At 32.8% G+C, this 230,686-nt stretch carries 208 protein-coding genes (2 of these 208 cut by a window edge); 105 read left to right on the top strand and 103 right to left on the bottom strand.

What is annotated here, in order from left to right:
• From ACTU6T_RS15510 to ACTU6T_RS15490, 5 genes are all read right to left on the bottom strand, one after another.
• Nucleotides 1-400 carry the 5' portion of an RluA family pseudouridine synthase gene (locus ACTU6T_RS15510; protein WP_460219111.1) on the bottom strand. It extends 308 nt beyond the left edge of the window, so the window shows 400 of its 708 coding nt (coding positions 1-400); it begins with the start codon at nt 398-400; its stop codon lies beyond the left edge, outside the window.
• Nucleotides 400-903 (bottom strand): cupin domain-containing protein, encoded by a 504-nt coding sequence (locus tag ACTU6T_RS15505; RefSeq protein ID WP_460219110.1) that lies wholly within the window; start codon nt 901-903, stop codon nt 400-402. Before ACTU6T_RS15505 ends, ACTU6T_RS15510 begins: the two co-directional genes overlap by 1 nt.
• A gap of 3 nt (nt 904-906) precedes the next feature.
• A complete protein-coding gene (panB, locus tag ACTU6T_RS15500; protein ID WP_460219109.1) occupies nt 907-1,725 on the bottom strand; it encodes a 3-methyl-2-oxobutanoate hydroxymethyltransferase in 819 nt (272 codons plus the stop codon).
• A 73-nt stretch (nt 1,726-1,798) separates the two neighbouring features.
• Nucleotides 1,799-3,220, bottom strand: a complete 1,422-nt coding sequence (locus ACTU6T_RS15495) for an L-serine ammonia-lyase (protein ID WP_460219108.1) — start codon at nt 3,218-3,220, stop codon at nt 1,799-1,801.
• A gap of 68 nt (nt 3,221-3,288) precedes the next feature.
• Nucleotides 3,289-3,870, bottom strand: a complete 582-nt coding sequence (locus ACTU6T_RS15490; RefSeq protein WP_460219107.1) for a Crp/Fnr family transcriptional regulator — start codon at nt 3,868-3,870, stop codon at nt 3,289-3,291.
• Nucleotides 3,871-4,060: 190 nt separating this feature from the next.
• Between ACTU6T_RS15490 and dnaK the strand changes: the two genes are divergently transcribed.
• The 3 genes from dnaK to ACTU6T_RS15475 all read left to right on the top strand — a co-directional run bounded on the left by dnaK (nt 4,061) and on the right by ACTU6T_RS15475 (nt 8,290).
• Nucleotides 4,061-5,968 (top strand): molecular chaperone DnaK, encoded by a 1,908-nt coding sequence (dnaK, locus tag ACTU6T_RS15485; RefSeq protein WP_460219106.1) that lies wholly within the window; start codon nt 4,061-4,063, stop codon nt 5,966-5,968.
• 88 nt (nt 5,969-6,056) lie between these two features.
• A complete protein-coding gene (locus ACTU6T_RS15480; protein ID WP_460219105.1) occupies nt 6,057-7,283 on the top strand; it encodes a class I SAM-dependent rRNA methyltransferase in 1,227 nt (408 codons plus the stop codon).
• A 59-nt stretch (nt 7,284-7,342) separates the two neighbouring features.
• Nucleotides 7,343-8,290, top strand: a complete 948-nt coding sequence (locus tag ACTU6T_RS15475) for an NAD(P)H-dependent flavin oxidoreductase (RefSeq protein WP_460219104.1) — start codon at nt 7,343-7,345, stop codon at nt 8,288-8,290.
• Here the strand turns inward: ACTU6T_RS15475 and ACTU6T_RS15470 are convergent.
• The gene (locus ACTU6T_RS15470) at nt 8,283-9,137 is read right to left on the bottom strand and encodes an AraC family transcriptional regulator (protein WP_460219103.1); all 855 of its coding nucleotides are present in this window, start codon (nt 9,135-9,137) and stop codon (nt 8,283-8,285) included. The two genes, ACTU6T_RS15475 and ACTU6T_RS15470, sit on opposite strands and share 8 nt — an antisense overlap.
• A gap of 292 nt (nt 9,138-9,429) precedes the next feature.
• Here ACTU6T_RS15470 and ACTU6T_RS15465 point away from each other — a divergent pair, with 292 nt between their 5' ends.
• From ACTU6T_RS15465 to ACTU6T_RS15455, 3 genes are all read left to right on the top strand, one after another.
• Entirely contained in the window at nt 9,430-9,777 is a 348-nt protein-coding gene (locus ACTU6T_RS15465; protein WP_460219102.1) for a YciI family protein, read from the top strand.
• Nucleotides 9,777-11,033, top strand: a complete 1,257-nt coding sequence (locus ACTU6T_RS15460; protein ID WP_460219101.1) for an RNA polymerase sigma factor — start codon at nt 9,777-9,779, stop codon at nt 11,031-11,033. Before ACTU6T_RS15465 ends, ACTU6T_RS15460 begins: the two co-directional genes overlap by 1 nt.
• A gap of 105 nt (nt 11,034-11,138) precedes the next feature.
• Nucleotides 11,139-11,459: a YtxH domain-containing protein gene (locus ACTU6T_RS15455; protein ID WP_460219100.1), complete on the top strand. Its 321-nt coding sequence runs from the start codon at nt 11,139-11,141 to the stop codon at nt 11,457-11,459.
• On the opposite strand, the gene ACTU6T_RS15450 is transcribed toward ACTU6T_RS15455, so the two are convergent.
• Together ACTU6T_RS15450 and ACTU6T_RS15445 are read right to left on the bottom strand one after the other, a co-directional pair.
• A complete protein-coding gene (locus ACTU6T_RS15450; protein ID WP_460219099.1) occupies nt 11,456-12,028 on the bottom strand; it encodes a GNAT family N-acetyltransferase in 573 nt (190 codons plus the stop codon). The genes ACTU6T_RS15455 and ACTU6T_RS15450 overlap by 4 nt on opposite strands.
• 2 nt (nt 12,029-12,030) lie before the next feature.
• Nucleotides 12,031-12,666, bottom strand: a complete 636-nt coding sequence (locus tag ACTU6T_RS15445; RefSeq protein ID WP_460219098.1) for an alpha/beta hydrolase — start codon at nt 12,664-12,666, stop codon at nt 12,031-12,033.
• A 40-nt stretch (nt 12,667-12,706) separates the two neighbouring features.
• Here ACTU6T_RS15445 and ACTU6T_RS15440 point away from each other — a divergent pair, with 40 nt between their 5' ends.
• The 5 genes from ACTU6T_RS15440 (at nt 12,707) to ACTU6T_RS15420 (ending at nt 17,524) form a co-directional block, all read left to right on the top strand.
• The gene (locus ACTU6T_RS15440) at nt 12,707-13,132 is read left to right on the top strand and encodes a PaaI family thioesterase (RefSeq protein ID WP_460219097.1); all 426 of its coding nucleotides are present in this window, start codon (nt 12,707-12,709) and stop codon (nt 13,130-13,132) included.
• Nucleotides 13,133-13,195: 63 nt separating this feature from the next.
• Complete coding sequence (locus ACTU6T_RS15435) at nt 13,196-14,251, top strand: chorismate-binding protein (protein ID WP_460219096.1); 1,056 nt, start codon at nt 13,196-13,198, stop codon at nt 14,249-14,251.
• A 155-nt stretch (nt 14,252-14,406) separates the two neighbouring features.
• Nucleotides 14,407-16,167 carry a 2-succinyl-5-enolpyruvyl-6-hydroxy-3-cyclohexene-1-carboxylic-acid synthase gene (gene menD, locus ACTU6T_RS15430; protein ID WP_460219095.1) on the top strand — a complete coding sequence of 587 codons (1,761 nt, stop codon included), beginning with the start codon at nt 14,407-14,409 and terminating at the stop codon, nt 16,165-16,167.
• An 87-nt stretch (nt 16,168-16,254) separates the two neighbouring features.
• Complete coding sequence (locus ACTU6T_RS15425) at nt 16,255-16,593, top strand: DUF2853 family protein (protein ID WP_460219094.1); 339 nt, start codon at nt 16,255-16,257, stop codon at nt 16,591-16,593.
• Nucleotides 16,594-16,687: 94 nt separating this feature from the next.
• Nucleotides 16,688-17,524, top strand: a complete 837-nt coding sequence (locus ACTU6T_RS15420) for a CvfB family protein (protein WP_460219093.1) — start codon at nt 16,688-16,690, stop codon at nt 17,522-17,524.
• Here ACTU6T_RS15420 and ACTU6T_RS15415 read toward each other — a convergent pair.
• Nucleotides 17,513-17,941 carry a hypothetical protein gene (locus tag ACTU6T_RS15415; protein ID WP_460219092.1) on the bottom strand — a complete coding sequence of 143 codons (429 nt, stop codon included), beginning with the start codon at nt 17,939-17,941 and terminating at the stop codon, nt 17,513-17,515. The two genes, ACTU6T_RS15420 and ACTU6T_RS15415, sit on opposite strands and share 12 nt — an antisense overlap.
• A gap of 198 nt (nt 17,942-18,139) precedes the next feature.
• On the opposite strand from ACTU6T_RS15415, the gene ACTU6T_RS15410 reads away from it, so the two are divergent.
• The 3 genes from ACTU6T_RS15410 (at nt 18,140) to ACTU6T_RS15400 (ending at nt 20,772) form a co-directional block, all read left to right on the top strand.
• The gene (locus tag ACTU6T_RS15410; protein WP_460219091.1) at nt 18,140-18,979 is read left to right on the top strand and encodes a 1,4-dihydroxy-2-naphthoyl-CoA synthase; all 840 of its coding nucleotides are present in this window, start codon (nt 18,140-18,142) and stop codon (nt 18,977-18,979) included.
• 15 nt (nt 18,980-18,994) lie between these two features.
• Entirely contained in the window at nt 18,995-19,900 is a 906-nt protein-coding gene (menA, locus tag ACTU6T_RS15405; protein ID WP_460219090.1) for a 1,4-dihydroxy-2-naphthoate octaprenyltransferase, read from the top strand.
• A 194-nt stretch (nt 19,901-20,094) separates the two neighbouring features.
• Nucleotides 20,095-20,772 carry a metal-dependent hydrolase gene (locus ACTU6T_RS15400; RefSeq protein WP_460219089.1) on the top strand — a complete coding sequence of 226 codons (678 nt, stop codon included), beginning with the start codon at nt 20,095-20,097 and terminating at the stop codon, nt 20,770-20,772.
• A 3-nt stretch (nt 20,773-20,775) separates the two neighbouring features.
• Here the strand turns inward: ACTU6T_RS15400 and ACTU6T_RS15395 are convergent, their stop codons facing one another.
• Nucleotides 20,776-21,567 (bottom strand): SDR family oxidoreductase, encoded by a 792-nt coding sequence (locus ACTU6T_RS15395; RefSeq protein ID WP_460219088.1) that lies wholly within the window; start codon nt 21,565-21,567, stop codon nt 20,776-20,778.
• Nucleotides 21,568-22,467 (bottom strand): sterol desaturase family protein, encoded by a 900-nt coding sequence (locus tag ACTU6T_RS15390; protein ID WP_460219087.1) that lies wholly within the window; start codon nt 22,465-22,467, stop codon nt 21,568-21,570.
• Between the two features lie 56 nt (nt 22,468-22,523).
• On the opposite strand from ACTU6T_RS15390, the gene ACTU6T_RS15385 reads away from it, so the two are divergent.
• Both ACTU6T_RS15385 and ACTU6T_RS15380 read left to right on the top strand, forming a co-directional pair.
• Nucleotides 22,524-23,576 (top strand): o-succinylbenzoate synthase, encoded by a 1,053-nt coding sequence (locus ACTU6T_RS15385; RefSeq protein ID WP_460219086.1) that lies wholly within the window; start codon nt 22,524-22,526, stop codon nt 23,574-23,576.
• A gap of 4 nt (nt 23,577-23,580) precedes the next feature.
• Entirely contained in the window at nt 23,581-24,540 is a 960-nt protein-coding gene (locus tag ACTU6T_RS15380) for a CPBP family intramembrane glutamic endopeptidase (RefSeq protein WP_460219085.1), read from the top strand.
• Nucleotides 24,541-24,586: 46 nt separating this feature from the next.
• On the opposite strand, the gene ACTU6T_RS15375 is transcribed toward ACTU6T_RS15380, so the two are convergent.
• On the bottom strand, nt 24,587-26,521 hold the full coding sequence (locus tag ACTU6T_RS15375) for a hypothetical protein (protein ID WP_460219084.1): 1,935 nt from the start codon (nt 26,519-26,521) through the stop codon (nt 24,587-24,589).
• The gene (locus tag ACTU6T_RS15370; RefSeq protein WP_460219083.1) at nt 26,521-28,404 is read right to left on the bottom strand and encodes a DUF3857 domain-containing protein; all 1,884 of its coding nucleotides are present in this window, start codon (nt 28,402-28,404) and stop codon (nt 26,521-26,523) included. Before ACTU6T_RS15370 ends, ACTU6T_RS15375 begins: the two co-directional genes overlap by 1 nt.
• A 103-nt stretch (nt 28,405-28,507) precedes the next feature.
• On the opposite strand from ACTU6T_RS15370, the gene ACTU6T_RS15365 reads away from it, so the two are divergent.
• Nucleotides 28,508-29,572, top strand: a complete 1,065-nt coding sequence (locus ACTU6T_RS15365) for an AMP-binding protein (protein WP_460219082.1) — start codon at nt 28,508-28,510, stop codon at nt 29,570-29,572.
• A gap of 90 nt (nt 29,573-29,662) precedes the next feature.
• Nucleotides 29,663-30,280, top strand: coding sequence for a vWA domain-containing protein (locus ACTU6T_RS15360; RefSeq protein ID WP_460219081.1), 618 nt, complete (start codon nt 29,663-29,665; stop codon nt 30,278-30,280).
• A 3-nt stretch (nt 30,281-30,283) separates the two neighbouring features.
• Here ACTU6T_RS15360 and ACTU6T_RS15355 read toward each other — a convergent pair whose 3' ends face one another.
• Genes ACTU6T_RS15355 through ACTU6T_RS15345 form a run of 3 tightly spaced genes read right to left on the bottom strand, consistent with a single transcriptional unit; the run spans nt 30,284 to nt 33,793 of the window.
• On the bottom strand, nt 30,284-31,567 hold the full coding sequence (locus tag ACTU6T_RS15355) for an MFS transporter (protein WP_460219080.1): 1,284 nt from the start codon (nt 31,565-31,567) through the stop codon (nt 30,284-30,286).
• Nucleotides 31,564-32,160 carry a hypothetical protein gene (locus tag ACTU6T_RS15350; RefSeq protein WP_460219079.1) on the bottom strand — a complete coding sequence of 199 codons (597 nt, stop codon included), beginning with the start codon at nt 32,158-32,160 and terminating at the stop codon, nt 31,564-31,566. Before ACTU6T_RS15350 ends, ACTU6T_RS15355 begins: the two co-directional genes overlap by 4 nt.
• 4 nt (nt 32,161-32,164) lie before the next feature.
• Entirely contained in the window at nt 32,165-33,793 is a 1,629-nt protein-coding gene (locus tag ACTU6T_RS15345; RefSeq protein WP_460219078.1) for an acyl-CoA carboxylase subunit beta, read from the bottom strand.
• Nucleotides 33,794-33,936: 143 nt separating this feature from the next.
• On the opposite strand from ACTU6T_RS15345, the gene ACTU6T_RS15340 reads away from it, so the two are divergent.
• From ACTU6T_RS15340 to ettA, 9 genes are all read left to right on the top strand, one after another.
• Complete coding sequence (locus ACTU6T_RS15340) at nt 33,937-34,299, top strand: DoxX family protein (RefSeq protein ID WP_460219077.1); 363 nt, start codon at nt 33,937-33,939, stop codon at nt 34,297-34,299.
• Nucleotides 34,299-34,829, top strand: coding sequence for an NADPH-dependent FMN reductase (locus ACTU6T_RS15335; RefSeq protein ID WP_460219076.1), 531 nt, complete (start codon nt 34,299-34,301; stop codon nt 34,827-34,829). The genes ACTU6T_RS15340 and ACTU6T_RS15335 overlap by 1 nt, the downstream gene beginning before the upstream one ends.
• A gap of 2 nt (nt 34,830-34,831) precedes the next feature.
• Nucleotides 34,832-35,113 (top strand): GNAT family N-acetyltransferase, encoded by a 282-nt coding sequence (locus ACTU6T_RS15330; RefSeq protein WP_460219075.1) that lies wholly within the window; start codon nt 34,832-34,834, stop codon nt 35,111-35,113.
• 11 nt (nt 35,114-35,124) lie between these two features.
• Entirely contained in the window at nt 35,125-35,541 is a 417-nt protein-coding gene (locus ACTU6T_RS15325) for a DUF1801 domain-containing protein (protein ID WP_460219074.1), read from the top strand.
• On the top strand, nt 35,541-35,978 hold the full coding sequence (locus ACTU6T_RS15320; protein WP_460219073.1) for a MarR family winged helix-turn-helix transcriptional regulator: 438 nt from the start codon (nt 35,541-35,543) through the stop codon (nt 35,976-35,978). Before ACTU6T_RS15325 ends, ACTU6T_RS15320 begins: the two co-directional genes overlap by 1 nt.
• Before the next feature lie 52 nt (nt 35,979-36,030).
• On the top strand, nt 36,031-36,903 hold the full coding sequence (locus ACTU6T_RS15315; RefSeq protein WP_460219072.1) for a pirin family protein: 873 nt from the start codon (nt 36,031-36,033) through the stop codon (nt 36,901-36,903).
• A 17-nt stretch (nt 36,904-36,920) separates the two neighbouring features.
• Entirely contained in the window at nt 36,921-37,637 is a 717-nt protein-coding gene (locus ACTU6T_RS15310; protein WP_460219071.1) for a pirin family protein, read from the top strand.
• 102 nt (nt 37,638-37,739) lie between these two features.
• Nucleotides 37,740-37,922 (top strand): CAL67264 family membrane protein, encoded by a 183-nt coding sequence (locus ACTU6T_RS15305; protein ID WP_460219070.1) that lies wholly within the window; start codon nt 37,740-37,742, stop codon nt 37,920-37,922.
• On the top strand, nt 37,922-39,613 hold the full coding sequence (ettA, locus tag ACTU6T_RS15300; protein WP_460219069.1) for an energy-dependent translational throttle protein EttA: 1,692 nt from the start codon (nt 37,922-37,924) through the stop codon (nt 39,611-39,613). Before ACTU6T_RS15305 ends, ettA begins: the two co-directional genes overlap by 1 nt.
• A gap of 188 nt (nt 39,614-39,801) precedes the next feature.
• Here ettA and ACTU6T_RS15295 read toward each other — a convergent pair whose 3' ends face one another.
• Complete coding sequence (locus tag ACTU6T_RS15295) at nt 39,802-40,035, bottom strand: hypothetical protein (protein ID WP_460219068.1); 234 nt, start codon at nt 40,033-40,035, stop codon at nt 39,802-39,804.
• Between the two features lie 104 nt (nt 40,036-40,139).
• Nucleotides 40,140-40,937, bottom strand: a complete 798-nt coding sequence (locus ACTU6T_RS15290; RefSeq protein WP_460219067.1) for an MBL fold metallo-hydrolase — start codon at nt 40,935-40,937, stop codon at nt 40,140-40,142.
• A gap of 172 nt (nt 40,938-41,109) precedes the next feature.
• Here ACTU6T_RS15290 and ACTU6T_RS15285 point away from each other — a divergent pair, with 172 nt between their 5' ends.
• The 9 genes from ACTU6T_RS15285 to ACTU6T_RS15245 all read left to right on the top strand — a co-directional run bounded on the left by ACTU6T_RS15285 (nt 41,110) and on the right by ACTU6T_RS15245 (nt 50,762).
• Nucleotides 41,110-42,453 carry a coiled-coil domain-containing protein gene (locus ACTU6T_RS15285; protein ID WP_460219066.1) on the top strand — a complete coding sequence of 448 codons (1,344 nt, stop codon included), beginning with the start codon at nt 41,110-41,112 and terminating at the stop codon, nt 42,451-42,453.
• 158 nt (nt 42,454-42,611) lie between these two features.
• Nucleotides 42,612-42,794: a hypothetical protein gene (locus ACTU6T_RS15280; protein WP_460219065.1), complete on the top strand. Its 183-nt coding sequence runs from the start codon at nt 42,612-42,614 to the stop codon at nt 42,792-42,794.
• A 22-nt stretch (nt 42,795-42,816) separates the two neighbouring features.
• Complete coding sequence (locus ACTU6T_RS15275; RefSeq protein ID WP_460219064.1) at nt 42,817-43,863, top strand: hypothetical protein; 1,047 nt, start codon at nt 42,817-42,819, stop codon at nt 43,861-43,863.
• Between the two features lie 5 nt (nt 43,864-43,868).
• Nucleotides 43,869-44,312, top strand: a complete 444-nt coding sequence (locus ACTU6T_RS15270) for a hypothetical protein (RefSeq protein ID WP_460219063.1) — start codon at nt 43,869-43,871, stop codon at nt 44,310-44,312.
• 50 nt (nt 44,313-44,362) lie between these two features.
• Entirely contained in the window at nt 44,363-46,324 is a 1,962-nt protein-coding gene (locus ACTU6T_RS15265; protein WP_460219062.1) for an AAA family ATPase, read from the top strand.
• A gap of 2 nt (nt 46,325-46,326) precedes the next feature.
• On the top strand, nt 46,327-47,562 hold the full coding sequence (locus ACTU6T_RS15260) for a DUF6638 family protein (protein WP_460219061.1): 1,236 nt from the start codon (nt 46,327-46,329) through the stop codon (nt 47,560-47,562).
• A gap of 44 nt (nt 47,563-47,606) precedes the next feature.
• A complete protein-coding gene (locus ACTU6T_RS15255; RefSeq protein ID WP_460219060.1) occupies nt 47,607-48,149 on the top strand; it encodes a hypothetical protein in 543 nt (180 codons plus the stop codon).
• A 139-nt stretch (nt 48,150-48,288) separates the two neighbouring features.
• A complete protein-coding gene (locus tag ACTU6T_RS15250; protein WP_460219059.1) occupies nt 48,289-49,998 on the top strand; it encodes a hypothetical protein in 1,710 nt (569 codons plus the stop codon).
• An 11-nt stretch (nt 49,999-50,009) separates the two neighbouring features.
• Nucleotides 50,010-50,762, top strand: a complete 753-nt coding sequence (locus ACTU6T_RS15245) for a hypothetical protein (RefSeq protein WP_460219058.1) — start codon at nt 50,010-50,012, stop codon at nt 50,760-50,762.
• 3 nt (nt 50,763-50,765) lie between these two features.
• Here ACTU6T_RS15245 and ACTU6T_RS15240 read toward each other — a convergent pair whose 3' ends face one another.
• Together ACTU6T_RS15240 and ACTU6T_RS15235 are read right to left on the bottom strand one after the other, a co-directional pair.
• Nucleotides 50,766-51,719 carry a bifunctional helix-turn-helix transcriptional regulator/GNAT family N-acetyltransferase gene (locus ACTU6T_RS15240; protein WP_460219057.1) on the bottom strand — a complete coding sequence of 318 codons (954 nt, stop codon included), beginning with the start codon at nt 51,717-51,719 and terminating at the stop codon, nt 50,766-50,768.
• A gap of 51 nt (nt 51,720-51,770) precedes the next feature.
• Nucleotides 51,771-52,790 carry a formimidoylglutamase gene (locus ACTU6T_RS15235; RefSeq protein WP_460219056.1) on the bottom strand — a complete coding sequence of 340 codons (1,020 nt, stop codon included), beginning with the start codon at nt 52,788-52,790 and terminating at the stop codon, nt 51,771-51,773.
• Between the two features lie 120 nt (nt 52,791-52,910).
• Here ACTU6T_RS15235 and ACTU6T_RS15230 point away from each other — a divergent pair, with 120 nt between their 5' ends.
• The gene (locus ACTU6T_RS15230; RefSeq protein ID WP_460219055.1) at nt 52,911-53,792 is read left to right on the top strand and encodes a chromosome partitioning protein ParA; all 882 of its coding nucleotides are present in this window, start codon (nt 52,911-52,913) and stop codon (nt 53,790-53,792) included.
• A gap of 51 nt (nt 53,793-53,843) precedes the next feature.
• Here the strand turns inward: ACTU6T_RS15230 and ACTU6T_RS15225 are convergent, their stop codons facing one another.
• From ACTU6T_RS15225 to fumC, 4 genes are all read right to left on the bottom strand, one after another.
• The gene (locus ACTU6T_RS15225) at nt 53,844-54,404 is read right to left on the bottom strand and encodes a hypothetical protein (protein WP_460219054.1); all 561 of its coding nucleotides are present in this window, start codon (nt 54,402-54,404) and stop codon (nt 53,844-53,846) included.
• Nucleotides 54,388-55,623, bottom strand: coding sequence for an imidazolonepropionase (gene hutI, locus ACTU6T_RS15220; protein WP_460219053.1), 1,236 nt, complete (start codon nt 55,621-55,623; stop codon nt 54,388-54,390). Before hutI ends, ACTU6T_RS15225 begins: the two co-directional genes overlap by 17 nt.
• 105 nt (nt 55,624-55,728) lie before the next feature.
• Entirely contained in the window at nt 55,729-57,144 is a 1,416-nt protein-coding gene (locus ACTU6T_RS15215) for a T9SS type A sorting domain-containing protein (RefSeq protein ID WP_460219052.1), read from the bottom strand.
• Nucleotides 57,145-57,224: 80 nt separating this feature from the next.
• A complete protein-coding gene (gene fumC / locus ACTU6T_RS15210; RefSeq protein WP_460219051.1) occupies nt 57,225-58,622 on the bottom strand; it encodes a class II fumarate hydratase in 1,398 nt (465 codons plus the stop codon).
• 256 nt (nt 58,623-58,878) lie between these two features.
• Here fumC and ACTU6T_RS15205 point away from each other — a divergent pair, with 256 nt between their 5' ends.
• Both ACTU6T_RS15205 and ACTU6T_RS15200 read left to right on the top strand, forming a co-directional pair.
• Nucleotides 58,879-60,144, top strand: a complete 1,266-nt coding sequence (locus tag ACTU6T_RS15205; protein WP_460219050.1) for a hypothetical protein — start codon at nt 58,879-58,881, stop codon at nt 60,142-60,144.
• A gap of 102 nt (nt 60,145-60,246) precedes the next feature.
• Nucleotides 60,247-60,426: a hypothetical protein gene (locus tag ACTU6T_RS15200; RefSeq protein WP_460219049.1), complete on the top strand. Its 180-nt coding sequence runs from the start codon at nt 60,247-60,249 to the stop codon at nt 60,424-60,426.
• 67 nt (nt 60,427-60,493) lie between these two features.
• On the opposite strand, the gene ACTU6T_RS15195 is transcribed toward ACTU6T_RS15200, so the two are convergent.
• From ACTU6T_RS15195 to ACTU6T_RS15175, 5 genes are all read right to left on the bottom strand, one after another.
• Nucleotides 60,494-62,923: a TonB-dependent receptor gene (locus tag ACTU6T_RS15195; protein WP_460219048.1), complete on the bottom strand. Its 2,430-nt coding sequence runs from the start codon at nt 62,921-62,923 to the stop codon at nt 60,494-60,496.
• Nucleotides 62,924-63,020: 97 nt separating this feature from the next.
• The gene (locus ACTU6T_RS15190; protein WP_460219047.1) at nt 63,021-63,446 is read right to left on the bottom strand and encodes a hypothetical protein; all 426 of its coding nucleotides are present in this window, start codon (nt 63,444-63,446) and stop codon (nt 63,021-63,023) included.
• Between the two features lie 10 nt (nt 63,447-63,456).
• Entirely contained in the window at nt 63,457-63,798 is a 342-nt protein-coding gene (gene arsC, locus ACTU6T_RS15185; protein ID WP_460219046.1) for an arsenate reductase (glutaredoxin), read from the bottom strand.
• Between the two features lie 12 nt (nt 63,799-63,810).
• A protein-coding gene (gene prfB / locus ACTU6T_RS15180) for a peptide chain release factor 2 (protein WP_460219045.1) occupies nt 63,811-64,921 on the bottom strand; the annotation gives its coding sequence in 2 pieces (ribosomal slippage) (nt 63,811-64,857 and nt 64,859-64,921; 1,110 coding nt in all).
• 94 nt (nt 64,922-65,015) lie between these two features.
• Nucleotides 65,016-65,669: a GNAT family N-acetyltransferase gene (locus tag ACTU6T_RS15175; RefSeq protein ID WP_460219044.1), complete on the bottom strand. Its 654-nt coding sequence runs from the start codon at nt 65,667-65,669 to the stop codon at nt 65,016-65,018.
• Nucleotides 65,670-65,793: 124 nt separating this feature from the next.
• Between ACTU6T_RS15175 and ACTU6T_RS15170 the strand changes: the two genes are divergently transcribed.
• Nucleotides 65,794-68,202, top strand: coding sequence for a zinc-dependent metalloprotease (locus tag ACTU6T_RS15170; RefSeq protein WP_460219043.1), 2,409 nt, complete (start codon nt 65,794-65,796; stop codon nt 68,200-68,202).
• Nucleotides 68,203-68,205: 3 nt separating this feature from the next.
• Nucleotides 68,206-69,225, top strand: a complete 1,020-nt coding sequence (locus ACTU6T_RS15165; RefSeq protein ID WP_460219042.1) for a threonine aldolase family protein — start codon at nt 68,206-68,208, stop codon at nt 69,223-69,225.
• Between the two features lie 6 nt (nt 69,226-69,231).
• Here the strand turns inward: ACTU6T_RS15165 and ACTU6T_RS15160 are convergent, their stop codons facing one another.
• Nucleotides 69,232-69,555, bottom strand: coding sequence for a YbaB/EbfC family nucleoid-associated protein (locus ACTU6T_RS15160; RefSeq protein ID WP_460219041.1), 324 nt, complete (start codon nt 69,553-69,555; stop codon nt 69,232-69,234).
• A gap of 63 nt (nt 69,556-69,618) precedes the next feature.
• Between ACTU6T_RS15160 and ACTU6T_RS15155 the strand changes: the two genes are divergently transcribed.
• The 3 genes from ACTU6T_RS15155 (at nt 69,619) to ACTU6T_RS15145 (ending at nt 74,206) form a co-directional block, all read left to right on the top strand.
• On the top strand, nt 69,619-71,679 hold the full coding sequence (locus ACTU6T_RS15155) for a S9 family peptidase (protein ID WP_460219040.1): 2,061 nt from the start codon (nt 69,619-69,621) through the stop codon (nt 71,677-71,679).
• A gap of 73 nt (nt 71,680-71,752) precedes the next feature.
• Nucleotides 71,753-72,790 carry a PLP-dependent cysteine synthase family protein gene (locus ACTU6T_RS15150; RefSeq protein WP_460219039.1) on the top strand — a complete coding sequence of 346 codons (1,038 nt, stop codon included), beginning with the start codon at nt 71,753-71,755 and terminating at the stop codon, nt 72,788-72,790.
• A gap of 156 nt (nt 72,791-72,946) precedes the next feature.
• Nucleotides 72,947-74,206 (top strand): aminotransferase class I/II-fold pyridoxal phosphate-dependent enzyme, encoded by a 1,260-nt coding sequence (locus tag ACTU6T_RS15145; protein ID WP_460219038.1) that lies wholly within the window; start codon nt 72,947-72,949, stop codon nt 74,204-74,206.
• A 48-nt stretch (nt 74,207-74,254) separates the two neighbouring features.
• On the opposite strand, the gene ACTU6T_RS15140 is transcribed toward ACTU6T_RS15145, so the two are convergent.
• Both ACTU6T_RS15140 and ACTU6T_RS15135 read right to left on the bottom strand, forming a co-directional pair.
• Nucleotides 74,255-75,376: a GNAT family N-acetyltransferase gene (locus tag ACTU6T_RS15140; RefSeq protein WP_460219037.1), complete on the bottom strand. Its 1,122-nt coding sequence runs from the start codon at nt 75,374-75,376 to the stop codon at nt 74,255-74,257.
• Nucleotides 75,377-75,388: 12 nt separating this feature from the next.
• On the bottom strand, nt 75,389-76,372 hold the full coding sequence (locus tag ACTU6T_RS15135) for a transporter (RefSeq protein WP_460219036.1): 984 nt from the start codon (nt 76,370-76,372) through the stop codon (nt 75,389-75,391).
• Between the two features lie 213 nt (nt 76,373-76,585).
• On the opposite strand from ACTU6T_RS15135, the gene ACTU6T_RS15130 reads away from it, so the two are divergent.
• The 4 genes from ACTU6T_RS15130 to ACTU6T_RS15115 are packed head-to-tail and all read left to right on the top strand — an operon-like array spanning nt 76,586 to nt 82,104.
• Complete coding sequence (locus tag ACTU6T_RS15130) at nt 76,586-76,864, top strand: DUF4834 family protein (RefSeq protein ID WP_460219035.1); 279 nt, start codon at nt 76,586-76,588, stop codon at nt 76,862-76,864.
• A gap of 30 nt (nt 76,865-76,894) precedes the next feature.
• Nucleotides 76,895-79,351 carry a YfhO family protein gene (locus ACTU6T_RS15125; protein ID WP_460219034.1) on the top strand — a complete coding sequence of 819 codons (2,457 nt, stop codon included), beginning with the start codon at nt 76,895-76,897 and terminating at the stop codon, nt 79,349-79,351.
• 15 nt (nt 79,352-79,366) lie between these two features.
• Nucleotides 79,367-80,644: a glycosyltransferase family 4 protein gene (locus tag ACTU6T_RS15120; RefSeq protein WP_460219033.1), complete on the top strand. Its 1,278-nt coding sequence runs from the start codon at nt 79,367-79,369 to the stop codon at nt 80,642-80,644.
• The gene (locus ACTU6T_RS15115) at nt 80,644-82,104 is read left to right on the top strand and encodes an oligosaccharide flippase family protein (protein WP_460219032.1); all 1,461 of its coding nucleotides are present in this window, start codon (nt 80,644-80,646) and stop codon (nt 82,102-82,104) included. The genes ACTU6T_RS15120 and ACTU6T_RS15115 overlap by 1 nt, the downstream gene beginning before the upstream one ends.
• 106 nt (nt 82,105-82,210) lie before the next feature.
• Here ACTU6T_RS15115 and ACTU6T_RS15110 read toward each other — a convergent pair whose 3' ends face one another.
• Both ACTU6T_RS15110 and ACTU6T_RS15105 read right to left on the bottom strand, forming a co-directional pair.
• On the bottom strand, nt 82,211-83,419 hold the full coding sequence (locus ACTU6T_RS15110) for a hypothetical protein (RefSeq protein ID WP_460219031.1): 1,209 nt from the start codon (nt 83,417-83,419) through the stop codon (nt 82,211-82,213).
• Nucleotides 83,420-83,615: 196 nt separating this feature from the next.
• Nucleotides 83,616-84,302 carry a hypothetical protein gene (locus ACTU6T_RS15105; protein WP_460219030.1) on the bottom strand — a complete coding sequence of 229 codons (687 nt, stop codon included), beginning with the start codon at nt 84,300-84,302 and terminating at the stop codon, nt 83,616-83,618.
• A gap of 225 nt (nt 84,303-84,527) precedes the next feature.
• Between ACTU6T_RS15105 and ACTU6T_RS15100 the strand changes: the two genes are divergently transcribed.
• Nucleotides 84,528-85,646 carry a DUF3667 domain-containing protein gene (locus tag ACTU6T_RS15100; RefSeq protein ID WP_460219029.1) on the top strand — a complete coding sequence of 373 codons (1,119 nt, stop codon included), beginning with the start codon at nt 84,528-84,530 and terminating at the stop codon, nt 85,644-85,646.
• 1 nt (nt 85,647) lies between these two features.
• Here the strand turns inward: ACTU6T_RS15100 and uvrA are convergent, their stop codons facing one another.
• On the bottom strand, nt 85,648-88,431 hold the full coding sequence (gene uvrA / locus ACTU6T_RS15095; protein WP_460219028.1) for an excinuclease ABC subunit UvrA: 2,784 nt from the start codon (nt 88,429-88,431) through the stop codon (nt 85,648-85,650).
• A gap of 230 nt (nt 88,432-88,661) precedes the next feature.
• On the opposite strand from uvrA, the gene ACTU6T_RS15090 reads away from it, so the two are divergent.
• Both ACTU6T_RS15090 and ACTU6T_RS15085 read left to right on the top strand, forming a co-directional pair.
• Nucleotides 88,662-89,246 carry an RNA polymerase sigma factor gene (locus ACTU6T_RS15090; protein ID WP_460219027.1) on the top strand — a complete coding sequence of 195 codons (585 nt, stop codon included), beginning with the start codon at nt 88,662-88,664 and terminating at the stop codon, nt 89,244-89,246.
• 58 nt (nt 89,247-89,304) lie between these two features.
• Nucleotides 89,305-89,448, top strand: a complete 144-nt coding sequence (locus ACTU6T_RS15085) for a hypothetical protein (protein ID WP_204345264.1) — start codon at nt 89,305-89,307, stop codon at nt 89,446-89,448.
• Nucleotides 89,449-89,489: 41 nt separating this feature from the next.
• Here the strand turns inward: ACTU6T_RS15085 and ACTU6T_RS15080 are convergent, their stop codons facing one another.
• The gene (locus ACTU6T_RS15080) at nt 89,490-90,146 is read right to left on the bottom strand and encodes an endonuclease III domain-containing protein (RefSeq protein WP_460219026.1); all 657 of its coding nucleotides are present in this window, start codon (nt 90,144-90,146) and stop codon (nt 89,490-89,492) included.
• Nucleotides 90,147-90,191: 45 nt separating this feature from the next.
• Between ACTU6T_RS15080 and bcp the strand changes: the two genes are divergently transcribed.
• Nucleotides 90,192-90,647, top strand: coding sequence for a thioredoxin-dependent thiol peroxidase (gene bcp / locus ACTU6T_RS15075; protein ID WP_460219025.1), 456 nt, complete (start codon nt 90,192-90,194; stop codon nt 90,645-90,647).
• Between the two features lie 78 nt (nt 90,648-90,725).
• On the opposite strand, the gene ACTU6T_RS15070 is transcribed toward bcp, so the two are convergent.
• On the bottom strand, nt 90,726-92,177 hold the full coding sequence (locus ACTU6T_RS15070) for a TonB-dependent receptor (protein ID WP_460219024.1): 1,452 nt from the start codon (nt 92,175-92,177) through the stop codon (nt 90,726-90,728).
• Between the two features lie 95 nt (nt 92,178-92,272).
• On the opposite strand from ACTU6T_RS15070, the gene ACTU6T_RS15065 reads away from it, so the two are divergent.
• Nucleotides 92,273-93,034: an MBL fold metallo-hydrolase gene (locus ACTU6T_RS15065; RefSeq protein ID WP_460219023.1), complete on the top strand. Its 762-nt coding sequence runs from the start codon at nt 92,273-92,275 to the stop codon at nt 93,032-93,034.
• A gap of 2 nt (nt 93,035-93,036) precedes the next feature.
• The gene (locus ACTU6T_RS15060) at nt 93,037-93,540 is read left to right on the top strand and encodes a hydrolase (protein ID WP_460219022.1); all 504 of its coding nucleotides are present in this window, start codon (nt 93,037-93,039) and stop codon (nt 93,538-93,540) included.
• Nucleotide 93,541: 1 nt separating this feature from the next.
• On the opposite strand, the gene ACTU6T_RS15055 is transcribed toward ACTU6T_RS15060, so the two are convergent.
• The 7 genes from ACTU6T_RS15055 to ACTU6T_RS15025 form a co-directional block, all read right to left on the bottom strand.
• Entirely contained in the window at nt 93,542-94,075 is a 534-nt protein-coding gene (locus ACTU6T_RS15055) for a GNAT family N-acetyltransferase (RefSeq protein WP_460219021.1), read from the bottom strand.
• 2 nt (nt 94,076-94,077) lie between these two features.
• Nucleotides 94,078-94,626, bottom strand: coding sequence for a hypothetical protein (locus ACTU6T_RS15050; RefSeq protein ID WP_460219020.1), 549 nt, complete (start codon nt 94,624-94,626; stop codon nt 94,078-94,080).
• Between the two features lie 3 nt (nt 94,627-94,629).
• Nucleotides 94,630-95,271: an alpha/beta hydrolase gene (locus ACTU6T_RS15045; RefSeq protein WP_460219019.1), complete on the bottom strand. Its 642-nt coding sequence runs from the start codon at nt 95,269-95,271 to the stop codon at nt 94,630-94,632.
• A 3-nt stretch (nt 95,272-95,274) separates the two neighbouring features.
• Nucleotides 95,275-95,607, bottom strand: a complete 333-nt coding sequence (locus ACTU6T_RS15040) for a hypothetical protein (protein ID WP_460219018.1) — start codon at nt 95,605-95,607, stop codon at nt 95,275-95,277.
• 4 nt (nt 95,608-95,611) lie between these two features.
• Nucleotides 95,612-96,865: a dihydroorotase gene (locus ACTU6T_RS15035; RefSeq protein ID WP_460219017.1), complete on the bottom strand. Its 1,254-nt coding sequence runs from the start codon at nt 96,863-96,865 to the stop codon at nt 95,612-95,614.
• Nucleotides 96,862-98,787, bottom strand: a complete 1,926-nt coding sequence (locus ACTU6T_RS15030; protein ID WP_460219016.1) for a BatA domain-containing protein — start codon at nt 98,785-98,787, stop codon at nt 96,862-96,864. The genes ACTU6T_RS15035 and ACTU6T_RS15030 overlap by 4 nt, the downstream gene beginning before the upstream one ends.
• A gap of 97 nt (nt 98,788-98,884) precedes the next feature.
• Complete coding sequence (locus ACTU6T_RS15025) at nt 98,885-99,892, bottom strand: glycosyltransferase family 2 protein (RefSeq protein WP_460219015.1); 1,008 nt, start codon at nt 99,890-99,892, stop codon at nt 98,885-98,887.
• Between the two features lie 97 nt (nt 99,893-99,989).
• Here ACTU6T_RS15025 and ACTU6T_RS15020 point away from each other — a divergent pair, with 97 nt between their 5' ends.
• Nucleotides 99,990-101,882 (top strand): M61 family metallopeptidase, encoded by a 1,893-nt coding sequence (locus tag ACTU6T_RS15020; RefSeq protein WP_460220779.1) that lies wholly within the window; start codon nt 99,990-99,992, stop codon nt 101,880-101,882.
• Between the two features lie 53 nt (nt 101,883-101,935).
• Here the strand turns inward: ACTU6T_RS15020 and ACTU6T_RS15015 are convergent, their stop codons facing one another.
• Nucleotides 101,936-102,700, bottom strand: a complete 765-nt coding sequence (locus ACTU6T_RS15015; protein WP_460219014.1) for a TIGR02757 family protein — start codon at nt 102,698-102,700, stop codon at nt 101,936-101,938.
• Nucleotides 102,701-102,786: 86 nt separating this feature from the next.
• Between ACTU6T_RS15015 and ACTU6T_RS15010 the strand changes: the two genes are divergently transcribed.
• Nucleotides 102,787-103,251, top strand: coding sequence for a hypothetical protein (locus tag ACTU6T_RS15010; protein ID WP_460219013.1), 465 nt, complete (start codon nt 102,787-102,789; stop codon nt 103,249-103,251).
• 1 nt (nt 103,252) lies between these two features.
• Here ACTU6T_RS15010 and ACTU6T_RS15005 read toward each other — a convergent pair whose 3' ends face one another.
• Both ACTU6T_RS15005 and ACTU6T_RS15000 read right to left on the bottom strand, forming a co-directional pair.
• The gene (locus tag ACTU6T_RS15005) at nt 103,253-103,915 is read right to left on the bottom strand and encodes an ABC transporter ATP-binding protein (RefSeq protein ID WP_460219012.1); all 663 of its coding nucleotides are present in this window, start codon (nt 103,913-103,915) and stop codon (nt 103,253-103,255) included.
• Nucleotides 103,916-103,964: 49 nt separating this feature from the next.
• Nucleotides 103,965-106,484, bottom strand: a complete 2,520-nt coding sequence (locus tag ACTU6T_RS15000; RefSeq protein ID WP_460219011.1) for a DUF5916 domain-containing protein — start codon at nt 106,482-106,484, stop codon at nt 103,965-103,967.
• A gap of 216 nt (nt 106,485-106,700) precedes the next feature.
• On the opposite strand from ACTU6T_RS15000, the gene folE reads away from it, so the two are divergent.
• Both folE and ACTU6T_RS14990 read left to right on the top strand, forming a co-directional pair.
• On the top strand, nt 106,701-107,297 hold the full coding sequence (folE, locus tag ACTU6T_RS14995) for a GTP cyclohydrolase I FolE (RefSeq protein WP_460219010.1): 597 nt from the start codon (nt 106,701-106,703) through the stop codon (nt 107,295-107,297).
• On the top strand, nt 107,281-107,634 hold the full coding sequence (locus ACTU6T_RS14990) for a hypothetical protein (RefSeq protein ID WP_460219009.1): 354 nt from the start codon (nt 107,281-107,283) through the stop codon (nt 107,632-107,634). Before folE ends, ACTU6T_RS14990 begins: the two co-directional genes overlap by 17 nt.
• 59 nt (nt 107,635-107,693) lie before the next feature.
• Here the strand turns inward: ACTU6T_RS14990 and ACTU6T_RS14985 are convergent, their stop codons facing one another.
• The 8 genes from ACTU6T_RS14985 to ACTU6T_RS14950 all read right to left on the bottom strand — a co-directional run bounded on the left by ACTU6T_RS14985 (nt 107,694) and on the right by ACTU6T_RS14950 (nt 115,458).
• Complete coding sequence (locus ACTU6T_RS14985; RefSeq protein ID WP_460219008.1) at nt 107,694-109,949, bottom strand: TonB-dependent receptor; 2,256 nt, start codon at nt 109,947-109,949, stop codon at nt 107,694-107,696.
• A 45-nt stretch (nt 109,950-109,994) separates the two neighbouring features.
• On the bottom strand, nt 109,995-110,330 hold the full coding sequence (locus tag ACTU6T_RS14980; RefSeq protein WP_460219007.1) for a hypothetical protein: 336 nt from the start codon (nt 110,328-110,330) through the stop codon (nt 109,995-109,997).
• A complete protein-coding gene (locus ACTU6T_RS14975; protein WP_460219006.1) occupies nt 110,330-110,827 on the bottom strand; it encodes a DUF6787 family protein in 498 nt (165 codons plus the stop codon). The genes ACTU6T_RS14980 and ACTU6T_RS14975 overlap by 1 nt, the downstream gene beginning before the upstream one ends.
• A 27-nt stretch (nt 110,828-110,854) precedes the next feature.
• The gene (locus ACTU6T_RS14970; RefSeq protein ID WP_460219005.1) at nt 110,855-111,286 is read right to left on the bottom strand and encodes a DUF6146 family protein; all 432 of its coding nucleotides are present in this window, start codon (nt 111,284-111,286) and stop codon (nt 110,855-110,857) included.
• Nucleotides 111,287-111,492: 206 nt separating this feature from the next.
• Nucleotides 111,493-112,134: a DUF937 domain-containing protein gene (locus ACTU6T_RS14965; protein WP_460219004.1), complete on the bottom strand. Its 642-nt coding sequence runs from the start codon at nt 112,132-112,134 to the stop codon at nt 111,493-111,495.
• Nucleotides 112,135-112,244: 110 nt separating this feature from the next.
• Nucleotides 112,245-113,195 carry a D-2-hydroxyacid dehydrogenase gene (locus ACTU6T_RS14960; RefSeq protein WP_460219003.1) on the bottom strand — a complete coding sequence of 317 codons (951 nt, stop codon included), beginning with the start codon at nt 113,193-113,195 and terminating at the stop codon, nt 112,245-112,247.
• Between the two features lie 10 nt (nt 113,196-113,205).
• Complete coding sequence (gene serC, locus ACTU6T_RS14955; protein ID WP_460219002.1) at nt 113,206-114,267, bottom strand: 3-phosphoserine/phosphohydroxythreonine transaminase; 1,062 nt, start codon at nt 114,265-114,267, stop codon at nt 113,206-113,208.
• A gap of 129 nt (nt 114,268-114,396) precedes the next feature.
• Entirely contained in the window at nt 114,397-115,458 is a 1,062-nt protein-coding gene (locus ACTU6T_RS14950) for an acyl-CoA reductase (RefSeq protein WP_460219001.1), read from the bottom strand.
• Between the two features lie 76 nt (nt 115,459-115,534).
• On the opposite strand from ACTU6T_RS14950, the gene ACTU6T_RS14945 reads away from it, so the two are divergent.
• Nucleotides 115,535-115,888: a 4Fe-4S dicluster domain-containing protein gene (locus ACTU6T_RS14945; protein WP_460219000.1), complete on the top strand. Its 354-nt coding sequence runs from the start codon at nt 115,535-115,537 to the stop codon at nt 115,886-115,888.
• Between the two features lie 59 nt (nt 115,889-115,947).
• Here ACTU6T_RS14945 and ACTU6T_RS14940 read toward each other — a convergent pair whose 3' ends face one another.
• The gene (locus tag ACTU6T_RS14940) at nt 115,948-117,426 is read right to left on the bottom strand and encodes a carboxypeptidase-like regulatory domain-containing protein (RefSeq protein WP_460218999.1); all 1,479 of its coding nucleotides are present in this window, start codon (nt 117,424-117,426) and stop codon (nt 115,948-115,950) included.
• Between the two features lie 115 nt (nt 117,427-117,541).
• Here ACTU6T_RS14940 and ychF point away from each other — a divergent pair, with 115 nt between their 5' ends.
• The 6 genes from ychF (at nt 117,542) to ACTU6T_RS14910 (ending at nt 125,102) form a co-directional block, all read left to right on the top strand.
• Nucleotides 117,542-118,636, top strand: coding sequence for a redox-regulated ATPase YchF (ychF, locus tag ACTU6T_RS14935; protein WP_460218998.1), 1,095 nt, complete (start codon nt 117,542-117,544; stop codon nt 118,634-118,636).
• The gene (locus ACTU6T_RS14930) at nt 118,636-119,100 is read left to right on the top strand and encodes an SRPBCC family protein (protein WP_460218997.1); all 465 of its coding nucleotides are present in this window, start codon (nt 118,636-118,638) and stop codon (nt 119,098-119,100) included. The genes ychF and ACTU6T_RS14930 overlap by 1 nt, the downstream gene beginning before the upstream one ends.
• 117 nt (nt 119,101-119,217) lie before the next feature.
• A complete protein-coding gene (locus ACTU6T_RS14925; protein ID WP_460218996.1) occupies nt 119,218-121,080 on the top strand; it encodes a DNA topoisomerase IV subunit B in 1,863 nt (620 codons plus the stop codon).
• On the top strand, nt 121,080-121,955 hold the full coding sequence (locus ACTU6T_RS14920; protein ID WP_460218995.1) for a hypothetical protein: 876 nt from the start codon (nt 121,080-121,082) through the stop codon (nt 121,953-121,955). The genes ACTU6T_RS14925 and ACTU6T_RS14920 overlap by 1 nt, the downstream gene beginning before the upstream one ends.
• Nucleotides 121,956-121,957: 2 nt before the next feature.
• Nucleotides 121,958-122,449, top strand: coding sequence for a hypothetical protein (locus tag ACTU6T_RS14915; protein ID WP_460218994.1), 492 nt, complete (start codon nt 121,958-121,960; stop codon nt 122,447-122,449).
• Entirely contained in the window at nt 122,442-125,102 is a 2,661-nt protein-coding gene (locus tag ACTU6T_RS14910) for a DNA gyrase/topoisomerase IV subunit A (protein ID WP_460218993.1), read from the top strand. Before ACTU6T_RS14915 ends, ACTU6T_RS14910 begins: the two co-directional genes overlap by 8 nt.
• Before the next feature lie 175 nt (nt 125,103-125,277).
• Here ACTU6T_RS14910 and ACTU6T_RS14905 read toward each other — a convergent pair whose 3' ends face one another.
• Both ACTU6T_RS14905 and ACTU6T_RS14900 read right to left on the bottom strand, forming a co-directional pair.
• Nucleotides 125,278-125,664, bottom strand: a complete 387-nt coding sequence (locus ACTU6T_RS14905; protein WP_460218992.1) for a hypothetical protein — start codon at nt 125,662-125,664, stop codon at nt 125,278-125,280.
• A 125-nt stretch (nt 125,665-125,789) separates the two neighbouring features.
• Nucleotides 125,790-126,167, bottom strand: coding sequence for a helix-turn-helix domain-containing protein (locus ACTU6T_RS14900; protein WP_460218991.1), 378 nt, complete (start codon nt 126,165-126,167; stop codon nt 125,790-125,792).
• Nucleotides 126,168-126,471: 304 nt separating this feature from the next.
• Here ACTU6T_RS14900 and ACTU6T_RS14895 point away from each other — a divergent pair, with 304 nt between their 5' ends.
• The 3 genes from ACTU6T_RS14895 (at nt 126,472) to ACTU6T_RS14885 (ending at nt 128,754) form a co-directional block, all read left to right on the top strand.
• Entirely contained in the window at nt 126,472-127,602 is a 1,131-nt protein-coding gene (locus ACTU6T_RS14895; protein ID WP_460218990.1) for a M14 family metallopeptidase, read from the top strand.
• Nucleotides 127,603-127,677: 75 nt separating this feature from the next.
• Complete coding sequence (locus ACTU6T_RS14890; RefSeq protein ID WP_299335144.1) at nt 127,678-128,157, top strand: Lrp/AsnC family transcriptional regulator; 480 nt, start codon at nt 127,678-127,680, stop codon at nt 128,155-128,157.
• An 81-nt stretch (nt 128,158-128,238) separates the two neighbouring features.
• Complete coding sequence (locus ACTU6T_RS14885) at nt 128,239-128,754, top strand: DinB family protein (protein WP_460218989.1); 516 nt, start codon at nt 128,239-128,241, stop codon at nt 128,752-128,754.
• 56 nt (nt 128,755-128,810) lie between these two features.
• Here the strand turns inward: ACTU6T_RS14885 and ACTU6T_RS14880 are convergent, their stop codons facing one another.
• On the bottom strand, nt 128,811-129,293 hold the full coding sequence (locus ACTU6T_RS14880) for a hypothetical protein (RefSeq protein ID WP_460218988.1): 483 nt from the start codon (nt 129,291-129,293) through the stop codon (nt 128,811-128,813).
• Between the two features lie 151 nt (nt 129,294-129,444).
• Between ACTU6T_RS14880 and ACTU6T_RS14875 the strand changes: the two genes are divergently transcribed.
• The 8 genes from ACTU6T_RS14875 to ACTU6T_RS14840 all read left to right on the top strand — a co-directional run bounded on the left by ACTU6T_RS14875 (nt 129,445) and on the right by ACTU6T_RS14840 (nt 139,125).
• Nucleotides 129,445-132,366 carry an FAD-binding and (Fe-S)-binding domain-containing protein gene (locus tag ACTU6T_RS14875; protein WP_460218987.1) on the top strand — a complete coding sequence of 974 codons (2,922 nt, stop codon included), beginning with the start codon at nt 129,445-129,447 and terminating at the stop codon, nt 132,364-132,366.
• 99 nt (nt 132,367-132,465) lie between these two features.
• Nucleotides 132,466-133,527, top strand: a complete 1,062-nt coding sequence (gene aroC, locus ACTU6T_RS14870; protein WP_460218986.1) for a chorismate synthase — start codon at nt 132,466-132,468, stop codon at nt 133,525-133,527.
• 53 nt (nt 133,528-133,580) lie between these two features.
• The gene (locus ACTU6T_RS14865) at nt 133,581-134,903 is read left to right on the top strand and encodes a dicarboxylate/amino acid:cation symporter (protein ID WP_460218985.1); all 1,323 of its coding nucleotides are present in this window, start codon (nt 133,581-133,583) and stop codon (nt 134,901-134,903) included.
• Between the two features lie 43 nt (nt 134,904-134,946).
• The gene (gene gshB / locus ACTU6T_RS14860; RefSeq protein ID WP_460218984.1) at nt 134,947-135,984 is read left to right on the top strand and encodes a glutathione synthase; all 1,038 of its coding nucleotides are present in this window, start codon (nt 134,947-134,949) and stop codon (nt 135,982-135,984) included.
• Nucleotides 135,977-136,801: a sulfurtransferase gene (locus ACTU6T_RS14855; protein WP_460218983.1), complete on the top strand. Its 825-nt coding sequence runs from the start codon at nt 135,977-135,979 to the stop codon at nt 136,799-136,801. The genes gshB and ACTU6T_RS14855 overlap by 8 nt, the downstream gene beginning before the upstream one ends.
• Before the next feature lie 2 nt (nt 136,802-136,803).
• Entirely contained in the window at nt 136,804-137,133 is a 330-nt protein-coding gene (locus ACTU6T_RS14850; RefSeq protein ID WP_460218982.1) for a hypothetical protein, read from the top strand.
• Between the two features lies 1 nt (nt 137,134).
• The gene (locus ACTU6T_RS14845) at nt 137,135-137,965 is read left to right on the top strand and encodes an N-formylglutamate amidohydrolase (protein ID WP_460218981.1); all 831 of its coding nucleotides are present in this window, start codon (nt 137,135-137,137) and stop codon (nt 137,963-137,965) included.
• Nucleotides 137,965-139,125 (top strand): flavohemoglobin expression-modulating QEGLA motif protein, encoded by a 1,161-nt coding sequence (locus ACTU6T_RS14840; protein ID WP_460218980.1) that lies wholly within the window; start codon nt 137,965-137,967, stop codon nt 139,123-139,125. Before ACTU6T_RS14845 ends, ACTU6T_RS14840 begins: the two co-directional genes overlap by 1 nt.
• 146 nt (nt 139,126-139,271) lie before the next feature.
• On the opposite strand, the gene ACTU6T_RS14835 is transcribed toward ACTU6T_RS14840, so the two are convergent.
• The 4 genes from ACTU6T_RS14835 to ACTU6T_RS14820 form a co-directional block, all read right to left on the bottom strand.
• On the bottom strand, nt 139,272-141,188 hold the full coding sequence (locus ACTU6T_RS14835) for a DUF4139 domain-containing protein (RefSeq protein WP_460218979.1): 1,917 nt from the start codon (nt 141,186-141,188) through the stop codon (nt 139,272-139,274).
• A 368-nt stretch (nt 141,189-141,556) separates the two neighbouring features.
• On the bottom strand, nt 141,557-141,976 hold the full coding sequence (locus tag ACTU6T_RS14830) for a thiol-disulfide oxidoreductase DCC family protein (RefSeq protein ID WP_460218978.1): 420 nt from the start codon (nt 141,974-141,976) through the stop codon (nt 141,557-141,559).
• 54 nt (nt 141,977-142,030) lie between these two features.
• A complete protein-coding gene (locus ACTU6T_RS14825) occupies nt 142,031-144,196 on the bottom strand; it encodes an endonuclease MutS2 (RefSeq protein ID WP_460218977.1) in 2,166 nt (721 codons plus the stop codon).
• A gap of 81 nt (nt 144,197-144,277) precedes the next feature.
• Nucleotides 144,278-145,153, bottom strand: coding sequence for a cupin-like domain-containing protein (locus ACTU6T_RS14820; protein WP_460218976.1), 876 nt, complete (start codon nt 145,151-145,153; stop codon nt 144,278-144,280).
• 97 nt (nt 145,154-145,250) lie between these two features.
• Between ACTU6T_RS14820 and ung the strand changes: the two genes are divergently transcribed.
• The gene (gene ung, locus ACTU6T_RS14815) at nt 145,251-145,916 is read left to right on the top strand and encodes a uracil-DNA glycosylase (RefSeq protein ID WP_460218975.1); all 666 of its coding nucleotides are present in this window, start codon (nt 145,251-145,253) and stop codon (nt 145,914-145,916) included.
• Nucleotides 145,917-145,921: 5 nt separating this feature from the next.
• Here ung and ACTU6T_RS14810 read toward each other — a convergent pair whose 3' ends face one another.
• The 6 genes from ACTU6T_RS14810 to ACTU6T_RS14785 all read right to left on the bottom strand — a co-directional run bounded on the left by ACTU6T_RS14810 (nt 145,922) and on the right by ACTU6T_RS14785 (nt 150,282).
• Nucleotides 145,922-146,116 (bottom strand): hypothetical protein, encoded by a 195-nt coding sequence (locus ACTU6T_RS14810; RefSeq protein ID WP_460218974.1) that lies wholly within the window; start codon nt 146,114-146,116, stop codon nt 145,922-145,924.
• A 177-nt stretch (nt 146,117-146,293) separates the two neighbouring features.
• Nucleotides 146,294-147,151, bottom strand: coding sequence for a substrate-binding domain-containing protein (locus tag ACTU6T_RS14805; RefSeq protein WP_460218973.1), 858 nt, complete (start codon nt 147,149-147,151; stop codon nt 146,294-146,296).
• A 19-nt stretch (nt 147,152-147,170) separates the two neighbouring features.
• The gene (locus ACTU6T_RS14800) at nt 147,171-148,046 is read right to left on the bottom strand and encodes a nucleoside phosphorylase (protein ID WP_460218972.1); all 876 of its coding nucleotides are present in this window, start codon (nt 148,044-148,046) and stop codon (nt 147,171-147,173) included.
• Nucleotides 148,036-148,983, bottom strand: coding sequence for a DUF1835 domain-containing protein (locus tag ACTU6T_RS14795; protein ID WP_460218971.1), 948 nt, complete (start codon nt 148,981-148,983; stop codon nt 148,036-148,038). Before ACTU6T_RS14795 ends, ACTU6T_RS14800 begins: the two co-directional genes overlap by 11 nt.
• Nucleotides 148,980-149,315: a translation initiation factor gene (locus ACTU6T_RS14790; RefSeq protein WP_460218970.1), complete on the bottom strand. Its 336-nt coding sequence runs from the start codon at nt 149,313-149,315 to the stop codon at nt 148,980-148,982. Before ACTU6T_RS14790 ends, ACTU6T_RS14795 begins: the two co-directional genes overlap by 4 nt.
• A gap of 19 nt (nt 149,316-149,334) precedes the next feature.
• Nucleotides 149,335-150,282 (bottom strand): isopenicillin N synthase family dioxygenase, encoded by a 948-nt coding sequence (locus ACTU6T_RS14785; protein WP_460218969.1) that lies wholly within the window; start codon nt 150,280-150,282, stop codon nt 149,335-149,337.
• A 153-nt stretch (nt 150,283-150,435) separates the two neighbouring features.
• Here ACTU6T_RS14785 and ACTU6T_RS14780 point away from each other — a divergent pair, with 153 nt between their 5' ends.
• The 3 genes from ACTU6T_RS14780 to ACTU6T_RS14770 all read left to right on the top strand — a co-directional run bounded on the left by ACTU6T_RS14780 (nt 150,436) and on the right by ACTU6T_RS14770 (nt 156,183).
• Complete coding sequence (locus ACTU6T_RS14780) at nt 150,436-152,436, top strand: alpha-ketoacid dehydrogenase subunit alpha/beta (RefSeq protein ID WP_460218968.1); 2,001 nt, start codon at nt 150,436-150,438, stop codon at nt 152,434-152,436.
• Between the two features lie 87 nt (nt 152,437-152,523).
• Nucleotides 152,524-155,775: a WD40/YVTN/BNR-like repeat-containing protein gene (locus ACTU6T_RS14775; protein WP_460218967.1), complete on the top strand. Its 3,252-nt coding sequence runs from the start codon at nt 152,524-152,526 to the stop codon at nt 155,773-155,775.
• 165 nt (nt 155,776-155,940) lie between these two features.
• Nucleotides 155,941-156,183: a hypothetical protein gene (locus ACTU6T_RS14770; protein ID WP_460218966.1), complete on the top strand. Its 243-nt coding sequence runs from the start codon at nt 155,941-155,943 to the stop codon at nt 156,181-156,183.
• Here the strand turns inward: ACTU6T_RS14770 and ACTU6T_RS14765 are convergent.
• The gene (locus ACTU6T_RS14765) at nt 156,175-157,485 is read right to left on the bottom strand and encodes a dipeptidase (RefSeq protein ID WP_460218965.1); all 1,311 of its coding nucleotides are present in this window, start codon (nt 157,483-157,485) and stop codon (nt 156,175-156,177) included. The genes ACTU6T_RS14770 and ACTU6T_RS14765 overlap by 9 nt on opposite strands.
• A gap of 93 nt (nt 157,486-157,578) precedes the next feature.
• Here ACTU6T_RS14765 and ACTU6T_RS14760 point away from each other — a divergent pair, with 93 nt between their 5' ends.
• Nucleotides 157,579-157,962, top strand: coding sequence for a 3D domain-containing protein (locus tag ACTU6T_RS14760; protein ID WP_460220778.1), 384 nt, complete (start codon nt 157,579-157,581; stop codon nt 157,960-157,962).
• Here the strand turns inward: ACTU6T_RS14760 and ACTU6T_RS14755 are convergent.
• Nucleotides 157,959-158,528 (bottom strand): ExbD/TolR family protein, encoded by a 570-nt coding sequence (locus ACTU6T_RS14755; RefSeq protein WP_460218964.1) that lies wholly within the window; start codon nt 158,526-158,528, stop codon nt 157,959-157,961. The two genes, ACTU6T_RS14760 and ACTU6T_RS14755, sit on opposite strands and share 4 nt — an antisense overlap.
• A gap of 693 nt (nt 158,529-159,221) precedes the next feature.
• On the opposite strand from ACTU6T_RS14755, the gene ACTU6T_RS14750 reads away from it, so the two are divergent.
• Both ACTU6T_RS14750 and ACTU6T_RS14745 read left to right on the top strand, forming a co-directional pair.
• Complete coding sequence (locus ACTU6T_RS14750) at nt 159,222-160,739, top strand: DEAD/DEAH box helicase (protein ID WP_460218963.1); 1,518 nt, start codon at nt 159,222-159,224, stop codon at nt 160,737-160,739.
• A gap of 79 nt (nt 160,740-160,818) precedes the next feature.
• Nucleotides 160,819-161,580 carry a hypothetical protein gene (locus ACTU6T_RS14745; protein ID WP_460218962.1) on the top strand — a complete coding sequence of 254 codons (762 nt, stop codon included), beginning with the start codon at nt 160,819-160,821 and terminating at the stop codon, nt 161,578-161,580.
• On the opposite strand, the gene ACTU6T_RS14740 is transcribed toward ACTU6T_RS14745, so the two are convergent.
• The 4 genes from ACTU6T_RS14740 to ACTU6T_RS14725 are packed head-to-tail and all read right to left on the bottom strand — an operon-like array spanning nt 161,577 to nt 166,693.
• The gene (locus ACTU6T_RS14740) at nt 161,577-162,980 is read right to left on the bottom strand and encodes a TolC family protein (protein WP_460218961.1); all 1,404 of its coding nucleotides are present in this window, start codon (nt 162,978-162,980) and stop codon (nt 161,577-161,579) included. The genes ACTU6T_RS14745 and ACTU6T_RS14740 overlap by 4 nt on opposite strands.
• Before the next feature lie 9 nt (nt 162,981-162,989).
• Complete coding sequence (locus ACTU6T_RS14735; RefSeq protein ID WP_460218960.1) at nt 162,990-164,345, bottom strand: HlyD family secretion protein; 1,356 nt, start codon at nt 164,343-164,345, stop codon at nt 162,990-162,992.
• Between the two features lie 12 nt (nt 164,346-164,357).
• Nucleotides 164,358-166,016 carry a peptidase domain-containing ABC transporter gene (locus tag ACTU6T_RS14730; RefSeq protein ID WP_460218959.1) on the bottom strand — a complete coding sequence of 553 codons (1,659 nt, stop codon included), beginning with the start codon at nt 166,014-166,016 and terminating at the stop codon, nt 164,358-164,360.
• Nucleotides 166,013-166,693, bottom strand: coding sequence for a TetR/AcrR family transcriptional regulator (locus tag ACTU6T_RS14725; RefSeq protein ID WP_460218958.1), 681 nt, complete (start codon nt 166,691-166,693; stop codon nt 166,013-166,015). Before ACTU6T_RS14725 ends, ACTU6T_RS14730 begins: the two co-directional genes overlap by 4 nt.
• 167 nt (nt 166,694-166,860) lie before the next feature.
• On the opposite strand from ACTU6T_RS14725, the gene ACTU6T_RS14720 reads away from it, so the two are divergent.
• Entirely contained in the window at nt 166,861-167,322 is a 462-nt protein-coding gene (locus tag ACTU6T_RS14720) for a cold-shock protein (protein ID WP_460218957.1), read from the top strand.
• A gap of 56 nt (nt 167,323-167,378) precedes the next feature.
• Here the strand turns inward: ACTU6T_RS14720 and ACTU6T_RS14715 are convergent, their stop codons facing one another.
• The 4 genes from ACTU6T_RS14715 to aroB all read right to left on the bottom strand — a co-directional run bounded on the left by ACTU6T_RS14715 (nt 167,379) and on the right by aroB (nt 172,372).
• Nucleotides 167,379-167,951: a pseudouridine synthase gene (locus tag ACTU6T_RS14715; protein WP_460218956.1), complete on the bottom strand. Its 573-nt coding sequence runs from the start codon at nt 167,949-167,951 to the stop codon at nt 167,379-167,381.
• On the bottom strand, nt 167,951-170,266 hold the full coding sequence (locus ACTU6T_RS14710; protein WP_460218955.1) for a type IA DNA topoisomerase: 2,316 nt from the start codon (nt 170,264-170,266) through the stop codon (nt 167,951-167,953). The genes ACTU6T_RS14715 and ACTU6T_RS14710 overlap by 1 nt, the downstream gene beginning before the upstream one ends.
• Before the next feature lie 98 nt (nt 170,267-170,364).
• Nucleotides 170,365-171,252, bottom strand: coding sequence for an MBL fold metallo-hydrolase (locus tag ACTU6T_RS14705; protein WP_460218954.1), 888 nt, complete (start codon nt 171,250-171,252; stop codon nt 170,365-170,367).
• A gap of 40 nt (nt 171,253-171,292) precedes the next feature.
• Nucleotides 171,293-172,372, bottom strand: coding sequence for a 3-dehydroquinate synthase (gene aroB, locus ACTU6T_RS14700; protein WP_460218953.1), 1,080 nt, complete (start codon nt 172,370-172,372; stop codon nt 171,293-171,295).
• Between the two features lie 83 nt (nt 172,373-172,455).
• Between aroB and ACTU6T_RS14695 the strand changes: the two genes are divergently transcribed.
• On the top strand, nt 172,456-173,628 hold the full coding sequence (locus ACTU6T_RS14695; RefSeq protein ID WP_460218952.1) for a proline dehydrogenase family protein: 1,173 nt from the start codon (nt 172,456-172,458) through the stop codon (nt 173,626-173,628).
• Between the two features lie 44 nt (nt 173,629-173,672).
• On the opposite strand, the gene ACTU6T_RS14690 is transcribed toward ACTU6T_RS14695, so the two are convergent.
• The 6 genes from ACTU6T_RS14690 to ACTU6T_RS14665 form a co-directional block, all read right to left on the bottom strand.
• Entirely contained in the window at nt 173,673-176,015 is a 2,343-nt protein-coding gene (locus tag ACTU6T_RS14690; RefSeq protein WP_460218951.1) for a GumC family protein, read from the bottom strand.
• Between the two features lie 22 nt (nt 176,016-176,037).
• A complete protein-coding gene (locus ACTU6T_RS14685; RefSeq protein WP_460218950.1) occupies nt 176,038-176,832 on the bottom strand; it encodes a polysaccharide biosynthesis/export family protein in 795 nt (264 codons plus the stop codon).
• 20 nt (nt 176,833-176,852) lie between these two features.
• Entirely contained in the window at nt 176,853-178,745 is a 1,893-nt protein-coding gene (locus tag ACTU6T_RS14680; protein ID WP_460218949.1) for a polysaccharide biosynthesis protein, read from the bottom strand.
• Nucleotides 178,742-179,866, bottom strand: a complete 1,125-nt coding sequence (locus tag ACTU6T_RS14675) for a DegT/DnrJ/EryC1/StrS family aminotransferase (RefSeq protein ID WP_460218948.1) — start codon at nt 179,864-179,866, stop codon at nt 178,742-178,744. Before ACTU6T_RS14675 ends, ACTU6T_RS14680 begins: the two co-directional genes overlap by 4 nt.
• A gap of 159 nt (nt 179,867-180,025) precedes the next feature.
• Nucleotides 180,026-180,940: a hypothetical protein gene (locus ACTU6T_RS14670; RefSeq protein ID WP_460218947.1), complete on the bottom strand. Its 915-nt coding sequence runs from the start codon at nt 180,938-180,940 to the stop codon at nt 180,026-180,028.
• Nucleotides 180,941-180,945: 5 nt separating this feature from the next.
• Entirely contained in the window at nt 180,946-182,400 is a 1,455-nt protein-coding gene (locus ACTU6T_RS14665) for an MBOAT family O-acyltransferase (protein ID WP_460218946.1), read from the bottom strand.
• A 255-nt stretch (nt 182,401-182,655) separates the two neighbouring features.
• On the opposite strand from ACTU6T_RS14665, the gene ACTU6T_RS14660 reads away from it, so the two are divergent.
• On the top strand, nt 182,656-183,903 hold the full coding sequence (locus ACTU6T_RS14660) for a GNAT family N-acetyltransferase (protein ID WP_460218945.1): 1,248 nt from the start codon (nt 182,656-182,658) through the stop codon (nt 183,901-183,903).
• On the opposite strand, the gene ACTU6T_RS14655 is transcribed toward ACTU6T_RS14660, so the two are convergent.
• The 12 genes from ACTU6T_RS14655 to ACTU6T_RS14600 form a co-directional block, all read right to left on the bottom strand.
• Complete coding sequence (locus tag ACTU6T_RS14655; RefSeq protein WP_460218944.1) at nt 183,896-184,918, bottom strand: ATP-grasp domain-containing protein; 1,023 nt, start codon at nt 184,916-184,918, stop codon at nt 183,896-183,898. The genes ACTU6T_RS14660 and ACTU6T_RS14655 overlap by 8 nt on opposite strands.
• 3 nt (nt 184,919-184,921) lie before the next feature.
• A complete protein-coding gene (locus ACTU6T_RS14650) occupies nt 184,922-185,542 on the bottom strand; it encodes a sugar transferase (protein WP_460220777.1) in 621 nt (206 codons plus the stop codon).
• A 2-nt stretch (nt 185,543-185,544) separates the two neighbouring features.
• Nucleotides 185,545-186,621, bottom strand: a complete 1,077-nt coding sequence (locus ACTU6T_RS14645) for a glycosyltransferase family 4 protein (protein ID WP_460218943.1) — start codon at nt 186,619-186,621, stop codon at nt 185,545-185,547.
• Nucleotides 186,622-186,702: 81 nt separating this feature from the next.
• The gene (gene asnB / locus ACTU6T_RS14640) at nt 186,703-188,601 is read right to left on the bottom strand and encodes an asparagine synthase (glutamine-hydrolyzing) (protein ID WP_460218942.1); all 1,899 of its coding nucleotides are present in this window, start codon (nt 188,599-188,601) and stop codon (nt 186,703-186,705) included.
• A 5-nt stretch (nt 188,602-188,606) separates the two neighbouring features.
• Nucleotides 188,607-189,764: a glycosyltransferase gene (locus ACTU6T_RS14635; protein ID WP_460218941.1), complete on the bottom strand. Its 1,158-nt coding sequence runs from the start codon at nt 189,762-189,764 to the stop codon at nt 188,607-188,609.
• A gap of 24 nt (nt 189,765-189,788) precedes the next feature.
• Nucleotides 189,789-191,000: a glycosyltransferase gene (locus ACTU6T_RS14630; RefSeq protein ID WP_460218940.1), complete on the bottom strand. Its 1,212-nt coding sequence runs from the start codon at nt 190,998-191,000 to the stop codon at nt 189,789-189,791.
• A 6-nt stretch (nt 191,001-191,006) separates the two neighbouring features.
• The gene (gene wecB, locus ACTU6T_RS14625; protein WP_460218939.1) at nt 191,007-192,140 is read right to left on the bottom strand and encodes a non-hydrolyzing UDP-N-acetylglucosamine 2-epimerase; all 1,134 of its coding nucleotides are present in this window, start codon (nt 192,138-192,140) and stop codon (nt 191,007-191,009) included.
• A 3-nt stretch (nt 192,141-192,143) separates the two neighbouring features.
• Nucleotides 192,144-193,277, bottom strand: coding sequence for a polysaccharide biosynthesis C-terminal domain-containing protein (locus tag ACTU6T_RS14620; protein ID WP_460218938.1), 1,134 nt, complete (start codon nt 193,275-193,277; stop codon nt 192,144-192,146).
• Between the two features lie 4 nt (nt 193,278-193,281).
• Entirely contained in the window at nt 193,282-193,713 is a 432-nt protein-coding gene (locus ACTU6T_RS14615; protein ID WP_460218937.1) for a WxcM-like domain-containing protein, read from the bottom strand.
• On the bottom strand, nt 193,706-194,716 hold the full coding sequence (locus ACTU6T_RS14610) for a polysaccharide biosynthesis protein (protein ID WP_460218936.1): 1,011 nt from the start codon (nt 194,714-194,716) through the stop codon (nt 193,706-193,708). Before ACTU6T_RS14610 ends, ACTU6T_RS14615 begins: the two co-directional genes overlap by 8 nt.
• The gene (locus tag ACTU6T_RS14605) at nt 194,709-195,941 is read right to left on the bottom strand and encodes a lipopolysaccharide biosynthesis protein (RefSeq protein WP_460218935.1); all 1,233 of its coding nucleotides are present in this window, start codon (nt 195,939-195,941) and stop codon (nt 194,709-194,711) included. Before ACTU6T_RS14605 ends, ACTU6T_RS14610 begins: the two co-directional genes overlap by 8 nt.
• Entirely contained in the window at nt 195,928-197,124 is a 1,197-nt protein-coding gene (locus ACTU6T_RS14600) for a hypothetical protein (protein WP_460218934.1), read from the bottom strand. Before ACTU6T_RS14600 ends, ACTU6T_RS14605 begins: the two co-directional genes overlap by 14 nt.
• Before the next feature lie 475 nt (nt 197,125-197,599).
• Between ACTU6T_RS14600 and ACTU6T_RS14595 the strand changes: the two genes are divergently transcribed.
• Together ACTU6T_RS14595 and ACTU6T_RS14590 are read left to right on the top strand one after the other, a co-directional pair.
• On the top strand, nt 197,600-202,129 hold the full coding sequence (locus ACTU6T_RS14595) for a T9SS type A sorting domain-containing protein (protein ID WP_460218933.1): 4,530 nt from the start codon (nt 197,600-197,602) through the stop codon (nt 202,127-202,129).
• A gap of 608 nt (nt 202,130-202,737) precedes the next feature.
• Nucleotides 202,738-207,084 (top strand): T9SS type A sorting domain-containing protein, encoded by a 4,347-nt coding sequence (locus ACTU6T_RS14590; RefSeq protein ID WP_460218932.1) that lies wholly within the window; start codon nt 202,738-202,740, stop codon nt 207,082-207,084.
• Nucleotides 207,085-207,156: 72 nt separating this feature from the next.
• On the opposite strand, the gene ACTU6T_RS14585 is transcribed toward ACTU6T_RS14590, so the two are convergent.
• Nucleotides 207,157-207,528: a hypothetical protein gene (locus ACTU6T_RS14585; protein ID WP_460218931.1), complete on the bottom strand. Its 372-nt coding sequence runs from the start codon at nt 207,526-207,528 to the stop codon at nt 207,157-207,159.
• Between the two features lie 18 nt (nt 207,529-207,546).
• The gene (locus tag ACTU6T_RS14580) at nt 207,547-208,746 is read right to left on the bottom strand and encodes an alanine dehydrogenase (RefSeq protein ID WP_460218930.1); all 1,200 of its coding nucleotides are present in this window, start codon (nt 208,744-208,746) and stop codon (nt 207,547-207,549) included.
• Nucleotides 208,747-208,946: 200 nt separating this feature from the next.
• Here ACTU6T_RS14580 and ACTU6T_RS14575 point away from each other — a divergent pair, with 200 nt between their 5' ends.
• Both ACTU6T_RS14575 and ACTU6T_RS14570 read left to right on the top strand, forming a co-directional pair.
• Nucleotides 208,947-209,528 carry a hypothetical protein gene (locus ACTU6T_RS14575; RefSeq protein WP_460218929.1) on the top strand — a complete coding sequence of 194 codons (582 nt, stop codon included), beginning with the start codon at nt 208,947-208,949 and terminating at the stop codon, nt 209,526-209,528.
• On the top strand, nt 209,528-210,142 hold the full coding sequence (locus ACTU6T_RS14570; RefSeq protein WP_460218928.1) for a hypothetical protein: 615 nt from the start codon (nt 209,528-209,530) through the stop codon (nt 210,140-210,142). Before ACTU6T_RS14575 ends, ACTU6T_RS14570 begins: the two co-directional genes overlap by 1 nt.
• Here ACTU6T_RS14570 and ACTU6T_RS14565 read toward each other — a convergent pair.
• The 4 genes from ACTU6T_RS14565 to porX form a co-directional block, all read right to left on the bottom strand.
• A complete protein-coding gene (locus ACTU6T_RS14565) occupies nt 210,139-210,495 on the bottom strand; it encodes a hypothetical protein (RefSeq protein ID WP_460218927.1) in 357 nt (118 codons plus the stop codon). The two genes, ACTU6T_RS14570 and ACTU6T_RS14565, sit on opposite strands and share 4 nt — an antisense overlap.
• Nucleotides 210,496-210,677: 182 nt before the next feature.
• Nucleotides 210,678-211,220 carry a hypothetical protein gene (locus ACTU6T_RS14560; RefSeq protein ID WP_460218926.1) on the bottom strand — a complete coding sequence of 181 codons (543 nt, stop codon included), beginning with the start codon at nt 211,218-211,220 and terminating at the stop codon, nt 210,678-210,680.
• Between the two features lie 243 nt (nt 211,221-211,463).
• On the bottom strand, nt 211,464-211,928 hold the full coding sequence (tsaE, locus tag ACTU6T_RS14555; protein ID WP_460218925.1) for a tRNA (adenosine(37)-N6)-threonylcarbamoyltransferase complex ATPase subunit type 1 TsaE: 465 nt from the start codon (nt 211,926-211,928) through the stop codon (nt 211,464-211,466).
• Nucleotides 211,929-212,048: 120 nt separating this feature from the next.
• Nucleotides 212,049-213,602, bottom strand: coding sequence for a T9SS response regulator signal transducer PorX (gene porX, locus ACTU6T_RS14550; RefSeq protein ID WP_460218924.1), 1,554 nt, complete (start codon nt 213,600-213,602; stop codon nt 212,049-212,051).
• Between the two features lie 35 nt (nt 213,603-213,637).
• On the opposite strand from porX, the gene ACTU6T_RS14545 reads away from it, so the two are divergent.
• The 15 genes from ACTU6T_RS14545 to hisD form a co-directional block, all read left to right on the top strand.
• A complete protein-coding gene (locus ACTU6T_RS14545) occupies nt 213,638-214,858 on the top strand; it encodes an HD domain-containing protein (RefSeq protein WP_460218923.1) in 1,221 nt (406 codons plus the stop codon).
• Nucleotides 214,859-214,889: 31 nt separating this feature from the next.
• The gene (gene lpxD, locus ACTU6T_RS14540) at nt 214,890-215,918 is read left to right on the top strand and encodes a UDP-3-O-(3-hydroxymyristoyl)glucosamine N-acyltransferase (RefSeq protein ID WP_460218922.1); all 1,029 of its coding nucleotides are present in this window, start codon (nt 214,890-214,892) and stop codon (nt 215,916-215,918) included.
• Nucleotides 215,905-217,311 (top strand): bifunctional UDP-3-O-[3-hydroxymyristoyl] N-acetylglucosamine deacetylase/3-hydroxyacyl-ACP dehydratase, encoded by a 1,407-nt coding sequence (locus tag ACTU6T_RS14535; RefSeq protein WP_460218921.1) that lies wholly within the window; start codon nt 215,905-215,907, stop codon nt 217,309-217,311. Before lpxD ends, ACTU6T_RS14535 begins: the two co-directional genes overlap by 14 nt.
• Nucleotides 217,312-217,404: 93 nt before the next feature.
• Nucleotides 217,405-218,190 (top strand): acyl-ACP--UDP-N-acetylglucosamine O-acyltransferase, encoded by a 786-nt coding sequence (lpxA, locus tag ACTU6T_RS14530; RefSeq protein ID WP_460218920.1) that lies wholly within the window; start codon nt 217,405-217,407, stop codon nt 218,188-218,190.
• Nucleotides 218,191-218,213: 23 nt separating this feature from the next.
• Entirely contained in the window at nt 218,214-218,780 is a 567-nt protein-coding gene (gene efp, locus ACTU6T_RS14525; protein ID WP_460218919.1) for an elongation factor P, read from the top strand.
• A 4-nt stretch (nt 218,781-218,784) separates the two neighbouring features.
• Nucleotides 218,785-219,720 carry a UDP-3-O-(3-hydroxymyristoyl)glucosamine N-acyltransferase gene (locus ACTU6T_RS14520; RefSeq protein ID WP_460218918.1) on the top strand — a complete coding sequence of 312 codons (936 nt, stop codon included), beginning with the start codon at nt 218,785-218,787 and terminating at the stop codon, nt 219,718-219,720.
• Complete coding sequence (locus tag ACTU6T_RS14515; protein WP_460218917.1) at nt 219,721-220,125, top strand: nuclear transport factor 2-like protein; 405 nt, start codon at nt 219,721-219,723, stop codon at nt 220,123-220,125.
• A 100-nt stretch (nt 220,126-220,225) separates the two neighbouring features.
• On the top strand, nt 220,226-221,098 hold the full coding sequence (gene sucD, locus ACTU6T_RS14510; protein ID WP_460218916.1) for a succinate--CoA ligase subunit alpha: 873 nt from the start codon (nt 220,226-220,228) through the stop codon (nt 221,096-221,098).
• Between the two features lie 101 nt (nt 221,099-221,199).
• The gene (locus ACTU6T_RS14505) at nt 221,200-224,169 is read left to right on the top strand and encodes a M16 family metallopeptidase (RefSeq protein ID WP_460218915.1); all 2,970 of its coding nucleotides are present in this window, start codon (nt 221,200-221,202) and stop codon (nt 224,167-224,169) included.
• A gap of 122 nt (nt 224,170-224,291) precedes the next feature.
• Nucleotides 224,292-225,038, top strand: a complete 747-nt coding sequence (gene fabG, locus ACTU6T_RS14500) for a 3-oxoacyl-[acyl-carrier-protein] reductase (protein ID WP_460218914.1) — start codon at nt 224,292-224,294, stop codon at nt 225,036-225,038.
• A gap of 11 nt (nt 225,039-225,049) precedes the next feature.
• Nucleotides 225,050-227,083 carry a VWA domain-containing protein gene (locus tag ACTU6T_RS14495; protein WP_460218913.1) on the top strand — a complete coding sequence of 678 codons (2,034 nt, stop codon included), beginning with the start codon at nt 225,050-225,052 and terminating at the stop codon, nt 227,081-227,083.
• Between the two features lie 11 nt (nt 227,084-227,094).
• Nucleotides 227,095-227,910, top strand: coding sequence for a prohibitin family protein (locus tag ACTU6T_RS14490; RefSeq protein ID WP_460218912.1), 816 nt, complete (start codon nt 227,095-227,097; stop codon nt 227,908-227,910).
• A 7-nt stretch (nt 227,911-227,917) separates the two neighbouring features.
• The gene (locus tag ACTU6T_RS14485; protein ID WP_460218911.1) at nt 227,918-228,460 is read left to right on the top strand and encodes an SH3 domain-containing protein; all 543 of its coding nucleotides are present in this window, start codon (nt 227,918-227,920) and stop codon (nt 228,458-228,460) included.
• Nucleotides 228,461-228,730: 270 nt separating this feature from the next.
• Nucleotides 228,731-229,588 (top strand): ATP phosphoribosyltransferase, encoded by an 858-nt coding sequence (gene hisG, locus ACTU6T_RS14480; protein ID WP_460218910.1) that lies wholly within the window; start codon nt 228,731-228,733, stop codon nt 229,586-229,588.
• Nucleotides 229,588-230,686, top strand: partial view of a histidinol dehydrogenase gene (gene hisD, locus ACTU6T_RS14475; RefSeq protein WP_460218909.1) — the 5' portion only. Its footprint extends 185 nt past the window's final position; only the first 1,099 of its 1,284 coding nucleotides appear in the window; its start codon is at nt 229,588-229,590; its stop codon lies beyond the right edge, outside the window. Before hisG ends, hisD begins: the two co-directional genes overlap by 1 nt.

Below are 230,686 nucleotides of genomic sequence, written 5' to 3'. Positions count from 1 at the left end.
AAGCGGTTGATTTATTGTTTTTTGTGTTTTTTTTCAACCAATTAATCAAAGTGTCTTCAGATTTTTGTGGTTGTTTTTTGACAATGGCCCAATACGTTTTATTTGCTTTTTTGTCAGCAAATAGCTTATTAAGTCTTGGTAAGGCCTTACTGGTTTTTGAAAATAAAACAATTCCAGTTGTTGGCCTATCCAAGCGATGTACAACTCCTAAGTAAACATTACCTGGTTTATTATATTTATCTTTGAGGTAGGCCTTGACAACATCACTTAAAGGCATATCACCAGTGCGATCACCTTGAACAATGTCACCAGCACGTTTATTGATGATGATAACGTGATTATCTTCATAAAGAACTTGAAGATTATTTTTATTAGACACTATTTTCTTTACATGAGACATCAGATCCTTGTATATGTAGTTATGATGTCTTTATGCTGTGGAAATGTCTCAATTAGAGCACCTCTGGTGGCTAATGTGAAATCTTTAAAATCGAATCCAGGCGCTACAGTACAACCTAATAATGCATAACTGTTAGGTTTTGAGACCTTTGCAGCAAACCAATAGTGTTTTGGAACTACAAACTGAAGTACTTGACCCTGAGCTATATCATTTCCAATATATACTTTAGAATGGATTCCTTCTTCTGAAATCATGTGTAACTCAATAGCATCTCCTAAATAGAAATGCCACATTTCGTCTTGGTTTATTTTATGAAACGCAGAGAAATCTTCCGATTTAAGTAAATAATATATGCCAGTTGAATAGTTGCGTTCAGTTTTAAAAGTGCTTGGTAAACAGGATGTTGAAATTATTCCTTCGCTTCGGTATGTTTCTTTAAAATAACCACCTTCAGGATGAGGTAAAAGTTCTAAAGTTTTAATTAAGATCTCTAAAGAACTCATCTGTTAGTATTGTTCTTTATCATTAGGAAAATCAACAGCTTTTACATCATCAACATATTGTCCGATAGCTTTTGTCATATCTTCATATAAATTCATATAACGACGTAAGAATCGCGGATTAAACTCGTGGGTCATTCCAATCATATCGTGTAAAACTAGTACCTGACCGTCAACTCCAGCACCAGCACCTATCCCAATAACAGGTATAGAGACACTATCTGCTACTTCTTGGGCTAATTTTGCAGGTATTTTTTCGAGTACAATACCAAAACAACCAGCCTTCTCTAACATTAAAGCATCTTCTTTTAATTGTTGAGCTTCTTGTTCTTCTTTGGCACGAACAGTATAAGTTCCAAATTTGTATATAGATTGAGGCGTCAAGCCCAAATGTCCCATAACAGGAATTCCAGCATTAAGGATGCGCTTAATAGACTCTTTAACTTCTTTACCGCCTTCCATTTTTACAGCATGCCCACCAGATTCTTTCATAATTCTAATGGCAGATCGAAGCGCTTCTTTAGGATCACTTTGATAACTTCCAAAAGGTAAGTCTACCACTACCAAAGCTCTATCAATTGCTCTAACAACAGAAGATGCATGATAAATCATTTGATCTAAAGTAATTGGTAAGGTTGTTTCGTGACCAGCCATAACATTACTTGCCGAATCACCTACCAAAATAACATCAACTCCTGCTTCATCAACAATTTTTGCCATGGTATAATCATAGGCCGTGAGCATTGATATTTTTTCTTTATTTTGTTTCATCTCAATAAGAGACTTCACTGTAACTCTTTTATAATCTTTTTTGGCAATAGACATATAGTATGGATTTATTAATTGTAAAAATAAAAATATTAAATGATAATATGCGATTTGTTTTTGTATTGAATATTTAGCAATCGCTTAAATGTACACCTACCGCCAAGCCACCTTCAGACGTTTCTTTATATTTGGTATTCATGTCTTTTGCTGTTTCCCACATTGTATTTACAACTTTGTCTAAAGGCACTTTTACATTATCAGGATCTGTATCTAAAGCTAATTCACAGGCGTTAATCGCCTTAATTGCTCCCATGGCATTGCGTTCTATACAAGGGATTTGTACTAAGCCACCAATAGGATCACAAGTTAGCCCTAGATGATGTTCCATAGCGATTTCGGCAGCTACTAAAACTTGTTCAGGAGTACCTCCTGATAATTCACAAAGCGCTCCGGCTGCCATAGCTGAAGACACGCCAATTTCGGCTTGACATCCTCCCATTGCAGCACTTATAGTTGCTCCTTTTTTAAATATACTTCCAATTTCACCAGCGACAAGAAGAAAGCGTTTGATATCTTCAAAATTCCCATCGTGATTTTCAATAACTAGATAATACATTAATACTGCAGGAATTACACCAGCACTTCCATTAGTTGGAGCAGTTACCACACGACCCAATGAGGCATTAACTTCATTAACAGCTAATGCGAAACAGCTAACCCATTTTAAAATTTGTCGAAACTTTACTTCTGTATTTCTAATGGCATATATCCACTCTATAGGGTTATTGTAAGGCGTATTACCTTTTAAAGTTTGATGCATGTCATAAGCGCGACGCCTAACATTTAATCCACCAGGTAGGTTACCTTCTGTATGGCAACCTGTATACATGCATTCTAGCATTGTATCCCAAATGCGCTTAAGTTCATGATTTATCTCGTCTTCTGCTCGTATGGATTTCTCATTGTCTAAAACAACTTCGGAAATGGGCTTTTGTAAATCTTTACAGAACTTTAAAAGATCGTCTCCTTTATCTATAGGATATGGAAATGAGCATTTGATTTCAAAGTTCTTTTTATGATTAACACGCTCTTCTTTTACCACAAATCCTCCACCAATAGAATAAAAAGTAGACTTGTTTTTTTGTCCATTAATGGTTGCAGTAAACGTCATGCCATTGGAGTGAAATGGTAAAAAGTTTCTATTAAAAATAATCTGAGTTTCAGGATCGAAATTTAAAATCTTTTCACCATTAAAATTTAAGGTTTTATTTGTTTTGATATGAGTTATTTCTTCGGAAATAGTATCGGTTGGAATTGTCTCGGGATCTCGACCTAATAAACCAAGAAGTACAGCATAATCTGTAGCATGTCCTTTTCCTGTTAAGGACAATGAACCATAGAGATCAACATTTAATGCCTCTACGTAATCAAATTTTTTAGAGTCTTTGAGTTCTTTAATCCATCGCTCTGCAGCACGCCATGGTCCTAATGTGTGAGAGCTAGATGGACCAACGCCAATTTTAAGCATGTCGAAGACAGAAATACATTCCATTCACGAAAACGTTTTAGTTGAGCAAATATAGTTTTATTAGTAAATAGTTAAACTAATTATGTGTTTTTTTAGTAGAGTTTAGATCTAATGCGACTCAACTGAACAGGAGTCACATTGAGGTATGAGGCAATTTGATATTGCGGAATTAAGTTTTCAATATTTGGAATACGCTCCTTGAGCTTTAAATAACGTTCTTTGGCATTCATTGAAGAAATTTCGATAAATACACTCTCGGCAGCTGTAAATAAAAATTCGAGATAGCGCGCATAGAACTTTAAGACTTCGATATTAGTGTCACACAATTTGACAAAAGCCTCATAATTAATTTCATATATATGACAATCTGTAAGCGATTCGTAAATAAATTCGGAAGCTTGATCTTTAAGCATTGATGTAAAGGAGGCAAAAAACTCAATAGGTGTAAAGAGTGTTTTAGTTAACTCCTTTCCGTTTTCTAAAATGAGATAAGAACGTAGTACACCTTTGTTTATAAGAAACAGTTTTTTATTTACATCTCCAATATCTACTAATTTAGTGCCTGCTTTAATCTCTTTTAACTTTGATATACTATAGAGTTTATCATACGTCTCCCTAGATAAAGGGATTAAAGAACACATGTATTGGAAATTAACTTCATAATAGCTAATCATTGTGTCAATTTGGTTGGGTTTTATTTATGATAATTTAAAGATATGCATTTTTATTTTATGAGGATTTATCTAATTGTGACATCATGTCATATTTTTTGTCATGGCATAATCATTGTCATATAGATTACGAATAAAAAATGAACATAACATTTCCGATGAAAAGGAAATAGATAACACTAAATATAACATTATGAGTAAGATTATTGGAATCGATTTAGGAACTACAAACTCTTGCGTTTCTGTGATGGAAGGTAACGAGCCAGTAGTAATCCCAAACGCTGAAGGTAAAAGAACAACGCCTTCGGTTATCGCCTTTGTAGAAGGTGGAGAAATTAAAGTTGGAGATCCAGCAAAAAGACAAGCAGTTACTAACCCAACAAAAACAGTTTATTCTATTAAACGTTTTATGGGAAATAAATATTCTGAATCTAAGAAAGAAGCAGAACGTGTACCATATAAAGTGGTAAAAGGTGATAACGATACGCCTAGAGTAGATATCGATGGTCGTTTATATACACCACAAGAATTATCGGCAATGATTCTTCAGAAAATGAAAAAAACGGCCGAAGACTATTTAGGAACATCTGTAAGTGAAGCTGTGATTACAGTGCCTGCTTACTTTAACGATTCTCAACGTCAAGCAACGAAAGAAGCAGGTGAAATTGCAGGTTTAAAAGTTCGTAGAATTATTAACGAGCCTACAGCTGCTGCTTTGGCTTATGGAATGGATAAAAAAGGAACCGACCAAAAAATCGTAGTTTTTGATTTTGGAGGCGGAACACATGATGTATCTATTCTAGAATTAGGAGATGGTGTATTTGAAGTATTATCTACAGATGGTGATACACACTTAGGAGGTGATGACGTTGATGAGAAAATTATTAACTGGTTAGCAGACGAATTTAATTCTGAAGAAGGTATTGATTTACGTAAAGACCCAATGGCATTACAACGTTTAAAGGAAGCTTCTGAAAAAGCTAAGATTGAATTATCATCTTCTGCACAAACAGAAATCAATTTACCTTACGTTACAGCTACAGCTTCAGGACCAAAGCACTTGGTTCGTACATTAACACGTTCTAAATTCGAGCAATTAATTGACGATTTAGTAAAACGTACGATTGAGCCGTGTGAATCTGCTTTAAAAGCGGCAGGTTTATCTAAGAGCGATATTGATGAAGTCATTTTAGTAGGTGGATCTACACGTATTCCTGTAGTACAAGCTGAGGTAGAGAAATTCTTCGGAAAAGCACCAAGTAAAGGTGTAAACCCAGATGAGGTTGTATCTCTAGGAGCTGGAATCCAAGGTGGTGTGTTAACAGGTGATGTAAAAGATGTTTTATTATTAGATGTAACACCATTATCTCTTGGTATTGAAACTATGGGTAATGTTATGACAAAATTAATCGAAGCAAATACAACAATACCAACTAAGAAATCGCAAGTATTTTCAACGGCAGCTGATAATCAGCCATCGGTAGAAATCCATGTATTACAAGGTGAACGCCCAATGGCTGCAGATAACAAAACTATTGGTCGTTTCCACTTAGATGGTATTCCACCAGCACAACGTGGCGTTCCTCAAATTGAAGTTATTTTTGATATAGATGCTAACGGTATAATTAAAGTATCAGCTGAAGATAAAGCTACTGGTAAAAAGCAAGATATTCGTATTGAAGCCTCTTCTGGATTAACTGAAGAAGAAATTGCTAAAATGAAGCAAGAAGCCGAAGCAAATGCTGAAGCAGATGCTAAAGCAAAAGAAACGGCAGACAAATTAAATCAGGCCGATGCGATGATTTTTCAAACAGAAAATCAATTAAAAGAATTTGGTGATAAATTATCTGATGATAAGAAAAAACCAATCGAAGAAGCACTTGAAGAATTAAAGAAAGCTTACGAAACTAAAGACATCGCTGTTATTGAGCCTGCTTTAGAAAAAATCAATGAGGCTTGGAAAGTGGCTTCTGAGGAAATGTACAAAGCACAAGCCGAAGCTCAGCAAGGTGGAGCAGAAGCACCAGGGCCAGATGCAAGTCAGAACGGGCAAGCCGAAGGTAATGATGTTGAAGATGTAGATTTTGAAGAAGTGAAATAAATTATCTTAACAATAATTTAAAAGCGCAATCAGAAATGGTTGCGTTTTTTATTTTTAATCAGCGTCAAAAGAGCGTTATTTGTATACAATGATACCAGCACTAATTAATAGCATAAATAAACCTAAACGTCTCGCTGTAAAACTTACGGCAAAAGGAGAAAATTACGTGCAGCAAGGCCATCCTTGGGTGTTTTCTGATAGTATTATAAAGATTAATGATAATGCACAAACTGGTGATTTAGCAATAGTCTTTGGAAAGCGAAAAAATGGTATGATTGGTATAGGACTGTATGATGCCGATTCTCCAATTCGTATCAAAATGATTTATAATGACTCAAAGTCTGTGACTGTAGATGCCGTTTTTTTTCTTTATAAAATAAGAAAAGCTTATCAAAAAAGACAGCAGTTATTGAATACTAACACTACGAGCTATCGCTTAATTTTTGGAGAAAATGATGGATTTCCATCATTGATTGCAGATGTTTACAATAGCGTTTTAGTAGTCAAATTGTATTCTGAAATATGGTTGCCTTATCTCAAAACTATTCTTGAAAGTTTAATACAAACATCTAGTGTTAAAACAGTGGTTATTAGGTTAAGTCGTAGTTTACAGCAATCTAGTTCTCATAATCTTAAAGATGGTGACGTTGTCTATGGAACGCTTGAGGATGAGGTTGTTCAATTTGTTGAACATGGTGTTAATTTTTCAGCTAATGTCATTAAAGGTCATAAAACTGGTTACTTTCTAGATCATAGAGAAAATAGAAGACAAGTGGGTTTATTAAGCAAGCAAAAAACGGTCTTAGATGTGTTTTCCTATGCTGGTGGATTTTCAGTGCACGCTTTAGCTAATGGTGCTAAAGAGGTAACAAGCCTAGATATTAGTTCGCAAGCACTTGATATTGCACGTCAAAATGGAAAATTAAATTCATATTCTGGAACACATATAACTTTAGCAGGTGACGCTTTTAAAATTTTGGAATTACTCATTTCAGAGAAAAAAACATACGATGTTGTAGTGATTGACCCTCCAAGTTTTGCTAAACAACAAACAGAAATTCAATTGGCTAAGAAAAAGTATGCACAATTAGCAAGATTAGGAGAGAAACTAACAGCTAAAAAAGGATTGTTAGTATTGGCATCTTGTTCCTCAAGAGTTAAAGCAGACTCATTTTATGACATTAATGAGCAAGCACTTCAGACTTGTAATCGTTCTTTTGCCATAGAACAAAAAACATTGCATGATATAGATCATCCTATTGGTTTTCCTGAAGGTGCTTATCTAAAATGTGGATATTATAGATTTTTGGATTGACAAAGTGTTATGCATGCATAATATTTTTTGTTATATTTGCTAATCACAATTCACTATTTATGGAAACCAAATTAACTCAACTTCTTAAGATTAAATACCCAATTATTCAAGCTCCAATGTTTTTGGTGTCTAATGTTGCTATGGTAACAGAAGCTATGAAAGGAGGAATTGCGGGTTGTATTCCAGCATTAAACTATAGAACTTTAGAGGAATTACGTGCTGCCATTAGAGAACTAAAAGCGAATAAGGTTGATGGAGGATCTTTTGGGTTTAACCTTATTGTCAACAAATCGAATATCAAATATAAAGGTCAGTTAGAGGTAATTTGTGAAGAAGGTTGTGATTTTATTATCACATCGCTTGGAAGCCCAGAAGAAACCATAAGACAAGCACATGCAGCTGGCATTAAAGTATTTTGTGATGTTGTAGATTTGAAATTTGCTAAAAAAGTAGAAGGTTTAGGAGCTGATGCAGCCATTGCAGTTAATAATGAAGCTGGAGGACATAGAGGAAATCTTAGCCCAGAAGCATTAACTAATTTACTAAGTACAGAATTGAATATACCTGTTATTTCAGCTGGAGGTGTTGGCTGTAAAGCCGATATTGATAAGATGTTAAGTTATGGAGCAGAAGGCGTTTCTGTTGGAAGTCCGTTTATTGCATCAATTGAAGCTGAAGTAACAGACGAATATAAGCAGGCTTGTGTTGATTATGGTGCAGACGATATCATTATGACCGAACGTATTTCTGGTACACCTTGTACCGTAATAAATACACCATATGTACAAAAGATAGGAACGAAAGCTACTTGGCTTGAGAATCTTCTCAATAAAAATAGAAAGCTTAAAAAGTGGGTGAAAATGATACGTTTTTCAATAGGTATGAAAGCAACAGAAAACGCAGCAAAGAAAGCTACATACAAAACAGTGTGGGTTGCTGGCCCAAGTATTGAACACACCAAGGCCATTTTATCAACTAAAGATATTATATCAAAATTAACTACTTAATTGGAATATAGAATTCCGTTTTTAATTTGTCTTCTGCAACTCGATTAGGATGACTTATGTAACGTTCTCTAACTGGTTCATCTCTAATTTCATAGTCTGTATTGATGAGCCATTCTTGAAACATGTAATTATAAACATCGGCGAAATTTTTATAACTGCCTTGATATAAAAACATGGCAAATTTTCCTCCTTTTAAAGTTTTTACACCAATATCGCCAACAGGTTTTGCATCATTATGAATGATTAGACATGCGTCATACCTCAATTTGTTTTCAGGTGTTACATTAGGGTCATCGTAAGGTAATCCAAACATTTGTATCCCTTTTGTAAAGAGTTTTTGCGATTTAACTTGTGCCCAAAGTTTAGTCCATGCGCCTGCGTAATCTAAAGATTGATAATGTCCTTGCATTCTGTAATACAAACATTGTTGGTCTTCAAGTTCTAAAATTTTAGGTTTTTTAATGTTTAATTGTCGTGTCATAAGTGTAGTTTTTTTGATTGTATGATATTTTGTATTTCGGTATGCCGAAGGAGAAATGCCGAAATGAGATTTGAATTTTTTTGATAAAGATGAAGGCGACTCAAAGCCAACTTTATAAGCAATATCTTCAATTGAAGATTTAGAAAAACAAAGTAATTTTGCGGCTGTTTCCATACGTATTCTTGAAATATACATTCCTATGGGTTCACCTAACAAAGCTCTACTAATTCGATGAAAATGAAAAGGAGATACATGCGATATTTTTGCTAAAGTGTTGAGATTAATTTTGCGATCAATATTGGTATTAATATAGTCTACAATAATATTGAGTCGCTCTTCGTAAAATGCAGTATTTGCTTTTGTCATGTTCTTGTGTTGATATATCAAAAGTAATAAGTAATGACATGAATCACTTTTCCAAACTTGCTCAATATCTAATTTATGGTAACTTCATAAAAAAAGGATTGCAACTGTAACGTATATTTGGTAATAGTATCTGTATATTAAACATTAACTGTATGTAAACTATAAAAAATAGGAGTTTAAGTACAGTAAGACTTTTATAAAGTTTATATTGAAAAGAAAAAAATATAAATGTTGTCCCCTTTTATAATATAGTATACGTCATGATAGTATAAACAATTAAATTTTAAAGATTATGAAAAATTTTATGATGATTTTTACAGGCGCTGATTATGCCGCATTAGGTCTTTCGCCAGAAGAACTTCAAAGCCGAATGGGGAAGTGGTTTGCTTGGGGTAATAAAATGGAACAGGCTGGTATTTTACGTGGTGGTGAAGCATTAACTCCTCAAATACGCCGTATAGTTGGAGAGAACCGTACAGTAACTGATTTATCTTCTGCTGAAGTCAAAGAAATTGTTGGAGGCTATTATACAGTGGAAGCTGAAGATTTTGATGCCGTAGAAAAAATAGCCCAAGACTTTCCCGATTATGACTTAGGCGGAACAGTTGAAATACGTGAAGTAATGGTGTTTGATAGATAATGCTTGAAAAAAACATAGACCATTTATTTCGCCATCACAGTGGAAAGATGGTCTCTGTTTTGACTCGTATTTTTGGGTTGCAGTATCTAGAAATCATTGAAGATGCGGTTCAAGATACATTTGTTAAAGCGAGTATTAGCTGGAGAAAAGGTCAACCAGATCATCCAGAGGCATGGCTCACACAATCTGCAAAAAACAGAGTCATTGATATCTTTAGGAAATTAAAAACAGAAAAAAGTCATGTCCCAAAACTTACTCAAGGAGTGCAGGCTATAGCAATTAATGAGCTATTTTTAGATTCCGAAATTGAAGATGCACAACTTCGAATGATTTTTACAGCATGTCATCCAAAATTGGATGCTAGAGATCGTATTTCATTCGCGTTAAAAACGGTATCAGGATTTAGTATTAAAGAAATTGCTTCTGCTCTATTAACCAAAGAGGAGACTATTAAAAAGCGTCTCAGCAGAGCACGAAAAACCATTCGAAAAGCAGAATTAAGGTTTAATATTCCACAAGGAAAAACACTCCAAAATAGATTAGAAAGTGTTATGGAGGTCTTGTATCTTATTTTCAATGAAGGCTTTCATTCTAATACACATTCACAATTGGTAAGAGCTGATTTGTGTAGTGAGGCCATGCGTTTATGTCAGTTATTATTAAAACGAGAATCTATACGAACACCTGAGGTATACGCATTATTTGCTTTGATGTGTTTTCATTCTTCAAGATTAGATGCTAAAATTGATGGAAACAATGAACTTTTAGATTTAAAACATCAAGATCGTACACTTTGGCATTTCCCTTTGATAGAAATGGGTAATGTTATGATGAACAAAGCTGTTGAGAGTGATGTATTATCCTGTTATCATTTTGAAGCTGCTATAGCAGCTGAACATCTAAAAGCTAGAACTTTTGAAGAAACTAATTGGGATAAAATTTTGCAATGGTATGAAGCACTATATACATTACAACCAATGCCTTCTTATAGATTAACTATGGCTATTATTTGTATGCAAAATAACAACTATAAGCATGCTGATGAGTACTTTAAAGCATTAAATCCACAAGAATTAGAACAACGAGAATATTTGTTTCATGCAGCAAAAGCGGATTTTTATTATGATACTAATAAACTAACTGAGGCTATAAATGCAATTGACGAGGCGATTAATAAAGTAAATAATAGTTTGGAGAGAGACTTTTTAATTAAGAAGAAAGCAAAGTGGTTATGTCTAATAAATAATAATATATAGTATCAATAATAAGTATAAGTAATTGATTTTAAGTTGTATTGTAACAAAAATCTAAGTTTTGCTACATATAGTTAAATAACGTTTAATTTTAAAAACAAAAACATTATGATTCATAAAGGAGCCATTATATTAGGAGTACTTGTTGGAGCTGCCGCAGGTGTATTATTAGCACCAGAAAAAGGCAGTGTTACAAGAGATAAACTTAAAAAAGAAGGTAAAGATATTAAAGATCAATTTGTTGATGACTTTAAGGAAGTTAAAAAGGATTTATCAAAAACTGCTGCGTCAGGAAAAGATAAGTTTAAAGAAGACTTAAAAGATTTTGCGTCTAAAACAAGTTATAAAACAGAGCAGGCCATTACATTTTTAGAAAAGCAATTGGCAATATTAAAAGAGAAAAATAAAACCTTACAGCAAACAAGTTAAAAGGTTTTAAATAGTGTAGATTTTAGATTTGCCCATTCTTCTTTAAGAATGCCATAACAACATGTACTTCGTCTAAATCCGTCGTTCATGACAGTATCTTGTCTTAAGATGCCTTCTAAAGTCGCACCCAATTTTTCTACAGCTTTTCTAGATTTTTTATTACGTTCATCAATCCTGAATTCTACTTTTTCAAAAGCTAAAGTTTCAAACGTATATTGGAGCATTAAAAACTTCATGTTAGTATTTAACCCAGTGCCTTGGAATGCATGTCCAATCCATGTCCATCCAATATGTAACACTTTATTTTTCCAATTTATAAGTCCGAAACGTGTGCTTCCTGCATAGGCTTGATGTTTCTTATCATAGACTAAAAAAGGTATCGTTGTTTTACATGCTAAACCATTTAAAGCAACTTCTACATAGCTTTTTAATTTTTCAGAAGTTGAGATATCACTCGGAGAATAATAGATAAGATGGTCTTCTTGAGCAATTGATTCCAAATGATGATAGTTTTCCATAGTTAATGGAGACAAAAGCACGCGATTGTTTTCTAAGGATTCTAATAACATAATTATACAATTTTATGTATTAAGTCAACATTTACTTCATGAATGCCATCAAACGGAATAATTGACAATTGATTACTAAATAAAGCTTCAGCTTTTGTGCGTTCTAATTCCATGCGCTCATCGTTTAGGTATTCGTCTTGAGTACCATATATTAATTTGGCTTTACCTTTATAAAATTCAAAATCTTTTGATGTTAATTCTTTTGGAATTCCTCCAGAATGCATCACTAATTGAGAGCATTTAATTTTTCGTTTTGCTAAATAACGCATAGCAACACTAACACCTTGTGAATAGCCAAACAAAATTAATGTCTTTGTTTCATCAATGCGCTCTCGTTCAAAGATAGCGTCAAAATAAGTCATTACATTTTCTGTGTCCATTTTGGTGTTTTCGCGTGTTAGCCATCCGGCTCCAACATGTTTATATTGTGATGTTAAATAGTATTTGCTTTGCGCTTGAGGTGCAATGATATAATGTTCTTCTGGATTTAGATCTTTAAAATATTTGAGAAAATACCGACTTAAGTAGCCCATACCATGACAAACAAACCATACGTATTTGGTTTTGGATGTGTGGCTGTTTAAAGTAGAATATGTGTTCGTAATGGAATAAGAAATTTCCTGTTCTGTAGAATTCATTTCGTATTTTTGTTAGCGATTTTAAAAATACAGTATTTCTATGCAAAAATCTAAAAAAGAAAGGCTAGTTGAGGTCAATAAAGTGTGTAAAAACACATTGTTAGAAACCCTAAATATTGAAATGATAGATTATGGAGATGATTTTTTAGTAGCAAGAATGCCTGTTAATTCTAAGGTGCATCAACCTGATGGTGTGCTACATGGAGGTGCTACAGCTGCATTGGCTGAGAGTGTGGGAAGCTTTGCATCGCATATTTTTATGGATATTGAAAATCGTTTTGTTCGCGGTATTGAAATTACTGCTAATCATCTTAAAAGCGTATCTGACGGTTATGTATATGCTAAAGCTACATTTTTGCACAAAGGAAGAACAACACAGTTGCTAGACATAAGAGTTACAGATGATAATGATAATCTAATATCAATATGCCGACTCTCAACAATTTCACTTCCTAAAAAGAAGTAAAGTATGTCGATAAATGATTTTTTTTCACGTATTGAATCACAGTATGTATCACAACTACCCTTTGTGGCGTATAGTAAGCCAAATACATCTTGTGTAAATGCGTTTTTGCAGAAGGATAACGCAGTACATATTGTAGATGATTTCACAGAAAACGGATTTGTGTTTTCTCCATTTGACTCTGATGAAGACACTATCATTTTTCCTTTGAACCTTTGCGAGATGTTAACATCGGAAATGTCCAAAGACTCAATTTTGAGAGGAGGAAAAGATGTGAATACAAATACTGATGCATTTCGTAAATCGCATTTAGAATTAGTCCAAAAAGGAATCATTGAAATAGAAAACAGTTCATTAGAAAAGGTAGTACTCTCTAGAGTCGAATCTGTTGCAACGTCAGAAAAAAATCCAATATCCTTATTTAAGGGTTTGATGAATGCATATCCTAGTGCCTTTACCTATATATGGTATCATCCAGTAATTGGCTTGTGGTTAGGAGCAACTCCAGAAACCTTATTGGATGTTGAAGGACAGCGATTTAAAACTATGGCCTTAGCTGGAACACAGGCCCATACTGAATTAGCAGAAGTTAAGTGGGATACCAAAAACGTTGAAGAACAAAACGTTGTTACTAACTTCATTGAACGTACATTATCTATCCATACACAACAGCTTACAGTGATGCCAGCTCAAACTGTAAAAGCAGGTAAGTTATTACACTTGCAATCTAAAATTTCTGGAGTATTAAAAACAGGTAGATTGCAAGATATTATTTTTGCTTTGCATCCAACACCTGCTGTTTGTGGATTGCCAAAACAAGAGGCCAAAACATTTATACTTAATAACGAAGATTATAACCGTGAGTTTTATACAGGTTTTCTAGGTGAGTTAAATTTCAAAAGATCAAAAACAAGAAATGCTAACAGGCGTAATATTGAGAATAATGCTTATACTACTGTAAAAACAACAAGTCAATTATTTGTTAACTTGCGTTGCATGCAAATTAAAAACCAAAATGCACTCATCTATGTTGGTGGAGGAATTACTAAAGATTCTAACCCAGAGCAAGAGTGGGAGGAGACGATTAATAAATCGCAGACCATTAAATCTGTTTTGATGTAGAATTGAATGTACTCTACTAATTTACATTGCCCTACAATGAATTGATTTGCTGAGTGTCATTTGATTTTAATCGAATTTCAAAATATAATTTAGAATAAATTAATTGATGACATCTTCCTTTTTTTTAATTCACATTTTAATAACTTTGTGATGAGATGATACACCCTAAAATTCCGCTTGCGCAAACTGTAATCCAGTTGTGTAAACAAAAAAACATAAAGCATATTGTTATTTCTCCAGGTAGTAGAAATGCACCATTAACAATAGGTTTTACTAATGATAATTTTTTTAAATGCTATAGTATTGTTGATGAGCGATGTGCTGCATTTTTTGCATTAGGAATCGCACAGCAAATACATCAGCCTGTTGTTGTTGTCTGTACGTCGGGGAGTGCATTATTAAATTATTATCCCGCAATAGCCGAGGCCTACTATAGTGATATACCTTTAGTGGTCTTGTCTGCTGACCGACCAAAGCACTTAGTTGGTATAGGAGATGGACAGACTATTAATCAGAAAGATGTTTTTGAAGCACACATTTTATATTCAGCACATTTAAAATTAGATTTAAAGGATGAATACCGCATATCTGAAAAAGAAGAACTTCCAATTTTTAAAAGTATAGAAAACAAATTAGAGCGTTTTTTAGGATTGCAACAAGGGATTCAAGATTATAATGAAGAAGAGATAAATAAGGCATTAAACCTCACGCGATTTAAAAATGGACCAGTACATATTAATATACCATTTGATGAACCGCTTTATGAGACTGTAGATGCGTTGAGTGTAAACCCAAAAACAAATTCTATAGATTTAAAACATCCTAAAATTGATCAAACCGAATTAAAAGATTGTATTGATGAATGGTATGTTGCCAAGAGAAAAATGATTTTGGTTGGTGTTTTGTCTCCAAATCAAATTGAACAGCGTTGGTTAAATGAACTAGCCAATGATGCCAGTGTTATAGTATTTACAGAGACGACTTCTAATTTACATCAAGCCAAGTTTTTTCCTAGTATTGATAAAATGATAGCGCCTTTAAATGAAGATGAGTTCAATGCGTTGCAGCCTGATATTTTAGTCACCATTGGAGGTTTAATAGTGTCTAAAAAAGTAAAAGCATTTTTACGTAAACATAAACCAAAACACCATTGGCATATCGATGAGAAAAAAGCTAACGATACATTTTTCTGTTTAGATAAGCATATAGTTGCAAAGCCGAATGACTTCTTTTCTGAGTTTATTCCTAACATCACACATGTTACTAAGAGTAATTATTTAGAGACATGGTCTGAAGTAAGGCAATATCGTTCTGAGAAACACTTAGAATATCTAAAGCAAATACCGTTTAGTGATTTTAAAGTATTTAGTACACTTTTAAAATCGCTTCCTGATCATACTGTACTTCAATTAGGGAACAGTTCGACCGTACGTTATACACAATTGTTTTCAATGAATCCCACTGTTAATGTGTATTGTAATCGTGGAACGAGTGGTATAGATGGTAGTACCTCTACTGCAATTGGGTGTGCTGTTGCACATCAAAGACCAACTGTTTTTATCACAGGTGATTTGAGTTTTTTCTATGACAGTAATGCTTTGTGGAATAATTACATCCCTAAAAATTTCAGAATTATTTTGATAAATAACAATGGAGGTGGTATTTTTAGAATACTTCCTGGTCACAAGAACACAGCTAATTTTGATTGTTTTTTTGAGACAAAACATCAACTAACAGCAAAGCAGTTGTGTGAGATGTTTCAGTTCGAATACAAAACTGCGCATAATGAAGAGGACTTGGAGTTAAGTTTGAATCAGTTTTATAAAGAGTCAAACAGGCCACAACTCCTTGAAGTGTTTACACCACGAACTGAAAATGATGAGATTCTTTTAAACTACTTTAAGTTCATTAAATAGAAAAAGTGACAATCACTCTTTTTATGTGTCTTAATAAATGGTTATCTTTAAGGACCAAATAATTTATTAACCCAAAAAACAATTAAGATGAGTAAAAGAGACGAATTGATAGCAAAGTATGCTGCAGATTTAAAAGACAAGTGTGGAGTCAATGCAGATATGGATTTATTAACTAAAGTTACTATTGGATGCGGACCAGCAATCTATAACGCTGATGCTGCTACAGTTTCAGGATCTGATGATTCTGAATTAGAAACAGTTAAAAAGAATTTCTTAATTGGTAAATTAGGATTAAATGATGGTGATGATTTAGATAAAGGTATTGATGCTGTAATGGAAACTTACGGAAAATCTAATAGAAATAAATACAGAGCTGTTGTGTATTATCTATTAACTAAACACTTTAATAAGGAGTCTGTATACTAAAAACAGATATTTAATAAAAAATTAAGCGTTAGAATTCATCAGAATTGTAACGCTTTTTTTTAGTTCTCATTGGTTATATCTGTATCTTTGGCGCATGATTAAAATTGGAGATTACAACAAGTTAGACATTATTCGTGAAACTGATCAAGGTTTATACTTAGGCGATAAAGATGGTAATGAAGTATTACTTCCAAATCGGTATGTGCCAGAATCATTTCAAATCTGGGAAGAGATTGAAGTGTTTGTCTATTTGGATAATGAAGAGCGTCCTGTAGCTGTAACAGACGAGCCTTATATAATACGTGATGATTTTGCTCTATTGCGTTGTAATCAAGTGACACAACATGGCGCTTTTTTAGATTGGGGATTAGTAAAAGAATTGTTTTGTCCGTTTAAAGAACAGGCGTTCAAAATGAAAGCTGGAGGTTGGTATTTGGTGTATTGTTATCTTGATGAAGAAACCGACAGACTTGTAGCATCTAGTAAAACTAACCGATTTTTAGACAATAAGAATCTAACGGTTGAGCAATTTGATGAGGTCGATTTGATAGTTTCCCACCCTTCAGAATTAGGAATGAATGTTATTGTCAATAATCAGCATCTTGGACTTATATTTTCTGATGACATATTTAAAGATATAAGTGTTGGAGACCGTTTAAAAGGTTATGTAAAGAAAGTAAGACACGATAATAAACTAGATATTGTATTAGGAAAAATTGGGTATCGTAAAATTGAACCAAATGCAGATATTGTGATGCAGTATTTAGAAGATAGTCCAGATGGTTTTTTATCGCTTAACGACAAATCAAATCCAGATGATATTAAACGCGAACTACAAATGAGTAAGAAAACCTTCAAGAAAGCAATAGGGACCTTGTACAAGCAACGATTGATTACGATTGATTCTGACGGTATTCGATTAGTTGAATGATACGCTTAATTTTTTAACTACGCGTTTGTAAACTGTATCTAAACCTTCGTAAAGATTATCAAAACTAATGTCACTTGATGCACAATACTGGCTTTCAATTTCGGCATTCATACGACCTGCTTGATTGTGACTTACAATCCCATAAGCAATTAAATTTGGGAAAATTGAACGAACTTCTGTAGTTTCTAATAATGCAATAGAATAAGAATTAACCCTATTTGCAACAATACCAAACGGTTTAGAGTTTCCAAAGTATGCCATTAAATCATGAATCATTTTTCGACCAGAATTTAAATCGGCATGAATCCCTTCGTTAAATTCTACAACTGCAATATGATTAAAAAAGTGAAGTGTTCCTGCTTCAGATTGCTCTTGCTTTACTATTTGTGAAGCAACATTTGAATTTAAAATAGTCATATCCCTAAATATGTTTTATTTCTACTAATTTTTGTAATACTTGATAAAGCATCTTTGTTTAGATACAAATACTTTAAAAAAGTCACATTCTTATTTATGGTCTCGAAATAGTGATACGATTGATTGTATGTTTTTGGATGTTTTTTGATGAATAAATTCGATATAAAAGCAGTATTTTTGTACGAAATATATATGATTATGAAGACAGCAGAATGGGTTACTGCAAAAACCTATGAAGATATTACCTATAAGAAATGTAACGGTGTAGCACGAATTGCCTTTAACCGTCCAGATATTAGAAATGCATTTCGACCAAAAACAACGAGTGAACTATATGACGCTTTTTATGATGCCAATGAAGATGTTAATATTGGTGTTATATTACTATCTGCTGAAGGACCATCAACCAAGGATGGTATTTGGAGCTTTTGTTCGGGAGGTGATCAGAAGGCTAGAGGGCATCAAGGTTATGTTGGTGAAGATGGCTATCACAGATTGAATATTTTAGAAGTGCAACGTTTAATTCGTTTTATGCCTAAGGCAGTTATTGCTGTAGTTCCAGGATGGGCTGTTGGTGGCGGACATAGTTTGCATGTGGTTTGTGATCTTACATTAGCCAGTAAAGAACACGCCATTTTTAAACAAACAGATGCCGATGTGACCAGTTTTGATGGAGGTTATGGTTCGGCCTATTTGGCAAAAATGGTAGGACAAAAGAAAGCGCGAGAGATTTTTTTTCTAGGAAGAAACTATTCAGCACAAGAGGCTTTTGAGATGGGAATGGTTAATGCTGTTATTCCTCATGACGATCTTGAAGATACTGCTTATGAATGGGCTCAAGAGATTTTAGCAAAATCACCTACATCAATCAAAATGCTGAAATTTGCTATGAATTTAACAGACGATGGAATGGTTGGACAACAAGTATTTGCTGGAGAAGCTACTCGTTTGGCTTATATGACAGATGAAGCCAAGGAAGGTCGTGACGCATTTTTAGAAAAGCGTAAGCCTAACTTTGATAAAAAGTGGATTCCTTAAATCTTTACTATTTCTATGCTAAAAAAAATAAAGCCTTGGGTCTCAGCTTTTAGATTACGTACCTTACCTTTATCGGTATCTGGTATAATAATAGGATCGTGTTTTGCCCACTATAATGGTATGTTTAATGGGACTATTTTTGCCTTTGCCATTTTATTAACTATTGCATTGCAGGTACTATCTAATTTAGCTAATGATTATGGTGATGGTGTAAAAGGTACAGATAACGATAGCAGAATTGGGCCAGAGCGAGCAATACAAAGCGGAGCAATATCACCCGAAGAGATGTTTGAAGGGATTAAAATAAATATTCTCGTCGTCATCATTTTAACTGTAGGGTTAATTTTTGTATCCTTTGGTAGTAAGTATTTTCTTTATGCTATGCTGTTTTTTTTATTATCTGGATTATCTGTGTATGCAGCCATAAACTATACCATTGGAAACTCTCCTTATGGATATCGAGGATTAGGAGATGTATTTGTATTTATCTTTTTTGGGCTCTTAAGTGTTATAGGGAGTTATTTCTTGTATACAAAACATATAGATCATCATGTCATTTTACCTGCAATCTCTCTTGGCTTGTTAAGTATGGGAGTTTTGAACCTCAATAATATGCGTGATATTGAATCTGATACTGATGCTGGTAAACAAACACTTGCAGTAAAAATTGGACGTCAAAACGCAAAGAGATATCACATGATTTTAATTGGTTTAGCCATTATAATTTCCTGTGTATTTTCTGTTTTATATTATTCTAGGCCAACTATTTTTTTGTTTTATATTGCTTTTATTCCGTTGTTGTTTCATTTTAATGCAGTACGTAAAATTAGTAAACCAAAAGACTATGATCCTCAATTAAAGGTCTTAGCCTTGAGTACTTTTTTGTTTGCAGTACTTTTAGGTGTTAGCTATATTTTATAAAAATATTAACATAAAAGTTTGGAAATCAAACAATTAATTCTTATCTTGTTTCTTGAAATTTTGTAGGTCGGCATTTATTTGCTATTATGTTGGCAATAAAATTTGGGGCTTTAAAACTCAGACAATTTCTTCAAATCTGTCTGAGTTTTTTCGTATTTTAGGTTTCTAATTAATTCGAATAAAATATATCATCAATGCAAATCACATTTTATGGTCATGCGAGTTTAGGAATTAAAATCGCTGATACTTCAATTCTGGTCGATCCATTTATCTCTGGAAATCCTAAAGCATCGCATATAAATATTGACAATTTAGAGGCTGATTATATTTTAGTAACACATGCGCATCAAGATCATATTCTCGATGTTGAAACGATTGCAAAGCGGACAGGTGCAGTTATTGTTTCTAATTTTGAAATAGCCACTTATTTTGATAAACTAGGTTTAGAAAGTCATCCTATGAATCATGGCGGTCAATGGGAATTCGAATTTGGAACTGTAAAATATGTAAATGCAATTCATACATCTTCATTCCCAGATGGTAGTTATGGTGGGCAACCTGGTGGATTTGTAATTGAAGGCGAACATAAAAATATTTATATAGCAGGAGATACTGCATTAACTATGGATATGAAGCTTATTCCTATGTTTACTAAGTTGGATTTAGCCATTTTACCAATAGGAGACAACTTTACAATGGGAATTGATGAAGCTATTCACGCCAGTGATTTTGTTGCTTGTGATAAAGTGCTTGGCTACCATTTTGATACTTTTGGTTATATTGAAATAGATCATGAAGCTGCAAAACGTAAATTCTTTAATAAGGACAAAGATCTAATGTTATTGGGTATAGGAGAGAGTATAGAATTATGATTTCTACCTCACTTTACTACGCATAACCAACTTATGAATTAATTTTGGCGACAAACGCTTTACTAAGACGCCATACTTCTCAAACTTACCAATATATGCTTCATACTTTTCTTTACGAATGGCTTTGATCATTTTTTTAACGAAGACTTCAACATCTAAACCGTTTTCTGTCATCTCATCTTGATAACCTTGTTTACTACCATCTGCTGTTAAAGCATTTCTAGCCACATTCGTATTGACAAAACCAGGGCAAATCATCGTAACTTTTATATGGTCTTTATCATGTTCTAGACGCAAAGCATCAAAAAAACCATGTAATGCATGTTTAGCTGCACAGTATGCCGAACGGTAATGTGAACTAAATTTGCCCATAAGACTAGATACTACAACATAATGTCCGGATTGATTTGCTACAAAATGTGGTAATAAGGCTTTGGATAAAGCAACAGTACCTAAATAATCAATATCGATAAGTTTACGATCAACCTCTATTGAAGTATCTATAATGGGTGAGCGTTGACTAATACCTCCATTGTTGACCAGAACATCTATCCTTCCAAAAGCCGAAATAGCTTCATTAGTAACAGTTTGTGCCTTATGCGTTTCAGCTAAATCTAAAGGGAGGATATATACCATTTCTGGATGGTTACAAAGCTGCTTTACTTTTTCAAGTTCTTCTGCTCTTCTAGCAGAAAGTATGAGCCTACAATTGTATTTAGATATAGCAATAGCTAAGTGTTTTCCTATACCACTCGAAGCGCCAGTAATCCAAATTGTTTTATTATCGAATGTCATTTATTTTGAATGTTTAGACAGCCACTCTTGTCGTAAGTCTTCAGATACTTGTCCGCTTCCATCATGTTTCCATCCAGGTGGTTTAATCAGATAGAGGAATCGATTTTTTAGAGATTTCCGACCAGAAAATGCATCTTTGAACATATTAATCCATTCAATAAATGCAATTTTTATAGGATTGTAAGTATTAATATTTTTGACTAATCCATAGACTACTTTTTCGTTCTTTAGTTCTGGTTGAAAAGTTCCAAAGAGTTTATCCCAAATAATAAGAATTCCTGCATGATTTCTGTCGAGATATAATGGATTACTACCATGATGAACTCTATGATGTGATGGTGTGTTGAATATGGCTTCAAACCATTTTGGTAATTTATCAATAGCTTCAGTATGAATCCAGAATTGGTATAATAAACTTATTGACATTTGAAGCATGATCATACCAGGATGGAACCCTAATAACGGTAACCATAACCAAAACACAAAAGAATAAAATCCACCAGACCAAGTTTGACGTAATGCCGTACTTAAATTATAGTGTTGTGACGAATGATGAATGACATGCGATGCCCAAAAAATTCGACATTCATGAGAAATACGATGAAACCAATAATAGGCGAAATCATCAGCAAAAAAAACAAGAACAAAACTCCACCATACAATAGGAATGGTAAATAGTCTAAAATGCTCATAGATATAAAAAAATGCTAGTAAAACAATTGCTTTACTAAAAAATCCTAAAAAAACATTTCCTAGTCCCATAGCAATAGAAGAAAAAGCATCTTTTGGTTCATAGGTCTTGATACCTTGTCTTATGGTAACATATAGTTCTAGGAGCATTGCAACGATGAAAAACGGTATAGCAAAAAGTATGATATTTGGAAAGTTTGGGTCTTGCATTCTATTAGAATTGGTGGTCACAAATTACAAAAAATAATACCTATTTTTGCTATTGAATGAGGGCAACTTACAAACATTATAATCTTAAATTTAAAACGCCTAGTGGTACATCACGCGGCATTCTAAAAACAAAAGAGACCTGGTTTATTATATTGAACAATAATGATAAGACAGGTATAGGCGAATGTGGTATGTTTAAAGGCTTGAGTGTAGATGATCGTTCAGATTTTGAAACGACATTGCAATGGACTTGCAATCATATTGAATTAGGGTTAGAACAACTGCTTATTGAGCTTGAAGAGTTTCCAAGTATTCAATTTGGTTTAGAAATGGCTTTTAAATCTTTGGAAAGTGAAAACCAATTTGAGTTATTTTCTTCGAAATTTACCCAAGGAAAAGCACATATTCCAATAAACGGATTAATTTGGATGGGAAGTGAGGCATTCATGAAACAGCAAATTAAAGACAAGATAGAAGCTGGGTTCAATTGTATAAAGATGAAAATTGGCGCCATTGATTTTGAAACAGAATTATGCTTGCTAAAATCTATACGACAAGAATTTTCTAAAGATGACATCGAGTTACGCGTTGACGCTAATGGTGCTTTTTTTCCTTCTGAAGCTCTAGAGAAGTTAAAACGTTTATCAGATTATAACTTACATTCTATAGAACAGCCTATAAGACAGGGTCAGTTGGATGATATGGCGAATTTATGTAGAGAAACACCCTTGCCAATTGCTTTAGATGAAGAATTAATTGGCGTATTTTCTGTAACAGAAAAGCAACAATTACTACAAACTATACAGCCACAATATATTATTTTAAAGCCAACTTTAATTGGTGGATATAGTGGGAGCAAAGCTTGGATTAAATTTGCAGAACAACAGCATATTGGTTGGTGGGTTACAAGTGCTTTAGAGAGCAATATTGGACTCAATGCCATAGCACAATGGACTTATACATTGAATAATCATATGCCACAAGGATTAGGTACTGGGAGTTTGTTTACGAATAACTTTGATTCCCCATTAGTAGTAAAAAATGGTACATTGCAACATCAAACTAAACTAGATTGGAATACCTCCAATCTGAATATAAAATTTAAATAACATTATGTTTATAGCACAAGCTTTTAAGATTAGACATGACTTCTGGAGATACCTTATTGGATCTGTAATTATATTTATTGCCGCTTTGGTTGGTCAGCTTCCACTATTAGGAGCAATGATTTTTAAGGCAGCTGAAAATGGTGATGCTTTTGATGCCATTAATGAAACCAATATGTACGCTTTGTTAGAATCTAATACCTTTTTATTTTTAATGCTTCTTTCATTTGTTTTTGCATTTATAGGATTAATTCTAGCTGTAAAAACATTGCACGGACAAACAATGACTTCTGTAGCGACTTCCAGAAAAAAATTGGATTGGAAACGTATTTGGTTTGCCTTTCTATTCTGGGGTATTATCTCATCTAGTTTAGTCCTTCTTGATTATTTTGTTTTAGCTCCTGAGAATTATGTGTATAATTTTGAAATGAAACGATTCTTAATTTTGGCAGTAATTGCGATTACTTTGGTGCCAATCCAAACAAGTCTAGAAGAGTATTTGTTTAGAGGGTATTTGATGCAAGGCTTTGGAACTTTAGCCAAAAACAGATGGTTTCCTTTGATGATGACCTCTTTAATTTTTGGATTGCTACATATCGCAAACCCTGAAATAGAAAAGCTAGGATATAGTCTCTTAATTTATTATATCGGGACAGGATTTTTCTTAGGCATTATGACTTTGATGGATGAAGGGATAGAACTTGCTTTAGGGTTTCATGCTGCCAATAATTTATTTACTGCATTATTGGTGACTACAGATTGGACAGTCTTTCAAACGCATTCAGTATTAAAAGACATTTCAGAACCTCAGTTAGAATTTATAGATATGATTTTGCCTGTGTTTATAATATTTCCAATTATACTCTTTATATTTTCGAGAGTTTATAAATGGAAGCATTGGAAAGAGAAGTTATTTGGTGAAGTACATGAACCACCAAAAGAAGATTATAAAATTATTGGTGAATAAAAAAAAGCGACTTAGTAGTCGCTTTTTTAGTTTATGATAAGTTTATTTATTCTGTTGCCTTTAATAAAATTGCAGCTTTATTAAAATCGGATGCTGCATTAATAACAGCTCTAAAGTCTTCATATTTATGAATGCTAAATTCATGAGTTTTATAAAATTCTTCTATAGTGATTACAAGTTTGTTGCCGTCCATTGAATATCCAGACTCAAATTTAGCTAGAGTCTTACCGTTGCGACCTATATATTGTTTATTAATGTTTAATGAATTTAAGCCTTCAACCGAATATCCTTCAGGTATGTTTACAACAATCTCATAGTTATATCGATTTGGGAATTGCATTTCTATAGGATTGATTCGTTCAGTTTCTTGATATAATTCACTCTGTGTACCGATTACCATTCCAATTTGAAAAATATAACTATCACCTGCATCTTCTAATAACGTTTCTGAAGTAATTGTTGATTTCACTTCAAAAGGAATATTATAAATTAATTGATTGAGTTCTGTATGGTTATCTTCGTAGCTTACCACGTCCTTATCTTCAATACCAGAACCTGTTAAATAATCTTTATACCCTTTAATATTCTCTTCAGTAGAGAGGTTCATTACAGCTCTACTAGTTTCTGCCCAATGACCAAAGTAAGCTTGATCTTCAACGATCGTAACTTTCTCCAAATCTTCATCAAAAGTAATGTCCATATCACGTCGTATTCTGCTAAATTCTGGATCTTCTTCAACAATTTTAGAGAAATAGTGATCAAAGTCCGAAGGAATAAATAATGCATAATTTCCAAGAATGTTTGAAGGAGCTTCACCAACTCTAGATTCTATTCGATCTGGAGCAATGTATTTACGTTCGGAAGGTAAATAAATCATAAAGTTTCTTAGCATTCCTGGGATGAAAAAATCTGGATCAAATTTGTTTATATAGCGATTTGAAGTAATAACAATTTCGTAATCCACATCTAAAGCCTTTAAATATTGACCATAGACTTTTAAAATGCCATAATCACTAGATGATCGATTTTCTAGTATATAATCTAGGTCTGATAAATCGGCATTATTATTTTCAACAATAGTAAAATTGGTTTTGATAAAATTATCAATCAATGCCGCTTTTTTATAATTAGTAAGATCCTTATGGTCTTCAATTATTTTTTCGACATCTTTTTTAGCTCTTTCAGTTATTTTTTTAGCAAAAAACTGACTTCCAACATTATTCGAAACATTTGACCAAAACATGTTTTGAGTAATGTTTTGTCCTTTAGGGAAACATTGATAAACAACACCAATTTTGTTTGCTCTTGGTGTAGAATATTCCTCTTCAATCATGGCTGGAATGTTCTTAATTGTCAATTGTTTTTCCTCATTGCCATCAATAGTTACGTATTCAAAATTTTCAGTAGTTCTATATGCTTTAATATTCGCATTAAGATTACCAGTAATAAATAAAAACTGGGCTTCATTTATTTTATAATCTGATTGAAGGGTTTCAGAACCATACATGTCGAATTCTTTTTCAACAGTATAGAGTACTTCAATTTCTGAATTTTTCTCAACACCTTCAATGGCAAAAATTTTGAAATCTCCAAAATCTTCAACATTATTAACTTCTTTGATGTTGTCTTTATTTAAGAGTGTTATTTTACCTTCAGAGTTTATCGTTCTTGCTTTAATGTCAATCACATTTTTTACATTATACATTGGTATGTATACTTTATTGTGTTGTGCTATTCCTTTGTCATCAAATACTCGAGCTATCGTATGTTCGGTTTCAAAACGACGCGGACGTTGCGCCAATGCACCTTGGGTATACTCGACGATATGTTTTTTTAAGATGCCAACTGAAGATGTATTCGCATCATCCTCAGAAACCTCATGTAGGCTAGGTTTATCAGGCCAATCATAGGTTTTATAGTATTGTGCAAAACTTGAAGTAGAGGTTACTAAAAGTAATAGAAATGTGAGGTTCTTAATCATTATTGTTGTTCTAAAATTATACTTTTTTTATAGGCTTTTCTCAAACTCTTTATAAAGCTGTTCCATGGTTCAAAGCCTTCATTTTTAATGCTTAACGTATTAACGTAGATGGATTTTAGTTGTGTAATAATATTGTCTTTTGTACTATAAGAAATAGTATAACCGTAGTTAGGATTTTCGAAACTAGCTTCCTTCGGGATATAGCTCGCTGTAAATCCTTCGGGTATCTTAAAAGTGGTTATGAATGACTTCTTAAATTTATAATCAATCTTTTTACTGTATTTGCGGTCTTTGATATCAATACTACTTTTAGATAAAGATCGATCTATATTTAAATTGATATATACCTTTTCACCAATAGATTTACTATAGCTATCAATATCTAGATCATATTCTAGAACTAATGGGGTGTTTTTATTATCGAAATTAGTTTTAGAGATATTAGTATACTTGGTTTTATTATTACCTAGTTCAAGTGTTGTATTGAGGTATTCTTCGTCTGTTTTAGTATCTTTATTATAGGTGTATTCTGAAATAAATTCTACCTTATCGTAACCTGTTAATGTTCGTTTCTCGTTTACCTTAATACGAGAATCATCAAGTTCCATATGTGTAATAGCAGTTGTGCTACTCAATTCGGGTGATTGTGCAGGAACAGTAATGACTTTATAGTTATCATTGTCAATACCCAACAGCGCTTCTTTTGTTTGAATAAATGCGCTTGGCATTCCAAATGGAACATAGCTATCTGTCGCATCCAAGAAAATGGTGTCATTTTCTACAACTGCTGTAGTTATCATATGATTATCAACCATTGGTGTCGGTACCTCAAAGTAAGAATAGTTTCTATCTCGTGTCCCAATCCATGTTCGATATGCTGGTATTCCAACATGATTAAGCATTTCATATAAAAGGTTAGCCATATCTTTACAATCACCATACCGTTTATCGCATACACTCGCAGCGCTTCTAGGCACAAAACCTCCCAAACCATCTTCAAAAGCGACATAGGTAATATTATCTTGAACCCAATTAAAAATGGCTTCAGCTTTTTCTTGATCCGTATGTAAAGGTGCTACAATATCATCGGCAATGTTATAAACACGTTCTAAGGCGTTTGCATCAATTTGTTTAACAAGGGAGGTATACCATTTGTATAAGTCTCCAACATCATTTAAGACGTTAATCGTTTCACCATTGCGTTCATAACTTTTAATATAAACGATAATGTGAGGAAGATAGTACATCGCAGATTCACTGTCTTCTTCACCTTGAAATCCATCAATGTTTTCAACCGTCCAAGTATAAATATTAGTTTTTCCTTTCGTTTCTTTTTTGAAATCTAGATTAATAGTTTTAGTATTAAAATCGATATGTCCAATAGACACATTAGAAGGGAATTCTATAGATAATTGTGCTCGTTTAGTAGGTACATATGTGCCAAAGCGGAACAACCCCAAAAAGTGAGGGTCTTTAATAACTTCCTTATAATTTAAATGTGTAACAGCACCTTTTGTTACTGCCGGAAATGTAAATTGTTTAGATTCTTGATCACTATAAAAAATACCATTATCAAATTCACGCTTAGTTTCTATATAATCTACTTCAACTTTCTTGTTGGTTTCAGGAAGAATAGTATATGCATCAATATCTTCTATTGATGAAAAACTGTCAAAATGCATGGCTTCGTTAGCAAAATATAACTTTTTTGCAGTTAGATATTTGGCCTGTTCTGATACATTTTTTGAAATATCAAATTTGCCTCTATTGAGTTTGATTTTAATATGCTCAGCACGTTTCAGAAAGATATAATCTTCATCCGAAAAGTCTTGAGATAAACTTAATAGAGGAATCCATAAAAAGAGGATAAGTAGCTTCTTCATTCGTTTAAAAGGTTAATTTCAAATATAAACTAATATAATATTTATCTTTAACTTTGTTTAGTTAAAAATAGTATAAAACCATACTGCTAATATCATACCAAAAATGACACCAAAGTTTGATAAAATTCATTTAAAATTTAAACTTAATGGCATACATTTTAATCATAATGAACTCAAAGAAGTTGCCTATAGTCTTGTGAAAGAAGGCGAGTCATACGAGCAAAATATTGGAAATTTTTTATTAGATTGGCTAGATGATCGTGATTATATATTAACCAAAACTTCTGGTTCTACTGGAACGCCCAAAAGCATCAAAATCAAGAAGCAGTATATGGTAAATTCATCTGTAATGACTGGTGATTTTTTTGGTTTAGAGCCTGGCCAAACAGCATTACATTGCTTACCGTGTCAGTTTATAGCTGGCAAAATGATGTTAGTAAGGGCTATGATTCTTGGTTTAGAATTAGACATGGCACCACCAACATCAATTCCATCATACGATCACCATAAGGTCTATGATTTTTGCGCGATGATTCCATTGCAATTGCAAAATTCTTTAGAAAGATTGACCAATATAAAAACTGTAATTGTTGGAGGAGCAAGAGTATCTAAAGCATTGAAGACGTCATTAAAAGGGATTAAGGTTAGGGTTTTTGAAACCTATGGCATGACAGAAACTGTAAGCCATATTGCGGTTAGGCAACTTAATAAAAACCCACATAACGATACTGGTTTTAAAACACTTAGAGATATTTCTATCTCTAAAGACGAAAGAGGATGTTTGGTTATTGAGGCAGAAGCACTTTCTGAAAATAAAGTTGTAACCAATGATGTTGTTGAAATGTTATCTGAGACAGAGTTTAGTATTAGTGGACGTTATGATAATATGATTAATTCTGGAGGTGTAAAATTATTTCCAGAGGCTATTGAAGCTAAATTACAAGAGCTTATTAAAGAACGATTTTTTATTACTTCGGAAAAGGATAAGGATTTAGGTCAAAAAGTTGTTTTAATATTAGAGAGTGATACCTCCACATTAAATGCGTCTGTTTTTAATGGGTTGGAAAAATTTGAAGTCCCTAAAGTGATTTATAATTTGCCTCGATTTATAGAAACTCCTAACGGAAAAATTCAAAGGAAAAAAAGTTTTGAAGCTGTTTTAGAATAGTTTACTCATCGAAAAGCTTCATTTGCTCATTAGTTATTTTGATTATAAATATTTGGTAATAAGTTTGTTATGAACTAAAAATCAAATGTCATGAAAAATCAAGTATTAGCTCTCTTATTAGTATTAACAACTTTTGTTTCAGCAGGTCAAGAACAACATATTGAAACAAAATCGGTTTCAATTCAAAATATAATCACATTTATAGTTGATCATATTGATGCTAAAAGTGAAGATTTAGACGATGCATCTAAGAATTTAATTTTCCTTTTGCAGACTCCCGTTAGCGATTTAAATTTAGAGGATAAAATCATCTTAAAACAAGCATTTAAAGTAATCTCAGAGCGTTTGTCTGAAGAAGATTATATTTCTATCATTACCTATTCAGGCTTTAATGGAATTGCTCTTGAGAAAACACCAGCTACAGATTTAAAAAAAATCATACATAGTTTAGATGATTTAAAATCTAGTATAACAACATTTCATAACGATGGGATCGATCTAGCATATTCTTATGCAGCAACGAATTATGAGGAAGATGCTGATAATATTATAATCATGATTAGAAACCCAAGTGCTAGTATATCAAAGACACCTACTGCAGTTCCTGTGGAAACCTTACAGGATGTGAAGTCTAACACAAAGAATAATGCAGTTTTATTAACGGCAATTTCATTATTGCCACAGATTATTTCAGTGATTAAAGATTAGTTGTTAATGTAATTTGGTCTGAGACGATGCTGTATGTTTGTAAAATATATACGACGCGATGCATCCCACAAAAGCAAATCCAGCCATAATAGCAAATGCAATTTGGTGCCCCATTTCTAGTCCTTTATAAGCGTCAAGAAAATAGCCATAGAGTAATCCAGCGAAAATATCTGGAGTATAACCAATAATTGAGATAAACCCAACTGCTGTTCCAGTAATTGCTAATGGAATTTTTGCCTCTTCTAAAGTAGCAAAGTACAACACTCTTGCCGAATACACACCTAAAGCCATTGTGCCTATAGATAAGATAAATAACAGTACTGAGTTATCGCTAATTATTCCAGATGCAAAAATAAGGCTAGTAATCGTCATTAATAAAAAACCAATAACTATCCATAATGATGCTTTGGTTCTATCTGCTAGCAATCCAATTGCAATACCTATTATAGGTCTAATATAAAGTAAATAGGTTCCGATTTTTGCTGCTTCGATTTTGTTGTAAAGCATAACTTCTTCAGCATATTGACTAAATATATCAGTCATTTTGTAGGCATAATAAGCACATAAGATTATTATCATAAGTAGCCAAACTGCTTTATATTTTGTTACTTGTTTAAAGTTGTCAAATGTTAGAGATTTAGCTTGTTTTGACTCTATATCTTCAGAATTATCAAATCTTAAAAAGAAATAAACGATTAGTGCTATAGCTATTACTGCAAAAGATGTATATATAATAACTTGTTTAAAGGCTTCACGTCTTTCTGCAATTGATGTTAGCTCAATGTCTTTAGTGATAAATAATGAAAATATATAAACACCTATAGACCCAAATACTGCAGCAACCAATCCACGGCCGCCATCCAAAAAACCAAAAGCGATACCTTGTTTGTTTTTGCCTCCCCATATTCGTGTTGCTTTTATCATGGCAGCCCAAAACAAAAAGATAGTTGTAAAGCCCCAAAAACCATAGAGCAAATGAAGATTAATTAAACTAGGATAAGTGGCCAAATAGAAACCACCCAACGCAGTGAGTAATAATGCTGAAGACATCAATAAATGAGGACGAAACTTATCGGCTAATGGACCACCAAATAAATATGAAAACAATGCTATTGTTCCATACACTGAAAAACAACTCCCTAGTTCAAATTGATTAATGTCAAACGATTCAAGAAACGTTGTTTTAAAAAGACGCTGTAATACGAATGGTAAAATAAATACCGCTTCTGCTGCTAGTATAAGTATTACTATAGCATAAGTGGGCTGTTTGATTTTCGTTTTAATCAATTCGAGTTTTTGGTATTAAAGTTTTCTAATTCATTTCTAAAGGCATTTAACACTTTTACATCAAAATGCCCAGCTTTAAATAGAAAATTGCCTTTATAGTCAATCGTTACACTAAAATCACATGCTTCTAGCCCTTTATCGAATAATTTATATATAAATTGGTTGTTGTCAAAATAACTTACTGTTTTTGGAGCTTCAGGTTCTGAATGGATGAACAATAGTTCAGAGTTCATTTTACTTTTTATAGATTCGGTAGTTTTTTCATAGGAGTTACTAAATAATGCTGCATAATTATTATACCAGCATACATTTCTTGGCTTTAAATACGAAATAGAGATATAATGTAGACTATCAATATTTTTATCAAAGTTTTCTAATAAATAAGTTTTTAACAATTTTAATTGGTCAGTATTTAACTCACCTACATAAATTTGTTTTTTAGCATATGCTACATCTGTTAGTTTGAAATTTTTAGAATCTATATCAGTCTTAGCATTTATAGTCTTGCTTTTACAAGCAAACAAGAATAATGAGAGTAGAAAACAGAGATGAAAAATCTTATTATAATAAGTAACTTTTTTTAAAATAATCATACGCTTAAACTTGTAAAACACCCATATTAAATGGTTTTTCAATAGGAGCGTGGTTGGCTGCTTCTATTCCCATGCTAATCCATGTTCTAGTGTCTAGAGGGTTGATGACTGCATCGGTCCAAATACGTGCAGCTGCATAATAAGGTGATACTTGATTATCATACCTGTTTTTAATCTTGTCAAATAGCTCTTTTTCTTTTTCAGGTGTTATTTTTTCGCCTTGTTTCTCTAGCGATGCTTTTTCAATTTGCAGTAATACTTTAGCGGCAGAATTTCCACTCATTACTGCCAATTCAGCACTTGGCCAAGCAATAATGAGTCTTGGGTCATAAGCTTTCCCGCACATAGCATAGTTACCCGCTCCGTAACTATTTCCGATGACAATCGTAAACTTAGGAACGACAGAATTACTAACAGCATTCACCATTTTTGCGCCATCTTTAATGATACCACCATGTTCAGATTTACTACCTACCATAAAGCCAGTAACATCTTGTATGAAGACTAGCGGGATTTTTTTCTGGTTGCAATTTGCAATAAAGCGTGTGGCTTTATCGGCACTATCATTATAAATCACACCACCAAATTGCATTTCTCCCTTTTTGGTTTTGACCAATTTACGCTGATTAGCTACGATGCCTACAGCCCAGCCATCGATGCGTGCATAAGCTGTGATGATGGTTTGTCCGTAACCCTCCTTGTATTCATCAAACTCAGAATTATCAACTAGGCGTTTGATAATCTCTTTCATATCATATTGATCGGCTCTAGAACGTGGTAAGATGCCAAACATGTCTTCTGGATTTTCAACAGGTTTCTTTGCTGCGACCCGATTAAAACCAGCTTTGTCATAATCACCAATCTTATCAATTAGTCGCTGTATCTTAAGTAAGGCATCTTTATCATCTTTTGCTTTATAGTCGGTTACTCCAGAAATTTCACAATGCGTGGTTGCTCCGCCTAGTGTTTCATTATCTATAGTTTCTCCAATTGCAGCTTTAACTAAGTAGCTGCCAGCTAAAAAGATGCTCCCTGTTTTATCAACTATTAAAGCTTCGTCACTCATTATAGGTAGATAAGCACCTCCGGCAACACAACTTCCCATAACGGCCGCAATTTGTGTTATTCCTAAACTGCTCATAACGGCATTGTTTCTAAAAATACGCCCAAAATGCTCCTTATCTGGGAATATTTCATCTTGCATTGGTAGATATACACCAGCAGAATCCACTAAATAAATAATTGGTAATCGATTTTCTATGGCAATTTCTTGAGCGCGTAAGTTCTTTTTTCCAGTGATGGGAAACCAAGCACCTGCCTTTACAGTGGCATCGTTAGCAACTACTATACACTGCTTACCTTTAACGTAACCTATTTTCACAACCACACCACCAGACGGGCAGCCACCATGTTCTTGATACATGTCCTCACCGGCAAATGCTCCAATTTCTACTGATGGTTTTTTCGAATCTAGAAGAAAATCTATACGTTCTCTTGCTGTCATTTTACCTTTAGAATGGTGTTTTTCAATACGTTTTTCTCCTCCACCAAGTTTTACTTTGGCAAGACGTTTTTTTAAATCGGAAAGGAGTAATTTATTATGATCTTCGTTCTTATTGAAGTTTAAATCCATAGTGTGTTTTATTTCCTACGAATTTACAAAACCCATTACGGATTATAAAGTGAATAATTTATTAAATAATATTACATGGAAATAATTTCCTTGGAAAATAAATATATTTGTTATATATTTGTACCAACAAAAACAATATTAAGATGAAACGAGATAAAATTATTTTTTATGTAGCGACGGGTTTATTAACTTTATTTATGCTGTTTTCTGTAAGCATGTATTTTTTTAAACATGAAGATGTTGCTAAAATGTTCACAAGTTTTGGGTACCCTACATATATAATATATCCTTATGCTATAGCTAAGTTATTAGGGCTAGTTGCGCTTTGGACACCAAAATTTAATGCATTGAAAGAGTGGGCGTATTCAGGTTTCTTTTTTGCATTCATATTAGCATTTTTTGCACATTATATGATTGGAGATGGGGAACAAGGAGGAGCAGTAATTGCATTGGTATTATTAATAACATCATACATTTTTTATAAAAGACTAAAATCAAAAAACTAATGAAAAATATTATAACATTTGCCGCAAGTAATAGTAAAAATTCAATAAACAAACAATTGGCTATTTATGCTTCAAGTTTAGTAACAGATACTGAAGTTACTGTTTTGGATTTGAATGATTTTGAGCTTCCTATTTACGGAATAGACTATGAAGTAGAACATGGAATTCCAGATAATGCACATAGTTTTTTAGATTACATTAAATCTTCAGATGGTATCGTATTATCATTTGCTGAGCATAATGGTGCTTATGCTGCAGTTTTTAAAAACCTGTTTGATTGGATGTCACGTATAGATGGGAAATTATGGAGCGATAAACCAATGTTGCTTATGGCTACTTCACCTGGAGGAAGAGGAGGTGCAACAGTATTAGATATTGCTGCTGGTCGTTTTCCATACATGGGAGGAAACATTGTTGGAAAATTTTCTTTGCCATCCTTTGGTGATAATTTTTCTGATGGAAAAATTACTAATAGTCAACTAAACAATATGCTTCTTGAAGAAGTAAAACAATTAGAAGAATCCCTATAATTATGAACATTCAACATATTGACAGCAATAATAAAGGTGAATTCTTTTATGAAGTAAATGGTGAAAAGTTGGGGTTGATGACTTACAGTCATACTGATTCAAATAAGATTATAATTGATCACACTGAAGTCGATAAATCTCTAAAGGGTCAAGGTGTTGGATATGCTTTAGTTGAAGCGTCTGTTAATTATGCAAGAGCTAAGCAAATAAAAATACTACCTTTATGTCCCTTTGCTACTGCAGTGTTTAGAAAGAAAATTGATTATAGCGATGTGCTATTTTAAAATATAAAACAATGTCCTATTTAAAAACCAAAGAAAATGATGCTGATGTTATGGCTTTTTTAAATGCCATAGATGATGAACAAAAAAAAGCTGATTCTATAAAGCTATTGAAAATGTTTGAAGATGTTTCAGGATATGAAGCAAAACTTTGGGGGAATAGAATTATTGGTTTTGGAAAATATATTTATAAAACTAAAGCAGGTAAAGAAGGAGAATGGTTCTTAACAGGATTTGCACCAACTAAAAGTAATTTATCCTTGCACCTTATGTTTGGATTAGAAGATGAGTCTCATGCTTTGTCAAAGCTAGGTAAGCATAGCATTGGAAAAGGTTGTTTGTACATTAAAACCTTGTCTGATGTAGATATTGATATATTAAAAGGTATAGTAGTTACTATGTTTAGTAAAATGAAAAATGAAGTTCAGTAATGGGAGATATTTCTAAAGATATAAACTCAACATTTCCGAATAGTAAAGTAAAAGCATTACTGAATATTATCTATACCGCAAATTGGATCAATAGTCATCAAACAGCATTTTTTAAACCTTTTGGGATTTCACCACAGCAGTTTAATATTTTGAGAATTCTTCGTGGTGCTGGTGAAGCGATTAAAGTGCAAACGATTAAAGAACGAATGTTAGAGCGTGCGCCTAATGCTACGCGATTAATGGATAAGCTATGTGATAAAGATCTTATTGAACGATTACCTTGCCCAGAAGATAGGAGAGTAGTTCATATTAAAATTACTAAAAAGGGTTTAAGTTTATTAAACGAGATCTCAAAAGAATTTAAAGAAGATCTTCTTGAGAATTTAACTGAAAAAGAAGCTGAACAATTAAGTCATCTGCTTGATAAAATACGTTAAGGTATTTTTTTAACCAAATAGTTTCCATGGAAACTATTAAAACAATAAGACAATGAAATTAAATACGATAAAAAGAGTAGGGCGAAGTGATTTCGTTAATATGGGGCCAATACAATTGCGTCAACCATTACCAACACAAGACATAGATATGGTAGATCCATTTATCTTATTGCACCATTATGGTCCTTATGAGATCAATGAAAAAAGTAATCCATTTGATTTAGGACCACATCCTCATCGCGGATTTGAACCTATAACATTTTTAATTCAAGGAGAGCAGTTACATCGCGATTCTCTTGGTAATGAAAGTGTTGTTAAAGCGGGAGATGTGCAATGGACAACAGCTGGTAGAGGTATAATTCATGCCGAAGGACCAACAAAATCTTTTGTGCAAAAAGGAGGGGTCATTGAAGGTATTCAGTTATGGTTAAACCTTCCTGCTGAAAAGAAAATGATGCAAGCAAATTATCAACACGCAAAATATGAGGAGTTTAACATAATTACATCTGACGATAAAAAGGTTGAAACCAGAATTATTTCTGGTGAGCTTCAAAACACCTTTGGGAAGATTTCAACGCAAACGCCAGTCAATACATTTATGATTAATGCAAAAGCTCAAGGTAATGAGGAAATTAACTTTGATGCAGCTCAGCAAGGGATATTGTATTTGCTAAAAGGTAAGGTAAGAATTAGCGATTCTGAAGTACTAGAATTAAATGAGAATCAATTCATTCAGTTTTACCAAGATGGTGAAGGATTTGAAATAAGCGCAGAGAAAGATAGTTTGATGCTGTTTTTGTCTGGTGAGCCATTTAATGAGAACGTTGCTACCTATGGCCCTTACGTCATGAATACACAAACTGAATTATTGGAAGCTATGCGTGATTACCAAATGGGTAAAATGGGATTTCTTCCAGCGAATTAAATTAAAAACTAAAAATTATGAAAACAATAGTTCATAAAGCAGATACACGAGGATTCGCAAATCATGGATGGTTGAAATCTCATCATTCCTTTAGCTTTGCTAGCTATCAAAATCAGGAACGTATGAACTTTGGAGCGTTACGAGTGTTAAATGATGATACCGTTCAACCTAAAATGGGTTTTGGAACGCATCCACATCAAAATATGGAAATTATTTCAATTCCACTTAAAGGAGCATTATCACACAAAGATAGTATAGGTAATAAGCGTGCTATTGAAGTTGGAGAAGTGCAGGTGATGAGTGCAGGAACAGGATTGACACACTCTGAGTTTAATGATAGTAAAACTGATGAGGTGAATTTTCTTCAATTATGGATTATACCAGAAGAAATAAATGTTACTCCTAATTATCAACAGCGTTTATTTTCTTTAGATGAGACAGTAAATCAATTACAAACAGTCGTTGCTCCAAAGGACAAATTAGAAGCTAATGCTTTACCAATTTCTCAACAGGCTTACATTTATAGAACAACTCTGAATAATAACAAATCTATTGAAGTGAATCTAAAATCGCTTCTTAATGGAGCCTATATTTTTGTTGTAGAAGGAGAAGTTAAAATAATGGATGTCACGTTAGAAAAGAGAGATGCATTAGGTGTTTATGAAACTAATACTGTAGAAATTAATGCAACTAAAGATTCAGAATTAGTGATTATTGAAGTTCCAATGAGTTAATTAAAATCTTTACACATGAATAACAAGAAAAGCATTCTTTTATAGAATGCTTTTTTTAGTTAAAAAATGCGATATTTGTATTTCCCTTAAATAAATTGAATTATGGCGATGAATAAAAATACAGTGTTAGCTTGGGCTACCATAATAATGATAATTGTAGGATTAGGTTTAATAGCATTAGGAGCGTTCCGTTATGATGATGTGGCAGGGTGGGGTTTTGCAGCTGTTGGTATTGGCTTTTTTGCAATTGCTTGGGTGTTTAATGCATTAAAAGGACGTGTATAATGAGTGATGATAAAAAAGTAATATTCTCAATGTCTGGTGTAACTAAGACATTTCAGTCTGCCAATACACCAGTATTAAAAAACATTTATTTAAGCTTCTTCTATGGCGCAAAAATTGGTATCCTCGGACTTAATGGTTCTGGTAAATCTACCTTGCTGAAAATTATTGCTGGTGTTGATAAAAACTATCAAGGTGATGTTGTGTTTTCTCAAGATTATTCTGTTGGATATTTGGAGCAAGAACCACAATTAGATGATGATAAAACAGTAATGGAAGTGGTTCGTGAAGGTGCTGCTGAAACAGTTGCTATTCTCGATGAATATAACAATATTAATGATCAGTTTGGTTTGGAAGAAGTTTATAGTGATCCGGACAGAATGGAAAAGCTAATGAATCGCCAAGCTGAACTTCAAGATCAAATAGATGCCGCTAACGCTTGGGAGTTAGACACTAAGCTTGAAATCGCTATGGATGCTTTGCGTACACCAGATGGTGATAAAAAAATAGCCGTATTATCTGGTGGTGAACGTCGTCGAGTAGCGCTTTGTCGCTTATTGCTTCAAGAACCAGATGTCTTGTTGTTGGATGAGCCAACCAACCATTTGGATGCAGAATCTGTGCATTGGCTAGAACATCACTTAGCACAATATAAAGGAACGGTCATCGCTGTAACACATGATAGATATTTCTTAGATAATGTTGCGGGTTGGATATTAGAACTCGATAGAGGAGAAGGAATCCCTTGGAAAGGAAATTATTCGTCTTGGTTAGATCAAAAATCTAAGCGAATGGCTCAAGAAAGTAAAACAGCATCCAAACGTCAGAAAACTTTAGAGCGAGAGCTAGAATGGGTTAGACAAGGTGCTAAAGGTCGACAAACTAAGCAAAAAGCACGTTTAAAGAATTATGATAAACTCATGAGTCAAGACCAAAAGCAATTGGATGAGAAACTCGAAATATACATTCCTAATGGCCCACGTTTAGGGACCAATGTTATTGAGGCTAAAGGTGTAAGCAAAGGCTATGAGGATAAGTTATTATATGAAGATTTAAATTTCAATTTGCCGCAAGCTGGAATTGTTGGTGTTATTGGCCCAAACGGAGCTGGTAAAACTACAATTTTCAGAATGATAATGGGAGAAGAAACGCCGGATAAAGGTGAGTTTGTAGTTGGCGAAACAGCAAAGATTGCTTATGTAGATCAAAAGCATGCCAATATTGACCCTGAAAAGTCGATATGGCAAAACTTTAGTGATGAACAGGAACTTGTGATGATGGGTGGAAAACAAGTTAATTCTAGGGCTTACTTAAGTCGATTTAATTTTTCTGGAAGTGAACAAAACAAAAAAGTGAGTCTACTTTCTGGAGGTGAACGTAATCGTCTGCACTTAGCAATGACACTAAAGGAAGAAGGTAATGTATTACTTTTGGATGAACCTACTAATGATCTTGATGTCAATACATTAAGAGCTCTAGAAGAAGGTTTGGAGAACTTTGCAGGTTGTGCGGTAGTAATTTCTCATGATAGATGGTTTTTAGATAGAATTTGCACACATATATTAGCTTTTGAAGGTGATAGTCAAGTCTATTTCTTTGAAGGAAGTTTTTCAGATTATGAAGACAATAAGAAAAAACGTTTAGGTGGAGATTTGATGCCAAAACGTATTAAGTATAAGAAGTTGGTGCGATAGTGTTAATTTCTAGTCATAAAAAAGCCAGCTACTGCTGGCTTTTTTATTGTTTATCTATTTGCTTTTTTAGCTTTTCATTTTCTTTTTTTAAGGTATGTACTTTATATAAATTCAATATTAATAAGACTAAAATTGTTGCTAAAGCAATAGTTAGTATTGTTGTTATTTTTGAAAGAGTATCATCCATATTACTTATTTGTATTATCATATAAATGACCATCGGTAAAATCTTGATAACTCTTATCTATTTCAGATTTATAGAAACTATTGTCAGTTAACTTCTTGTTTTCGGCCTTTAATTTGTACATCTTAATTATTGCAATTGCAATAAAAATTAAAAATATAGATGCCGTAACAATGAGAACTATGGTAAGTTGCATCGTGCTTACAAGGGAAATATTTGAAGAATAAGTAGTTAGCATTCCAATAGGTTTAATTCGATTTGGTCTTCAAATATACAATAAATATTATAATAGAAGCAATTAATCTATAAAAAGTTACACTTAATCGATAAAATATCAAAAAATTACTTGTACCAGTCTAATTGAACAACTTCTATAGATTCATCACCTTGATTAACTAGCGTCTTAAATTTTTCAACATCACTCATGCCATCTTTTCCTCTATAATGATATGGATAAACTGTTTTTGGCTTGAATTCAATAACTGCTTCAGCTGCTTTATCAACCGCCATTGTCCATGGCAAGTTCATACAAATAAAAGCTTTGTCAATGTTTTCTAAAGCTCTCATTTCTGGAATATCTTCAGTATCGCCAGAAATATAAATACGCTCACTTCCAATAGTTAATACATAACCATTTCCCCTGCCTTTTGGGTGATATTGTAAAGCTTCTTCACGTAAGTTATACATTGGTATGGCTTTAAATGAAATATCGTTAATTTCTACTATTTCATTATTATTGATAATTGAGATTCGTTTAGGTTTAAAACTTTCAGGAAATTTATCTACTACAGCTTTAGGAGCAATTACTGTTGAAGAGGACACATCTAGTGCTTGTAAGGTTTCAATATTATAATGATCTCCATGAATATCAGTAATCAAAATAATATCAGGAGTAGCGAATCCTTTAAAGGCATCTGTACCTCCTGTGGGATCAACATAAATAGCTTCTTCTGCATAGGTCAAAACCATAGTAGCATGAGAAATAGGATGGATACTTAGTGTTTTTTCTTTTGAAGTTGTTTCAGCTACTAAATCTTTGGTATTCGTTTCAATGTCTTTATCTATGGGGTCTTTTGTGTCGTTTTTGCAAGAGACCACTAATATACAAGCGATAAGCAATATTGTTTTATAATATTTCATAATATAATGTTTTGAGTACCTAAAGATAATTACAAATCGATTCTTGGGAAAGTTTGTAACAAAATAATCCATTTAGAGACAGATATTTTAGGCAGATTAAGTTTTTAAAATCATATTTTTTAACGAAATTGCTAGTCCTAAATATTGTCCAACTTTAATACACCACATAAATATGTCTGATGATTTTGATTTATTAGAAACGAATTCCAACGAGAAAACTGAGAAAGTAGATGTAAATTGGGGTAAAGCTATTGACCAAATGAAGTCTAAGCTTGCTCAAGAAGATGATCCAGAAAGTCGTCAGAAAATCTTGAATGCAACCTTAGATAATGTTGTTGATATGGCTGAAAAAGACCGTTCTACTTTATTAGATGCCATTAAAGATTTAACCGATTATCAGGATGAAGTTGGTATCATGTTCGAAGGGTTTTCGGCTTTAAATGCAGCTGAACAGAAAATCATTGATGATGCTGTCAAACGCCTCGAACGTGCTAAAATAGAATTAGAAGATGCCAACGCTAAGCCTGATACGTTTTGGAATAACTTATTTGGAAGAAAAGGAAAAATCAAAAAGGCAGAAGAAGAGCTTAAAGCTGCCCAAAAAGAACGTGATGCATCAGATAACAAAGCTAAAGCTATGTTTCAACAGCGAATTGAAAGCGCAGATGTACAAACCTTATTAAATGAATTGTCATTTAAGAGTCAGGCTGCTATTAAACGTTTAAAAGATAGAGAACTTGAAATCAAAGAAGTTGAAGAGAGTTTAAAAACAGCTATTGTTGAAGCGAGTAATAATCATACAAAAGCTTTAGAAAAGAAGAAACAAGTAGAAACACAACTCGAAGAGCAATATGCCTTATTAAAGCAAGCACGTCAGGCACTAGAAGAAGTTGCCGACAAGCAATCGACTGAGTATTCTGAAGCTTTAGAAAAAGTAACACAGCTAGAACAAAAAGTTGAAGAGCTTGAAGGTTTAAAAAATGCTTACACCACATTAGCAGCTTCAAAAGATAGTTTTGTGCATAAGCATAACTTAACAATTAAAGTATTAACGTCTTTACGTAGTAACCTGCAAACGCATCGTGCAAAACTTAAGAGTGATACAGACGAGCGTTTGAAATATTATGATGGTTATGTTGTGGCTTTAAAAGCGCGTACAGATCAAGAGTTTGCTGCTATTTTAGAGCATTTAGGTGTGAAAACCGATGAGCATATTGGAGAAACCTTAGCAGCAATGCATACAGCAAGTGCTAAGGCACGTCAAGAGATGATGGATAATATTCCAGTGCATGAAAAAGTAATGCAAGGGGTTTATGGCAGTTATGCAGAAGCTTTAAAAGAAATCAGAACAAAAGATTCTGAAATCCAGAAAAACTTTGCAGATCGTTATGGTATTGATATGAAAGAAATTTTTGATGAATATTATAATGCAGACCCAAATGCACCTTCAGATGGAGGAGGAGAACCAGAAGGAGAACCTAAACCAGAAGCTAATGACGACGATTTATTGTCTTAAAGATGAGTTGAACCGTTTTTGTAAAAAAAAGTGTAACTAAAAATAATGGCGTTACCCTCTGCCGCTAATTGCCACAGAGGGTCAGGCTTTCCTCTATATCTTTTTTCTGAAAAACGAAAAAAGGATGCCGTATCAATCCTTAACGCAGCGCATAAATTATGAAAATAAAATATTTTTTGGTGTCAATTGCCGTCGTGTTTTTGCTATCAGGAGTGCTCTCTTTTATTTATTTCTCTAACGATCATGTAGAATGTGATACGTTAACAGAAATGACCCAAGGAGCACAGGGCAATACTGTAAAAACAGTAACTCATGTTTGTAAAGAGAAATTCAATTTTTAATTCATAGAATGTATTCTAATCAATGATTGTAACTCCATTAGATTCGGCCGTATTAGACTCTAAAGAGCAGTATGTGTTTTATCATAAGATGATAGACTTTACGCTTAAAGAGCTTATTGTTGCTGTGCAACAACAACAGATACTCTCTGAACAGGAAATCCTGCTATTTAAGCAATATTGTGATTTGTTATTGTATTCAATTGAAGCCATGCGTGTTAAGTATATGTATGATGATGAAGAAAACATGAAGGTAGATTTAACCGATTCAGGGTTTCCAAATTACTTAGAGTTTAGATATTTATTTAATGATCTAGAATTGCGTGAAGATTATTTAGGTAAATTAACAAATATAGCTGTATTAAAAGAAGAATTTTTAGATACATTGTTGCGTAAAAAAGAACCAATCGCAAAGCGTAAATTATTTCAAGCGGCATCGATAGTCTATTATTCTTCTGCTAAGAAAGAATACATTTTCAATCGCTTTGTTCAAGGTAAGATTATTGAAGCACCTCAAGGATCACCTGGTTCACATTTAGTAAGCTGGAGCTTTTATGAGGTATCCCATAATAGACCATTTATTTGTTATATGTATTTCAACTATGATGGTAGCAATCCAACTAAAGATCGAGAAGATATTTATTATGCACTTAAAACGGTCGCAGATCGTGAATTGGCTTTAGACATGATGGCTTATGCGATTGATAAACGCTTACCAAAAGTGTTTCCTAAATTAATCAAACGTGTTGATTTGGGGCCAATACATAACGTATTTGCAAAAGACGAAAACAAAGTGACGCATGCAATACTAGAGGGTATTTCTAAAAAAACAATTCCTTTAGAATCTTACGCAATTTCCTTTAAAATAGATGAAGTTAGCTCTAAAAGTGAATTTAAAGAAGGCAGCTTTTTTAGTAAGCAAACCTTTCAAAACTGGAATGCCACATTTAGGCAACGTTATGTCTTTGCACCACATAGAATTATTCAGCTATTATATAATAAAACGCCTGAAGTTATGAATAAGCTAGCCAAAGCACCTATTCAAATTGCTGATTTAAAAGTAAAAAACTAAACACCATGAAATATTTAATTATAATCTTTCTATTTATAATTTCATCAAATGATGTAGTTGCTCAATCATCACCTGATGAGATAGTAGAAACGTTTTTTGAGAAGTATAAAACAGGAGGATCTACAGATGCATTAAATTATATTTATAGTAAAAATGATTGGGTTAATCCATCTAGTGATGATGTTTTATTACTTAAAAACCAAATGGAAACACTTACGGAAGATTATGTAGGTAAATATTATGGTTATGAATTAATTCTTGAAAAGAAATTATCTGATAGTTATGTCTTGAAAAGCTATTTAGTAAAATATGGAAGGCAACCATTAAGGTTTAATTTTCAATTTTATAAACCCAATAAAGAATGGATTTTTCACGGATTTAGTTTTGATGCTAATTTGACAGAAGAAATAAAGGAAGCTGCTAAATTGTACAATTTCCGATTAAACTAATTAAATTATATCTCGTATTTACAGCAAATAGATAACTGAAGACTATACATATGGAACACAACTCAACATTTCCTATAAAACAAAATGAACTCGATATGCTTCGTGATGAAGCCACGTCCTATATAAAAAGCATCCAATGGGAGCAAGGGCAGCGTGCCAAAAATAAAGATAAAGACGCTAAAGATGAATCCATACTATTGTATTTGTCTCGCGCTAAAGGAAATGGTGGAGCGGAAATTACATCAGTATCAAAAACGATTTTAGAATTAAAGAAGCGATTATTGCCAGAATCGATTGCAATTCCTCTGCATCTTAATCAGACTTTATATGCCGTTCAAGAAGGAATTACTTTAGGGATTTGGATTAAGGATAGCTATTATGATGCTTCAGGATTATCTAGTTTGGCTGAAAATAAATCGGCATTAGATACTTCTGGGAAACGAGAATATGAAAGTAAAATGCAAACAGGAACAGCATTTATGTTGTTTGCTACTGCTTATAAAATTTTACATGATTTAAAGACTGTAGCTTCTGATGATTTGAGTGTCATGAAGAACAAATTTGCTGGTATTCCTGAGGTGTCATTAATGACTCCTTTAAAAGGAGTGTCATGTGCCTTATTTTATTACGATAAATATTTAGGTCATCCAGAGATTATAAAATCGGATCAAGATGTTGTTGATTTTACTGTAGTCTACTTTGAGGCACTTATTGCCGAAATTCAAATGCGTAGAAGCAGTTTGGAGTATACTGAGACTATTACAGATAGAACTTATAAACTGGAAAACTCAGATTTTGCTGTATCTGGTTGGGATAATGTATTCCAAGGTGCAGCAAAAAGTGTAGAATTTAATAAAATTCAGTTTGAGCAAATCGTAGGTAATAGAGATGCTAAACATTTTGCACGTCGTTTAACTGAACGTATGTTGAGCTACGATTTTGACGCTAAGAAAAATCCGTTTCAAGAACTTGGCGGATTTATGCCTGTGTTTATGGGTTATGGTATCCCAGGAACAGGTAAAAGTATGTTGATTGCTGCCATAGCAACACGTTTGAAAGAACATTGTGACAATCTCGATATTCCTTTCTTATTCCATCCAATGCCAGATACATTGATATCTACATTTCAAGGAGGTTCGGCTGAAAAAATGGTAGATTGGATGAAACCTTTGCAGGATCCTTCAAAGTTAATATTCGCACCAATTGATGATGCCGAAAATAACCTGCAAGAGCGAACAGCTCAAGGGGTTTCTGCTGGTGTAAAAGAAGTGATAGGTGTATTTTTAAGATATACAGAAGGTGCTTATGCAGTAAATTACGGAAACAGTTCCATTGGTTTATTTACTAACCTTCCAGAAATGCTAGATAAAGCAGTTATTTCACGTGTACAAGGTCGTTTCAAAATTGATGGGGCTCGAACTGAGCATGACTTTTTAGATCAGGATCATTTATGGTGGAGAAAACTAGATAAAACTATGCCAGATTTTGTAAATATGCAAGGCCCTAGTGATTATGAATATCTTCAAGATCAAGGATTAGCAAAGAATATGGGCGAAATATTAAACGTTTCTAATAAACCAGCGGAAGAACGAGTGTTAGAGGCTTATGATAAGGCTGAAAAGCGATATAAATCAACAGAGCACTTATTTTATGCGACATTATATAAAGAAATTCAGAAGATATTTCCATTCTTTTCATCACGTGATGTAAGAAACATTCAAAGTGCCGTATCCTTACGTCTTACCGATTTCGATTTAGAACAAGATTGGTTTGAAAATCCAGATATTTACTTTAAGAAGGACTATGAGACTAAATTTAATATGTTGCAAGAATTGATGAGAGCTAATATGAAAGGTTTAGATTTTTCTGAGATACGTCGTCAAGAAGTTGTGAGATATTTAGATAATGTAGCGACAATTGCCGATACTGACTTTAAGCGAAAAGTTGATGCAAGAATTAATCAATTGAATATTGAAACTGAAGCACGAGAGCGATTTAGTGAAAGGGATTAGTTATGGACAAACTAAAATTAGCAAACTTATATAGAAGTGAACTTATTCCTGTATCTGGGAAATTAGTGGAGCGTTATAATAAATGCCTAAAAAAACTGGGTTTTACTGAAACAAATTTGACCCATTTTTCTATTGATGGTATTGGTTGGAGCCCTGAAGTTGCTGAAGAAAAAAACGATGAGAACTATTTATGCAATGGAGAATCTAATCCGCATGGCATTATTATTTCTCCTCTTCAAAATAAAAAACCAGTCTATCTCCCATACCATACCTTTGATAGAGATATGATGGTTCAAGTATTTAAGACGCATGGTGATAAGATAAATGATATCACTCGTGATTCTGCCATTTGTATAGATTTTGATCAGAGTATTGATGTGTTTTACGAACCCTTAGATGTATTACGTTACCAAACCGTTACTGTAAGATTTCATCTTATTGATAATCTTGATAATGTTAGAGAGGAACAACTTCAACTGATTGAAAAATTTAAACAAGGCAATAACTTTATTGATGAGGAATTGCACCAACAATTATTAGACTCGGCCAATAGATATGGCGATTTAAGAGAACGTGATTTAAACCTAAGGTCTATAAGCTATGTAACCGATTCGTTTTATACAAAATCCTTTGGTGGTGTTTATGTATTGCGCGATTTTATCTCACCAATAGTTGTGTTCGAGGATATGAAATGGTATAAGGAAGCCATAAAAGATACAGTTCATGATGTTATCATTTTCCATATTTCACAGCATCAATTAATGGAGAAACTAAGAGATCATATTATTATCGCATATGATCTAGAAGAGATAGTTAAAACCAAACGTTACGATCGTATCAAAAAGTTTGAATTTGCACAACACCTTAAAGATACTAAGCATCCTATAAAAGAAATTCTTAATGATCCTTTATTGTTTAAAAGTTATTTAAATAAAGTTGATATTGAGACTCGTAAAAAAGTAATGAGTGTTGAGCGTTATTTAGAAAAATTAGAAACTAGTAATCAATATAAAATTTCAGATATTGTCGATGAAGATTTATTTGAAGCTATGCATGAACCACATTCGAGCTTACATCCAAAACATCAGGATCTTATTTGGAAATTATTAGTCAATATTGCTCCAAAAGATGTCCTCTTCTTATATTGGTACGATAAGCAAGAGTTTTATAAGCTGTACGAGACTTGGGATGAATCCTTACAGGAGTGGGTGATTGAGACAATTAGTAACAATATTTAAGAAATTTAGACTAACTTTATAAAGCGTCAATTAAAACAGAAGTCATGGGATTAGAACTAATTATATTTATTGTAGCAGTACTATTTGGAATTTTTCTCTATTGGAGAGAATCTAATGGTAATGGAGCATATCGTATGCTTAATAAAATTGTAAATAGTAAAGAGCTTCAAATGCCTGCAGATAGTAAAAAAGGCTTTGTGTTTCAACAAGCATTTTTACCTCGCCTTATTTTTGTGGTTACTATTGTACTAGTTGCGGCTTTAATTGTTGAATTTTTAACTCCAATTTCAGTATTTGGAAGTTATAATGGTATTTCGGCATTTTCATCTTTTGCAGCCGGAACTTTATTAGGAACTTATCTAGCAAATATTGTCCTAAAATCTTCTAAAGTTATTGAAGAACAAAGTGAGTCTCTAGAAGATAAGCTTGAGAATGTAGTTGAAAAAGGCAAAGATTTTATTGAAGATTTAAAAGCTAAAGACACGAAAGTCGAAGAAAAAGTTGAAGAAGAAATTAAAGAAGATATAGTACCTAAGGCTGATCAAAAATCGGCACGTGACCGATTGAAAGATAAGGGTCTAATGTAATGTGATATAAGTCACTCAATATTGTCACACCGAGCGGAGTCGAAGTGTACATAGAACTAAATATATTTAATCTCATCGAGTGCAGTCGAGAAGCTTTAATTAGGTCTCGACTTCGTTCGACCTGACAGAAATTAAAAGCATGCTAAGAAACTATTGGAATAAAGGAAAAAAGCAAAAATTCATTATCATATTTTTGGGATTAATTTTACTCATCGCATTATTTGTACTACGTGATGACTATCAACCAGCGTTACTCTTTTTTAGAAAATATATCTTCATTATTGTTTTAAGTGTAGTGATTTTGTATTTCGGACTTAAACGATTCCGAAATTCTGCAAGTACAGGTAAACGATTAGGAACTCTTGCATTGCTCATAGGATTTTTTGGGTTGCTTTATGTGGTTGGATGGCATTTGAAATTGTATGATTACATGAGAACATATAATGTGTTTAATGATTTAAATAAAGTTGAAATAAATGACCTTCCTTTAACGCAAAATGAACGTATTCAGCCATTGCGTAATATTTTTTCGATGGCTAATGAAAGTGTAGGAGAAACTAAAGATGTGTCTTTACCTCATTTGGTACGCGTTGATAATGAAAACAAATGGACCATGGCAATTCAGCCTTCTGAAAATTATACATTTCAGCAAATTAGTGACAATACTGAAGAAGTCTTTGCCGTATCTAGTACATCTCCATTTCCGCGATTTTCAGCTGAAAATCGCATTCCTGTGACCTTTTCAATTGGAGAATCTTTAAAGTTTAGTCGCAATACATACAATGCTGTTGTACAGCGTTTTAATCCTTGGATGCTATTTAATTATGAACCAAGCGATACATTTTATATGAAGAATGATTCAGGGCAATGGGTTCAAGTTGTGAGTTTAATTAAATGGAAAGGCTTTTTCTTTCCTTATCCTAGTTTTGGTGGTGTCATGGTTATTGAAAATGGGGAACACGATTTTAATGACTATCTAGAACGTATTGCAATAGGTAAAGGCACATTTATTTCGCCAGAAGAAATGAAGAATTATCCTTATTTAAATAAACAAAATACCTTGTCTGAAAAAGTCTCACGTTTGCAAGCTGAGTCATTAAAATTCTTAGGAGGATTTAGCGATCCATTACCATGGAATATGGAAACAGCTGTGAAGATTCCAGATTTACCTGATGATCAAAATCAACAGCCTTTTGTAACCGATTTTGATTTTGCTGGATCAGAAAGTGATGCTTATAGTGGATTATACCATTGGTTTGGATTAGAGCCTGTTGGTGATGAGCGTACCAGTTTGAGTTATAGTGTTTTTGTTCCTGCAGACGGAACCGATAAATTATATTACTATGATCATGCTGCGAAAAAGCAAGGTTATGCAGGTGTTTCTGCAATGCCATTAAAAGTGATTGAATCTCGTAAAGAATTTGATTGGTCTGTAAATAAACCTGTTGAGTTTAGACCTTACATTAAAGATATTGCGGGACGAAAGCGTTTATTTTTCCTTGGAACAATTTCTGCAATCAAAGAAAATGCCGCAGGACAGTTTGATGGATCAGCAACACCAGATTTAGCATTAATTGATAGTGAATATCGCGATGTAATTTGGATAGATGTTAAACATCCAAGTACTTGGGATAAAGAAGTCTATGACCAATTAGGTGAAGCTTGGCGTTCTAGCGAAGGAATAGGATATTATTTTCAAAAGGAGTTACAAGACGAAGATTTAATGGTTCAACAAGCAGTAGACTCTATAATGGCTGTTCCACAAGTTGATCAAAATAAAGATGAAATTGAACGTTTGCAGCGTAAATTAGATTCTTTAAAGGCATTGGATGAATCTATTAATAACTAAGAAGATTAAAATTGAAGATTTTAAACAGTAGGAGAGTCTTTGGTTTTACTTTGTATAAGCGTGTTAGAATAGAAGAAACTACCTTAGTTTTTAACTCAAAAAAAGTACACTGCGACGATATCGGATTGTTTATTGTAGGCAAGTACCCTAAATTAGAATACAATTTTGTATCCGTTTTTCCAAAAAAGGAGTGGAAAGTCATTGCATTCGACACTATAAATCTTGCTATTTTAAACTTAGCCTTAACTGGTACAATCTCGATTCATAGTTATAAAGACGAACAATCTTTCCTTGGTGGTTTTAAGTATAAGAGTAGAGGATATTACTTTAAAATTGAAGACATTTTTACAGATGAAGATTTGCTAACCAAGGCTATTTTGAATGCGATTAATGAGGTTGATAAAAAAGATCTTACAGTTATTAATTTAAGAGATGTTATTCCAAAGTTTTTAAATACATTTTTAGATGCTAATAATACATATGGAAGACCTGAGAAGCAATTTATTATTGAATTATTGAAACGTTACTCTAGAAACAATAAATGGTTAACTATTGAACACAAAGAAAAGTTGCTAGGAATCTATAGAGATTACGCTATAAAAATTGAACCAATTTATATTCCTCGAATACATATGCAACATCAAGAATTATTAGATGCCTATAAAAGTGAAGCTAAATATAATAGAAGCTATCAACTATTTAGGAATAAATTTAGGGAAGAATTAAATTGGGATTTTAAACGAAGACACCCTAAAACTGTTTAATCATTATAGTTTTAATTCCATTTTAATGTCACTTCTTGCATAAGGAGAGTCTTTTTCTACAGGAATTTCAATAAAACCATACTTTCTGTAAATATAAATAGCATTTTCAAGTTTCGTATTTGAGTACAGAATTAGTTTTGATAAATCCATTGACTTAGCAAAATTAATGCAATGTTGCATTAGACGTTGTCCTATTTTTTGTCCACGTTGATTAGGCAAAACAGCCATTTTTGTAAGTTCAACAACTTTTGGATTTTCTGTTGGCATTAAAGCGACCGTCCCTAAAATTATTCCATCTCTTTTAGCAAAAAAGATATGTCCACCTTTATTAATGATGTATTTGTCTGGTTTACTTAAGACTTCTTCATCAAAGGGTTCTACATAAAAATAAGTTTTTAGCCATTCTATATTTAACTCATAGAAGTACTGTGCGTATTGAGGGTCATAATCAATTACTTCAAAACTATGAATTGCGTATGACGTTGCTTTGTCTATAATAGTTGCACTTAAGCATTTTGTATTAAGCTTATCCTCCAATATATTTAAATGTTCTGTAAGCGAGTTTGAGGCATGAGTTGTATAGTCTTTAGCAACTTCATCTATGACGTTCCATAAAGGTCGCATCCGATCAACAAGTAGTTTGCCTTTATCTGATAAGGTTAAGATTTTTTTTCTCCTATCTATAGCATCGTTTTTATAATTAATTAAACCTTTAGCAATTAACTTATTGGTTGCTTGGGTAATAGCAGGTTGAGATAATTTTAATGCTTTTTTTATATCAACATTAGCGACACCATCTTTTTTTACATCAATAATTTTGATAACTGGAAATAAATAAGGATCAAAATCAATATTATAATAATTGTAAGTGACTTGCACTTCTTTCATAATGACTTCACTCAATCGTTTCAAACGTGAACCCAAAGCCAATTCACTAAACCCTCTTAATGCATCCATAGTATTTGTATTTATATAAGTGCTTATGTAAATGTATAAAAATAAGATTAATTATTGTTGATTTGCTCTTATAAAATCTGTAATGAGATATGAAATTAATTTCCCTACCTGTGATTCAGTTTCAGGAGTTGGTGCAGCTTCACAAATGTGCAAATATCTTGAGTTCAAATGCTTCCCAAAATAATGCACGAAAGCTCTTGCTTTATTTACAGAAAACCCACTTGGTGTCATTGCACTACTTGGAATACTTTGAATTGCATCACAATCAATTTCTAGTCCGAAAGCTTGTGAAGAAATATGCTCTAAAGCGGTATTCATTTCGGTGTCAAATCGCGTATCTTGTCTTACCATCATACTTTCAAAAGTACTGTATTGTATACCTTTTAATTTTTTTAAAGTTTTAAAAATAGTTTCAGAAATATAATTTTCGTGTAAACCAAAAATGTAATAGTGCTTTAAAAACCCTTCTGCGTAAGCATAGCTAAACCCATTTCCACTATGGCGTCCTTCTTCAGCTCTAAAATCATGATGCGCATCAAAATTTACAGCATTAATTGGAGTTTTTAGAGCTAGAGATGTGCCTTTAATATTTCCATAAGCATTATTATGACCACCTCCAATAATAATTGGAATTTTACCAGCACTTACAATTTGATTCACTAAAAAACTAACAGACTCATCAATTTTTGATACTTTTTTTCGTGCTTTTAACACATCTTTTTTCTTGTTTTGATCTAATGAGGCTATTTTATTTTGATATGATTCAAACTCCAAATAGCCTAGTATTAGTACTTTTTTTGCATATGTATGTGCATTACTTTGTGTGTTTAACAAAGATTTAATGGCCACATCCCAGGCGTTATAAGTTCCTGAATTTCCGTAGTTTGCAAACACACCAATATCTTCTTTGATGCCGAAAACAACATAAGAAACATCTAATTTTAACAATTGCTCGTATATATCGTTGAAGTCTGGAAGTAACATTACATGTTCTCCAAATTTGGTCTCTTTAGGACGTTTCTTCAGAATGGATTTTAAATCTGAAGTTGTGAAAGGTTTTAAATGTTCCATGAACAAAATTGATTAATTTTGGCGTATTAAAAGTACAGTATTTTTTATTTCAACTTCAACTAACAACAATTAAAATTGAAAAAACAACGTTTTAAATAATTAAAACACAAAAGTAAACTTATGGAAAATTCAAACAGTAAGAGTACAGGGTTAAAAATAGCATTAGGAATATTGCTAGCATTATTTTTAGGTACAGGGTTTTATACATCAAAACTGTATAATGAGAAAAAAGAAAATGAAGCCGAATTGACTCGTGAGAAGGAGCAGGTAATGGCAGATTTAAGCACTATGGCTAAACAATACGATGTTGCTATTGGCGAAAATGAAGTTGCTAATCAAAACTTAGTTGAAGCAAGAGAGCGTATCCATGGTTTGATGGACTCACTTAAGATTTCTCAAAATAGCGTGAATAGTTTATGGAGATACAAAAAGAAATTCATGGCTTTACAAGAAGAAATGGATGTGTTGATGCAAGAGAATGATAAGTTAAAAGTTGAAAACGAATTATTAGCCACTTCTTTGGATAGCACAACAGTTCAATTAGCTGAACGTACTGTGTTTACTGATTCTCTGTTAGTGCAAAATACTCAGTTGGCAGAAGTTGTTGAAAATGCAGCTGTTTTGCAAACTACAGGCTTAAAAGGATTTGGTGTAATCGAAAGAAGTTCTGGTAAGTTAATTCCAACAGAGCGTGCTAGACGTAGTGATAAGATTAGAGTATGTTACACAGTAGCTAAGAATGCATTGGTAGGAGCAGGTGATAAAGAATTATATGTTCAAGTATTAGACCCTAAAAACAATGTATTAGGTGCTAATGAACAAATTCAGTTTGAGGATACAGTTTTAAATTATAGTTTGATTAGTAAATTTAACTATGAAAATAGAAACTTAAATATTTGTGAATTTGTTGCTCCAGCAGATGAGTTTGAAAAAGGCCGTTATATTGTTAATGTATTTAACAATAAATCACTGATTTCAACTTCAGAATTTACTTTGAAATAAATTAATAAAGCGCTTATAATCTAAAGTCCGGAAGTTTTCTTTCGGACTTTTTTATTCTGAAATTTTAAGGATACAGGCTTCTCGAATGGCCCATATATTTTCGAAGTTCAATAATAAATTGTCTTTAGTAATCCATGACTTTAAATAAGCTTGATGTAAACGTACTTTATATGCGCCAATTTGATCTGGAAGTATAACTTCTTCATATAAGAGTACATCATGGAAGGATGTGTTTTCAGACTCAAAAGTAATATCTATAATATCTCCTTGGTATTTCAAATAACAATGTGCCTCGGGAATATAATCTAATTGATGTTGTTCTAATATTTGTTTGATTTTTGGCGTATTCTCGGCATTCATTTTGAATATTCCAAGACATAAATTTAAATCTTCAAAATTATTTTCAATGGCAATGGCTTTTAAAAAAGCATGTTTAGTAGAACAAGTACCTTTGCTTTCACTTAGGACAAGTGAATAATTACTGCGATCTGACGGTCTACCATAAGGTAACTGCTTAACATAATTAAAAACAGATAAGAAATTATCTAATCCTTTGTGTACACAAAGATTTGAAAATGGCTGGTTTGGATTTAGCTTAAAAGACTTGTCCATTAATGATCACTGTTTCAATATTGTTTTCACCAAAGGCATAAGGTAAATAGTGATAACTAGGAATGGTTTTGGTTATCATTAAGTTTGCTTTTTTCCCTCTGCAAATACTTCCATACCTATTTGAAATTCCCATAGCATATGCACCATTTATGGTAGCAGCATTGATGGCTTCTTCTGGAGTTAGTTTCATTTTTATACATGCAGTTGAAACCACAAAATTCATGTTTCCACTTGGTGTTGAGCCAGGATTATAGTCAGTAGCTAGCGCTAAAGGTAAACCTGCATCAATTAGTTGTCGCCCAGGTGTATAAGGAATGCTTAAAAAATAGGAGCAAGAAGGTAGTGCCACAGCAATGGTTTTTGAATCTTGTAAAATAGAGATATCCTCTGGATTAAGTTCTTCTAAGTGATCTACAGACAACGCATTGTATTTAACACCAAGCGCAACACCGCCAAATGCATTAAACTGATTAACATGTATCTTTGGAGTTAAATTATATTGCGAAGCAGCTTGTAAAATTTGCTCGGTATCTTCTAAATCGAAATACCCTTTTTCACAAAACACATCAATATATTCGGCTAAATGCTCTTTAGCAACCTTAGGAATCATTTCATTGATGACCAAATCAATAAATGCGCTCTTATTGTCTTTATATTCATTGGGAATTGCATGAGCTGCTAATAACGTAGATTTTACTTCTATCGGAAACTCTTTTTTTAAACGCTTTATAACACGAAGCATTTTTAATTCGGCAGCTACAGTTAAACCGTATCCTGATTTTATTTCAATTGCTCCAGTTCCTAGTTTAATAACATCGCTTAGCCGCTTAGCAGCTGCTTCGTAGAGTTCATTTTCTGAAGTATTTTGCAATGCTTCAGCAGAATTTAGAATACCACCACCACGTTTGGCTATATCTTCGTACGATAACCCATTAATTCGATCAACAAATTCTTGAGTTCTATCTCCAGCATATACAATATGTGTATGAGAGTCGCACCATGTAGGTAATACTATTTTTCCGGAGGCATCAATAGTTTCATCTGCTTCAATACCTGCACAATCCGACATAGGACCAAATTCAATGATGGTATCATGTTCAATTAATACATAGGCGTCTCTAAGTATCGGAAGCTTTTTCATGTCTTCACCTTTTACTAGAGTTAAGTTTGTATCTCTAACTTGAAGTAATTCTTTAATGTTGATAATGAGTAATGTCATCTAATGGCAATAAATTTAATTGAGTCATAAATATATAAATCTTTGGTATAAAAAAAGCTGCCTTTCATTATGAAAAGGCAGCTTTAATATATTTATACGCTTATATTATTCCTTTATGAATTTGTAAAAACTATCGGTCTCTTCAAATTTAATAATATAAATGCCAGCTTTTAAGGCTGAAATATCTAAACTTTCATTTTGACTTATACTAGTTTTTATAACAGACTTTCCTAAAATGTCATAAACGTTAAGGTTTAAGCTTTCCGAAGTTAATCCCTTGAAATTCAATTCATTTTTTGCAGGGTTAGGGAAAATGCTTAACGGTGTATTTGTGAAATTATTCGTACTAAGAACAAAATCATTTTCAAACCAATTTAAATCACCTCCTTGAAAATCAACAGATGCGATATCTGGTTTACTATCTCCATTAAAATCATCAAAAGCCATTCCGAATACTTGTTGTTGTTCATCACTTATCATTGCTTCTGGGAAATAAGTCCCTGCACCAGTACTTTCAAACCAAATAATATCATCACCAGATGTTATTCCGTTAGTAACAACAATATCTGAATAAGTATCGCCATTTAAATCGGCTACTTTAACAATTCCTGGATAAGACATTGAGATAGGAATAAGAGTTTCAGTATAGGTGCCATCCATTTCTTTTTTGTACCATGCTAAGTCATCACCTCCAGAATTATCAATATCCGTTTTTATAATATCTAAGACACCATCATCGTCAATATCTGCAAAACCAGCAGCAAATAAATAAGTATCACCACTGTGCACTGTGTTTGCGTCTTTGACCCAAGATACTGTGCTTGTGCCACTTTCTATAAATTGATTATAAAAAACTTCAATACTACCTAAGTCAGTATACCCAATAACAATATCTAAGTCGGTATCGCCATCTGTATCCGCAAAACTAATAGCTCCAGGTCCGCTAGCTGCAGTCGCATCAATTATTTGTTTACTACCAAAACTACCTGAACCATCTCCAGCGTACCATACAACTTCATGGCCTCCATATGCTGCGACAGCTAAATCTAAATTAGTATCATTATTGATATCGACAGCTACTACCTGACCAGCACCTGTAAGTGATCCAGCAACTACTACTTCAGATCCAAATCCACCCATCCCATCATTTGGGAAATAAACAACTTTATTTTGAGACGCCGAAGTGGCAATAATATCATTACCATTAATACCATCTACATCGGCAATGGTAATACTACCAACATAAATCATAGTGCTCGAAACTATTGGTTGTAATGTAAAGTTTCCAGTACCGTCATTAGCATACCATTTGATAACGTCACTTACTGGCCCATCAAAATAATCGTAGGTGCCTATAACTAGGTCTATGTCTGTATCTCCATCTAAATCACCTGAAGCCACTACATAGGGGTTGTCTCCCGTATTAGCATCTATAGTGTTTTCTGGACCAAAAGGTGTTTGAGCATTCAAAAGTGCGATTGCACTCAATGTCATAAAAATTGATAGTAATTTTATTTTCATAGTATTATTTAATTTATTGCTAATATAAGTAAAAACACCAATAAATTAGTTTTTTATCGATGTTTTTATGCATTTAATCGTTATTTTAATTCACCAACCATATCCTCAGGTTTAACCCAAGCATCATAGTCTTCCGCAGAAACATATCCTAAATTAATGGCTTCTTCTTTTAGAGTAGTTCCATTTTTATGTGCAGTATTTGCAATTTCGGCAGCTTTATAATAGCCAATTTTGGTATTTAAAGCAGTCACTAACATTAAGGAATTGTTTAATAATTCTTTGATCACTGCGTGATTAGGCTCAATTCCTGAAGCACAATGCACTTCAAAGCTAACACATGCGTCTCCAATTAATTGAGCAGAATGCAGTACATTTGCAGCCATCATAGGTTTAAATACATTGAGCTCATAATGCCCTTGTGTTCCACCAACAGTTACAGCAACATCATTCCCCATAACTTGAGCACAAACCATTGTTAAGGCTTCACATTGAGTTGGGTTCACTTTGCCTGGCATAATTGAGCTTCCAGGCTCGTTTGCAGGTATTATAATTTCCCCTATACCACTTCTTGGTCCAGAGGCCATCATTCTAATGTCGTTAGCAATTTTGTTGAGTGATACAGCAATTTGTTTTAAAGCTCCGTGGGTTTCTACGAGAGCGTCATGAGCGGCTAACGCTTCAAATTTGTTATCTGCAGATACAAAAGGTAAGTTGGTAAACTTAGCAATGTACTTAGCTACCAATTCACTATAACCTTTTGGTGTATTCAAGCCTGTCCCTACAGCGGTTCCACCCAATGCTAATTCAGATAAATGAGGTAGCGTATGCTCTAAAGCTTTTAAGCCATGATCTAATTGTGAGACATAACCCGAGAATTCTTGCCCGAGAGTAAGGGGAGTGGCATCCATTAAATGTGTACGTCCAATCTTAACAACATCTTTAAAAGCGATAGACTTTTTATGCAATGTATTGCGCAATTGAATAACACCAGATATGGTGGTTTCCACTACTTTTTTATAAATAGCAATATGCATTCCGGTTGGAAAGGTATCATTAGATGATTGCGATTTATTGACATCGTCATTGGGTTGAATAGTTTTCTCTCCTTCACCAATAATTTTACCAGCTATTTGATGAGCTCTATTAGCAATGACTTCATTAACATTCATATTACTTTGTGTTCCAGAACCCGTTTGCCAAATAACCAAAGGAAATTGATTATCATGTTTACCTTCCAGAATTTCATCACAAACTTGAGCAATTAAATCACGTTTGTCATTATCTAATACACCAAGTTCAGCATTGGTATAAGCAGCAGCTTTTTTAAGGTAGGCAAATCCATATACAATTTCTAAAGGCATTGATGCAGGAGCACCAATTTTAAAGTTATTTCGAGAGCGCTCTGTTTGTGCTCCCCAAAGTTTGTCTGCAGGCACATTTACATTGCCCATTGTATCTTTTTCTATTCTGAAGGCCATATTTAATGGTATTTTTTTCTTCTACAAAGTTACGAGTTTTTATAGATTATTGTGGAGTTATATTGATTATAAATTGCCAAATATATGTTGTTGAAATTTATCAAGATATAAGTCAACTTTAGAAATTCAGGTATTTCTACGGGTAAATTTTTGAAGAAATGTATCTAAATTTAACAATGAGTTCTAGTGTTTTGAACTTAATAGATTCACAAAGTGGATTTCAAAAATAGTCGCATGTTTAATTAAACTAATACTTATGCCAATTATTCCTTCGTCAATAAATGCAGTTTGCTCATCTGGAGACGGCAAAACGATTTTTTTCTTTATTCAAGATTATATAGTACAATATAATACTGCAAAAAAACGTGTAATAGATAAGCCTAAACTGATTGGAGAAGTTATTAAAAACTATCCAAAAACCATGGGTAGCCCAAATCATGCCCACACACAAAGAGCATTTTTAAACCCTGTAATGTTTTATGTAAACAAAGATCAGTATTGGGTTGAAGTTCCAAATAGTTTGCAACTAAATTCAAATACCCCTTGGGATCCAACAGTTTTTGATGATTATTCAAAATTTGTTCCTAGGATTCAATCGGTTTGCGAATTTAAAAGCAGAAAATTGGAAATTAATCTAGATGGGCGTTCTTTTAATCTTTACGACTATAGCAATAGTATCGATAATGTAAACAAAGTTTTTAATGTACAATTTCCTGCAATTTTACCAAAAATAACTTCGGCTTTATACTATCCACATAAAGATGATAATGATACATCAAGCAAAGGGTCTGTTATTTTGTTTTCTGATGATCTTTGTTATGACTTTGGTACATCATTTAGAGATTTTAATATGACCTATAAAAACTATGTTTATGATATACCGAAAGCAGAAAAAATTGTCCATAAATTCCAAGGCGTCCCCCTGCATCATGTAATTGATGATCAATCAAGACAAATAGGAGTAGATTCTGCGCAAAGTTATTACAAGGAAATTAAGAATGAAATTCCAGAATTACACAAACAAACAGCATTGGTTGCTAAGTATTTTAATGATAATAATTTGAAAGCTGTTCCAAATGATCCGCTTGAGAAATTGATAAAAGATATTTATGGGTTAAAGGCGCTTTATGAATGGGCTATACGAAAAAAGTATGGTGTCCTTTGGATTGGGCTTACAGTAGAAGTAGGGTATTTTTTTAAGGCAAATGCAATTGAAGGTTTGGCTTTTCAGATTGATAATTCTAAAGTTACAGCATTCACATCAGTTAGTTTAGGAGCAGGCTATAATATAGGAGTAGAAGGGGGTATTGTTGTAGGTTACCATAAAGGCTCGTTAGAGGAATTTAATGGTGTAGAATGGGATGTTGATTTTGGCTTAGAAATTGAAGTAGGAGGTCAGCTTAGTTTTGAGTTTTCTGGTAATCCAATACAAGGGGTTCACTTTGAAGGGTTCTCATTGGGAGTTGGTGTTGGTGAGGAAGTTACTATTGGCGGCGGCGTATTGTATAGATTTACTTATTAATTAAGCCGGAGTTAAATTTTAATATCCTGTTAATAATTCTTAAATTTCCTATTGCAAAACAAAAGGCTTTATCATATCTTTGCAGTAATAAAAAAAAACCACATGTTTGAATTTGACCAATATTTAGGATTTTTAGCATTTTTAACCATTTTAACCATTGGATTTTGGTTAATGATTTTCTTATTAACGTTTGTTATTCCTTATTGGATTGGTGGTTCACTTATTGAGCGTTTAAAAGAAATTAAAGAAGAAAAGAAAGCAAAGCGAGCAGCATCTCATTAATTTGCTTTAACCATAATAATACAAAAGGAAACCAATTTGGTTTCCTTTTTTTGTTTAGTATTCTACATTATCCTTCAAAATCAAAATCATCACCAGATCCGGAATTTCTACGACTATTACCACGTTCTCGTTTCTTTTTTTGATTGAAGCGATAGGTAAAGGATACATTGAAACTTCGCTGTCTAAACTGAAATTCACTATCACTTTCAAATGTTGAAGTAGTTGACATCATTTGGCGCTTTCTAGAATTAAATAAATCTCTCACATTTATAGCAAGAGAAGCTTTGTCTTTGAATAAATCTTTACTAAAGGCTAAATCGGTTGAGAAAATACCTTTTCTTATATTTTGAGCATCTTCACTTGGCCCTCTGTAAAAAATACGGGTTTGCCAATCGACATTTCCAGGTAGCGTGTATTTATTATTAAGTCTTGCAAACCAACTGAAGTTTTCTGCTCCAAAATCTGTACCCTCAAAAATCCCTTTTGTAATAGATTGAAAGATATTGAGATTTGCATTGACATTCCATTGTTTTGAAGCTCTGTATGATAAAGTAAACTCAAATCCGTATCGATTATTAGTGGCTAAATTTATAGGAGTTCGTTGTAACACAGGAACTTCAGTACCACCAACAATTGTAGTTTCTCCAGTATCAAGTGTTACAAATGTAAATACATCAGTAGCTCGTTGAAAATAGATTGATGAATTAAGCGTCATTTTGCCAAAACGGTTTAAATACCCTAAATCTATAGTATTGGAATAACTCGGATCTAAATCTGGATTTCCTTGAAATAAATTAGTAGCACTGCTTCTAGACGGAAATGGATTAATGAAACGTGATCTGGGGCGACGAATTCTTCTGTTATATCCTAAAGTGACACTTTGTTTTTCTGTGATTTCATATCCTAGGTTCACAGTAGGGAATAAACCTACATAGGTTTTCCTATCAAAATCATTGCTCGTTATTTGCTCAATGGTAACTCTAGAGTCTTCCATACGCAGCCCTATTAAGTATGAGAACTTATCTCTTGTTTTACTGCCAAATTGAGTGTAAAGTGCATTGACATATTGACGAAATAGAAGATTATTACTGACATTTTCATCAAGAACGAATTGGCTATTTTCATTAAATTCTAAGGTGTAATCAGTGTCTAACTCCTGGAAAGTCCCACGATACCCAAATTCAAAATTACTTACCTTTCCTATGGGTCTTGTATAATCCATTTGAAGTAAGATTTCATTTTGATTTTCTTCAGTTTTTACGCGTTCAGCTGTATCTCCATCTTGTGAGATTATTGATTGTTCAATCTCAAAATTATCTTCAACTTGGAAGTCCATGGTAAGTCGGTGTTGACTATCATCACCAAATTGTTTGTCATAATTTACCGAGTACTGACGATTGAGGTCTATTTCATCTTCTGGGTCTAAGCGAACCGATTCGTTAATTAGTGCTCTATTGCTATCAAATTCTCTAATTAAATTTGATGTGTCATTATTTTCATCACTATCGCGATATACAAATGATGTCGTAAGAGATGCGCTATCATTTATATACCATTCTACACCAATATTAGTGTTAACACCTTTACTTTTACGATCAAACTCTCTAGTTTCTTCAAAAAACGTATTGGGATCATCTCCATTAAAATATTCTGTATCTGTAAAGGCATTTCCGGGAGACTCTCGATAGCGATAACCAGAGGTGTTAAAGAAGTTAAAAGCTCCAGTTCTGTAATTAATATTCCCTGCAATTCCAGCTTGAGTGGGATCTCCAGCATTTAATGTAATAGCACCATTTAAACCTTGTAGTTTACTACGCCTAAGGATAATATTAAGAATACCAGCTGTACCTTCAGCGTCATATCTCGCAGAAGGCGATGTGATAACTTCTACACGTTCAATAGCCTCAGCTGGTAATTGTCGCAAAGCATCTGTAGAATTAAGTCCTACTAACCCAGAAGGTTTACCATTGATTAAAATTCTTACATTATCTTGACCACGTAATGCTACATTTCCTTCAACATCAACAGAAACGGATGGTACATTATCTAAAACATCACTAACGGTACCACCTTTTACCGTTAAATCCCGACCAACATTATATATTTTTTTGTCAAGCTTAATCTCAACGGTTGTTTTTTCAGCAATAACTTCAACGGCATCTAAAGCTTCTAAATTTAGTGATAGAGATACAGTTCCTAAGTTTAAGTTCTTGTCTATCTTTTTATTTGTATACGATTTTGTTTTGTAAGATAAATATTCAACTGAAACATCATATATACCTGTTGGCACCTCGATTTTAAAAACACCTTTGATATTAGTGATTCCACCAGTTATAATTTTATTTTCTTTTTTGCTAAAAAACGATATAGTAGCATATTCTAAAGGCATTTTGTCATTGGCATCAATAACTTTTCCAGAAATTATGACTTCATTTTGAGCAAAGACTGTAATACAGAAAAAACTTAAAAATAGGGTAGTGGCTTTTTTTAAGGTCATGTAAGTGGGTATTGGTTTAGAAATTAGATGCACAAAAATAACTTTACTTGCATAAGAAGCAGGTTAATCTTATGTTAAACCAACAAGGGGAAGTGCGCTAATTTTTGTTTTTGCGTTTGCGTTTTTTCTTTTTTTTCTCTGCTTTCTTATCCCATTTGCCTTTTACAGCATCCATGATTTTCGACATTACATCTTCAGAAACTATAGCTTTTACATCCTTAAAATGACTTTTGTCCAGTTGTTCAATATGAGTTTCACGCTCATACGATTTTAAACCAAGTCTGTTAATTTTAATTAATTCATCAAAATAGGTGTCCATGGTTTGAAAAATAATTTCTTTTTGGAAATCATCAACTTGTAGCGTCGCCATAAAATTGTTTAAATACTCTAATTTTCGACGTTTCGATTCTTCCTCGTAGCGTTCTATCTGTTTTTGTTCACTTGCAGTGGCTCCGTTTTGTTGTGCAAAAGAATTACTCATGAAGAGAAAGACAAATACCAGTGTGATGTAAATTAATTTCATTTTTAATAAATTATATAATATCTAATATTTTAATTGGAGGCCTGCCAATTATAGCTTTTTTTCCATTAATAACGATTGGACGCTCAATTAATTTTGGATGAACAGTCATTGCTTTGATGATTTGAGAATCAGTTAAAGTTTTTTCTTTATATTCTGATTTCCAGATAGCTTCATTAGTTCGAACCAATTCTAAGGGTTTAACACCTAGCGTATTCACAATAGATTTCAATTGTTCTTCGGAAATTGGCTCATCCAGATACTTAATAACTTCAAAATCTTTGCCAGAATTTTCTAAAAGAGCTAATCCTTCGCGAGATTTAGAGCATCTTGGGTTGTGATATATATTAATCATGGGTTTCTATTATTATAATTCGTTAGGGTTTTCTTCTTTTTGCCCCATCATCATTAAGTAAGATTTTAAGAAAGGTTCAATGTCACCATTCATTACAGCATCAACATTTCCAGTTTCATGACTTGACCTCACATCTTTAACTAATTTGTATGGGTGCATCACATAGTTTCGAATTTGACTTCCCCATTCAATTTTCATTTTTTCAGCTTCAATATCATCGCGTTGCGCCATTTGTTTTTGCAATTCAATCTCATAGAGCTGAGATTTAAGCATTTGCATAGCACGTGCTCTGTTGTCGTGTTGCGATCGTGTTTCAGAACAAGAAATTTGAATCCCAGTTGGTTTATGGGTTAATTGAACTTTGGTTTCTACTTTATTTACGTTTTGACCTCCTGCGCCACTAGAACGCGCCGTTGTAATTTCTATATCTGCAGGATTGATATCAATTTCTATAGTATCATCAACTAAAGGATACACATAAACTGAGGCAAAACTAGTATGACGTTTAGCGTTGCTGTCAAATGGAGAGATACGAACTAAACGGTGAACTCCATTTTCGCCTTTTAACCAACCAAAAGCATAGTCGCCTTCAATTTCTAAAGTCACTGTTTTTATACCAGCTATGTCACCTTCCTGAAAGTTTAGTTCTTTGACTTTAAAGCCACTTTTCTCTGCATACATTAAATACATACGCATGAGCATACTAGCCCAATCACAAGATTCGGTTCCACCAGCACCTGCCGTAATTTGTAACACAGCGCTAAGAGAATCTCCTTCTTCAGAAAGCATATTCTTAAATTCTAATTTTTCAATAAGAGCCGTTGCGGTATCGTATCTATTTTTAACATCTTCTGCAGAAGCTTCATCTTCTTTAAAAAATTCATAGATGACTTCAAGGTCATCAACAAAGGTTTTGGATGAATTGAAATCTTGGACCCAACTTTTTTTCTCTCGAAGCGACTTCATAACCAATTCAGCTTGTTTCGAATCGTTCCAGAAATTAGGATCAAAAGTTTGTTCTTCTTCGTTAGAAATTTCTATTAGTTTGGCATCAATGTCAAAGATAGTGCCTTAGTTTGTCAAGGCGAGTATTAAGATCTTTAATGTGATCTGATGTAATCATAGATGAATGTTAATTTTCTGCGAAATTAAGATATAATTTCGTTAGACAAAACTAAAAAGGTATTATGTTCGAGCTTGTTCGTAAGACAAAGTCTTTAAATGGTTTGTTCTATTTCAGAAGGCAAAGGAATAAATGATACATTTCTTTTAAAAAGAAACCATTTTTCACGTCTCACAATATAAGGCTCGAATCCAATTCGGTAAAACCCTTTTAAACTAGCACTATTTTTCTCTTCAACAAAAGCTATAGCTCTAGTTATGTGCTTGTAATGATCTTGAGTTAATGTTTTATAAATTGCATTAGGCATGATTCTTAATCCTCTATAATCTGGATGAGTAAAAACACCTTCAATAATGGCTTCATTACTTTTTAACTCAGGGAAAATAGGTCCAAAATAATCTCTTACTTGCTCGTTTTCGGAAGATTTAAATAGCCATTGCCTGTATACTGCTTCATTATTTTTTGTAATAGCGATATAACAATCAGGAATATTTTCTGAAACAAGACGTCGATGACGCAATTCTTCTTTTAAACTGTTAATGTCTGAAGATTCGAAAGGCCTAATAATAATATCCAATTTGGAATCTGAATTTTTTAGATTATTTTGAGTTACTTCTAATCCAACAAAATTTACTGTGGAATATACACGTGTATATAAACCTTCAAGTAAGGGTTTGAGGTTACCATTTCCAATGAGGATAAATGCTATTTTAATTCTATGTAATAGGGCTTTCAGTATAAACAGCAATTAATACAGAAACAAACTCACATCTGCAACCATAAGTTTCTTTGTACTTTGACACATTTTATTTCCATATGTCACAATTACATTTCGTCTAAATTTATGTAGTTTTATCAAATAATCCACTATTATGAGACATTTTATATTTCTATGTGTTGCATGTTTTTTTGTAACAATTTCATTTTCACAGGTTTTAAGCAGTAAAGAATTAAAAACCTATAATGGCTTATTTGATTTTCATTATGAAGAATCTACAGATAAAATATATCTAGAGGTTAAAAATATTGGAAAAGAATTTCTATATGTTAACTCTCTTGCTACAGGAGTAGGATCTAATGATATTGGTTTAGATAGAGGACAATTAGGACAAGAACGATTGGTAAAGTTTGAAAAAGCAGGTAACAAATTGTTACTAGTGCAACCTAATTTGGAGTATAGAGCAATTACAGATAATGCTTTAGAAAAGAAAAGTATTGAACAAGCTTTTGCGAAATCGGTACTTTATGGATTTAAAATTGTAGAGCAAAATAATGATATGTTTGTTATTGATCTCACACCATTTTTAATGTTGGATGCCCATGGTGTTGCTGAACGGTTAAAATCTGAAGGCTCTTATAAGCTAGATGTGAGCAAAAGTGCTTTAGCTTTAGAAAGAACTAAAGCATTTCCAAAAAATGTAGAATTCGAAGCATTGTTAACTTTTAAAGGGCAAGCTAAGGGTAGACATGTTCAAAGTGTAACGCCAACCTCGTCTTTGGTGACTGTAATTCAGCATCATAGCTTTGTAGAATTACCTGATGATGACTATAAAATGCGTGAGTTTGATGTACGGAGTGGAGCAATTTCTATGTCGTACTTAGATTATGCAACACCTATTCAAGAATCCATACGAAAGCGTTATATTATACGTCATCGTTTAGAAAAGAAAAACCCAGAACTTCCTGTAAGTGAAGCTAAGGAACCTATTATATATTACCTAGACCCAGGTACACCTGAGCCCGTACGTTCTGCTTTATTAGATGGTGCACGATGGTGGAACGAAGCATATGAAGCTATTGGTTTTAAAGATGCGTTTCAAGTTAAGATGTTACCTGCTGATGCTGATCCTATGGATTGTAGGTATAATGTAATTCAATGGGTACACCGTTCAACACGAGGATGGAGCTACGGAGGAAGCGTAGTTGACCCTAGAACCGGTGAAATTATAAAAGGACATGTTAGTTTAGGAAGCTTAAGAATCCGTCAAGACTTTATGATTGCTCAGGCCTTAATGAATAAACCGTTTGCTGAGCGTGATGATAATTATCAACCAATGCTGGAGATGGCACTAGCTAGAATTAGACAATTAAGTGCTCATGAAGTTGGTCATACAATTGGTTTTGCACACAATTTTGCTGCTAGTACAAATGGTAGAGCCTCAGTTATGGATTATCCACACCCAACAATTAAAATGACCAATGGCAAAATCGATTTTAGTGATGCTTATGCTGTTGGAATAGGTGATTGGGATAAAGTTACTGTAGCGTATAGCTATTCGGAATTTGAAAAAGATAAAAGCGAAAAGGACGCTTTGAATTTTATATTAAAGGCAGCTACATTTAGTGGGCACAGATTTATAACTGATTCTGATGCTAGGCCGCAAGGAGGCGCACATGCATTAGCACATTTATGGGATAATGGTAAAAGCGCTTCAGAAGAATTGGATAATGTATTAAGGGTTAGAAAGCAGGCAATTTCAAATTTTTCTAAAGAAAATATTCGTAACGGTGAACCTTATTCAGTTTTGGAAGATGTATTTGTACCGTTATACTTTTTTCATCGTTTTCAAACTGAAGCAGCGACTAAGGTAGTTGGCGGACTAGATTATAATTATGCTGTAAAAGGAGGAGGTACTGATATTGTAAATCCCGTAGCTACTAATATTCAAAAAGAAGCCTTGGATCAAATTTTAAAAACGATTTCAGCTGAAAACTTAGCCATTCCGAAGGATAAATTAGAATTATTTCCACCAAGAGCTTTTGGATATTGGAGAGGTAGAGAATCCTTTTCTAGTAAAACAGGAGTTGCGTTTGATCCAATGAGCGCAGCGGCCACAGCAAGTGATATGACCTTAGGATTACTTTTGAATTCACAACGTGCTAATCGATTGATTCAACAGAAAAGTTTAGATAACAATCAAATAGGCTTGGATGATGTATTGACTCAAGTTTTAGACGCCTCTTTTGGAAAGCACTATAATGATGATTACTTAGATGAAATTCAGCAAAGAATAAATGAACGTGTTTTAATTCGCCTTATGAATCTAGCGGTTAGTGACCAATCAGTGTTTCAAGTTAAGGCTAAAGCTAATACAGCTATAAGTTCAATATTTAGAACTTATTTATCAGATAAAAAGAATCCATCTCCTTACGCATCACAGTATGGATTGATGATTCAAGAATTTAGAGAGCATCCTGAGAAATTTAAAATAGAATCGGCACCTAAAATCCCTGATGGATCGCCAATTGGCAGTGGTTTTTGTGAATACAATCAACATTAAATTATGATTATAGATTTAAGAAGTGATACCGTTACTAAACCAACACAAGGTATGTTGGATACTATGATGGCTGCCAAAGTAGGAGATGATGTATATAAAGAAGATCCTTCTGTAAATGCTCTAGAACAACGCCTAGCAGATATGTTTGGAAAAGAGCAAGCTTTGTTTTTTCCAACAGGAAGTATGGCCAATCAAACCGCTTTAAAATTGCACACCAATCCTGGTGAACAAGTTATTTGTGATAAATATGCCCATATATTTAATTATGAAGGTGGAGGTGCATCATTTAATAGTGGTATTTCTTGTAAACTTATCGACGGTCACCGAGGCATGTTTACAGCACAACAAGTTATAGCATCAATTAATCCACCCGATTTTTATCATAGTCCGTTAACAACCCTTGTTGCAGTTGAAAATACAACCAATAAAGGAGGAGGAGCTTGTTGGAGTTTTGAGGAGTTGAGACGGGTAAAATCTGTTTGTGATGCTCATAATTTGGGATATCATTTAGATGGAGCTCGCTTATGGAACGCTTTAGTTAACACCGATAATACAGCTAGCGATTATGGGCAATTATTTGATACCATCTCAGTATGCCTAAGTAAAGGATTGGGTTGTCCTATAGGTTCTGTGTTGATAGGAAATAGTGATATTATGGAAGGTGCAATTCGCGTCCGTAAAATCCTTGGTGGAGGAATGAGACAAGTAGGGTATTTGGCTGCGGCTGGATTGTATGCTTTAGATCATCATCTAAATAGACTCACGGAAGATCATGTTAAAGCCAAGGAAATAGGAGCTGTATTAGAACGTTTATCTATTATTAAAACAGTAGAACCCATAGAAACTAATATCGTCATATTCGAATTAGAATCTCATGTAGACGAGAATGAATTCTTAAAACAGCTTTCAGATCACAATATTTATATTATTGGAATGGGGAGTAATAAACTTCGAATGGTAACACACTTGGATTATACAGATGCTATGCACAATCGTTTGCTAGAAATTTTGAATGATTTTTAGATGATTCTATTTAAACATATCCATACCTGGAATGTTCGGCATTCCCTCTTTAGCAACAGCTGCGACTTCAGTTTCATGAACTGTTGTAGCACGAGCAATAGCCTTGTTAATAGTTAGAATAAGATAATCTTCGAGCATGTCTTTATCCTGAAGTAATTCATCATCAATAGCAATTGATTTTATGGTTCGGTTAGCCGTAATTGTTACTTTTAGTTTATCATCATTGCTTGTTTCATCAATTAAGACACCATGCAAACGTTCTTTAGTAGCTTCAACTTTTTTCTGGGTTTCTTTAAGTTTACCCATCATTCCCATCATATCTCCAAACATATTGTTAAGTATTAATATTATAAGTTACAAAATTACTAAATTGCCTGACTTTTAAAAAGAAAAATGAAGACGACCCTTGAAGCGCCTCTGGCGAAACAGATTCCTGAGGAATTAAAAATCCACAATGATGTAAGAATTGATAATTATTTCTGGTTAAATCAAAGAGATGATCAAAATGTCTTAAATTATTTACATGCTGAAAATGACTTTTATGAGCAAGAAACGGCTCACACCAAGGCTTTTGAAGTCGATCTTTTTCAAGAAATGAAATCGCGAATTAAGGAAGATGATTCGTCTGTACCATACAAGTATAATGGGTATTGGTATATCGTTCGTTATGAAAAAGGCAAAGATTATCCTATTTATACTCGTAAAAAAGACAATTTAGAAGCAGAGGAAGAGTTATTATTTGATTGTAATAAAATGGCTCAAGGACATGGGTATTTCAGATTGGTTGGATTGAGTGTGAGCCCAGATAATACTATGATTGCTTTTGGTATGGATACTATTGGAAGACGACAGTACACATTACAGGTAAAGAGTTTGATTAGTGGTGAAATATTTATAGACGCTATTAAAAATACTACAGGTTCATCAACTTGGGCTAATGATAATTCAACTTTGTTTTATACCAAAAAAGATGAACAAACCTTAAGGTCAAATCAAATTTATAAACATAAAATAGGAGATGTAGAAGAAGAGGATGTTCTAATTTATACTGAAGAAGATGATACCTTTGGCGCTGCTGTTTTCAAATCAAAATCTCGTAAATATATTATTATTGCCTGTTATAGTACACTTACCAATGAGTTTCATATTCTTGATGCAGACATGCCAGATGCTGCATTTAAAATATTTCAACCTCGTATAAGAGGTCTAGAATACAGTATATCTCATTTTGAAGATGCATTTTATATACTAACAAATTATCAGAGTGCTACCAACTTCAAATTGATGAAAACTCCTGAACATCAAACCAATATTGATAATTGGGTTGAGGTTATTGCACATCGTGATGATGTGTTGCTTGAAGATATTGATATTTTTAAGAATTATTTGGTAATTAGTGAACGTTCAAATGGATTAAACTTGATTAGGATTAAGCGATGGGACAATACGGAAGATTATTACTTACCATTTGATAATGAAACATACACAGCAAATACAGGTACTAATGTAGACTTTGATACTGAAGTATTAAGATATAGTTATAATTCATTAACTACACCATCATCAGTGATTGATTTTAACATGAACACTAAGACTAAAGTAATTAAAAAAGAGCAAGAGGTTTTAGATTCAAAGTTTGATAAGCATAATTATACGTCAGAACGTATTTGGGCAACAGCTCAGGACGGAACAAAAATTCCGATGTCATTAGTGAGACGAAAAGACACGTTACTAGATGGCAATGCACCTTTACTCCAATATGCTTATGGGAGTTATGGCTCTACAGTGGATCCTTATTTTTCAACGATACGATTGAGTCTATTAGATAGAGGTTTTATTTATGTGATAGCACATGTAAGAGGAAGTGAATATTTAGGTCGTGATTGGTACGAGAATGGAAAACTTCTAAAAAAGAAAAATACATTTACAGATTTTATTGATTGCTCAAAGCATTTGATTGCTAATAAGTATACATCTGAAAAACATTTATATGCAATGGGAGGGAGTGCTGGCGGTTTACTTATGGGCGTTATTTTGAACGAAGCACCTCAATTATATAATGGTGTCATTGCTGCAGTACCTTTTGTTGATGTAGTAACAACAATGCTAGATGATTCTATTCCTTTAACTACTGGAGAATATGATGAGTGGGGTAACCCAAATGATAAGTTATATTATGACTACATCAAGAGTTATTCGCCTTATGATAATGTAAAAAAGCAGGATTATCCAAACTTGCTGATTACTACAGGTTTACATGACTCTCAAGTTCAGTATTGGGAGCCAGCAAAATGGGTTTCTAAGCTAAGAGTTTATAAACAAGATACTAACAAATTATACTTGGTCACTAACATGGAAGCGGGTCATGGTGGTGCTTCTGGACGATTTGAGGCACTTAAGGAGGATGCTCAAGAATTTACCTTTTTGCTAGACTTAGAGGGAATTACTAGCTAATTAGAAAAAAAATGTTAATTTTGCAAGGTTTTATGTTTCAGATTGAACAATAGGAAACTGATAAATAGCATTTATGAAAAAAGACATACAAGTATTTGATAATGTTTTACAACTAATAGGTAAAACCCCTCTTATCAGATTAAACAAAATGGCTCAAGATTTTGACGGAGACTTTTTTGCTAAAGTCGAAGCATTTAATCCAGGTCATTCGTCAAAGGATAGAATTGCACTTCATATTATAGAAGAAGCCGAAAGAAGAGGCATCTTAACTCCCGGAGATACGATTATTGAAACAACATCTGGGAATACAGGTTTTAGTATTGCTATGGTAAGTATCATTAAAGGCTATGAATGTATTTTAGCTGTGAGTTCAAAATCCTCTGCAGATAAAATCGACATGTTAAAGTCAATGGGAGCACAAGTATATGTGTGTCCTGCTAATGTTAGTGCTGACGATTCTCGTTCTTACTATCAAGTTGCTAAACGTTTGCATAGTGAAATCAAAGGTTCTATTTATATTAACCAGTATTTTAATGAGCTCAATTTAGATGCACATTATCACAGTACTGGTCCAGAAATTTGGGAACAAACCGAAGGTCAAATTACTCACCTAGTTGCTTGTAGTGGAACTGGAGGAACGATTTCTGGTATTTCTAAATACTTGAAAGAGCAAAATCCTGATGTAAAAGTTATAGGTGTTGACGCTTATGGTTCTGTATTAAAGAAATATCATGAAACACGTGAGTTTGACGATAAAGAAATATATCCTTACCGTATTGAAGGTTTAGGTAAGAATTTAATTCCAACAGCTACAGATTTCGATTTAATTGACAAATTTGTAAAAGTTACAGATGAAGAAAGTGCTCATACTGCTCGTGAAATATCTAGAACTGAAGGTTTGTTTGTTGGATATACAAGTGGTGCTGCTATGCAAGCTCTAAAGCAACTAAATGAAGACGGAGAATTTAAAATGGGTGATAAAGTTGTTGTGATTTTTCCAGATCATGGATCGCGCTATATGAGTAAAGTTTATAGTGATAAATGGATGGCAGATCAAGGATTCTTTGATAGTCAGCGAGAAGTTGCTGAAGAAATTCAATATATAAAGTAATATTATATAACAAAATTTAAAAACTCCTATCACGTTTATTCGTGGTAGGTTTTTTATGTTTAAAACGGATATAAACATTGGTTCATAAAAATATTATGCCATCATAATAATATTAACTAATTTTGTCCCAACTAATAAGACTAAAAACGCGCTTTAATGAAGGATTTATTTGAGAAGATTTATAAAGATAAAGGACCATTAGGAAAATGGGCTTCTCAGGCTGAAGGATACTTTGTGTTTCCGAAGCTAGAAGGAGAGATTTCTAATAGAATGAAATTTCAAGGAAAAGAAGTGATTACTTGGAGTATTAACGATTATTTGGGTTTAGCTAATCATCCTGAAGTACGAAAAGTAGATGCTGAGGCTGCTGCTCAATATGGATCTGCTTATCCAATGGGAGCACGAATGATGTCTGGTCATACCGAACTTCACGAACAATTACAAAACGAATTAGCAGAATTTGTGAGCAAAGATGCTGCTTACTTATTAAACTTTGGATATCAAGGAATGGTATCTACTGTAGATGCATTGGTGTCTAAAGATGATATTATTGTTTATGATGTTGATGCTCATGCTTGTATTATTGATGGTGTTCGTTTGCACATGGGTAAACGATTTACCTATAAGCATAACGATGTTGAAAGTTTAGAAAAGAACTTAGAACGTGCTACCAAAATGGCTGAACAAACTGGAGGAGGTATATTAGTGATTTCTGAAGGTGTTTTTGGAATGCGTGGTGAGCAAGGTCGTTTAAAAGAGATTGTAGCACTTAAGAAAAAATTTAATTTCAGATTATTTGTTGATGATGCTCATGGTTTCGGAACTTTAGGAAAAACAGGAGCTGGTGCAGGAGAAGAACAAGGAGTACAAGATGGTATAGATGTGTATTTTGCAACCTTTGCTAAGTCTTTGGCAAGTACAGGAGCATTTATTGCTGCTGATCAAGAAATTATAGATTATCTTAAGTATAATTTACGTTCACAAATGTTTGCTAAATCTCTTCAAATGCAACTCGTAGTTGGAGCTTTGAAGCGTTTAGAGATGTTGAGAACTATGCCAGAATTAAAGCAAAACCTTTGGACTATCGTTGATGCTTTACAATCTGGACTAAAAGAACGTGGTTTTGATATTGGAACTACACAAAGTTGTGTAACCCCTGTTTATTTAAAAGGGAGCATTCCTGAAGCGATGGCTTTAGTTCGTGATTTAAGAGAAAACTACGGGATTTTCTGCTCTATTGTTGTATACCCAGTTATACCAAAAGGTTTAATTTTGTTAAGAATGATTCCTACAGCAACTCATACATTAAAAGATGTAGAAGAAACCCTTGATGCATTTGATGCTATTAGAGATCGTTTACAAAACGGAACCTATAAACGCTTATCTGCTGCTGTTATGGCTGCAATGGGTGAATAAAGAAATTATTAAAATGAAATTAAATCCGATTCGTAAGAATCGGATTTTTTATACAATAGCTTTTTTAAACGTACAGCGTCTCTTATTAGTAACAGGTTTAAAGTTTTTCCATAATTTTTGTATAGCCTCATTATCATCTAATTCAGGACCTCTTATACAGAGTTCAATGCCTTTTTCTGAAAAGGTTTTATGAAATTCATGAAATAATATGGCAGTAACCCCTTTGTTCTGATATTCTGGTGAAACACCAATTAAGTAAAAAGTAACTGTTTTAGCGTGTTTCTTAGCATGTAGCAAGTGTCTAAAACCAAAAGGAAAAAGCTTTCCTTTCATTTTTTGAAGGGCTTTAGCATACGAAGGTGTTACTATCCCAAACCCGACAAGCTTATCGTCTTTATCTAAAACAAACTTTACATATTCTGGGTTTAAAAAGCCAATAAATTTTTTCTTAAAGTATTCGCGCTGTTCATCATTTATTTCAACAAAAGAAGATAATACAGAATGTGATTTTGAAAATACTTCAAACATTTCATCTGTATAAGGCATAATATCATTGTTACTCGAAAAGTTTAAAGCACGAAGACCATAACGTTTTTTTATGAGGGTTTGTACTCGGGAGAAAAATTCTGGTAAAATATTTTTGAACTCCATCACATTTTCAGAGTAACGCTTACCAATGTCATAACCTAATTGTTCAAAATGAGAGGCATAATACGGTAAATTGTGCCAAGTAATCATACTACCTATTTCATCAAATCCTTCGGTAAGGATTCCAACTTTGTCTAAGTTAGAAAAACCTACAGGTCCTTCAACATAAGTTAAATTATGTTGCTTGCCAATTTCATGTACTTTATAAAGTAAGGCTTTGGTAACATTAATGTCATCAATTACATCAAACCAACCAAAGCGCATTTTTTTCTCATTTTGTCCTTTAACTTCAAGCCAATTAATGATGGCAGCTATGCGACCAACAATTTCATTATTTTTGTATGCAAGGAAAAATCTAGCTTCTGCATCCTTAAAAACAGGGTTGATATTTTTGTCAAATGTTTTTAGTTCTTCGCTGACAATAGGAGGAACCCAAGATTTTGAGCTTTTGTTTAGCTTAAAAGGAAACTTTACAAATCGTTTTAATTCTTTTTTAGAATGGAGTTCTTTAACATCAATCATATAAAACAAGGCTTAAAGACTTCCGTCGTCATCAAAATCATCTGTTCTTTTCTTTTTTCCTTTTTTCTTTTTCGGTTTTCGGTTATCAGCATCTTTTTGTGAGGTTCCATTATCTGTTTCCTTATCTTTATGAAAGTCGAAGCGATATGACATTCCGAAATTTACACCAAACACAGAAGGTGTATCTTTGGTGTTAAACGTAATAGCTGTATCTAGCTGAAAATCTTTACTCCATAAATAAGCACCTCCAAATCGAAATAAATTATCAGCATAAAAATCACTCTTAATCCCTTGTGTTTCACCAAACACAACCCATTGCGGGCTAAAAGAGTGTGTAAGTGTTATAATGTATTGGAAGTCTGAAAAATCGGTGCCAATTCTATCTTTAATTAAATTGGTTACAAGTACCCAACCGCCAGAAAAATTGTTCTGAGTTGCTATCATAATCTTCGGACTTATGCCTTCTACACCAGGAGGCGTAAATGAATTATTTTTGGAATCTATATTGATTCCAGCATAGACCGCAACTGCTGGTATTAAAGATTTCCATTTAAACGTTCTATTGGCATGGTAACTATATAAGTTTGGCTTATCTTCTTCCTCAGAGTTTTTATAAGGGTCATATACCAAATATTTTGCACCTAGAGCAAAATTTTTAAAATTTGAACGTTTGTCTTCAACAGCAATAGAAGAACGGTTATCTGTAAAGGTGTCGTTTTGATAAATACCTTCAATATTGATTTCTAATTGCTCAAAAAACAACCCATAACGAGCTGTGAAATCGGCACCAAATCCAGAAACATCGTATTGAAGTGGAGTGTGTTCTTCTTTAATAATATAAGGACCAACTTCAAATTGCAAGACATTAGTTCCAACAGAAAAAGCACTTTTTGAAACGCCAGGTCTATTAGAATTAATCACTTCGGTATATTGAGCAAAAGTATATTGCGTACATAGTAGTAGCGCAAGTATCACTACTTTTTTGGTAAGGTTCATAGGTTATCGATTTGAGTCAAATATAGAGATTTTATATCATTTATCCTTATGGCTGCTATCTAAATGAAAATGACAGTTTATACATTAATATAACGTCATATAAAGTGTTTTATTAGTCAAGAAGTTACAGTATATCAGTATTATGATTTTTTTATGTAACTAAACTGGTTTTATGAATACATATAATTGTATTTTTGAATTAAAATAAAATTAATGTTACAAGCAGCATCATTATATGGTTTTGTAAGAACCATTCTTATTATTCTTTTGGTGTACTATGGAATAAAAATCCTGTCACGCATTTTTGCACCTTATCTTGTAAGATACATGTCTAAGAAAATGCAGCAGAAGTTTGAAGGGCAATTTAATCAGCAGCAATACCAGAAAAAAACGCATAAAGAAGGAGAAACGGTAATCGATAAGATGCCTAAAAATAATTCGGCATCAAATAAAAAAGTAGGAGAGTACATAGATTACGAAGAAATTGACTAATTTTCGAGTCTATTGAAAGTCTTATAGTCTATGCCATTTTCATTTAAAAAAATCTTACCGCACCTCTTAGTTTTAATTGGTTTCGTAATCATTTCTTTAGCGTATTTTAGCCCTGTTTTAAAAGGGAAGCAAATTTTTCAAAGCGATATCATGCATTACATTGGCATGTCGAAGCAGCAGAAAGATTTTAAAGCAGAAACAGGAGAAGAAACGTATTGGTCTAATAGTGCGTTTGGAGGAATGCCAACCTACCAAATGGGAGCAAGATATCCTCATAACTACATTAAAAAGTTAGATTCGGTTTTGCGGTTTTTACCACGTCCAGCCGATTATCTATTCATTTATTTTATAGGATTTTACATTTTGCTATTGTCACTTAAAGTCGATTTTAAATTGGCTGCTTTAGGAGCATTAGCCTTTGGGTTTTCAACATATCTTATTATTATACTTGGGGTTGGACATAATAGTAAGGCACATGCTATTGCTTATATGCCATTGGTTTTATCTGGGATTATACTCACATTCCGGCAAAAATATATTATTGGATTTCTACTTACTGCTGTTGCCTTAGGTTTAGAAATTGGTGCTAATCATTTCCAAATGACCTATTATCTCATGTTACTGGTTCTAGTTTTAGGAATTGCATACCTCATAGATGCTTATAAAAAGCAAATGTTACCACATTTTTTCAAGTCAGTTGGTATGATGATTGTTGCATTAGTTTTGGCCTTAGGCCTTAATGCTACAAACATTATGGCCACTCAAGAATATGTTAAAGAAAGCACACGCGGAAAGAGTGAGCTAACCATTAATCCAGATGGTTCTTCAAAAGAAGTGACTACAGGATTGAATAGGGATTATATTACCGAATATAGCTATGGAAAATTAGAATCTTTAAACCTATTTGTTCCTAGGTTATTTGGAGGTGGAAACAGTGAAGATGTAGGTAAGGAATCTGAAACCTATGACTTTTTTAGAGCTATTGGAGCTTCTCCAATTGAAGCCTTAAATGAAGCAGGAAATGCACCAACATATTGGGGAGAGCAGCCTATTGTTGAAGCGCCAGCTTATGTTGGAGCTGTAGTGTTATTCCTGTTTGTTTTGGCATTATTTTTAGTGAAAGGCCGTTTAAAATGGTGGCTTGTGGGAGGGACTTTATTGTCGCTATTATTATCTTATGGTAAAAACTTGAGCTTTCTCACCGATTTCTTTATTGATTATGTACCATTATATGACAAGTTTAGAGCCGTGAGTTCTATTCAAGTCATCTTAGAATTATGTATTCCGGTGCTTGCCATTTTCGGATTGGTAAAACTATTTAACGATTTTGAGAAAGATGAGCATAAATTAAAAGCACTTAAACTTTCAGCAGCTATTACTGGAGGTCTTGCCATATTACTATTAGTATTTAAAGGTTCATTTGATTTTGTTGGTGCTAATGATGGTTATTTTAGAAATGCTTATGGTGAATATGGTCAAGGATTTATAGACGCCATTAAATCTGATAGAAAGACTTTTTATACGCATGACACCTTGCGTACATTAATTTTAGTACTATTGTCAGCAGGAACGATTTTCATGTTTTTAAAGAAGAAACTATCTGAAGCAGTAGTAATAGGAATTTTTACAACACTCATTTTGTTTGATCTTGTAGGTGTTGATCGTCGTTACGTAAATACCGATAATTTTGTGTCTGCTATCAAAGTACAGAAACCATTTCAAGCGAATGCTGCTGATAAACAAATTTTACAAGATGATGGCCATTTTAGAGTTTGGGATATTTCAACTGAAGGTAGTAGAGCTCCATCAAAAGCAGCTTATTTTCATAATTCTTTGAACGGGTATCATGCTGCAAAGTTGAAACGTTTTGATGAATTATATGACTTCCATATTTCAAGAAATAATATGAATGTTATTAATATGCTTAATACCAAGTATATTATTGCCGAAGAGCAAGGACAAGTGTTTCCATTTGTAAACGAAGATGCTAATGGTAATGCTTGGTTTGTATCTAGATTAAAAAAAGCAGAGTCGGCGAACGAGGCGATAACATCTTTAGATAGCTTGAATACTAAGAAAGAGGCGATTTTTGAACGAATGGTTAAATTAAATGGAGTTGTTAGTAAACAACCTTTTTCGACTCAATATAAGGTAGATTCAACTGCCAGTATTGCATTAGAGGTATATAAACCTAACTATCTTAAGTATAAGTCGACAAATGATAATTCAGGTTTTGCCGTGTTTTCTGAAATGTATTACGGTAATGGTTGGGTTGCCACAATTGATGGTATAGAAGTTCCTATTCAACGAGTGAACTACGCATTAAGAGGACTTCAAATTCCAGCTGGAAATCATGAGATTATTTTTAGTTTTGAGCCAAAAGTAGTGCAGACCGGAAGCACCATAGCATTAGGAAGTACAATTATATTTGTATTACTCTTATTAGGTGGGATTTGGTTTGGTTTGCAAAATAAAGGCCGTCAATAGATTATGCATTCATAGATGAAAAAGCAAATTCTCATCATCACGTATTATTGGCCACCAGCTGGAGGTCCAGGTGTTCAACGATGGCTAAAGTTTGTGAAATATCTACCAGAATTTGGTATTGATCCTATCATTTACTGTCCAGAAAATCCAAGTTATCCTATTATAGACGAAGGCTTATTAAATGAGGTTTCTGATGCAGTTAAAGTTATAAAACACCCTATAAAAGAGCCATATAGATTCGCAAGCTTGCTTTCAAAAAAAAGTTATAAAACTATTAGTTCTGGTGTAATTCCGAAGCAAAAAAAACAATCTTTGATTGAAAAGTTAATGCTTTATGTGAGAGGTAATTTTTTTATTCCTGATGCACGGAAAAATTGGGTAAAACCTTCGACGCTTTTTCTTTCAGATTATATTAAAAGTAATTATACAGATACTGTAATTACAACTGGGCCGCCTCATAGTTTGCATCTTATTGGCTTAGCATTAAAAAAACAATTTGATATCAAATGGCTAGCCGATTTTAGAGATCCTTGGACTACAATTGGATATCATAAGCAATTGAAGTTAACCACATCTTCAAAAGCTAAGCATAGTCAGTTAGAATCTGAAGTTCTGAATACAGCCGATGAAATAATTGTTACTAGTGAAAACACTAAATTAGAATTTCAAACAAAAACGTCTCAGCCAATTTCAGTAATAACTAATGGTTACGACAGACATGATGTACAGCGTCCGTCAAAAGATAAAAAATTCACATTGTCGCATATAGGTTCTTTATTGTCAGAACGAAATCCCGAGCAATTATGGTTAGCGCTGAAAGAATTGATTGATGAGAACGTCGACTTCCGAAGCGAATTTCAGTTGAATCTAATTGGAGTTGTGAGTGAAGATGTTATGCAAAGCTTGATTGGTTTTGGGTTAGAAGCTTACGTCAATACGTTTGGGTATGTCTCTCATGAAGAGGCTATTAAAGCACAAATGTCATCAAGAATCTTATTGCTTATTGAAATTGACTCTGAGGATACTAAAGTGATTATACCAGGGAAATTATTTGAATACATGGCATCTGCATCACCAATAATAGCGGTAGGACCTAAAGATTCGGATGTAGAAACAATTTTGAAATCTACTAATACTGGTCAGTATTTTTATTACAATGACAAGACGCGAATTAAATCGCAAATTTTATCGTATTTTGAAGCATATAAATCTGATACTTTGACTGCAAATGCAATTGGGTTGGAGCAGTATAGTAGACGATCATTAACTCAACGTTTGTCTGAAATAATCTAATGGGAATTGTTGTTAATCAATCCTTGAAAAACACCATTACTACGTATTTAGGTTTCGGTATTGGAGCCATAAATGCGCTATTTCTTTATACTAATTTTATTTCTGATGAATACTATGGATTAGTGTCTTATATTCTTTCTGCTGCATATATTATGATGCCGTTAATGGCTTTTGGCGTGCATAATACTATGGTGAAGTTTTACTCAACTTTTAAGACTAAAAATTCATTAAATAGTTTTCTCACTTTAATGTTATTTATGCCTTTGTTGCTGGCAATTCCTTTAGCTATTGTTGGTTACTTTGCTCATGATGCTATAGCAGATTTTTTAGCTCAAAAAAATGAAATCGTAAGAAGTTATGTGTGGTATATTTTTTTTACAGCATTATGTTTAGCTTATTTTGAGGTTTTTTATGCTTGGATGAAAGTACAGATGCAAACAGCATTTGGAAATTTTATGAAGGAAGTATTTCATCGTGTAGGTGCAATGTTACTTTTGTTTTTGGTATACTATGAATATATCACGATTGATCAATTTTTAATTGGTATAGTTGCAGTGTATGTTGTTAGAGCTCTAATTATGATGCTCTATGCTTTTTGGAAAAGATTACCAGTGTTTAAGTTTAATAGAATTGATAAAATCGGTTCAATTTTAAAGTATTCTTCTTTAATCATTATTGCTGGATCTATTGCTACTATGATGCTAGATTTAGATAAATTTATGCTTAATAATTATTTAGATATTGAGAATGTAGCCTACTATAGTGTAGCTGTCTTTATTGCCACAGTGATAGCTGTTCCGCAACGTGCAATGCATCAAATTTTATTACCGCTGACTGCACAATTTTTAAATAACAAAAAATTTCAAGACCTCAAGAGATTATATCAACGAAGTTCGTTAACGCTTTTTATAATTAGCGGGTTTATTTTTTTACTAATTGTATTAAATATTAATCAGCTCTATAAAATTATCCCAGAGGAATTTAGTGGCGGATTGTTTGTAGTGTTTCTGATAAGTATAGCAAAACTATATGATAACTTACTTGGTAATAACAATGCCATTTTATTCAATAGTGATTATTATCGTGTTGTCTTGCTTTTTGGAATAATTCTGGCAATTATTGCAGTTGTATTAAATTTAATTCTTATTCCAATTTATGGTATTGACGGCTCGGCTTTAGCCACGTTTTTATCGATTTTTATTTACAATACGATAAAGGTCTATTTTGTGAAAATGAAATTTAATATGTTTCCTTTTACTTCGGAAACTTTAAAAGTAATAATCGTGCTGATTGTATTGGTGTTTGGATTTTATTTTTGGGAACTTCCGTTTAATCCTTATTTAAATATTCTTCTGAAGTCATTATTTATTGGAATAGTTTACGGATTTATTGTTTATAAGATGAATCTATCTGAAGACATTTCAGAAGCTGTTAATAAGTACTTAGGTATAAAGCGTTAAAAATAATATTCCTACATTAATGATTTAAAATGAGAAAGTCCCATAAGGTGCTTTGAGGCATACGGCTTATGGGACATTCTACTAACCAACCAAAATTATTATATTGTTATGAACGTGATCTAGATCTAGTGCTTCTTGAACTCTTTGAAGACGTTCTTAAACTTGCTTTTCTTGCCGAAGACTGACTTCTACTTCTTGACTGCTTTACAGTTGATGTAGATCTGTTACTTCTGTTGTTACTAGATATACGAGAATTTGATGCTTTTGGTTTTCTTGTACTCGTATTTTTTCTAATTGTTCTTGATGTCGTTTTATTATTAGACACAGTTCCTCTAGATTTGGTCACATTTCTTGAATTAGAGGAAGAAGGCCTTGCTGTTACTTGTGTATTTCTACCAGTTTTAGATGTTACCTTTCTATCAGTATTAGATCTCATTTTTGATCTAGTACTAGAATTTGGTCTTGCAATAGTTCTTGTATCTGTTTTTGATCTCGTTACTGTTTTACCATGTCTTGATCTTGTAGAGTTAGACATTGTATTTCTATCATTACCACGTCTTGTCGAAGTGTTTGCCATAGCTCTATCGCTACCACGTCGTGTTGTTGCGTCTTGTCTATAACGATCACTTATCGATGATCCTCTACGTCCTGTTGTAGCGGCTGTTCCGCGACGACTTCCAACTCTTACAGGTTGTCTATAGTTGTCTCTATATGGTCTATAATAAGTATGTCTAACTGGCGTATAGTACTGTCTGTAAGGTCTAGCATATACGATACAGTAATTAACTGGAGGGATTACATAATACGTATGCCATGGTCTGTAAACATAAGCTCTATTATAAATGTTTATAAAGCCTGAACAGTGTGAAAATACGCGATTTCTGTTATAGTGTACAAATAATCCACCTACTCGAGCTACACGTCCCCAACTGTTATAATGAATATTGACATTTCCAGCTTGAGAGATACGACCGTAATAGTCATAATATATAGGTGTGTTTTCTATTTGAATGATAGCTCCAAAATCGTCATACTGAACATAAGGATTATAATCAAATCCAGTATTGAAACTAATAGATACGTTAGGGGAATTAAAACCTACATTAACGTTTGGACCATAGTTAGGCATATAAAAATCAAACTGTCCATCAGGAAAGATTGAAAACTCAATACCATCAACCGTAAATATGAAAGAATTGCCATAACCTCTAACATAGTTGCGTAATGATTTTGATTCTACTGTGCTGGTGGTTGTTGCGTTTACTGTTGTTCCTACTAGGAGCAATACAGCAAAAATTGATAATATTCGTTTCATAATATAAGGGTGTTTTTTGATTACACTTTTATTTAAACAATTAGCGTGCCAAAAAAATATTTAATAACAATGCGTTGTTTATGAGTGAGTTTAAAGCTATTTACGAAAAACCCCGAAGGCTTGGGGAAGCGTTTCGGGGTTTTATATATGTTCACCTATTTTAAGTGAACAACCAACCAAAAAAATCAAGATCGTTTTAACGTTTACGTTTTTTATTCTTTTTGTGTTTTTTTATTTTTCCATTTTTACGGTAGTAATAATAGTCATCGTCATAATCATCATCGTCAAAATCATCATCATAATTATGTCCACCATAACCATATCCAACGCCACAGTTTAGATCAGCATTATTATGGTTTACAATCCCATTTATGTGTACAATTTCTCCCCAACGGTTATAATTAACTTTTAATCCTCCAACTTGACGAAGCAAACCGTTACCTCTTTGGTAGCTCATGTAAACAGAGCCAGCACGTTTAATTCTGCCTCTTCTATCATAATTGATAAATACATTACCAATTCGTCTCACTTTACCACTGTTATCATGGGTGATTATTACACCTCTAGCTCTAGGAGTAGCATATTGAACTCGGCCAAGACTTCCTGGAGCTCCATGGGTAGTGTTTATAGAATTTCTACGAGTTCTAGTGTGTCTGTAATAGACTTCAGAAACATTGTTTTCGAATTCTGTGTTGAAATCGAAGCTTCCGTCAGGAAAAATTAAAAATTCTACACCACGTTCAATGAACACTATTGGTTCTGAAAAACGATAGCGTGCATTATTATAATCTTCCCCATTTAAAACAACATGCCCTGTTGTTGTCGCTGTAGCAGATGTGATACCTATCAACATCATCGCTAAAAAAAGTACTTGCTTTTTCATAATTTATAGGTTTTTAGATTTGCCTTTGTTTCTAACTCGTTTAGAAACTTATTGGCTTACGCTATTGATATTGACTTAACCAATATGTGTGCCAAAAAAATCAAATCACTGATTATCAGTAGTTTGATTTTGTTTTTTTATAATTGATTTGATTTCTGTTTTTTATGCTTACGATTAGAGCTCATATTTTTTTATTATTTTTATCAGAAGACTAACTAGTTCTATATGACAAATCAATCGTTGCAGAATTTTGAAGGGCTTAATCAGTGTCCTAATTGTGATAAAGCTCTAAAAGAAGATTATGAATTTTGTCCTCATTGTGGTCAAAAAGTAAACGATGAATTAACAATTGGCGTGTTATTTTATAATACGATAAGTAATTATTTTTCCTTTGATGCACGTTTCTTAAAGAGCTTTTTTCCATTACTCTTGAAGCCAGGATATTTGGCGAGAAAGTTTTTAGAAGGTAAACGATTGTTATTTTTACATCCTGCTCAAATGTATTTATTCATTTCAGTAATCTTCTTTTTTGTAATCTCATTTAGCGCTAGAGAATTAGTTCAAGAAGCTGATAGTATAAATAAAGAAGTTGTAAAGTATACTCCAAAAAAAACAATTTCTAATGATTCAATTGATAAGCATAAAATAGATGTTAAAGCTTTAGATTCTACTCAAATTGCTAACATAATGAAGCCTATTAAGGACAATCAACAAATTATAGGGCTTAAAGATGAAGATTTGAAGCTTGCAGATTCATTAATTAAAGCACAAAATGCGAACCCTCGCAACCTTAAAACTTCATGGGATTTTGACAAAGAAAAAGTAGACTCTTTAGTGGCATCTGGTGCAGATAAAGAAGTCATTTATAAAGAGATGGGAATGTCTGACGATGCAGGATTTATTCAACGTCGTTTTTTTGCTAGAATGCTCAATTTAGTTGAAGGCAAAGGTGCTGGGGCAGTAGTTCAGGCTTTTTTTGATAGTATTCCAATTTCTATGTTTTTCCTGTTACCATTATTTGCTTTAATTTTAAAAATCTTCTACTACAAGAAAGGAAAATATGCGCATCATTTAGTGTTTAGCTTTTACTTTTTTTCATTCTTGTTTACTGTATTCAGTATTTTGTTCGCTGTAAATAGATTTATCTATGATATCCCAGATTGGATAGATTGGCTTATCGCTGTATCAACCTATTTCTATTTCTTTATAGCACTTAAGCGCTTTTATGAGCAGCATTGGTTTTGGACTTGGTTTAAAAGCGGTGTAATTACCTTTGTATTTATTTTGTTTGTGATACCAACAGCTGCAGGAATAATGTTGGCTTTCTCATTTTTAACGTCTTGATTTAGAGCTTCTCATTCAAGAATTGCCCAGTGATAGAAGCTTTATTTTTTGCCAATGCTTCAGGAGTCCCATGTGCTACTAACTCTCCACCACGGATGCCTCCTTCAGGACCTAGATCGATAATGTAATCAGCGCATTTTATCAAATCGAGGTTATGTTCTATAACTAATATTGAGTGCCCTTTTTCGATTAAAGCTTGAAAGGATTTTAATAATTTTTGGATGTCATGAAAATGTAAACCAGTAGTTGGTTCATCAAAAATAAATAGTGCATTATTACTCTTAGAACCTTTACCAAGGAAAGAGGCAAGCTTAATACGTTGTGCTTCTCCACCAGAAAGCGTAGAAGAGCTTTGTCCTAAAGCTACATATCCTAAACCAACATCTTGTAGTGGTTGCAGCTTGTTTTTAATTTTGGTGACATTGTGTTTATCAAAGAAACTAATAGCATCATCGATGGTCATAGTTAAAATATCATCAATATTCTTGCCTTCATAAGTTACTTCTAAAACATCTTTCTTGAAACGTTTCCCATTACAGGTCTCACAGGTTAAATGTACATCTGCCATGAACTGCATTTCAATAGTCACTTCACCATCTCCTTTACAGGTTTCGCATCGTCCACCATCTACATTAAAACTAAAATGCTTGGCTTGGTAATTTCTAATTTTACTCAATTTTTGATTAGAAAATAAAGCCCTTATATCATCATAAGCTTTGATATAAGTCACAGGATTAGATCTTGATGAACGACCAATGGGGTTTTGATCTATAAATTCTATATGTTTGATGTTGGCAAAATTCCCTTTTAATTCTGTAAACTGTCCAGGTTTATCACCAAATCCGGTTAACTTTTTTTGTAGAGCAGGAAACAAAATCTTTTTTACTAAAGTACTTTTTCCACTTCCCGAAACGCCAGTAATTACAGTAAGCATATCTAAGGGAAAGGTCACATCTATATTTTTAAGATTGTGTTCTCTAGCACCAATGATTTCTATATGATACTTTGAAGTTCTTCGTTTTTTAGGGATTTCAATTTTTAAACTTTCATTTAAATATTGAGCTGTTAAAGAGTTTGATTTTAGAATATCAGAAAACGTTCCTGTAGCAACAACTTCACCACCAAAAGTTCCGGCTTCAGGTCCAATGTCAATGATTTCGTCTGCCGCTTTCATTATGTCCTCATCATGTTCAACTACAATTACAGTATTTCCTAAATCCCGTAATGCAAGCAGAACTTTGATAAGTTTTTCGGTATCTTTTGGGTGTAATCCTATACTTGGTTCATCTAAAATGTACATCGATCCCACTAAGCTACTTCCTAATGACGTTGCTAAATTTATACGTTGGCTTTCACCTCCTGAAAGTGTATTAGACTTTCTGTTAAGCGTTAGATAATCAAGCCCGACATTGCTTAAAAATGATAATCTATTATTGATTTCTTTGAGTAGACGCTTAGCGATTGTTGTGTCGTAGTCATCTAATTCTAATTGCTTGAAAAATGACGCTAATTTATCTAATGACATTTCTACCAAATCAGTAATAGTTACATTATTAATTTTTACATAATTTGCTTCTTCTCTTAGTCGTTTTCCTTTACAAACTGTACATTTCGTTTTGCCTCTATAACGAGATAGCATGACGCGATTTTGAATTTTATAGGCTTTAGATTCTAATTCGGTAAAGAATGTATTCAAGCCTTCAAAATAGCTGTTACCATCCCAAATCAATTGTTTTTGCTGTTCAGAAAGTTCAAAAAATGGTTTGTGAATAGGAAAATCGAATTTATGAGAATTATTAACCAATTGATCACGATACCAACTCATACTTTCACCTCGCCATGGGAAGATTGCATTATCATACACCGATAATCCTGTATTAGGAATTACTAAATCTTCATCTATACCAATTACATCACCATAGCCTTCACATTTTGGGCAAGCACCATAAGGGTTGTTAAAACTAAATAAATGTGGATTAGGTTCTAAAAAAGTCATTCCATCCAACTCAAAACGGTTATTAAACTCTGCTCTGTTGGTGTCTGATAATGATTCTATGATACATGTTCCTTTTCCTTCAAAAAATGCGGTTTCGATAGCATCTGCTAACCGATTGTAAAAATCATCTTCCTGCTTTACAATAATTCTATCTACTACTAAGTAAACATTAGTTTTGATTTGCTTCTCTATAGCATCTTCAATTCTTAAGACCTCCTGTTTATATTGTATTCGTGCATAACCTTGTTGTTTTAGAACATTAAGTTTGTCTTGCATTGTTCGACCTTCTTCAAGTATGATAGGAGAGAGAAGCAGCAATTTTTCACGTTCATCATATGTTTTGACGAAATCTAAAACATCTTTAGTATGGTGTTTTTTTACCAATTTTCCTGAAATAGGAGAGTAGGTTTTACCAATCCTTGCATATAAAAGTTTTAGATAGTCATAAATTTCTGTTGTTGTTCCTACGGTAGAACGAGGATTGGTACTATTCACTTTCTGTTCTATTGCAATAGCTGGAGCAATGCCTTTGATAAGATCAACTTTTGGTTTGTTAAGCCTGCCTAGAAATTGACGTGCATAACTCGATAAGCTTTCTACATAACGTCGCTGTCCCTCTGCATATAATGTATCAAACGCCAAACTTGACTTTCCAGAACCTGATAAGCCAGTGATTACCACTAGTTTATTCCTTGGAATCACAACATCAATATTTTTTAAGTTATGTAATTTTGCACCTTTTATAATGATGTTTTCTTTAGGATTGAGGTCTAGAATGTTACTGTTCATAGGTGTTTTGACGAATAAGAATGTGCAAAGATACGCCTTTTATAGAAGCTTAAAAAACAGATTATTGTTCATTAAAATGTTAAAGTTTCGTAATTTTTTTTGGAATTTCGGAATGATTGTTGTTATATTTGAGAACATAAACAGTTAAAATCGAGTTGCCTATACCATAAGATTACTTTAAAATTTAACCCCAAGCTAAGATTAAATTCTTTGCCCTTAAAGTAATTATTATGAGACACGAACTTATCACGGACGCTGTTTTAGTTAAGAACTACATGAATGGAGACGAAAGTGCTCTATCTGTCCTTATCCACAGACACAAACAAAAAATTTACAGTTTTATTTATTCAAAAGTCTTTGATAAAGATGTTACTGAAGATATATTTCAGGATGCATTTATTAAGGTTATTAAGAATTTGAAACTAGGGAAATACAATGAAGAGGGTAAATTCTTGCCTTGGGTAATGCGAATTTCACATAATTTAGTGATTGATCATTTCAGGAAAAACAATAGAATGCCGAAGTTTGATAACTCTGGAGATTTCAATATCTTTTCTGTGTTAGGTGATTCGTCATTAAATGCTGAAAAGAAATTAATAAAGGATCAAGTAGATTGTGATTTAAGACGTATCATAGAAGAACTTCCTGTAGACCAAAAAGAGGTGTTAATAATGCGTATGTACAAGGATATGAGCTTTAAAGAAATCTCAGATAGAACGGGGGTTAGCATTAATACCGCTTTAGGTAGAATGCGTTATGCACTCATTAATTTGAGAAAGGTAATTGATAAGAATAATATTGTTTTAACAAACTAAATACAATAAGTTAAGTTTTGTTGCGTTAATGAGGTAATAACAAACTAAAAAACGTAAAATGGCAAAACTTTACTCAGAATGTCCCCAAAAACAAAACAACCTCAATCCAAAAGAAGAAACTATAGATTTTCTTCTAAATTATTCTAAGGCTTTAAGTGTTATACATTGTAATAATTTGAAGTTTGAAGCACTTCAAAACTAAATTTGAAAAAATCCTGAATAGTTAGTCTTCAGGATTTTTTTTTATTTCTTATTGACATAATAATCTTTTAAAACAGAGGCTCTTCCAATGGTTTTGGTGATAATATCATTGTCTAAATCCCATCCTCTGGCTGGCGAATATTCTCTTCCATACCAAATGATCTGAAGGTGTAAATCATTCCATAACTCTTTTGGAAATAATCGTTTAGCATCTTTTTCGGTCTGTACTACATTTTTTCCGTTAGTTAAGTTCCAGCGATACATCAAGCGATGTATATGTGTGTCTACTGGAAATGCAGGAATTCCAAAAGCTTGAGACAATACAACAGCAGCAGTTTTATGACCAACAGCAGGAAGCGCTTCTAGATCTTCATAAGTTTTTGGAACTTTTCCATTGTGTTTATCTATTAAAATATGTGATAAGCCATAAATTCCTTTACTTTTCATTGGAGATAAACCTACTGGTTTTATGATGTCTCTTATTTCTTCAATTGAAAGTTTAATCATATCATAGGGATTGTCTGCCTTTTCAAATAGTAACGGTGTAATTTGATTAACACGAACATCAGTACTTTGAGCCGATAATAATACAGCTATAAGCAAAGTATATGGGTCTTTATGCTCTAAAGGAATAGGAATTGTTGGGTACAATTCATTTAACGTTCTTATTATAAAATCTACTTTCTCTTGTTTGGTCATTGTCGTATATTTGATAAACTCATTTTAATAGCAAAAATAAGCAATATGAATACATTAAAAGCTGGAGATAAAGTTCCAAATTTTACAGTTAACGATCAGGATGGGAATCCAATATCGCTTTCAGATTATAAAGGAAAAAAGTTAGTTGTATTTTTCTACCCAAAAGCAAATACACCTACATGTACAGTAGAAGCATGTAATTTGGGTGAAAATTATAAAGCTTTACAAGATGCAGGTTATGAGATTTTGGGTGTAAGTGCTGATTCTGAAAAACGCCAATCTAATTTTAAAAATAAGTTTAGTTTCCCTTATCCTTTACTTGCAGATACCGAAAAAGAAGTGATAAATGCCTTTGGTGTTTGGGGACCTAAAAAATTTATGGGACGCGAGTTTGATGGCATTCATCGTATCACATTTTTAGTTGATGAAAATGGTGTTGTTACTCGTGTTATTGATAAAGTAAAAGCTAAAATTCATTCAGATCAAATTTTAGAAGAATAATACCTTCAATAGTTTAAAAAAAAGAAACGCATGTTTAATGTTTAACTTGCAGCTTCTTTTTTATTTATGTAATAACTTTTATTCTCCTAAATGAATTTGCTCAGTCTCGCAACCAAAGAGACTTTTTTCTTTAATTAGGTTAGATACACCTTCAGGGAGCATAGTTTCCCATCCATCTTCACCATTGGCAATCATTTTCAATACAGTTCTTGAAAAAACAGATAAAATCGATTCGTCATAGTCTGTAATATCAACTACTTTACCATTGTATTTAAAGAATTTATATAATTCTTTCATTCTAGGATGTACTTTCAAGTTTTCACTATCTGTAAGTGTACCATCATCATTTTGCATTGGATATAAGTACACTCTTAAATCTTTAAAGAATAATTTTCCAAAGGCTTCTAAAATACCACCACTTAAATGACGGTAATATTTCTCATCAAAAATATCTACTAAGTTGTTTACGCCCATTGCTAATCCCATACGTGCTTTAGTATATTGAGAGAAATATTCTACAAGCTTATAATATTCTTGGAAATTAGATATCAAAACGGTTTGCCCAAGAGAACATAATAAACGAGCACGATCCATAAAATCTTGTTCGTCAATTTCGCCTTCGGCTCTCAGATTTGATAATGTAATTTCGAAAATTACCTGAGTTTTGTCGCTATCAACTTTATTTTCTTTAATGAACATTTCATAAGATTTCTTATACATGTCCATATTTACTTTGGTAACAGGTCTGAAGCTACCACGAAGTGCTAAAATATTTTTCTTGTAAAGGACTCTTGCTGGCAATACATTATTTCCATCTGGAGCAAACATTACGGCATCTGTCATACCATTTTTCACCAATTGCAAACTCATTAGACGATTATCTACGTCTTCAAATACTGGGCCTGAAAAATTAATAGTATCAATTTCTACTTGATCTTTATGCAAATGGTCATATAAATAACGAAGTAATTTTCTAGGTTCGTTATATTTATAGAAGGCACCATAAATTAAGTTTGTACCTAAGATACCAAGTGTTTCTTGCTGTAATCTTGCATCATTTTCTTTAAAGCGAATGTGTAAAACAATTTCATTATAACCTTGGTCTGGATCCACTTGGTATTTAATTCCTACCCAACCATGACCTTTGTATTTTTTTGCAAAATCAATTGTAGCTACTGTATTAGCATAGGCAAAGAACATTTTGTTAGGATGTACTTCTCTTTTAATACGTTCTTCTACGAGGTTGACTTCATGGTTAAGCATTTTACGAAGTCGTGCTTCAGTGACATAACGTTTATCGTCTTCAATACCATAAATAGCATCACTAAAGGCTTTATCATACGCAGACATTGCCTTTGCAATTGTTCCTGAGGCTCCACCAGCTCTAAAGAACTGACGAACAGTTTCTTGACCAGCACCAATCTCAGCAAAGGTTCCGTAAATATTTTCATTTAGGTTAATGCGTAAGCATTTCGTTTTTAACGAAGGAATTTCTTCAAACTCTTTATCTCCTTTTAAGGTTATTTCCATCTTGTATATTGGGTTTGTCTACTATACAAAGGTATTAAAATAGGAGGTTAAACTAAAAAAATAAGTTCTATTTTTGCATCAAGTTTATTTATCAATTGAAAGTTACATTTTTAGGCACAGGCACATCTCAAGGCATTCCAGTAATTGGAAGTGATCATCCTGTATGCTTAAGTAACAATCCGAAAGACAGACGATTACGAGTTTCTGTGCTAGTAGAATGGGATGATTATACATATGTTGTAGATTGTGGGCCAGATTTTAGACAACAAATGTTACGTGCAAATTGTAGTAAAATTGATGGTATAGTTTTTACACATGAGCATGCCGATCATACCGCTGGATTGGATGATATCCGGCCGTTCTATTTTCGACAAGGAGACATTCCGTTTTATGCACACAAGCGTGTTTTAAGTGAATTGTCTAAACGGTTTAACTATATTTTCACAACTGAAGATAAATATCCAGGAGTACCAAGTGTTATTCAGTATGAAATAAAAAACGAACCTTTTCTCCTCGGAAATTTAACTGTAGTGCCAATTAATGGCTATCATCATAAATTACAAGTTTTTGGATATCGCTTTGATGATTTTGCTTATCTCACTGATATGAAAACAATAGCAGATGAGGAAATTGAAAAGCTTAAAGGGGTAAAGGTGCTTGTGGTAAATGCATTAAGAGAACAAGAACATTTGTCTCATTTTAATTTAGAAGAGGCTTTAGCTTTTATCGAAAAAGTACAGCCTAAAAGTGCTTATTTAACACATATAAGTCATTATTTAGGTTTTCATGATGAGGTACAACAAAAATTGCCAGATAACGTTTATTTGGCTTATGACAACTTACAAATAGAATTATAGATATGAAGAATAGAATTTTTATGTACTTGTTTATTTTCACATTATTACTTGTGATTTTTCAATTCGTGAATTCAAAGAATATTATTGAAAGTTATGATCAACAACTTACAAGCTATAAAGAGAAGAATGCTCAACTCAAAGATTCAATTCGAGTTATTCAAGATCAAAAAGTTGAGGATATCTATACCTTTAGGTTTGATACCAATGATGCTGCGATGACGCATTGGGAAAATAGAGGGTTTAGAATTTCTGAGTTTATTCCAGTAATAGAAGATGCTTTAATTAGTTTTAATGACTATGATACTGAAGACCATCCATTAGTACCATTTGCTTCCATGTCTGGTGAGAAAATGCGTATTGATCAAATTAGAATGCTCAATCATAAATGGATTATTATCAATTTTACCGATGGAAAGTATTTTGGAGAAATGTTATTGGCTTATGATATGGATGATAAAGGAAACCTAACTTTTAGTGAATTAGGTTCATTATTGTATCAGCCTTAGATTATTGTTGTTCTAACCATTCAGTTCTAGAAATGCTATATACATTATAGATATCATCTACAAGTTTTTCGAAAGTCATTCCATTTTTCTTAGCAACAATTTCAGAACCAATATTATCCACATGCATCATAGATATGAGGTTGTTGCTTAATTTGTGGCTAAAACAAAAATTTTTACATTTTATGGCAGCCTCACGAGCATAACCTTGTCCCCAATATTTTGGTAAAATAGAATATCCTATTTCTAAACGCTCTTCATCTTCAACAGTTTGTATTAGTAGCCCAGCTTGACCTATAAATTCACTAGTAGTATTATCAATAAGCGCATTCATGCCACCTAATCCGTTATCGTATCGATGAAATACTTTCTTGAACCAAAATTCACATTGTTCATGTTGTGACAGTCCAGGAGGCATTCCAAGAAATTTATCTACATGTTTTTCCTTAAATAGAGGTAGCCATGTATTAAAGTCATCAGCAGTGACTAATCTGAAATTTAAACGTTCTGAGGATTCACCTGTTAGAAGGTATTTCATAATTAGTTGATAATCTTAAATGAATCCATAAACACCGAAACTCTTTCATCTGGAACACCAAGATACGTATTCGTATAAACTCGATTATCTCTTTTGAAAATTTGTCCTAAAATCATACCTTTTATACCTTTAGATAAAGCAACTTCTTTAGGCTGTAAAACGAAATATATGCCATTTAAATCTCCATTAACGATTGGTTCTTTATAATCTAATTCAAAATTACTAGACATTCCATACACATAATTTGATACTGATTGCTCTAAAAATTCTTTATCTGGCATTGCTTTGATAGCTTCACCAGGAGCATCAAAGTACTCAACAGAGAAAATTTTATTTGGACCTAACGTAGATCTGTAAGCAAATACTTGAAATTTGTCGACTCCAATTTTATTATCCTGTATACTTAAAACTGGCTCTGTTGGAAATTTAGCAACAAACTTCCCTTGTTTTGAAGCATAAGCTCCAGAAGTAGTTAGATAGATATCGTTGTCATTTTTGCAGGAGGATATACAAATAATGAGGCATATTAACGTGAGTAATTTAAGTTTCATAAATCATAGTCTTTTTTTTAGCCAACTTCTAAATTCATAGAAATTTTGTGGTGCTACACCATGTCCAACTGGAAATTCTGAATAGGTGTGTTTAATATTGAGATTATCTAAAAATTGAGGAGCTTTTCTAGCCCAGTCTACAGGAATAACTTGATCTACGCTTCCGTGAGAACAATAAAAATCTAAATGAGAATAATCTTTGTCTTTAAAGTTGCTATCCATCATATCTTCACTAATATAACCACTTAGTGCCACAATGTTTTTGACTTTTTCAGGGTAAGTCATTGCTACTGCGTAGCTCAAAATTGTACCTTGACTAAAGCCTAATAATGAAACTTTGGTTTTGTCTACTGGGTATTTGTTACAAGCTTCATCAATAAATGCTGCAATCTTGTCTCGTGATCCTATGGCCTGTTCTACGTCATTCCATTTGTTCTGTTGAGCATCAAAATTTATAGCATACCAGGCATTTCCATAAGGTTGCATTGGATGTGGTGCACGAACTGAAATAATGAATAGTTCTTCAGGAAGTTCTTGAGCAAAAGAAAACAAATCATTTTCATCGCTTCCATAACCATGGCACATGATAAGTAATGGAGCATTTTCTTTTAAAGATGATGGTCTCGTAATGTGGTGTAGAATCATAGATTATTGTCCAATAGATGCAAATAGTTTTTGGAAAAAAGGGCCTAGCATTGGAACTTCATTCATTTTCTTGCCAACCGCACCAAAGATTCCGTAGAGAAATAAAACAATAAAGAATATCCAAAAAGACACTGAAACCATCCAGCTATCAAATGCTCCTATAAAATAACCAAGTAACATTTGTAATAACCATAACCCTAAAGCTTGACGAACATGAAACGAAACTAAAGGATTTCGAACTTCACGATTCATAAAAAAGGCAATTAGTGTTCCGATAAGTGTGATATAAGCGACAATAGCTAAACTATCATTATTACCTTTTGATGTGTTTTCCATAGTTTTAATTTAATATCATTTGATTATTTGAAATAATCCCATAAACGGTTCCTTTTAATTCGTATCCTTCAAACAAGGCATTTTTTGATCTCGAAAAGATGTGTTCTTTTGTAAATGTAAAACGATCATTAGGGTTGAATAATGTTAGATTTGCAACATTCCCTATATTGATTGAAGTACTATTAATATTAAATCGATCTTTTCCTCTAGTTAATAATTCTACAGTTTTTTTAATTGTAAATATAGAGTTTAAAGCTCCAAATGCACTTTCCAGTCCAATAGTACCATACATTGCATGATCAAATTCTATCTTTTTGTCTTCAATGTCTATAGGATTATGATCTGTAGTTATCATGTCTATTGTACCATCTTTAACTGCCTCAATGAGTGCGTCAATGTCCTTTTGTGTTCTTAAAGGGGGAAGCACTTTAAAATTGGTGTTAAATGTTTTTAGTTGCTCATCAGTAAATATAAGATTATGTATGGCTACACTACAGGTTACATCTAACTTCTTTTGTTTCGCAGCTCGTATAAGCTCTACAGATTTTGTAGTAGATATTGTAGGAATATGCAATTTTCCTTCGGTATACTCTAGAATAAATAAGTCTCTTGCAACTTGTAACTCTTCGGCTAAGGCTGGATTGCCTTTAAGACCGAGAGAAGTACTCGTTACATTTTCATTCATAACTCCTAAGCCGCTAATCTGTGATTCCTGCGGAAATGAGCACACCAACCCATTAAAATTACTTGCATATTGCAATGCGAGTTTCATCAAATTTGGATTTGTAATAGGATGTTGATAATCATAAAAAGCAACAGCTCCAGCAGTTTGCATGTCGAACATTTCCGCTAACTCTGTTCCGTTACTACGTTTAGTTACTGCTCCAATAGGATAAAGGCTTACGGCATGGTTTGAAGCTTTAGATTTTAAAAAAGTAATATCGGCATATGAATCAATAACTGGATTAGTATTTGCATTTACTGCAACAGACGTAAATCCAGATCGTGCAGCTGTATCAAGTCCGTTATTTATAGTTTCACGTTCTTCATAGCCAGGCTCACCAAAACTCACACTACTATCAAACCAGCCTTGTGACACATGAAGGTTATCTGATCGTATTTCTTTGTAATTTTTTGAATTTTGTATGCGTTTCGAAATATGAGAAATCGATCCTTTTTCTATTAGAATATCAACGGTTTGATTGTGAAAATCGCTTTTAGGGTCAACTATAGTGGCAGATTTTACAAGTACGTTCATTTTAGATATTTTAAGATGAGCATTTCAATGATTAAGAAAATCAATGCAAAAATAACAAACCATTTCCATAGTTCGTTAACATTTGTAGCACTTTTAATCTCGCTTATTGCCGACGCTACTGAATTATCGACAGTAGTATTTGGAATGAGCTGAACATCAAAGTAATTAAGGTTACTTTCATCTCGGTTAAAATTAAAACTTAAATTTTTAAGGAATGCATCTTTATTTTGTACTGAAATAATACCTGCAACATTAGGATAAGTATTAGTAGTTAGCTCTACTTTATTATCATAAGTTTGTTGCAATGGGATTACAGAATTCTCTCCTTTAACTAAGGTGAGAATATCATCTTGTTGCAGTTTTGTTGCTATATCTATTGTGTTTTCTTTTCCAATGGTATAAAATAAGTCCCCAGTTTTTAGACTTTGCTTTCCAATATTGTATAGAATTGGAACTATAAGCGGTGAATTTTTAAAATTTGAGTTTTCAGTATGTAATGCTGCAGATAACCTATAGACATTTCCAGATTGTGACAAAAATGACATGCCGTCTTCATAACTCAAAACAGAAGCAACACTATTGGTAGCATTAGGATAAAATGAATTTACTTTTGGATATTGAAAATTGTTGACACGTTTGTCAAAAACATTGATTAATAATGGGTGAGAAAAATTAATGTCAGTTATTTTCTTTTCAGTAGTATTAGATAGTGTAAAACTCGACAGTCCATATTGCGCAAATACTTGATTATAATTATTTAAATTGATGTTATTTGAAGGGATAATTAAGATTGAACCACCATTATTTGTAAATGCTTTTAGCGCAGTAGACAATGAATTAGGAATATCATTTAACTCATTTAACACAATCAAATTTTGTTGCTCTAATATATTATAATTTAAAGTATTTAAGGTTGTTGAGATATATTCAAATTCATCATTTGCATAGAGTTTTTGAAGATAAGCATCGTCTGCTTCATTGATTACTAATACTTTTATTTTTTCGCGTTGATCAATATTAAAATACATGGTATTGTCATATTGAAGATTCCGGTCTTCTACAACTATTTTGCCATTAAATACAGTATTTACTGGTATTGTGAAATTTGTTAAAGCTTCATCAATAACGTTTACTGATGCCTTGGCTATAAGTTTATCATTGTTATAAAGTGACACAGGAAGAGTTTCGATAGCGCTACCTTGATTTTTTATGCGAACTGTAAGCTCTAAATTTTCAACCGTAGTTTTAGAAATGTAAACACTGTCTATTGCGATATTATTCTGGTTTGTAGGTAGTAGTTGTACTAATTTTATAGTAACTAAGCTGTCATTAGTTGCAGTTATGTTTTGATTTTTTTGTTGAAAATCAGAAACTAGAACTAAATTTTTAATTGCACTTTCATCATTAGAAAACATTTGTGTTCCTTTCAAAATAGCAGCATCGTAGGTCAATTGATTTGGTGAGTGTTTTAATTGAATGAGATCATTTTTAACCGCTTTGATACTTGTGTTGTTGAAATTAACGTCATTAGTAAAAATAGAAATTTGTTCATTCTCGTCTACATTTTCAAGGATGTCTTGTATAGCAGAATTTAATAAACTTCCGTTAGTACTTGGTGATTGCATACTGAAGGAGTTGTCTAAATAGATTACTGTTTCACTCTTAGTATTAAAACTATCAGAATTTGATATGTATGGCTGTGCAAATGCAATAATAGTACAAGCTAATAGAAGTAATCTCGTGATCAAAGTAAGCCATTTTTTTAGCTGAGAACTTTTCCGAGTTTGAATAGTAAGCTCTTTTAAAAACTGAACATTGGTAAAGGCTTCAGTTTTAAATTTTCTAAGTTGAAATAAATGAATAATAATAGGAATAATAAGCAGAAATAGTGCGTAAAGAAGTTCTGGGTGTTTAAACTGCATTCCTATTTTTGGGATTGTTTTTGTTAGAAATCAAATATAGAAAATGATATGCGATTAGTAGCGCATGCTTTTGAGAATTTTAACGTTTTATGGTTTCTTAGCAGAAAAAGAAGTAATCTTTCATGGCTAGCATTTGTTGTGCTTTGAAATATGTTTTAATCTCAATTTGAGATTCTGGGTTAGCAACTGTAACAATACTTTGAGGAGTAGTTAAGTTTTGTAGATGTTCAAAACTGTATAATAATTCATCATAGATATGTTTGCCAATTTTTTTTGGATTATCACATATCCAAGTAAATTTCACATTCTTTTCTTTTAGTAACGTCGCCACTTTTTTACCTTTTTGCCCAGCTCCCCAGACTGTTAATGGTCTAGATGTGTCAAAATCTAATTCTAAAAAGTAATCAAGCTTGAGTTCTAGGAAATGATTCTCAGCATAGTGCTCATCTATTCTTGAAGCTCTTGTGCTATAATCTCTCCAATAATGTAAAACAGATTGACTAGGAATACATTTGATCTGGTGTTTATAGCAACGGAAAGTCAAATCATAATCTTCGGGATAGCGATTAGGCATAAAGCCGCCAATAGCTTTAAGATCGTCTCGATGTAGCATCCAACTAGGAGATGGGATGACACATTCTTTATAAATTTCAGAGTAATTAAGTCCTTGACGTGTCAAGTTGTTGAGCCAAGACTCATATTTTGCATAACCATCTCCTATACCTTTGGCGCTAAAGTATTTCACTAGTCCCAAAGCAATGTGTTCTGGTCCATAGCGCTTTAAGTCTTTTAGCATTGTGCTTAGCTTTTTAGGATGCATAATGTCATCACTATCCATTCTTGTAATATAGTTTCCAGAACTTTCGAAATAGGCTAGACGCAAGGCTTCTATGATACCATATTTATTGTTTTTAAATACTTTTATGCGTTTATCATTTTCCGCGAAAGCGTTAACAATAGAATAGCTGTTATCTGTTGAATGGTCATCAACAATCAATAACTCCCAGTTTTGATAATCTTGGTCAATAATAGAGTTTAGACATTCGGTTAGGTACAGTTCTGTGTTCTTAAAGGGAATGAGTATACTTATTAATTCTTGCTTCATTTTATAAAAATAACCTTTTAACAAAACCTTTGCTAAATTAGTTAGAGCAGATTGTAATTTTGTGTTCTATACATCCAAATCCCTTTAATTAATTATGATGACACGTATTATATCTATTATTTTGCTAAGTGTTTTATTAGTGGCGTGTGGTTCTTCTAAAGATAGTATTGATGATTTAGCAACTACAAATCCAATTGTGACAAAAATTAATTTGTCTGCAATTGTCAATGATAAAGCTCCAGTGAGTATAGATCCAGGTCGTTTTAAAAAGCACATCGTAATATATAGATTGCCTCGCGTGATTCAAGGGTCTTACGAAGTTGATGATTTTGGAAGATATATTGATGATTTTAAAGCCTTTGATTATGAAGGTAATGAAATGGCAGTAGATAAAATTGATGCCAATTCATGGCGTATAAAAAACGCAACTCAATTGGACAAGATTACCTATTTGGTGAATGATACTTTTGACGAAGAAAAGAGCAATAATTTTAGAGAAGGTAATGCACCATTTTCTCCTGGAGGAACTAATATTGAACCTGATAATTATGTGCTAAATTTGCATGGTTTTATTGGATATTTTGATGTCTTAAAGAATGCTCAGTATACTATAGATATTACAGCATCTACAGATTTTGAGCGAACTTCTGCTTTGCAGCAAATAAAGAGTACTATTAGTGCTGATGGCTCACAAACAACAACCTCATATTTTGCGCCTCGTTATTTCGATGTTACAGATAACCCAATGATGTATGGGAAATTAGATGTTGAAGAATTTATGGTGGGCAACATAAGCATTGTGTTAAGTGTGTATTCTCCAAATAAAAAACACACCGCAGATAGTCTTAAGGAAACAGTGTACACTATGATGGAAGCTCAGAAAAGATATTTGGGAGATATAGATAGTACGCAACGTTATGACATATACTTGTACTTATCTGATGGAAGTGATGACGCTCCAATAGGTTATGGGGCTTTAGAACACCATACTTCTACAGTTGTTGTGTTACGAGAAGGAGCAAGCAAAGAAGCCCTAGCTAAGTTAATTATTGATATTGTTTCTCATGAGTTTTTTCATATTGTAACTCCATTGACTGTACATTCAGAAGATGTGCACTATTTTGATTATAACAACCCTACATTTTCGAAACATCTTTGGATGTATGAAGGTGTTACTGAATATTTTGCTCAGCACTTTCAAGTATGTGAAGGCTTAGTAGATATACAAACCTATTGTACAACAATTGATGAACAGATTTTGATATCTAAAGGATATGATGATAGTATGAGTTTTACCGAAATGAGTGAAAACATATTAGAACAGCCTTATGCTGCCGCATATATCAATGTTTATCAAAAAGGGGCTTTAATAGGAATGTGTATTGATATTTTGATGCGTGAGGAAAGTGATGGACGTAGAAGTTTGTTGTCATTAATGAAAGAATTATCTAGTAAATATGGTATAGAAAAACCTTTTGAAGATGATGCTCTTATTGATGAAATTACAGCAATGACATATCCTTCTATTGGCGAATTTTTAAAAACACATGTAGTTGAAGGCACACCAATTAATTATGACGTGTTTTTTAATAAAGTAGGGTTGCATTATGCCGATGTTGAAACAGAAGCTTTATACATGCAGTCGGGAAGTGGTTTGTTATTTGAGGTCAACATGGATTCTAGGGATGTTTTTTTTAATAATGCTGTCAAAGACAATAGTTTTTGGGTAGAGCAAGGTGTTACACCCAATGATGTTTTAAAATCTGTTAACGGAATTATAGTTGTTCCTGAAAATGTGAATACAATTATGAAACAAATGTATAGATGGAAAGTTGGTGATGCAATACATGTTTCTATTGAAAGAGATGGAAAGGTAATTGCCATCCAAACAAATCTCACTCCTGCATATACAAAGGTTAATGGGTTGACTATAAATGAGAATGCTACAGAAAGCCAAGTTAAGCTTAGAAAAGCTTGGCTTAAGGGATAGAATAAAGAATTTCTAGAAATTTATATGCTAATAATGGGTTTAGCTGCTAAGGTTTAAAACCCCTCAAAAACCCCTAGACCAAATAAAGCAAAGTCATATTTTACTGGGTCTTGAGGAGCAAACTGTCTTAATGAGCTGTCAAGTTCTAGAAGTGCTTTTCCATCATTTTGTTTACGTTTAAGTAGTTTAAGTTGTCTTGCAACATTACCGGAATGCACATCTAATGGACATGATAGTATAGCAGGGGAGATGCTCTTCCATATTCCAAAATCAACACCATTTTGGTCTTGTCTAACCATCCATCTTAAAAACATATTAATCCGTTTTGCTGCAGAGTTTTTCAAAGGATCACTAACATGCTTTTTAGAGCGTTCAAGATGATTAATTTCGAAGAAATGTGTCTTGAACTGATGTATAGCGAATTGTAATGAATCCTTTTCAGCATATTTTGAAAACACAGCTTCAAGTCCGTTATGTGATTTGTAGATATGGTGTAAGCTTCTTACAAACTGAGCAAAATCTTGTCCGTTAAATGTTCTATGAACAAAGGGTTTAAGTGTCTCTAGGTCTTTATCTTGATGATTCATTATATAATCGTAAGGAGATTGATCGAGTAAATTCATCATACGATGGGCATTTTTGATAATGCTTTTTCGGTTTCCCCAAGCGATGGTAGCTGTTAAGAATCCAGCGATTTCGATATCTTCCTTTTTTGAAAATTGATGAGGCACTTGAATAGGGTCACTTTCAATAAATCTGGGATGATTGTATTGTATGACTTTGGCGTCTAAAAAATCTTTGAGGTCTTTTTTATTCAAATTGAAAAGATAAGTAACAAATTTACAGTTCTTTCAATATAATTACAATGAAACTATTATTTTTGATTATAATTCAATACACACCTATGAGATCTATAATATACATTCTTGTGTTGACCCTTTTTGTAGTATATGGCTGTCAACGTGTTAAAGATAAAACTCAAGATACGATTAATGCTGGAGGCGAGATTGTTGGAGAATCTGCAGCAGAATTTGTTGAAGGTATTTCTGAGGGTATTGATAGGAGTCTAGAATGTAGAATTGAATTGTCTAAGTCATTATTAGAAAAGGGACTCGAAACAGGTAAGTATTCTATTACTAATAATCCTGCAGGAGGAAATGATAATCTATTAACGCTATACCTCATTTTTAATCAAGATTTTAATGATATTCTTTATATCAAGGTCTATGATAAAAACGGACTAGAAACTGGACGAGCAAAGCTTGAGGTTAAAGGGGAGAAGGGGTTTGCTGATTATTTTGATTTTACATTTGGAAAACGTGTGGAAATAGAAGCTAAAAGCCTAATCCAAGTAGAATTACGACAATAACTTATCCAACAATTTTACCATCTATCATGGTTAATTTTCTATCTGCCATATTCGCTAAATCTTCATTATGAGTAACAATAACAAAGGTTTGTCCAAATTCATCTCGTAATTTAAAAAATAGGTTGTGAAGGTGTTCTGCAGATTCACTATCTAGATTCCCAGAAGGCTCATCGGCAAATATTAAATCAGGATTGTTAACTAAAGCTCTTGCAACAGCTACGCGTTGTTGTTCTCCACCAGAAAGTTCGTTGGGCTTATGGTTATAGCGATGAGATAATCCTAAAAAATCTAATAATTCTTTAGCGCGAGTTTCAGCTTGAGCTTGTGATTTTCCTAGGATATATGCCGGAATACAAACATTTTCTAATGCAGTAAATTCAGGTAGTAGTTGATGAAACTGAAATATAAATCCTATATGTTTATTCCTAAATTTTGCTAAGGCTTTATCATGTAATTGAGGAATAGACTCGTTATTGATAATTAAAGTGCTTGATGCGTTTTTTTCAACCTGATCTAGGGTTCCTAAAATTTGAAGTAAAGTAGTTTTACCAGCTCCAGATGCACCAACAATCGAAACAACTTCTCCTTTTTCGATGTCTAAATCAACACCTTTTAAAACGTGTAAATCTCCGTAATATTTGTGAATATTCTTAGCTGTTATCATCTGGTTATAATGAACTTCGAAAATACTACTTTAAAATGAAAAATGGTAATTAAAGAATATTCGAGTTGGGATCCATGTTTTCAGACAACTTACTTAGTTTATCGATATTATTGTTTTTCTTTTTAAAGATGTTTTTTAAGCCGCCATAATCAATAAAATACTGTAATCTAATTGATAAAATATGCTGCATATCCTGATCTAACAACGTATTTAAGCTGTCAAAAAAGCTTTCATCTGCCATAGAATCAGAATTGAATAATTGATTTCTGTATAAAGCAGTCAAGAAGCTTCCTGGAGCAAATTGCCAAGAGTAGCTAAGGTCGATATTCCAAGTGCTAAAATTTACATCAGATGTATCCAGTCCTAATTGATCGAATGTGTTTGTTGATTTTAATAATCGTCCGTTATCCTGTAAAAAATATGGATTATCATCATATTTCACTGTTGTCCAATAGTTTCTAAAGGTTAAGTTTAAAGAGTTAAACGGATTAAAGTTGTATCCTGCAGATACTCTATTCACTATAGTTTTTTGATCTCGTTGCCCAAATATAATTTCATCATCAATACTATTAGAGTTGTTAGCATAACCACGATCTCCTAATTCATTTTGATAGTTGAAAGAGTAGGAAACTAAAAATTTATCATTGAACTGAATTCTTGGACTAATTCCAAACCATAATTGTGTGTTGTCACGACCGTCTTCAAATATCTTTGAGCCACCAATATTGGCGTCTAAAGCCAATGGTTTGTTATAATTTGTAGAAATCCAAACATTTCCATTGAGTCTATTTTCATAAATAAAGAATCGCTTATTCTCAAAGTCCCGAGGTTCAAAATAATCATATTGCTTACCCATTTGGAAATTTAAATTTCCACCAAAATCCATCAATTCTTTTTTAGTTTTTCCGTAGACATTTATACCTGCATTTTGACCAGTAAATGTACTAGGTCTATATAATCGTCTGTAATTATACCAGGTATTAATTCTGAAATTATTTAATTTCTCAGTAGGTTCAAAAATTTGGTATGAAGCATCAACTCCTATATTATTAAAATTGTTTCTAAAGTTTAGCCCAAGATCATTAATGTTGTAATTTTCATTGGCAAAACTATGATCAAAACTATATCTAAATTTACCATGTGCTTTTCTAATAAAGAAAAATGAACTTAATCCAGTTTCGACACCTGTTGATAGATTACGATTACTCATTTTTAGATCACCTCTAATATTATAGGTATTTCGTTTATTAAAAATATTGGCAACTAGAGCAGTAACATTCGCATCCCTAAAATGACCTTCACGTAATACATTAGTATTAACAATACCTATAGAAGAGTTGCCATTAAATTGTTGATCTAACACTAAAATATTATAGTTTGTGAAGGGTTCTACAGTTTCAGTTCTAGATTCACCTGTATCGAGGTTTCGAATTCTAGCATCGGTTTTTTCTGTAATGGCATTAAAAAAACCAATTCCTAAGCCCTTTTTGGTTCTTCCTGAAACTTTAATTGCGTTTAGTACCTTTACTTCATTAGGGTAATCAGTAAGTTCTTCGTTTTCTGCTAAATCAACATTGCCTGTAGGAGCATTACCAACACGTCTTGAAAAGAATAAATTTCCTTTACTAAATAAGTCTACACCTTCAGTAAAAAACTGACGTTGATCATTAAATGTTTGCTCAAAAGGACCAAGATTTAGACTTAAATTATCAAATCCAGCTTGACTAAAATCAGGAATCAATGTAGCATCTAAAGTGATATTTTCGGTAATACCATATTTAACATCCATTCCTAAGTTAAAATCTGGTTTATCCATATTATCAAACACAGTAGATGCAAATGGATAAAGATTGAGACGAACAGGAGCTTCTATATTTTTTATGCCTTTTAACTCACCATGATACAAACCTATATTACCTTTTGTAATATCAAAAGGATTCCAAGTATATTGAGAATTGTCACGTTGAAAACGTCTATGAAACTGGATGCCCCAAGTTTCGACATCTGTAGAAAAGCGTAAGGCACGATAAGGAATTTTCATTTCTACGGCCCAACCATCATCATTAATTTTTACAGCGCTATCCCAAACTGCATTCCAGCCAAAATCTTCACCATTACTCGGGTTTGCTACAGCATCAGCTTGGGTTCCAGATGTAAATACAAAGAATTCTGTGTCGTTTTGCGCATCATTATTTGGATTTAAAACTAACCCAAAAAAATCTGATTGTCCAAAATTATCTCGACTAGTAAACTGTTTTGAAATAAGTGCTGGGTCATCATACATATAGGCAGCAACATAAATACCAGTATCGTCATAAGCCATTTTAACAATGGTCTTTCTTTCTTCTGTAGCAACTAATCCCATGTCTGGTCTAAACTGCACAAAGCCTGTGGCTATATCTGCATCTTTCCAAACGATGTCGTCCAAAATTCCGTCAATTTTTGGAGCTGAATTGGTGCGTTTGATTTGCAATTGTTTTTTCTCAATAACCTCTTGAGGTTCTGGATCTTGTGCATAAATAGAAGTGCACAATAGTAAAGTAATGATGAATGTTAAGCGAAAATTCATTTTAGTTTGATTGATGATTAGTGACTGATTATAATAAGGACACTAAAAAAAATAATTCGTTACAGTTAGGTGTACAAATCTACCCATGATAGATGCCATTTTATCATAACCAAACGTTAAAATGAAAATGCTATTGTTAATCTTTTTATAATAATATCTTAAAATTTTTGTCTGATTTTTTTTACTTACATTTAAAGAAATTAATAAGAGTATACAATGCCGTATCAAAAATTTGAAGAATATAACATCAAAGTTACAGATGACGTTAAAGAGCGTTATGAACAAATAATTAAAGATCTTGGTGAAGATACAACTAGGGATGGTTTGCAAAAAACTCCAGAACGGGCTTCTAAAGCCATGCAATTTTTGACTCAAGGTTATGACCAAGATGCCGCACAAATTTTAAAAAGTGCCATGTTTAAAGAGTCTTATAACGAAATGGTTATCGTTAAAGATATCGAGTTGTATTCGCTTTGTGAACATCATATTTTACCTTTTTTCGGAAAGGCACACATAGCTTATATCCCTAATGGGTATATTGTGGGGTTGAGTAAAATACCGAGAATAGTTGATGTGTTTTCTAGACGATTGCAAGTACAAGAACGTTTAACAGAACAAATTTTGGATTGCATTAACAATACATTAAAGCCAGAAGGCGTTGCCGTTGTTATTGAAGCGTCTCATATGTGTATGATGATGCGTGGTGTTCAAAAGCAAAACTCTACAACAACAACCTCTGGTTTTAGAGGTGCTTTTAAAAATATGGAAACACGAACCGAGTTTTTAAAACTCATTAGTGAAAAATTGTCGTAATGTATTATTTGGAATGCTATTTGCTTTGAAATTAGTAAATTATAATACACTTATGAATTTAGAAAAGATTTCAAAAAACAAAAAATTAATACTTAGCCTTGTGTTTGATGCTATTGGGGTGATTCCATTCATTGATTTGCTTTGGGCACCATTGTCTGGGTATTTAATGACCAAACTATATAAGGGAAATATGGGTAAACTTGCTGGTATCTTTACTTTTGTTGAAGAGATTATTCCTGGAACAGACTTTATTCCGTCCTTTACTATAATGTGGTTTTATACCTATGTGTTTTCTTCAGAAAAAAATACTGGTGACACCATTATTGATATTAACTAAAACTACCATTTCGAGCACTATTGAAATATTCATAGTGCTCGAAATTGTGGTAGTCTTTTTTACAAGGTGTAGTTTAGACCAACACTAATATTACGTCCCATATTTAAAACTCTATCAGATTTTAATCGTGATAAATGATTTATAAACTGTTCATTAGTAATATTGTTTGCGGCAATTGATATTTCCATATTATTTTTAAAGACTTTAATGGTGCCTCCTAATCCAGCACTTAGTAAATTATAGCCATTAGTATTAGTCTCAAAATCACTTACATTGTTTTGATCAAACGTATTACTATATCTTATAAATGTATATCCTTTTTTTAGCCATTTTTTTTCAAACTCTACTCTTAAGGTATTATTTAATGTATTTGCTGGTATCAATGGAAGATAACTATCGTCATCCAATTGTCCTGTGACAGTTTCAAAGCTTGATTCTACATGTAACCAATCTAGAGGATGAGGGTGGAAATGAAATCCAAATTCTCCACCATATAACCTTGCATTGTCTTGTAGGTATAAGAAAACAGGGTCATCGTCTATAAAATCTCCATTTGGGCTTAAGAAGATATAATCATTGATACTATTATAAAACGCATTTGCAAATACTTCCACATGATCATTTTTAAATTCTAAACCAAAATCTATTTGAAAGTTCTGTTCGTTATCTAAGTTAATATTTCCAACTTCATAACGGTTAGTGCCTTCATGGGTACCATCGGATGCTAATTCGGCTAAATTTGGAGCTCTAAACCCAGTTGCTAAATTTAAACGAGCAGTAACATTTTCAAAGACATTAGTTTTTAAGCCAAAAGCTCCATTAAAGCTATTAAAATCCTTATCAATTTGTGAATCAATATTGATATGGCGATGATCATAACGAGCTCCTAATTGGATGTCTAATTTTTCAAAATGAATATGCGCAGTTGCTAAAGCACCAATATCATTAGTTGTAGCATTTGGTATGAGTTGTTCCTCTCCATAATTGGTGTTGATTTGATTCATTCCTTGAACACCTATAATTGTTTCAAATCGGCCAATGTCAGGAAGATTGTATTGTACATTATAATTAAAGGTTTTTAATTTCATATGAAGGGCTGGAGCTTCATCCTCATCATGATCTTCCTCATCATGATCTTCGTCATCATGATCTTCGTCATCATGATCTTCATCGTTGTCGTGTTCATGATGATGATCTTCGAATTCTTTTCTGTCATTGTAAATGTACCCCAAGGTAATATCTAAGCTAGAATCATTGAAAAATACTGTAGATTTCGAACTAAATATATGATTGGTCAATTCTTGAAAAGGTTCTAGGGGGGTAGTGTTGGTGTTTTGAACACCAATCTCTTCTGGGATTCCAAGTTTTGAACGATTTATATTATAGCGGAGTTCCGTTTTAAACTTATTTTTCTGGTATCCGACTCCGGCTTTAAAATCTTGTTCTCTAAATCTTGAATTTGTAACTCGGTATTTGTCAGTCTCATAATCAGAATGCTCAGCAACACTTCCTCGAAATAAAAATTTGAAATTTGATTCAGAAGATTTAAATGCTGCACTTGTATTGTAACCTTGTGTATTAGAAAAATAAGTGGCACTTAAGTTTCCTTCAGAAGTGTTTTTTGAAACAAAGCGTTCAGGGTTGAGATATAAAACACCTCCAAGTGCGTCACTTCCATAAAGAAGTGATGCAGGTCCTTTTATAACTTCTACACTTTCTATTCCTGCATCACTAATACCAAGACCATGTTCGGCGCCAAATTGCTGATTTTCAAGTCTAATACCTTGAGTGTAAACTAAAACACGATTTGAACTTAAACCTCTAATAACGGGTTTCCCAATACTAACACCTGTGCTAACACTAGATACGCCTGCAATATTTGTTATTCCTTCGGAAAGATTTACAGCACCTTTAGCTTTTAATTCTTTCACGCTTTGGCGTTCTACTTTCATTACGTTGTCACTTTGTAGTTTATGAAATGGGGTAGAAATGATGATTTCTTCCATTTCAATTGCCGAAGGTTGAAGTGCGACTTCCAATGTTTCGATAACTGGGAAGCTTAAGGTTTTTAAATAAGTTTCGTAACCTACATAAGAAATTACGACTTTATGATTTCCGTTAGGTATATCGTCTAATGTAAATTCACCATTTGCATTAGAAGTTGTTCCTTTTTCGAGTTGTGGTAAATATACATTAGCAAATACTATAGGTTCTTGGTGTTTTGCGTCTGTAATTTTTCCATTTAATGTATGCTGTCCGTAAACGGATTGTAATACTATTATGCATAGTATTACTAAACTGTATGTTGTTTTCATTTTAAGTTTAATAGTTAAATAAGATTTTTTTTTAATCTGATGTAATTAACTATTAATAGGTGGACCACGAAGAGAAAAATGTAGCCGTTGATACTCACTTAAAAAACTATAGTAAGTAAATGTAGATTTATGATTATCTTCAATTGAAAACAAATCATAATTAGTAGTAGAAATTGTGCTCTCAGTTTGAATTTTAAATTTATAAAAATCACAATCGAAATCTATATTATGAAAATGCGTTTGATTTTTTTCTAAACAAACTTCATGTTCATGATTATGTGCTAAGGCATGAGATAGTTTTACTGCAGATGGAAGTAGCAACGTGAAAGCTAACAATAATGTAGCTATACGTTTTGATATGTGATAATCTTTTTTTGCCATTAATCGATAAACTTTCCTAATCCAAAGCGTTTTAGCATTTTCTTTTCAAATTCCCAGAAAAATTTGAATTGTCCAAAAAGCCAACCAAATGAAACTAAAAGTATTTGATAGAAAATGAGCCCAATGATAATAAATAAAACCCAATAAAGAAAGGGGTTTAGGTTTTCTTTAGTAATTCCGAGTAACTTAATGATTGGTCGACCAACGAACATAGATGATGATCCGGTAATAGCAAACACAATAAATATGCGAATCATTTCCCATCGATATGTAACAACCCATTTATTTTCTAATTTTTTAAAAAGGAATAAAGCTATTTTTAAAAATGCAATAAAAATTAATACAGCTAAAACAATGGTAATGATTGTGTGGTATGATTTGGTGAGTGCAAATGATAACTTATAAGCACTATATATAAGGCCTACAAGACCTAGTAAAGGAAATATAAGTTGCCAATTATGACGAATATCCCAGTTTGTTTTGAAGTCGTTTAACATAGCAAAATTTTGCCATGCAAAGATACTCTAAATTCTAGGAATTATAGTGGATAATTTTTGATTATAAGTTAATTGAAAGTATATGAAATAGTTATATAACTTATAGTTTACATCATAACCATAATTAATATTGGGTTGATAATCAATTCGCATTTCATATAAATTAGGGTCAAACTGATTAACCTGCATAACTCTACTGTTCCATTCTCGAACGAAAATATTATTTCTAGCCTCCATAAAAGACTGCGAGTAATAGCCTTCGGGTCTCGCAATTGAGGCTAACCAAGCATTAAATCCTGGTTCAATAATTATGATTTCATATTCGATATCATCATTTGCGATTCTAACAACGTCTTCCTCTGGAGTTTCTGTTTGAGTTGAACGATCAATACTTGTTTGAGAAGCTCCACAGTTCATTAGAACTAATGCTAAAAAGAATAAGTAGATGTAATGTTTCATTACTTTTTGTTTTAAAGTTACAAAAATCATTCCTTTAGTTTTTGAAAATCATTTTGTTGATTATTATTAGTTCAAAAGTATATAGGGCTGTCTACAGATAATACTAATAATGAGTGAACATAGCCTTTGAATGAGTAAACTAAATTTTAAATACTAAAAAAGCCAAACACAGGGGTTTGGCTTTACTATATATAGGTTTTGAAATATTATTTTCCTCCAAAAAGTCCGCCTAATAAACTTCCTAGACCTCCACTTTTCTTACCTGCGTTTCCTAATACCATTCCTGCAACATCGTCAATCATGCTTCCGTCACCATCTGCATCTAGTATTTTTTCTAAGAAACTTTGTTCTTCTTTAGCTTCGTTACCACCAAGTAACCCACCTAATAGACCGCCTAAGTCACTTGAAGAATTAACCTTTTGTTGCCTTGTTTGCTTTCCTAATACTCCCATTAGTATTGGTGCAGCAACTTTAAGAATGTTTGCAACAGATCCTAAATCTAATCCTGATTTTTCACCGATAATTTTTTCAACTCCCTGTCTTTTGTTGCCAAGAACATGGCCTAAAATTTTGTCGCCATCATCGACAACCTCTTTATCAACTCCGCCACCAAACAATCCACCAAGGTTGTCTAAGATGCTACCATCGTGTTTGTTACTAAGCGCTCCCATTAATCCTTCTGCACCTTGAGGTGTAGAAGCATTTCGCTCCATTGCTTTCATTAATACTGGCAGAGCCATTGTTAAAACACTACTAGTTTTGTTTTGATCTGTTCCTGTAGATCCCGACACTCCACTAATAATAGTTTTTCCAAGGTCGCTGTTTAATAAGTCTAAAATTCCTGACATAATTCGTTTAAAATAAGATTAATATAAAATTGGACATGTAATTTACAAAAAAAAGTCCTAACATTATGTAGGACTCATTATTTTTAATTTGGTCACATATGACCTAAAAACTATTTTAGAATACTAATAATTTGATCAGCTAATTCGGTTCCAATTCTATCTTGAGCTTCATTAGTTGCAGCACCTGTATGAGGGGTTAATGACAATGCTGGATTCATCAAAAGCTGAATTTCAGGCTTTGGTTCTTTTTCAAAAACATCTAGGGCAGCTCTTGCTACTTTACCACTTTCAATAGCTTTAACTAAGGCTACTTCATTTATAACACCGCCACGAGCCGCATTTGCTAAAATTACGCCATCTTTCATTTGATTAAATTCAGCTTCATCTATAACGTATTCTTTTTGTGCTGGGACATGAAGTGTTAAAAAGTCTGATTGCTTTAAAACCTCTTCTTTTGAAATAGTTTTAATTTCAAAATTAACTTTTTGACCATCAAAAAAATCTAACTCTAAATTAGCTTTTTCTAAATATGGGTCAAAAGCAACAACCTTCATTCCGGCCCCAATGGCAACTTTTGCGGTAGCTTGACCAATTCTGCCAAACCCTAAAACACCTAAAGTTTTACCTTTTAGTTCTGTTCCTTTAGCGTATGCTTTTTTCAATCCTTTAAAGTTAGCATCTCCTTCCAAAGGCATATCGCGATTTGAGTTATGTAAGAAGCGTGCTAAACCATAAAAATGCCCAAAAACTAATTCAGCTACCGAATGTGATGATGCAGCAGGTGTATTTATTACATGTAAACCCTTGCTTCGTGCATAATCTACGTCAATATTATCCATGCCTACACCACCTCGTCCAATCACTTTTAAACTTGGGCAGTTGTTAATTATATTTTTTCTAACTGTTGTAGCGCTTCGTACCAGAAGCACAGCAATCTCATTTTCATTAATAAAGTTTTCTAATTGCTCTTGTGCAACTGTTGTTGTTAAAACTTCAAAACCGGCTTTTTCTAAGGCGTCAATTCCGCTTTGAGATACACCGTCGTTTGCTAATACTTTCATTTATTTTTATTTATGCTTTTCTTTCTAATTCACTCATAACATCTACTAACACACCAACACTTTCAAGTGACAATGCATTATACATAGATGCTCGGTATCCACCAACACTTCTATGACCGTTTAAACCATTGATTCCTGCTTCTTTAACCATAGTTTCAAAGGTTTCTTTTAAATCTTCGTTAGCTAGAGTAAAGGTTGCATTCATAGTTGAACGGTCTAATTTTGTTGAAAACCCTTTAAATAATGGATTTAGATCAATTTCCGAATAAATCAATTGTGCTTTCTTGTCATTTTCTTTTTCAATTGCAGATATTCCTCCTAAATTTTTAAGCCACTCAAGAGTTAGCATAGAAGTATAAACAGCAAATACAGGAGGTGTATTAAACATGCTGCTTTTACCGATATGAACTTTATAATCCATCATTGATGGAATCTTACGAGATACTTTACCTAGCACGTCTTCTTTGATTACAACTAAGGTTGTCCCTGCTGGTCCCATATTTTTTTGAGCGCCAGCATATATGATATCAAATTTTGAAAAGTCTAACTGACGTGAAAAAATATCACTACTCATATCACAGACCATAGGAATAGGAGAGTTAGGAAACTCTTTCATTTGTGTTCCGAAAATAGTATTGTTAGATGTGCAGTGAAAGTAATCATAGTCTGTAGGAATATCGTAACCCTTAGGGATGTAGTTGAAATTTGCATCTTTAGATGATGCAACTTCATAAATATCATCATAGATTTTAGCTTCTTTAATAGCTTTATCACTCCAAGTACCTGTATTTAAATAACCTGCTCTTTTTTCTAACATATTTAAGGCTACCATTAAGAACTGAGTACTAGCTCCACCTTGTAAGAATAAGGCTTTGTACCCTTTGCCTTCTAAGCCTAAAAGCTCTAAAGCCAAAGCTCTAGCATTCTCCATGATATCTACAAAAGGCTTACTCCTGTGGGAAATTTCTAGCAGAGATAATCCGTTGTCAAAATTTATTACAGCTTCAGAAGCTTTTTGCAGTACACTTCCTGGCAAAACACATGGTCCTGCACTAAAATTATGTCTTTTCATCTGTTTGATACTATTAGAGTTATTTGAGATCAAATTTGGGTTTCAAAAATATCAAAAGCCATTTTGGTTTTCAATATCCACAAAGGTGGGAAATTCTGTAAAAAAATGTATTAAGAATATGATAATTTATTAACAGATTTTCAACGAAAACGTAATAGTATCGACGTTATCAGCATAATCCCATAAATTTGGTAATTGCGTGTTTCCAAATTTAATTTCGTTATTTAAAAATCCATTAGCAACAACACATTGAATATTCTCCTTGTTTTTTATAATGATATCTTTAAGACTTGCTTCGGAAGTATAATATTCATAAAACACTGTAGCTATTGGTGAAGCAAAATTCTCGTCCTCCTTTATCATAAGGAATCCATTTTCTAACATGTCAAATTCGCTCATCAAATACACAGTTTTGTTGTAATCATAGTTATTGGCATACTTTGTTTGGTTGATGATAGGATTCCATTCATACATGGCTTTGAAAAAATTATCAAAGTTATAGGTTTTGGGAACAAATAACTTAGATACATTTCTACAGCCTAAACCATAATATCTAAAAATATCTTCTGAAAGCGCTTTAAGTTCATCTTCTGTTTCTTGTCCTGTCAATACAGCGATTGAGTTTCGGTTTTTTCTAATGATAGAAGGTTTGTCTTTAAAGTAGTATTCAAAATAACGAGCGGTATTATCACTGCCAGTTGCAATCACTGCATCAAAATTTTCCAGTTTCTCTTCAGTAAATGATATTCTATCTTTAAATTCAGGTTCAACATACTCTAAATATTTTGCCAAAAACGGCAATAGATGTTTATCGTTTGAGGATTGTTTAACTAAAACTTTTTGACCACAAATTAATACTGATAAGAAGTCATGAAATCCAACTAATGGAATATTGCCAGCCATGATAATGGCTATGGTTTTTAAACATTCTGAATTAAACTTATACTTTAAAATCCAAGTGTTAATGTTTTTGTTTTTCAATTGGTTAGACCACCCTTCTAGAGCAAATAAAATATTTTCCTTTGTAAACCAACCATTGTGTTCTTGAGCTATTTTAATTTGATGTACAAAGCCATCAAAGAACATTTCATTATTAGGAATATTGTCTTTTTTTTGGATACCTTCATTATTGAATTGACTTAAAAAGTCTCCTAATTTTACAAATGCGTTAATTCTTTGTTGTAAATCCATATTGGGTTTGGTTATACGATGTTTTGGCTTTATTTTTGCATTTGCAAATTTACGCAAACTAGAAATAAAAATTACTATGGCAATTATAATAACAGACGAATGTATTAACTGTGGCGCATGTGAGCCAGAATGCCCAAATACAGCCATATACGAAGGTGCCGATGATTGGCGATATAAAGACGGAACAAGTTTAGAAGGAAATGTGGTATTGCCTAATGGAAATGCTGTTGATGCTGAAGACGCTCAAGAGCCAATTAGTGATGAGATCTATTACATTGTTCCAGATAAGTGCACCGAATGCCAAGGATTTCATGAAGAGCCACAATGTGCTGCTGTATGTCCAGTAGACTGTTGTGTGCCTGATGAGGATAACGTTGAAACTGTCGATGAACTTTTAGGTAAACAACGTTTTATGCATCCTGACGATTAATCAGTTGAATTAATTTATAAACTAACCCTAGGCATTACGGCTTAGGGTTTTTAGTTTTATTACTTATCTTCTGCATCAAAAGTTTTAAGCTCTGTAGTTGGTGCGAGTGTTTCTTGTCCGCTCCAAACATTAGCATCGTACTTTCTTAAAGATTCAAAAGTGACAGTTTTTGGCTCTTTCAACGTATCAAAAATAGTAAGGTCTAACGAGCTTACATCTGAAAATAAGAGTTCTTCACGATGTTTGGTTTGACCTTCAATTTTAAAATCAAAAGCTGTTTTGTTTTTTGCAAAGCTATTCTCAATAAATTTAAGAGGTCTATGGATGTAAAAATATTCTCCAGATTCTGCTTTGATGTATCGTGGTTCGTAAAACACATTTTTATTTTTTTTATAAATAATTGTACCTTGATTAACGTTTTCAATATACTTTACACCTAATATAAGTCTAAGATTGACTTTTTCGCCACGTTTTCCTTTGGCATATTGATAATCTAATTTCAATATAGCATACGAATCATCTGAAACATAGATATTACCAGTAAATTGTGCGCGAGAACGTCTTGGTTTAAACGCTATCAAATACACCATTTCATCATTAATAAAATTGGCATTTACCAATTGGTATTCGTAGTTTTCTGTGTTCAAAACCTTTTCTAACATACTGTGACTTCCTAAACGAGATTTGTTAAGAATTGATGATGTGCTTGCTCTTAGATTTTCAGTGTCAAATTCATTAGGATTTTCAGTTTTGTCACCTTCTTCAACAAGTGATAAAGAATCTTCAATTTTAAATAAACCAGTTTTTAATTTATAGGTTTGAGTAGTGTCTAAATACCTTAGAACAATATTTTGAGCCTTCTCTTGGATATTATCTAATGAAATATCTTTATTTGAGTTAATGATTTTTGTAGCCTTTTTTATGTCTAGCTTTTGTTGCTGACTTGTCTTTACATGCAAATTTCCACTGTAGTCAGTAAAGTGTACAAAATTTCCATTCATAATTTCATCGCCCATGCTTTGTAAACTTTCGTTAGCTTCTACTAATTGTCGTTTTTTAAAATGTGAGGCTTTTTTTACCTTTAAATTAAGGTTGTCAAAATCTATATGTGCAGTTTCTCTATAAAAGAAATTATAGCTTAGTGTATCATTTTTGTAATTTGCTTTTAGGTTTCGTTTTACTCGTGAAATAATTGAGTCTACATGTGGTCTTGTGTTGGTTAAATACACAGTATTTAATTCATTGATAGCAGGAGACAATTGAATTATATGATTTGAAGTCTTAATAGCTTCAATACTCAAAGTTAAAGCTTGATATCCTAAACATGTGAGCTCAATGGTATTAGAATCGACGTCTTCTAGGTCGATAATAAATACGCCTTCTTCATTTGAAATGACACCTTTGAATTCTGCTGTTTGAATGGCTACAAAAGGTATAGGCGTATTTGTTACTTTGTCAACAATTGTGGCTGTTAATTGTTGTGCATTTGAAGCGTAAGTGAATATTAAAAAAAGAATTGAAGAAAAATAGTTTTTCATGATTGATGGTTTACTAGAGAGACGAAAGAAGTTAAATTTTGTTACGATAACTGATGCTAATTTTATTTAAAACAAGAAGATATTTAACTACATTTGCAGTCGCAAAATAAAACTTATGAAAGCTGGAATTGTAGGATTACCTAATGTTGGAAAATCAACTTTATTTAACTGTTTGTCTAATGCTAAAGCGCAAAGTGCAAACTTTCCGTTTTGTACTATTGAGCCTAATATAGGTGTTGTTAATGTGCCAGACCCAAGACTTCAGAAGTTAGAGTCTTTAGTAAATCCTGAACGTGTTATGCCTGCAACTGTAGAAATTGTTGATATTGCAGGATTGGTTAAAGGAGCAAGTAAAGGAGAGGGTTTAGGGAATCAATTTTTAGGAAATATCAGAGAGACTGATGCTATACTTCATGTATTACGCTGTTTTGATAATGATAATATTGTACATGTCGACGGAAGTGTTGATCCAATTCGAGATAAAGAAACAATCGACATGGAATTGCAGTTAAAAGATTTAGAAACTGTAGAAAAAAAACTAGACAAGGTTAAGCGTGCTGCAAAAACTGGAAACAAAGAAGCGCAAAAAGAAGAAGCTATTTTATTAAAGTTAAAAGAAGGCCTTGAAGCAGGAACATCAGTAAGAGCTATAGAATTTAGCGAAGACGAACAAGAGGAGTTTGTGAGACCAGCACAATTAATTACCGCTAAACCTGTGATGTATGTATGTAATGTTGATGAAGGTAGTGCAGTGTCTGGGAATGCATATGTAGAGCAGGTTAGAGAAGCTGTGAAAAATGAAAATGCCGAAGTATTAGTTTTGGCTGTTGGTACAGAGGCCGATATTAATGAATTAGATGATTATGAAGAGCGTCAGATGTTTCTACAAGATATTGGGTTGGACGAACCAGGGTCTTCAAAATTAATCCGCTCGGCTTATAAGTTATTAAATCAACAAACCTATTTTACGGCTGGAGTTAAAGAGGTTCGTGCTTGGACTGTAGATATTGGTGCTACTGCGCCTCAAGCTGCAGGAGTAATCCACACCGATTTTGAAAAAGGTTTTATTAGAGCTGAAGTAATCGCTTACGACGATTATGTGGCTTATGGCAGCGAATCCAAAGTTAAGGAGGCTGGTAAGATGCGCGTAGAAGGAAAAAATTATATTGTAAAGGATGGTGATGTGATGCATTTCTTATTTAATGTGTAATGCCGCTAATCGAGATTAAAACAGACATACAAGCCGATATTCAAACCTGTTTTGATGTATCTCGAAATATAGATGTTCATAAAGATTCCTTGGAACATTCTAACGAAAAAGCTATTGCAGGAAAAACTTCTGGATTAATTGAATTAGGAGAGTGGGTGACTTGGGAGGCTAAACATTTTGGAATTACACAACAATTAACTTCAAAAATAACAGAGTTTAAAGCGCCTTATTATTTTGTAGATGAAATGGTGTATGGCGCGTTCAAATCATTTAGGCACGAGCATATTTTTCTGGAGAAAAGTACACATACTCTTATGATTGATAAGTTCTTCTTTCAATCCCCTTTTGGTCTTTTTGGAAAGCTTGCTAATATTTTATTTCTAAAGCGTTATATGACAAATTTGTTATTGACTAGAAATGCATTTTTAAAAGAAAGAGCTGAAGATTTATCACATAAGTTATAAAAGTCTAATGTTCTCAACAATATTGCCTAGGTATTGTTAATTACTTTGTGTCATCCCTATTTCATTTTTTAGAGCGTTATATTATATTAGCGTTCTATCTAATTTTTTCACTTTTTTATGTCGCAAGAAACCAAATATACCGAAGATAATATACGCTCGCTCGATTGGAAAGAACACATTCGTATGCGACCAGGAATGTATATAGGTAAATTGGGAGATGGCTCATCACCAGATGATGGTATTTATATTCTGTTAAAAGAGGTTTTAGATAACTCAATTGACGAATATGTCATGGGAGCGGGTAAAACTATTGAAATTTCAATACAAGGCAATAAAGTTATTGTGCGCGACTATGGTCGTGGTATTCCTCTTGGTAAAGTTGTTGATGTTGTATCAAAAATGAACACTGGTGGAAAATATGATTCGCGTGCGTTTAAAAAATCTGTAGGACTCAATGGTGTTGGTACTAAAGCGGTAAACGCACTGTCTAATTATTTTAGAGTAGAGTCAACTAGAGATGGTAAATCGGCTTCTGCGGAATTTGAACAAGGAAACTTGACCAATGAAGAGCTACTAAATGATACATCTAGACGAAAAGGAACTAAAGTGTCTTTCATTCCTGATGATTCTATTTTTAAAAATTACAAATACCGAAATGAGTATGTGTCAAAAATGCTCAAAAATTATGTGTATTTAAATCCAGGATTAACGATTGTTTTTAATGGTGAAAAGTATTTTAGTGAAAACGGACTTAAAGATTTATTGTCAGATAATATTACCGAAACAGATCGTTTATATGATATTATTCATTTAAAAGGTGATGATATAGAGGTTGCAATTACACACAGTAAAACACAATACAGTGAAGAGTATCATAGTTTTGTTAACGGACAAAACACGACGCAGGGAGGTACACATTTAGCAGCCTTTCGTGAAGCTCTAGTGAAAACGCTTCGTGAATTTTATGGAAAAAATTATGAAGCATCAGATATTAGAAAATCGGTTGCCGCTGCAATTTCCATAAAAGTCATGGAGCCTGTTTTTGAAAGTCAAACAAAAACGAAATTGGGATCCACAGATATGGGTGGAGACTTACCGACAGTAAGGACGTATATTAATGATTTTATGAAGCGTTATCTCGATAATTATCTTCATAAAAACGTAGATACAGCTGAGAAAATTCAGCGTAAAATTCTTCAGGCTGAACGGGAGCGTAAAGAGCTTTCTGGAATAAGAAAACTAGCAAAGGATAGAGCTAAAAAGGCAAATCTTCACAATAAAAAATTAAGAGATTGTCGTGTGCATTTTGGTGATACTAAGAATGAACGAAACCTAGAAACTACTTTGTTTATTACTGAGGGAGATTCTGCGTCTGGTAGTATAACAAAGTCTAGAGATGTGAATACTCAAGCAGTTTTTAGTTTAAAAGGAAAGCCATTAAACTGCTATGGGTTAAGTAAGAAAATTGTATATGAAAATGAAGAATTTAACTTGCTTCAAGCTGCACTTAATATTGAAGAATCTTTAGAAGATTTACGTTACAACAATATTGTAATAGCCACCGATGCTGATGTTGATGGTATGCATATTCGATTATTGCTTATTACTTTCTTTTTACAGTTCTTTCCTGAGGTTATAAAAGAAGGACATTTATATATTTTGCAAACACCATTGTTTAGGGTTCGAAATAAAAAAGAAACAATTTACTGTTATTCTGAAGAAGAGCGTCGTAACGCTATACAAAAATTAAAGCCTAAACCAGAAATCACCCGATTTAAAGGGTTGGGTGAAATTTCTCCTGATGAGTTTGTTCATTTTATTGGTGAAGACATGCGTTTAGATCCTGTGATGCTAGATAAAGATATGTCAATAGAGGAATTATTATCCTTTTATATGGGTAAAAACACACCTACACGACAAGAGTTCATTATTGAGAATTTGAAAGTAGAGTTGGATATTATTGAGGAGGAGCGTACGTAATGAAAGTTGTCTTTGGTACTTTATTTATTGTGTTCTTTTTGCAATCTGGTTTTGCTCAGTATGCTAAAATACCGTTGACTTCTATTTCGGAAGCACAAAAAGCTTTAGCTAAGGAATTTGTAGATAAAACCATTATTAATTGTGAGGAAATTACCTCTATGAAACTTACTTCTAAAATTGCGACGTCACGTTTTAGGAAATTTTATAATAAAAAACGGCTCAAAGAACGTTGCCATTGGTATGTTGATCGATATGGAGAGGTTGAAACTGCTGAATTAATAGAGGGAGTTCGCAATAATGAGCTTACAATATTGAGGTTTAAAGTCAAACGACAATTGGCCGAATGGTTTATGGAAACAAGAGTTATTCTTGATGAAAAAGATAAATTGGCAATTTTAAGAACCAAAGGGTATTGGGCAGACACTTTTTATAGTAGAAGAGAAGATCCACCAATGCACAAAATTGATACGTCTAAGTTAGATAAAAAAGCTTTGAAACTGAATACATCCTTTGCGTTAAAGAGTTATCAAACTTGTGAGTCATCTCAAATGTTTGTGGTGAATAATGATAATGCTGTTCATCGTTCTTTAAGAAATGATTGGAATAATGAATTGTTAATTGAATGTGATTCTATAAAGCAAAAGAATGGAGCGCTTTCAGATTTTAAATTTGTTGAATTTTATTCAGACTCTATTTCAAGAAATGTTTATCGTTACAAAGTGATGTTTGATAAATTGACTAAGCCGTCAGAAATTAGAGTATATACTAAGCATAACGATAAATTTATGGGCGTTTTTGTGATTGATGTGTGGTATGATAAATTTTATGAATTTGATAAAGCTAAATCTAAAGCGTTAAACGATTTAGGACGATAATTATGAGAACTAATAATTCAAGAGTTAAAAATACTATTATATCAGTGTATTTTATATTGATAGTAATGGCTATTGCTTTTTTAATGGTCTTTAAAACGTTTACCTCCGGAGTTGCAAATCCGTTTTTGGTATTTATTAGTATAGCTTTAGGGTTTGCAGTGTTATTTTTTGTAGTGCATTTTATCTCTAAATATTTTGAATACGATAGTGACGGATTAAAAGTTGTAGTTACAAATAAGGGTTTGTTGTTTTCTGATAAGTTTAATTATAGAGAAACAATCCTTGAGTTTGATAAAAATGATTTATATGCCTATAAGTTTAAAAACTACTTTTTTTATAAAACGCTTACATTTTATCTAAAAAATAAACGAGGTAAAAAAAGAAAAGAGGTGTTTAATGTAACTTTAGTTAACAGAAAGAAAAGACGATATATAAGACAATCCTTGAGTAAAATGGTAAAGGCAAATAAAAAACAGGCAAAGAAATATGAGTGAGGATAATACAGAAATTTTTGGTAACCAAGATGAACCTCAAGAAAGTATCACAAGAGTTACTGGGATGTATAAAGATTGGTTTCTTGATTATGCATCATATGTGATTCTAGAGCGTGCTGTACCAGCTATTGAAGATGGCTTCAAACCTGTACAACGACGTATCATGCATGCTATGAAAGACTTAGATGATGGGCGTTATAATAAAGTTGCCAATATTGTAGGTCATACTATGCAGTACCATCCTCATGGTGATGCGAGTATAGCCGATGCTATGGTTCAAATTGGACAAAAGGATTTGCTTATTGATACACAAGGTAACTGGGGAAATATTCTTACTGGAGATAGAGCAGCTGCCTCAAGATATATCGAAGCGCGTATTTCTAAGTTTGGTTTAGATGTCGTTTATAATCCAAAAATCACTCAATGGCAAGCTAGTTATGATGGTCGTCGTAAAGAACCAGTGAATTTACCTGTGATGTTTCCGCTATTATTAGCACAAGGAGGAGAAGGAATCGCTGTTGGATTATCAACAAAAATACTACCTCATAATTTTATTGAGCTCATTGACGCTTCTGTAAAACATCTTCAAGGAAAGCGTTTTACATTGGTTCCAGATTTCCCTACTGCTGGTATAGCAGATGTATCCAATTATAACGATGGAATGCGTGGCGGGAAAGTACGTGTGCGTGCTAAAATTTCTCAGCTAGATAAGAATACTTTGGTAATTACTGAAATTCCTTTTGGCACGAATACATCGTCATTAATAGACTCCATACTTAAGGCAAACGATAAAGGAAAAATTAAGATTAAAAAAATTGAAGATAATACCGCTGCAGATGTTGAAATTTTAGTGCACTTGCCTAGCGGAATTTCTCCAGACAAAACCATAGATGCCTTGTATGCATTCACAAATTGTGAAACTTCTATTTCTCCTTTAGGTTGCGTAATTGAAGATAATAAGCCATTTTTTGTTGGTGTCACTGAAATGTTAAGACGCTCAACAGATAATACTGTACAGCTTTTAAAAAGTGAATTAGAAATTAAACTTGGTGAGTTTGAAGAGCAATGGCATTTTGCCTCTTTAGAACGAATTTTTATTGAAAATCGTATTTATCGAGATATTGAAGAGGAAGAAACATGGGAAGGTGTTATCAATGCAATTGATAAAGGACTAAAACCTCATACTAAGCACTTGAAACGTGAAATTACTGTTGATGATATTACAAGATTGACGGAAATTAGAATCAAGCGTATTTCAAAATTTGATATCGATAAAGCGCAACAAAAAATAGATGCTTTAGAAGATCAAATTGCAGAGGTAAAACATCATCTTGCAAATCTAATCGATTATGCTATTTCCTATTTCCAACGTCTCAAAAAAGAATATGGAGAAGGACGTGAACGTAAAACTGAAATTAGAACCTTTGAAGATGTTGATGCTACAAAAGTAATTATACGTAACACAAAGCTATATGTCAATAGGGCTGAAGGTTTTATTGGAACATCTTTACGTCGTGATGAATATGTATGCGATTGTAGTGATATTGATGATATTATCGTATTTACCAATAGTGGAAAAATGATGGTAACCAAAGTAGATAGTAAAACCTTTATCGGTAAAGATATTATTCATGTTGCTGTCTTTAAGAAAAAAGATAAGCGAACTATATATAATATGATTTATCGTGATGGTTCTAAAGGGCCTTCATATGTTAAACGATTTGCAGTTACATCAATTACAAGAGATAAGGAGTACGACTTAACCAACGGAAATAAAAGTTCTAAGCTATGGTATTTCTCTGCAAACCCAAATGGAGAAGCTGAGATTATTTCTGTGCACTTGCGACAAGTTGGTAGTATTAAAAAACTGAAATGGGATTTAGATTTTGCAGATATCCTTATAAAAGGGAGAGCGTCTAAAGGGAATTTGGTTACTAAATATCCGATTAAAAAAATTGAACTTAAGGAGAAGGGTGTATCGACTCTTAAGCCACGAAAAATTTGGTTTGATGAAACTGTACAGCGTTTAAATGTCGATGATCGTGGAGAACTTATTGGAGAATTTAGAGGTGAAGATCGCTTATTAATTATTACGCAATCAGGAATGGCGAAAACTATTTTGCCTGAGCTTACTACACATTTTGACAGTGATATGATTGTTCTTGAAAAATGGATTCCAAAAAAACCAATTTCTGTAGTCTATTATAATGGTGAGAAAGAAATGTATTATGTGAAACGTTTCCTTATTGAAAATGAAGGTAAAGAAGAATCGTTTATTTCTGATCATCCAAATTCCCAGCTAGAAATAGTGTCTACAGATTGGAAACCTATGGCAGAAATTGAATTTAAAAAGGAGCGTGGTAAAGATCGTAAAGCGAACGAAGCGGTTAATCTTGAAGAGTTTATTTCTGTAAAGGGAATTTCGGCATTAGGAAATCAACTGACTAAAGAAAAAATTAATCAGGTAAATCTTTTAGATCCTTTGCCATATGAAGCACCAGAAGAAGTTCCGGCCGAAGAGATTGAGGTTGTTGATGAAACCGTGGAGCCTTCAGAGTCTACTTCCGAAGAGAAATCTGAAGATATTAAGTCATCGAGTTCTCCAGAAGATGATATGGATATAGACGAAACAGGACAGGCTAGTTTGTTTTAATATTTTTTAACGCAGCTCTAATAAATAATCATTTATTGTATTTAGCGTTCTAGTTACAACATCCTAATCATTTTTTAATGAAGTATAAATTTTTGATAGTTTTCTTTTAAGTCGATATGATTGTTGGTTTTTAAGTTTGTAAAAGACCAACAAAAGTGCCATAAGAAAGAAACCCTTAGTTTATCTTTCTTGCTACCCCTTTTTCTACACGTTGCTTCTTGTATGGAGCTTTGACAGCTAATTTGTATTCAAAAGTATAAGAGTCTTCAGTTGTTGTTAAGATTTTAAAGTGAATCGCCTTTTGTTCATCCATGCTTTTTGGATGGAGTTCTTTTTGGATGAATTCACAATCATTTATCCAACGAATAGAGGCAGAATCAATTTTGTTGTCAAAATAGTCAATATTATATTTTTCAGTTCGTACAAACTGTCCTGTTTTTTCTACACCATCAATAATATAAGTAAATTCAAATGTGCCAGTTTTAAAGTCTGTACAGTTTCGTTTAGTTTCATAACAACTCGAAAGAATTAGAAATAAGAAACATATTAAAGCATTACGCATAGGAAAAGTTTTGTACAAAATTACAAAACCAACACTTAATTGTGTCAAATCTTTATTGTTTAGTGTGCGTAATTTAAAAAGTAGCTGTCTCGACAATTCAGTATTTGAAAAAAAAGTAGAGAAGGTTACAAATGTTCGAAATTTTTAAATGTACCATCTTTATAAAAAATTACAATACGCTCAATAGATTTATCTTCAGAATTTGAAACCTGATCAATGTTGGACGTACTCAAATTCTGCGCCTCAGAAATAAGAACATTCGAAGTATTACTTTTTTGAGATGGAAAGTTTCCTTTGCCATTCATCAACCAATATAATTCAACTTCAGGAAAGGAGGAAAGTACCTTTAGAACAAAATCTAAACTTGGTTTATTTCGACCTGATAATATATGTGAAATGCTAGAGCGTTGCACTCCAATTTTTTCAGCAAAAGATGATGCAGATTCACCATAGAAATCTATCACTTTTTGTAGACGTTTTATAAATTCTTCATTGTTTATCATTGTAAACCTAAAAAGTTTAATATTGTAACGTTACAAATGTAAACATATTATTGGGTTCACCCTTAATAACATATTTAATTTATATTTAAGCTTAAAGTTTCAGTATATAAAAATACATGTAATATTCTGAATTTTAAATAATTATTGATTTAAAATCAAATTGATTGCGATTTTTTCAATTCATTTAAATCTGTGTTTTGTTTTTTGTATACAAAAGTCATAAATCATTACTGTTTATTGAAAATATCGTGTTTACAGTTGTAAATTATCAAATACTTACCTTTGTCTTAATTAATATTTATAGATGCAATTAGGTGTATTGAAATCATTGTATAAAACTCATAAAGAAACAGCTTTATTTGGACGCTATATTTATCGCGAATCTATTGTTCGTCTTCTTGGTAATTTGAGTGAAAAATTTACCGTTAGTATTATAGGTGAATCCGTAAATAAAATCCCTATTCAGTCAATCACTTTGGGGCATGGTAAGAAAAAGATTTTAATGTGGTCTCAAATGCATGGAAATGAAAGCACAACTACTAAGGCTGTGTTTGATTTATTAAATACGTTTTCTTTAGAATGCTTAGAAACAAGTCATATTCTTGAAAATTGTACAATACAAATCATTCCAATGTTAAATCCAGATGGAGCAAAAGCTTATACCAGAGTTAATGCAAATGGAATAGATTTAAATAGAGATGCTCAAGACTTGTCACAGCCAGAAAGTAGAGCGCTACGGAGTGTTTTTAATGAATTTAAGCCAGATTTTTGTTACAATCTGCATGGTCAACGTACTATTTTTAGTGCTGGTAATTCTAGTAATTCAGCTGTTGTTTCTTTTTTAGCTCCTGCTCAAGATGCTGAAAGAACAATTACTGTCACAAGGAAAATTGCAATGGAGGTTATTTCTAAAATGAATGATAATTTACAATTGCAAATCCCAGATCATGTAGGTATTTATGATGATGGTTTTAATTTGAACTGTGTTGGGGATACTTTTCAATCACAAAATGTTCCAACAATATTGTTTGAGGCTGGTCATTTTCCAAATGATTATGAAAGAGAGCAGACGCGTAAGTTTATCTATCAGTCGTTACTGTTATCTTTGAGTTATATATCAAAAAATAATATTGATGGTGCAAACTATTCTTCTTATTTGGGTATGCCAAAGAATGAGAAATTGTTTTATGATGTCATCATTCGAAATGCAAAACAAGGAGATATTGCAATACAATATCAAGAGAAATTAGTAGGTGACAGGTTAAAATTTGTGCCAAAAATTGAAAAAATTTCAAATTCACTCAATTTTCATGGACATATAGAGCACAATGCTAATGGTTATGAGGTGTTTGCTGAAAATATAAAGCCGATTTCTGAAGGAAACGAAATCGATTTCGTAATGATAAATAATGAAAAATTCTCGATAAATCTTTAAAAAAAGTGGTTTTCAATGCAATATCTTTAACGAAATTGCATTATTTTTGTATATAATTTATTAAAAAGTAGTAAAATGGCGAAATTTAAATTAGATGAAATAGATCACCAAATTTTGGATATGTTAATCGATAATACGAGAATTCCTTTCACAGATATTGCTAAAAAATTAGTGATTTCGGCAGGAACTGTTCATGTAAGAGTTAAGAAGATGGAAGAAGCAGGAATTATTAGAGGATCTTCATTGACTTTAGATTATATAAAATTAGGATATTCTTTTATAGCTTATGTAGGTGTGTTTTTGAATAACACATCTCAAACCAAGTTTGTTTTAGAAAGAATTGCTCAAATACCATATGTGACGGTTGCTCATATTACTACCGGTAAATTTAATATCTTTTGTAAGGTTAGAGCAAAAAACACATCTCATGCTAAGGATATTATTTTTATGTTAGATGATATTGAAGGTATTTATAGAACAGAAACAATGATTAGTTTAGAAGAAAGTATTAACGATAAAAAACGTTTAATGCACACAATATTTAACGAACTATAACCCGTCTTAACATTTTTTATAAACCCTTTATCGTATTTTGATAAAGGGTTTTTTATTTTTATCTCCTAACTGTGATTTATTATGACTAAAGACGATTTATTAAAAAACGAATACCATCCTTATTATCAAACTTATGTAGAGAAAGCTGGCTCGTTAGCGCTTCATGAGGGGTTAAAAATCAACGGAGATGCAACTATTGCTTTTTTAGAGTCTATTGCAGAGGATAAATTAGAATATAAGTATGAAGAAGGTAAATGGACAATTAAAGAAATTATTCAACATCTAATAGATACTGAACGTGTGTTTATGTATCGGGCTTTGTGTATTGCTCGAAAAGATAGGACCTTATTTCCTGGCTATGATCAAGATCATTATGCAGCTCATTGTGATGCAAATAGGCGATCAATGATTAGTCTAATGAATGAATACAAAGCGGTAAGATTAAGTAGCATTCTTTTATTTGAGAGTTTTACTGAAGATATGATGACTCAAATTGGGACTGCTAGCAATAATAGTCTGTCGTCAAGAGCGGTGGCATTTATTATTATTGGACATGAAAATCATCATTGCGAGGTAATTAAAGAGCGTTATTTGTAAATAAAAAAAAAGCCACTTTTAGTAAAAGTGGCTTTTTATTGTATTTTTTTAGGGTTTTAAAATCTGTATCTGATTCCTAAAGCAATATCAAAATCTAAATCATCTCTAAAATCTCCAAAGCCTAATTCTGGTCTTGCGTCAATTGATAATTGTAATGGAATGTCGAAATTGTATTCTATTCCAATATCACCTGCAGCAAAAAAGAATGTTTCACTATCATCAAAACCTGCTGGGACGTTATCAAAGCTATAAGAGCCTAGTCCTCCACCAACTCCAGCGTACCAGTTGAAGTCACCATCAAGTACCCAAACCCATTGGTAAAGTCCGGCAATCTTGAATCCATCGTAACCTTTACCATCTCTTAATCCAAGATCTAATTCTAAACGGTTATTGTCACCAAGTGCTCTTTGGTAAGAGATTTCAGCTCCAAATCCATCGCTATCGCCTAAACGAAGACCAATGGCATTATCTGAGATATCTTGTGCGTTTACTGTTGCAAAGCCTACGAAAGCTAAAGCTACTAAAAATAATTTTTTCATAAAATTTAAGGTTTTTGTCATTAAAATTATCTGCTAATATGACCCTGAAAAATGTCATACGTCACAGTTTCGGGTTAACTTTACAAAAATAACGCCAAAAAAGATATTTTATTAAATTTCTTTATAGTTTTATAAACAGACTTATGCTTATATGATTAGTAATTCGAAATTGAATAATTTGGCCTCGCGTTTAGAAGGCGAATTGCATTTTGATGAATTGATGAAGGTGCTTTACGCTACTGACGCATCGGTGTATAGAATGCTTCCTTTGGCGGTTGCTTTGCCTAAATCAAAAACAGATATAATTAGCCTTATTCAGTTTGCTAAAGAGCATAAAACTTCACTTATTCCTAGAGCTGCCGGAACCTCCTTGGCGGGTCAATGTGTAGGAAAAGGTATTGTGGTTGATGTGTCTAAGTATTTTAATACGATTATAGGTATTGACGAAAAGCAACAAACAGTTACGGTTCAACCCGGAGTGGTTCGAGATGAATTAAATAATTTTCTAAAACCATTTGGTTTGTTTTTTGGGCCTAACACATCTACCTCAAATCGCTGTATGGTAGGTGGTATGGTGGGTAATAATTCATCAGGAACAACATCGATTAAGTATGGTGTAACTAGAGATAAAGTATTGTCGTTAAAAACTGTTTTGAGTGATGGAAGTGAAGTTGAGTTTTCAGGTATGGCTTCCGAAGAATTCCGAAATAAATTAAAACTTAAAACACTTGAAGGTGTTATTTATAATACGGTGTTTTCTGAATTAGAACCAAAGGCTGTAAGAAAGCGTATTTTGCAACAATTTCCAAAGTCAAAAATTCATAGAAGAAATACCGGATATGCTATTGATGAGTTGCTGAAAAATGAAATATTTAATGAATCAACTGCCTCATTTAACATGTGTAAGCTTTTAGCTGGAAGTGAAGGTACATTGGCTTTTACGACTGAAATTACGCTACAGTTAGATAGATTACCGCCTTCAGAAAGCATTATGGTTGTGGCACACTTTAAAAGTATAGAGCGTTGTCTTGATGCAGTAGCTGTGACCATGCAGCATGACTTGTATGCGTGTGAAATGCTAGATAAGTCTATACTGGATTTGACTAAGCATAATAAAACACAGCAAGTTAACCGTCAGTTTATCGAAGGTGATCCAGAAGCTATTTTAATGTGTGAGCTAAAATCTGAAAGTTCTACAGGTTTAATGGAGGCTGTAAAATTATTAATTGATGATTTAAAAGCGTCTGGATTGAGTTATGCTAACCCTGTATTAAAAGACACTGGTATTGAGAGAGCAAATCAATTGAGAAAAGCTGGTTTAGGTTTGTTAGGTAATATGATAGGTGATCCTAAAGCAGTAGCTTGCATTGAGGATACTGCTGTGGCGCTAGAAGATTTGTCAGATTATATCAAAGAGTTTTCAGAACTCATGAAAAATTATAATCAGAAACCGGTCTATTATGCGCATGCTGGAGCCGGTGAGTTACATTTGCGACCAATATTGAATTTAAAAAAGAAGGCAGATGTGGTGTTGTTTAGAAAAATCACAACAGATGTAGCGGATCTAGTAAAGCGATATCAAGGATCAATGAGTGGGGAGCATGGTGATGGAATTGTACGTGCCGAGTTTATACCTGTTATGATTGGGCAGGAAAATTTTCAAATTTTAAAAGTTATCAAATCGGCATTTGATCCTGATAATATTTTCAATCCAGGAAAAATTGTAGATGCTTTTCCAATGGATGAATCATTACGCTATTTGCCTGAGAGAGAAGAACCTGTTATAGAAACAGTTTTAGATTTTTCTGCTGCGCAAGGTATATTGAGAGAAGCTGAAAAATGCAACGGCTCAGGTGATTGTAGAAAACTATCAGAGTTTGGTGGTACGATGTGCCCGAGTTATCGCGCGACAAAAAACGAGAAAGATACCACAAGAGCTAGGGCTAATGCTTTACGTGAGGTATTAACTAATTCTGAAAAACCTAATAAATTTGATAGTGAAGCATTAAAAAAGGTGTTTGATTTGTGCTTGAGTTGTAAAGCTTGTGCGAGTGAGTGTCCTAGCAGTGTAGATGTTGCGAGTTTAAAAGCTGAATTCCAATATCAATATCAGAAAGCAAATGGTATAAGTTGGCGAACAAAATTGTTTGCATATAATAATAAATGGAATGCTATTGGAAGCCGTTTTCCATTATTAGTAAACTTCATGTTTTCTAATAAGATAATAAGTTCAATCGTTAAGAATTTATTCAGTATTGCTAGTGAAAGATCGTTGCCTTTAATTTCAAATATTAGTTTAAATAAGATAGTTAAAACATCTAAAAAAAAGGAAGTTATATCTGATTATATTAAGGAGGTGGTATTTTTTAATGATGAATTTACTAATCATTTGGATACATCAATTGGTGTGGACGCTATTGCGCTTTTAGAGGCCTTAAATTACAAAATAAGCTTTGTTGATCATTTCGAATCTGGACGCTCATTTTTGTCAAAGGGATTATTAGAGCAGGCTAAAGATTTTGCCAATAAAAATGTATCGGTATTTAAACCTCTAATTTCAGAGAATACCCCTTTAATAGGTATTGAGCCTTCAGCAATTTTGACATTTAAGGATGAGTATATTAGATTAGCCGATGATAAAAGTGCTGCAAAGAATATAGCAAAGCACACTTATTTAATTGAAGAATTTATTCAAAAAGAAATAGAGCTAGGAAATATTACTTCAAAACAATTTACTTCAGAAGAAAGAGTTATTAAATTTCATGGACATTGTCATCAAAAAGCATTGGCAAATCAATCTTCTAGTTTTGATATATTGAATTTGCCAAAAAACTATGTAGTTACAATAATTCCTAGCGGTTGTTGTGGTATGGCTGGAAGTTTTGGTTATGAAAAAGAGCATTATGAAGTAAGTATGAGAATAGGAGAACAAACGCTTTTTCCTGCTGTCAGAAATGCAGATGAAAATACTTTAATTGCTGCTAATGGAACAAGTTGTAGACACCAAATTAAAGATGGAACTCAACGTGCTGCCATACATCCAATTACAATTTTAAAGCAGGCTTTGATTTAGGTATGAGTATGATGTTTTTTATACAGAAATTGAATCCTTTATGAAATTCTGTTTTTGTTTGTTTATTTTTACAATTACTTTAGCGTAAAATCTTTATTTATGGCAGGAAATTCCTTTGGAAATTTATTTAAACTTACCACTTTTGGTGAGTCTCACGGAATAGCAATTGGTGGAATTATTGATGGATGTCCTCCAGGATTAACTTTAGATTTTGATGCTATTCAAAATGAGTTGAATAGGAGAAAGCCTGGGCAATCAGATATAGTGACTCAAAGAAAAGAGCCTGATACTGTTGAGTTTTTGTCTGGGATATTTGAAGGACAAACAACAGGGACTCCAATTGGTTTTGTGATAAAAAACACAAATCAAAAATCAAAAGATTATTCTCATATCAAAGATGTATATAGGCCAAGTCATGCCGATTATACTTATGATCAAAAATACGGTGTTCGTGATTATAGAGGAGGAGGGCGCAGTTCAGCAAGAGAAACAGCATCAAGAGTTGTTGCTGGAGCTATAGCAAAACAGCTTTTAAATTCGATAAAAATCAATGCATATACATCTTCTGTAGGTGATATTTTTTTAGAAAAACCCTATCAAGATTTAGATTTTGAAAAAGTAGAATCTAATACAGTACGTTGCCCAGATGATGAAGTTGCCGAACAAATGATTGCAAGAATTCGAGCTATTAGAAAAGAAGGTGATACCATTGGAGGCACAATTACTTGTGTGCTTCAAAATGTACCTATTGGACTAGGGGAACCAGTTTTTGATAAACTTCATGCCGATTTAGGAAAGGCGATGCTATCTATAAATGCCGTAAAAGGATTTGAATATGGTAGCGGATTTTGTGGCGCTAAAATGAAAGGTACTGAGCATAATGACTTGTTTAATGAAGATGGTACTACAAAAACTAATTTATCTGGAGGTATTCAAGGTGGCATTAGTAATGGCATGGATATCTATTTTAGAGTTGCATTTAAACCGGTTGCTACTGTGATTCAGAAGCAAGATGCGTTGGATAGTTCTGGTAAAATTGTAGAAATGCAAGGCAAAGGAAGACATGACCCTTGCGTTGTCCCTAGAGCTATTCCTATTGTAGAGGCAATGGCAGCATTAGTATTGGCCGACTTTTATTTACTAAATAAGATGTATAAATAGCATCAGAATATTTTGATTACCTTTCAATAATAGATTTTAATCTTTTTAGATATATGAAAAAACTAGCGTTACATTGGCAGATTCTAATAGGAATGCTGCTTGGCTTAGTATTTGGTTTTATAATGCTTCAAATAGGTGGTAAAGAATTTACTCAAGACTGGATCAATCCTATTGGTGCTATTTTTGTAAAACTATTAAAACTCATTGCAATTCCACTGATATTGGCCTCCTTAATTAAAGGGATTTCAGATTTAAAAGATATTTCTAAATTCAAAAATATTGGGTTGCGTACCATCGGGATTTACATTATTACTACTGTTATTGCAATTTCAATTGGATTAGCCTTAGTTAATATCATGCAACCTGGAGATGGTGTTTCAGAAGAAACCATTGATAAATTAACAAAGACTTATTCTGAAAATAGCAGTGTTACAGCTAAGATTGAAGAAGCTGCAAAACAAATGGATGCAGGTCCATTGCAGTTTTTGGAAGATATGGTTCCAGATAATGCATTCAAAGCATTAGGTAATAATAAGCTTATGCTTCAGGTGATTTTCTTTTCCATATTTCTTGGTATATCTATGTTGCTTATTGGCGAAGAACGCGCAAAACCAATGAAAAAACTATTTGATTCTTTAAATGATATAGTGCTTAAAATGGTTGACCTTATTATGCTTACAGCACCTATTGCAGTTTTTGCATTGCTAGCTAATGTTGTGGTATCTTCCGATGACCCTGATATTTTATATGCCTTACTCAAATATGCAGGAGTCGTCGTTTTTGGCTTGTTGATGATGATTGTATTTTATTCTATTCTTGTTGGAACATATACAAAGAAAAATCCTTTTTGGTTTTTAAAGCAAATGAGTCCTGCACAATTGTTAGCATTTTCTACAAGTTCAAGTGCAGCAACGCTTCCGGTTACGATGGAACGCGTTGAAGAGCATATAGGTGTAGATAAAGAGGTCTCTAGTTTTGTGCTACCTGTTGGTGCTACAATTAATATGGATGGTACAAGTTTGTATCAAGCTGTTGCGGCAGTATTTATATTTCAAGCCCTTGGGTTGGATCTTACATTTGCAGATCAAATTACGATAGTTTTAACTGCTTTACTAGCCTCAATTGGCAGTGCTGCTGTACCTGGAGCCGGAATGGTAATGTTGGTCATTGTTTTGGAGTCTGTTGGACTGCCGTCTGAATTATTGCCAATTGGTTTAGCGCTAATTTTTGCTGTAGATAGACCCTTGGACATGTGTCGCACTGTAGTGAATGTTACTGGAGATGCTACTGTATCCATGATTGTTGCAAAATCTGTAGGAAAATTAGGCGAGCCTAATGTCAAGAACTGGGATGATAACTATGATGATGTGAAATAAAATTTTTAACTTTAAAACAATAATCAACTATAAATAATTATCTATGAATGTTTGTTTCATAATGTATCCTTGGGATAAAATAGATCCTGAAAATGATACAAGTTTGGCTTTAATTAAAGAATGTGCAAAACGAGGTCATGGTGTTGCCATGTGTACACCAGCAAACTTAACGATTAGAGATAGTGTGACTAATGCGTTTTGTATGGTTGTTGGTCGTATGGAGAAAGTGCCTTCTACATTAAAAGCCTTCTATAATAAAGCAAAATTAAGAGAGGAAATGTTGCCATTGGCTGGTTTTGATGCCATATTTTTCAGGGCTAATCCACCATTAGACCCTATAATGCTTAATTTTTTAGATTCTGTTAAAGATGATGTATTTATTGTGAACTCATTACAAGGCATGCGCGAAGCCAATAATAAGCTTTATACAGCAGCATTTGGAGATGCACATAGCAATATTATTCCGAATACTCATGTTTCAAAAAATAAAAACTATTTAATTAAACAAATTAAAGATTCTAAGGCAGATAAAATGATTCTAAAACCACTCAATGGTTTTGGCGGTTCTGGGGTTATTTTGATTGAAAAATCTGCGATGAGTAATATTAATTCATTATTAGATTTTTATATCACGAGTGGAGATGGGTCTTCAAATTATGTTATTCTTCAAGATTATATTGAAGGAGCAGATCAAGGTGATGTTCGTATTTTATTATTAAATGGGGAGCCAGTAGGTGCTATGAAACGCGTGCCAGGATCTGACGATCATCGCTCAAATGTCTCTGCTGGAGGAAGTGTCCAAAAGCATACCTTAACAAAAGCAGAAAGAGCACTTTGCAAACAAATTGGCCCAAAACTAGTTAAAGATGGATTGTACTTTGTTGGTATTGATGTCATAGGTGGTAAATTAGTTGAAGTCAATGTGATGTCTCCAGGAGGAATTACCTATATTAATAAAGTCTACAAATCTAAAATCAAAGTTGAAGAGCGTGTTATCGATTTCTTAGAAAGCAAAGTTGTTGATAAGTTGCAAGCATTTGATAGACGCACAAGATTACGAAAAACTGTGCAAGATGCATAGAGATGGTTCTTTTTTGCCATTGATTGTTTCGTGCGAATGGCTTTACAATAACCAAAATTTAGAGCGACTTATTATTTTAGATACCAGTGTAAAAACTGAAAAATCTTCAGGAGAAGACTTTATTCCTAATTCGAGATTTTTCGATATAAAAGGAAAGTTTAGTGATATTAATGCGCCTTTTCCAAACACAATTCCATCTCAAAAGCAATTTCAAGATGAGGCACGTGCTTTAGGAATTGATATGGATTCGCTAATTGTTGTGTATGATGATAAAGGCATGTATTGGAGCCCAAGAGTACGCTGGTTATTTAAAGCCTTTGGTTTTAATAATGTTGCTGTCTTAGATGGCGGACTTCCAAAATGGAAGCAATCAAATTATGAGATTGTTCATCATTTGGATGTTGTAGATTGGTGGTCTCGTGGAAATTTTATTGCTGCATATCAAGGCGGAAAAATGTCGTATTTTGATGATATAATAGATTGGTCTAACAATGAAGATGTCATTATTTTAGATGCACGTTCTGAAGATCGATTTAATTGTTTGGCTCCTGAACCTAGAATAGGTTTGCGAAGTGGAAACATACCCAACTCCAAAAGTCTTCCTTATACTAGAGTGTTGAATGGATATTGTTTTAAAACAAAGGATGAGCTCAAAAACATTTTTAAGTCTTTTGAAATAGGAGATAAATTACTAACTTTTACCTGTGGTTCTGGAATTACAGCATGCATTATTGCATTAGCTGCTGAAATTTCAGACTATAAAAAGATGTCTGTTTATGATGGTTCATGGACAGAATATGGAACTTTAATACCTTAGTTATGAAAAACTCTAATTGGACCAAACAAGAATTAGTCGCGTACATTTTACTGTATGTGGCACATTCAGATTTAAAAGAAACTCGCGAAGAACATGAATATATTTTATCTCGAGTTGAAGATGAAACCTATCAACATATTAAGGCCGAATTTGAGACTGATAATGATTATCAAAGCATTACTAAAATTGTTGATGCCGTAAATGCGGAGTCTGGTTATAATACCAATCCTGAAGAATTATTTGCTGATATTAAATTAATAGCATTTGCAGATGGTCGAATGGACCAAATGGAACATGCGATTTATAGTAGCTTAAAGAAAATATTGAGTTAATATGGAACGCTTATCTATTGATGCCATTATTTCTAAAATAAATAAAGAAGACTGTTTTCATGCTGTTGCAGAGGACTATTCCTTCACAATTAAAATTGATGATTATGTACATTATGCTTGTGCAGCTGTACATGATGGACATCAGTTTAGAAAAGACCTTTGGGACAATTGTATACATACTGAATACGAACGATGGTATGAAGAAGATCCTGAAACCAAACGTATGATTGCATCTCATCCTATTGTTATTGCTGGATGTGATTCTCGTTTTGAATATGACTTAAATAGAGATCCCGATGACGCTGTTTTTGTAACTGCTTGGGGTAAAAAGTTGTGGTATGAGCCACTTTCAGAAAATGAAAAAAATATCAGTTTAAAAAAACATGATAATTTTTATAAAGTTGTACATGCCTTAATTACTAAACTTGAAGCTAAATTTGGAATTGCTATTGTATATGATTTGCATAGTTATAATTGGAAACGTTGGGATAGAGAAGTGCCAACGTGGAATTTAGGAACCTCTAATGTTGATAATGATAGATTTGGAGATGATATAGAGTCTTGGAGACAAAGTTTATCTGAACTAAATTTTCCACATGACATTAAATCAACATCTAAAATCAATGATACTTTTCAAGGTAATGGATATTTCTTGAAATTTATTACGAAAAGCTTTCAAAATACCTTAGTTTTGGCAACCGAAATTGCAAAGGTATATTGTGATGAGTATAAGTATATCATTTATCCTGAGGTTGTTGCAACAGTAGAAGAGCAACTCAAAATACGATTACCACAACACGCGACAAATTTTTATAAAAAGCACACCAAATAATGCCGCAAATAACGAGTACCGAAGAATATCAAGACTTATTTGATATTGATGCTAATCTCAATAGATTGGTTAAGAGTATTGAAGTTCTTAATTATATCAATCCATTAAATATTGAACGTGAAAAAAAACAGTTTTTCTCTTCAAAATATACGTATGATCCTGTTTTTAAGTATCCTAAAATTAAATTTAACGGATATAAGTTACATCGATTATTCTTTTCTCAGCGTTTAGAGCGCATTCAAGATGATGATATCAGGCAATTATATGAAGATGTTATATATGAGTATTCTGGCCTTATAGAATGTATTGAAACTATTAATCAAGGGCGCAAATTTTATTTCAATAGCTTAAAAAGTTTTGGGACGCCAACTGAAAGAGATATAGATAATGCTAAATTCATACTTCGATTTGATGATAGTGATTTTGATGAAGAGATGCTACCAATCTATTCTGCTAGTGATGCTGTAGATTATTTTGAAGAGTACTCAAAACGTTATGATTTTAAGTATCATATTAAATTGTCTACAAACCTATCTGCTGCTGCAATGGTATTAAATAATACGCAAACATTAGTGTTGCGTAAAAATCATAAGTTTAGTAAAAACCAATTAAAGGTATTAACTAATCATGAGATTGGAGTTCATATGGTTACTACTTTCAATGGTTTAGAACAACCTTTAAAAGTCTTTTCTAATGGATTTCCTAATAATGTAGAAACCCAAGAAGGTTTGGCGGTTTATTCTGAGTATATGTCTGGATGTTTAACCATGAAACGTTTAAAAGAATTAGCATATCGCGTTATTGCAGTAGATACGCTTAATAAGGGCTATAGTTTTGCTGATACATTTGATTTGTTGTTTAGTCAATATAAACTGAATAGAGATAAAGCGTTCTCGATTACTTTACGAGTACATAGAGGAGGAGGATTTACAAAAGATCATCAGTATTTATGCGGAATTAAACGTGTATATAATTATGCGAAAGCAGAAGGAGATTTAAATGTATTGCTTACAGGTAAAGTAACATTAGATTATATTGATACAATAAAGAAGTTGCAAACTAAAGGCTTAGCGATTCCTTCTAAGTACTACACAGATGCGTATCTTAATAATGATAATTCTAATAAGAATTTGGATTTTATTTTGAAAAGCCTCAAATAAGAAAGCCTTAAAGCGCAATTATTCTTATCACATCTTAATTATGAAACTCTCTCAGTGTTAGACATGCACTTAGAGAGAACTTGATTCATTCCCAGCTAACAGAAGCTAGGCTCAAGTTGAATAGTTTTGCTTTAAGGCTTTGCATGCTACAAGTTAACCCGTTTATACTTTGGGAACTTGACACTATATGAAAACTTATAAACCACTTTATCATTAGCCGATAAATTAAGTTTCCATTTTAGAATTCCTTTTTTATTGTTGTAGTCTGCAGTACCTATATCTATATCATCAATTTTTATTGCTTTGTTTTGACTTATTGGAATTCTATCTAATAGAATAAGATCTATTGCTACGGATTTATTGTTTTTTAACTCTAATTCATAGTGTTTTGAGATGATTTTATTACTACCTATAAAGGCGTTCTTTTTGTAATCTTTTGGTTGTGTACGTTTCACAACGACGTTTGGATCAACTCCCAATGAGATAGTCAGTTCTTCTGAAGTGCTTTGTGGGTTGATATTTGTCTTTCCAGAATAGCTTCCTTCAAAATAAACGTTAGCTTCAGCTGGTAGGAGGTTGTACTGTTCCCATGCTTTAATTTTAGCAGTTAAAAACACATTTTCATTTAATAAAGGAGCTGCAAAATAAGAGTACGTTGCTGGAACTTTATAGGTTTCAATTTCAATAACTGTGACATCTCCGTCATTAGGAATAGAGTAGGATGCGTTAATCTCGAACCTAGTATTGGTGATACCTTCTTCAATAATATCACCATTAGAAGTATATTCTACAGGTTCTATGTATGGTTTATCATCAAAATCTTCATCAATCATTTGTTGTACTCTATTTTGAAAACCAGGCGAAACAGGCTTTGAAGATGTTCTATATGCCTGCACAACCACTTCGTTAAGAGCAGCAATGTCTTCTTCTAAAGCAACGTTCATCACGCTAGAGTGAATTGGTAATTCTTCAGTTCTATTTCCAACATACGAAAACGCTAATTCTTGTCCGTCAGATATATTCAAGGAGTAGTGTCCATCAAAATCTGTTTGTGTTCCATTTGATGTCCCTTTTACAATGACATTAACACCAGGAAGTGGTAATCCGTCAGAGGCAGAAGTTACTATTCCTGAAATTGTTTTTACTAATGGATTATACTTGTACTTATACCGCTTTGTTGATCTGTTGCTATTGTAATTACTATAGGCGCTAATAAAGTTAAGATACTTAGGGTTGACTTCAGGTTTTACATTGTTGGTGTTTGGATCACTTGTAGATAAAGTTAAATTAACATCATTCCAGTCGTTTCCTGTGTTCTGGTAAATATGAGCTTTATAGACTAATTGTAATGGTGTATCAATTTTTTCAGCTTTGATATCATAAATTGGAAACCATCCAGCTCCAGTAACATTGTACTTTATATTTAGGTTTAAATTAGTAGCCACTTCAGTATTTAACTTGATTTTTATTTCACCAGTTTGAATTCTCTCATCAACATTAAGTTCTTTTAGTTGTTTATTGAGATCAACAATTTCTAAATTGTAGTCAATTTTCAAATTATTTGCTTTATAAATAAGAGTTTTAATTTCTGTGGTTCTTGTTCTGTAGTATGTTGCAAACTTCTTAAGTTTTTCAAGATCAACAACTTCGTTGGAGTTTCCTAAATTTCGATTTTGTGTAATTAAATATAATTCTTCATTATATCCTGCGATTGTTTGATTTTCAATTTCAACGAGATTTTGAAAATCTTTAATTTTATTTTGAATGGATTTAACAGTTTCAGATACATCCTGCTTAACAAGGAAGTTAATACCATATTTGATAGATAGGATAGAGGCGTCATCTAATCCTGAAATTTGAATACTACTTTCTTGAATATTTGGAGATAGCTTATCGAAAATAAATTCAGTGTTTCCTGCAGTAGTTTTTATGTTTGCAGTTCTTTCAATTTGTGCTCCACTAAGATAAACGGTAACATTTTTTAGCGTAGTAGCCTCGTTGTTTATAGTGTTGCCATGGCATAGTGATGATAGCAGTAATAATTTGATTATGAGATGTTTCATGGTTAATGTGCTTTAAATTTGTATTAAAACTACCTTATGATTTTGATTGTGTAAACAATGTTTGAGCGAAGTTGCTAGGCGAATGAGTAAACCGACTATATCATTGAGTTAAAAAAATACAACGTTCTAATTGTGCATCTCATAGATGATTTTTGCATTTCTAATTTTTTGAACAATTTTTTTTGTATTTACACCGATATTTTGATGCAAATTCGTCATGTAGATGTACATTTATACTATAAATAATGTGCTATTAATCAACAATCTATAATTTAGATAATCCCTCTTGATTAAGAATTATTTTAGAGTTAAATTAGTTTTAATTAGTTGTTAATTATCAAAGTCCTTTTTTCCCAAAAGGACTTTTTTTATGCTAAAAACTTAGATTTTAACTCAGGTGTAGGAATCATGCAGGATTCTTTTTTTCCATACCATTTATACCTGTTTTTAGCTATATAATCGTAGATCCAATTTCTTAAAGATGTTGGAATTATAAAAAAAAGAACCAACATGTTTCTTGGAAACCCTAAATGTTTCGCTATTTTCAAGGCTGCGGTAGACTTAGTTGAGAGCCCATTGTCTTGTGAGTAAAGTAATATAGAATCGGTCTTGTGTGTGTCTATTTGATAAGTCTCAATGATTTTTTGCCCAATTGCACTTTGTAAAGGAGCAAACATAAACAGACTGTTCTTATCATGTTTAATAACATATTGAATAGACGAATTGCAAAGATTGCAAACGCCATCAAAAAGAATTAATTGTTTGTGTTTTGGGAGATTTTTATTCACGTTGCAAAGATACAATAACAGTTGAATACGGTAATTAATATTCCGTTAAAACGATTATTTTTTGGCTTCGACTAATTCTAAAAGATCTACACTTACATTAGTTGTGAAAAGACCATAGTTTACAATAGCTTTTCCTTTTTCAAGATTGTCAATGCTTCCAATTGCTTTCCCATCATGCATGCGCACACGATCTCCAATTTTTAAAATTGGTTTTGGTTGTTCTGGTTTAACATCTTTTTTCTTGGCCGATTTTTTATTTTTGCGAATAACGGCGACTTTCTCTTCTGCCTCTTTTTTAATTTGAGTTTGTTTTGCTTTTTCTACTCTTTTTTGTTTAGCTGAAATTTTCTTTCGTTTGGAATTTTCGATTTGAACTAGCTTAAATAGCTCAGCCATTAACTCACGTTTCTTTTTATTATCGAAAAATTTTTCAGAAATATCATTGAATTTTTGCCCAAGATAGATTAAGCGTTGATTTGAATCGTATAATTCCTGAAAGTTTTCTAATTTCTTTTGGACCTTCGCATTAATTTCTTCTAATTTATCAGCTTCAGATTGCTTTTTCTTTTCATTGACTTTAAGAGAGCGCTCTGTTTTTTCTAGCTTGCTGCGTTCTTTTTGAAGCTTGGCAATTGTAGCATCAAATCGCACTTTGCCACGCTCAATTTTCTTTTTTGCACGATTAATTAAACTATAAGGAATCCCATTCTTCTGAGCAACTTCAAAAGTAAAAGAGCTACCAGCTTGTCCTAAAACCAATTTAAACATGGGCTCTAAACTTTTTTCATCAAACATCATATTAGCATTTTGCATATATGGTAATTCGTTAGCAAGCACTTTTAAGTTAGAGTAATGTGTTGTAATGATGCCATAGGCTTCACGATGATAAAATTCTTCTAAAAAAGTTTCAGCAAGTGCACCTCCAAGTTCGGGATCACTTCCTGTACCAAATTCATCAATCAAGAATAGTGTATTCTTGTTGCATTTCCGAAGAAAGAAATTCATTTGTTTCAAACGATAACTGTAGGTGCTTAAATGGTTTTCAATAGATTGGTTATCACCAATATCACTAATGATTCGATGAAATAAACAGACATTGCTTTTTTCATGAACAGGAATTAACAAGCCACTTTGTAGCATCACTTGTAGCAATCCAATGGTTTTAAGTGTGATACTTTTACCTCCAGCATTTGGACCAGAAATGACAATAATTCTATTTTCGGGATGTAACACTATCGATTGCGGAAATGTAGCCTTTCCTTCTGCTTTGTTTGAAAGATAAAGTAGCGGATGGTAGGCATCTTTAATGTTGTATACTTTTTCGTTGTTTAGTTTTGGAAGAATTGCATTTAAAGATTGTGCATATTTGGCTTTTGCATATATGACATCGAGTTTGATAAGAAACTCTTGATATTTTTGCAAAAGAGATGAGTATGGTCTTGTATATTCAGTTAGATGACGAAGAATTTTATCTATTTCTTCACGTTCTTCAAATTCTAAATTATTAAGTTCTCTAGCATACCGAAAGGTTTGTTCAGGTTGTATATATACAATACTACCTGTTTTGCTGCTTCCCATGATACTTCCTTTGACCTTGCGTCTATACATAGCTTTAACAGCTAATACACGCTTGTTTTCTACAACAGATTCTCTAATATCATCTAAATAATCGAGGTTATGATAAGTTTGTAAAGCCGATGTGAAACTTTGATTGATTTTGCCTCTAACAGAATTTATTGTTTGACGTAATTGGTACAGGGTTTCTGTTGCATTGTCTTTTACATCCCCAAAACGATCAATGATGGCATCGATTTCTGTTACTAAATGTAAGACGATATCTAAACTTTCAGAAGATTTGTATAATGCCGGATAGTAGTCTTCAAATTTTTTAAGAAATTTTAATATGTCACTAATTGTGAGTGTTAAAGATGCTATTTTCTTAAAGCTATTTGTGTCTAAATAAGAGTTCTCAATATGTAAAAGTTTAAGCTCTTTTGTGATAGGTTCAAATCCGTGATTTGGAATTCTATTGTCATTATAAAAAGAGGCAACATATTCGTTAGTAAAATGAAGTGACTGTATAACAAGATCGGATGTCGTGTGTGGCTTAATTTTTAAAGCCTCAACGCTACCCAAATTGGTTATACAAAGCTCTGAAATTTGTTGCAAAACTGAGTAAAACTCAATATCCTGTAATGTTTTTTCGTGAATATTAATCATTGACTAATGCACCTCTCATAGTTAAGAGTGCAAAGGTACTTATTAATGATGTAGTAAGGAAATGTTTTAAGACTATGTAAATTAACGTTTTACGCGTTTTCCACTGTCGTCTATGTAATGACATACACAATTATTAGGGCTAAATAAACCTGCACTATGAAGTTTACGTTTGATAAGTTCTGTGGTTTTCATTTTGAAATTATCAAATGGAGTAAACGCGAAATTATTTGAACTAATCGAGACGTCTAAGCCATAAACACAATGCCACCATGTTTGTGGTATGAAGAGCATTTCTCCTGGATTTATAATCGTATAGAGAACATTAGCATCTTTAAAATTTGAGTGTTTTCTTTCGTCAAAATCTTCCATGTTTACATCACTTAGTCTTGAACCCGGTTCATATTTTTTACTTGGATACATATGATCTTTAGATTGTTTTGGGCTTACTAAGAAGACGAGTTTTCGACCCTCAATTAAGGCCAAAATATTGTTTGCCAAACGATCTGTATGCCAACCTGTTAGGGTTCCAGCAGGACCAATCCATAATGAGGTTGAATTTCTAACCGTATTTTTTGAGACCAAAGAAAAATCGACATGTTCTAATAGTTCAGGAAACATTTTTGCAATTGGCATGTTTCCTAGATAGGTTTCGGTATCTGTATTTCTTATTTCATTTAAATAATCTTGAAAAGCACCAAACTGCCAGTTGGTATCATTTTGCCTAATATTTCCTTTATAGGTAAATGTTTCTTTGTCTTTTCCTATTTTTTCAAAATAGTCTAGAGACCACAATTGCATCGCTTTCCAATGCGACATCATATTAGTAATCTTTACTGGTGTGTTTTTTTTGATATGGTTTTCAAAAAAATCACTATGAGAAATTTTATCTATGGTATTGATATCTATAAGATCTTTATTAAGAATACCTTGTACTCGTTCTAATATGTCATTTTCCATAATTGGCAGATGTTTTGCTGGCTAATATACTATATTTGAAAGTACAAATTTATGACATATTTCATATTTTAGACGATAAGAATTTATTTTAGATAAAATGAACGTAAACATAGATAAAAGTTGGAAACATAAATTAACTGATGAGTTTGATAAACCCTATTTTGCTGATTTAGTGCATTTTGTTAAGAAGGAATATACTAATCAACACTGTTTTCCTCCTGGCTCGAAGATTTTTTCTGCTTTTGATTTATGTAGTTTTAATGATCTTAAAGTGGTGCTTATTGGTCAAGATCCATATCATGGTATTGGACAAGCCAATGGTTTGTGTTTTTCGGTAGAAGATGGTATAAAGCACCCACCATCATTGGTTAATATTTTTAAAGAGATAGAGATGGATCTAGGTATTCCATATCCAGTATCGGGAAATTTAGAACGTTGGGCTAAGCAAGGTGTATTATTGCTTAATGCTACTTTAACAGTTAGAGCTCATGAAGCAGGAAGTCACCAAGGTAAAGGGTGGGAGCAATTTACAGATAAGATTATTGAGGTCATTAGTAAAGAAAAACAGGATATTGTATTTTTACTTTGGGGTGGATTTGCAAAGAAGAAGGCTAAATTAATTGATCGAAGCAAACATACGATATTAACCTCAGGGCATCCATCACCTTTAAGTGCGAATAGAGGATATTGGTTTGGTAACAAACATTTTAGTAAGGTGAATGCAGTGTTACATTCTAAGGGAACAGAAAAAATAAATTGGTAATTACATTAACTACCAGTGGGAGCTAATTGGTTAGTAGTAATTTGAGCAGTAGGCTTAACAATTTTTACAGGCTTAGATGGTGTAACTAACACATTATTTTCAGAAGCACTTCTTTTTGTAGTTTTATTACAACTGAAAATCAATAACAAAAAATTTAATGCAACTAAAAACGAAAGGATTAAAGTAATTGTTATCATCATAGTGTAATCATTTTTTTAAGTAGTACGAAAGATTTGGTTTATAAATGTAAGTAATTTTTTGATAAATAGAAAGTTAACACATTTAAATTGTACCGTTACTTATTGACATTCTTAAAATGTACTTGATATATTGTTCAGATAAATAACATGATGATGATGTTTTTTCCTACCCAAAAATCAATTTATTTCTTTAATCAAGCTTTCATAGTCTACTTTTTTTGAAATAATATCTAAACTAAGTAATTTATTTTGAATAGTATCAACAGTATCTTTATCTATCAGGTCTTGTGACCATTCTGTTAAGGATAACCATTCTTGAACATCTTCTAATTTTTGGTCGTATCGGTTAGCAATAGTTTTATCTATACTTGGGATATGCTTAAACTCTTTAGTTGTGTTATTGATAATGTTGAGTATAGTTTTAACATCATCAGTGTGTTCATCTAAAAACGCTTCTCTTACAGCAATTACAAAACATGGCCATGGAGTTGGACAATCTGCTATACGCCTAAAAACACCATCATCAACAATAGGTTTAGTCGTAAATTTCTCCCACATAAAATAATCGGCATCACCATTTGTTAAACCTTCAACGGCACCATTAAGGTTTCGTATGACTTCAAAATTAAGGTCTGTATCTAAATTCCAATTATTGTTTTCAGCATTGATGTAAGCCATGAGATGTGATCCAGAGCCATACCTGCTTATAGCAGCTCTAGTTCCTTTGATATCATTTATGGTTTCAAAATTTGAGTCATCAGCAACATGAATTCCCCATATTAAAGAAGACTGCACGAAGGTTTGAACAATTTTGCTTGGGTTACCATCTATAATATCTTTAATGATTCCTTCAGTTAAAATAACAGCAATATCTATTTCTCCTTCTCGTAATGCTTTATTCATTGCTCCAGTGCCGCCAAAGTAATCTTTCCAACGTAAATTAATACCTTCCTCTTTATATTCTCCATTTTTTAATGTGAGATACCAAGCAAGATTGAAATGCTCTGGAACGCCACCTATATTAATTTTTTTCAATGTAATTTATCTTATATGGTTAATTTAATTCCACAATCTTATCTAATGTGAATATAATCAAATCATTAACTACCTGTTTAGGGTTATTACTAAATTCTCCTGTAGCTCTATTGGCAATTATAGCATTCATAGATAAAGCATGATGCCCTAAAAGGTTTGAAATCCCATAAATACCCGCAGTTTCCATTTCTAAATTAGTAATCGCTTTACCATTATAGTCAAAACTTGCAAGTTTATCATTTAAATCATTGTCTTGAATTGGCAATCGTAAAACCCTTCCTTGTGGTCCATAGAATCCAACATTAGTAGCTGTGAAACCTGTAAATGTTTGTGCATTGGATAAGGCTTTAAATAATCGATCACTACATTTTACAACATATGGATCTGATTTTTTACCAAACCAGTTGGTTTGTCGTTTTAATGCTTCGGAAATTTCAAAATGTTGCACATGAGCACTATCATAAAAATGTAATAAACTATCAAAACCAGCAGCATATTCGCTAACAACAAAAGAGTTGATTGGAATGTGTTTTTGAATAGACCCAGACGTCCCAATTCTAATAATATCCAAAGAAGTAAGCTCAGGTTTTATTTCTCTTGCTTCTAGATCAATATTGACCAAAGCATCTAGTTCATTAAATACAATATCTATATTATCTGTTCCTATTCCAGTAGATAACACAGTAATGCGTTTGCCTTTATAAGTTCCAGTTTGTGTGTGAAATTCGCGTTTATGCGTAGAAAAATCTATAGTGTCAAAATGTGTAGTAACACTATCAACCCGATCAGGATCTCCAACAGTAATGATTGTATTCGAAATATGCTCGGGACGTAAATTGAGGTGATAGACACTTCCGTCTGGATTTAATATTAATTCTGATGCTTTAATTGGCATGAATTATTGTTTTTATAAGTTTATTTTGTTGTTTGTCAAATTTGTAGTCTAAACTGCTTACACCTCCAAAATATATAGAATTACCAATTTCTGTTTGGTAATTGTGTTGATGTTCTAGTGCTAAATGACCTTTTCTATTCAACTTTAAGGTCTCATTTTCTTCAGTAAAAAATATAGATAGTAGATCAATAACACGTTTCAATTGCAAATCACCATATCCATAATAGCCTTGATAATGTAACGTATAACCTACTAAGTGACGTCTAGATGTAATGGTGTTTTCCTTAACAAGTTTTAAAATATTGTATTCGAGAGTACTAATTCCACTACGTGTATCAGGAAAACGTTTAATATGTGCTTTTAGGCAATTACTCATATATTTAAATGATGATGGTCTAGTAATTAGAGGCATCAATTCGTTATGGTCATTACTACAATATATTCTCCATATACGCTTTGCTAGAGCAATATCATCTACAGTTAATTTAGTTCTATTCTCAAAATGATCTTGTAGTTGTTTTGGATTGAGCTCTGCAAGTCCTTTTAGCTCTTTCTCACCTTCAACACGACCGCTGCAAACTAAGTAAATAGGGAGGTAAATTCCTTTTTGTTCTAATAAACTAATCACTGCAATCATATTTATATGACAAAATAGATCATATTCAAACCACAAAATAATCTCAGTATAATTAGAAATATCATCAAGTTTGTTCAACTCGCTAGTCATTTCTTTTTTACTCAAAGTAATATCATAAAATGATTTAAAAAAAGCAGTTCTAGTATTAATAAATGACTCAGAACCAACAGCTTCAATTGCTGGCCCTACACAAAGTGTCTCTTGCCATGTGATGATATTATCATTTGTAGCAATATTTAATTCTAACAGATAATTGGTTAATGAATTTCCGTTGGTAATATGTAATTGCATTTTACTCATCCACCAACTCGTTTAACATTAAATCCTTTGTCTTTTAAAATTTGCATGATTTTATCTCTATAATCTCCTTGAATTATGATTTTATCATTTTTAAAACTGCCTCCAACACTAAGTTTTTGTTTTAACTCTTTAGCTAGTTTTTTAAAATCATCATCAGCGCCAGTATACCCTTCAAGAATCGTAATAGGCTTGCCTTTCCGCTTTTCATATTTACAAATTATTGGTTCATCTTGTAACCATATATCCTTATTTTCTGATGATGAGTTGTCTTCGGAAATATAATCGGAAACATGATCTGGGAAAAGTTGTTTTAATTGATCTTGTAAATCCATTTATGAGTAGTTCATTGAATTATTTTTTCAAACCAAGTTCGATCAATCGTTCATTTAAAAATTCACCAGCAGTTATGTCATCAAATTGCTTTGGATTGTCATCATCAATACAACTATCTAGCACATTTAATTTCATTTCACTTATTGGATGCATAAAAAATGGAATGGAGTACCGTGATGTTCCCCAAAGTTCTCTTGGTGGATTCACAACACGATGAATTGTAGATTTTAGTTTATTGTTACTATGTCTAGATAGCATGTCACCAACATTAATCATTAATTCATCAGGTTCAGCAATCGCATCGATCCATTCTCCTTTATGATTTTGAACTTGAAGTCCACGACCTTGTGCTCCCATTAATAAGGTGATTAAATTAATATCGCCATGAGCTGCAGCACGCACTGCGTTTTCTGGTTCTTCAAGAATTGGCGGATAGTGTATTGGTCTTAAAATTGAATTTCCATTATGAATAAAATGATCAAAATAGGTTTCTTCTAAATCTAGGAATAGAGCCAGAGCCCTTAGCACATATTTAGCTGTTTTCTCCAACATTTGATAAGTTTCTTTTCCAATGGTATTAAATTCTGGAACTTCATCAACATAAACATTTTCTGGATATTCTTTAGCGCGTTCAGGATCATCCTCTACATATTGTCCAAAATGCCAAAACTCTTTTAAGTCTCCTTCCTTTTTACCTTTTGCACTTTCTTTTCCAAAGGAAACATAACCACGTTGCCCGCCTATGCCTTCAATTTCATATTTACGTTTAGTATCTACAGGTAGACTGAAAAAATTCTTTACTTCAGTATATAAATTATCTACGAGTTGATCATCTAAAAAATGACCTTTAAGCGCAACAAATCCAATGTCTTGGTAAGCCTTGCCTATTTCGTTAATAAATTTTTGCTTTCTATTGGTGTCTCCAGAAAGAAAATCCTGAAGATTGACGCTTGGTATTCTATTCATTTTATATCAAATTTAATAATATGTCAAGATAACAAAAATAGCGAAAATTGTACTAAAAACATAGATTAGAATTGTGGTTAAAAAAAATGAACTTAGCCTTATTAAACGTCATTTTTTATTTACATTTGATTTACTAATGAAATATACTTAATAATGTTGACCTCCACCAAGAGTTTAGTAACCTACGATAAAAAGAATTTAGACGATAAAACGCTTTTAAAGCTTTATAAAAACATGCTTAAACCGCGCATGATAGAAGAGAAAATGCTCATTTTATTGCGCCAAGGTAAAATTTCTAAATGGTTTTCCGGCATTGGCCAAGAAGCCATTTCTGTAGGCGTGACTATGGCTATGCAAAAAGAGGAATATATATTGCCTATGCATCGTAATTTGGGAGTGTTTACTACTCGAGATATTCCTTTGTATCGATTGTTTAGCCAATGGCAAGGTAAAGCTAACGGATTTACAAAAGGGCGTGATCGCTCGTTTCATTTTGGTACGCAAGAGTTTAATATTGTTGGTATGATTTCTCATTTGGGACCTCAATTGGGGGTTGCAGATGGGATTGCTTTAGCAAGTTTACTAAAAAACAAAAATCAGGTGACAGCTGTCTTTACAGGTGAAGGCGGAACTAGTGAAGGTGATTTTCATGAAGCTTTAAACGTCGCATCTGTATGGCAATTACCTGTTTTATTTTGCATTGAAAATAATGGTTATGGATTGTCAACACCTACAAGTGAACAATATAATTGTAAAGATTTAGCCGATAGAGGAAAAGGGTATGGTATGGAATCTTTTGTTCTAGATGGAAATAATATTATTGAAGTCTATACCAAGATGCAGAAACTTACCGCAAGTATAAGAAAGCGTCCAAGACCAATATTGATTGAGTTTAAGACATTTAGAATGCGTGGTCATGAAGAGGCTAGTGGGACTAAATATGTGCCTAAAGACCTTATGGAAGACTGGGCAAAAAAAGACCCATTAGAAAATTTTCAAGCCTATTTAAAAGATCAAAAGATTTTAACTGAGAAGCAGGAAGTAGCCATAAAAGAAGCTATTATGCACGAAATTCATGAGCATTTACAAATGGCATTTGAAGAGGAACCCATCGTTCCAAATATCGATACTGAATTAAATGATGTCTATAAATCTTTTGAATATAAAGCTATCGAACCAAACAGTCAAACTCAAGAGCTACGATTAATAGACGCCATTTCAGAAGGCTTAAGACAGTCCATGACAAAGCATAAAGATTTAGTAATCATGGGACAAGATATTGCAGAGTATGGTGGAGTGTTTAAAATTACTGAAGGCTTTGTAAAAGAATTTGGAAAAGATCGAGTTAGAAACACACCAATTTGTGAATCGGCAATTGTTGAAGCTGCAATGGGTTTATCAATAGCAGGAATGAAAGCAGTTATGGAAATGCAATTTGCCGACTTTGCCACTTCTGGATTTAATCCAATAGTTAACTATTTGGCAAAATCACATTATCGCTGGAATCAACAAGCAGACGTTGTTGTTAGAATGCCTTGTGGTGGAGGCGTTGCGGCAGGACCATTTCATTCGCAAACTAATGAAGCTTGGTTTACTAAAACCCCAGGTTTAAAAGTGGTTTATCCAGCATTCCCTTATGATGCAAAAGGCTTATTAGCTACTGCAATAGAAGACCCAAACCCAGTATTATTTTTTGAGCACAAAGCTTTATATCGCAGTATTCGTCAGGAAGTTCCAACAGATTATTATACACTTCCGTTAGGTAAAGCATCAACACTGCGAGAAGGAAATGATATTACTATTATAACTTATGGAGCAGGTGTGCATTGGACTTTAGAAACCCTTGATAACAATTCTGATATTAATGCCGATGTGATTGATCTAAGAAGCTTACAACCTTTAGATAAGGAAGCTATATTTACTTCGGTAAAGAAAACAGGTAAAGCCATTATTTTGCAGGAAGATTCCTTGTTTGGTGGTATTGCAAGTGATATTTCTGCTATGATTATGGAGGAGTGTTTTGAACAATTAGATGCACCAGTTAAACGTGTAGCTAGTATGGAAACACCTATACCTTTTGCCAATCAATTAGAACATCAATATATGGCAAAAGGGCGTTTTGAAGAAGCATTAAAAAATTTGTTAAACTATTAATATTTAACTTTTTGATGATATTAAACATATAAGAATGCTATAACCTTAAACCAACCTTTTCTTTTTAGAAAATTAAATTTCACATTCATGAAAAATTTTTTTAAAACTTTACTCTTATGGCTATGCTTAATTGGAGTAATCTCAACATCTAATGCTCAAAAATTAGAAGAAAACACACTCAAAGGATTAAAGTTTAGAAGCCTTGGGCCATCACTCACTTCTGGTAGAATTGCCGATATTGCCATCCATCCCGATAATGAAAATGTATGGTACGTTGCTGTAGGCTCTGGAGGTGTATGGAAAACTGTAAACTCTGGAACTACTTGGGCTCCAGTTTTTGATAAACAAACGGCATATTCAATCGGTTGTATTACTATAGATCCAAATAATTCACATACTATTTGGGTAGGAACTGGAGAAAATGTTGGAGGGCGACACGTTGGATTTGGAGACGGAATTTATGTTAGTCATGATGATGGAGGGACCTGGAAAAATATGGGATTAAAAAATTCTGAACACTTATCAAAGATTATAGTGCATCCAGAAAACCCAAATATTATTTGGGTAGCATCTCAAGGGCCACTTTGGAGTAGTGGTGGACAGAGAGGTATATATAAATCTGTTGATGGTGGACATAATTGGAAGCAAACTTTAGGTGATGCTGAATGGATAGGAGCAACAGATATATTGATTGATCCTTTAAATCCTGATGTACTTTATGCAGCAACTTGGCAAAGGCAAAGATCTGTTGCCGCTTATTTAGGTGGAGGACCAGGATCTGGAATTCATAAAAGTGTAGACGGGGGAGATACATGGACAGAACTTACTAATGGCATTCCAGAGTCAAATTTGGGTAAGATTGGTTTGGCAATGTCACCTTTTAATTCAGATGTGATTTATGCTGCTATTGAGTTAGATCGAAAAAAAGGAGGTGTTTTTATATCAAAGAACAGAGGTGCTTCATGGAAAAAGCAATCTAATGCTGTTTCTGGTGGAACAGGACCTCATTACTATCAAGAACTATATGCATCTCCTCATCATGAAGGAACACTTTTTTTAATGAGTAATACTGTTCAAATTTCTGAAGATCATGGAAAGACGTTCACGTTCATGAATGAAGACAAAAAACATGTAGACAGTCATGCATTGGCATTTAAAAAATCAGACGAAAACTATTTACTATTCGGAACAGATGGCGGACTTTATGAAACTTTTGATCATACTAAAAGCTGGCGTTTTATGAGCAATTTACCGCTTACCCAATATTATAAAGTAGCAGTTGATGATACAGCTCCTTTTTATAATATTTATGGCGGAACACAAGATAATGGATCACATGGAGGTCCTTCTCGAACGCTTAGTAAAGGAGGTATCACCAATGATGATTGGTGGATTACTTTAGGAGCAGATGGGCATCAATCGGCTGTTGAGCCTGGGAATCCAAATATTACTTATGGCGAATATCAAGAAGGATGGTTGTTTAGAATCGATCAAACTACAGGTGAAACTGTATTTATTCAGCCACAACCTAAAGCAGGTGAACCTTATGAACGCTTTAATTGGGATGCGCCAATTTTGGTAAGCCCTCATAATCCGAAGCGATTATATTTTGCGTCTCAGCGAGTCTGGCGATCTGAAAATAGAGGCGATGAGTGGACTCCTATTTCTAAAGATTTGAGTCGTAATCAAAACCGAATAGAACTTCCTATGATGGGAAGGCAACAAAGTTGGGACAATGCTTGGGATGTTGCTGCGATGTCTAATTATAATACGATAACATCTTTAGCAGAATCACCAATTCAGGAAGGCTTATTATATGCTGGAACTGATGATGGTATAATTCAAGTTACCGAAAATGGTGGTGACAGTTGGACCAAAATTGAGGTAGGTTCTATAAAAGGCATTCCTTCTACAGCTTTTGTAAATGATATTAGAGCAGATTTATTTGATGCTTCAACGGTTTATGCTGCATTAGACAATCACAAATATGGCGATTATAAACCGTATCTAATTAAAAGTACTAATAGAGGTAAGACTTGGGGTCTTATTAATGGCGATTTACCAAAATCTTTAATTACTTGGCGTTTAGTACAAGACCATGTGAAAAAAGAGCTTCTTTTTGCAGCCACAGAATTTGGTGTATATTTTACATTAAATGGAGGAACAAATTGGGTTAAGCTTAAAGAAGGAATTCCAACAATATCTATTAGAGATATTACAATTCAACGACGAGAAAATGATTTGGTCGCTGCGTCTTTTGGTCGAGGGTTTTATGTACTTGATGATATAAGTCCGTTGCGAGATTTTGACCAATCTGTTGCAACTTCATCAGCTACTTTGTTTAAAGTAAAGCCTGCGTATTGGTACATTCAAAAGGAAGATATTTACGGTCAAGGGAATTCTAAATATGCTGCTGATAATCCACCTTTTGGAGCTGTGTTTACATATTATCTTTCAGAAGAATTAAAATCACTTAAATCTCAACGTCAGGAAGCTGAAAAGAAATTAAATGAAATAAATGCTGAAATTAAATTTCCTGGTTGGGAAGCTTTGGAAAAAGAAAAGTTCCAAGAAGAACCTCAGTTGATACTTACAATAAGGGATATTAATGGACGTATTATAAATAGTGTGTCTGGAACTAATAAAAAAGGTTTTAATCGTGTTAGCTGGGATTTGAGTTATCCTGAACGTGATGTGGAGAAATTAAAACCAGTTAAAATAGTAGATCCATGGACAAATAATACTGTACTAGCAACACCAGGGAATTATACAGTGACTTTATCTAAACGGGTTAATGGCAAACTAACTCAACTTGGAGAGCCTCAAGAATTTAAAGTTGTACCGCTAAAAGAAGGAGCTTTAAAAGGAGCTTCATTTGCAGAACAAAAGGCATATATTGAATCTCATCATGCATTTCAACAAAATCTTTCAGCAACCTCTATGACTTTGGCTAAGCAATTAGTTCTAATTGATGCCATGAAAAGAGCTGCAGATAAGTCAGTAAACCCATCTACAGAACTAATTAATAAAATTTACAATGCAAAAATGAAATTATTGGCCATTGATAAAGAATTAAATGGAGATAGAACGAAAGCAGAAATAGGAGAGAAGTCTAACCCAACACCTTTAGATGGTAATTATTTAGGTATAATGACATCACAAAATACTTACGGTCCAACTCCAAATATTAAATCAGCAGTAGAGCGAGCCAAAGCTCAACTTTCAAACATTAAATCCAAACTATCATTATTAATAAATAATGACATGAAAGCGATAGAGAATGATCTTAGAAAGGCTGGAGCGCCTTGGATCGAAGGACAGGGATTGATTGAGGATTAACATTTCAAACAATCAGCATAAAGCTAGAAATCAACTTGTTTTCTGGCTTTATGTTTAATAAGTAATGCCATTTATTGCTAACAATAATCTAATTATGAATAAACATTCTCATTCTAAAAAAGGATTTAAATTTGCAATCATAACCATTATAAGTTTTTTGGTGTTTTGAGTTTGCAGGTGTTGGCTGCTACTGAAAGAATTTCATTAGATTTTTATAGATATACCAGTAGCTTTGTGATTATTTTGGTTTTCACGTCTTCTATTATCGGATTTGTGTTTAGTATAAAAGGCTTAAAAGATCCAAACTCGTTTAAAAAGCTATTTGGTATTGTAGTCAATTCAATTTTATTCTTATTATTTATAGCAACAGTTATCGCAAATATTATAGACTTTAATACATCATTTTAAGCGAGAAGCTACGGCTTCAACTTCATCTAACACGCGTAATAAATTTCCACTCCATAGCTGTTCTATTTGTGCTTCTGTATATCCACGTTTTACTAACTCTAATGTTACATTAAAGGTCTCTGAAGCATCACTCCAGCCTTCAACACCACCGCCACCATCAAAGTCGCTGCTAATTCCTACGTGTTTGAGCCCTATTTTGTCTACCATATAATCAATATGATCTACAAAATCTGCAACATTAACCTTAGACGGAAAATTTGATATTTTATTTGCTTTTTTATCGGCTAACTTTACAATTTTTGCACGTATGTTATAAAAGGCTTCTTTGTCTTCCTTAGAAAGTGCTTTTGTCTCACTCCATTCGTACCATTGTGTTCCCATAGATGCGGCTATCTCTTGTCTAATAGATTTTATAGCCTCATTTCTAGCATCGTTTTTATCTTTATCTGTATAGGCTTGAAATGCTACAGTCTGTACAATACCACCATTAGCTTTCATCCATTCGAGCTGTTCATCATCAAGATTTCTGCTGTGATCACATAAGGCTCTAGCCGAAGAATGCGATGCTATTATTGGTGCTTTACTGAGTTCTATCATTTGACGCATCGATTCTTTTGAAGGATGTGAGACATCTATCATCATTCCTAATCGATTCATTTCTTTTACAACGTCTTTACCCAAATCACTTAATCCATTATGCAGCCATATATTGTCTTCTTCTCCTGTGTTACTATCGCATAATTGACTATGACCATTGTGAGATAATGACATATAGCGAGCTCCAAGATTGTAGAATTTTTCAACATTAGAGAGATCGGTTCCTATTGGGTAACCATTTTCAATTCCAATCATAGCTACTTTTTTTCCGGATTTTGAAATTCGCCTTACATCATCAGAAGTGACTGCTAATTCGATTTGGTCTGGAGCAATCTCTTCTACTAATTTATGAATAGCATTAAATTTAGACATTGCATTCTCAAAGGCTTTTTTATAACCATCAGCAGATAGTGTGTCTTGACCAGTATAAACAATAAACCAAGGCACATCTAAACCTCCTAGTTTCATTTTTGGTAAATTTACTTGAGACTCTAAGTTTTGTGTATAATTAATAGAATCTGTAAAATTTTTAACGTCTATATCGCAATGAGTATCTAATGTAATGACACGTTCATGAATTGCTTTTGCCCTTTCTATAAGCGCAATTGAATCGTTTTTAGAAGATGATTCTTCTAGAGGTTTTATATCATTTTTACAAGAAGAAGTCAAAATTAAAAGACATAAAGAAAAGTGGAAAAATTTCATATAGTTGGATTAGTATTATGCTTGTGAAGTTACAAAATCTTATATTTAAGTATGAAGTCTTCTACATTGCATATTTCTATTGTGGTATTTCTTATGAGTTTTGTATTGCTTACTTGTAAAGACAACACTGCAAATGCTTATGAATGGAAAACTATGGAAGTCACTGCTACAGCTTATAATTCACTAGCTTATCAAACAAGTTCTAATCCAAATATCACAGCTTTTGGTGATAGTTTAAAGCCAGGTTTGAGATACATAGCTGTATCTAGAAATTTATTAAAAGAAGGTTTAGTGCATAATACACTAGTAAAAATTGAAGGCCTTGAAGGTACTTACTTGGTCAAGGATAAAATGAACAAACGATGGTGGAACCGAATAGATATTTACATGGGGACTGATGTTAAAGCTGCAAAACAATGGGGCAAGCGCAAAGTTAACATCAGTTATAGAGTTGCTATAGATACCTTAAAAAATTAATTTTTTATCTCAGCCTCAGATAATATAAATGGATATGCAGCTCTTACGGTTTTAAGTTCATCTTTAGTAAGCTCGTGAGCAGGTTTTTGTAAGATAGATTCTGAGTATGTATTACGTAATTCATAATACGCTTTAGTTAATTCGTCTTGAACTTTTATATAAAACTCATAGGAGGTAAGCTTATCATTACTTAATGAAATAACTGCTTTTTTAGGGTTTTCAGATGATTTAATATCTTTTAGACCATTGCAATAGCTACATGATTGGTCGCCATTATTATCTAAAAAGGCTACTGCAATAGTCTTTAAATCTTCAATATTGGTGACCTTGTTTTCTACAAATAATTCGTTTTTAGAATTTACCTTAATTTCTAATACATTACGCTCTTTAATTTGTCCATCTGTACAAGGCACATTTGGCGGACATGGTTTGGGTAGTTTTCTATTGAACCCATAATCCTCAGTTGGAATCATTGCAGTTACTAAAAAGAAAATGAGTAATAAAAAAGCAATGTCGGCCATAGAACCAGCATTGATTTCAACAGATTGACGTCTAGATGTTTTCATAATAATAGTTTTTAAGATTATTGTATTCTGAAAAAGTCTCAAAAACGATACCATGATTATAAAAACTCAAAAAGACCAACACACTTAGCGAGTATTGGTCTTTATGGATTACAAATTGTGAATAAATTACAATTTATATTTTGATTGATGATAAATGTCATTATCACTTACTATCGTAACGTTTCTAAATCGTCATTTGTTGTATGTGATGTGTTGATAATTTTTGTTAAAGCTTTCATGATAGATTGATGTTTTGATTGATGATAGATATAGTGTTATCTATATCGCCTTTTTCTGTTCCAGGTAAAAATTTTAGTTTCTACTGTTGTGCTCGATAATTGATTGTTGTCTAAAGTTCTCATGATTATATTTTTTTTTGATTGATGAATGGATATAAAATTATCTATATCGTCTTTTTTGATTCCAAGTATAAATTTTTGTTTCTGTTGTTGTACTTGTTAATTGATTGTTGTTTAAAGTTCTCATAATAATTGATTTTAATGATTGATGTTATACTAAAGAGACGATAAGAATTTAAAAATGTTACAGTACTTTGTATTGCATAGTAGTAATTTAACAAATTTTAACACAATGGAGTAGGGATTACTTTTCAATTGTTTTTAACAATTTGCTCTGATAACCTGATAAAAGCTTAATTTTGTAAGAATTTTTTTTTCAGAAGCTATTAATTTTATGTCCGAAACCCTCGAAATATCATCAAAGAAGGAAACAAAGAAGCGATTATATGACTATCAACTTGCAGATTTAAAGCGCATATTTGATGTTTTTGATTCTGCTCCAGATAATTATAATCTCCTTTACCAATTACCAACAGGAGGTGGTAAAACTGTTATTTTTTCTGAAATTGTAAGACAGTATATTAAAAACCATAAAAAAAAGGTTGTTATCCTGACACATCGTATAGAGCTTTGTAAGCAAACTTCTAAGGTTTTGCATGGGTTTGGTGTTAATAATAAAATAATTAATAGTAAGGTTAAAGAATTACCAGACCAAGACCAGTATGAGTGTTTTGTTGCTATGGTTGAAACCTTAAATAATCGGCTTAATGATGGCAAGCTAAACCTTGAGGATATTGGTTTGGTAATTATTGATGAAGCACATTACAATTCGTTTCGAAAATTATTTAAGTTTTTTGATAACTGTTTTATCTTGGGTGTTACAGCGACACCTTTAAGTAGTAATATCAAATTACCAATGAAAGACAATTATAAAGAACTCATTGTTGGTGATAATATTTCTACTCTCATTAAAAATGGATTTTTGGCTTCTGCAGATATTTATAATTATGATGTCTCGTTAAATACTCTTAAAATTGGTATCAATGGTGATTATACTGTAAAATCTTCTGAAGCATTATATACTAATGCTGCAATGCAAGGTAAGTTGTTATTTGCTTATGAAGAGTTATCAAAAGGAAAAAAGACGCTTATCTTCAATAATGGTATAAATACGTCTAAAGAAGTATACTACACATTTAAGCGTGCTGGATATGATATTCGACATTTAGATAATACATCCTCTAAACAAGATCGTAAAGAGATTTTGAAGTGGTTTAAAAATACTCCAAACGGAATTTTAACTTCTGTGAGTATTTTGACTACTGGTTTTGATGAGCCTTCTGTAGAGTCAATTATATTAAATAGAGCAACACGATCATTAACGCTATATTTTCAAATGATTGGTAGGGGATCTAGGATTCATGGTGATAAAACAAAATTTACAGTGATAGATTTGGGTAATAATGCTGTACGATTTGGACCGTGGAGTCAACCTGTTGATTGGCAGCACATCTTCAAGAATCCAGATTTTTACTTGGAAAACTTGCGTAATGATGAAGATATAGAACGAGAATTTGTTTATCAAATGCCTGAATCATTGCGAAAGCGTTTTAAGAAAAATCCCAATGATGATTTCGATATCAAAGCCGAGTATAAAAAAGTGATTCGAGAAGGCAGTAAATCTATGAAAGCCATAGAAAATAGTATTGCTCAGCATTCGGCATTAGTCATTGCAAATAGTGAAGATGTTTTTGAAGCCAGAGAATTAGCTAAACTCTTGCACGATGATATTTGTTATCGTATAAAACAATACTGTTATTGTATTATGAACAGTACAAAAAACTATAAAGACTGGTTGTTAGAGGAGTATACTCGAAAATTGCGATTAAGTTTTAACGGAAAGTTTAACTAAAAATTAAAATCTTTCCGCCTTAAAGTCGTTACTTTTATTGTTAGGTATGGTTTTTGAAACGACTATACTAAAAACTGTGATGAAGAAACACCTATTTTTTTTATGTTTTGCATTATGCGCATGTTCTCTGTTTGCTCAACCAGACACAGAGGATAAGAAGTCTATTAAGATACCTGCAATAGAAACTAAGAAAAAAGATTCTACACCACGACTTATTATAAAGCCAGATTCAAAAATAAGCCTTACCAAGCCGAAAAAGAACATATCAGGAATTAGAACGGAAAGCAAAGTCTCTATTAAAAAAAATAAAAAGGAGTTTTCAATGATTGATAACAGTGGACTTAGAAATCCTGGAGAACTTTTTGAAAAGCGTTTTAATAAAGTGGCAGTTGAACAAGGTTTAAAAATAGAAACCATGGCCGATGTGTTTTTAGGAGATATTAAAAGTAATGGTCGCTTTGTAAATATCGTTTGTCGAGATCATGAATATCCTGATGGTGATTTAGTTCGTGTATTTGTTAATGACGAGATGATTATACCTTCATTGTTACTGACTACAGGATATAAAGGTTTTAATGTAGATTTAAAAGTAGGGATAAACAATATTGTATTTCTAGCCTTAAACCAAGGTGATTCTGGACCAAATACAGCCGAGTTTCTAGTGTATGATGATAAAGGAAATTTAGTGTCTTCAAAAAAATGGAATTTGCTCACAGGAGTTAAAGCGACTGTTAATGTGATTAAGGATGCCAATCCTATAGTAGAAAAAACTGAATCAGATACTAAAACTGAGAGCGAAAGTGAAACAGCAAAAAAAACAGAACAGGAAAAAGAAAATTAAAGGTTTTCTAAATCTCTGGATAAGCTATTAAATAACTTAGCTTTTGCTTTTAGATATTTATTCTGTAATGTTATTGCTTTTAATTGAGAATCGATCAAACTCTTTTCACGAGAATTAATCAAGAATATTGAACTTTCACCAAAATTGAATTTGCGCTCTTCGGCATTTAACATGGTTGTATAATCTAAAACAATGTCATTAATAAGTTGATTTTGTATTTCAAATGATTCTAATTCTCTGTATATAGCTAATACCTTATTTTGAATAGTAATTTTGGCATTATCAATATCAAATCTTGCATCTTGAAGCTTCACTTTTGCTAACTTTAAATTACTACGCTCTTTTCTTAAAAACAGGGGGAATGAAATATTGAATCCGCCTTTATATTGGTTTGTATTAAGAGATCTAGCTATATTTACAGTTTCAGTTAAGAAATTATATTGAACATCAATTTTGGGTAAAAGCTTATTGGCTTTTAGACGTTTATCCACTTCTAAGCCTTCATATTTATAATTTAGAGCGCGTAATTTTGGGTGGTTTTCTACGGCGAAATCAGTTAATGGCAAACCAGAAATCTCTAGGACATCATCTACTGTGTTTTCAATAAATGCATCTGGAACTATGTTTGGTTGTAATTCAACAGGAATGTTATTATTTAGCCATAAAAAGGTTGATAATTCTAAAGATGCTTTAATGTGCTTCAATTTGGCTTGCTCAAAACCAAGAGCTCTATTTTTTACTGTTATGCCAGCTTCAATAGAGTCTATGGCTGCTTTGTCTCCATTTTCGGTACTGCGTTTAACACCTTGAAAACGAATTTTTGCATTGTCTAAGAATTGCTCGTATATCTGTGTTTCTTTATAGGTTTTCAGCCAATTAAAATATGCAATGGATGCATCGAATAAAATCTGGTTGATGAGTATTTCTCTATCTGCTTTGGTTTGTTCTCTAAAAAGTTTGGCTTTTTTTAAGTCGGCCATACGCTTATTAATAAACAATCCTTGTCCTAAAGAGGCAGATATACCTGCGCTATAAAGCCCATCCTCTGGAACAAAGGCTTGAGGATTTAAAAACACACCATCGTTTTGTTCAAAATTTCCCTTTAGCTCTATACCATACCAAGTTGGTATTTTAAATGTCGCATTTAATTGATCAAAATAATCTAAATTTTTGAACTTTTTACGCACATTATCAATCTCAATTTTTGGATCAAAAGCACCTCTAGCTTTCATGAGGTTAGCTTGTCCAAATTGTAAGGTGAGCTCTGCCTGCTTTGCAATAGGGTGATGCTTTTTTACATACCCTAAGTACTCACCAAAGCTCAAGACTTTTGAATCATGCACTTGTGCACTTGTTGATGTTATAATAAAAACGAATAATATGCTGAGATATTTATTCATAATTGAATCTTATTTTTTAACAGTTTTCGATGTTGATGCGCTTTCGGGTTGATAATAATTAGGAGGGAAGCCACTTAGCTTTCTCCATAATTCAAACCAAATGGGAACGTCTTCTAACAAAGCAATGGTTTTTGCACCAGAACCTACTCTTATAGCTTCTGGCCAATCGTGATCTGTTTCATCTGGTGCTAAAAGAACTCTAAACTTTCCATTAGGGCTAATAAAGTTTTCAATGGCTACTACTTTGGCTCCATAAGTTCCGTATGAAATATTTGGCCAACCACTGAAGACAATTGCTGGCCATCCATCAAATTGGACTCTAACTTTTTCATCAAGGTGAACTAATGGTAAATCTATTGGATCAACAAACATTTCTACTGCTAAGTCATAGTTAGATGGCATAATGCCTACTAATTGTTCGCCTTCTTTGAAAGTTTCTCCGATGCCGCCTTTTATCGCTTTATTTATAAAGCCATCTTGTGGTGCTTTTATATAATATAAGTTGTTTCGTATTTCATAATTAGTGAAATCACTTTCTAACTTTGTCACTTGTGCTTCAGCATCAAACTGACTAGATTCTGCAGTAAATTTGTCACTTTGAGCTTTTGAGATTTTATCGACATATTCTGCTTGCACACGATTAATCTCGACCATGGCATTTATTACATTGTTCTTAGAGGCGAGATATTTATTTTCTTGAGATATGAGTTTGGCTTGAGATTCTTGATATTTAGATTTTTTTTCTTCTAGTTGAGTAAGAGATTTTAAACCTTCGTTATACAATTTTTGTATTGCTCCAATTTGTCTTTCGGCGATACCCAAATTAATTTTTACTGCCTCTAAATCGATGCTATCACTTTGTACTTTTAACTTGGCTTGTAATAATTTGTTTTCTGCCTGCTCAAGTTTTAGTGCACGTTCTTTACTTAAAGCACCAATTTGATTATTAAGTGCTTTGACTTTTTCATTATATGAGCTTACCGAAGCTTCTTTAGCTTTAATTTGTTGTCCAGTTCTACTCACCAAGTTAGGGTCGAAATACTTATTTTTTATTTCTGAAATAAATAAAATAGTATCCCCTTTTTTTACTCTGTCCCCTTCTTTAACAAACCATTGCTCAATACGTCCAGGAATTGGAGACTGAATCGTTTGTGGTCGTTGATCTGGGGTTAACGTAGTTACATTGCCACGACTATTAATGTTTTGCGTCCATGGCAAAAACATCACAACAATTACAGTAATTGCAAAGGCAATTAAAAAGCGATTAAAATGCTTAAAATGCCTTCTGTGAAATACTTTTTGAACCGACTTATAAGGTGATAAGTCAACTTTTTTATTTAGTTTGTTATGAGAAATATTAAGCATATTCTTATCTTTTTAAACAATTTTACCTTCTTCTAAATTGATTACTTTGGAGCAATTAGATTTCCAATCCATATTATAACTTACTACAACAAGCGACCAGGGTCTGCTTGGGTTAGTTAAGAATTTCATGATGCTTTCTGCCTCATGTTTTTCAAATTGATCTAAAGGATCTTTGAGTAATAGTAGTTTAGGTTTTTTAAGAATACTTCTAGCTAAAACAATCTTCTTAGATACAGTAGATGATAAGCGCTGACCTTCAGGGTAAAGAATTGTTCTTAATCCATTAGATTGAGATTTTACAAAATCTGTTAACATAGTTTGTTTTAAAACGTCGTTAATCTCATCATTAGTTATAGATGGATCGCCAAAAGTTAGATTGTCTTTAATAGTACCTTCAAATGGAGACTCTTCTGGCAGAGATTGTCCAATTAATGAGCGATAGTCATTGAGTTTTAAGCCACTAAGTGAAATATTATTAACATAAATACCGCCTTTTGACGGCGCATTGATTCCTGCAATAAGTTTTAAAAGACTTGCTTTTCCTGATCCATGAGAGCCATAAATAAGAATTCTATCTTTTGCTTCAATTGAAAGTGAAATGTCTTCTAAAATTGGGCTAGTTTTTTCAGGGACAATATAGCTCACATCGTCTAGTTCAATTTTAAGGCCCTTTTCGTTTTGAGACACACTATCGCCTTCTTGAGTTTCAAGTTCTTTATCTACAACTTGCCCTAATTTTTCGATAGATGTTAAGACGTCGTACATAGACTCCAAGCCTAAAATTAATTTTTCAACTGAACTAATAACTAAAAGGATAATAATTTCAGCAGCTACAAATTGTCCAATATTCATTTTTTGACTCAATACCAAAAACCCGCCAATAGCCAAGAGACCAGCCGTAACTAGTATTTTAAATCCAATTAACTTGATAAATTGTTGTACTAGAACCCTGAAATGGCTTTCTCTAGCATCGAGATATTCGGAAACGAGATTGTCATTTTTATTTAAAGCCAAACTCGTTTTTCCTGAAAGTTTAAAACTTATAATTGAACGAGCTACCTCTTGTAACCAGTGTGCTACTTTATATTTTTGCTTAGACTCATCTAAACTTGTGTCTAATCCTCTTTGAGCCGAAAATTTGAATACCACATATATTAAAAGAATGAGTAGAATTCCATAGATGATAAAAAATGGATGATAAAATGACAGTAACATTAATCCGAAAATAATTTGGAGTAATGCTGCAGGAAAGTCTACTAAAATTTTTGATAGTCCTTTCTGTACAGTTAAGGTGTCAAAAAATCGATTTGCTAACTCTGGCGGATAATAGTATCGTAATTCACTCATTTTAATTTTTGGAAATCGGTAAGCAAACTCAAATGAAGATCTGGTGAATATTTTTTGCTGAACATTTTCAATAATACGCATTTGCATGAGTTGTAGTAGGCCAGCAAAAGCAACTCCTAACGTTACCAATACTACTAATACAATCCAAGAACTACTAATTTGAGCCCCTTGAATAAGGTTGATAATTGCTTGAATCCCTAATGGAAGTGAGAGGTTGACCAATCCAGCGAAAATAGCATAGTAAAACACCTGCTTAATGTCTTTACGGTCTAATTTTAATAAGCCAATTAAGCGTTGCCAAGAGGTTAAAATTGTTTTTGTCATTTGTTAATGTTTAAGGCATTGCAAACTAAATGAGTGAAATAATCTGATGGTTTAGTGAGTTCATCACAATCGGTTAAAGATTTAAAATGATCCTTTAAAAAGTGTTGATGCAATGCGCCTTCTAAAACTGTACTCGCGAGACTGTGAGGAAATTTATAACTTGGATTTACTTCGATAATTATATCGTGTAATCGGGTTACCAATCGCTTGTATATAGAAAAATATCCGTCTTTGTTTTCTTGATCTACTTCTTTAGTAAGGTAAGATTTAGAATACTCATTAATTATTACACGATTTAATACAACTTCATTAATATGTGAAAAACTAGAATCAGATTCGATAGTTCGTGTTAAAATAGTTATGGCCTTTTTTAGTTTTTCTGTTGGGTTTGTCATATTGGCTGTAGAAAAGACTAACTGATATTCTAACCATGCCCAATACCAGGAAGTTAAGTAGAGGAGTAGTTTATGTTTGCTTTCAAAATAGCGATATATAGAGCTTTCATTTGAACCAATAAGGCTTCCAAGCTTCTTAAAGGTAAAACTATCAAAACCTATATCATCAATAAGTTGAATACTATGTTGAACAATTCTCTTGCCTAAATCAGAAGATTGTGGATCTTTTAAATAGATTTTATCGTTAATATCAATTCTTAGATTTGAAAGTAATGTTTTCATATGAAAATTATTTACTTGCAAATATAATAGTAATACTATTAAAAATAAATAATTTAACGTATAGTTAACTTATTGAATTATGCCATGATTTATTCAATATTTCGACTTATATTTACAATAAGTGATGTATTGTGCATCATAATAATTAATATGGATTAGTATAAAGAATGGCAAAGTCGCAACAGACATTTAATAAAAGTGAAAAAGAAAAAAAACGTCTAAAGAAGCGTGAAGAAAAACGCAAAAAAATGGAAGCACGTAAGCTCGAAAAGGAAGAGAATGGTGGTGCAGAAAGTATTCCATTTGCTTATGTAGATCAGTTTGGAAATTTAACAGATACGCCTCCAGATCCGGCTGATAAAATTAAAGTCAAAGCAAAAAACATTGTTCTTGGTGTTCCTAAAAAGGAAGATATTGAAGAAGAAGAGTATGACCCAATTAGAAAAGGGAAAGTTTCCTTTTTTGACCACTCTAAAGGTTTTGGTTTTATTATTGATACCGAAGATCAAGAGAAATACTTCTGTCATGTTAGTGGATTAATCGATGAGATTAACGAAAATGATAAAGTGCAATTTGAATTAGAAAAAGGGAACCGTGGCATGAATGCCGTTCGTGTAAAGCTAATTTAAAGATATAATTCTTATAGATAATAATGAAGCCAGAGTATTAACTCTGGTTTTATATTTTATAGAAGAAATTCAAGAGGTTCAACACATCCCATGTTCAATCCTTTTAGACTTATGTTTCCAATTCTAACTCTCACCAATCGCAATGTTGGATATCCAATTTTTGCTGTCATTTTACGCACTTGTCTAAACTTTCCTTCATTTATGGTTATTGAGATCCATGTGGTTTTACCATGGCGTTCATCACGTATTTTTTTAACACGCTCTGGAAATTGTGGATTTGTAAATAATTTTTGAACCTTACAAGGTTTGGTCGTATAAGTTTCACCTTTATGACTAATATCTACACCATTTTCCAATTGTTTCAGTTCGTCTTGAGTTGGTTCTCCATCAATTTGAACATAATATTCTTTTTCGATTTTAGAACTTGTAATCTCATAACTTACTTTACCATCAGTTGTTAATAGAAGTAAACCTTCAGAGTCTTTGTCTAATCGACCAATAGCCATAGTTCCTTCAGGAAAATCATATAAAGCACCTAAAAACTTCTTATTGCGTTCATGTTGTGCGTTAGTTTGAAATTGACTCAAATAACCATAGGGTTTAAATAATCTAAAATGGAAGTGTGTCATTAGATATGGTCCTTTAAAATGGCATAAACCAATTCTTTAGAAAGCGTTTTACCATTTGCCTTAGACCGAATTGTATCGAAGGAAATCTTAAAATCACACCCTGTTTTGTAATCACTACAACCGTAGGCTGATTTACCTTTTATAATAAATCCGTTTAGACATTTCGGACATTTAACATCATTTGATGTTTTTACTTCGGAAACTTTATGGTTTTCTTTTTTTGCTTCAAGGATTAATTTAAATTGCCCATTAAAACGTAATTTACCTTCTGATATTCCTTGATCAGAATTAAAGCCTTTCAGGTTTACAGTTGAACCTTTTTGTAAGATTCTAATGCACTGTTTTTCTGAAATTTTTTTGCCATAAACTTTAAATGGCATTACAAAATCACAGCCAGATTTAAATTGGCTACAGCCGAAGGCAGATTTACCTTTGAGGAGTCTTCCCTTTTTGCATTTTGGGCAAAATTCTTCAGTAATTCCTGCTTTTTTGCTCACTTTTGTTTCCGCTTTACGCTGTTCAATGACAATGGTTTGCGAAATGTTTGCACGCGCTGTTTCACTTCTTACTTCATAAACCAAATCGTCCACCATTTTTTTCATATTCTTGATAAAACGACCTGGGCTAAATTCACCTTTTTCAATATCCTTGAGTTGTTTTTCCCAGAGACCTGTAAGTTCAGCAGATTTTAGTAACTCATTTTGAATGATGTCAATAAGGGCTATTCCAGTTACTGTTGGCAAAATTTGCTTTTTGTTTCGCTTTATATATTGTCTTTTAAATAAAGTTTCAATAATATTTGCACGCGTAGATGGTCTGCCAATACCATTCTCTTTCATCAAATCACGCAGTTCATCATCATCAACCTGCTTACCTGCGGTTTCCATAGCACGAAGAAGAGAGGCTTCTGTAAATTGATTAGGTGGTTTGGTTTGTTTTTCTAAAAATGACGGCTCATGAGGTCCTTTTTCACCTTCTTTAAAACTTGGCAAAATATCTTTCCCTTGATTATTAGAAGAAGTTACAGTTTTACCAAATTTAAAAACGACTTTCCAACCATCGCTTAAAATTTCTTTTCCAGTAGTTCTAAAATTGACATCATCAGCTTTACCTATGACTGTAGTATTAGACACGTCACAATCTGGATAAAAGACTGCAATAAATCGTTTTACAATAATGTCATAAACCTGTTGCTGATTGTGTTGTAAGTTAATTTGTATTCCTGTTGGAATTATAGCGTGATGATCGGTTACTTTTTTGTCATTAAAGACTTTTGTAGACTTTTTTATTTTTTTACCTAGAAGCGGTTGAGTGAGCTCAGAATAATTAGTCAATTTCTGAAGAATCCCTGAAACTTTTGGATAAATATCTGTGGGTAAAAAAGTGGTGTCTACTCTTGGGTAAGTCACTACTTTCTGTTCGTAAAGTTTTTGAACTATTTTCAAGGTATCATCAGCAGAAAATCCAAATTTTGTATTGCAATAGACTTGTAATCCAGTTAAATCAAAAAGTTTTGGTGCATATTCTTTGCCTTTCTTTTTTGAAATCGATACAATTTCGAAATCATGCTCTTTAACTTTATTGGCTAGGACTTCACCATCATTCATATTGAGAAATCGGCCTTCTTCGTAAACAAATAGTGTGTCACGGTATAAAGTTTGCAATTCCCAATAGGGCTGAGGGTTGAAATTTTCAATGGCTTTAAACCGATTTACTACCATGGCCAAAGTTGGTGTTTGAACACGTCCAACAGATAACACTTGTTTATAACCACCATGCTTTACGGTGTATAAACGGGTCGCATTCATACCTAAAAGCCAATCGCCTATAGCACGTGAAAATCCAGCATAGTATAAGTTGTCATAGGTTTTTGCATCCTTAAGGTTGTTAAAACCTTCTTTAATTGCTTCTGCAGTTAAAGATGAAATCCAAAGACGTTGAACTTTTCCTTTATAATTAGCTTGATCTAATACCCAACGCTGAATAAGTTCTCCTTCTTGGCCTGCATCACCACAGTTTATCACAACATCAGCTTGGTCAAAGAGCGACTTTACAATGTGAAACTGTTTTTCAATTCCTGAATTACTAACCACTTTAGTTTTAAATTTTTCAGGAAGCATTGGTAAATTGTTTAAATCCCAGCTTTTCCAATACGACTTATAGTCGTTAGGTTCCATGAGAGTACACAGATGACCAAAGGTATATGTCACGGCATAACCATTACCTTCATAATAGCCATCACGCTTAGTATTGGCACCAAGTACTTGTGCAATTTCTCTAGCAACACTAGGCTTTTCGGCAATACATACCTTCATGTTAGAATCTGAAAATTAAAATTTAAACAGATATGCAAAATAGGAAAATGCTACTGTATTTTGAAACAGATTTATACAGAGTTATTAACCATTTAGCACTATTTACTGTAATAAAAAATTTCACCGAGTTTAGTAAATAACCTGATATTAGAAAACGTACTTTTAAGTTGTCTTATATAACGTTGGCTCATATTTGGAGGTATATGAGTCGCAATTATATGCTTTGGTGCAATGCGATTATTGATTTTTTGATACGCATCATTATCCAGTAACATCCAATAGGGTAGAATGGCAATATCTATTGATTTATCCTTAAAGCTTAACGTATTGAAAGGTTTTTCAGTTTCTCTCCAATCAGTATCTCCTACATGCAAAATTTTATAATTTGATATATCAACTAAGAAAGCTAAATTTTCTGTGCTAGCATGACGTACAGAATTTGCATGATCACATCTAATCGCTGTTACTGAAATGTCATGTTCTTTAAAAAAGTACGGTTGATTGTCATATGGAATTTTATAAAACCTATCCGCAATACTATCTGTTATAATGTTATCTGTAAGTTGAGAAGACCCTAAAACAAAACCTTGAGGATTTTTTTCTAAAAATTGTCGTTCATTGGCGCCACTAAAGTGATCACCATGAAGATGTGTAACTAAGCAAAATTCTATTTCAGTAAACGATTTAAATGTTCCATTAATTAAATTGTTTACCATTTCTTGTGTTGGATGCACATATTCCTTTTTATAGAATTGATGTAATCCATCAATAATTACTGTTTTATCCATGTGCTCAATACAAATTCCCATATTGCCAACATAGGCAATTTTAAGCTGTACTGTTTTTAAGGAATCTGAAATGTTATGATATTCAACAGTTTCAGAATTAAAGGACTTTTCGTTGGATGTTTTTGATTGACATGCAAATAGGAGTAGAGTTATGGCTATTACAAAAAGAAGATTGTTAATTAGTCTGTGATAATACATAACACTAAGATAATATAAAACCTCTTTAATCTAGAACAAATTAATTCGCTAAACTTTTAGAATAATATTCAAAACTATTTACAATTAACTCATTGTCTACTAAGCAATTTATTTTTGGAGTACCAATAGATTCTAATAATACGAAGTTAATATTACCATGTTCATTTTTCTTGTCATATTTCAATAATTCAATAATTGCATCATAATCTGATGGTTCAATTGAAATAGGAGCATATAAATGGTTAAATGCATTAGTAATAGTCTCTAAATCTTCTTTAGGAAAATCTAATTCCACTACAGATAAGTAACATTCTAATATCATTCCTATAATAATAGCTTCACCATGTAACAACTCTTCCTTTTCAGGATGGCTTAAAAAGTAAGATTCTATGGCATGACCTAAGGTATGTCCAAAATTTAAATGTTTACGTTCTCCTTGCTCTGTTGGATCATTAGTAACTACTATTTTTTTTATTTCTACCGATTCATAAATTAAACCATCTAGATCTTGTAATGAAAGTTTTGACAAATCTGTTAATCTATTAAAATAGTCTCTGTCTCTAATGAGACCATGTTTTAACATTTCTGCTAAGCCCGATTTCATCTGATTTTGAGGCAAAGTTTCTAAATAAGATGTGTCAATAAGCACCATGTCACCAGAACTAATCACACCTATTTGATTTTTTATAGCTCCAAGATCTACACCAGTTTTACCACCAACAGATGCATCAACCATCGCTAATAATGATGTCGGGATATTGATGTACTTAATACCGCGTTTAAAAGTACATGCCACAAATCCTCCTAAGTCGGTTACAACTCCACCACCAAGATTGAGCATTAAGCTTTTACGGTCTGCACCTAATTCTGATAAAGCATTCCAAACACCAACACAAGTATCTATAGTTTTATAGACTTCTCCTGCTTCAATCTCAATGATTTCAATGGTGATTTTAGTGGTCAAATGTGACATAAACCTTGGTAAACAATGCTCATGCGTGTTTGAATCTACTAGAATAAAAATCTTTGAAAAACTATGATTATCTATATAACGATTAAGCTCCACATAGGCATTGTCGTTAAAATGAATTTTGTACGTATTGGTTTCTATTGAATTCATATGTGCTAAGAAAGTGGAAAATTAGCGACTTTTAGTAACATAATACCTATCGAATAATTATTTTTGTATAATATTTATTTTAAATGGCTACAAATTCACTTTTTGACAATACGGAAGTTGCTTTTGCTCTAAAAAATGATTCAGAATTAGAACGCGCATACTTTCTTTTTAAAATGATTTCTCATGAACCTTTGGTTCGAATAGGTACAGCAGCTACAAATTTCGCATTAAAAGCTAAGCTACCTGTAGAAGGTTTAATACGTTCTACAGTTTTTGATCACTTTTGCGGAGGTGTTAACGAAGAAGATTGTTTACCAGTTATTGATAAAATGTTTACCAAAGGCGTGAGTTCGGTTTTAGATTATTCAGTAGAAGGTAAGGAAGAAGAGGCAACTTTTGATGAAGCTAGAGACAAGATTTTAAAAATTATACAATTTGCTGATGAAAAGGAAGCCATGCCTATAGTTGTATTTAAACCTACAGGGTTTGGGCGATTTTATTTATATCAAAAAAAAGGTGAAGGAACAGCATTTACTTCTGAAGAGCAGGCAGAATGGAATCGTATTGTCGACCGTTTTGATGTTGTATGTAAGTTAGCAAAAGAAAAGGATGTTGAAGTGCTTATTGATGGAGAAGAGAGTTGGATGCAAGATGCTGCCGATGATCTTTGTGAAGATATGATGCGAAAGTATAATATTGAAAAACCAATAGTTTACAATACATTACAAACATACCGTTGGGACAGATTCGATTATTTAAAGGGTATACTTGAGCGTGCTCAAAATGGTAACTTTAAAGTAGGATTTAAAATTGTTCGTGGTGCTTATATGGAAAAAGAACGTAAACGAGCAGAGGAAAAAGGTTACCAATCTCCAATTTGTGAAACAAAACAGGCTACAGATAACAATTTTAATACCTGCATGCGTTTTATTTTAAATCATTTGGATACCATTTCGTTATTTATAGGAACACATAATGAAGAGAGTTGTTATATCGCAATGGACTTGATGAAAGATTTGGGCATTGATAAAAAAGATAATGATGTTTGGTTTGGACAACTTTATGGAATGAGTGATCATATAAGTTTTAATTTAGCAGCTCAAGGTTATAATGTAGCTAAATATGTACCATTTGGACCAGTAAAAGATGTGATGCCGTATCTCATTAGACGTGCCGAGGAGAATACATCAGTAGCAGGTCAAACGAGTAGAGAACTTAATCTACTTAAACAAGAAAAAAAACGACGCAAGTTATAAAGTATAAAAAAAATCGCAAGCTTAAACTTGCGATTTTTTTATGTCTATTTTCTTCTAAACCATTTCTTTTTACGTTGTGGATTATTTCCATAGCCATAGCCGTAACCTTTTTTCTTAACAGTTCCGTTTAGAAGTGTTGTCATATTTGGCAAACGCTTTTCTTCATACATCGTTTGTGCAATATGTAATTGGCGTTTATCTATATTATTTGCACTAACAACATAAATAAAAAGGTCTGCATGCTGACTTATAAGTAAAGTATCTGTTACTAAACCTACGGCTGAAGAATCAACAATAATATAATCATAATGTTTTTTGGCTTCATCAAAGAGATACGCTACGCGATCACTCATTAATAATTCTGCCGGATTAGGAGGAATGGTTCCAGATGGTATTACATCTAAAAACGAATTGTCTTTTACTTTTACTGTTATATCCTCAATGCTTAAGGTTTTATCTGAAATAAAATCTGTAAGCCCTTTATCTGCTTTTATTTGTAGATAGTCATTTACTCTTGGAACTCTAATATCGGTTTCAATAAGTAATACCTTTTTTTCCGAAAAAGAAAATGAGCTTGCTAGGTTGGTCGTTGTATGTGATTTTCCTTCTTGAGCCGTTGTTGAGGTTACAAAAATGGTTTTACAATGATGATCAGAACTCTGCAACATGAAATTGATATTCGTTCTAATTATTCTGAAGGCTTCCGCTTTAGGCGAATAATCTACCTTTTTTACTACCTTATGTTTCGTATTAGACTTTGGAATGTCTCCAATAAAAGGTGCCTTTATCAATCGTCTCACATCGTCCTTTGTATGGACCTTAGTATCCATAAGGTCTTTAGCATAGGTATATGAAACAGGAACAATAAGACCAAGAAGTAATGCTGCTAAATAAATGATTTTTTTCTTTGGTGCTACTGGTTCATTATCAGTATAAGCATAGTCAATAATCTTGGCATTGGCTGTAGACATTCCTAAAGTAATAGCAGTCTCTTCACGTTTTTCTAATAAGTATAAATATAAAGACTCTTTAATATCTTGTTGACGTTTTATATCTCTAAACTGACGTTCTTTTCCAGGGGCTGAGTAAATCTGGCCTCGAATTCTGGAATCTTCTCGATTGAGATTTCTTAGTGTAATCTCATTAGCAGATTTTATGTTACTTAAACTTTGATTAAGGTTGTTTTTTAAGGCATTAATTTGATCATTAAGTTTAATAACGGTTGGATTCTTATCACTTGAATTTTTAAGAATGCGATCACGTTGTAATACCAAGTCATTATGACTTTTAGTAATCTGGGCAACGTCGCTGTCAGCGATTCCAATATCTGCGGGCAATAAATCGGTTTCAACACTTGTGTCATTGAGTCGTTCGGTCATAAATTCAACCAATTGTAGTTGATTGCTTGTTTGATTAATTTTTGCATCGGTTTGACGTTCACTCTCTAAAAATATGTTAGATTGAGCAGATAATGCGGTTAAGCGATTGTCTTTTTGGAGTTTTTCTGCAGTAAAATCTACTTGCTCTAATTCGTTAGACACTACATTTAAACGGTTGGTAATGAATTCAGAGGTAGTTTGAACAATCTTTTCCTTGTCCTTAATAACATCTACATTATATTTTTCTATGACCTTGTCAAGAATCATTCGCGCTTTTTCCTTGATACTTTCTTGAAGGGATAATTTGATGACATTTGATTGGTCAGCCGTGCTTATTTTAATTTGCGATAAATAGGAACCAACAACATCTTGTAAAGGTTTGATGCGAATTTCAAGATTAGAGCCAACTTCAGAGCCATAAGCACCAATATTTGGGGTAAGGATAAAATCTCCAAAAGATTCGCTAACACGCTCTCCAAAACTATGAGTAGTTGTTTGTGGATTGCCAAACTCTAAAAATTTATTCGTATTAACTTTAGATAATTCAAATTGTTGAGGAGAAATGATTTTTATAAATAAGGATTTTTTAATGTTCTCAACCGTTGAGTCATTCACAAAAAAGCTAATATTTACTGGAGGATTAGAATAGGTTTCTATTTGTTTCACCTTTCCATTGACAAAATATTTGATGTTAAGTTTTAGGTCTCTAACAACTTCAGTTATAATAGCACGAGATTTTATCACTTCAATTTCATCAGTAACATTAGGTAAATCTGAAGATAATATCCCATTTTGTAATGATGATATTTCTGCTAAACTTCTTGAGTTTTCATCTTCTTTTAGTTTGATAGTCGCATTTGCCTGATATAAAAATGTACTATAACGAACTTTAACAAAAGCTAAGGCCAAAGCAATTAAAAGACATACTAGTATGAGCTTCCATTTGGATAGGTACAATTCAACGATGTCTCTAATTGAATTTTCATTTGTAAGCGTATTGTTAGACATAATATAAAGTATCTTTTATTATTTATCGAAACGCAAAAATGGCGACAATCGTTGCTAAGGTTGATACCGCCGAAATTAATACTCCCGTATTTGGGTTATACGATGATGATCTAATACGTGAGTTATTTGGTTCGACATATATTACATCATTTTGAGATAAATAATATACTGGAGAATTAACAACATTGATTGAAGTTAAATCATACTTAGCATATTTCTTCTGACCATCAATTTCTCGAATTAAAAAGATGTTATTTCGTTTCCCATATATGGTTAAATCTCCTGCCAAACCTAAGGCTTCAGTTAATGAGATGCGTTCATCTTGAATGGTGTAGGCTCCAGGTCTGTTGACCTCACCTAGTACTGTAATTGTAAAATTTATAAGTCTAATATTTACAATAAACTCCTTAACATATTCACCAATTCTTTCTTTCAACATCTTTGTAGCTTCAACTCTAGTTAAACCACCAATTTTTATAGTTCCAAGAACAGGGAATTCTATGTTTCCATCAGGATCAATAAGGTAGGTTTGTCTAAGGATATTGGTTTGTGTGTTTACACCACCAGAGGTGTCATAAGCTGCAACTGGGAGGTTAAACGCTGAAACAGATTCGGCTACTTCAGCAGATACATCTATGGTTAAGATATCATTTGGCTTATATCTAATTTCAAATTTATTATCTAATTGACTCAGACTTTCATTTGTAATTGGTTCATCTTGAAAGTAAACGATTTCTTTTCTTGAACCACAAGATGTTATTAATATTATAACAAACACTAATAGTACTTTAGGCAAATTATTGAGAAGTTTACGCATAATGTTTTAATTGGTTAAGTTTATTTTTTTGAATCTAAAACTTCGTATTTCGAATTATTAGAAAGGTATTCTGGTACGATATCTTTAATTAATGATACAATTTCTAGGTTTTGAGACTTAGAGTTAATTGCACATAAATTTGATATTTTTTCACTTATAATATTACTATCTACAGTTTTCGTTTTAGCAATCATAATTTTCTCATGGTAAGTTGGTCTAGTATTTTCACCATCAGCTAATAATTCTTCATAAATTTTTTCACCAGGGCGTAATCCAGTAATTTTGATATCAATGTCTTCAGGGTATCTTAAACCAGAAAGAATAATCATGTTCTTGGCTAAGTCATGAATTTTTACAGATTCACCCATATCGAATACGAAAATTTCTCCACCATTACCCATAGTCGCTGCCTCTAAAACGAGTTGACATGCTTCAGAAATTGTCATAAAATAACGTGTAATTTCTTTGTGGGTAACAGTAAGTGGCCCACCATTATCAATTTGTTTTTTGAATAGAGGAATTACAGAACCATTTGAACCTAGTACGTTTCCAAATCGAGTAGTTATGAATTTAGTTTGACCTTTTCCTTGCAAGCAGTTTACATAAAGTTCAGCAATGCGTTTTGTTGCACCCATAACATTTGTTGGATTTACAGCTTTATCGGTAGAAATCAATACAAATTTATTAACACCATGTTTTACTGACAAACTAGCAACATGTCTGGTGCCTCCAATATTAACACTTACAGCTTCGTAAGGGTTATTTTCCATTAGTGGAACGTGTTTATATGCTGCTGCATGAAAAACAATTTTTGGCTTATGAATTTGGAATAACTTTTCCATGCGCCTGTAATCTCTTACATCGGCAACAATAGCAATGAAATTTAGAATTCCATTTTGAACAAATTCTTGTTGTAACTCATACAGTGGAGATTCGGCTGTATCAACAAGGATTAATTTTTTATAACGATAGTTTGTCGCTTTTCTTGCTATTTCACTACCAATTGAGCCTGCAGCTCCAGTAATAAGGATAATTTGATTTTCATACTCATCAACTAAGGCCGGATTAATAATTGAAATAGGATCACGCCCTAAGAGGTCTTCAATATTTACTTCTTTTATCTGTCCAACACTTAAATCACCATCAATCCAATTTTGAACTGGAGGTACAATTTTTACTTTTAGACCTAATTCAAATAGCAATCCTGAAATCTGAAGTAAACGAGAAGATTCAATATTTTGAACAGAAATAATAACCTCTTCAACTTCATATTTATCGATAAATTTTGAGGTAATCTTATCTAAGTTATATACTTTTAAAGTGTTTATTTTTTTTCCTACCTTACTATCATTATCATCAATAAAACCTATAACATGGTGGCTGTTTTTTGGATCATTCGTAATAGCATCATAAGTAATCATACCTGAACTGCCTGCTCCAAAAATTAACACGCGCTTTTGGGTATTAAAGTCTTGCATTAACTTATTGTACATTGATTTAATGAACAATTTAAAACCAACAAGAAATAGAATATTTAATAATAAGTGGATATAAATGATTGATCCAGAAATATTGAAAATGCTTTCATAATTAAGACGTCGACTAAAAAATGTAGAGACGATTAAAATTGTGGCTAAGATATTAACTCCTATGATAATATTCACAACATCTTTAAATCCAGTAAACCTTACAACACCTTTATACGAGCCAACTAGAATAAAGCTAATTAATGCAGCCAAAAATACAAACGGAATTTGCTTGAACATGACTACTATATCAAAATCTAATCTAAAATTATATCTGATAATATATGCCGCTACAAAAGTAAATGCTACGATCATTAAATCGAAAAGCATTACCATCCATTTGGAGGCATATCTGTGCGAAATATTTTGTAGTAATTGTTTAATCATGCCCTAAAATACGTTTTTATTGCTGATGTAACTCTATTTAATTCGTTTTCAGTCAAGTTAGAACCACTAGGCAAACATAAGCCTTTTTCAAATAATTCATCTGAAACACCATTTAGATAGCGCGGCATATCTTTGAATATGGGTTGTTGATGCATCGGTTTCCATAAAGGTCGGGTTTCAATATTTTTCTTCTCTAAAGCGATTCTAATCCCTTCTCTAATGTTTTCGGAAGGGGTTAAGACACAAGATAACCATCGATTAGAAAAATAGCCTTCCGGTTCATTGACAAATGTAAGCTCTTCAATACCTTTAAAACTTTCTTTATAAACCTCATAGTTGTGTCGTCTTGCGGTTACACGATCGTCTAATACTTCCATTTGACCTCTTCCAATTCCTGCTAAAACATTAGACATTCTATAATTATATCCAATAGAAGCATGGAGATACTCCACCGCTTTTTCTCTTGCTTGGGTTGCTAAGAATACAGCTTTATCTCTTAGTTCTGGGTCTTTTGTTATGATGGCACCTCCACCTGATGTAGTGATAATTTTGTTACCATTAAATGATAATACAGAAATGTCACCGAACGTACCACATTTTACGGATTGGTATGTGCTTCCCAATGCTTCTGCACTGTCCTCAAGTACAGGAATATCATATGCTTTTGCAATGGCATGAATTTCATTGACTTTATATGGCATTCCGTATAAATGTACAGCAATAATAGCTTTAGGTTTTTTTCCCTTACTTATGCGATCTTTGATTGCAATTTCTAATTGCTCAGGACAAATGTTCCAAGTTTCTTTCTCACTATCTATAAAAATAGGTGTAGCACCTTGGTAAGTGATAGGGTTAGCTGATGCTGAAAATGTTTTACTTTGGCAAATTACTTCATCACCTTGACCAACATTTAATAAAATAAGACCTAAATGAATCGCTGCTGTCCCAGAACTAAGCACAGCTACATGACTATCTTGCTTGAGATAGTTTCTTATATCACTTTCAAAACCATTTACATGTGGACCTAAAGGAGCGATCCAATTTGTTTTGAAAGCATCATTTATATAAGATTGCTCTGTTCCACCCATATGTGGAGATGACAACCAAATTTTTGATTCCATAATCAATCTGTTAAGTAAGTTTATTACTATACAATAGTATTGTCTAGTGAGGGATTTGGGCTTAAACAATTAAATTATTGTATGTAAATATTGCTATTTATACCTATTCGTTCAAATTATTACGACAAATAGCAATTTTTTACGATATATACGTTAATATTAAAGATTTAATGATTTTAGAGCTTTGGTGATTTGCTTTGAAGCTTCTTCGTGACCATAACAGTTCCAATGAGCATCATAACCAAAAGTCCAATCTTCACCATGGTCATCTAAAACAACAACCTTAAATCCGTAAGCCTCAAGAAGATTAGCGAGCCCTTTGGTTGCTGTAGGCTTCAAAACGAGGATTTTATCTTCAATTGTATAGTTAGCCACAACATAATCTAAAAGTGACCTAAACTCCTTGTTATACTGTTCTAAATAAGGGATGGCGTATGTGTCTACTTTAGGTATATCGTCTTGTTTCTTAAAATTTATTGGGAATCTATTGTATAAATAATACATGAATTTCCAGTTGTAAAGGATTTTCTTTGCAAAAGGCGCTTTCATTTTGCCATATATAAACTCTTGCTTTTCTGTATTGAATTGAGTGATGTCTGATTGCGCTTCAATATTCGAAATACTTTCTTTGATATTATAATCATTAAGGCAAATAATCTGGTATTTAGGTTGTAAAGAATCTAAGTGCTTTGTGATTTCAAAAGATTCTATAAACGTTACTCCAGAACGCGCAGCTTCCAAGAAGTTTTGCTTGGGGAAATTCTGTTTTAAATAATAGGATTGATGACATTCATCAGGATTCATTAGGTTTTCAATAAATGAATCTCCAACAATAGTAATAAGGTTGTCAAAGCTATCTGGTAGCGGACCAGCCCAGCCTCTGTTGTTGACTTGCCATTTATGATTCCCATCACTCCATCCACCACTCTGATTTGGAATATATTTTTGTATGTAATCTTTGGTAATCGTTCTTTGTGGGATATCTGAAGTGAGTCCAAATAACCGTACAACAATTTCTCCTACAATTAGACCGTAGACTGCATAAAGGATTAATACTTTGAATAATTTTAGCATAGCGTTTAGAATTGAAAGTAAATAAAAGCACGTTGCGCATTATCGTCATAAAAAACAAACATAGAAATCACTATTGCTGTATATATAGCTACACGAACAATTCTGTATTTAAATTTAAAGGGATTCCTTTCATCTCTTCGAATTAAATATTCATAGACGACGAAAACCAATAGTAGTAAATAATAAGTCATCATATTTCCCCCTAATGGATGTTCGTAAGGAATGAATTCAAAGTTAGTGAAGATACGTTCTATGTAAGCAAATGAATCTGTTAATGTATCAGATCTAAAGAAGATTCTAGAAAATGTAACGATTCCAAAAGTTAGTATAAGTTGACCAAACTCTTTTAAGTTTGGAATTATCGTATTCTGGGCCACTACTGAATTTTTATATATCGTATTTCTTCCCATTAAGAATACTGGTATATAGGCAATAGCGTGAAAAGCTCCCCAAAAAATAAACGTCCAATTCGCGCCATGCCAAAAGCCACTTATTAAGAAAATAACACAAATGTTTCGTACCGATAATAATTTACTAACTCTAGATCCACCTAAGGGAATATAAACATAATGTCTAAACCAAGTTGAAAGCGATACATGCCATCGTTGCCAGTACTCAGCTACATTTCTTGAAAAATTCGGAAACTTAAAGTTAGACATCAACTCAAAACCAAACAGTTTAGACGTTCCGATAGCGATATCGGAATATCCACTAAAATCGCCATAAACCTGAAAACTAAACATAGTCACACCCAAAATTAAGGTTGATCCCGAATAATCACCGTAATTCATAAATATATCATCTACTATAGGAGCTAATGAATCGGCTATAACCACCTTCTTAAAAAGTCCCCAAAGAATTAAACGAAGCCCTTCTTTAGTTTGTTGGTAGTTGAAGTTTCGCTCAGATGTAATTTGAGTTAATAAGTTAGATGCTCTTTCAATTGGACCAGCAACTAACTGTGGAAAAAACGCAACAAAGGTCGCAAAAGATAAAAAGTCTTTAGTAGGTTTTATTCGCTTATAATAGATGTCTAACGAATAAGACATGGTTTGAAATGTATAAAATGAAATACCAACAGGTAGAATAATATTAAGTGTCCATGAGCTTTTTATGGAGTAGCCAAATAACTCAGTCATATCCATGAATGAGTCGACAAAGAAATTATAGTACTTAAAAAAACCAAGTAGTGAAATGTTAAACAAAACACTAACCCATAACCATGCTTTTTGACGTTTTTTGTCTTCCGAATATTTATCAATCAAAATTCCAACAAAATAATCTACAATCGTACTACCAATAATTAAAAAAAGAAAACGCCAGTCCCATAAGCTATAGAAGAAATAGCTTGCTGCTAATACTAATATGTTTTGTAATCTAAAATTCTTTTTGAAAACAAACCAATAAAGTAAAAATACAACAGGTAGAAATATCGCAAACTCAAAAGAATTAAACAGCATGAAATTGGTTAGTTAGATTTGGTTATTTTAAATGAGTGTCAAATATTTATCTTTAAGTGTTATAAAAACAAATATATACGATAAAAGGTTAATTTTCACGTTTATGCCTGTATTTGTTAGTGTATAGTTAATCGTAGATTAGAAAAAGTAAAAATTAATACTAACGACCGTGATTTTAGAAAAATATAGATTGTAATGTTTACTCAATATATTACATTTGCCTTGAACCTTAACGAATATCTTTTATCCTAACGCATGACACGAAACCCCTTTACATCTTCAACTTTTGAACGTATTTGGTCGAAGCACTTTAATGACGACAAAGTTTTGTTGTCGTTTAAGTTTATCAAAGGAGTAAAGTTTCTAAAGTATTCAAGGTTTGGTATTTATGTCAATGCAGGTAAGAATTTAACCAAAGGTATTGATTATAGTATCAATTATGAAGAAACAGATTATAAAGGAAAAACGTTTTTAATTTATGATGTGCCTACATATTTTGAAATAGCACCTTTTCATCCGCCCAAGTCTTCAAATTTGAAACTTAAGAAGATGTATCAGTATAAAGGGTTTCTAATGGATATTTCCAAATTCAATGATAAGGATGAGTATATCAATTCTCAATTTAGTTCGAAGAATAGGAGAGAGTTTAGATCTAATCAAAGACGTTTGGAGACTTGTTTTAATATAACGTATGAATTTATTAATGAATCTATTTCTAAATCAAAGTTTGATACGCTTTTTAAACAGTTTCATTTGTTACTTAATCAGCGTTTTGAAGGTAAACAGGTTAATTACCATCATTTAAGTCAGCATAAATGGAGCTATTATACAGAATTGGTTTTTGATATGTTGAAAGAGAAAAGAGCGTCACTACTTGTTATATACAATGAGACAGAACCAATTGGAATTACTTTAAATTTTCATGCAGATAGTGTGCTTTTTGAAACCATAACTGTTTTTGATCCCAATTATTATAAGTTCAGTATTGGTAAAACTTCGATTATTAAATTATTAGAATGGTGTTTTGAGAATGGCTTTCATATTTCTGATTTTTCCAAAGGTGATTTTGATTACAAGCACAAATGGGGTAATTTAGAATACGATTTTAACTATCATATTTTATACGATTCAAAATCGATTAGATCAATCCTTACTGCGAAGTATATTGAGTTGTTCTACATTTTAAAGTTATACTTGAGAAAAAAGAAAGTTAACGAACTCTATAGAAAATACAAATACATTTTATCAGGCAAAACATCAAAAAAAGTAAATAAATACAGTGGTTTTAAGCTGTCTAATCTTAAAGATGTTGAACTCCAAAACTACGATGAGATAAAAAATTATAATACAGATAATTATAAGTTTTTATTAGTGTTTATTTATTCATTTGCGTTTGCAAATCCAGAACCTATAGAACAGATTAAGGTCTACAAACAAAAGAATTCTCAAAAAACTTATATTATTTCTGGCTCTAAGAAAACACAACAAGTCGTGTTTAACTAGATTTTATTTCTAGCATTCTGTCACATTTCGAAAACAACTTACCAGCTTTATAGTTATTGTGCTGGTCTACTTCACTATGGCCTTTTAACCAATCAATATAGATAGCTGCTGTATTAATTCCTGCTTCATGTGAAAAGGGGTAACCTCCTCCAAATCTTGGATTTAACTCTAACACATAAAGTTCATTATTAGCTATAAATACATCACAATCCAAACTTCCAATGTGTTTTAAATGTGCAGAAATTTTTTGCCCAATAGTATTAAACCTGTCGTCTATAACAGAAACGGCTTTATCTGTTTCTCCAGAACGCATATTGACCTTTTCTCTAACAAACGTTCCATAATAATTACCTTCAAAATCATTAACGATATCCATCCCATATTCTATGCCATTCATTTTTTCTTGGATGAGAATAGCATTATCAATATCGTTTTCACTAGCCGTATTTAGAATTGATTTTTTGAGTTTTATATGCTGAAGCTTAAACGCCAATTCTAGCTCTTCGTCTGATTCAGGAAAATCAATCCCAATGGATGCGCTTCCCCAACGCGGTTTAACAACCAAAGGATATTGAAGGCTTCCTTCTTTCATAGCCAATCGCACGTCATTAAGTGACGTAAATGTTTTTGGGGTTTTTAATCCGATTTTTTTTAAAAAATTGAAGGTTTCAATCTTATCAAAAGCAATGTCAATAACTCGCTCATTAGAAATAATAACACGGGCTCCAGTGGTTTCAAGCTCTTTTTTGTGCTTTGAAAGAATTGGAAGCTCTAAATCGTTTAAAGATATCACAGCAGTAATGTGATGCTCAATGATGATTTTTTTGAGCTCGTCGATATAATTATCGCTGTAGATACTTGGAACTAATATTGCTAAATCTGCATCTACCATTGCAGGTGCAGAAAGGCTCATATCGGCTGTGATAATTTGACCTTCACCTTCTAACGCCTCTTTAAAATAATTGATTAAATAATTGCGTCTACCTGCACAAGTAAAAAGTATATTTATTGCCATGAATTATTCTTGTTTTGTAGTTTCTGTCCCCATAAAATCAGGTACAATATCATTATCTACACTATAAATTCCATCTTTTTTAATGACTTTATATAGTGTTAAAAATAGAATTTTTAAATCTAATAGAAAGCTTAAGTTTTTTACGTACCAAACATCATACTCAAATTTTTGTTCCCAGCTTATTGCGTTTCGACCATTTACTTGAGCCCAGCCTGTAATTCCCGGTTTAATTAAATGACGTTGTTTTTGAAAATCATTATATCTCGGTAAATATCTTATTAAAAGAGGTCTTGGACCAATTAAACTCATATCTCCTTTGATGACATTAAGTAATTGTGGGATTTCATCTAGTGAATATTTTCTAACAAAGATACCAGCTTTTGTTAAACGCTCAGAAGGAGGAAGGAGGTGTCCATTGTCATCAGTTTTGTCATTCATCGTTTTAAACTTGATGATTTTAAATATGCGCTCATCTTTACCAGGTCGCTCTTGATAAAAGAAGGCTTTACCATTATTTTTTATCATTAAGACAAACCAAGTTATAGCAAATATGGGAAAGAGTATGAGAAATCCAAGGCTAGCTGCAATGAAATCTATTAAACGCTTAATGATATGTTTGTACAATTTCATTCTTCTAAACTTTTATAGGTTTTTAAAAGCTCATTCCATACATATTCTTGCTCATAACGTTTTATGATCCTAGAACGAGTATGGGCTATCATGGCTAATCTTTTTTCAGGATGATCAATCATAAATTGCATAGCGTTTTCCAATGCTATTTCATTTTTTGTTGGAATAATCAATCCATTAAGTTCATGCTCAATAACTTCATTACATCCGTTAATGTCTGACACAATACAAGGTAAGCTCATACAGCTAGCCTGTAGCACAACATTAGGGAATCCTTCTCGATAACTCGGAAATGTTAGTACATCCGAAATGGTAACATACGGCCTAATATCTTTTTGCATCCCAACAGCGAGAATTTGAGCATTGGATGTTATTAAAGCCTCGGTTTCCGGTAAAAGAGGGTCCAAATGATCCTCTTTTGGTCCAACAAGTATGAGTTTACTAGCTGACACTTTCTTTGATAAACTATCAAACGCTTTTACCAACTCATTAATACCTTTGTCTTTAACTATTCTACCAATAAAAATAAAAACAATATCTGAGTCTTTTATACCAAGCTCTTGTTTTAAGGTATTCCTTTGTTCCTCAGAGATTAATGCACTATCGTAATGCTTAGTATCTATCCCATTAGAACTTCCTTTACCAATAACTTTAAGCTTTGAAGCTTTGGTGTATTTGTTTTGAAGAATAATATCTTTTAATCCAAATGAATTGGGTAAAATTTGTGTTGCACAACTATAAGTGAATTTTTCTACGGTATCTAGCAGTCGTCGTTTGGAGCCTGAAATTTCTAAAAGGGGCAAGCCAGCAATAGTGTGTAAACGATGTGGTACTCCAGCAAGCTTTGCAGCAAGCATTCCCAGTGTTCCTGCCTTAGGTGTGTGTGTATGAACAATGAAAGGTTGTTCCTTTTTAAAAAATTTGTAAAGCTGGTAAGTGGCTTTAAGATCTTTAATAGGAGTAATGGTTCTTGTCATTTCAACCACATAAGTCTCAATGCCTTCATTTTGTCTCACCTCAGTCAAAGCATCTCCATCACCAGAAACACCAATAACTTCATAATACCGGTTCATATAACGATGCTGGCCTTTTAGGAGTGTTCTTAAGGAAGAAGGGACGGTTGTTATGCGTATGAGTTTTTTCAAAGTAATTGCTTAGCTTAGATATGTTTTTGAATACCATTTCTGAAAACAGAAAAAAGACCATACTTTAAAGGTATTATCTTCTTTTCCATTAATATGATTGCTAACTAGTTTTATGATTTGCTCGACATTGAAAATAGCCTGGCTTTTTAATAAGGACCTATCAATATAGCTCAAGAGTTCTTGCTTTAAGCCACTCCTTAGCCAGTCACCTACAGGTACACCAAATCCTTGTTTAGACTTTTCAAGAAAGCCTTCTGGGAAATCTTCTTTAAATGCTTCTTTTAGGATATGTTTTTTACTCCATTTTTTTAATAGATAATCTTCAGGAAGACTCATCGTAAATTCAAACAAATCTCTGTTTAAGAAGGGTGCTCTGCATTCTAATGAATTAAGCATACTTGTTCGGTCTACTTTAACTAACATGTCGCCTTCTAAACTTAAATGCCTATCAATAGTTCTAAAATCGTTCAATGATTTAGGATTAGATATACCAGTTTTAGTTTTGTAATAATCAAACAGGTTTTGCTTTTGATAGTCATCTGTCAATAATGTATTGATATCATTAGTTTCAAAACCTAAAGAAATGATATCCCAATAATAACTGTCATTATAATCAATTGCATTTACTAATTTATTGAGCTTGTATTTAAATCCTCGACTATCATCTTTTCGTTTTAATGAAGCTGAAGACATTGATTTTATACCATTATGAATAAACTCTGGAACAAATTTGGTATAACGACTGTTCAATTTTCCAATGTAATATTTATTATAACCTCCAAATACTTCGTCGCCACCATCTCCTGTTAAGGCAACTTTTACATAAGATTTTGTTTTGTTAGATACTAAATAGGTTGGGAGGGACGATGAATCTGCAAATGGTTCATCAAAATTTTGAAGAATACTGTCAATATTTTCCCCTAAATCAGACTCATTAATAATGAATTCGTGGTGATTACTATCAATCTGTTTAGCAACAACTCTAGATTTATCAGTTTCATCAAATGTTGCTTTTTCAAAACCTATTGAAAAGGTATCGATTTTAGAATTGCTAATTTCAGACAAACAATATGATACGACAGAGGAATCTACACCTCCAGAAAGGAAGGTGCCTAAAGGAACATCTGACACAGATCTAGATTCAACACTCTTAAATACACGATTTTTGACTTCTTTCTTAGCTTCGTCAAATGATAATGTGGATTTTTCTTTTGAAGTCGTGTCATGGATTTGATGAATAGAAAAATTAAAATTTTCTAAATCATAGGCAATGTAATTATTTGCTTCCAATTTATGTATATCTTCATAAATGGTGTAAGGTGCAGGAATATATGTGAGTCTGAAATATAAATTCAAACCATCTTTACTTATTACAGGTTTTGTTGGTAGACAATTAAAAATAGATTTTAATTCTGATGCCCAATAAAAGCTGTTTTTGGTATTAGTATAGTACAATGGTTTTTCACCAAAGAAATCTCTTGCAATATATAGCTTATTAGCCTTATAATCATGAATACTCAAGCCAAACATTCCATCAAGCATCGCAAAACTATCAGTTCCATAAGTTTCATAAAGCTTTAATATAACTTCTGTATCACTTGTTGTATCGAAGGAAATGCCTTGTGCTTTTAGTTGTTGTCTAAGTATTTGAAAATTATAAATTTCACCATTAAAAACGATACTTATGCTTTTGTCTTCAGAAAACATGGGTTGATCGCCTGTACTTAAATCAATAATTGATAAGCGTCGCATTCCCATACCAACTGCATATTGAGAGCCATTTTTTGTATACACACCGTCATCGTCAGGTCCACGATGTATGATCAAGTCATTCATTTTTGAAAGCGTTTGCTTTACAGTATGAAGTTCTTGTTCAGATTTGAATATGACACCATTAATTCCGCACATAGTTATTATTCGTTATCTAATATTAATTTAACTTCTTTATAAATCTCAGGGAGATCATATTGTTTTGCTTTTTTGTAACCTAAATCACTATACTTTTTTCGTATCTCATCATTCTCCTTAAAAAACGTGATGGCTTTAGTTAATGCAATATTATCATTTACATTGATAAGTATACCGTATTTGGCCAGATAAAATTCACCATCTTCGATTTGAATGGCTTCATTATCATTAAGAATTTCTAGAGGTCCAGACATACAATTTGTAGAAATTACTGGCACTCCAATTGACATAGCTTCAAGTAATACATTTGGAAACCCTTCGGTAATAGAAGATAAAACAAAACAATGACTATTCAATAAATAGTCTCTAACGTTCTTGACTTTTCCAGGCATGTCAATATCATTTTTAATATCATGTGTTAGGATATAGTCTTTTAAATCTTGAGTAAGATTACCAGTTCCCAAAATAGTAAGAGATACATTGTTTTCAATTGTTCTCAGGGCATTTAGGATTAGTTCTTGGTTTTTCGCATACGAATGACTCCCCACATTAATGATCTTAAAAGGAGTTGATTTATTATAAGTGTCTATAAAAGGTTTTGGATGATCAATTTCAATAGGGTTATAAATCACGTTCATAGGAATCTTAATCTTGAAATTGTTCTTCAAATCTTCATTGATATGAACCGAATTTGAAAATAAACGATCATTTCGGTTATAAAAAATAGGATAGAAAATCTTAGCCATTTTCATAGCAAATGTCCCTTGTTTGTACATTTCCGAAGGATAACAACGTTCACTAATAACTGTATGCGTGTCTTTATGACTCACATGATTAGCAATTATACTGTTTATGATATTGGGTAAGGCCAAAAAAGACATGGCAATATCAAATTTTTCACGTTTTACAATCTTATAATATTTATAGATAAACATGACTGTACTTTTGAGCTTACTATGAGGTGGTTTATTCTTGAGAATATTAGATTTACCCAAAACATGCAATTTTACTTGTTTAGGAATATCAAATTCGATGTCGTTAGATAATAATACTAAGGTCACATCATAATCATGAACCAAGTGTTTTAACAGTAAGCTAATGACACGTTCTGCGCCTCCCATGTTAAGACTAATTGTTAATATGCATATTTTTTTTTTGCTCATTTGTAGGCTATTGAATATTATAAATTATTCGGTATGATTTGGTTGAAATATAAAGTTTGAAAGTGACGCATTAAAATTTTTGTAATAGAAGCTTTTCTTTGAGGTTTCATTTGCTTTGGTTTGAATGTCAATCAAAAAACTATCGTAATGATTTATGATGTATTTTAACTTTTCGAACATTTTAGCGTTGTCATCGGTTGGGACAATAAATCCATTTTCGCCATCTTTGATAAAAAGTTTGTTGTCACTCACATCTGTAACTAAAATTGGTTTTCCATGATCTAGATAGTCTGAAAGTTTTGTAGAAAAACCATAATTGTTTTGAAGTGTATAACCACGCGGAATTACCAAAAGATCTTGTTGATTAAGAAATGTCGATAATTCTGTTGCATTTAAATTTCCATAGTACTTTATATTATCCTTAATACCTAAATTACTGGCAATGTTTTCTATTAATAACTCTTGATGATTTTTTTCGAGATATCCGCATAAATTTAAAGTAAAGTTGTAATCGCTTTTATGAAGTTCACCAAGAACCTTAAAGAAATTAGACAAATTCTCTTTGATAGGATGAATACTCCCAGAAAATCCAATATTGAACGTGTTTTTACGGCTGTAAATCGAATTAGAAAACGTTTTGTTTAAATTTGGATTGGTCAGAATTGGAATTCGTAATGTTGTTGAATTAAATCGTTTACCATAGTCTTCAATCGCTGTTGAAATACAAATTAATCCATTATAGTATCTGAGGCAACTTTCCAAACCAGAAAATACAGTTTTGTAAATGATTTTTTTAATCGAATACTTAGGGCGTTTTATACTTAAGCTGTCATGAAAAGTAGACGTATATTTCCTTACCTCATTTAACTCATAAAACACGTTGCATTTTTTTCTAAATTTCAAATAAAATAATGCAATAATTTCTAAGTAAACCAAAGGTGAAGGATAGAATATGTAACCTTGTTTTTTGCCTACATGCTTAGAAAATTGATATAAGTTTTTAATGAATTTACAGGTACCTAAAAAACTTTTTGTAATGGTGTTGTTTTCTAGAATAAATACATTTGGGTGCACTTCTATTAATGTGTGTTCATTTATTGGTGATGAACTACATGTTAATAAATATACAGCAGTATCATCACTTGCGATTGCTTGTGCATAATACAACATTCGAGTAACTCCAGCATTTTTTACTGAAAAGTTAAAATTACTATATATAAAAACTGCCCTCTTCAATTCTTATCATTTAGACCAAACCACTCTATTTACGTAGTCGATATACGAAATAATGATTCGAACTACTTTTTCACTTACATTAGGCATCGAATAATCGGCAACCCTTCTAAAATTTCGTTCAGGATTTCTTTCCTGTACTTTTAAAGCAGCTAAACCTTGTAAAATACGTTCTGGTTTAAGTCCTACCATCATTACAGAAGCTTCTTCCATGGCTTCTGGGCGCTCATGAGCCTCTCTAATATTTAATGCAGGAAAGTTTAAAATTGAAGACTCTTCCGAAATGGTTCCACTATCAGACAAAACAGCAAAAGCATTTCGTTGTAAAGCGTTATAATCACTAAAGCCCAAGGGTTTCATGAATTTTACTTCATCTCGCACTTTTACATCTTTTGCATTAATCATATTACGAGTTCTCGGGTGAGTTGATACAATGATTGGAAATTTATAGGTATCGGCAATTTCATTTAAACTATTTATTAGCCCATTAAAGTTTACCTCGTTGCTAATATTTTCCTCACGATGAGCTGATACTACAAAATACTTGCCGTTTTCAAGATTGAGACGATTTAATACATCAGATTCTTTTATTTGATCAAGGTATTTGTGTAATACTTCAAACATTGGACTTCCAGTTTTGATAACTCTATCAGCAGGTAAGCCTTCTCTCAACAAGTATTCACGAGCAATATCACTATAAGTTAGGTTGATATCGGCTAAATGATCTACAATTCGTCTATTGGTTTCTTCTGGAACTCGCTGGTCAAAGCATCGATTCCCAGCTTCCATATGAAAAACAGGGATTTTACGTTTCTTAGCCGTGATAGCAGCTAAACAACTATTTGTATCACCTAAAACAAGAAAGGCGTCTGGTTGTTCTTGTTCTAGAATTGGATCAATATTAATTAAGATTTGACCTATAGTTTCTGTAGCAGAACCTTTGGCAGCGTTGAGAAAATGATCAGGCTTACGCAATCCAAGATCTTCAAAAAATATTTCATTTAGCTCATAATCATAGTTCTGACCAGTATGAACCAATATATGATCGATGGCTTCATTTTTGTCTAAAGCTAATATGACACATGATAATCTTATGATTTCTGGTCGTGTTCCTACAACGGTAACAATTTTTAATTTTTTCATGACTTATACATTTTCAAAATACGTGTCTGCATCTTCAGGGTTATACGGCTCGTTAATCCAGAACAAGGTAACAAGTTCTGTATCTCCTATGTTTTTAATATTATGTGTATACCAAATTGGCATATCAACATAAGCAGGATGCTCACCATCCAAATAATAATCTATTACTTTATTTGTTCCAATTTTTCGCAATTGAATTAATGCCTTTCCGCTAATTACTGCAAAACGCTCCGCTTTTCTGGTATGGAAATGATTTCCTCGAGTAATTCCTGGAACAGTGGTTGAAAATGAGAACTGTCCGCTAGTTTTGGTTCGAGCAATTTCAACAAACATCCCTCTTGGATCTGTATGTTTCTCAAAAAGTACGGGGTAATGATCCTCAGGAACATAACATCTATAGGTATTAAAAAGCGCTTTTTCAAAAGTGTCTTCTAAAGATGGAAAAACTCCATTTTCTAAATAATTGGTTTTGAATGATACTAGTAGATCCAAAATCTCTGATACTTTTCTAGAACTTGTATGCGGAACAAGATATTCGTAACACGACGTGTTAAATGCATCAGTTTTTATAGTGCCCTTAATAACACCAATAAAAGCAGCAACTAATTCATTGATATAGATTAAATTGACTTGTGAGTCTACATGAACTTCAGGAGTTTCTCCATGGGTTAATTTATGACAGAATGTTGCAACAAATGAGTTGTAATTTGGTTTGCCAAAAGGGCCGAACACATTTGGGATAGTCAAAGATGTAAATTTTCCACCAGACTCAACAGCCCATTTTTCTAAAATAGCCTTTCCTTCTTTTTTTGATTTTCCATATAAATTATCTCTTAATTCTTGAGTAGACGATGAGAATACAATATGAGGAGTAGAACTTGTTTGTATACATGCCTTAACAAGTTTGTCTACCAAATCAATATTTGTATTATATATAACTTGTTGGTCCTCATGTCGATTCATTGCTGCCAAATGAACAATAACCTCACAATTAGAAACGAAAGTTTTTAATGCTTTATCATTTTCAAAAAACGATCTTTCAAAAGGCACCAATTCAATTGAGTCATCAAGCGTTAAGGTTGTATAAAGGTGGTTTCCAATAAAACCTGCCTGTCCTGTTATTCCAATTTTTATCATAGTCTTACCATTTATTTAACCATTTATTGGTTTCAAATCTATAATCGTCATGTTTTGATGCTTCTAAATCAAAGTTAGAAAACACCATAAGTTTTGAACCTTTAGCTACTGCTTTGAAGCCATTAGCATAGCCTCCTGGGATATATAAAACTTGTGGTTTATTTTCATTTAATTCTATGGTGAATACATCTAGTTGTTCCGAGGGATTTTCAAAGGAGTCTAATTTGACCAAATTTATTTTAAATGAACCATGCGTACAATAGAACCATTTGGATTCTTTTTTATGTGCTTGCCAAGCTCTAATTATAGTGGTGTCTTTAGGTGCAATTTCGTAAAAGCGGACAATGGGTTGCAAAGAAAACTCATTGATAAATGAGAGTGCACCCCTATCATCGGTAAATACATTACCTTGAATTATTTGGTGTTCATTACTCATTTAAACTATCTTTTATGAATTGCAGATTCATGAGGGTGTCTTTAAGCGCTTCTTTTGTTAATTGTGTTGTATTATGAGAATGATAATCTTCAATTTTACTAATATCTTTTTCGCCTTCTGAAAAATAACGATTATAGTTCAAATCTCTATTATCAGCAGGGATTCGGTAAAACTCACCCATATCCTCAGCTTTTTGCATTTCCTCACGAGTACAAAGGGTTTCATATAATTTTTCACCATGTCTTGTACCAATAATTTTTATATCATTTTTTGCCTTGAAGATATCTTGAATAGAAGCGGCTAAATCACCAATTGAACTTGCAGGAGCTTTGTTTACAAATAAATCTCCTTGATTTCCATTTTTGAACGCAAATATCACAAGATCAACAGCATCTTCTAATGACATTAAAAATCGCGTCATATTTGGATCAGTAATAGTGAGCGGCAGATTATCTTTAATTTGTTTAACGAAAAGAGGAATCACAGAACCTCTTGAAGCCATCACGTTTCCATATCTAGTTAAGCATACTGTAGTACTATTTTCAGAAATATTTCTAGATGCGGCAATGGCAACCTTTTCCATAAGCGCTTTACTAATTCCCATAGCATTAATTGGGTAAGCAGCTTTATCTGTACTTAAGCAAATTATTTTACCAACATTGTTTTTGATGGCTGCATCAATCGTATTTTGAGTTCCTAGAACATTGGTTTTGGTAGCTTCAATTGGAAAAAATTCACATGATGGTACTTGTTTCAATGCAGCCGCATGAAATACATAATCAACACCGTTCATGGCTCTATCAATACTATTAAAATCTCTAACATCGCCAATATAGAACTTTACCTTGTCATTTTGAAGCCGATTTCTCATGTCATCTTGCTTCTTTTCATCTCTACTGAATATTCGAATTTCTTTAATGTCAGTATCTAAAAAACGGTTTAAGACTACATTACCAAATGAGCCCGTGCCTCCAGTAATTAAAAGAGTTTTTCCTTTAAACATATTTATTTTTTTTTATGAATTTGGTATAATAATAATACATCATGAATAGATAAGTTCCGCTAGCAAGAATCTTAGTAATTATTGCTCCAGTAACACCATAATACTTTACTAAGATAGTATACCCCAAAACATTAACAATTCCTACTATAAATGCAGAATTTCTCAACAATTTACCTTTGCCTTTTGCACCTAAAAATCTATTAATGAGATCTCCAAAACCATGCAGCAGAAAGCCTAAAATTAATATTTTTGATATATCTATTGCGGGTGAAAAGTCTTCAGAATAAAACAATAGAAAAACGCGTTCAATAAAAACATAAAATATCATTAGCGCAAAAGCAGTGGCTAAAATAGAAAAAAATATGACCTTTTTTGGTATATAATCGAAGTTTGCAAATTTTTTAAAAAGCACTGTCCCTAAAACAGATGGAACCATTATTAATGGAGAGCAGACAGTCATTGCTAATGTAAAAAATCCCACTTGGGTATTGTCAATATAGTAGGATAATGAAAAACCTACAATATGAGCTGTTGCAACACCTGCTAAACTTCCAAAATATATTGGCTTTCCATTCGTGTTATTTTCATGAACTACATCTTTGATATGATTTTTTTTAATTTTAAAATCTGGTTTAAGTTTAAAAATGATTACAATAATAAATAACAGTTGTAGACCATAAAAGAGCAATAATATATCTTCAAGATAGAGTGGGTTATCTAGATTATATACATAAGCAATAATTAAATAGAGTAGTGCAGGAATAGCATTTAATATTGAAAGTGTATAAATTTTGTTTAAGCCTTTTAAAATTTCTCTCATGGCAATGCTCCCTAAAATGGCAAATATTAGAAATGAATATTTCCTGAACATTGGACCCAAATTCCCAGAAAACCAGATAGGTTCTAAAAAAGAAAATATGATTAATAAAATGACTCCTATGGCACCTGCAATGAGTAATGCTAAAACGAAAAAACCAATGAGTTTATGAGTATAGGTTTTGCTTTTTGATATGGCTAGCATTCTTGTTATGGAAATAAAAACACCTACAGAGACTAGGCTTGCTAAAAAGCGAAATACGGTTTCAATGAATTTAAAATCTCCAAATGCTTCTTTTCCTAATACACTGGTATTAAATACACTTATGGCAAAACCTAAGGTTATTCCTATAAATGTGGAACCATATAAGGTAACGATCTTCTTTATAATATCTTTATCTAAATTCACTTCGTTTGCTGTATTTATATAGAAGACGTCCTTGAATAACACAAATAATAAAAAAATAGAAATCAACAGACATTGTTGAATAAATCGCAACACCAGCGCAAGCTAGAGTCCAGATCACTAAAACAAAAGATTCAACTCTTGTTTCATAGTCTTGATCTTTTTTAATAAATAGTTTAAATGGAATAATAGCAGTCAAATAAAAGTACATCATTGCTGGGATTAGTCCAGCCCACCATAATAGTAAAAGCCATTGATTGTCAAGATATGGATAAGGTCGTCCATTAAAATCCCATTTAGAGTCAAAACCAGTTCCTACAATTAAATCATAGAAGTTGACCTGACTTAAAAATGCAGTTAATTGATTTGAGCGCGTGTCATTTGTACCACGTTGTTGCAGTAGTTCTAAAGAGGTACTCAGTGCTTCAGTATTTAATAAAACATAGGTAAATAGTATACCTACAATCAGTCCGCCAATCGCATAAAACGTTTTTTTCTTGGTATGTATGAAATCGAAAATGATCACCATTAAAAAAATTAATAAAAATGACCTTGTTAATGTGATTAAAGCAGTAGATATCCCAATGACAATAGCAAAAATTCGAATAATTCTCAGTTTTTTATTATCCTTCAGAATTAGAAATACAAATGGTGATATCCATACTAGGTTTGTAGCATAGACACGATACTTAGCAAGAGACTGGCCACGATATAATCCAATTCCTGAAACCACCAAGCTATAAATAACATATGCAGAAATTACAATTACAGATACCAGAAGAAATTTTTTAAAAACTTCATATCTTTTATCATCAAACCCCACGAAAATTAAACCCAAACAAATCCACGGCCCTATACCTTTTGTATCCATAAAACCTGTCACGTCTGCTATACCTGGGCCAGTTATGAGGTAGTTTATGGTGATATAACCGAGAATTATTAAGTAAGCAATAAAAAATTTCGGCAAATATTGCTTTCGAGATTGGAATATACTGAAGAGAACCGCAACAAAAATAAATATTACAGAAAGCGATCTAAAGTACTTTTCTACCCCTAGCGAAATTGAACCAGAGGTTAATTTACTGTATAGACGTTCTTGAGCAAAATACACAAAAACTAAGCCTAGGGCTAAACCTATGATGAATAAATAGGTAATTAACTTATTTATGTTATCTGTGTTGTTCAATTAGTGTGATTGTTTTGACTTGATAAGCTATTTGATTTGGTTCAATATAAAGTATTTGCTTGTAAGTAGGTTATTAAATAGGTTCAAAGATGTAAAATTGAAATGAGAATAACCTATAAATTTGATGAAACTGTCATTTTCAACGATTATCTAAATGTTGTTCTATCTCAATTTTTATTCTATTCAACTTAAAGTAATTAAAAATATTTGTGTGATTTTTCGTAATTATTTGTAAGAATTGAGGAAAAAAATGTTAAAAATAAATCGGTGTAATCCTTTTTTTATCGATTAACGTACATAAAGTAATGTTTTTTTAGTGACTAAATTTTTACAATTTTTACTTATTTTAATTAAAAAGTAGGAAATATACTTCATATTATATACACATTATCGAATAATTAATACTTTAAACGTTAATATTTGAAATTATTGTATAGATTGGTCGCAATATTAAAGTCCCCAAATTTAATAGCAAATGAAATCCCCAAAAAACCTACGTTATGCCTTTGGCATTTCACGACTATGTAAGAACTTTATATTTTGTCTTATTTTAATTTCTAGCTTGCCATCATTAGCTCAGTTAGCTTTTCCAACTGCTACAGGAGCTGGAGCAAATGTTACAGGTGGACGTGGTGGTACAGTTTACCATGTAACCAATTTGAATAATAGTGGTTCAGGTAGTTTTAGAGATGCTGTGAGTGGTTCAAACAGAATCATCGTATTTGATGTAAGTGGAACGATAGAACTCACAAGTAGTTTATATATTACAGCTGATAATTTAACAATAGCTGGTCAATCGGCACCAGAAGGAGGTATTACAATTACTGGTAATGTTGTTCATTTTCAAAATACAGATAATATTATAGTAAGATATTTGAGGTTTAGACCAAACTATAATTCGAGTGGGAATGTTGATGCGCTTAACGCATATAATTGCACTAATTTTATAGCTGATCATTGTTCTGTTTCTTGGGGTGGAGATGAGGCTTTTAGTCTTAGAGGGAGTTCATCTGATGTTACTGTACAAAATTGCATTTTTGGAGAGAGCGCTACAGGAATGTTAGCTGGAGAAAGTAGTAATGCAAATTCAACTAATTTCAGTATAAATAGTAATTTATGGTATAATATAAGTCATAGATTCCCTAATGTTAATGCCATAAGGACTGATGTTATTAATAATGTAGTTCATAATTGGTATACAAGATTGAAGGTTGTTGCGTCACGTGATCATGCGCAATTAAATGAAATAAATAATTACTATCAAAGTGGAACAAAAACTGGAGAACCAAGAAGTCCAAATTGGTCAGTTAATTGGTTAGATATAGGAAGTTCTAGTCAGAGATCTAATATTAGAATTTATTCAGATGGTAATGTATATCCATCTTTTTTAACAGAAGATGAAGATGACTGGAGCTTATATGTACATCGATTTAATGTCACTGGTGGTGCGTACGCTGGAACTAATCAATGGGATGATGGAAATACAGATTTTAAAGTATCTACACCTTTTGGATTATTAGGAGAAACAACAAATATAATGACTGCCGAAGAAGCACTCGCAAGTGTGCCATTAAATTCAGGAGCATGTAAATATTTGAATAGTGACGGAAGTACAGGTGAATTTCGTGATGCTATTGATGAAACATATGTTACCAATGTTGTAAATGGTACATCTGAATCGTATTCTTATCCACCAACTAATATCACAAGTAAAGCAAGTTATGTTAATTTTCATAATTCTGTAAGTAGTACACCTATAAATTCAAGACCTTCTAGCTATGATACTGATAATGATGGTATGGCTGATGATTGGGAGATTATCAAATACAATACACTTACTAATTCTGCTTCTGGTGATGAAAATGGAGATGGTTATACTAACATTGAAGAATTCTTGAATGAAGTGGATACACCTAGTACAAATGGAAGCCAGGTTACTGTAAATTCTAATGCCACAAATGATACTATTTGTGAAGGAGAAGAGGTGGTTCTAACAGCAGCTAATGCTGATTCATATGTTTGGAACAATGGAGCTACAACTCAAAGTATCACAATCACACCATCAATCACAGACAATTATACTGTTACAGGAACACATTCTGATGGTAGTGAAACAGAAGCCGTTATAACGATTACTGTTAACGATATACCTACTGCTAATGCAGGAGATGATGTTGAAATATGTCAAGGAACTGGAGTGACATTAACGGCTACAGGAGGAACTTCTTATCTTTGGAATACAGGTGAAACGACACAATCGATTTCTGTAAATCCAAATGTTACAACAGTATACTCAGTTGAAGTCACTCAAAATAATTGTACTAGTACAGATAGTGTAATCGTAACTGTAAATGAAATTCCTAATGTTGATGCTGGTGAAGATGTTACCATTTTTATAGGTGAAAGTGCAACTCTAACAGCTACTGGAGCAGATTCATATTTATGGAGTACAGGCGAGACTACACAAAGTATTACGGTAAATCCAACTTTAAGCACGTCATATTCTGTGACTGGTACAACTAATAATTGCGAAAGCTCAGATACAGTAACCGTTTTTTTGCAAGATGACAGTGTCAATGCCAATGCTGGAGCAGACACGGAGATTTGTATTGGAGAAACCACTACACTTACAGCAACAGGAGGAACAACTTACTTATGGAGCACAGGAGAAACGACACCAAGTATTAGTGTATCACCTACAATAACGACAACATATACTGTAACGGCATATAGTGCTTCTGGCGCAAATCAAGAAGACGATAGTGTTGTAGTTACCGTAAATGAATTGCCAGTTGCTGATGCTGGTACAGATGTAAGTACTTGTTTTGGTGATACAGTTACACTTACTGCATCGGGTGGATCTACTTATTTATGGAATACAGGTGAAACGACTCAAAGTATTATTGTAAATCCAAATCAAACAACGACATTTTCTGTAGAAGTATTTGAGAATAATTGTTCTGATACAGATCAAGTTATAGTTACAGTTAACCCAACACCAGATGTAAATGCTGGGAGTAATGTAACAATAGATCAAGGCAATTCAACAACATTAACAGCTACTGGTGCAGATTCATATCTTTGGAGTACTGGCGAAACTAATGCGAGTATTACTGTATCTCCAAATAGTACAACTACCTATAATGTAACTGGAACCTCAAATGGCTGTGAAGCAGATGCAAATGTCACAGTTGTGGTTCAAACGGAAACTATTATTGCTAACGCAGGAACAGATGTTACAATTTGCAATGGAGAGAGCACTACTTTAACTGCATCTGGAGGAACAACTTACCTATGGAATACAGGAGAGACGACTCAAAGTATTAATGTGTCACCTTCATCCACTACAACATACACAGTAACCGTTTTTAGTTCTTCAGGAAATACTTCGGATGAAGACAGTGTTATAGTAACAGTTAACGAATTACCTAATACAGACGCAGGTAGCAATGTGACAATTTCAGAAGGAGAGAGTACCAATTTAACTGCGACAGGAGCAGAGTCTTATTTATGGAATAATGGAGCTACAACAGCCACTATTACTGTAACACCAAATAGCACCACAACTTATAGTGTTACTGGTTTTTCAAATAATTGCGAATCTACAGATGATATTACAGTGACAGTTAACATAGAAAACGTTACAGCTAATGCAGGCACAGATGTTACAATTTGCAATGGAGAGAGTACCACTTTAACTGCATCTGGAGGTACAACTTATCTATGGAATACAGGCCAGACGACTCAAAGTATTAATGTAAACCCAAATACTACTACAACTTATACTGTTACAGCTTTCAATGCAGCACAAACGGCTTCTGATGAGGATAGTGTTATTGTAACTGTAACTGAATTGCCACTAACTAATGCTGGTAATGATATAACTATTGTTGAAGGAGAAAGCACGACACTAACAGCTACAGGAGCTGAAACCTATATATGGAATACTGGAGCAACTACAGCCTCTATTACAGTATCACCAAATAGTACTACAACTTATAGTGTTACTGGTATTTCAAATAATTGTGAATTTACAGATGAGGTTATTGTAACTGTTGAGCCTTTTGAGTTTGAAGCAAGTGCTGGAGCAGATCAAGCCATTTGTCAAGGATATTCTACTACACTAACAGCATCAGAAGGAGATGCCTATTTATGGAGTACTGGTGAAACAACACAAAGTATTACTGTAAGTCCAACAGGAACACAAACATATACAGTAACAGTATTTGAAGGTGAATACCAAGATGATGATGAGGTTACGGTTTCGGTAAATCCAAACCCGAATGTTATCATCAATGATAATGGAGAAGTGATGATGTTGGAAGGAGAATTCGTGACACTTTCTGCAACAGGTGCCAATAGTTATTTATGGAACAATGGAGCAACTCAACCTAATATTGCGGTGAGTCCATCTGCAACAACAACTTATGAAGTTACTGGTTTTATAAATGATTGTGAAGATACATCAGCAATTGTTGTAAACGTTTTTGAAACCGTTGAAGCTGATGCTGGAGAGGATATTATTATTTGTTCTGAAGAAACCGTAACCTTAACTGCAACAGGTGGAGATGAATATTTATGGAATACAGGTGAAACAACTCAAAGCATTGAAGTGTCACCAGATACAGATACTGAGTATTCAGTATTAGTTTATAATGCCTTAGATAGTGATGAAGATACGGTTGTGGTTTTTGTTGATCAATGCAATACAATTGAGGTTAACCCTGAAGATACCGATGAATTTGGTTTCGTGTTATATCAAGATCCGGTTACTGATGTGTTAAAAGTAAAGATTAATGGCTTACAATCTGTTACTGCTAAAGGTGTAACAATTTATGATTTGTCAGGAAAAGTATTATTTACAGAACTTTTTGATCCATCTGAATTAGAGGATCAATCTGAAATGACCCGCGAAATCAATACAACTCTTTTTTCTAGAGGAATTTATGTTGCACGTTTGCTATATGATGACACAAGTGTAATTAAGAAAATACCGATAAGATAAAGAAATTAATTTTTGAATTTAGTTATTGTCTACCACTGTTACTACTTAATGCTAACAGTGGTTTGCCTTACTTAACTACACCCAGATTGTTCTAATGTTTTAGATATTTAGTTGATCAATATAGTCCTATTTCAACAATAAATTTTGAGCCGTAAGAAATGTCTTATGCATGATTATTTCGACGAAATTCATCCTTCTTTTTCACAATTTCACATCGATATTTAGATAAATTTATTCACAATTTTATTTATTCAATTACCTATTAATCAGAGAGGTAAATGTGTGTAGTATTAAGTTATACAATTTGTTTAATAAAAAAAAAGACAGTTCAACATCTTTTTTTTTACTTTCATCGTATATCAAACCGTATATCATAATGTAATGGTTTCATAATCAAGTAGTATTGTCAGAATTTTAACACACAATAAATTGACAAATACTTGTTTGATAAAACGTAAAATAAGTCTATTTGGATTCTCAAGTTGTATGAGTTGAGCTGCAATTAAATGAAATTCGATATGGAGAGTGTTTTATATGATTCTGAAATTACAATAGGTCTACAAAGAGATTGCTAAACTATTAATTCATTACAAATTACTAACCCTAAAATGATTACTTTTAATCTAAGACCCTCTCTATTCATTATTCCCAAATTTTTAAACTTTAATTTTTTACTCCTAATTCTATTTTGCATACCATTATTTAGTATAGCTCAACAGAAAGCTTTTCCAAATGCAAGTGGTGCTGCTGCATATGCTTCCGGTGGTCGTGGTGGTACTGTTTATCATGTCACCAACCTTAATAATAGTGGTTCAGGAAGTTTTAGAGACGCAGTAAGTGCTTCAAATAGAACTATTGTTTTTGATATAAGTGGAACCATCCAGCTAACCTCCAATTTGCATATTTATGCTAGTAATTTAACAATAGCAGGACAAACAGCTCCACAAGGAGGAATAACAATTACCGGTAAGGCTGTATTTTTTCAAGACATTGATAATGTAATAGTTCGATACATAAGATTTAGACCAGACTATAATTCTGTTGGCAATGTTGATGCATTAAATGCTGTTAATTGTACTAATTTTTTAATTGATCATTGTTCTATTTCTTGGGGTGGAGATGAGGCCTTTAGTATTACAGGCCATTCATCGGATGTCACTATACAAAACTGCATTTTTGGAGAGAGCAAGACCGGAATGCTTGCAGGAGATGGTTATAGTCCTATCGCAACAAACTATAGTATAATAGGTAACTTATACTATAATATTAGCCATAGATTTCCTAATGTTGCAGCGCTGAGGACTGATGTTGTAAATAATGTAGTTCATAATTGGTTTACAAGAATAATGACAGTAGCTGCACACAATAATTCACAATTAAATGAAATTGGCAATTATTATCAAAGTGGCATTAAAACAGCAAAGCCAAGAGGGTATGATTTTGCAGTAAACTGGTTAGATATTGGAAGTTCAAGTCAAAAATCTAATATAAGAATATACACAGATGGTAATGTTTATCCTACGTTCTTAACCGAATCAGGTGATGATTGGAGTCTTTATGTTCATCGATTTAACGTTAATAGTGGTCAATACGCTGGAATTAATCAATGGGATGATGCGCATTCTGATTTTCGAGTATCTTCACCGTTTTCATTTTTGGGTGCAGCACCAACATTAATGACCGCTGATCAAGCGTTGGTTAGTATTCCTTTAAATGCAGGAGCAAATAAATATTTAAGCAGTGATGGAAGTGCTACGATTTACCGTGATAACATAGATCATATTTATGTTACTAATGTTTCAAGTAACACATCAGAATATTATCCATTTCCTCCTTCAAACATAGTTAATAAGCAACACTACTTAAATTTTCATAATTCAGTAAGTAGTTCTCCTATTAATGTTAGATCATTTAACTATGATTCCGATAATGACGGGATGCCTAATGTTTGGGAAAGTCAAAATGGATTGAATCCTAACAATGCATCAGATAGAAATATTGTGCAACCTGATGGTTATACAAATCTTGAATATTATCTCAATGAAATGTCTATTGCAACTACTACATTGCCTGCATGTTCTAATGAAGTTATAACGTTTCCTTATTCTGAAAGTTTTGAAAACACTTTAGGAGATTGGACACAATCAAGTACAGATGATATGGATTGGACAATTGACGCTAATGGCACTCCGTCTAACGATACAGGACCTTCGAGTGCTTCAGAAGGCAGCTATTATATATTTGTTGAAGCCTCAGGAAATCCAACCAAACAAGCCATATTAAATTCACCATGTTTTAATTTATCTAGTTTGTCATCTGCAAATTTCAGTTTTAAATACCATCAATCTGGTTCATTAAACGATATGGGAACCATAGATTTAGAAGCGAGTGATGACAATGGTACAACTTGGACCTCAATATGGAGTAGTACTGGACATAAAGGCGATGCTTGGTTAACAGCAGATATTGATCTTGCAGCTTATGTAGGAGGAAGTCTTCAATTACGATTCAATCGAATATTAGGAAATACTTACCAAGCAGATATTGCTATCGATCAGGTTAATTTATCAGGAAGTGTAAATACTACTGTATCTAATGATTGTTCAGTAGAGATTTCATCTTTCCCATATACCGAAGGCTTTGAAAACACTTTAGGAGATTGGACACAATCAAGTGCAGATGATATGGATTGGACAATTGATGCTAATGGCACTCCGTCTAGTGATACAGGTCCTTCGAGTGCTTCAGAAGGTAGCTATTATATATTTGTTGAAGCCTCAGGAAATCCAACCAAACAAGCCATATTAAAGTCACCATGTTTTAATTTATCTAGTTTATCAGCTGCGAATTTCAGTTTTAAATACCATCAATCAGGTTCATTAAACGACATGGGAACCATAGATTTAGAAGCGAGTGATGACAATGGTGCAACTTGGACCTCAATATGGAGTAGTACTGGACACAAAGGAGATTCATGGTTAACAGCAGATATCGATCTTGCAGCTTATGTAGGAGGAAGTCTTCAATTACGATTCAATCGAATATTGGGAAACACTTACCAAGCAGATATCGCAATTGATGATCTAAGTTTATCTGAAGTTGTAAATACTACTGTATCTAATGATTGTTCAGTAGAGATTTCATCTTTCCCTTATACTGAAGGTTTTGAAAACACTTTAGGAGATTGGACACAATCAAGTGCGGATGATATGGATTGGACAATTGACGCTAATGGCACTCCGTCTAACGATACAGGTCCTTCGAGCGCTTCAGAAGGCAGCTATTATATATTTGTTGAAGCTTCAGGAAATCCAACCAAACAAGCCATATTAAATTCACCATGTTTTAATTTATCTAGTTTATCAGCTGCGAATTTCAGTTTTAAATACCATCAATCAGGTTCATTAAACGACATGGGAACCATAGATTTAGAAGCGAGTGATGACAATGGTGCAACTTGGACCTCAATATGGAGTAGTACTGGACACAAAGGAGATTCATGGTTAACAGTAGATATCGATCTTGCAGCTTATGTAGGAGGAAGTCTTCAATTACGATTCAATCGAATATTAGGAAACACTTACCAAGCAGATATCGCAATTGATGATCTAAGTTTATCTGAAGTTGTAAATACTACTGTATCTAATGATTGTTCAGTAGAGATTTCATCTTTCCCTTATACTGAAGGTTTTGAAAACACTTTAGGAGATTGGACACAATCAAGTACAGATGATATGGATTGGACAATTGACGCTAATGGCACTCCGTCTAGTGATACAGGTCCTTCGAGTGCTTCAGAAGGCAGCTATTATATATTTGTTGAAGCTTCAGGAAATCCAACCAAACAAGCCATATTAAATTCACCATGTTTTAATTTATCTAGTTTATCAGCTGCGAATTTCAGTTTTAAATACCATCAATCAGGTTCATTAAACGACATGGGAACCATAGATTTAGAAGCGAGTGATGACAATGGTACAACTTGGACCTCAATATGGAGTAGTACTGGACACAAAGGAGATTCATGGTTAACAGCAGATATCGATCTTGCAGCTTATGTAGGAGGAAGTCTTCAATTACGATTCAATCGAATATTAGGAAACACTTACCAAGCAGATATCGCAATTGATGATCTAAGTTTATCTGAAGTTGTAGATTCAGGTTGTAAAAATGGGATTTCTTCTTTTCCATATACAGAAGGTTTCGAAAACACTTTAGGTGCATGGACACAATCTACTGCAGATGAAATGGATTGGACAGTAGATGCTAATGGAACACCATCGAGTGCAACAGGTCCATCAAGTGCGTCAGAAGGTTCCTATTATGTTTATGTTGAAGCCTCTTCGAATTTAAAAAAGCAAGCGATTTTAAACTCACCATGTTTTAATTTGTCTAGTTTATCAGATGCGAGTTTCAGTTTTAGATACCATCAATATGGAGCAGGAGATATGGGATCAATTGATTTAGAAGTGAGTGATGATGATGGAGTTAGCTGGACGAGTATTTGGAACAGTTCTGGAGACCAAGGTAATTCATGGCAAACCGCTAGTGTAAGTCTTTCTAACTACGTAGGAAAAAGCGTTCTATTGCGTTTTAATAGAATTATTGGTAGTACATGGCAGGCAGATATAGCTATAGATGATGTCAGTTTATTGTCTAGAGACGATAGAGCTAGCAGAGTGTCAAAGCCAGTCTCAGATTCTTTAGAAAAAAATGCATTAGAAGACTTAAAAGAGATCACATTATACCCAAATCCGGTTAAGGGGAACTTCCTCAATATTAAGTCTACTTATTCTAATTTGTCATTTGAAATATATAATATGGTAGGCCAGTTAGTTTCCAAAGGAAACGTAAAAAATGATATTATTGATATTTCTAACTTAAATACTGAAATTTATCTTGTTAGATTTTCTTCGGAAGGAAAAATAATCACAAAGCAGTTTATCAAGCAATAAAGATTAAGCATAATTAATGATTTAAAGTCCAGGTGTTTAATCTGGACTTTTTTTATTACTAATAAACAAATTTTATTTTATGATCAACGACTGAATTGTTGCAGTAGAGTCACAATTTTTAATAGTCAATAGTACTTCCTTATTATCTAATTCGTTTTCGATAAGATAAGTTTTGCAATCTTCAGATTTTGTATCACTTTCAGAAAAATTGACATCACCAGATGTTATCAAATTTGAAACAGCTAAAGTGTCTAGATTGTAAGATCTCATAGCATTTTCGGCTGCTTCAGTATAAAAGCGCTTTTTGGTACTGATATTTTTTATAGTTCTAGCATTTGGGCCATAGTCACACGAGGTTTTTTTACCTCCTAAGAAAAAGGCAAGTAAAATGAGGCCTATTGAAAAGCCTCCCAAATAGTAGCCTATTCGATGAATTAATTTCATGTATATTGATATTGTGTTTTAGAAAATCAACAAATTCACATCGCTGCAATCGAGATCAAACCAATTTGCAACAGATTTATTGGTTAAAATTCCGTGGTAAAAATACAACCCATTTTTTAAACCACGATCAAAACGGATGGCATTTTCTATACCACCATCTTCAGCAATTTTCAAAAGGTAAGGTGTAAAGATGTTGCTAATTGATACCGATGCAGATCGTGAGTAACGTGCCGGAATATTTGGTACACAGTAATGGATAACACCATTGTGTTCAAAAGTTGGTTGATCATGATTTGTAACTTCACTAGTTTCAAAGCAACCACCCATATCAATACTCACATCAATCACAACGGCTCCAGATTTCATTGTATTCACCATGGCTTCAGTGACTACAATTGGAGATCTATTTTTTCCTCTAACAGCACCAATGGCGACATCACAACGCTTTAAGGCTTTTACTAAATTCTTAGGTTGTATAGTAGAGGTGTAAATGGTATGTCCTAAATTGGATTGCACACATCGTAATTTTGTAATTGAATTATCAAATATTTTCACATTGGCTCCTAAACCAATAGCAGAGCGAGCAGCAAACTCACCTACTGTTCCTGCACCAATTATGACAACCTCAGTAGGAGGAACGCCACTAATGTTTCCAAACATTAATCCATTTCCACCATTCACATTAGATAATAATTCTGAGGCAATTAGGATAGAAGCTGTTCCGGCTATTTCACTTAACGATCTAACAGCAGGATAAGCGCCATCTTCATCTTTAATAAACTCGAAAGCCAAAGCTGTAATTCGTTTTGCGGCTAGTGCTTCAAAATACTTTTTACTTTGCGTTTTGAGTTGCAGCGCTGAAATTAAGAGCGTTTGCGGATTTATAAGTTTTATTTCGTCTAAAGAAGGAGGTTCTACTTTTAATAAAATTGGACAAGAAAACACCTTTGCTGTATCATTAGTGACTTCAGCACCAGCATCACTATAGGTTTTATCTTTGAAATTGGCACCTTCACCTGCACCAGACTCTATCATAACCCTATGACCATTAGACACTAAGGCTGAAACCGCATCTGGAGTTAGACAAACTCGTTTTTCTTGGAAGTGAGTTTCTTTAGGAATACCAATAAATAAGTCACCTTTCTTTTTATAGACTTCAAGTGTTTCTTCTTGAGGTAGTAATTGTGCTTTGGTAAATGGAGATAATGATTTGCTCATTGAGTTTTAAATTGGAAACTCAAATTACAAATTAAATTTTAGTTATACTTGATATTAATTCTAGAATTTTACTCATGCCTATACTTAAATTTGTAATAAAAGTTGTGATTTAAATTATGAATAATTGTATCCTAGTAAATTATACTAACTCGTTTTTGAAATAATTCCTTATATTCGTTATAGATAATTTTCTATAAATAATGACTGTTAAAACTATAAACTGGAAAGATGTATTGATTGTTTTACTAATTCTTGGATTAACTTTTGGTTATTTTTTAGATAGTCACTTTTTAAAAGCAAATGTTCAAACCATAGGTTTTTATGATGTCATGGGTTTAATTTATTATGCAAAAATGAAACTTCTAATTATTGGATTTAGTTTGATTTGGTTTTTAACTTGCAAGCATTGGTGGAGATTATCAATATTGGTTTTAATTTTTATTGAATTACTTAAACTAATTAGCGTATTTAATAATAAACAAACGACATTTGATGAGATCGAATTTAGTACAAGCTTACCAATAACTTTACCAATAATTATACTGCTTTTTTATTTGTCAAAAAAATTAAGACAATTCAATTTGTCTAACCAAATAAGGACAGATATAGACCAAGAAATTGATGAGATATTTTTTAGTTTAAACCTTAAAAATGATAACGATATTAAAAGTTTAAATAACCAATTTAAGAGCATTCAAGAGAATGAGCTCATTAAAAATGATCCCAATTTGTATTTAAATTCGTTAATAGAGCTAAGAAATGAATTTTATAAAATTGAATAATGTTAGTTTTTGATAAAATCCTAAATAAACGATTATTTAAACGTGATGTTGTTGCATTAGTGATTGTAATAGCGCTACCATTTTCTTTTTATTTATACAAATTAGTACCTGTAGATGCTGAAATTTGGTCAAATAGTTTTTTGAATTTAAATTCTGACGTAATAAAAGACATTGACTATCATATCTGGTTGTTTTTTGTTAAAATCTTTACTGTGTCAATATTGTCTATCTGGTTTGTAACTTGTTATAGACGATGGCGCCTAGTTCTTGTTATTCCAATTATAATTGAATTGTATAAGCTTTCATTATTGATTTATTCGATTATTACCAGCTATAATGGTATTTTAAATTTCTATGAAAGCCTAGCTTTTTCGTTACCATATATTTTGATATTATTTATTATTTCGAACAAAGTTGGTTATCATAAAAATATGTCTCAATTATGGCTAAATGAGGTAATCAATAAAAATTTGTTGAAGCTTCCTGATACCAATATGAATAATTATATGGAAGCTAAGAATGAGTTAAATAAGTTGCATAATGATAGAGGTGTTATTTCTAAAAAAGAATATTTAATAAGGTTGATTAAATTGAGAGATAAGCTAACAATTTAATTTTTGTAACATCTAATTTCATTCAAAATTTCATCAAAAAGAGCCTTTTTTTCATCAGACCATTGTGCTTTGAGTTTGTCATCAATAAAAGCCTCAATATCTTGTTGACTTCTTGCTTTAGGCTTTTTGACGTCTTCAATAAACATATTGCCTTTTCCTGTCATTAACCAAACCAGATTAACTTGAGGATATTCTTTTACAATACGCTCAATGACATCACTACCTACTGAGGCATTGTTTTTTTGCATTCTTAGAATATAGCCATTTGCGGTACCAATAGAGATATCAAATTGACGTGCACTCATGTTTAATGAAGCTATGAGTTGCATGATGCGATGTACTGTCTTACTCATTATAATTAGGGTTATTAAGAGTGAATATAAGAGTTACAAATGTAAAAATTTTTGAATTAATGTATTATTAACATAATTCATAAAGAAAAAAAGCTAAAACATTCTGACATTGTTATAGTTGCAATAAAAAAGCATAATCAATTTTGATTATGCTTTTTTATTTATTCCCGATATAGATTGTGTTAAAAATACTGTTTCACTTTACCCCAAACCCCTTTGGGTTTTATCATAAATTCCTCTTCTAACTCTTGCATGGTTTTATCTGCATCATTTAATTTATTAAAAATTTTAGCGCGAACTAAATAAATTGATGGAATAACAACACCCATTACTGGTAACATGTACATGAAATTCATTTCATCAAAATATGATTGATCCTCATTAAATAGAGAAAATATTTGATACAAGTACATTACTATTGGGACTAATAAAGCGTGATACCACCAATGACGACAAGTGAAAAACCAAATAAGCAACAAAAATAGAGGTACCGCTTTACCCGTAAGAATCCACATGACTAGATTGGCATTTTCCCAGCCTTTACTGTCATATGTAAACAAAAAAGTATCCCAGAATCTTTCTTCAGGAACACTTTCATGTATAGAAAACAAATAAGGAGTAATCGCTAGTAAAATTGCAACAATACTACCTTGTATAAAGTTTCTTCTATAAGTTTTTTGGCTTTTTAAAAGCTTTTTTGTCGATTTCAGTTTTGATTTGTCCATCGATATTGATTAAATCAGTTGCCTGAGCAGTGAACAACATACCACCGAAAATCGCGATTGCTAGTACGTACTTTTTAGTCTTCATAATATAAGGGATTAAATTAATTAATTGCTCAAATATAACATGTTGCTATACTTTATACAGTTAACAAGAGTGTTAAAAACCTCTTTTTTAATCACCTTTTCTTACGGTTTTTCCGTAATCATCAATAAAGACGCGGTGTTAGGTCGTTAATTAATTTACTAAAAATTGTGCTGCTCCATAGGGTTTTTCTGGGTTAATATTGTGTTATGGCTCAATTTGAGGGATCTTGAGGTCTCATTTTTATGACTAATTTCTATCACATTTACATCATTTGGTAACAAATTTTTAGCCTGTTCAGGCCATTCAATAAACACCCAATTTGAGGTGTATAAATAGTCTTCAAAACCAAAATTTAAAGCGTCTTCTTCATCCTCTATTCGATATAAATCGAAATGATAAATAATGGCATCGTCAGCGCTATATTCGTTAACAATTGAAAATGTTGGGCTACTTACATCATCCGTACTGCCTAATTGTTTAGCCAAAGCTTTAATAAGTGTCGTTTTTCCAACACCAATCTCACCATAAAACAACAGTGTTTTCGATGTTAAATGTTGCAAAATTTGTTTCGCAACCTTATCGACATCTTCAATTTGATATGTAATGTTTAAAACTTCTGACATTTTCAATAGGTACCAAAACAGTTAATTAGCCTAATTTGAACAGCAATAATAGGAATAATAATTGAAAAAAACTAATAAAAAGTGCATTTCATCGATATTTTATGCATTACATGGATGTTTTTACTTAGGGTTCATCACAACAAAAGGGATGATCATTTCCTCTAAGGAGACACCTCCATGCTGGTAGGTGTTTCGGTAATAACTCACATAATGATTGTAGTTGTTTGGATAAGCCAAAAAGTAATCACTTTTAGCAAAAATAAATGAGCTACTCATAGTAATTGACGGTAATTGAATTGCTTTTGGGTCCTTAGCTACGAGCACTTCACGCTCTTCGTAAGTAAGGCTTCTACCTGTTTTATAGCGTAAGTTCAAGCTTGTATCTCGATCACCTATAACTTTAGACGGATGCTTTACATTAATAGTACCGTGATCAGTTGTAAGAATTAATTTGAATCCAAGATTTTGTGCTTGCTGTATCATTTCAAGTAGAGGAGAATTTTTAAACCAGCTTAATGTTAGTGATCTATAAGCTTTGTCATTTGAAGCTAACTCTTTTACAACATCCATTTCAGTTTTTGAGTGTGATAGCATATCAACAAAATTGTACACAATAACCGATAAGTCATTGTCTTTAAGAGTTTTAAAATTTTCAACCAGTTTTTTTCCTGATCTTAAGTTTGTGATTTTGTGATACTCTGTTTTTAGATGCTGAAGTCCTAATCGTTTTAATTGTCCTTCAAGGAACTCGGCTTCATGCATGTTTTTTCCACCATCATCCGTATCGTTTTTCCATAAATTTGGATGAAGTTTTTCCATGTCAGCTGGCATTAATCCAGAAAATATGGCATTTCTTGCATATTGTGTTGCCGTTGGGAGAATACTATAGAAAGGGGTTTCTGAGTCTTTTTTATAATAATTGTTTACGATAGGTTCAAACGCTTTCCATTGATCATAACGTAGGTTGTCAATTACAATGAGAAGTGTTGGTTGATCTTTATTCAATTCTGGCACTACCTTGTCTTTAAATAGATTATGAGACAGTGTAGGTGCATCTGCATTATGATCAAACCAATCTGGATAATTTTTATCTATAAACTTACCAAATTGAACATTAGCCTCAGTTTTTTGAGATTCTAAAATTTCGGTCATACCAATATCTTCAATATCTTCTAGCTGCAATTCCCAATAAATTAGTTTTTGGTATAAATCGCTCCATTCTTCAAAACTATTCACCATAGATAAATCCATTGCAATCTTTCTAAACTCTTGTTGATAGTTAGACGTGGTTTTTTCGGAAACGAGCCTCGAATGGTCTAAATTCTTTTTTAAACTCAATAAAATTTGATTCGGATTTACAGGTTTAATTAAGTAATCTGCAATTTTATTACCAATAGCTTCTTCCATAATATATTCTTCTTCACTCTTTGTAATCATAACTACAGGAAGGTTTGGACGTCGTTCTTTAATCTCATTTAGAGTTTCTAGTCCAGTAAGCCCAGGCATATTTTCATCTAAAAACACAATATCAAAGTTAGTATCATCAATAATTTCTATCGCTTCTGTACCACTTTGACATGTCGTAACCTTGTATTGTTTTTGTTCTAGGAAGATAATATGAGGTTTTAAAAGATCTATTTCATCGTCAACCCAAAGAATATTTATAGTGTTCATGTATATTTGTTTAATATTAATGTAAAAGTCATAGTTTGAAGACAAGCAACAAACTTAAAATCTTTAACGACCCAATTTACGGATTTATTACTATTCCGAACTCGGATATTTTCGATTTAATCGAACATAAATATTTTCAGAGATTACGACGCATTTCGCAAATGGGCTTATCGTATTTGGTATATCCTGGAGCTCATCATACTCGTTTTCATCATGCTATTGGTTGTATGCATTTAATGCAAAAAGCTGTCAATGTACTTCGTTTTAAAGGAGTTATCATTTCTGAAGATGAAGAAAAAGGACTTTATATTGCGATTTTATTACATGATATTGGTCATGGTCCATTTTCACATGCCATGGAACATAGTATCGTAAATGGTATTTCGCATGAAGAAATTTCACTTCGTTTTATGCATAAACTTAATGCAGAATTTAACGGAAGTTTAACGCTAGCCATTCAAATTTTTGAAGGTCAATATCAAAGACCCTTTTTATGCGAGCTTATATCTAGTCAGTTTGATATGGATAGAGCTGATTATCTAAAACGTGATAGTTTTTATACTGGTGTTGCTGAGGGTAATATTAATAGTGAGCGATTAATTACAATGCTTAATGTTGTTGAAGATCGATTAGTAGTTGAAGAAAAAGGAATCTATAGTGTTGAAAAGTTTTTGGTAGCTAGACGATTTATGTATTGGCAAGTGTATCTCCATAAAACAGGTTTGGTTGCTGAGCAATTACTAACACGCGTTTTAAAAAGAGCAAAAGAATTATCAACTCAGGGTATAGTATTACGAGCTAGTGAGGCATTGTCTTATTTTTTGAGAAATGAAATTTCTGATAAAAACTTTAATGAAGCTACCTTAGAAACATTTTCGCGTTTGGATGATACTGATATTGTAGCAGCAATGAAAGATTGGCAATATCATGATGATTTTATTCTAAAACATCTATGCGATATGATTATCAATAGAGATTTATTAAAGATAAAACTGAAAAATAAACCCATCAAAAAAGCGACATTAAAGAAACATATTAATGCATTGATGTCTAAGTATGATATTTCTGAAAAAGATGCAGAATATTTTGTGTTTATTGATGAAATATCTAATCAAGCGTATCAATCCAAAACCCAAAACATTAAGATTTTGCAGAAAACAGGAAAGGTAGTTGATATTACGAAAGCCTCCGATCAGTTTAGTATGAAAGCCTTATCAAAACCTGTAACTAAATATTATATCTGTTATCCTAAATAAAATCTAACACATTTTTCCTATTTTTGCGAGAATGAACTTTACAGCACAACAAATAGCTGGAATTTTAGAAGGTGATATCATTGGTGATCCTGAGGTAGAAGTTTCTAAACTTTCAAAAATTGAAGAAGGGACAAAAGGCTCTTTAACCTTTTTGGCAAACCCTAAGTACAAGTCTTTTATATATTCTACAAAGGCTTCTATTACTATTGTTAATAAGACTTTTGAACCTGAAAATGATATTACAACTACGCTTATAAAAGTAGACGATGCTTATAAGTCATTTTCTAAGCTATTAGAATATTATAATCAAGTAAAAAATAATAAAGTTGGGATTGAGCAACCAAGTTATAAGTCTGATTCTGCAACCTATGGAGAAAATGTCTATTTAGGTGCATTTTCTTATTTAGGGGAAAATGTCAAACTTGGTGATAATGTGAAAATTTATCCACAGGCTTATATTGGTGATAATGTTACTATAGGTGATAATACTACCATTTTTTCTGGTGTAAAATTATATTCTGAAACTCAAATTGGTAAAAATTGTATCATTAATAGTGGTGCAATTATTGGAGCTGATGGTTTTGGATTTGCACCTGATGAGAATGGAGAATTTAAAAAAGTTCCACAAACAGGAAACGTTATTATAGAAGATAATGTTGACATTGGTTCTGCTACCACAATTGATAGAGCAACTCTAGGATCTACAATTATTAGAAAAGGAGTAAAACTTGATAATCAAATACAAATTGCTCATAATGTTGAAATTGATCAACATACAGTGATTGCTGCACAAACAGGTATAGCTGGCTCAACCAAAATTGGTAAGTATTGTATGATAGGAGGGCAGGTTGGTGTTGCAGGTCACTTAACTATTGGTGATCATGTTAAAGTGCAAGCGCAAACAGGTATAGGTCATCGAGTAAAAGATGGCGAAAAATTATATGGATCTCCAGCAATAGATTATGGTAATTATGTGAAGTCATACGTGCATTTTAAAAACTTACCTAAACTTGTCAAAACCATAACCGATTTAGAAAAAAAAGTAAATGGCGATAATTAAAACAGACGTTAAGCAAAAAACGATAGAAAAAGAAGTATCTCTTACTGGTGTTGGTTTACATACTGGAAAAGATGTTACACTAACATTTTGTCCTGCACCAGTAAACAATGGATTTTCATTTAAGCGAGTTGATTTAGAAGGTGCACCTATAATAGAAGCTGATGCCAATTATGTAACAAATACACAACGAGGGACTTGTTTAGAAAAGAATGGTGTAACCATTCAAACTTCTGAACATGTTTTGGCAGCTTTAGTTGGTTTAGATATAGATAATGCCATTATAGAATTAGATGCTTCCGAACCTCCAATTATGGATGGTTCTTCAAAGTTTTTTGTTGAAGCTCTAGAAAAGGCTGGAATTACTGAGCAAGATGACTTTAGAGAAGAATATGTGGTATCTGATGTTGTTTCTTATTCGGATGAAGATTCTGGAAGTGAGATTATTGTAATGCCTGCCAAAGAATATCAGGTTACAACAATGGTGGATTTCGGAACAAAAGTTCTTGGAACACAAAATGCGACCTTAAATCATATTTCTGATTTTAAAGACGATATATCAGATTCTAGAACATTTAGCTTTTTACATGAACTGGAAATGTTATTAGAACATGGTCTCATAAAAGGTGGAGACCTAAATAATGCTATAGTGTATGTAGATAAAGAATTATCTCCAGAAACTATGGAAAAATTGAGAGTAGCTTTCAAGAAAGATTCTATTGCTGTTAAACCAAACGGCATATTAGATAATTTAACACTGCATCATCCAAATGAAGCAGCAAGACATAAGCTATTAGACGTTGTTGGTGATTTGGCTTTGGTTGGTACACGTATCAAAGGAAAAGTTATTGCAAACAAACCTGGACATTTTATCAATACCCAGTTTGCTAAAAAATTGTCCAAAATAATTAAAAATGAGCGACGTAATAATGTACCTCAAATTGATTTGAATCAACCACCATTAATGGATGTGAATCAAATTATGGATATGTTGCCACACAGGCAGCCTTTTTTGTTATTGGATAAAGTATTCGAATTAACAGATACAGGTGTTATTGGCATGAAAAACGTGACTATGAACGAAGAGTTCTTTAAAGGTCACTTTCCAGGAGCTCCTGTGATGCCTGGTGTGCTTATTGTTGAAGCTATGGCTCAAACAGGAGGAATATTAGTATTAAGTACTGTGCCTGATCCAGAAAATTATTTAACCTTTTTTATGAAGATTGATAAGGTGAAATTTAAACAAAAAGTGGTTCCGGGAGACACACTTATTTTTAAGTGTGATTTAATCACACCAATTCGTCGTGGCATTTGCCATATGCAGGGATACGCCTATGCTAATGGTAAATTGTGCGCTGAAGCAGAATTAATGGCACAAATTTCAAAAGTAAAGTAATATGAACCATGAGGAATCTAAATTTATTTTGTTTAGATTTAACCTCAATAGTAAAGACATGTTTTCATATTTATCTAAATTAAAATTACAAGAATGAACCAACCTTTAGCTTACGTACATCCAGGAGCAAAAATTGCAAAGAACGTAGTAATAGAACCCTTTACAACAATATACAGTAATGTTACCATTGGAGAAGGTACTTGGATAGGAAGTAATGTAACCATTATGGAAGGTGCTCGTATTGGTAAAAATTGTAACATCTTTCCTGGATCTGTAATTTCAGCTGTTCCTCAAGATCTAAAATATAATGATGAAGATACACTTACAATAATAGGAGATAATGTTACTATAAGAGAGTGTGTTACCATAAATAGAGGAACTACAGATAAAATGAAAACGGTTATTGGCAATAATTGCCTAATTATGGCTTATTGTCACGTAGCTCATGATTGTATCGTTGGAAACAATTGTATTTTTTCAAATAATAGTACACTTGCTGGTCATATTACTGTTGGAGACTATGTGGTATTGGCAGGAATGACTGCTGTGCATCAGTTTTGTTCTATAGGAAATCATGCCTTTGTAACTGGTGGATCTTTAGTAAGAAAAGATGTGCCTCCTTTTGTTAAAGCTGCTCGTGAACCTTTATCATATGTAGGTATTAACTCTGTAGGTTTGCGTAGACGCGGATTTACAACTGAAAAAATTAGAGAAATTCAAGATATATACAGAATGTTATATCAAAAAAACTATAATAATACCCAAGCTTCAGATTTAATTGAAGCTGAAATGGAAGCAACTCCAGAACGTGATGAAATTCTTCAATTTATTAAGAATTCACATCGCGGAATTATGAAAGGGTATTTCAAATCAAATTAATTAAAATATTAGACTAAGATATTATGGCAAGTACTTCAGATATTAGAAACGGATTATGTATTAGATATAATCACGATATCTATAAAATTATTGAGTTTTTACATGTTAAACCGGGTAAAGGTCCAGCGTTTGTAAGAACTAAGTTAAAAAGTGTTACAACTGGTAAAGTAATTGATAACACGTTTTCGGCTGGTCATAAGATTGATGATGTTCGTGTAGAAACGCATAAATTTCAATATTTATATAATGATGGCGAGTTTTATCATTTTATGAATGAATCTGATTATACACAAATTCGTTTGTTAGAAGCTGCTTTAGATCGTCCTGAATTAATGAAAGAAGGTGAAGTGGTTACTGTTTTAATTAATACCGAAGACAATTTACCATTATCTGTAGACATGCCAGCAAGTGTAATTCTTGAAGTTACTGCTACAGAACCTGGTGTTAAAGGTAATACAGCTACTAATGCTACTAAACCAGCAACTGTAGAGACTGGAGCAACGGTGAATGTACCTTTGTTTATTAATGAAGGTGATAAAATCAAAGTAGAAACTGAAAAAGGAACGTATAAAGAACGTATCAAGGAATAACAAAATGAAATTTCCTAAACCTCAAACGCTTAAAGAAATTGCAAGTCTAATTTCAACAGAATATGTTGGAGCTGATGATTTCCCGGTATTAGGAATGAATGAAATTCATGTGGTAGAATCTGGAGATATTGTATTTGTAGATCATCCAAAATACTATGATAAGGCTCTTGAATCTGCAGCAACTATTGTTTTAATTAATAAAAAAGTAGTCTGCCCTGAAGGCAAAGCACTATTAATCAGTGATGATCCGTTTAGAGACTTTAATAAGTTAACACTCCATTTCAAACCTTTCCAAGCGTCTAACGTATCTATCTCTCCATCAGCAATTATTGGGGAAAATACGGTGATTCAACCTAATTGTTTTATAGGACATAATGTATCAATTGGTAAGAATTGTATCATTCATTCGAATGTAAATATTTATGATGATACAATTATTGGTGATAATGTCACAATCCATGCTGGGGCTGTTTTAGGAGCTAGTGCTTTCTATTATAAGAACAGACCAGAAGGCTTTGATCAATTGCAGTCTGGTGGTCGTGTAGTTATTGAAGATAATGTAGATATTGGTGCTTTGTGTACTATCGATAAAGGAGTAACTGCTGATACAAGAATTGGAGCAGGTTCTAAGTTAGATAATCAAATTCAGGTAGGACATGATACTGTAATAGGTAAAAAATGTCTTATTGCATCCCAAGTTGGAATTGCAGGTTGTGTTGTCATTGAAGATGAAGTTACTATTTGGGGACAAGTTGGTATTACCAGTGGAATAACTATTGGAACTAAGGCTGTTATTTCTGCAAAAGCAGGTGTAAGCAAATCCTTAGAAGGGCATAAAAGCTATTTTGGGGTTCCTGCAGACGATTTCCGAAGTAAATACAAAGAAATTGCTGCTATTAGAAAAATTCCTGAAATTTTAGAAAAACTAAAACACTTATAAATGTCTCCAAAAGAAATAGTCAAAGCATTTTACGATTCAGATTTAGCCAAAGATTCGAATGTAATCGATCTTTTTCACAAAGAATGTCTGTTGAAATGGCATAGTACTCAAGGTTATAAGCAATTAGACTACAATGGATTGATTGAAATGCTCGAAGGGGTTCAAAAGTCATTTCATTCATTTAAATATAGGTTAAGTCACCTTTTAGATGATAATGGTATAATTACTGCGAGATATACGATTTATGTGACTTCAATTGAACGTCCTGAAAAAGAAGACCCGTTGGCGCATTTTATTTCTATTTGGGAAACCAAGAACGGGAAACTATTTAAGGGATTTGAAATTAGTCAGCAGGTCGATAATAGTTCTGTAAGTTTAAATTCTTTTACTGAAATTAAAGTCTAAAAGTTTTTAAAAATAATATGCAATAACTTATTTTTGCACAACAAATTTTCAAGAATAGAATTCTTCAAAAAACATAAAAAATCAAATAAAACAAACACAAATGAGCGTTTTAGTTAATAAAGATTCAAAAATAATAGTACAAGGGTTTACTGGAAGTGAAGGAACATTTCATGCTGGTCAAATGATTGAGTACGGAACCAATGTTGTAGGAGGAGTAACACCAGGGAAAGGTGGTCAAACTCATTTAGATAAACCTGTATTTAATACTGTGGAAGAGGCTGTAAAAGAAGTAGACGCCGACACCACAATCATATTTGTACCGCCAGCATTTGCTGCCGATGCTATTATGGAAGCTGCAGACGCAGGAATCAAAGTTATTATTACGATTACTGAAGGGATTCCAGTTGGAGATATGATTAAAGCTGCAGACTATATCAAAGGTAGAGATTGTAGACTTGTTGGCCCTAATTGCCCAGGAGTTATTACACCAGGTGAAGCTAAAGTTGGTATTATGCCAGGATTTGTGTTTAAAAAAGGAAAAGTTGGTATTGTTTCTAAATCTGGAACACTAACTTATGAAGCAGCAGATCAAGTTGTAAAGCAAGGGTTAGGAATTACAACTGCTATTGGTATTGGTGGTGATCCAATTATTGGAACAACTACCAAAGAGGCTGTAGAGTTATTAATAAATGACCCAGAAACAGAAGCTGTTGTAATGATAGGTGAAATTGGAGGTCAGTTAGAAGCTGATGCTGCTAATTGGTACAAGGCTAGTGGCAGTAAGAAACCTGTTGTAGGTTTTATTGCTGGAGAAACTGCGCCTGCTGGACGTACAATGGGTCATGCAGGAGCTATTGTTGGTGGAAGTGATGATACTGCTCAAGCTAAAAAGAAAATTATGAGAGCCTGTGGTATTCATGTTGTTGATTCTCCCGCAGAAATTGGAAAGAAAGTTGCTGAAGTTATTGGATAACAAGTAAATCTTGTTAAAATAAACATAAAACAACATCGTTATAATTCCGTTGACAGTAACTTGGTCAACGGAATTTTTTTTAAAACTAATCTCAATTGAAAATGAAAAAAATCAAACTATGTGTAATGCTGTTTATTGTAGCATTAGCTTACAATTGTAAGACAGAAAACAAATCAGATTTGGCTTATGCTGTCGAATCTAAAACTGATGCAAATGGATTTGCTTACGAATCAGTTGCAAATGATCCAACAGGACTTCGCTTGTATACTTTAGATAATGGCCTAAAAGTATATTTAAGCAAAAATGTAGATGAACCAAAAATACAGACTTACATTGCTGTTAGAGCAGGTTCTAATTATGACCCTAAAGAATCTACAGGCTTAGCACACTATTTAGAGCATATGGTCTTTAAAGGTACTGATGAGATAGGAACTGCAGATTGGGAAAAAGAAAAAGCGTATTTAGACCAAATCTCAGAATTATATGAGCAACATAGAGCTGAAACAGATCCTGAAAAGAAAAAGGAACTTTATAAAAAAATTGATGAAGTGTCATTAGAAGCATCCAATCATAGTATCGCTAATGAATATGATAAAATGATGGCTTCATTAGGAGCAACAGGAACTAATGCTTACACATGGTTTGAGCAAACAGTTTATACTAATAAAATACCTGCCAACGAATTAAAGAAATGGTTGTCATTAGAGAGCGAACGTTTTAGTCAATTAGTATTACGATTATTTCATACTGAATTAGAAGCTGTATTCGAAGAATTTAATAGAGGACAAGATAACGATTTCAGAAAACGCTATGCTGCTATGCTGGATGGTTTGTTTCCTAATCATCCATATGGGCAACAGACCACTATCGGAACAGGTGAACATTTGAAAAATCCTTCAATGGTTGATATCCATAATTATTTTGATAAGTACTATGTTCCAAATAACATGGCTATAGTACTTGTAGGAGATATCGATTTTGATAAGACCATCAATGAGGTGAATGATGCTTTTGGAAAATTTGAACGAAAAGAGGTTGTTCACCCAACCTTACCAAAAGAAGACCCAATTTCATCACCAGTAATTAAAGAAGTATTTGGTCCTACCGCCGAAAATATCTCTATTGCCTTTAGAACTGATGCTGCAGGAACAAAAGAAGAAAAGCTTGTAACTATGTGTGATATGCTTTTAGCAAATGGTACTGCTGGATTAATTGATTTGAATTTAAATCAAAATCAATTAGTACAAAATGCTAGTTGTTCTCCAACATTTTTAAAAGAATATGGATACCATACATTTACTGGGACTCCTAAAGAAGGACAAACTTTAGACGAGGTAAAGTTGCTGTTACTAGGGGAAATCGAAAAATTGAAAAATGGTGATTTTGATGAATGGATGTTAGATGCCGTAATCAACGACTTAAAATTGAGTGAGACTCAACGTTATGAAAACAATTCAGCTCTTGCTGATATATATGTCAATGCCTTTATTAAGGATTTAGATTGGAAAGGACGTGTTGAATTTTTGAATGATTTAAGAACAATAACAAAACAAGAAATAGTAAATTTTGCAAAGGCTTTTTATAAAGATAACTATGTTGTCACTTATAAACGCCAAGGCGAAGATAATTCTATTGTAAAGGTTGAAAACCCTGGTATTACACCAGTAAAATTAAACAGAGAACAAAGCTCTGAGTTTTTAGTGAATTTTAACAATACTAAGTCAGATCAATTACAGCCGAAATTTATTGACTATAAAGAAGCTATTAAAGAAACTAAAACAGATAATGGTATCGTAGTATCATACATTAACAACGAATTAAATGATTTATTCAATATGAATATCATTTTTGATATGGGAAGTGATAATGATAAAAAGTTAGGTCTTGCTGCAGGTTATATGGAGTATCTTGGAACAGATAAATACTCAGCCGAAGATTTGAAAAAAGAATTCTACAAGTTAGGTGTTAACTATTATGTTAATGCTGGAGCTGAAACGACTTATGTAGGTTTAAGTGGTATTAAAGAAAACTTACCTAAAGGCTTGGAATTGTTAGAGCATTTATGGAATAATGCTATACCAGATCAAGAAGCCTATGACAAATATGTAGAATCTATTGCTAAGGGAAGAAAAGACAATAAAACTCAAAAAGGAAGCATCCTTTGGAATGGTTTAATGAGCTATGGAAAATATGGTGAAAATTCACGCCTAAGAAATATTTTTCAAGTAAGTGAATTACAAGCCATGAATCCTGCTGAATTAGTAGATATCGTTAAGGACATGAAAAACTACAAACAACGTGTATTCTATTATGGTAAAGATGTTGATGCGGCTGTAGCTGCATTAAATGCAAGTCATAACGTTACTCAAGACCTTAATGATTATCCAGAAGCTATGGCTTATTTAGAAAAGGAAACAGGCGGAAATGTATATTTTGTAGATTTTGATATGGTGCAGTCTGAGATGTTATTCTTGGCAAAAGGGGAACCTTTTAAAGCAGAGAACATGGCAGCTTCTACACTATTTAACACCTATTTTGGTAGTGGATTGTCATCTATTGTTTTTCAGGAAATTAGAGAATCTAAATCTTTAGCTTATTCAGCATTTTCAAGTTACAGTACAGCTAATAAAAAAGATGATTCTAATTATGTCATGGCATATATTGGTACACAGGCTAATAAAATGCCTCAGGCCGTTGATGCAATGATGGACTTGATGACCAACATGCCTGAAGCTGAAGAACAGTTTAATGCTGCAAAAGAGTCTACTTTGAAAAAACTTGCTGCCCAGCGAATTACAAAGTCTAATGTATTTTGGAACTATGAGCGTTTGAAGAAATTAGGTATCGATAACGATAATAGAGAAGAAATTTATAACACGATTAAGAATATGACAATGGATGATCTTCGTTCCTTCTTTAATGAGAATATCAAAGGAGAAAATTATAATGTCATGGTTATTGGTAACAAAAACGATATTGATTTCGAATCGTTGAAAAAATTAGGAAAGGTGCAGGAAATGGATATTGATTACTTGTTTAACTATGAGCAACCAGAAGAGATCAAGATGTAATCTTTTTTAGATTATTATTGAATTACTAATGTTAAAAACCTCACAAGAATTTGTGAGGTTTTTATATGTTGTGCAACTTGTAATTGCTATATTTGGATACCAACTATTATAAATAAATATATATGAAACTTTTAGAAGGAAAAACAGCAATAATCACAGGCGCAAGTCGAGGTATTGGTAAAGGCATCGCTGAAATTTTCGCACAGCATGGTGCTAATGTAGCATTCACATATAGCTCGTCAGTAGACGCAGCAAACGCATTAGAAAAAGACTTAAATAGTCAAGGAATTAAAGCTAAAGGCTATCAAAGCAATGCTGCCAACTTTGAAGATGCTCAACAATTAGCAGAAGAGGTATTGACAGAATTTGGCAGTATAGACATCTTGGTTAATAATGCTGGAATTACAAAAGATAACTTGCTCATGAGAATGGGAGAAGATGATTTTGATAAAGTTATCGAAGTCAACTTAAAATCGGTGTTTAATATGACCAAAGCTGTTCAACGTACTATGTTGAAGCAACGTAAAGGATCTATTATTAATATGAGTTCTGTTGTTGGTGTTAAAGGAAATGCAGGTCAAACTAATTATGCTGCATCTAAAGCAGGTATTATCGGGTTTTCAAAGTCTGTTGCTTTAGAATTAGGATCTAGAAATATTAGAAGTAATGTAATTGCTCCTGGATTTATCGAAACAGAAATGACAGCCAAGTTAGATGAAGAAACTGTAAAAGGATGGAGAGCTGCAATTCCACTTAAACGTGGAGGAAGCCCTGAAGATATTGCAAATGCTTGTGTGTTTTTAGCAAGTGATATGAGTGCTTATGTTACAGGACAAACTTTGAATGTTGATGGTGGAATGCTAACTTAAATTGTTTTTAATTGCAAACAGACACATTAGTATATATTATTATATCTGGAATTATAGCGCTTTTACTAGCGCTTTTTCAGTATGCTTATAAATCTAAAATCAAAGGATTGCGCTCTTGGATTTTAACTGCTTTGCGTTTTGTTGCTTTATTCTCACTATGTCTTTTATTGATTAATCCTAAATTCGATAAAATTAGCTATTACAATGAGAAGCCTAATTTGATTATTGCTGTCGATAATTCAGAGTCTATAAATTATCTCAATCAAGTACAAAACGCAAAAGATGTCATTACAGCATTAAAGTCTAATAAAGATCTAAATGATAATTTTAACTTAGAATTTTATAGCTTCGGAAAAGAGATAAACATGTCAGATTCGTTATCATTTGATGAAAAGCAATCTAACCTAGCTTTAGTCTTTGAACGATTATCAGAAGTTTATAATAATTCTATCTCTCCAACATTGCTCATTTCCGATGGAAATCAAACCTATGGGAATGATTATGCTTATTTGACTAAACGTTATAAACAATCCATTTTTCCAATTATTTTAGGAGACACTACAACGTATACAGACGTCAAGATTCAACAATTAAATGTCAATAGGTATGCTTATTTAAAAAACAGATTTCCTGTAGAAGTTATTGCGACCTATAATGGCAATTCTGAAGTGAATACACAATTGAGAATAACAGCAGGAAATACTACAGTCTTCTCTAAGCCATTGGTATTTAGTAAATCTAAAACATCACAGATTGTTAACCTTACATTGCCCGCAAATAGAGTTGGTGTAACAAGTTATAAAGCTCAAGTTGTGCCATTAGATAATGAAAAGAATACGATTAATAATACGAAGAATTTTGCTGTAGAAGTTATTGATCAAAAAACGAATGTGGCAATAGTTTCTGATATATTGCATCCAGATTTAGGAGCATTAAAAAAATCGATTGAAAGTAATGAGCAGAGGCATGCAGAAATCATGACAACAACAACATTTCTTAATAAATCAGCAAATTTTCAGTTAGTCATCTTATATCAGCCCTTAAATAATTTTAGACCGATTTTTAATGAAATTGAAAGGCTTAAGCTCAATAAAATTATCATTGCTGGCACAAAAACCAATTGGTCCTTGTTAAATCAGTTGCAAAATAATTACAGTCAGCAGCTTACAAATCAAACTGAAGAATTTCAACCCAGCTTGAATCAAAATTATGGAACGTTTATCATTGATGATTTAAATTTTGGTGAATTTCCTCCATTGAAAAGTGAGTTTGGAGATGTATCTTTTAGGGTGCCTTACGAGACTATTTTGTATAAGACAGTTAATGGAAATCAAATAGATGCGCCTTTGTTTGCAACGTTTGAGATTAATGAAAAACGAGAAGCATTGCTACTTGGTGAAGGCATTTGGAGATGGCGAGCTCAGTCGTTTATAAATGAAAACTCATTTAATTCGTTTGATAATTTTATTGGTAAATTAGTTCAGTATTTAAGTACTAACCAACGTAGAACTCGACTTAATGTGAATTATGAATCATTTTATAATGGAAATGATAATGTGAGAATCACCGCGCAGTTTTTTAATAAAAATTACGAATTTGAAAACAATGCAAACTTAAATATTACACTAAAAAACAAAGATACTGAAGAAGTTAAATCCTTACCTTTTGTATTGAAAAACAACAACTATGAAGTGGATTTGAGCGGATTAGATGCAGGCAATTATAGTTTTACGGTTAAAGTAAATAACGAAAATGTGTCCAAATCTGGTGAGTTAAAAATATTAGATTACAACGTTGAACAACAATTTTTGAATGCCAATGTAACAAAACTTCAAAATTTGGCTACTAATAGCAACGGGAAGTCTTATTTTATCAATAATACATCTGAGCTTGCCAATGATCTATTAAACGATTCTAGGTTTGCAACAATTCAAAAAAGCACTAAAAAAATTGTACCTTTGATAGATTGGAAATATCTTCTCGCACTCATAGTACTAAGTCTAGCTGTTGAGTGGTTTATAAGAAAATATAACGGACTAATTTAAAAACTATACACATGGAAAAATTACCAAAAATCGCACTGCCAGTTATTTTTGTCGCAGTCGTCTTAATTATATTATTAGCAAAATCTGCAGTTACAATTGGATCTGGTGAAGCAGGAGTTTTGTACAAAACATTTGATGACGGTGTTGTTACTGATGCACCGCCTCTGGGAGAAGGATTTCATATTATAGCACCTTGGAACAAGGTTATTGTTTATGAAGTACGTCAACAAGAGTTATTTGAAAAAATGAAAGTATTATCATCTAACGGATTAGAAATTCAAATTGATGCGTCTGCATGGTATGAACCTGTATATGCAAATCTTGGACAATTGCACCAAAGCTTAGGTGAGAACTATTTGCAACGTGTAATTCAACCCGCTATTCGTAGTGCAGCTCGTAGTGTTGTTGGTCGTTATACACCTGAACAGCTATATTCTAGTAAGCGTGATGCTATTCAAGATGAAATCTTTGACGAAACAAAGAAAATTCTTGATAAGCAAAATGTACAACTTAATGAAGTTCTAGTAAGAGACGTGACTCTGCCAAATACTATTAAGGAAGCTATTGAACGTAAATTAAAGCAGGAACAGGAATCTTTAGAGTATGAATTTAGATTAGTAACTGCTGAAAAGGAAGCTCAAAAAGTAAGAATCGAAGCGCAAGGGAAAGCTGATGCAAATAAAATTTTAAGTGCATCATTAACAGATAAAATTCTACAAGATAAAGGAATTGATGCTACAATTAAATTATCAGAATCACCTAATAGTAAAGTAATTGTTATTGGTTCTGGAGATTCTGGAATGCCAATTATTTTAGGAAATCAATAAGAATTAATTGAAAGCGATTCTGTTTTTGTTTTTATCTAGTCTTAGCTTGTTTGCTCAAGATAAGACTAAATTCCATTATTTAGAAGTTGTAGAGTCCTATTATGATAATACAACAGATAGACCAATCTATATATATGATTCTACAGATGGCAACATTGTTGATACATTGTATAATGTTGACGATAAATATGCTTGGTATAAAATTGCGATTTCGGAAAGCGACTATGGGTGGTTTAAAATCAAGAATATTCAAAGATTGCCAAGTTCATATAAAGACTTTGATTACGAAGACTATTGGGTGCGAACATCTGGTTTTTTAATAAACATCAATAGCTACGATGATTCTCATTATGTATATATATATGATTTACCTTCAACGGAAGCGAATAAAATTCACAAGCTAGATAGGTTTCAAAGAGTTTATGTAACAGAAATTGATGGAAAATGGTCTAAAGTCAAATTTAAAGTTGGAAATAAGGTAGTTGAAGGCTGGCTTGGTTTTAAAGATCAGTGTGCCTATCCTTGGACTACCTGTCCAAAATATGAGTAATTCTCAATTTAAAGGAAAAATATTAATAATATCATAAATCGTAATTTAAGATTTGGAATTGCGGAATTTAATTTGCAATCTTTGTTTCAACATAACAACTAACATGAATTTTATTCAACTACATCATCATTTTCATTCTAGCACTCAAGCGAGCTGAAAATGTATTGAATAAAATCAAGATATTAAAAAACCGTTTGAGTAAATCAAACGGTTTTTGTTTTTATAGCAGATTCATATCGATTTACTCAAGCTGAAAACACAATAAAGAACATGAGTAAATTAAAAATTGCAGTACAAAAATCGGGAAGACTTCATAATGATTCAATGAAAATTCTTAACGATATTGGGATTTCAATAGATAATGGAAAAGATCAGCTCAAAGCTTCTGCTAAGAACTTTCCTTTAGAAGTATTCTATCTAAGAAATGGTGACATACCTCAATATTTAAAGGATGGTGTGGTTGATGTCGCTATCATTGGCGAGAATGTATTAGTTGAAAAAGGTAACGGAATTTCCATTATTGAAACTCTAGGATTTTCTTCTTGTAAAGTTTCTGTAGCTGTTCCCAAGTCTCAACCATATAAATCGATTAAAGATCTAGAGGGTAAACGAATAGCGACGTCTTATCCAAATACGGTAAATCAGTTTCTCAAGAAACATAATGTTAATGCGAACTTGCATATTATTAATGGTTCAGTTGAAATCGCACCAAATATTGGTTTAGCAGACGCCATAGTTGATATTGTTTCTAGTGGGAGCACATTGTTCAAAAATGGATTAAAGGAAGTTGAAGTGTTGTTAAAATCTGAAGCAGTATTGGTCGTATCTCCTAAAATTTCTATAGAAAATAAAAGGATATTGAATAAACTTCAATTTCGTTTACAATCTGTGCTACGAGGTCGACGAAGTAAATATGTGTTACTTAATGCGCCTAATGATAAACTAGAAGAAATTATTAATATTCTTCCTGGTATGAATAGTCCAACGATTTTGCCACTTGCAAAACAAGGTTGGAGCTCATTACACTCTGTAATTAATAAAAATGAATTTTGGGAAGTTATCGATGAGCTTAAGCGTAATGGAGCTGAAGGAATTCTAGTATGTCCAATTGAAAATATGGTATTATAATGCAAACAATCAAAAACCCAAAGAGGTCCGAATGGTCAGAACTATTAAAAAGACCAACCCAAACCGTAGAGAATATTGAGCAAACGGTTAACGAAATATTTAATGACGTGCAACGACGCGGTGATAAAGCAATTTCAAAATACACTGAATTGTTTGATGGCGCACAATTAGAATCGGCCATTGTATCTTCAGAAGAAATTGATATGGCCTCACAAGCTGTTTCAGATGCATTAAAATTGGCAATACAAACCGCTAAGCAAAATATAGAAATCTTTCATAAGGCTCAAAAAACAGAGCGCATTACTGTGGAAACCTCTAAAGGTATTGAATGTTGGCAAGAAAAGCGACCAATAGAAAAAGTAGGCTTATATATTCCCGGTGGAACAGCGCCTTTGTTTTCAACAGTTTTAATGCTAACTATTCCTGCTCAAATTGCTGGTTGCAGTGATATTGTATTATGCTCTCCACCAAATGAAGACGGTAAGATTGCAAATGAAATCTTATATGCAGCAAAACTATGTGGTGTTACTAAAATTGTTAAAGTTGGAGGCATTCAGGCCATAGCTGGTTTGACTTTTGGTACAACTGAAATTCCAAAGGTTTATAAAATTTTTGGTCCAGGAAATCAATATGTAACTGTAGCCAAGCAATTAGCTACAAAATATGGTGTAGCCATTGATATGCCTGCTGGACCAAGTGAATTGTTAGTTGTCGCTGATGATTCTGCTAAGGCTAAATATGTGGCTTCAGATTTGCTGAGTCAGGCTGAACATGGTGCCGATAGTCAGGTGATTTTGGTTTCAACATCAGAAAAATTTATAAATGAAGTGTCTCAAGAAATAGAACAACAAATTGCAGTATTGCCGAGAATGGAAATGGCGCAAAAAGCTATAGATAACTCCAAACTCATCTATGTGAAAAATCACCAAGCTGCATTAGAGTTAATAAATGAGTATGCGCCAGAGCACTTTATCATTTGTACAGAAAAGGATGGTTTTTATGTTGATAATATTGCAAATGCTGGTTCAGTGTTTATAGGGAATTATACTCCTGAAAGCGCAGGTGATTATGCATCTGGAACCAATCATACCTTACCAA

This window comes from Psychroserpens citreus, assembly GCF_055686305.1.
Note: the sequence above shows the minus strand (reverse complement) of the source record. Positions and strands in the feature narration are given on the sequence as shown.

Excerpts from the sequence above, each read along its gene's own strand:
- ACTU6T_RS15135 (WP_460219036.1), bottom strand. The coding sequence starts at position 76,372 with ATGAACCTTACCAAAAAAGTAGTGATACTTGCGCTACTACTATGTACG.
- ACTU6T_RS15000 (WP_460219011.1), bottom strand. The coding sequence starts at position 106,484 with ATGAATTTTCGCTTAACATTCATCATTACTTTACTATTGTGCACTTCT.
- ACTU6T_RS15425 (WP_460219094.1), top strand. The coding sequence starts at position 16,255 with ATGAGTAAAAGAGACGAATTGATAGCAAAGTATGCTGCAGATTTAAAA.
- bcp (WP_460219025.1), top strand. The coding sequence starts at position 90,192 with ATGAATACATTAAAAGCTGGAGATAAAGTTCCAAATTTTACAGTTAAC.
- ACTU6T_RS14505 (WP_460218915.1), top strand. The coding sequence starts at position 221,200 with ATGAAAAAAATCAAACTATGTGTAATGCTGTTTATTGTAGCATTAGCT.
- ACTU6T_RS15305 (WP_460219070.1), top strand. The coding sequence starts at position 37,740 with ATGGCGATGAATAAAAATACAGTGTTAGCTTGGGCTACCATAATAATG.
- ACTU6T_RS15120 (WP_460219033.1), top strand. The coding sequence starts at position 79,367 with ATGAAAAAGCAAATTCTCATCATCACGTATTATTGGCCACCAGCTGGA.
- ychF (WP_460218998.1), top strand. The coding sequence starts at position 117,542 with ATGAAAGCTGGAATTGTAGGATTACCTAATGTTGGAAAATCAACTTTA.
- ACTU6T_RS14560 (WP_460218926.1), bottom strand. The coding sequence starts at position 211,220 with ATGGACAAATCAAAACTGAAATCGACAAAAAAGCTTTTAAAAAGCCAA.
- ACTU6T_RS15470 (WP_460219103.1), bottom strand. The coding sequence starts at position 9,137 with ATGACAAAAGCAAATACTGCATTTTACGAAGAGCGACTCAATATTATT.
- ACTU6T_RS15295 (WP_460219068.1), bottom strand. The coding sequence starts at position 40,035 with ATGCTAACTACTTATTCTTCAAATATTTCCCTTGTAAGCACGATGCAA.
- ACTU6T_RS14960 (WP_460219003.1), bottom strand. The coding sequence starts at position 113,195 with ATGAAAGTATTAGCAAACGACGGTGTATCTCAAAGCGGAATTGACGCC.
- ACTU6T_RS15040 (WP_460219018.1), bottom strand. The coding sequence starts at position 95,607 with ATGGAAAACACATCAAAAGGTAATAATGATAGTTTAGCTATTGTCGCT.
- ACTU6T_RS15330 (WP_460219075.1), top strand. The coding sequence starts at position 34,832 with ATGAACATTCAACATATTGACAGCAATAATAAAGGTGAATTCTTTTAT.
- ACTU6T_RS14780 (WP_460218968.1), top strand. The coding sequence starts at position 150,436 with ATGTTGACCTCCACCAAGAGTTTAGTAACCTACGATAAAAAGAATTTA.
- ACTU6T_RS15255 (WP_460219060.1), top strand. The coding sequence starts at position 47,607 with ATGGGATTAGAACTAATTATATTTATTGTAGCAGTACTATTTGGAATT.
- fabG (WP_460218914.1), top strand. The coding sequence starts at position 224,292 with ATGAAACTTTTAGAAGGAAAAACAGCAATAATCACAGGCGCAAGTCGA.
- ACTU6T_RS14835 (WP_460218979.1), bottom strand. The coding sequence starts at position 141,188 with ATGAAACATCTCATAATCAAATTATTACTGCTATCATCACTATGCCAT.
- ACTU6T_RS14735 (WP_460218960.1), bottom strand. The coding sequence starts at position 164,345 with ATGCTTAATATTTCTCATAACAAACTAAATAAAAAAGTTGACTTATCA.
- aroC (WP_460218986.1), top strand. The coding sequence starts at position 132,466 with ATGGCAGGAAATTCCTTTGGAAATTTATTTAAACTTACCACTTTTGGT.
- gshB (WP_460218984.1), top strand. The coding sequence starts at position 134,947 with ATGAATGTTTGTTTCATAATGTATCCTTGGGATAAAATAGATCCTGAA.
- ACTU6T_RS14785 (WP_460218969.1), bottom strand. The coding sequence starts at position 150,282 with ATGAATAGAATACCAAGCGTCAATCTTCAGGATTTTCTTTCTGGAGAC.
- ACTU6T_RS14865 (WP_460218985.1), top strand. The coding sequence starts at position 133,581 with ATGAAAAAACTAGCGTTACATTGGCAGATTCTAATAGGAATGCTGCTT.
- ACTU6T_RS15250 (WP_460219059.1), top strand. The coding sequence starts at position 48,289 with ATGCTAAGAAACTATTGGAATAAAGGAAAAAAGCAAAAATTCATTATC.
- ACTU6T_RS15455 (WP_460219100.1), top strand. The coding sequence starts at position 11,139 with ATGATTCATAAAGGAGCCATTATATTAGGAGTACTTGTTGGAGCTGCC.
- ACTU6T_RS15055 (WP_460219021.1), bottom strand. The coding sequence starts at position 94,075 with ATGAAATACCTTCTAACAGGTGAATCCTCAGAACGTTTAAATTTCAGA.
- panB (WP_460219109.1), bottom strand. The coding sequence starts at position 1,725 with ATGTCTATTGCCAAAAAAGATTATAAAAGAGTTACAGTGAAGTCTCTT.
- hutI (WP_460219053.1), bottom strand. The coding sequence starts at position 55,623 with ATGACATTACTCATTATCAACATTAAAGAATTACTTCAAGTTAGAGAT.
- ACTU6T_RS15020 (WP_460220779.1), top strand. The coding sequence starts at position 99,990 with ATGACACGTATTATATCTATTATTTTGCTAAGTGTTTTATTAGTGGCG.
- ACTU6T_RS14985 (WP_460219008.1), bottom strand. The coding sequence starts at position 109,949 with ATGAAAACAACATACAGTTTAGTAATACTATGCATAATAGTATTACAA.
- tsaE (WP_460218925.1), bottom strand. The coding sequence starts at position 211,928 with ATGTCAGAAGTTTTAAACATTACATATCAAATTGAAGATGTCGATAAG.
- ACTU6T_RS14720 (WP_460218957.1), top strand. The coding sequence starts at position 166,861 with ATGGCAAAGTCGCAACAGACATTTAATAAAAGTGAAAAAGAAAAAAAA.
- ACTU6T_RS15125 (WP_460219034.1), top strand. The coding sequence starts at position 76,895 with ATGCCATTTTCATTTAAAAAAATCTTACCGCACCTCTTAGTTTTAATT.
- menA (WP_460219090.1), top strand. The coding sequence starts at position 18,995 with ATGCTAAAAAAAATAAAGCCTTGGGTCTCAGCTTTTAGATTACGTACC.
- ACTU6T_RS14810 (WP_460218974.1), bottom strand. The coding sequence starts at position 146,116 with ATGATGATAACAATTACTTTAATCCTTTCGTTTTTAGTTGCATTAAAT.
- ACTU6T_RS14765 (WP_460218965.1), bottom strand. The coding sequence starts at position 157,485 with ATGAAATTTTTCCACTTTTCTTTATGTCTTTTAATTTTGACTTCTTCT.
- porX (WP_460218924.1), bottom strand. The coding sequence starts at position 213,602 with ATGAACACTATAAATATTCTTTGGGTTGACGATGAAATAGATCTTTTA.
- ACTU6T_RS15230 (WP_460219055.1), top strand. The coding sequence starts at position 52,911 with ATGGAAAATTCAAACAGTAAGAGTACAGGGTTAAAAATAGCATTAGGA.
- ACTU6T_RS14590 (WP_460218932.1), top strand. The coding sequence starts at position 202,738 with ATGATTACTTTTAATCTAAGACCCTCTCTATTCATTATTCCCAAATTT.
- ACTU6T_RS15105 (WP_460219030.1), bottom strand. The coding sequence starts at position 84,302 with ATGAAAAAGCAAGTACTTTTTTTAGCGATGATGTTGATAGGTATCACA.
- ettA (WP_460219069.1), top strand. The coding sequence starts at position 37,922 with ATGAGTGATGATAAAAAAGTAATATTCTCAATGTCTGGTGTAACTAAG.
- ACTU6T_RS15390 (WP_460219087.1), bottom strand. The coding sequence starts at position 22,467 with ATGCAAGACCCAAACTTTCCAAATATCATACTTTTTGCTATACCGTTT.
- ACTU6T_RS15080 (WP_460219026.1), bottom strand. The coding sequence starts at position 90,146 with ATGACCAAACAAGAGAAAGTAGATTTTATAATAAGAACGTTAAATGAA.
- ACTU6T_RS14645 (WP_460218943.1), bottom strand. The coding sequence starts at position 186,621 with ATGAACCGGTATTATGAAGTTATTGGTGTTTCTGGTGATGGAGATGCT.
- ACTU6T_RS14610 (WP_460218936.1), bottom strand. The coding sequence starts at position 194,716 with ATGTTTAAAGGAAAAACTCTTTTAATTACTGGAGGCACGGGCTCATTT.
- ACTU6T_RS14585 (WP_460218931.1), bottom strand. The coding sequence starts at position 207,528 with ATGAAATTAATTCATCGAATAGGCTACTATTTGGGAGGCTTTTCAATA.
- ung (WP_460218975.1), top strand. The coding sequence starts at position 145,251 with ATGAACGTAAACATAGATAAAAGTTGGAAACATAAATTAACTGATGAG.
- ACTU6T_RS15290 (WP_460219067.1), bottom strand. The coding sequence starts at position 40,937 with ATGAAATATTATAAAACAATATTGCTTATCGCTTGTATATTAGTGGTC.
- ACTU6T_RS14800 (WP_460218972.1), bottom strand. The coding sequence starts at position 148,046 with ATGCCAATTAAAGCATCAGAATTAATATTAAATCCAGACGGAAGTGTC.
- ACTU6T_RS15225 (WP_460219054.1), bottom strand. The coding sequence starts at position 54,404 with ATGGACAAGTCTTTTAAGCTAAATCCAAACCAGCCATTTTCAAATCTT.
- ACTU6T_RS15025 (WP_460219015.1), bottom strand. The coding sequence starts at position 99,892 with ATGAAGCAAGAATTAATAAGTATACTCATTCCCTTTAAGAACACAGAA.
- ACTU6T_RS15440 (WP_460219097.1), top strand. The coding sequence starts at position 12,707 with ATGCAAAAATCTAAAAAAGAAAGGCTAGTTGAGGTCAATAAAGTGTGT.
- ACTU6T_RS15460 (WP_460219101.1), top strand. The coding sequence starts at position 9,777 with ATGCTTGAAAAAAACATAGACCATTTATTTCGCCATCACAGTGGAAAG.
- ACTU6T_RS14580 (WP_460218930.1), bottom strand. The coding sequence starts at position 208,746 with ATGAGCAAATCATTATCTCCATTTACCAAAGCACAATTACTACCTCAA.
- ACTU6T_RS14965 (WP_460219004.1), bottom strand. The coding sequence starts at position 112,134 with ATGTCAGGAATTTTAGACTTATTAAACAGCGACCTTGGAAAAACTATT.
- ACTU6T_RS15215 (WP_460219052.1), bottom strand. The coding sequence starts at position 57,144 with ATGAAAATAAAATTACTATCAATTTTTATGACATTGAGTGCAATCGCA.
- dnaK (WP_460219106.1), top strand. The coding sequence starts at position 4,061 with ATGAGTAAGATTATTGGAATCGATTTAGGAACTACAAACTCTTGCGTT.
- arsC (WP_460219046.1), bottom strand. The coding sequence starts at position 63,798 with ATGATTAATATATATCACAACCCAAGATGCTCTAAATCTCGCGAAGGA.
- ACTU6T_RS15400 (WP_460219089.1), top strand. The coding sequence starts at position 20,095 with ATGCAAATCACATTTTATGGTCATGCGAGTTTAGGAATTAAAATCGCT.
- ACTU6T_RS15385 (WP_460219086.1), top strand. The coding sequence starts at position 22,524 with ATGAGGGCAACTTACAAACATTATAATCTTAAATTTAAAACGCCTAGT.
- ACTU6T_RS15195 (WP_460219048.1), bottom strand. The coding sequence starts at position 62,923 with ATGACCTTAAAAAAAGCCACTACCCTATTTTTAAGTTTTTTCTGTATT.
- ACTU6T_RS14655 (WP_460218944.1), bottom strand. The coding sequence starts at position 184,918 with ATGGCAATAAATATACTTTTTACTTGTGCAGGTAGACGCAATTATTTA.
- ACTU6T_RS15030 (WP_460219016.1), bottom strand. The coding sequence starts at position 98,787 with ATGCAGTTTAAACACCCAGAACTTCTTTACGCACTATTTCTGCTTATT.
- ACTU6T_RS14920 (WP_460218995.1), top strand. The coding sequence starts at position 121,080 with ATGAAAGTTGTCTTTGGTACTTTATTTATTGTGTTCTTTTTGCAATCT.
- ACTU6T_RS14775 (WP_460218967.1), top strand. The coding sequence starts at position 152,524 with ATGAAAAATTTTTTTAAAACTTTACTCTTATGGCTATGCTTAATTGGA.
- folE (WP_460219010.1), top strand. The coding sequence starts at position 106,701 with ATGCCGTATCAAAAATTTGAAGAATATAACATCAAAGTTACAGATGAC.
- ACTU6T_RS14940 (WP_460218999.1), bottom strand. The coding sequence starts at position 117,426 with ATGAAAAACTATTTTTCTTCAATTCTTTTTTTAATATTCACTTACGCT.
- ACTU6T_RS15475 (WP_460219104.1), top strand. The coding sequence starts at position 7,343 with ATGGAAACCAAATTAACTCAACTTCTTAAGATTAAATACCCAATTATT.
- ACTU6T_RS15155 (WP_460219040.1), top strand. The coding sequence starts at position 69,619 with ATGAAGACGACCCTTGAAGCGCCTCTGGCGAAACAGATTCCTGAGGAA.
- menD (WP_460219095.1), top strand. The coding sequence starts at position 14,407 with ATGATACACCCTAAAATTCCGCTTGCGCAAACTGTAATCCAGTTGTGT.
- ACTU6T_RS15365 (WP_460219082.1), top strand. The coding sequence starts at position 28,508 with ATGACACCAAAGTTTGATAAAATTCATTTAAAATTTAAACTTAATGGC.
- wecB (WP_460218939.1), bottom strand. The coding sequence starts at position 192,140 with ATGAAAAAATTAAAAATTGTTACCGTTGTAGGAACACGACCAGAAATC.
- ACTU6T_RS14710 (WP_460218955.1), bottom strand. The coding sequence starts at position 170,266 with ATGAAGGTATGTATTGCCGAAAAGCCTAGTGTTGCTAGAGAAATTGCA.
- ACTU6T_RS15495 (WP_460219108.1), bottom strand. The coding sequence starts at position 3,220 with ATGGAATGTATTTCTGTCTTCGACATGCTTAAAATTGGCGTTGGTCCA.
- ACTU6T_RS14690 (WP_460218951.1), bottom strand. The coding sequence starts at position 176,015 with ATGTCTAACAATACGCTTACAAATGAAAATTCAATTAGAGACATCGTT.
- ACTU6T_RS14575 (WP_460218929.1), top strand. The coding sequence starts at position 208,947 with ATGACTGTTAAAACTATAAACTGGAAAGATGTATTGATTGTTTTACTA.
- ACTU6T_RS14635 (WP_460218941.1), bottom strand. The coding sequence starts at position 189,764 with ATGAGCAAAAAAAAAATATGCATATTAACAATTAGTCTTAACATGGGA.
- ACTU6T_RS14975 (WP_460219006.1), bottom strand. The coding sequence starts at position 110,827 with ATGTTAAACGACTTCAAAACAAACTGGGATATTCGTCATAATTGGCAA.
- ACTU6T_RS15370 (WP_460219083.1), bottom strand. The coding sequence starts at position 28,404 with ATGAAGAAGCTACTTATCCTCTTTTTATGGATTCCTCTATTAAGTTTA.
- hisG (WP_460218910.1), top strand. The coding sequence starts at position 228,731 with ATGAGTAAATTAAAAATTGCAGTACAAAAATCGGGAAGACTTCATAAT.
- sucD (WP_460218916.1), top strand. The coding sequence starts at position 220,226 with ATGAGCGTTTTAGTTAATAAAGATTCAAAAATAATAGTACAAGGGTTT.
- ACTU6T_RS15035 (WP_460219017.1), bottom strand. The coding sequence starts at position 96,865 with ATGAACGTACTTGTAAAATCTGCCACTATAGTTGACCCTAAAAGCGAT.
- ACTU6T_RS15420 (WP_460219093.1), top strand. The coding sequence starts at position 16,688 with ATGATTAAAATTGGAGATTACAACAAGTTAGACATTATTCGTGAAACT.
- fumC (WP_460219051.1), bottom strand. The coding sequence starts at position 58,622 with ATGGCCTTCAGAATAGAAAAAGATACAATGGGCAATGTAAATGTGCCT.
- ACTU6T_RS14515 (WP_460218917.1), top strand. The coding sequence starts at position 219,721 with ATGTCTCCAAAAGAAATAGTCAAAGCATTTTACGATTCAGATTTAGCC.
- ACTU6T_RS14660 (WP_460218945.1), top strand. The coding sequence starts at position 182,656 with ATGACACGAAACCCCTTTACATCTTCAACTTTTGAACGTATTTGGTCG.
- ACTU6T_RS15045 (WP_460219019.1), bottom strand. The coding sequence starts at position 95,271 with ATGATTCTACACCACATTACGAGACCATCATCTTTAAAAGAAAATGCT.
- ACTU6T_RS15115 (WP_460219032.1), top strand. The coding sequence starts at position 80,644 with ATGGGAATTGTTGTTAATCAATCCTTGAAAAACACCATTACTACGTAT.
- ACTU6T_RS15395 (WP_460219088.1), bottom strand. The coding sequence starts at position 21,567 with ATGACATTCGATAATAAAACAATTTGGATTACTGGCGCTTCGAGTGGT.
- ACTU6T_RS15280 (WP_460219065.1), top strand. The coding sequence starts at position 42,612 with ATGAAAATAAAATATTTTTTGGTGTCAATTGCCGTCGTGTTTTTGCTA.
- ACTU6T_RS15445 (WP_460219098.1), bottom strand. The coding sequence starts at position 12,666 with ATGAATTCTACAGAACAGGAAATTTCTTATTCCATTACGAACACATAT.
- ACTU6T_RS15335 (WP_460219076.1), top strand. The coding sequence starts at position 34,299 with ATGAAAAATATTATAACATTTGCCGCAAGTAATAGTAAAAATTCAATA.
- ACTU6T_RS14755 (WP_460218964.1), bottom strand. The coding sequence starts at position 158,528 with ATGAAAACATCTAGACGTCAATCTGTTGAAATCAATGCTGGTTCTATG.
- ACTU6T_RS15060 (WP_460219022.1), top strand. The coding sequence starts at position 93,037 with ATGAAGAATAGAATTTTTATGTACTTGTTTATTTTCACATTATTACTT.
- ACTU6T_RS14665 (WP_460218946.1), bottom strand. The coding sequence starts at position 182,400 with ATGCTGTTTAATTCTTTTGAGTTTGCGATATTTCTACCTGTTGTATTT.
- ACTU6T_RS15260 (WP_460219061.1), top strand. The coding sequence starts at position 46,327 with ATGGACAAACTAAAATTAGCAAACTTATATAGAAGTGAACTTATTCCT.
- ACTU6T_RS14915 (WP_460218994.1), top strand. The coding sequence starts at position 121,958 with ATGAGAACTAATAATTCAAGAGTTAAAAATACTATTATATCAGTGTAT.
- ACTU6T_RS14490 (WP_460218912.1), top strand. The coding sequence starts at position 227,095 with ATGGAAAAATTACCAAAAATCGCACTGCCAGTTATTTTTGTCGCAGTC.
- ACTU6T_RS15450 (WP_460219099.1), bottom strand. The coding sequence starts at position 12,028 with ATGTTATTAGAATCCTTAGAAAACAATCGCGTGCTTTTGTCTCCATTA.
- ACTU6T_RS14945 (WP_460219000.1), top strand. The coding sequence starts at position 115,535 with ATGGCAATTATAATAACAGACGAATGTATTAACTGTGGCGCATGTGAG.
- ACTU6T_RS14880 (WP_460218988.1), bottom strand. The coding sequence starts at position 129,293 with ATGAAAAAATTATTTTTAGTAGCTTTAGCTTTCGTAGGCTTTGCAACA.
- ACTU6T_RS15315 (WP_460219072.1), top strand. The coding sequence starts at position 36,031 with ATGAAATTAAATACGATAAAAAGAGTAGGGCGAAGTGATTTCGTTAAT.
- ACTU6T_RS15150 (WP_460219039.1), top strand. The coding sequence starts at position 71,753 with ATGAAAAAAGACATACAAGTATTTGATAATGTTTTACAACTAATAGGT.
- ACTU6T_RS14615 (WP_460218937.1), bottom strand. The coding sequence starts at position 193,713 with ATGAGTAATGAACACCAAATAATTCAAGGTAATGTATTTACCGATGAT.
- ACTU6T_RS15160 (WP_460219041.1), bottom strand. The coding sequence starts at position 69,555 with ATGTTTGGAGATATGATGGGAATGATGGGTAAACTTAAAGAAACCCAG.
- ACTU6T_RS15375 (WP_460219084.1), bottom strand. The coding sequence starts at position 26,521 with ATGATTAAGAACCTCACATTTCTATTACTTTTAGTAACCTCTACTTCA.
- lpxD (WP_460218922.1), top strand. The coding sequence starts at position 214,890 with ATGAACTTTACAGCACAACAAATAGCTGGAATTTTAGAAGGTGATATC.
- ACTU6T_RS15275 (WP_460219064.1), top strand. The coding sequence starts at position 42,817 with ATGATTGTAACTCCATTAGATTCGGCCGTATTAGACTCTAAAGAGCAG.
- ACTU6T_RS14850 (WP_460218982.1), top strand. The coding sequence starts at position 136,804 with ATGAAAAACTCTAATTGGACCAAACAAGAATTAGTCGCGTACATTTTA.
- ACTU6T_RS15270 (WP_460219063.1), top strand. The coding sequence starts at position 43,869 with ATGAAATATTTAATTATAATCTTTCTATTTATAATTTCATCAAATGAT.
- ACTU6T_RS14680 (WP_460218949.1), bottom strand. The coding sequence starts at position 178,745 with ATGATTAAACAATTACTACAAAATATTTCGCACAGATATGCCTCCAAA.
- ACTU6T_RS14740 (WP_460218961.1), bottom strand. The coding sequence starts at position 162,980 with ATGAATAAATATCTCAGCATATTATTCGTTTTTATTATAACATCAACA.
- ACTU6T_RS14730 (WP_460218959.1), bottom strand. The coding sequence starts at position 166,016 with ATGACAAAAACAATTTTAACCTCTTGGCAACGCTTAATTGGCTTATTA.
- ACTU6T_RS14695 (WP_460218952.1), top strand. The coding sequence starts at position 172,456 with ATGGCTACAAATTCACTTTTTGACAATACGGAAGTTGCTTTTGCTCTA.
- ACTU6T_RS14760 (WP_460220778.1), top strand. The coding sequence starts at position 157,579 with ATGAGTTTTGTATTGCTTACTTGTAAAGACAACACTGCAAATGCTTAT.
- ACTU6T_RS15145 (WP_460219038.1), top strand. The coding sequence starts at position 72,947 with ATGAAGGATTTATTTGAGAAGATTTATAAAGATAAAGGACCATTAGGA.
- serC (WP_460219002.1), bottom strand. The coding sequence starts at position 114,267 with ATGAAAAGACATAATTTTAGTGCAGGACCATGTGTTTTGCCAGGAAGT.
- ACTU6T_RS14825 (WP_460218977.1), bottom strand. The coding sequence starts at position 144,196 with ATGATTAATATTCACGAAAAAACATTACAGGATATTGAGTTTTACTCA.
- ACTU6T_RS15415 (WP_460219092.1), bottom strand. The coding sequence starts at position 17,941 with ATGACTATTTTAAATTCAAATGTTGCTTCACAAATAGTAAAGCAAGAG.
- ACTU6T_RS15345 (WP_460219078.1), bottom strand. The coding sequence starts at position 33,793 with ATGGATTTAAACTTCAATAAGAACGAAGATCATAATAAATTACTCCTT.
- ACTU6T_RS15320 (WP_460219073.1), top strand. The coding sequence starts at position 35,541 with ATGGGAGATATTTCTAAAGATATAAACTCAACATTTCCGAATAGTAAA.
- ACTU6T_RS14845 (WP_460218981.1), top strand. The coding sequence starts at position 137,135 with ATGGAACGCTTATCTATTGATGCCATTATTTCTAAAATAAATAAAGAA.
- ACTU6T_RS15165 (WP_460219042.1), top strand. The coding sequence starts at position 68,206 with ATGATTATAGATTTAAGAAGTGATACCGTTACTAAACCAACACAAGGT.
- ACTU6T_RS15490 (WP_460219107.1), bottom strand. The coding sequence starts at position 3,870 with ATGATTAGCTATTATGAAGTTAATTTCCAATACATGTGTTCTTTAATC.
- ACTU6T_RS15085 (WP_204345264.1), top strand. The coding sequence starts at position 89,305 with ATGGCAAAACTTTACTCAGAATGTCCCCAAAAACAAAACAACCTCAAT.
- ACTU6T_RS14875 (WP_460218987.1), top strand. The coding sequence starts at position 129,445 with ATGATTAGTAATTCGAAATTGAATAATTTGGCCTCGCGTTTAGAAGGC.
- ACTU6T_RS14910 (WP_460218993.1), top strand. The coding sequence starts at position 122,442 with ATGAGTGAGGATAATACAGAAATTTTTGGTAACCAAGATGAACCTCAA.
- ACTU6T_RS14900 (WP_460218991.1), bottom strand. The coding sequence starts at position 126,167 with ATGATAAACAATGAAGAATTTATAAAACGTCTACAAAAAGTGATAGAT.
- ACTU6T_RS15010 (WP_460219013.1), top strand. The coding sequence starts at position 102,787 with ATGAGATCTATAATATACATTCTTGTGTTGACCCTTTTTGTAGTATAT.
- ACTU6T_RS14715 (WP_460218956.1), bottom strand. The coding sequence starts at position 167,951 with ATGACACACTTCCATTTTAGATTATTTAAACCCTATGGTTATTTGAGT.
- ACTU6T_RS15340 (WP_460219077.1), top strand. The coding sequence starts at position 33,937 with ATGAAACGAGATAAAATTATTTTTTATGTAGCGACGGGTTTATTAACT.
- ACTU6T_RS14595 (WP_460218933.1), top strand. The coding sequence starts at position 197,600 with ATGAAATCCCCAAAAAACCTACGTTATGCCTTTGGCATTTCACGACTA.
- ACTU6T_RS14930 (WP_460218997.1), top strand. The coding sequence starts at position 118,636 with ATGCCGCTAATCGAGATTAAAACAGACATACAAGCCGATATTCAAACC.
- ACTU6T_RS14535 (WP_460218921.1), top strand. The coding sequence starts at position 215,905 with ATGGCGATAATTAAAACAGACGTTAAGCAAAAAACGATAGAAAAAGAA.
- uvrA (WP_460219028.1), bottom strand. The coding sequence starts at position 88,431 with ATGAACAGTAACATTCTAGACCTCAATCCTAAAGAAAACATCATTATA.
- ACTU6T_RS15050 (WP_460219020.1), bottom strand. The coding sequence starts at position 94,626 with ATGAAACTTAAATTACTCACGTTAATATGCCTCATTATTTGTATATCC.
- ACTU6T_RS15205 (WP_460219050.1), top strand. The coding sequence starts at position 58,879 with ATGCCAATTATTCCTTCGTCAATAAATGCAGTTTGCTCATCTGGAGAC.
- ACTU6T_RS14705 (WP_460218954.1), bottom strand. The coding sequence starts at position 171,252 with ATGTATTATCACAGACTAATTAACAATCTTCTTTTTGTAATAGCCATA.
- aroB (WP_460218953.1), bottom strand. The coding sequence starts at position 172,372 with ATGAATTCAATAGAAACCAATACGTACAAAATTCATTTTAACGACAAT.
- ACTU6T_RS14670 (WP_460218947.1), bottom strand. The coding sequence starts at position 180,940 with ATGCTAAAATTATTCAAAGTATTAATCCTTTATGCAGTCTACGGTCTA.
- ACTU6T_RS14790 (WP_460218970.1), bottom strand. The coding sequence starts at position 149,315 with ATGGATTTACAAGATCAATTAAAACAACTTTTCCCAGATCATGTTTCC.
- efp (WP_460218919.1), top strand. The coding sequence starts at position 218,214 with ATGGCAAGTACTTCAGATATTAGAAACGGATTATGTATTAGATATAAT.
- ACTU6T_RS15070 (WP_460219024.1), bottom strand. The coding sequence starts at position 92,177 with ATGGAAATAACCTTAAAAGGAGATAAAGAGTTTGAAGAAATTCCTTCG.
- ACTU6T_RS14675 (WP_460218948.1), bottom strand. The coding sequence starts at position 179,866 with ATGGAATCAAAAATTTGGTTGTCATCTCCACATATGGGTGGAACAGAG.
- ACTU6T_RS15360 (WP_460219081.1), top strand. The coding sequence starts at position 29,663 with ATGAAAAATCAAGTATTAGCTCTCTTATTAGTATTAACAACTTTTGTT.
- ACTU6T_RS15140 (WP_460219037.1), bottom strand. The coding sequence starts at position 75,376 with ATGATTGATGTTAAAGAACTCCATTCTAAAAAAGAATTAAAACGATTT.
- ACTU6T_RS15325 (WP_460219074.1), top strand. The coding sequence starts at position 35,125 with ATGTCCTATTTAAAAACCAAAGAAAATGATGCTGATGTTATGGCTTTT.
- ACTU6T_RS14685 (WP_460218950.1), bottom strand. The coding sequence starts at position 176,832 with ATGCGTAAACTTCTCAATAATTTGCCTAAAGTACTATTAGTGTTTGTT.
- ACTU6T_RS14795 (WP_460218971.1), bottom strand. The coding sequence starts at position 148,983 with ATGAGTAAAATGCAATTACATATTACCAACGGAAATTCATTAACCAAT.
- ACTU6T_RS14905 (WP_460218992.1), bottom strand. The coding sequence starts at position 125,664 with ATGCGTAATGCTTTAATATGTTTCTTATTTCTAATTCTTTCGAGTTGT.
- ACTU6T_RS14750 (WP_460218963.1), top strand. The coding sequence starts at position 159,222 with ATGTCCGAAACCCTCGAAATATCATCAAAGAAGGAAACAAAGAAGCGA.
- ACTU6T_RS15110 (WP_460219031.1), bottom strand. The coding sequence starts at position 83,419 with ATGAAACGAATATTATCAATTTTTGCTGTATTGCTCCTAGTAGGAACA.
- ACTU6T_RS14745 (WP_460218962.1), top strand. The coding sequence starts at position 160,819 with ATGAAGAAACACCTATTTTTTTTATGTTTTGCATTATGCGCATGTTCT.
- ACTU6T_RS15505 (WP_460219110.1), bottom strand. The coding sequence starts at position 903 with ATGAGTTCTTTAGAGATCTTAATTAAAACTTTAGAACTTTTACCTCAT.
- ACTU6T_RS14725 (WP_460218958.1), bottom strand. The coding sequence starts at position 166,693 with ATGAAAACATTACTTTCAAATCTAAGAATTGATATTAACGATAAAATC.
- ACTU6T_RS15410 (WP_460219091.1), top strand. The coding sequence starts at position 18,140 with ATGAAGACAGCAGAATGGGTTACTGCAAAAACCTATGAAGATATTACC.
- ACTU6T_RS15235 (WP_460219056.1), bottom strand. The coding sequence starts at position 52,790 with ATGGAACATTTAAAACCTTTCACAACTTCAGATTTAAAATCCATTCTG.
- ACTU6T_RS14520 (WP_460218918.1), top strand. The coding sequence starts at position 218,785 with ATGAAATTTCCTAAACCTCAAACGCTTAAAGAAATTGCAAGTCTAATT.
- ACTU6T_RS15100 (WP_460219029.1), top strand. The coding sequence starts at position 84,528 with ATGACAAATCAATCGTTGCAGAATTTTGAAGGGCTTAATCAGTGTCCT.
- ACTU6T_RS15170 (WP_460219043.1), top strand. The coding sequence starts at position 65,794 with ATGAGACATTTTATATTTCTATGTGTTGCATGTTTTTTTGTAACAATT.
- ACTU6T_RS14890 (WP_299335144.1), top strand. The coding sequence starts at position 127,678 with ATGGCGAAATTTAAATTAGATGAAATAGATCACCAAATTTTGGATATG.
- ACTU6T_RS14565 (WP_460218927.1), bottom strand. The coding sequence starts at position 210,495 with ATGAGTAAGACAGTACATCGCATCATGCAACTCATAGCTTCATTAAAC.
- ACTU6T_RS14840 (WP_460218980.1), top strand. The coding sequence starts at position 137,965 with ATGCCGCAAATAACGAGTACCGAAGAATATCAAGACTTATTTGATATT.
- ACTU6T_RS15465 (WP_460219102.1), top strand. The coding sequence starts at position 9,430 with ATGAAAAATTTTATGATGATTTTTACAGGCGCTGATTATGCCGCATTA.
- ACTU6T_RS15005 (WP_460219012.1), bottom strand. The coding sequence starts at position 103,915 with ATGATAACAGCTAAGAATATTCACAAATATTACGGAGATTTACACGTT.
- ACTU6T_RS14980 (WP_460219007.1), bottom strand. The coding sequence starts at position 110,330 with ATGGCAAAAAAAGATTATCACATATCAAAACGTATAGCTACATTATTG.
- ACTU6T_RS14855 (WP_460218983.1), top strand. The coding sequence starts at position 135,977 with ATGCATAGAGATGGTTCTTTTTTGCCATTGATTGTTTCGTGCGAATGG.
- ACTU6T_RS15090 (WP_460219027.1), top strand. The coding sequence starts at position 88,662 with ATGAGACACGAACTTATCACGGACGCTGTTTTAGTTAAGAACTACATG.
- ACTU6T_RS15265 (WP_460219062.1), top strand. The coding sequence starts at position 44,363 with ATGGAACACAACTCAACATTTCCTATAAAACAAAATGAACTCGATATG.
- asnB (WP_460218942.1), bottom strand. The coding sequence starts at position 188,601 with ATGTGCGGAATTAATGGTGTCATATTCAAATCTGAACAAGAACTTCAT.
- ACTU6T_RS15130 (WP_460219035.1), top strand. The coding sequence starts at position 76,586 with ATGTTACAAGCAGCATCATTATATGGTTTTGTAAGAACCATTCTTATT.
- ACTU6T_RS14950 (WP_460219001.1), bottom strand. The coding sequence starts at position 115,458 with ATGGATTTACAACAAAGAATTAACGCATTTGTAAAATTAGGAGACTTT.
- ACTU6T_RS14895 (WP_460218990.1), top strand. The coding sequence starts at position 126,472 with ATGCAATTAGGTGTATTGAAATCATTGTATAAAACTCATAAAGAAACA.
- ACTU6T_RS15200 (WP_460219049.1), top strand. The coding sequence starts at position 60,247 with ATGTTTGAATTTGACCAATATTTAGGATTTTTAGCATTTTTAACCATT.
- ACTU6T_RS15310 (WP_460219071.1), top strand. The coding sequence starts at position 36,921 with ATGAAAACAATAGTTCATAAAGCAGATACACGAGGATTCGCAAATCAT.
- ACTU6T_RS15190 (WP_460219047.1), bottom strand. The coding sequence starts at position 63,446 with ATGAAATTAATTTACATCACACTGGTATTTGTCTTTCTCTTCATGAGT.
- ACTU6T_RS14620 (WP_460218938.1), bottom strand. The coding sequence starts at position 193,277 with ATGATAAAAATTGGAATAACAGGACAGGCAGGTTTTATTGGAAACCAC.
- ACTU6T_RS14570 (WP_460218928.1), top strand. The coding sequence starts at position 209,528 with ATGTTAGTTTTTGATAAAATCCTAAATAAACGATTATTTAAACGTGAT.
- ACTU6T_RS14925 (WP_460218996.1), top strand. The coding sequence starts at position 119,218 with ATGTCGCAAGAAACCAAATATACCGAAGATAATATACGCTCGCTCGAT.
- ACTU6T_RS15350 (WP_460219079.1), bottom strand. The coding sequence starts at position 32,160 with ATGATTATTTTAAAAAAAGTTACTTATTATAATAAGATTTTTCATCTC.
- ACTU6T_RS14970 (WP_460219005.1), bottom strand. The coding sequence starts at position 111,286 with ATGAAACATTACATCTACTTATTCTTTTTAGCATTAGTTCTAATGAAC.
- ACTU6T_RS15380 (WP_460219085.1), top strand. The coding sequence starts at position 23,581 with ATGTTTATAGCACAAGCTTTTAAGATTAGACATGACTTCTGGAGATAC.
- ACTU6T_RS15240 (WP_460219057.1), bottom strand. The coding sequence starts at position 51,719 with ATGGATGCATTAAGAGGGTTTAGTGAATTGGCTTTGGGTTCACGTTTG.
- lpxA (WP_460218920.1), top strand. The coding sequence starts at position 217,405 with ATGAACCAACCTTTAGCTTACGTACATCCAGGAGCAAAAATTGCAAAG.
- ACTU6T_RS14820 (WP_460218976.1), bottom strand. The coding sequence starts at position 145,153 with ATGGAAAATGACATATTAGAACGAGTACAAGGTATTCTTAATAAAGAT.
- ACTU6T_RS14885 (WP_460218989.1), top strand. The coding sequence starts at position 128,239 with ATGACTAAAGACGATTTATTAAAAAACGAATACCATCCTTATTATCAA.
- ACTU6T_RS15285 (WP_460219066.1), top strand. The coding sequence starts at position 41,110 with ATGTCTGATGATTTTGATTTATTAGAAACGAATTCCAACGAGAAAACT.
- ACTU6T_RS15480 (WP_460219105.1), top strand. The coding sequence starts at position 6,057 with ATGATACCAGCACTAATTAATAGCATAAATAAACCTAAACGTCTCGCT.